The 227,199-nt window shown below is 67.2% G+C and carries 201 protein-coding genes and 12 pseudogenes (2 of these 213 only partly in view); 112 read left to right on the top strand and 101 right to left on the bottom strand.

Annotation, left to right across the window (positions count from 1 at the left end):
• The 19 genes in view from QZM72_RS03100 to QZM72_RS03010 are tightly spaced (at most 58 nt apart) and all read right to left on the bottom strand, a layout consistent with a single transcriptional unit that may run on beyond the window.
• Positions 1–165: the start of an ATP-binding cassette domain-containing protein gene (locus QZM72_RS03100; protein WP_301737127.1), read on the bottom strand. 849 nt of this gene lie to the left of the window's left edge; 165 of the gene's 1,014 nt are visible here — the first part of the coding sequence; it begins with the start codon at positions 163–165; its stop codon lies beyond the left edge, outside the window.
• Positions 166–176: 11 nt separating this feature from the next.
• Positions 177–1,250, bottom strand: a complete 1,074-nt coding sequence (locus QZM72_RS03095; protein WP_301737126.1) for a TauD/TfdA family dioxygenase — start codon at positions 1,248–1,250, stop codon at positions 177–179.
• Positions 1,251–1,253: 3 nt separating this feature from the next.
• On the bottom strand, positions 1,254–1,916 hold the full coding sequence (locus tag QZM72_RS03090) for a class I SAM-dependent methyltransferase (protein WP_089471542.1): 663 nt from the start codon (positions 1,914–1,916) through the stop codon (positions 1,254–1,256).
• A gap of 28 nt (positions 1,917–1,944) precedes the next feature.
• Positions 1,945–3,195, bottom strand: a complete 1,251-nt coding sequence (locus QZM72_RS03085; RefSeq protein ID WP_301737125.1) for a citrate/2-methylcitrate synthase — start codon at positions 3,193–3,195, stop codon at positions 1,945–1,947.
• Between the two features lies 1 nt (position 3,196).
• Positions 3,197–5,047, bottom strand: coding sequence for an acyl-CoA dehydrogenase (locus tag QZM72_RS03080; protein ID WP_301737124.1), 1,851 nt, complete (start codon positions 5,045–5,047; stop codon positions 3,197–3,199).
• The gene (locus tag QZM72_RS03075) at positions 5,047–6,141 is read right to left on the bottom strand and encodes a hypothetical protein (RefSeq protein ID WP_301737123.1); all 1,095 of its coding nucleotides are present in this window, start codon (positions 6,139–6,141) and stop codon (positions 5,047–5,049) included. The genes QZM72_RS03080 and QZM72_RS03075 overlap by 1 nt, the downstream gene beginning before the upstream one ends.
• Entirely contained in the window at positions 6,138–7,721 is a 1,584-nt protein-coding gene (locus QZM72_RS03070; RefSeq protein ID WP_301737122.1) for an acyl-CoA ligase (AMP-forming), exosortase A system-associated, read from the bottom strand. Before QZM72_RS03070 ends, QZM72_RS03075 begins: the two co-directional genes overlap by 4 nt.
• 16 nt (positions 7,722–7,737) lie before the next feature.
• Complete coding sequence (locus QZM72_RS03065; protein ID WP_301737121.1) at positions 7,738–8,910, bottom strand: PLP-dependent decarboxylase; 1,173 nt, start codon at positions 8,908–8,910, stop codon at positions 7,738–7,740.
• Positions 8,900–9,889: a 3-oxoacyl-ACP synthase gene (locus QZM72_RS03060; protein ID WP_301737120.1), complete on the bottom strand. Its 990-nt coding sequence runs from the start codon at positions 9,887–9,889 to the stop codon at positions 8,900–8,902. The genes QZM72_RS03065 and QZM72_RS03060 overlap by 11 nt, the downstream gene beginning before the upstream one ends.
• Before the next feature lies 1 nt (position 9,890).
• Positions 9,891–10,874, bottom strand: coding sequence for a ferritin-like domain-containing protein (locus QZM72_RS03055; RefSeq protein ID WP_059579151.1), 984 nt, complete (start codon positions 10,872–10,874; stop codon positions 9,891–9,893).
• 1 nt (position 10,875) lies between these two features.
• Positions 10,876–11,502 (bottom strand): hypothetical protein, encoded by a 627-nt coding sequence (locus QZM72_RS03050; RefSeq protein ID WP_301737119.1) that lies wholly within the window; start codon positions 11,500–11,502, stop codon positions 10,876–10,878.
• A gap of 1 nt (position 11,503) precedes the next feature.
• Positions 11,504–12,379, bottom strand: coding sequence for a hypothetical protein (locus QZM72_RS03045; RefSeq protein WP_301737118.1), 876 nt, complete (start codon positions 12,377–12,379; stop codon positions 11,504–11,506).
• A 7-nt stretch (positions 12,380–12,386) separates the two neighbouring features.
• Entirely contained in the window at positions 12,387–12,641 is a 255-nt protein-coding gene (locus QZM72_RS03040) for an acyl carrier protein (RefSeq protein ID WP_301737117.1), read from the bottom strand.
• Between the two features lie 58 nt (positions 12,642–12,699).
• A complete protein-coding gene (locus QZM72_RS03035; RefSeq protein WP_301737116.1) occupies positions 12,700–13,785 on the bottom strand; it encodes a hypothetical protein in 1,086 nt (361 codons plus the stop codon).
• 13 nt (positions 13,786–13,798) lie between these two features.
• On the bottom strand, positions 13,799–15,127 hold the full coding sequence (locus tag QZM72_RS03030; protein ID WP_301737115.1) for a hypothetical protein: 1,329 nt from the start codon (positions 15,125–15,127) through the stop codon (positions 13,799–13,801).
• Entirely contained in the window at positions 15,117–15,860 is a 744-nt protein-coding gene (locus QZM72_RS03025; RefSeq protein ID WP_301737114.1) for an outer membrane lipoprotein-sorting protein, read from the bottom strand. The genes QZM72_RS03030 and QZM72_RS03025 overlap by 11 nt, the downstream gene beginning before the upstream one ends.
• Entirely contained in the window at positions 15,857–17,074 is a 1,218-nt protein-coding gene (locus QZM72_RS03020) for an ABC transporter permease (RefSeq protein WP_301737113.1), read from the bottom strand. The genes QZM72_RS03025 and QZM72_RS03020 overlap by 4 nt, the downstream gene beginning before the upstream one ends.
• Positions 17,046–17,756, bottom strand: coding sequence for an ABC transporter ATP-binding protein (locus QZM72_RS03015; protein ID WP_301737112.1), 711 nt, complete (start codon positions 17,754–17,756; stop codon positions 17,046–17,048). Before QZM72_RS03015 ends, QZM72_RS03020 begins: the two co-directional genes overlap by 29 nt.
• Positions 17,753–19,516: a fatty acyl-AMP ligase gene (locus QZM72_RS03010; protein WP_301737111.1), complete on the bottom strand. Its 1,764-nt coding sequence runs from the start codon at positions 19,514–19,516 to the stop codon at positions 17,753–17,755. Before QZM72_RS03010 ends, QZM72_RS03015 begins: the two co-directional genes overlap by 4 nt.
• Positions 19,517–19,943: 427 nt before the next feature.
• On the opposite strand from QZM72_RS03010, the gene QZM72_RS03005 reads away from it, so the two are divergent.
• The 19 genes from QZM72_RS03005 (at position 19,944) to QZM72_RS02915 (ending at position 41,005) form a co-directional block, all read left to right on the top strand.
• Positions 19,944–20,891 carry a fatty acid desaturase gene (locus QZM72_RS03005; protein ID WP_367620020.1) on the top strand — a complete coding sequence of 316 codons (948 nt, stop codon included), beginning with the start codon at positions 19,944–19,946 and terminating at the stop codon, positions 20,889–20,891.
• Between the two features lie 29 nt (positions 20,892–20,920).
• Complete coding sequence (locus tag QZM72_RS03000) at positions 20,921–21,781, top strand: ferritin-like domain-containing protein (protein WP_301737239.1); 861 nt, start codon at positions 20,921–20,923, stop codon at positions 21,779–21,781.
• A 625-nt stretch (positions 21,782–22,406) separates the two neighbouring features.
• Complete coding sequence (locus tag QZM72_RS02995) at positions 22,407–23,396, top strand: LysR substrate-binding domain-containing protein (RefSeq protein WP_367620016.1); 990 nt, start codon at positions 22,407–22,409, stop codon at positions 23,394–23,396.
• 149 nt (positions 23,397–23,545) lie between these two features.
• Positions 23,546–24,370, top strand: a complete 825-nt coding sequence (locus QZM72_RS02990) for an alpha/beta fold hydrolase (RefSeq protein WP_301737108.1) — start codon at positions 23,546–23,548, stop codon at positions 24,368–24,370.
• A 928-nt stretch (positions 24,371–25,298) separates the two neighbouring features.
• Positions 25,299–25,607, top strand: coding sequence for a hypothetical protein (locus QZM72_RS02985; RefSeq protein WP_301737107.1), 309 nt, complete (start codon positions 25,299–25,301; stop codon positions 25,605–25,607).
• Between the two features lie 235 nt (positions 25,608–25,842).
• Positions 25,843–26,811, top strand: a complete 969-nt coding sequence (locus QZM72_RS02980; protein WP_367620015.1) for a helix-turn-helix domain-containing protein — start codon at positions 25,843–25,845, stop codon at positions 26,809–26,811.
• 733 nt (positions 26,812–27,544) lie between these two features.
• A complete protein-coding gene (locus QZM72_RS02975; RefSeq protein ID WP_301737105.1) occupies positions 27,545–28,621 on the top strand; it encodes a sugar transferase in 1,077 nt (358 codons plus the stop codon).
• A gap of 170 nt (positions 28,622–28,791) precedes the next feature.
• The gene (locus tag QZM72_RS02970) at positions 28,792–29,961 is read left to right on the top strand and encodes a polysaccharide biosynthesis/export family protein (protein WP_301737238.1); all 1,170 of its coding nucleotides are present in this window, start codon (positions 28,792–28,794) and stop codon (positions 29,959–29,961) included.
• On the top strand, positions 29,958–30,392 hold the full coding sequence (locus QZM72_RS02965) for a low molecular weight protein-tyrosine-phosphatase (protein ID WP_301737104.1): 435 nt from the start codon (positions 29,958–29,960) through the stop codon (positions 30,390–30,392). Before QZM72_RS02970 ends, QZM72_RS02965 begins: the two co-directional genes overlap by 4 nt.
• Before the next feature lie 51 nt (positions 30,393–30,443).
• Complete coding sequence (locus QZM72_RS02960; protein ID WP_301737103.1) at positions 30,444–32,681, top strand: polysaccharide biosynthesis tyrosine autokinase; 2,238 nt, start codon at positions 30,444–30,446, stop codon at positions 32,679–32,681.
• Positions 32,682–32,744: 63 nt separating this feature from the next.
• Complete coding sequence (locus QZM72_RS02955; protein ID WP_301737102.1) at positions 32,745–33,977, top strand: lipopolysaccharide biosynthesis protein; 1,233 nt, start codon at positions 32,745–32,747, stop codon at positions 33,975–33,977.
• Positions 33,978–34,005: 28 nt separating this feature from the next.
• Positions 34,006–35,205, top strand: coding sequence for a capsular biosynthesis protein (locus QZM72_RS02950; RefSeq protein WP_301737101.1), 1,200 nt, complete (start codon positions 34,006–34,008; stop codon positions 35,203–35,205).
• A 1-nt stretch (position 35,206) separates the two neighbouring features.
• A complete protein-coding gene (locus QZM72_RS02945) occupies positions 35,207–35,737 on the top strand; it encodes a serine O-acetyltransferase (RefSeq protein WP_301737100.1) in 531 nt (176 codons plus the stop codon).
• Positions 35,734–36,720 carry a glycosyltransferase gene (locus QZM72_RS02940; RefSeq protein WP_301737099.1) on the top strand — a complete coding sequence of 329 codons (987 nt, stop codon included), beginning with the start codon at positions 35,734–35,736 and terminating at the stop codon, positions 36,718–36,720. Before QZM72_RS02945 ends, QZM72_RS02940 begins: the two co-directional genes overlap by 4 nt.
• Positions 36,721–36,773: 53 nt before the next feature.
• Complete coding sequence (locus QZM72_RS02935) at positions 36,774–37,856, top strand: glycosyltransferase (protein WP_301737098.1); 1,083 nt, start codon at positions 36,774–36,776, stop codon at positions 37,854–37,856.
• A gap of 52 nt (positions 37,857–37,908) precedes the next feature.
• Positions 37,909–38,754, top strand: coding sequence for a 3-deoxy-8-phosphooctulonate synthase (gene kdsA / locus QZM72_RS02930; protein ID WP_301737097.1), 846 nt, complete (start codon positions 37,909–37,911; stop codon positions 38,752–38,754).
• On the top strand, positions 38,751–39,302 hold the full coding sequence (locus QZM72_RS02925; protein ID WP_301737096.1) for an HAD family hydrolase: 552 nt from the start codon (positions 38,751–38,753) through the stop codon (positions 39,300–39,302). Before kdsA ends, QZM72_RS02925 begins: the two co-directional genes overlap by 4 nt.
• The gene (gene kdsB, locus QZM72_RS02920; protein ID WP_301737095.1) at positions 39,286–40,092 is read left to right on the top strand and encodes a 3-deoxy-manno-octulosonate cytidylyltransferase; all 807 of its coding nucleotides are present in this window, start codon (positions 39,286–39,288) and stop codon (positions 40,090–40,092) included. The genes QZM72_RS02925 and kdsB overlap by 17 nt, the downstream gene beginning before the upstream one ends.
• Positions 40,070–41,005 carry an SIS domain-containing protein gene (locus QZM72_RS02915; protein WP_089471511.1) on the top strand — a complete coding sequence of 312 codons (936 nt, stop codon included), beginning with the start codon at positions 40,070–40,072 and terminating at the stop codon, positions 41,003–41,005. The genes kdsB and QZM72_RS02915 overlap by 23 nt, the downstream gene beginning before the upstream one ends.
• Positions 41,006–41,029: 24 nt before the next feature.
• On the opposite strand, the gene QZM72_RS02910 is transcribed toward QZM72_RS02915, so the two are convergent.
• The 4 genes from QZM72_RS02910 to galU all read right to left on the bottom strand — a co-directional run bounded on the left by QZM72_RS02910 (position 41,030) and on the right by galU (position 45,257).
• Positions 41,030–42,166 (bottom strand): sialidase family protein, encoded by a 1,137-nt coding sequence (locus QZM72_RS02910; RefSeq protein WP_301737237.1) that lies wholly within the window; start codon positions 42,164–42,166, stop codon positions 41,030–41,032.
• Positions 42,167–42,228: 62 nt separating this feature from the next.
• Entirely contained in the window at positions 42,229–43,422 is a 1,194-nt protein-coding gene (locus QZM72_RS02905; RefSeq protein WP_301737094.1) for a hypothetical protein, read from the bottom strand.
• A gap of 339 nt (positions 43,423–43,761) precedes the next feature.
• Positions 43,762–44,349 carry a phosphatase PAP2 family protein gene (locus tag QZM72_RS02900; RefSeq protein WP_301737236.1) on the bottom strand — a complete coding sequence of 196 codons (588 nt, stop codon included), beginning with the start codon at positions 44,347–44,349 and terminating at the stop codon, positions 43,762–43,764.
• Positions 44,350–44,372: 23 nt separating this feature from the next.
• Entirely contained in the window at positions 44,373–45,257 is an 885-nt protein-coding gene (gene galU, locus QZM72_RS02895) for a UTP--glucose-1-phosphate uridylyltransferase GalU (RefSeq protein ID WP_089471508.1), read from the bottom strand.
• 357 nt (positions 45,258–45,614) lie between these two features.
• On the opposite strand from galU, the gene QZM72_RS02890 reads away from it, so the two are divergent.
• Positions 45,615–45,848 (top strand): flagellar transcriptional regulator FlhD, encoded by a 234-nt coding sequence (locus QZM72_RS02890; protein WP_301737093.1) that lies wholly within the window; start codon positions 45,615–45,617, stop codon positions 45,846–45,848.
• Positions 45,849–45,987: 139 nt separating this feature from the next.
• On the opposite strand, the gene proP is transcribed toward QZM72_RS02890, so the two are convergent.
• Together proP and QZM72_RS02880 are read right to left on the bottom strand one after the other, a co-directional pair.
• A complete protein-coding gene (gene proP, locus QZM72_RS02885) occupies positions 45,988–47,457 on the bottom strand; it encodes a glycine betaine/L-proline transporter ProP (protein ID WP_301737092.1) in 1,470 nt (489 codons plus the stop codon).
• Between the two features lie 272 nt (positions 47,458–47,729).
• Complete coding sequence (locus tag QZM72_RS02880) at positions 47,730–48,758, bottom strand: DNA topoisomerase IB (protein ID WP_089471505.1); 1,029 nt, start codon at positions 48,756–48,758, stop codon at positions 47,730–47,732.
• Positions 48,759–49,128: 370 nt separating this feature from the next.
• Between QZM72_RS02880 and QZM72_RS02875 the strand changes: the two genes are divergently transcribed.
• From QZM72_RS02875 to yjfF, 4 genes are read left to right on the top strand one after another with little or no spacing between them, the layout of a single operon-like run.
• Positions 49,129–50,091: an ABC transporter substrate-binding protein gene (locus QZM72_RS02875; protein ID WP_089471504.1), complete on the top strand. Its 963-nt coding sequence runs from the start codon at positions 49,129–49,131 to the stop codon at positions 50,089–50,091.
• Positions 50,092–50,147: 56 nt separating this feature from the next.
• Positions 50,148–51,662: a sugar ABC transporter ATP-binding protein gene (locus QZM72_RS02870; protein ID WP_089471503.1), complete on the top strand. Its 1,515-nt coding sequence runs from the start codon at positions 50,148–50,150 to the stop codon at positions 51,660–51,662.
• A complete protein-coding gene (locus QZM72_RS02865; protein WP_089471502.1) occupies positions 51,659–52,702 on the top strand; it encodes an ABC transporter permease in 1,044 nt (347 codons plus the stop codon). The genes QZM72_RS02870 and QZM72_RS02865 overlap by 4 nt, the downstream gene beginning before the upstream one ends.
• Positions 52,699–53,787 (top strand): galactofuranose ABC transporter, permease protein YjfF, encoded by a 1,089-nt coding sequence (gene yjfF, locus QZM72_RS02860; protein WP_089471501.1) that lies wholly within the window; start codon positions 52,699–52,701, stop codon positions 53,785–53,787. The genes QZM72_RS02865 and yjfF overlap by 4 nt, the downstream gene beginning before the upstream one ends.
• Before the next feature lie 641 nt (positions 53,788–54,428).
• Here yjfF and QZM72_RS02855 read toward each other — a convergent pair.
• Positions 54,429–54,617 carry a hypothetical protein gene (locus tag QZM72_RS02855; protein ID WP_089471500.1) on the bottom strand — a complete coding sequence of 63 codons (189 nt, stop codon included), beginning with the start codon at positions 54,615–54,617 and terminating at the stop codon, positions 54,429–54,431.
• Between the two features lie 212 nt (positions 54,618–54,829).
• Between QZM72_RS02855 and QZM72_RS02850 the strand changes: the two genes are divergently transcribed.
• Positions 54,830–55,045, top strand: a complete 216-nt coding sequence (locus tag QZM72_RS02850; protein WP_089471499.1) for a DUF3820 family protein — start codon at positions 54,830–54,832, stop codon at positions 55,043–55,045.
• Positions 55,046–55,174: 129 nt separating this feature from the next.
• Here the strand turns inward: QZM72_RS02850 and QZM72_RS02845 are convergent, their stop codons facing one another.
• Positions 55,175–55,645, bottom strand: a complete 471-nt coding sequence (locus QZM72_RS02845) for a MaoC family dehydratase (RefSeq protein ID WP_089471498.1) — start codon at positions 55,643–55,645, stop codon at positions 55,175–55,177.
• Between the two features lie 58 nt (positions 55,646–55,703).
• A complete protein-coding gene (locus QZM72_RS02840; protein WP_301737091.1) occupies positions 55,704–56,741 on the bottom strand; it encodes a carboxymuconolactone decarboxylase family protein in 1,038 nt (345 codons plus the stop codon).
• A gap of 254 nt (positions 56,742–56,995) precedes the next feature.
• Between QZM72_RS02840 and QZM72_RS02835 the strand changes: the two genes are divergently transcribed.
• The 5 genes from QZM72_RS02835 (at position 56,996) to QZM72_RS02815 (ending at position 64,467) form a co-directional block, all read left to right on the top strand.
• A complete protein-coding gene (locus tag QZM72_RS02835) occupies positions 56,996–57,754 on the top strand; it encodes an SDR family NAD(P)-dependent oxidoreductase (RefSeq protein WP_301737090.1) in 759 nt (252 codons plus the stop codon).
• A gap of 68 nt (positions 57,755–57,822) precedes the next feature.
• Complete coding sequence (gene ccrA / locus QZM72_RS02830; protein WP_256979840.1) at positions 57,823–59,079, top strand: crotonyl-CoA carboxylase/reductase; 1,257 nt, start codon at positions 57,823–57,825, stop codon at positions 59,077–59,079.
• A 32-nt stretch (positions 59,080–59,111) separates the two neighbouring features.
• A complete protein-coding gene (locus QZM72_RS02825) occupies positions 59,112–62,990 on the top strand; it encodes a type I polyketide synthase (protein ID WP_301737089.1) in 3,879 nt (1,292 codons plus the stop codon).
• Positions 62,991–63,078: 88 nt separating this feature from the next.
• Positions 63,079–63,408, top strand: a complete 330-nt coding sequence (locus QZM72_RS02820; protein ID WP_301737088.1) for an acyl carrier protein — start codon at positions 63,079–63,081, stop codon at positions 63,406–63,408.
• 66 nt (positions 63,409–63,474) lie between these two features.
• Positions 63,475–64,467 (top strand): beta-ketoacyl-ACP synthase III, encoded by a 993-nt coding sequence (locus QZM72_RS02815; protein ID WP_301737087.1) that lies wholly within the window; start codon positions 63,475–63,477, stop codon positions 64,465–64,467.
• A gap of 92 nt (positions 64,468–64,559) precedes the next feature.
• Here QZM72_RS02815 and QZM72_RS02810 read toward each other — a convergent pair whose 3' ends face one another.
• Positions 64,560–65,330 carry an EAL domain-containing protein gene (locus tag QZM72_RS02810; RefSeq protein WP_301737086.1) on the bottom strand — a complete coding sequence of 257 codons (771 nt, stop codon included), beginning with the start codon at positions 65,328–65,330 and terminating at the stop codon, positions 64,560–64,562.
• A 591-nt stretch (positions 65,331–65,921) separates the two neighbouring features.
• Here QZM72_RS02810 and QZM72_RS02805 point away from each other — a divergent pair.
• Entirely contained in the window at positions 65,922–67,628 is a 1,707-nt protein-coding gene (locus QZM72_RS02805) for a HAMP domain-containing sensor histidine kinase (protein WP_301737085.1), read from the top strand.
• A gap of 163 nt (positions 67,629–67,791) precedes the next feature.
• Here QZM72_RS02805 and QZM72_RS02800 read toward each other — a convergent pair whose 3' ends face one another.
• On the bottom strand, positions 67,792–68,532 hold the full coding sequence (locus QZM72_RS02800) for a response regulator transcription factor (protein ID WP_301737084.1): 741 nt from the start codon (positions 68,530–68,532) through the stop codon (positions 67,792–67,794).
• A gap of 467 nt (positions 68,533–68,999) precedes the next feature.
• Between QZM72_RS02800 and uvrA the strand changes: the two genes are divergently transcribed.
• Positions 69,000–74,894 carry an excinuclease ABC subunit UvrA gene (uvrA, locus tag QZM72_RS02795; RefSeq protein WP_301737083.1) on the top strand — a complete coding sequence of 1,965 codons (5,895 nt, stop codon included), beginning with the start codon at positions 69,000–69,002 and terminating at the stop codon, positions 74,892–74,894.
• A gap of 89 nt (positions 74,895–74,983) precedes the next feature.
• Here uvrA and QZM72_RS02790 read toward each other — a convergent pair whose 3' ends face one another.
• The 6 genes from QZM72_RS02790 to QZM72_RS02765 form a co-directional block, all read right to left on the bottom strand.
• Positions 74,984–75,925 carry an amino acid ABC transporter substrate-binding protein gene (locus QZM72_RS02790; protein ID WP_301737082.1) on the bottom strand — a complete coding sequence of 314 codons (942 nt, stop codon included), beginning with the start codon at positions 75,923–75,925 and terminating at the stop codon, positions 74,984–74,986.
• A gap of 13 nt (positions 75,926–75,938) precedes the next feature.
• Complete coding sequence (locus tag QZM72_RS02785) at positions 75,939–77,246, bottom strand: dicarboxylate/amino acid:cation symporter (RefSeq protein WP_089471487.1); 1,308 nt, start codon at positions 77,244–77,246, stop codon at positions 75,939–75,941.
• 424 nt (positions 77,247–77,670) lie between these two features.
• On the bottom strand, positions 77,671–78,330 hold the full coding sequence (locus QZM72_RS02780; protein WP_301737081.1) for an OmpA family protein: 660 nt from the start codon (positions 78,328–78,330) through the stop codon (positions 77,671–77,673).
• 177 nt (positions 78,331–78,507) lie between these two features.
• Positions 78,508–82,281 (bottom strand): YadA-like family protein, encoded by a 3,774-nt coding sequence (locus QZM72_RS02775; RefSeq protein ID WP_301737080.1) that lies wholly within the window; start codon positions 82,279–82,281, stop codon positions 78,508–78,510.
• A 564-nt stretch (positions 82,282–82,845) separates the two neighbouring features.
• Positions 82,846–85,206 carry a CHASE2 and HATPase_c domain-containing protein gene (locus QZM72_RS02770; protein ID WP_301737079.1) on the bottom strand — a complete coding sequence of 787 codons (2,361 nt, stop codon included), beginning with the start codon at positions 85,204–85,206 and terminating at the stop codon, positions 82,846–82,848.
• Between the two features lie 42 nt (positions 85,207–85,248).
• Positions 85,249–86,031 (bottom strand): response regulator transcription factor, encoded by a 783-nt coding sequence (locus tag QZM72_RS02765; protein WP_301737078.1) that lies wholly within the window; start codon positions 86,029–86,031, stop codon positions 85,249–85,251.
• A gap of 392 nt (positions 86,032–86,423) precedes the next feature.
• Here QZM72_RS02765 and QZM72_RS02760 point away from each other — a divergent pair, with 392 nt between their 5' ends.
• A complete protein-coding gene (locus tag QZM72_RS02760; protein WP_301737077.1) occupies positions 86,424–86,870 on the top strand; it encodes a hypothetical protein in 447 nt (148 codons plus the stop codon).
• 87 nt (positions 86,871–86,957) lie between these two features.
• Here QZM72_RS02760 and QZM72_RS02755 read toward each other — a convergent pair whose 3' ends face one another.
• The 7 genes from QZM72_RS02755 to QZM72_RS02725 all read right to left on the bottom strand — a co-directional run bounded on the left by QZM72_RS02755 (position 86,958) and on the right by QZM72_RS02725 (position 91,397).
• On the bottom strand, positions 86,958–87,692 hold the full coding sequence (locus QZM72_RS02755) for an ABC transporter substrate-binding protein (protein WP_089471482.1): 735 nt from the start codon (positions 87,690–87,692) through the stop codon (positions 86,958–86,960).
• 384 nt (positions 87,693–88,076) lie between these two features.
• On the bottom strand, positions 88,077–88,283 hold the full coding sequence (locus QZM72_RS02750) for a hypothetical protein (protein WP_301737076.1): 207 nt from the start codon (positions 88,281–88,283) through the stop codon (positions 88,077–88,079).
• A 9-nt stretch (positions 88,284–88,292) separates the two neighbouring features.
• On the bottom strand, positions 88,293–88,505 hold the full coding sequence (gene rpsU, locus QZM72_RS02745; RefSeq protein WP_089471480.1) for a 30S ribosomal protein S21: 213 nt from the start codon (positions 88,503–88,505) through the stop codon (positions 88,293–88,295).
• Positions 88,506–88,538: 33 nt separating this feature from the next.
• Positions 88,539–88,748, bottom strand: coding sequence for a hypothetical protein (locus QZM72_RS02740; RefSeq protein ID WP_301737075.1), 210 nt, complete (start codon positions 88,746–88,748; stop codon positions 88,539–88,541).
• Between the two features lie 47 nt (positions 88,749–88,795).
• Positions 88,796–89,080 (bottom strand): hypothetical protein, encoded by a 285-nt coding sequence (locus QZM72_RS02735; RefSeq protein WP_301737235.1) that lies wholly within the window; start codon positions 89,078–89,080, stop codon positions 88,796–88,798.
• Positions 89,081–89,342: 262 nt separating this feature from the next.
• Positions 89,343–89,627: a hypothetical protein gene (locus QZM72_RS02730; protein WP_301737074.1), complete on the bottom strand. Its 285-nt coding sequence runs from the start codon at positions 89,625–89,627 to the stop codon at positions 89,343–89,345.
• Between the two features lie 612 nt (positions 89,628–90,239).
• Positions 90,240–91,397, bottom strand: coding sequence for a DUF4382 domain-containing protein (locus QZM72_RS02725; RefSeq protein WP_089471478.1), 1,158 nt, complete (start codon positions 91,395–91,397; stop codon positions 90,240–90,242).
• A gap of 211 nt (positions 91,398–91,608) precedes the next feature.
• On the opposite strand from QZM72_RS02725, the pseudogene QZM72_RS02720 reads away from it, so the two are divergent.
• Positions 91,609–91,719: pseudogene (locus QZM72_RS02720) on the top strand (AraC family transcriptional regulator); the annotation flags it as partial.
• Between the two features lie 12 nt (positions 91,720–91,731).
• On the opposite strand, the gene QZM72_RS02715 reads toward QZM72_RS02720, so the two are convergent.
• Together QZM72_RS02715 and QZM72_RS02710 are read right to left on the bottom strand one after the other, a co-directional pair.
• Complete coding sequence (locus QZM72_RS02715; protein WP_301737073.1) at positions 91,732–92,628, bottom strand: oxidoreductase; 897 nt, start codon at positions 92,626–92,628, stop codon at positions 91,732–91,734.
• Entirely contained in the window at positions 92,615–93,844 is a 1,230-nt protein-coding gene (locus QZM72_RS02710; protein WP_301737072.1) for an MFS transporter, read from the bottom strand. Before QZM72_RS02710 ends, QZM72_RS02715 begins: the two co-directional genes overlap by 14 nt.
• A 138-nt stretch (positions 93,845–93,982) precedes the next feature.
• Here QZM72_RS02710 and gcvA point away from each other — a divergent pair, with 138 nt between their 5' ends.
• Positions 93,983–94,915, top strand: coding sequence for a transcriptional regulator GcvA (gene gcvA / locus QZM72_RS02705; protein ID WP_301737071.1), 933 nt, complete (start codon positions 93,983–93,985; stop codon positions 94,913–94,915).
• 70 nt (positions 94,916–94,985) lie between these two features.
• Here the strand turns inward: gcvA and QZM72_RS02700 are convergent, their stop codons facing one another.
• Together QZM72_RS02700 and QZM72_RS02695 are read right to left on the bottom strand one after the other, a co-directional pair.
• On the bottom strand, positions 94,986–96,152 hold the full coding sequence (locus QZM72_RS02700; protein WP_089471728.1) for a porin: 1,167 nt from the start codon (positions 96,150–96,152) through the stop codon (positions 94,986–94,988).
• Between the two features lie 733 nt (positions 96,153–96,885).
• Positions 96,886–97,350, bottom strand: coding sequence for a GNAT family N-acetyltransferase (locus tag QZM72_RS02695; RefSeq protein WP_089471473.1), 465 nt, complete (start codon positions 97,348–97,350; stop codon positions 96,886–96,888).
• A 149-nt stretch (positions 97,351–97,499) separates the two neighbouring features.
• Between QZM72_RS02695 and QZM72_RS02690 the strand changes: the two genes are divergently transcribed.
• The 7 genes and pseudogenes from QZM72_RS02690 to QZM72_RS02660 all read left to right on the top strand — a co-directional run bounded on the left by QZM72_RS02690 (position 97,500) and on the right by QZM72_RS02660 (position 104,519).
• A complete protein-coding gene (locus QZM72_RS02690) occupies positions 97,500–98,162 on the top strand; it encodes a GntR family transcriptional regulator (protein ID WP_089471472.1) in 663 nt (220 codons plus the stop codon).
• A complete protein-coding gene (locus QZM72_RS02685; RefSeq protein WP_301737070.1) occupies positions 98,146–99,384 on the top strand; it encodes a dicarboxylate/amino acid:cation symporter in 1,239 nt (412 codons plus the stop codon). Before QZM72_RS02690 ends, QZM72_RS02685 begins: the two co-directional genes overlap by 17 nt.
• A 169-nt stretch (positions 99,385–99,553) precedes the next feature.
• Complete coding sequence (locus QZM72_RS02680) at positions 99,554–99,955, top strand: hypothetical protein (RefSeq protein ID WP_301737069.1); 402 nt, start codon at positions 99,554–99,556, stop codon at positions 99,953–99,955.
• A 477-nt stretch (positions 99,956–100,432) separates the two neighbouring features.
• Positions 100,433–100,870 (top strand): tol-pal system YbgF family protein, encoded by a 438-nt coding sequence (locus QZM72_RS02675; protein ID WP_301737068.1) that lies wholly within the window; start codon positions 100,433–100,435, stop codon positions 100,868–100,870.
• A gap of 52 nt (positions 100,871–100,922) precedes the next feature.
• Positions 100,923–101,132, top strand: a pseudogene (locus tag QZM72_RS02670) (GNAT family N-acetyltransferase); the annotation flags it as partial.
• 121 nt (positions 101,133–101,253) lie between these two features.
• A complete protein-coding gene (locus QZM72_RS02665) occupies positions 101,254–102,666 on the top strand; it encodes an HD domain-containing phosphohydrolase (protein WP_301737067.1) in 1,413 nt (470 codons plus the stop codon).
• 83 nt (positions 102,667–102,749) lie between these two features.
• The gene (locus tag QZM72_RS02660; RefSeq protein WP_301737066.1) at positions 102,750–104,519 is read left to right on the top strand and encodes a histidine kinase; all 1,770 of its coding nucleotides are present in this window, start codon (positions 102,750–102,752) and stop codon (positions 104,517–104,519) included.
• 33 nt (positions 104,520–104,552) lie between these two features.
• Here the strand turns inward: QZM72_RS02660 and QZM72_RS02655 are convergent, their stop codons facing one another.
• On the bottom strand, positions 104,553–105,665 hold the full coding sequence (locus tag QZM72_RS02655; protein ID WP_089471466.1) for a PHB depolymerase family esterase: 1,113 nt from the start codon (positions 105,663–105,665) through the stop codon (positions 104,553–104,555).
• Positions 105,666–106,127: 462 nt separating this feature from the next.
• Between QZM72_RS02655 and QZM72_RS02650 the strand changes: the two genes are divergently transcribed.
• On the top strand, positions 106,128–107,252 hold the full coding sequence (locus QZM72_RS02650; RefSeq protein WP_301737234.1) for a sensor histidine kinase: 1,125 nt from the start codon (positions 106,128–106,130) through the stop codon (positions 107,250–107,252).
• Positions 107,253–107,287: 35 nt separating this feature from the next.
• Here the strand turns inward: QZM72_RS02650 and QZM72_RS02645 are convergent, their stop codons facing one another.
• Entirely contained in the window at positions 107,288–107,398 is a 111-nt protein-coding gene (locus tag QZM72_RS02645) for an SDR family oxidoreductase (protein ID WP_306427143.1), read from the bottom strand.
• A gap of 48 nt (positions 107,399–107,446) precedes the next feature.
• On the opposite strand from QZM72_RS02645, the pseudogene QZM72_RS02640 reads away from it, so the two are divergent.
• Positions 107,447–107,576 (top strand): annotated as a pseudogene (locus QZM72_RS02640) (IS5/IS1182 family transposase); the annotation flags it as partial.
• A gap of 153 nt (positions 107,577–107,729) precedes the next feature.
• On the opposite strand, the gene QZM72_RS02635 reads toward QZM72_RS02640, so the two are convergent.
• Together QZM72_RS02635 and QZM72_RS02630 are read right to left on the bottom strand one after the other, a co-directional pair.
• Entirely contained in the window at positions 107,730–108,068 is a 339-nt protein-coding gene (locus tag QZM72_RS02635; RefSeq protein ID WP_179233557.1) for a hypothetical protein, read from the bottom strand.
• Positions 108,069–108,314: 246 nt separating this feature from the next.
• Positions 108,315–108,755: pseudogene (locus QZM72_RS02630) on the bottom strand (ABC transporter substrate-binding protein); the annotation flags it as partial.
• 168 nt (positions 108,756–108,923) lie between these two features.
• Here QZM72_RS02630 and QZM72_RS02625 point away from each other — a divergent pair.
• Positions 108,924–109,661: a transporter substrate-binding domain-containing protein gene (locus QZM72_RS02625; RefSeq protein WP_089471464.1), complete on the top strand. Its 738-nt coding sequence runs from the start codon at positions 108,924–108,926 to the stop codon at positions 109,659–109,661.
• Between the two features lie 120 nt (positions 109,662–109,781).
• Here QZM72_RS02625 and QZM72_RS02620 read toward each other — a convergent pair whose 3' ends face one another.
• A complete protein-coding gene (locus tag QZM72_RS02620; RefSeq protein WP_089471463.1) occupies positions 109,782–110,699 on the bottom strand; it encodes a LysR family transcriptional regulator in 918 nt (305 codons plus the stop codon).
• A gap of 141 nt (positions 110,700–110,840) precedes the next feature.
• Here QZM72_RS02620 and QZM72_RS02615 point away from each other — a divergent pair, with 141 nt between their 5' ends.
• Positions 110,841–111,605 carry an SDR family NAD(P)-dependent oxidoreductase gene (locus tag QZM72_RS02615; RefSeq protein ID WP_301737065.1) on the top strand — a complete coding sequence of 255 codons (765 nt, stop codon included), beginning with the start codon at positions 110,841–110,843 and terminating at the stop codon, positions 111,603–111,605.
• Between the two features lie 251 nt (positions 111,606–111,856).
• Here QZM72_RS02615 and QZM72_RS02610 read toward each other — a convergent pair whose 3' ends face one another.
• Positions 111,857–112,735, bottom strand: coding sequence for an SDR family oxidoreductase (locus tag QZM72_RS02610; protein ID WP_301737064.1), 879 nt, complete (start codon positions 112,733–112,735; stop codon positions 111,857–111,859).
• Between the two features lie 198 nt (positions 112,736–112,933).
• Between QZM72_RS02610 and QZM72_RS02605 the strand changes: the two genes are divergently transcribed.
• On the top strand, positions 112,934–113,896 hold the full coding sequence (locus QZM72_RS02605) for a GlxA family transcriptional regulator (RefSeq protein ID WP_301737063.1): 963 nt from the start codon (positions 112,934–112,936) through the stop codon (positions 113,894–113,896).
• Positions 113,897–114,018: 122 nt separating this feature from the next.
• On the opposite strand, the gene QZM72_RS02600 is transcribed toward QZM72_RS02605, so the two are convergent.
• Positions 114,019–114,951, bottom strand: a complete 933-nt coding sequence (locus QZM72_RS02600) for a LysR family transcriptional regulator (protein WP_301737233.1) — start codon at positions 114,949–114,951, stop codon at positions 114,019–114,021.
• Between the two features lie 208 nt (positions 114,952–115,159).
• Between QZM72_RS02600 and QZM72_RS02595 the strand changes: the two genes are divergently transcribed.
• The 3 genes from QZM72_RS02595 to QZM72_RS02585 all read left to right on the top strand — a co-directional run bounded on the left by QZM72_RS02595 (position 115,160) and on the right by QZM72_RS02585 (position 117,639).
• Positions 115,160–116,026 carry an NmrA family NAD(P)-binding protein gene (locus QZM72_RS02595; protein WP_301737062.1) on the top strand — a complete coding sequence of 289 codons (867 nt, stop codon included), beginning with the start codon at positions 115,160–115,162 and terminating at the stop codon, positions 116,024–116,026.
• Between the two features lie 322 nt (positions 116,027–116,348).
• Positions 116,349–116,654 carry an MAPEG family protein gene (locus QZM72_RS02590; protein WP_301737061.1) on the top strand — a complete coding sequence of 102 codons (306 nt, stop codon included), beginning with the start codon at positions 116,349–116,351 and terminating at the stop codon, positions 116,652–116,654.
• Between the two features lie 46 nt (positions 116,655–116,700).
• Entirely contained in the window at positions 116,701–117,639 is a 939-nt protein-coding gene (locus QZM72_RS02585) for a PLP-dependent cysteine synthase family protein (RefSeq protein ID WP_301737060.1), read from the top strand.
• Between the two features lie 221 nt (positions 117,640–117,860).
• On the opposite strand, the pseudogene QZM72_RS02580 reads toward QZM72_RS02585, so the two are convergent.
• From QZM72_RS02580 to QZM72_RS02550, 7 genes and pseudogenes are all read right to left on the bottom strand, one after another.
• Positions 117,861–117,929 (bottom strand): annotated as a pseudogene (locus tag QZM72_RS02580) (hypothetical protein); the annotation flags it as partial.
• A 557-nt stretch (positions 117,930–118,486) separates the two neighbouring features.
• Positions 118,487–119,719: an MFS transporter gene (locus QZM72_RS02575; protein WP_301737059.1), complete on the bottom strand. Its 1,233-nt coding sequence runs from the start codon at positions 119,717–119,719 to the stop codon at positions 118,487–118,489.
• A 171-nt stretch (positions 119,720–119,890) separates the two neighbouring features.
• A complete protein-coding gene (aroE, locus tag QZM72_RS02570; protein WP_301737232.1) occupies positions 119,891–120,724 on the bottom strand; it encodes a shikimate dehydrogenase in 834 nt (277 codons plus the stop codon).
• On the bottom strand, positions 120,724–121,944 hold the full coding sequence (locus QZM72_RS02565) for a CaiB/BaiF CoA-transferase family protein (RefSeq protein ID WP_301737058.1): 1,221 nt from the start codon (positions 121,942–121,944) through the stop codon (positions 120,724–120,726). Before QZM72_RS02565 ends, aroE begins: the two co-directional genes overlap by 1 nt.
• On the bottom strand, positions 121,944–122,402 hold the full coding sequence (locus QZM72_RS02560) for a MaoC family dehydratase (protein WP_089471457.1): 459 nt from the start codon (positions 122,400–122,402) through the stop codon (positions 121,944–121,946). Before QZM72_RS02560 ends, QZM72_RS02565 begins: the two co-directional genes overlap by 1 nt.
• Positions 122,403–122,404: 2 nt before the next feature.
• Positions 122,405–122,797 (bottom strand): VOC family protein, encoded by a 393-nt coding sequence (locus QZM72_RS02555; RefSeq protein WP_089471456.1) that lies wholly within the window; start codon positions 122,795–122,797, stop codon positions 122,405–122,407.
• A complete protein-coding gene (locus QZM72_RS02550; RefSeq protein ID WP_301737057.1) occupies positions 122,794–123,744 on the bottom strand; it encodes a ketopantoate reductase family protein in 951 nt (316 codons plus the stop codon). Before QZM72_RS02550 ends, QZM72_RS02555 begins: the two co-directional genes overlap by 4 nt.
• Positions 123,745–123,825: 81 nt before the next feature.
• Between QZM72_RS02550 and QZM72_RS02545 the strand changes: the two genes are divergently transcribed.
• Positions 123,826–124,746 carry a LysR family transcriptional regulator gene (locus QZM72_RS02545; protein WP_089471724.1) on the top strand — a complete coding sequence of 307 codons (921 nt, stop codon included), beginning with the start codon at positions 123,826–123,828 and terminating at the stop codon, positions 124,744–124,746.
• A 163-nt stretch (positions 124,747–124,909) separates the two neighbouring features.
• Here QZM72_RS02545 and QZM72_RS02540 read toward each other — a convergent pair whose 3' ends face one another.
• Positions 124,910–125,491, bottom strand: coding sequence for a TetR/AcrR family transcriptional regulator (locus tag QZM72_RS02540; RefSeq protein WP_301737056.1), 582 nt, complete (start codon positions 125,489–125,491; stop codon positions 124,910–124,912).
• Between the two features lie 255 nt (positions 125,492–125,746).
• Between QZM72_RS02540 and QZM72_RS02535 the strand changes: the two genes are divergently transcribed.
• Positions 125,747–126,850, top strand: a complete 1,104-nt coding sequence (locus tag QZM72_RS02535) for an alpha/beta fold hydrolase (protein ID WP_301737231.1) — start codon at positions 125,747–125,749, stop codon at positions 126,848–126,850.
• A 54-nt stretch (positions 126,851–126,904) separates the two neighbouring features.
• On the opposite strand, the gene QZM72_RS02530 is transcribed toward QZM72_RS02535, so the two are convergent.
• Positions 126,905–127,825: a LysR family transcriptional regulator gene (locus QZM72_RS02530; RefSeq protein WP_301737055.1), complete on the bottom strand. Its 921-nt coding sequence runs from the start codon at positions 127,823–127,825 to the stop codon at positions 126,905–126,907.
• 112 nt (positions 127,826–127,937) lie between these two features.
• Between QZM72_RS02530 and QZM72_RS02525 the strand changes: the two genes are divergently transcribed.
• Positions 127,938–128,552 (top strand): NIPSNAP family protein, encoded by a 615-nt coding sequence (locus QZM72_RS02525; protein ID WP_301737054.1) that lies wholly within the window; start codon positions 127,938–127,940, stop codon positions 128,550–128,552.
• Between the two features lie 102 nt (positions 128,553–128,654).
• Here the strand turns inward: QZM72_RS02525 and QZM72_RS02520 are convergent, their stop codons facing one another.
• From QZM72_RS02520 to QZM72_RS02505, 4 genes are read right to left on the bottom strand one after another with little or no spacing between them, the layout of a single operon-like run.
• A complete protein-coding gene (locus QZM72_RS02520; protein WP_301737053.1) occupies positions 128,655–129,038 on the bottom strand; it encodes a GtrA family protein in 384 nt (127 codons plus the stop codon).
• Positions 129,039–129,050: 12 nt separating this feature from the next.
• Positions 129,051–130,094: a glycosyltransferase family 2 protein gene (locus tag QZM72_RS02515; protein WP_301737052.1), complete on the bottom strand. Its 1,044-nt coding sequence runs from the start codon at positions 130,092–130,094 to the stop codon at positions 129,051–129,053.
• A gap of 24 nt (positions 130,095–130,118) precedes the next feature.
• On the bottom strand, positions 130,119–131,498 hold the full coding sequence (locus QZM72_RS02510; RefSeq protein ID WP_301737051.1) for a glycosyltransferase family 87 protein: 1,380 nt from the start codon (positions 131,496–131,498) through the stop codon (positions 130,119–130,121).
• Positions 131,495–132,733 carry a glycosyltransferase family 87 protein gene (locus QZM72_RS02505; protein ID WP_089471447.1) on the bottom strand — a complete coding sequence of 413 codons (1,239 nt, stop codon included), beginning with the start codon at positions 132,731–132,733 and terminating at the stop codon, positions 131,495–131,497. The genes QZM72_RS02510 and QZM72_RS02505 overlap by 4 nt, the downstream gene beginning before the upstream one ends.
• A gap of 1,050 nt (positions 132,734–133,783) precedes the next feature.
• Here QZM72_RS02505 and QZM72_RS02500 point away from each other — a divergent pair.
• The 15 genes from QZM72_RS02500 to QZM72_RS02430 all read left to right on the top strand — a co-directional run bounded on the left by QZM72_RS02500 (position 133,784) and on the right by QZM72_RS02430 (position 146,775).
• Positions 133,784–133,975, top strand: coding sequence for a Flp family type IVb pilin (locus QZM72_RS02500; RefSeq protein ID WP_089471446.1), 192 nt, complete (start codon positions 133,784–133,786; stop codon positions 133,973–133,975).
• Positions 133,976–134,123: 148 nt separating this feature from the next.
• Positions 134,124–134,315 carry a Flp family type IVb pilin gene (locus QZM72_RS02495; RefSeq protein WP_059577621.1) on the top strand — a complete coding sequence of 64 codons (192 nt, stop codon included), beginning with the start codon at positions 134,124–134,126 and terminating at the stop codon, positions 134,313–134,315.
• An 82-nt stretch (positions 134,316–134,397) separates the two neighbouring features.
• Positions 134,398–134,616 (top strand): Flp family type IVb pilin, encoded by a 219-nt coding sequence (locus tag QZM72_RS02490; RefSeq protein WP_089471445.1) that lies wholly within the window; start codon positions 134,398–134,400, stop codon positions 134,614–134,616.
• 28 nt (positions 134,617–134,644) lie between these two features.
• Positions 134,645–135,184: a prepilin peptidase gene (locus QZM72_RS02485; RefSeq protein ID WP_301737050.1), complete on the top strand. Its 540-nt coding sequence runs from the start codon at positions 134,645–134,647 to the stop codon at positions 135,182–135,184.
• A gap of 43 nt (positions 135,185–135,227) precedes the next feature.
• Entirely contained in the window at positions 135,228–136,628 is a 1,401-nt protein-coding gene (locus QZM72_RS02480) for an ATP-binding protein (RefSeq protein WP_301737049.1), read from the top strand.
• A gap of 35 nt (positions 136,629–136,663) precedes the next feature.
• Positions 136,664–137,503 carry a Flp pilus assembly protein CpaB gene (gene cpaB, locus QZM72_RS02475; protein ID WP_089471442.1) on the top strand — a complete coding sequence of 280 codons (840 nt, stop codon included), beginning with the start codon at positions 136,664–136,666 and terminating at the stop codon, positions 137,501–137,503.
• A gap of 104 nt (positions 137,504–137,607) precedes the next feature.
• Complete coding sequence (locus QZM72_RS02470; RefSeq protein WP_301737048.1) at positions 137,608–139,533, top strand: type II and III secretion system protein family protein; 1,926 nt, start codon at positions 137,608–137,610, stop codon at positions 139,531–139,533.
• 20 nt (positions 139,534–139,553) lie between these two features.
• Positions 139,554–139,850, top strand: a complete 297-nt coding sequence (locus tag QZM72_RS02465) for a hypothetical protein (protein WP_089471440.1) — start codon at positions 139,554–139,556, stop codon at positions 139,848–139,850.
• 25 nt (positions 139,851–139,875) lie between these two features.
• Positions 139,876–141,147 carry a pilus assembly protein TadG-related protein gene (locus QZM72_RS02460; protein WP_089471439.1) on the top strand — a complete coding sequence of 424 codons (1,272 nt, stop codon included), beginning with the start codon at positions 139,876–139,878 and terminating at the stop codon, positions 141,145–141,147.
• A gap of 13 nt (positions 141,148–141,160) precedes the next feature.
• Positions 141,161–141,694 (top strand): TadE/TadG family type IV pilus assembly protein, encoded by a 534-nt coding sequence (locus QZM72_RS02455; protein WP_301737047.1) that lies wholly within the window; start codon positions 141,161–141,163, stop codon positions 141,692–141,694.
• On the top strand, positions 141,691–142,134 hold the full coding sequence (locus tag QZM72_RS02450; protein ID WP_301737046.1) for a TadE/TadG family type IV pilus assembly protein: 444 nt from the start codon (positions 141,691–141,693) through the stop codon (positions 142,132–142,134). The genes QZM72_RS02455 and QZM72_RS02450 overlap by 4 nt, the downstream gene beginning before the upstream one ends.
• Positions 142,135–142,156: 22 nt before the next feature.
• On the top strand, positions 142,157–143,365 hold the full coding sequence (locus QZM72_RS02445) for an AAA family ATPase (protein ID WP_301737045.1): 1,209 nt from the start codon (positions 142,157–142,159) through the stop codon (positions 143,363–143,365).
• 18 nt (positions 143,366–143,383) lie between these two features.
• Positions 143,384–144,751, top strand: coding sequence for a CpaF family protein (locus QZM72_RS02440; RefSeq protein WP_089471435.1), 1,368 nt, complete (start codon positions 143,384–143,386; stop codon positions 144,749–144,751).
• A gap of 35 nt (positions 144,752–144,786) precedes the next feature.
• Positions 144,787–145,764, top strand: a complete 978-nt coding sequence (locus tag QZM72_RS02435; protein WP_301737044.1) for a type II secretion system F family protein — start codon at positions 144,787–144,789, stop codon at positions 145,762–145,764.
• A 36-nt stretch (positions 145,765–145,800) separates the two neighbouring features.
• Positions 145,801–146,775 carry a type II secretion system F family protein gene (locus QZM72_RS02430; RefSeq protein ID WP_301737043.1) on the top strand — a complete coding sequence of 325 codons (975 nt, stop codon included), beginning with the start codon at positions 145,801–145,803 and terminating at the stop codon, positions 146,773–146,775.
• A 266-nt stretch (positions 146,776–147,041) separates the two neighbouring features.
• On the opposite strand, the gene QZM72_RS02425 is transcribed toward QZM72_RS02430, so the two are convergent.
• The 5 genes from QZM72_RS02425 to QZM72_RS02405 form a co-directional block, all read right to left on the bottom strand.
• Positions 147,042–148,007, bottom strand: coding sequence for a transporter (locus QZM72_RS02425; protein WP_301737042.1), 966 nt, complete (start codon positions 148,005–148,007; stop codon positions 147,042–147,044).
• A 37-nt stretch (positions 148,008–148,044) separates the two neighbouring features.
• A complete protein-coding gene (locus QZM72_RS02420; RefSeq protein WP_089471432.1) occupies positions 148,045–148,572 on the bottom strand; it encodes a flavin reductase family protein in 528 nt (175 codons plus the stop codon).
• 5 nt (positions 148,573–148,577) lie between these two features.
• Positions 148,578–149,816 (bottom strand): styrene monooxygenase/indole monooxygenase family protein, encoded by a 1,239-nt coding sequence (locus tag QZM72_RS02415; RefSeq protein ID WP_089471431.1) that lies wholly within the window; start codon positions 149,814–149,816, stop codon positions 148,578–148,580.
• Positions 149,817–149,880: 64 nt separating this feature from the next.
• On the bottom strand, positions 149,881–150,669 hold the full coding sequence (locus QZM72_RS02410) for an SDR family oxidoreductase (protein WP_089471430.1): 789 nt from the start codon (positions 150,667–150,669) through the stop codon (positions 149,881–149,883).
• A gap of 43 nt (positions 150,670–150,712) precedes the next feature.
• The gene (locus QZM72_RS02405) at positions 150,713–151,960 is read right to left on the bottom strand and encodes a dienelactone hydrolase family protein (protein ID WP_301737041.1); all 1,248 of its coding nucleotides are present in this window, start codon (positions 151,958–151,960) and stop codon (positions 150,713–150,715) included.
• 350 nt (positions 151,961–152,310) lie between these two features.
• On the opposite strand from QZM72_RS02405, the gene QZM72_RS02400 reads away from it, so the two are divergent.
• Complete coding sequence (locus QZM72_RS02400) at positions 152,311–153,336, top strand: AraC family transcriptional regulator (RefSeq protein WP_089471428.1); 1,026 nt, start codon at positions 152,311–152,313, stop codon at positions 153,334–153,336.
• A 46-nt stretch (positions 153,337–153,382) separates the two neighbouring features.
• On the opposite strand, the pseudogene QZM72_RS02395 reads toward QZM72_RS02400, so the two are convergent.
• The 3 genes and pseudogenes from QZM72_RS02395 to QZM72_RS02385 form a co-directional block, all read right to left on the bottom strand.
• Positions 153,383–153,509, bottom strand: a pseudogene (locus tag QZM72_RS02395) (LacI family transcriptional regulator); the annotation flags it as partial.
• 6 nt (positions 153,510–153,515) lie between these two features.
• On the bottom strand, positions 153,516–153,788 hold the full coding sequence (locus QZM72_RS02390) for a hypothetical protein (protein WP_144030185.1): 273 nt from the start codon (positions 153,786–153,788) through the stop codon (positions 153,516–153,518).
• Between the two features lie 73 nt (positions 153,789–153,861).
• Positions 153,862–154,773 carry a DUF72 domain-containing protein gene (locus QZM72_RS02385; RefSeq protein ID WP_089471427.1) on the bottom strand — a complete coding sequence of 304 codons (912 nt, stop codon included), beginning with the start codon at positions 154,771–154,773 and terminating at the stop codon, positions 153,862–153,864.
• Positions 154,774–154,892: 119 nt separating this feature from the next.
• Here QZM72_RS02385 and QZM72_RS02380 point away from each other — a divergent pair.
• Positions 154,893–155,135 (top strand): annotated as a pseudogene (locus QZM72_RS02380) (YadA-like family protein); the annotation flags it as partial.
• 352 nt (positions 155,136–155,487) lie between these two features.
• Positions 155,488–155,895, top strand: a complete 408-nt coding sequence (locus tag QZM72_RS02375) for a VOC family protein (protein ID WP_179233570.1) — start codon at positions 155,488–155,490, stop codon at positions 155,893–155,895.
• Here QZM72_RS02375 and QZM72_RS02370 read toward each other — a convergent pair.
• Complete coding sequence (locus QZM72_RS02370) at positions 155,874–156,041, bottom strand: hypothetical protein (protein ID WP_256979843.1); 168 nt, start codon at positions 156,039–156,041, stop codon at positions 155,874–155,876. The genes QZM72_RS02375 and QZM72_RS02370 overlap by 22 nt on opposite strands.
• A 331-nt stretch (positions 156,042–156,372) precedes the next feature.
• Here QZM72_RS02370 and QZM72_RS02365 point away from each other — a divergent pair, with 331 nt between their 5' ends.
• Complete coding sequence (locus QZM72_RS02365) at positions 156,373–157,800, top strand: MFS transporter (RefSeq protein WP_089471426.1); 1,428 nt, start codon at positions 156,373–156,375, stop codon at positions 157,798–157,800.
• Between the two features lie 137 nt (positions 157,801–157,937).
• Here the strand turns inward: QZM72_RS02365 and QZM72_RS02360 are convergent, their stop codons facing one another.
• Both QZM72_RS02360 and QZM72_RS02355 read right to left on the bottom strand, forming a co-directional pair.
• Positions 157,938–159,338 carry an LLM class flavin-dependent oxidoreductase gene (locus QZM72_RS02360; RefSeq protein ID WP_089471425.1) on the bottom strand — a complete coding sequence of 467 codons (1,401 nt, stop codon included), beginning with the start codon at positions 159,336–159,338 and terminating at the stop codon, positions 157,938–157,940.
• A complete protein-coding gene (locus tag QZM72_RS02355; RefSeq protein WP_301737040.1) occupies positions 159,335–160,606 on the bottom strand; it encodes an acyl-CoA dehydrogenase family protein in 1,272 nt (423 codons plus the stop codon). Before QZM72_RS02355 ends, QZM72_RS02360 begins: the two co-directional genes overlap by 4 nt.
• A gap of 291 nt (positions 160,607–160,897) precedes the next feature.
• On the opposite strand from QZM72_RS02355, the gene QZM72_RS02350 reads away from it, so the two are divergent.
• The 5 genes from QZM72_RS02350 to QZM72_RS02330 all read left to right on the top strand — a co-directional run bounded on the left by QZM72_RS02350 (position 160,898) and on the right by QZM72_RS02330 (position 164,426).
• Positions 160,898–162,136, top strand: a complete 1,239-nt coding sequence (locus QZM72_RS02350; RefSeq protein ID WP_301737039.1) for an SfnB family sulfur acquisition oxidoreductase — start codon at positions 160,898–160,900, stop codon at positions 162,134–162,136.
• Between the two features lie 247 nt (positions 162,137–162,383).
• Positions 162,384–162,848: a hypothetical protein gene (locus QZM72_RS02345; RefSeq protein WP_301737038.1), complete on the top strand. Its 465-nt coding sequence runs from the start codon at positions 162,384–162,386 to the stop codon at positions 162,846–162,848.
• A 133-nt stretch (positions 162,849–162,981) separates the two neighbouring features.
• Entirely contained in the window at positions 162,982–163,455 is a 474-nt protein-coding gene (locus QZM72_RS02340; RefSeq protein WP_089471421.1) for a universal stress protein, read from the top strand.
• Between the two features lie 81 nt (positions 163,456–163,536).
• Entirely contained in the window at positions 163,537–163,812 is a 276-nt protein-coding gene (locus tag QZM72_RS02335; protein WP_089471420.1) for a DUF1488 domain-containing protein, read from the top strand.
• A gap of 179 nt (positions 163,813–163,991) precedes the next feature.
• Positions 163,992–164,426: an Hsp20/alpha crystallin family protein gene (locus tag QZM72_RS02330; protein ID WP_301737037.1), complete on the top strand. Its 435-nt coding sequence runs from the start codon at positions 163,992–163,994 to the stop codon at positions 164,424–164,426.
• A 102-nt stretch (positions 164,427–164,528) separates the two neighbouring features.
• On the opposite strand, the pseudogene QZM72_RS02325 reads toward QZM72_RS02330, so the two are convergent.
• Positions 164,529–164,866: pseudogene (locus tag QZM72_RS02325) on the bottom strand (nitroreductase family protein); the annotation flags it as partial.
• 107 nt (positions 164,867–164,973) lie between these two features.
• Between QZM72_RS02325 and QZM72_RS02320 the strand changes: the two are divergent.
• On the top strand, positions 164,974–165,624 hold the full coding sequence (locus QZM72_RS02320; protein ID WP_027809190.1) for a BON domain-containing protein: 651 nt from the start codon (positions 164,974–164,976) through the stop codon (positions 165,622–165,624).
• 73 nt (positions 165,625–165,697) lie between these two features.
• Here the strand turns inward: QZM72_RS02320 and QZM72_RS02315 are convergent, their stop codons facing one another.
• The 5 genes and pseudogenes from QZM72_RS02315 to QZM72_RS02295 all read right to left on the bottom strand — a co-directional run bounded on the left by QZM72_RS02315 (position 165,698) and on the right by QZM72_RS02295 (position 170,330).
• Positions 165,698–167,431 (bottom strand): SulP family inorganic anion transporter, encoded by a 1,734-nt coding sequence (locus QZM72_RS02315; RefSeq protein ID WP_301737230.1) that lies wholly within the window; start codon positions 167,429–167,431, stop codon positions 165,698–165,700.
• 141 nt (positions 167,432–167,572) lie between these two features.
• A complete protein-coding gene (locus QZM72_RS02310) occupies positions 167,573–167,797 on the bottom strand; it encodes a hypothetical protein (RefSeq protein WP_069619996.1) in 225 nt (74 codons plus the stop codon).
• 138 nt (positions 167,798–167,935) lie between these two features.
• A pseudogene (locus tag QZM72_RS02305) lies at positions 167,936–168,763 on the bottom strand (TIGR00730 family Rossman fold protein); the annotation flags it as partial.
• A 152-nt stretch (positions 168,764–168,915) separates the two neighbouring features.
• The gene (locus QZM72_RS02300) at positions 168,916–169,257 is read right to left on the bottom strand and encodes a c-type cytochrome (protein ID WP_301737036.1); all 342 of its coding nucleotides are present in this window, start codon (positions 169,255–169,257) and stop codon (positions 168,916–168,918) included.
• A 71-nt stretch (positions 169,258–169,328) separates the two neighbouring features.
• The gene (locus QZM72_RS02295; protein ID WP_301737035.1) at positions 169,329–170,330 is read right to left on the bottom strand and encodes a nitroreductase family protein; all 1,002 of its coding nucleotides are present in this window, start codon (positions 170,328–170,330) and stop codon (positions 169,329–169,331) included.
• Between the two features lie 172 nt (positions 170,331–170,502).
• Between QZM72_RS02295 and QZM72_RS02290 the strand changes: the two genes are divergently transcribed.
• Positions 170,503–171,492 (top strand): zinc-dependent alcohol dehydrogenase family protein, encoded by a 990-nt coding sequence (locus QZM72_RS02290; RefSeq protein ID WP_301737229.1) that lies wholly within the window; start codon positions 170,503–170,505, stop codon positions 171,490–171,492.
• 25 nt (positions 171,493–171,517) lie between these two features.
• On the opposite strand, the gene fnr is transcribed toward QZM72_RS02290, so the two are convergent.
• Positions 171,518–172,291 carry a fumarate/nitrate reduction transcriptional regulator Fnr gene (gene fnr / locus QZM72_RS02285; RefSeq protein WP_301737034.1) on the bottom strand — a complete coding sequence of 258 codons (774 nt, stop codon included), beginning with the start codon at positions 172,289–172,291 and terminating at the stop codon, positions 171,518–171,520.
• A gap of 303 nt (positions 172,292–172,594) precedes the next feature.
• Positions 172,595–173,242 carry a response regulator transcription factor gene (locus tag QZM72_RS02280; RefSeq protein WP_089471721.1) on the bottom strand — a complete coding sequence of 216 codons (648 nt, stop codon included), beginning with the start codon at positions 173,240–173,242 and terminating at the stop codon, positions 172,595–172,597.
• Between the two features lie 200 nt (positions 173,243–173,442).
• On the opposite strand from QZM72_RS02280, the pseudogene QZM72_RS02275 reads away from it, so the two are divergent.
• Positions 173,443–173,742: pseudogene (locus QZM72_RS02275) on the top strand (universal stress protein); the annotation flags it as partial.
• 42 nt (positions 173,743–173,784) lie between these two features.
• Here the strand turns inward: QZM72_RS02275 and QZM72_RS02270 are convergent.
• The 4 genes and pseudogenes from QZM72_RS02270 to QZM72_RS02255 form a co-directional block, all read right to left on the bottom strand.
• Positions 173,785–174,618, bottom strand: coding sequence for a universal stress protein (locus QZM72_RS02270; RefSeq protein ID WP_301737033.1), 834 nt, complete (start codon positions 174,616–174,618; stop codon positions 173,785–173,787).
• A complete protein-coding gene (locus QZM72_RS02265) occupies positions 174,615–175,118 on the bottom strand; it encodes a universal stress protein (protein WP_089471410.1) in 504 nt (167 codons plus the stop codon). Before QZM72_RS02265 ends, QZM72_RS02270 begins: the two co-directional genes overlap by 4 nt.
• Positions 175,119–175,187: 69 nt before the next feature.
• Positions 175,188–175,403, bottom strand: a pseudogene (locus QZM72_RS02260) (acetate kinase); the annotation flags it as partial.
• A gap of 38 nt (positions 175,404–175,441) precedes the next feature.
• Positions 175,442–176,281, bottom strand: a complete 840-nt coding sequence (locus tag QZM72_RS02255) for a universal stress protein (RefSeq protein WP_301737228.1) — start codon at positions 176,279–176,281, stop codon at positions 175,442–175,444.
• A 188-nt stretch (positions 176,282–176,469) separates the two neighbouring features.
• Between QZM72_RS02255 and QZM72_RS02250 the strand changes: the two genes are divergently transcribed.
• From QZM72_RS02250 to QZM72_RS02235, 4 genes are read left to right on the top strand one after another with little or no spacing between them, the layout of a single operon-like run.
• A complete protein-coding gene (locus QZM72_RS02250) occupies positions 176,470–177,006 on the top strand; it encodes a hypothetical protein (RefSeq protein WP_301737032.1) in 537 nt (178 codons plus the stop codon).
• Positions 176,996–177,742: a beta-ketoacyl-ACP reductase gene (locus QZM72_RS02245; protein ID WP_089471407.1), complete on the top strand. Its 747-nt coding sequence runs from the start codon at positions 176,996–176,998 to the stop codon at positions 177,740–177,742. Before QZM72_RS02250 ends, QZM72_RS02245 begins: the two co-directional genes overlap by 11 nt.
• A complete protein-coding gene (locus tag QZM72_RS02240) occupies positions 177,739–179,559 on the top strand; it encodes an alpha/beta hydrolase (protein WP_301737031.1) in 1,821 nt (606 codons plus the stop codon). The genes QZM72_RS02245 and QZM72_RS02240 overlap by 4 nt, the downstream gene beginning before the upstream one ends.
• A gap of 14 nt (positions 179,560–179,573) precedes the next feature.
• Positions 179,574–180,614 (top strand): zinc-dependent alcohol dehydrogenase family protein, encoded by a 1,041-nt coding sequence (locus QZM72_RS02235; protein WP_301737030.1) that lies wholly within the window; start codon positions 179,574–179,576, stop codon positions 180,612–180,614.
• A gap of 102 nt (positions 180,615–180,716) precedes the next feature.
• Here QZM72_RS02235 and QZM72_RS02230 read toward each other — a convergent pair whose 3' ends face one another.
• The 7 genes from QZM72_RS02230 to QZM72_RS02200 all read right to left on the bottom strand — a co-directional run bounded on the left by QZM72_RS02230 (position 180,717) and on the right by QZM72_RS02200 (position 189,456).
• On the bottom strand, positions 180,717–182,099 hold the full coding sequence (locus QZM72_RS02230) for an MBL fold metallo-hydrolase RNA specificity domain-containing protein (RefSeq protein WP_301737029.1): 1,383 nt from the start codon (positions 182,097–182,099) through the stop codon (positions 180,717–180,719).
• Positions 182,100–182,228: 129 nt separating this feature from the next.
• Positions 182,229–182,414, bottom strand: a complete 186-nt coding sequence (locus QZM72_RS02225) for a DUF2964 family protein (RefSeq protein WP_301737028.1) — start codon at positions 182,412–182,414, stop codon at positions 182,229–182,231.
• 170 nt (positions 182,415–182,584) lie between these two features.
• The gene (locus QZM72_RS02220) at positions 182,585–183,709 is read right to left on the bottom strand and encodes an ABC transporter permease (RefSeq protein WP_301737027.1); all 1,125 of its coding nucleotides are present in this window, start codon (positions 183,707–183,709) and stop codon (positions 182,585–182,587) included.
• Positions 183,710–183,711: 2 nt separating this feature from the next.
• On the bottom strand, positions 183,712–186,516 hold the full coding sequence (rbbA, locus tag QZM72_RS02215; RefSeq protein ID WP_301737026.1) for a ribosome-associated ATPase/putative transporter RbbA: 2,805 nt from the start codon (positions 186,514–186,516) through the stop codon (positions 183,712–183,714).
• Complete coding sequence (locus tag QZM72_RS02210; protein WP_301737025.1) at positions 186,513–187,586, bottom strand: HlyD family secretion protein; 1,074 nt, start codon at positions 187,584–187,586, stop codon at positions 186,513–186,515. The genes rbbA and QZM72_RS02210 overlap by 4 nt, the downstream gene beginning before the upstream one ends.
• Entirely contained in the window at positions 187,583–189,079 is a 1,497-nt protein-coding gene (locus QZM72_RS02205) for an efflux transporter outer membrane subunit (RefSeq protein ID WP_301737024.1), read from the bottom strand. Before QZM72_RS02205 ends, QZM72_RS02210 begins: the two co-directional genes overlap by 4 nt.
• A 188-nt stretch (positions 189,080–189,267) precedes the next feature.
• Positions 189,268–189,456, bottom strand: coding sequence for a DUF2964 family protein (locus QZM72_RS02200; protein WP_301737023.1), 189 nt, complete (start codon positions 189,454–189,456; stop codon positions 189,268–189,270).
• A 265-nt stretch (positions 189,457–189,721) separates the two neighbouring features.
• Here QZM72_RS02200 and QZM72_RS02195 point away from each other — a divergent pair, with 265 nt between their 5' ends.
• Positions 189,722–190,369, top strand: coding sequence for a BON domain-containing protein (locus tag QZM72_RS02195; RefSeq protein ID WP_301737022.1), 648 nt, complete (start codon positions 189,722–189,724; stop codon positions 190,367–190,369).
• 147 nt (positions 190,370–190,516) lie between these two features.
• Positions 190,517–192,433 (top strand): ATP-dependent zinc metalloprotease FtsH, encoded by a 1,917-nt coding sequence (ftsH, locus tag QZM72_RS02190; RefSeq protein ID WP_301737021.1) that lies wholly within the window; start codon positions 190,517–190,519, stop codon positions 192,431–192,433.
• Between the two features lie 53 nt (positions 192,434–192,486).
• Here ftsH and QZM72_RS02185 read toward each other — a convergent pair whose 3' ends face one another.
• A complete protein-coding gene (locus tag QZM72_RS02185; protein ID WP_301737020.1) occupies positions 192,487–194,283 on the bottom strand; it encodes an adenosylcobalamin-dependent ribonucleoside-diphosphate reductase in 1,797 nt (598 codons plus the stop codon).
• A gap of 234 nt (positions 194,284–194,517) precedes the next feature.
• Here QZM72_RS02185 and QZM72_RS02180 point away from each other — a divergent pair, with 234 nt between their 5' ends.
• Together QZM72_RS02180 and QZM72_RS02175 are read left to right on the top strand one after the other, a co-directional pair.
• On the top strand, positions 194,518–195,453 hold the full coding sequence (locus QZM72_RS02180; RefSeq protein WP_301737019.1) for a 1-phosphofructokinase family hexose kinase: 936 nt from the start codon (positions 194,518–194,520) through the stop codon (positions 195,451–195,453).
• Between the two features lie 283 nt (positions 195,454–195,736).
• A complete protein-coding gene (locus QZM72_RS02175; protein ID WP_089471719.1) occupies positions 195,737–196,186 on the top strand; it encodes a CBS domain-containing protein in 450 nt (149 codons plus the stop codon).
• 334 nt (positions 196,187–196,520) lie between these two features.
• Here QZM72_RS02175 and QZM72_RS02170 read toward each other — a convergent pair whose 3' ends face one another.
• Positions 196,521–198,149 carry a bifunctional aminoglycoside phosphotransferase/ATP-binding protein gene (locus QZM72_RS02170; protein ID WP_301737018.1) on the bottom strand — a complete coding sequence of 543 codons (1,629 nt, stop codon included), beginning with the start codon at positions 198,147–198,149 and terminating at the stop codon, positions 196,521–196,523.
• 270 nt (positions 198,150–198,419) lie between these two features.
• Between QZM72_RS02170 and QZM72_RS02165 the strand changes: the two genes are divergently transcribed.
• The 4 genes and pseudogenes from QZM72_RS02165 (at position 198,420) to QZM72_RS02150 (ending at position 203,609) form a co-directional block, all read left to right on the top strand.
• Positions 198,420–199,214 (top strand): polysaccharide deacetylase family protein, encoded by a 795-nt coding sequence (locus tag QZM72_RS02165; RefSeq protein WP_301737017.1) that lies wholly within the window; start codon positions 198,420–198,422, stop codon positions 199,212–199,214.
• Positions 199,207–200,461 (top strand): annotated as a pseudogene (locus QZM72_RS02160) (putative glycoside hydrolase). The gene QZM72_RS02165 and the pseudogene QZM72_RS02160 overlap by 8 nt, the downstream one beginning before the upstream one ends.
• A 304-nt stretch (positions 200,462–200,765) precedes the next feature.
• The gene (locus QZM72_RS02155; protein ID WP_301737227.1) at positions 200,766–201,242 is read left to right on the top strand and encodes a carboxypeptidase regulatory-like domain-containing protein; all 477 of its coding nucleotides are present in this window, start codon (positions 200,766–200,768) and stop codon (positions 201,240–201,242) included.
• 75 nt (positions 201,243–201,317) lie between these two features.
• Positions 201,318–203,609, top strand: a complete 2,292-nt coding sequence (locus QZM72_RS02150) for a heavy metal translocating P-type ATPase (protein WP_301737016.1) — start codon at positions 201,318–201,320, stop codon at positions 203,607–203,609.
• Between the two features lie 106 nt (positions 203,610–203,715).
• Here the strand turns inward: QZM72_RS02150 and QZM72_RS02145 are convergent, their stop codons facing one another.
• Together QZM72_RS02145 and QZM72_RS02140 are read right to left on the bottom strand one after the other, a co-directional pair.
• Positions 203,716–204,804 carry an aldose epimerase family protein gene (locus QZM72_RS02145; RefSeq protein ID WP_301737015.1) on the bottom strand — a complete coding sequence of 363 codons (1,089 nt, stop codon included), beginning with the start codon at positions 204,802–204,804 and terminating at the stop codon, positions 203,716–203,718.
• Between the two features lie 27 nt (positions 204,805–204,831).
• Entirely contained in the window at positions 204,832–206,025 is a 1,194-nt protein-coding gene (locus QZM72_RS02140; RefSeq protein WP_301737014.1) for a DNA-binding transcriptional regulator, read from the bottom strand.
• Between the two features lie 265 nt (positions 206,026–206,290).
• Here QZM72_RS02140 and xylA point away from each other — a divergent pair, with 265 nt between their 5' ends.
• The 20 genes from xylA to QZM72_RS02040 all read left to right on the top strand — a co-directional run.
• A complete protein-coding gene (gene xylA / locus QZM72_RS02135; RefSeq protein WP_301737013.1) occupies positions 206,291–207,613 on the top strand; it encodes a xylose isomerase in 1,323 nt (440 codons plus the stop codon).
• Positions 207,614–207,617: 4 nt separating this feature from the next.
• Entirely contained in the window at positions 207,618–209,096 is a 1,479-nt protein-coding gene (xylB, locus tag QZM72_RS02130) for a xylulokinase (protein ID WP_301737012.1), read from the top strand.
• 87 nt (positions 209,097–209,183) lie between these two features.
• Positions 209,184–210,212 carry a D-xylose ABC transporter substrate-binding protein gene (xylF, locus tag QZM72_RS02125; protein ID WP_301737011.1) on the top strand — a complete coding sequence of 343 codons (1,029 nt, stop codon included), beginning with the start codon at positions 209,184–209,186 and terminating at the stop codon, positions 210,210–210,212.
• 60 nt (positions 210,213–210,272) lie between these two features.
• Positions 210,273–211,832 (top strand): D-xylose ABC transporter ATP-binding protein, encoded by a 1,560-nt coding sequence (gene xylG, locus QZM72_RS02120; protein ID WP_089471386.1) that lies wholly within the window; start codon positions 210,273–210,275, stop codon positions 211,830–211,832.
• Positions 211,829–213,040 carry a sugar ABC transporter permease gene (locus tag QZM72_RS02115; RefSeq protein ID WP_089471385.1) on the top strand — a complete coding sequence of 404 codons (1,212 nt, stop codon included), beginning with the start codon at positions 211,829–211,831 and terminating at the stop codon, positions 213,038–213,040. Before xylG ends, QZM72_RS02115 begins: the two co-directional genes overlap by 4 nt.
• Before the next feature lie 36 nt (positions 213,041–213,076).
• Positions 213,077–213,394, top strand: a complete 318-nt coding sequence (locus QZM72_RS02110) for a hypothetical protein (RefSeq protein WP_301737010.1) — start codon at positions 213,077–213,079, stop codon at positions 213,392–213,394.
• Positions 213,395–213,679: 285 nt separating this feature from the next.
• Positions 213,680–214,357 carry a GntR family transcriptional regulator gene (locus QZM72_RS02105; protein ID WP_301737009.1) on the top strand — a complete coding sequence of 226 codons (678 nt, stop codon included), beginning with the start codon at positions 213,680–213,682 and terminating at the stop codon, positions 214,355–214,357.
• Positions 214,358–214,485: 128 nt separating this feature from the next.
• A complete protein-coding gene (locus tag QZM72_RS02100) occupies positions 214,486–215,283 on the top strand; it encodes an ABC transporter substrate-binding protein (RefSeq protein WP_301737008.1) in 798 nt (265 codons plus the stop codon).
• 73 nt (positions 215,284–215,356) lie between these two features.
• Entirely contained in the window at positions 215,357–216,055 is a 699-nt protein-coding gene (locus tag QZM72_RS02095) for an ABC transporter permease (RefSeq protein WP_301737007.1), read from the top strand.
• On the top strand, positions 216,052–216,792 hold the full coding sequence (locus QZM72_RS02090) for an ABC transporter permease (RefSeq protein WP_089471380.1): 741 nt from the start codon (positions 216,052–216,054) through the stop codon (positions 216,790–216,792). Before QZM72_RS02095 ends, QZM72_RS02090 begins: the two co-directional genes overlap by 4 nt.
• A complete protein-coding gene (locus tag QZM72_RS02085; protein ID WP_301737006.1) occupies positions 216,789–217,553 on the top strand; it encodes an ABC transporter ATP-binding protein in 765 nt (254 codons plus the stop codon). The genes QZM72_RS02090 and QZM72_RS02085 overlap by 4 nt, the downstream gene beginning before the upstream one ends.
• Before the next feature lie 77 nt (positions 217,554–217,630).
• Complete coding sequence (locus QZM72_RS02080) at positions 217,631–219,001, top strand: aspartate aminotransferase family protein (protein WP_301737005.1); 1,371 nt, start codon at positions 217,631–217,633, stop codon at positions 218,999–219,001.
• Between the two features lie 14 nt (positions 219,002–219,015).
• Positions 219,016–220,605 carry a gamma-glutamyltransferase family protein gene (locus QZM72_RS02075; protein WP_301737004.1) on the top strand — a complete coding sequence of 530 codons (1,590 nt, stop codon included), beginning with the start codon at positions 219,016–219,018 and terminating at the stop codon, positions 220,603–220,605.
• A 45-nt stretch (positions 220,606–220,650) separates the two neighbouring features.
• Positions 220,651–221,085: a porin gene (locus QZM72_RS02070; RefSeq protein ID WP_301737003.1), complete on the top strand. Its 435-nt coding sequence runs from the start codon at positions 220,651–220,653 to the stop codon at positions 221,083–221,085.
• Positions 221,086–221,356: 271 nt separating this feature from the next.
• Entirely contained in the window at positions 221,357–222,847 is a 1,491-nt protein-coding gene (locus tag QZM72_RS02065; RefSeq protein WP_301737002.1) for a PAS domain-containing sensor histidine kinase, read from the top strand.
• A complete protein-coding gene (locus tag QZM72_RS02060) occupies positions 222,829–224,211 on the top strand; it encodes a sigma-54 dependent transcriptional regulator (protein WP_301737001.1) in 1,383 nt (460 codons plus the stop codon). The genes QZM72_RS02065 and QZM72_RS02060 overlap by 19 nt, the downstream gene beginning before the upstream one ends.
• Before the next feature lie 236 nt (positions 224,212–224,447).
• Positions 224,448–225,161 carry a hypothetical protein gene (locus tag QZM72_RS02055; protein WP_301737000.1) on the top strand — a complete coding sequence of 238 codons (714 nt, stop codon included), beginning with the start codon at positions 224,448–224,450 and terminating at the stop codon, positions 225,159–225,161.
• Positions 225,162–225,204: 43 nt separating this feature from the next.
• Complete coding sequence (locus QZM72_RS02050) at positions 225,205–225,753, top strand: hypothetical protein (protein ID WP_301736999.1); 549 nt, start codon at positions 225,205–225,207, stop codon at positions 225,751–225,753.
• 21 nt (positions 225,754–225,774) lie between these two features.
• Positions 225,775–227,040: an MFS transporter gene (locus QZM72_RS02045; RefSeq protein WP_301736998.1), complete on the top strand. Its 1,266-nt coding sequence runs from the start codon at positions 225,775–225,777 to the stop codon at positions 227,038–227,040.
• A gap of 37 nt (positions 227,041–227,077) precedes the next feature.
• A protein-coding gene (locus QZM72_RS02040) for an arsenic transporter (RefSeq protein WP_301736997.1) crosses the window boundary here: on the top strand, positions 227,078–227,199 show its start. It continues 1,132 nt past the right edge of the window; the window shows 122 of its 1,254 coding nt (coding positions 1–122); the start codon lies at positions 227,078–227,080; the stop codon falls past the right edge of the window.

The following is a 227,199-nucleotide window of genomic DNA, read 5'->3' as shown; positions in this document are numbered from 1 at the left end:
GGAGAAGCGGAAATCGCCGGCCGCGACGTCGATCGCGCGCGCACCGAGCGCCGCGCCCGGCGCATGCGCGTCGGGCAGCGGCGGCGTGCCCGCGCGCTGCGGCCGGTCGAACGCGGCGGGCGGGCCGAACATCGCGCGCACGGACGCAAGAAACGAAACGCTCATCGTCGGCATCCTCAGTCGAACAGCATGACCTGCGTGTCGCGCGCGCCCCGATACGGGTTGCGGCCGTGCGCGACCAGCATGTTGTCCACGACGAGCACGTCGCCGGCCTGCCACGGGAACGCGAATTCCTCGTCGTCGAGCGCGTCGTAGATCGGCGCCAGATCGTCGAACGGCATCGGCGCGCCGTCGCCGTAGCGAATCTCGTACGGAAACGCCGCGCGCGTGCCGTACATGCGCTGCAGGTAGCGATAGCTGAGCTCGCCCATCGAGCGCGGGTTCGGGTGCTGCGCGCTCGCCTGGTTGAACCACACCGTCTCGCCGGTGCGCGGATGCGTGCGCAGCGCGCTGCCGACGTGCGACACGGTCACGCTGCCGTCGTCGAGCCAGCGGCAGCCGACGCCGCGCTCCGCGCACAGCCGCTCGACCTCGTCGCGCGCCGTCGTGCCGAACGCGTCGTCCCACGGCCGGTGGTAGGCGGCGAACGGCAGGTTCGGATTGGCGGCGAGGCCGTCCGCGCGGTCGCCCGGCGCCGCGAAATTGCGCAGGTACATCACGCCGCGTTCGGCGAACCGCTCGCGCAGCGCGGCCGGCACGCGCGCGGTCACGCGTCGCATGTCGCAGATCGGCGTTTCGCCGCCCGCGTCGGCCGGTTGCCGGCAGTAGAACGCGACGAGGCGCGGGAACGCCGGCATGTAGGCCATCTCCTGATGCAGCCCGATCCTGAACGGCGGCGGCATGCGGGTCGATTCGTAGACCTGGCCGTCGATCTGCCGGCGCGGGGCGGCGCCGGCCGTATAGCCGTTCGCATGCGCCGGATACAGCGCGCCGAGGCGGCCGAACGCGGCGGTGTCGGGCACCGCGAAGCCGCGCCACAGCAGCGCGCCGCATGCGTCGAGCAGCGTGTCGATCGTGTCGAGCCGCGAGCGGTACCACGCGACGAACATCTCCGGCGACGTCGCGAGTTCGGCGCTGCGCGGCGTCACGCACAGCGGCAGCGTCGCGCCGGGCGCGACCGGCGCGCACCGCACGTCGTCGGCGCCGAGCCGCACGGCGGCATGCGCGGCGAGGAAGGCGAGATCGGTCATCGCTCAGGCCAGCGCCGGTTTCTTCAGCAGGATTTCGAAGCCGAGCGCGCCGAGCCCCATGCTGGGGCTGTAGATCGACGCAACCGACGACAGGCCGGCATCGGCCACCAGCGCATGCGCTTCGTCGAGCGTGATCTTTTCCTCGACGTGGGTCGGCGGATAGTCGGCGGCCGCGCGCATTTCGGTGAAGCGGTCGAGCAGGTGCTGCGGCGCGTCGCGGCGCATGTCGTGCACGAGCGCGATGCCGCCCGGCTCCAGCACGCGGTACATCTCGGTCAGGCTGAGCGCCTTGTCGGGCAGGTGATGCAGCGTCGCGCGGCCGACCGCCATCGTCAGCGTGCCGTCGTCGAACGGCAGCGCGAGCGCGTCGCCGACGCGCATCTCGATCGTATCGTCGAGCCCGAGTTCGCGGATGCGCGGGCGGCCTTCGTCCAGCATCGCCGGATCGAGGTCGATGCCGACGTAGCGCCAGCCGCGCATCGCCGGATCGGTCGCGAGCCGCACCGGCACGACGCCGGTGGCCGTGCCGATGTCGGCGATCGTGCCGGCCGTCATCCCGCGCGCCAGTTGGCGGATGCGACTGATGAACAGCAGGTCCCACGGTTCGAGCGTTTCGGTGGCGAAGCGATCGTAGTCGTTCGCCGGGCGCAGGTTCTTGAGCAGCATGACGTTCCTTGTGCGAGAGGGTGAGGGTTCACAGCCAGCCGACCGGCACGGCGGCCAGCAGCCGTCGCGCGGTCGCGCTGTTGACGCCGAACGCCGGGCGGCGGCGCCGTTCCACCGCATGCGCGGCCATCGCCGCGATGCGCGCGGCCAGCCCGACGCCGACGCCCCACGACGGCGCGGCGACGCCGAGTTCGAGCAGCGTCGCGGCGGTCAGGAAATCGATGTTCGGCCGCAGCGCGCGGCGCGTGTCGGCCTGCGCGCAGCATGCGTCGAACAGCGTCACGTATCCGCCGTCGAAGCCGATTGCCATCAACCGGCCGCGGATGTGCGGCGGACGCGGATCGGCGACGAACAGCGGATGACCGAAGCCGTACAGCGTGCGTTTCGCGTCGAGCGCCGCATCGATCGCCGCGCGCCCGGCCGCGTCGAGCGCCGCGGCCGACGCGTCGGCGCCGCCCGGTGCCGACTGCGCGAGCGCGGCGAGCCACTGCATCGCTTCGAGCGCCGCGCCGACGTGCGACGGCCCGCTCGCGAGGAAGCCGGAGGCGATGGCCTGGGTCAGCGTGACGCCGGTGCCGATCGCGACGCGCGGCGCGAGCACGGTCGGCGTGATGTAGCCGAAGCCCGCGTGCCACGCGACGAGCAGCATGTCCATCGCCGCTTGCGCGGGCGCGTCGTGGCGCGTCGCGCCGGTCAGCACGAGCATGCGTTGCGCTTGCGTGCGCGCTGCATCGAGCGCCGTGCTGCCGCCGGCGTGTGTGCCGGCCGCGAACGGCCGGCCCTCGATCGCCGCATGCAGCAGGAACGGCGCGGCGGCCGCGCACAGCAGCATCGTGTCGAGATCGGCATCGTCCGGCGCCGGGCCCTGCACGCGTGCGGTCACGTCGTCGAGGCCGCGCAGCAGGCCGGACGCGGCCGCGAACACCGGCGCGACGCCGGCCGCGCCGAGATCGGCCGCGACCGACTGCGCGGCCGAGCCGGGCGCGAGCGCGTCGGTGAACGCGGCGAGCCGCGCGCCGATCGTCGCTTCGTGCGCGCGATGGTTGGCGCTGCCGGGCGCGACGTCGAACCACAGATGCGCGAGTGCGCCTTCGAACGTCGTCGCGCCGATCAGCGCGTTCAGGTCGAGATCGCGCACGCGCAGCGCTTCGGGGGCGAGCGTCGCGCCGTCGATGTCGGTGCCGCGATGGCGCGTCGCCGGCCGGCCGAGCAGGTTGCGCGGCGCATCGTCGGCCGCGGTCGTGGCGGTGTCGGCGCCGGAATCGAGTGTCGTGTCCATGTCATTCCACTGCGGCGAGTTCGTCGCTGCTGACGCTGATCGCCGCGTGCGCCATCGCGGCGATCACGGCCGCGTGCTGGTCGACGACGGGCAGCACGTTCGCGAAGTAGTAGCGCGCGCTTTTCAGCTTGCCGCGATAGAACGCCAACTCGGCCGGCGCGTCGGCGGTTTCCGGTGCATCGAGCCGGCGCGCGGCGATCGTCGCCGATTCGAGCAGCACCCATGCGGACGTGACGACGCCGAACATCTCCAGAAAGCGCGTGTAGAACTGGCTGCTGCGATGCGTGTGGCCGTCCTGCACGTCGCGCGCGATGTCGTCGAGCGCGGCGGCGATGCGGTCGGCGCCCGCGCGTAGCGCATCGAACAGCGGCCGCAGCTCCGCATGCGTGCCGGCATGATGCTGCTGCGCGAGGAACGCGTCGAGTTCGTCGCGGTAGTACTGGATCAGCCGCGAATGGCGGCCGAAGCCGAGCTTGTCGCGCACGAGATCCTGCGCCTGGATGTAGTTCGTGCCTTCCCAGATCGACAGGATCTTCACGTCGCGCGCGTTCTGCTCGACCGGGCTCGCGTCGGTATAGCCGAGCCCGCCGTGCACCTGGATCGCCGTTTCGCAGATCCGCCACGCCTGGTCCGAGATGAACGCCTTGCAGATCGGCGTCAGCAGCAGTTGCAGCTTGCGATGACGCTCGATCTCGGCCGGGTCGGCGTCGGGCGTCGCTTCGAGCATCGCCGCGCGCGTCGCGGTCGCCGCGAGCTTGCCGAGCAGGCCGCGGCAGCCGTCGACGCGGCTTTTCATGTCGACCAGCATGCGCTGCACGTCCGCGTGCTCGACGATCGCGACCCGTGCCGCGTTCGTGTTCGACGCGCGCTCGATCGGCCGGCCCTGCAGCCGGCGGCCCGCGTACTCGACCGCGTGCAGGTATGCGCTCGACGCGACGCCGACGCCGAACATCCCGGTGCTCATCCGCGCCTGGTTCATCAGCGGCATCAGCTGCAGCAGCCCGACGTTACGGCGGCCGCCGAGCAGCCAGCCTTTCGTCGTGCCGTTCGAGCCGAACACGAGATGCGTGTTCGCGCAGCCCTTGAGGCCCATCTTGCGCGGCAGGCCGATGCAGTCGACGTGGTTCGGCTGCAGCTCGCCGGTGGTTTCGTCGGGCCAGAAGCGCGGCACGACGAGGCACGACAGCGAGAACGAATCCGGCGACGCGGTGTCGATGCGCCCGAGCACGAAATACAGCGTGTTTTCCGTCAGCTCGTGCATGCCGGCCGAGATATAGACCTTCTCGCCGTCGATCGCGTAGATGTCGCGTTCGAGCGGCGTCGCGCGCAGCGCGACCGCGGTCAGGTCGGTGCCGGCCTGCGGTTCGGTCGCGCAGAAGCACGCGTCCCAGCGGTACGCTTCGAGCGGCGCGATGAGCGCCTTCTGGTGCGGCGTGCCGTGCATCTGCAGCAGCTTGACCGCGGGGCGCGTGAAGCCGCCGTACGTCATGAACGACGGATTCGCGCCCATGAACATCTCGTAGATCATCTGCGTGACGATCGGCGGCAGCCCGTGCGCGGTGCCGAACAGCGTGTTCGACCACTCGTCGCGAAAGCGCGCCCACAGTGCGTGGAAATGCGAAGGAATCCGTACCTGGCCGTCGTCGAGCAGCGTGCAGCCCTCGACGTCCGCCTGCTGGTAGCTGCGCCCGAGGTCGAGCGCGAAATCGCGTGCGCGTTCGAGCAGCGCGTCGATCGACGCGCGATCGTGCGTGCCGTACAGGCCGTGTTCCGCCAGGAAGCGCTTGTCGGCCTCGAACAGTTCCCACAGAAAGAAGCGCAGCTCGCGCAGGCTGACCTTGTAGGCGCTCATCATGCGTCTCCTTCGATATCGAGTGCGGCGTCGAGCCCGCCGGCCAGGTCGACGACGGCCGCCGCCGCCGCGCCATGCAGCGCCGCGTCCCAGACGAGCACCGTGCGGCGTTCGCCTTCGTCGAGCGCGCCCGCGAGCCGGATCAGCGCGGCGGCCGATTCGGCCGACGACAGATGGCCCGACCCGTCGTGCTGGATGCGCGCGGGAACCGGGATCGACGCGGCATCGGCCACGCGCGCCGCGAAGCCGGGGTCGAAGCCGGGCGGCACGCACCAGTCGATCTCGTTCGCACGCAGGTCGGCCTGGTCGAGCGCGCGACGGATCGCGCGCGCGGCGACCGGTGCGAGCGTGTCGCGCAGCGCGGCCGGCGCGTCGGCCCACGGATCGGCGATCGACGGCCCGAATTCGAGCGCGACTGAGCGCACGCCGCCCCACGGGGCCGGCTCGGGCGCCGGTCCCGCGCGCGACACGAGCAGCGCGGCGGCGGCATCGCCGTAGCCGACCAGGTCGCCGAACTGGCGGAAGAACGGGTAGAGCCACTTGTCGCTGAGGATCACGAGCGCCTGGTCGCCTTCATCGCGCAGCAGCCCGTCGAGCAGCATCAGCGCCGAATACCAGCCGAGCGTGCCGTTCTGGCCGAGCGCGAACGGCGTCACGCGTTGCAGCCCGAGTTCGTACTGCATGCGGCCGACGACCGAGTCGCCGATGCCTTCGTTGAGCGCGCAACTGGCGACGATCACATGCGTCGTGCGGGCCAGCGCGCCGGAGCCGAGCTGGTCGCGCAGGTCGAGCGCCGCATCGGCGGCGAGATCGGCGAGGCTGCGCCCGGGCGGCGCGACGCGCAGCGCGGGCCGCCCGCCCGGCGCGAGACGCGTGCCTTCGTCGGGCGTCAGCGCGCCCATGCCGCGCGGCCGCGCAAAGCGCGCCTGCGGCAGCAGCAGGTGCCGGTAGCCGGGATGGCGCTCCTGCGCCTGGATCGCACTGAACACGACGGCGGGCGGCAGCACCACGACGCCGCCGGACAGCGCGAGCGTGCCGGGCGCGGCGACGCGCGGTGCACCGACACAGGTTTCGTCGAGCGTCGACAGGGTCATGCGGCGGTCTCCTCGAGGTTCGGACGCGCGAACGCGTCGCGATACTGCGCTTTCAGCGCCGGTCGGTCGATCTTGCCGTTCGGGTTGCGCGGCAACGCGGGCAGCGGCTCGACGACGAGCGGGTTCATGTAGGTGGGCAACGCGTCGCGGCACGCGCGGGCGATGTCGGCGCGGCACGCGTCGGCGTCGAGCGTCGACACGACGCATGCGGCGATCGCCTCGCCGAGCGCCGGGTGCGGGACGCTGAACACGGCGGCCTCGCGGATGTGCGGCAGCGTGAACAGCACGTCCTCGACCTCGGTCGGGCTCACGCGATAGCCGGACGTCTTGATCATGTCGTCGCCGCGCGCGACGAAATACAGGTAGCCGTCCGCGTCGCGCCGCACGATGTCGCCGGACCACACGGCGACGTCCGGGCGCGGGATTTCGCCGTGCCGGCGCGGCAGCGGGCGAAAGCGCTGCGCGGTCAGCTCGGGCCGGTTCCAGTAGCCGAGCGTGACGAACGCACCGCGATGCACGAGTTCGCCGGGCTCGTCGGCCGCGCATTCGCTGCCGTCCGCGCGCAGCACGAGGATCTCCGCGTTCGGCACGGCCTTGCCGATCGACGTCGGGCGCAGCGCCGCATCCGCGGGCGGCAGGTAGGTCGAGCGGAATGCCTCGGTCAACCCGTACATCAGGTACGGTGACGCCTGCGTGAACAGCGCCTGCAGCCGGTGCAGCAGCGGTGTCGCGAGATGGCCGCCGGTGTTCGCGAAGCGGCGGATCCGCGTGCGTGCGCCGTCGCTCCAGCCGGCCGATGCAAGCTGCATCCAGAGCGGCGGCACGCCGGTGATCGACGTGACGCCGAACGCATCGCAATGGCGCGGCACCTCGGCCGGCTGCAGGAAGTCGAGCGGCGTGTAGCACGCGCCGGACGCGAGCGCGGTCGTGAGCTGGCTCAGGCCCGCGTCGAAGCTGAGCGGCAGCACGCCGAGCACGACGTCGTCTTCGGTGAGCTGCTGGTACGCGGCGACGCTGAACGCACCCGACACCAGGTTGCGATGCGACACGACGACGCCTTTCGGCTTGCCGGTCGAGCCGGACGTGTAGAGCAGCGCGGCCGGATCGTCGTCGACCGGGCGGCCGACAGGAGCCGCTGCGGACGCTGGCGTGTCGGTGCCGGGCGACTCGATCGCATCAGCGAGTTCCTCGATCAGCAGCGTGCGCGCGCCGACGAGCGCGGCGAGCGCCGGCAGGCGCTTGAGCCGCTGCGCGCCGGTCACGAGCAGCGCGGCGCCGCTGTCGGCGACGATGTGTTCGATCTGTGCTTCCTTCAACTGCGGATTGACCGGCACGAAGATCGCGCCGAGCGCGTTGGCCGCGAGCATCGCGACCACGGTTTCGATGCGCTTCGGCGCGTAGATCGCGACGCGTTCGCCGGGCCGCACGCCGCGCGATGCGAGCGCGGCGGCGGCGCGCCGGACCGCGCGGGCAAGCTGGTCGTAAGTCAGGGTGCGGCCGCCGTCGGCGTACGCCGGATGATGCGGCCAGCGCTCGGCGCCGTGTTCGAGCAGGTCGGCGATGCTGATCAATGCGTTCATGATCGGCTCCTCGGGTTCAGGCCGGCCGCACGTATACGTGCGCGGCTTCGTGGGACAGGAAATGCGTCATCGAGTACGTGCGGTGATACGCGCCGCAGCGCTCGAACACCGCGATGTCGCCGACCTGCGGCGGTGCGCCCGTGTCGTCGCGGCCGATCACGTCCGCGCGGCTGCAGGTGCTCCCGACGAAGAGCGTCGGCACACCGCGAGGCGGCGGCGCGGGCGTGCGGCGCACGAGCGACGGCGCGGCCAGGCGGCGCATCATCGTTTCGGTCTGGGCGAGCAGGAACGCATGCGACAGGCCGCCGTCGCAGACGGCGATCGTGCGGTCCTGCCACGTCTTGACCGCGACGACGCGCGTCGCGAACACGCCCGCGTCGGCGAAGATCGCGCGGCCGGATTCGTGGGCGAGCGAATACTGGCCGGCGAGCGGCGCGAGCGCGGCGGCATAGCGTTCGAACGCGGCATCGCCCGGATGATCGTCGGCGAAGCCGCCGCCGAGGCTCAGCGACGCGAGCGGCGCACCGTTGGCCGGCGCGAGATCGCGGGCCAGCGCGGCGAGCCGCTCGGGCAACACGAGCGTGTCCGGCTGCGTCGGGTCCTGGCGGATGAACGAATGCGGGCCGGAGAACACATGCAGCCCGGCGACGGGCAAGCCGGCGGCCGCGAGCGTGCGCACCGCGTCGTGCGCCTCGTTCGGCGTCATCCCGAAGTGGTCGTGCCACGGCGCCCGCGCGTGCTCGCCTGCCAGCGCGCCGGCGTTCACGCGCAGCAGCACGGCGCCCGGCGTGCCGCCGCCGGCCGCCGCTTCACGCGCGAGCGGCACGAAACGCGCGACCGCATCCGGGTTGTCGAGCACGAAATGGCAGCGCGACGCGAGCCCCGCGCGCATGAACATCTCGTCCATCGACGGATTGTTCAGGTAGCGCGGCGTCTTGATCCGGCCGATCACCGCGTCGAGTTCGCCGCGGCTCGCGAGTTCGACGCCGTCCTCGTACGCATGCGCGCAGCGCGCGAGCATGTCCTGGTTCGGGTTCGCCTTCAGCGACACGATCAGCCGCGTGCCGAGCCGCGCCTTGAGCGACCGGTAGCGGGCGATCGCGACCTCGGGCTCGTACACATAGCACGGCGTGCGCAGATCGGCGATCCACGCGCGATCGGCGGCGGGAAGCGGGCGCTCAGGCGTCATGGCGGCTCACCGGATGGAGCGTGGCGGCCGCATACGCGCCGCAGTTCGACTGCATCACGCCGAGCACGCGCCGGCCGTGCGCGACCGCATCGAGCCCGACGTCGGCCAAGTTGATCGGAAAATCCGAACAGCACGCGTGGCCGCGCGCATGAATGTTGTCCGCGTAGAGCCGCTCGGCCGGCACGCGCATCGCGCGGCACAGCGCGTTCCAGCCGGGCAGGTCGGCGTTGTGCGGCAGCACGAGATCGTATGCGTCGAGCGCATGCGGCTCGAGCGCGACGGCCGCGTCGATCGCGCGGCGCGTGTATGGCCATTCCATCATGATCAGGTCGGCCTCGTTCGCGGCGACGGTGTCCGACCCGCGATGCCATTTCGCATGCGTTTCGATCGCGATGCCGCCGAGCCGGTTCTTCGTGCTGTTGCGCGCGATCAGCATCGCGGCCGCGCCGTCGCACTGCACGCCGGTCATCTGCCGCATCCGGTAATCCTCGCCGTATACGCGGTCGGACGACACGACGAGCGCCGCATCGAGTTGCGGATGGCGGCGCATCAGCGCGCGCACGGTCTCGATGCCAGCCGCGACCGACACGCAGTTCAGTTGCGCGACGGAGCCGAGCCACAGCGGCTCGATGCCGAAGCGCGCGGCCACTTCGTGCGGCAGGCTGCGCGGCGCGGGCGGCACGCTGAACTGCTGCGTGTGCACGTGCACGATCGCGCCGACGTCGGACGGCTGCACGTGCGCGGTGTCGAGCAGCCGGCCGACCGCCGCGATCGCGAGATCGGTCTCGCTCGTGTCGAGCGCCATGTGGAAATAGCGGCTGCCCGACTGCGCGATCGCGGCCGCCCGCTGCGCCGGGTAATCGCGTTCGGCGGCCCAGGCCTCGATATCGACGGGCGGGCCCGGCAGCTCGTAGGCCACCGCGTCGATGCCGATCCAGAAGCCGGCGTCGCGGGATGCGTGGGAGGAGGACATCGTCATGTCAGTTGAGCGGCATCGCCGCGTAGTCGAGGACGTCGAGCTTTTCGAAGGTCGCCTGCACGGTCGGCGTGAGCAGGCCCATCTCGCGGATCGTCGGCACGAGGCGCCGGAAGATCGAGCGGCGGATCGAGCTCGACACCGGCGACTCGCGCACCATCGCGCTGCATTCGCGCTTGGACAGCCCCATCGGTTCCCAGATGTCGTCCGCGCACAGGTGCTCGTACAGCACGGCCGCGCCTTCGCAGATGAATTCCTCGCGCTCGCGCAGCTCGTGCGAACTCATCTCCGCGTACACGCGGCACAGCGTGATCCGGCCGACCGCGAAGTGGCGTGCTTCGTCGCGCTGGATCCGCAGGAAAAGGTCCTTGATGAACGGGTCGGTGCTGTACGCGACGACGCTCTGGAAAATCGACAGCGCGATGCCCTCGACCAGCACCTGCATCCCGAGGTTCGTCATGTCGAGCGCGCTGCTCGTGATCGTGTCGTGCAGCAGCCCTTTCAGCGAGCGGCTCATCGGGTAGCTGACGTCGAGCTTCTCGTTGACGAGCTTCGCGTACGCCTCGACGTGGCGCGCTTCGTCCATCATCTGCGCGGCCGCGCACAGCCGCGCGCTCAGGCCGCTTTCGGCCGACGCGAGCTTCGACGCGCAGATCAGCGCGGCCTGCTCGCCGTGCAGGATCTGCGACAACAGCCAGCCCTGCGCGTGGTGGCGCACCTCGCGCTTGTCGGCGTCGGCGAGCTTGCCCCACAGCTCGGTGCCGTAGATCAGCAGCGTCGGGTCGGGCATGCCGAGCGGGTTCGCCGGATCGAGGTCGTGGCGCCAGTCGACGTCGGTCGCGACGTCCCACTGCGCGGCTTTCGCCTTCTCGTACAGCCGGTTCAGCGCCTCTTCGCGCAGCGCGTAGTCGTTCGACATCAGCGCGTCGACGGGCATCGACCAGCGGATGTCGGCCGTGTCCTGCATCACGGTAAGCGTGTCATTCATGTCAGGGTCTCCCCGGCCGCGCGGCGGCGCCGGAATGATGGGCGGAATCGGTGAACGGGGCGGCGCGCGGTGCGCCCGGGTGCGGCTCGAGCCGGATCGCGAACGACGGCCACGCACCACGCAGTTGCGCGTCGAACGCGTCGGCGAGCCGCGCGGGCCAGATCGCGCAGCACACGCGGTTGTCGCCGGCGAATTCCGCATCGCGCAGGATGCGGTCGCCGATCCAGACGACCGGCGCGCCGCGTGCGGCATCGCGCAACGCTTCGTCGTACAGGTGCACGCCGAGCAGCACGTGCGGGGCGAGCAGTTCGGCCGGCAACGCGCCGAAGTACGGTGCGCACACTTCGATGAAGAGGCGGGCGTCCGCGTGCACGGCGTCGCGAATCCGCGCGGCGATTTCCGCGAGGAACGCGAAATACTGCACGTGGTCGAGCAGCACGCGGCGTTCGCCGCCGGCCCCGTCGTGCGTATTGCCCGTGTCGTAAGCATCGCCGGCCGCTTCCGCGAGCGCGGCGCGAGCATAGTCGGCCGGCGTGTCGAGCGGCATCCGGTACGCGCTGGCCGCGACCGCGACCGGCTGGCGCGCATCGCGCTCGATCCGATAGGTGAAATGAACGGGGCGCACCATGTCACGCCTCGCCGTCGAGAGAGAACGTCGCGTCCGGCGCGAACGCGACGTCGGCGATCGCGTAATAGCCGTTCAGCGCGAGCGAGCAGACTGCCGCGCGGCGCGGCGTGTCGCCGTCGCGGTGCGCGAGCAGCACCGACAGCCACGGGTCGCTGCCGAACGCATGACCGAACACGCCGTGGCCGTCCGGCAGCAGCGGCGTCTTGCCGACCGACGCGAGCAGCGCGCGCCGCGACGTGGCCGGAAAGAACGGCAGCGCCGCGTGCAGGCCCGGGCGCGCCGCGCAGAACGTGCGGATGTCGCGGCCGAGCCGCACGACCGCGCTGGACGGCGGCGCGGCGTCCGCGATCACCGACTGCGCCGGCTCGCGGCCGACGTCGACGAGCAGCGTGCAGACGCCGAAGCCCGAGCGCCCCCACGCGGGATTGCCGTGCCAGTAGGTAAAGCCGTGCACGTCGACGTCGACGATCTGCAGCAGCAGCGTGCGCGGCCCGGTCTCGGCCGCGGTGGCCAGCGCGCGGCGCAACACATAGCCCCAGCCCGCGCATTCGTACGAGCAGGTCATCCAGTCGGGCGTGTAGTCGTTCGCGCCGGCAAGCGCCTGCGCGAACACGCGGTGCTGCGGCGAATCGTTCATCAGCAGCATCGACAGGATCGTCGAGCTGACCACGTAGTCGTCCGCGCCGACCGCGCCGCACAGCCGCTCGCGCTCGGCGCACGCGAGCGTGCCGATCACGTGCGCCGTGTCGTCGAGCGGCACGGCCGCGCCGTCGCGCGACGGCGCGACGCGCCGGTACGCGAGCGCCTGCACGGTCAGCGCGGTCGCCGGGGCCGGCTGGACGGCGGCGGCCGCCACGGGGGCAAGGGGCGCGAGCATCGTCGTATCAGGCCGCGTGCTGCTGGCTGCGCAGTTGCGCGTCGAGCCGCTGCAGCGTCGTGTACTGCGTGATGTTCAGCGCTTCCGGATCGATCGAACCGTAAAGCTGTTCGCAGAACACGATCAGCTCGACGATGTTCAGCGAATCGATGCCGAGTTCGCCGATGCCGGCGTCCGTGTCGACGGTTTCGACGTTGAGGATCTTCGCGACTTCGCGGGACAGGATGTCGAGCGCGTCGGCCGGAACGTTCTGGGTCGTCATGAGGGGAGCTCCTGGAGTTGAGTTGAATTGATCGGGATCGATCGGCCTGTCGCGTGGATCAACTGCCGGCTTCGCAGCGCAGGCTCTTGCGAAGCTCGTGATAACACCGGTACGAACTGCCTTCCATCTTCGAAAACGCCAGCAGGTCGCGCTGGTCGTCGAACCGCGGCACCTTGCCGTCGCGCACGAGCGCGCTCAGGAACTCGTTCGACAGCAGCTTGATCGCGAGCACGCGCTGCACCTTGCCGAAGCTGTAGTGCGCGTCGTCGGTCTGGGTGCGCGCGGCGTCCGCGATGAAGCGGTGCACGGCGCGCGCGTCGGCGTCGAGTTCGACGCGGCCGGTCCGTTCGAGCCAGCCGACGTGCGCCATCAGCGCGCGGACGAAGTACGGCCGCACGACGGTCAGGTATTTGTTGAAGACGGTCGGGCCGCCGATCCGCAGGCGATCCTCGGCAGCGACGCGCACCTGGCCGCCGACGTTCGCGAGCTGCAGGTTGCCCGCGAGGAACGGCGCGCCGCAGGTCGAGCGCTTCAGTTTTCGATACTCGTCGGGCCACACAAGATAGGCGGCCGGGAACATCACGCCCGGCAGGCGTGCCGCGACGACGGCCATGCAGTCGCGGTGCGCCTCGATGCCCCACACCTTGTCGACGGTCAGCGCGAGCCCGTTGTCGTCGCTGCGCACGACGGTGCGCCAGGCGGCCAGCGTCGGGCCGCCGCCGTCGCTCATCAGGAACGCGAAGTTGTGGCCGGCGTCGATGCACTCGCAGGCGCGACGGTTCTGGTCGTCGGAGAAGAACAGCCCGAACATGATGCGGATGAACGCGCGCATGAACGGCTTGAACAGGTGATGAAATCCTTCGTTGCCGATCTGTTCGAGCAGTGCTTCGGTGAGCGGCGCTTCGTCGTGCCGCAACGGCGTCGACGCGGATGCGTCGGGCAGCACGTCCGGCGTGGCGGCGCGCAGCGCGATCACCATCTCGCTGTCGAGCAGCCGCACGGTGGCGGCTTCGACGAGCCGGGCCGCCGCGCGCGGCGGCGTGCCGATCGCGTCGAGGTGGCGCAGCACCGGATACGCGGCCTGGTCGGCCACGCGCAGCAGCGGCGACGGTGCGACAGGGGCGGGGGCGGAAAGCGTGGACATGGCAGGGTTCCTGTCAGAAACGCACGCGCACGGCGGCGTCGATGCGGGTGCAGAGACCGACCATCCGGTACTCGGACTGGCCGTCGGAGAAAGCGTGGGTGAGCGCGACGTCGACGCTCACGCGCGTGTTCATGTCGGCGACGACCTGCGCGATCGCGAGCAGGCCCTTGTCCTGCGGCGAATAGATGCCGCGCAGCGAATACTCGACGCGGCCGACTTTCTTGCCGAGCCGCGCGAACAGGTAGTCGCGCAGGCTGCCGTCGACGCTCACGAAGTTGGCCGTGCCGCCGAGGCCGGCCAGCGCGGCGCCGGGCGCGACCGGCAGCAGCGCGTTGTTCGCCTGCACCGCGCCGACCATCCGGCGCCACTGGCTCGCGTCGTAACGCGCTTCGTCGTGCGACCACTCGACGATCAGCGACAGGTTGCCGGGCAGCGCGCTTTGCATACCGAGCGCGCTGCGCCACATGTATTGGCGATCGTTGCGGCGATCGACGGCGTCGTACGCAGCGGCCGAATCGAGCGGCGTGCCGTTCGCGATGAAAGCGGGCAGCGGGCGGGTCGTGCCGCGCTCGAGCCATGCGCTCGCATAGACGGTGTTCGAGCGCGCGACGTCCAACGACAGCGTCGCGCCCGCGCCGCCGCGGCCCGCGTGACGGCCCGCGAGCAGCGCGGCCGAGCCGCCCGACCAGTTGTACGCGCCGCGCACGAGCTGCGTCGCGCCTTCGACGTCGCGGTTGTCGACGTCGTTGCGCAGCGTGCGGTTCTCGCCGGCGATGAACTGCAGCGTGGTCTGTTCGCCGGCCCATTTCGCCTCGACGAGCGGCGTGCCTTCGACGTCGCCGTAGCGATCGTAGATGTCGGCCGTCGCGGCCCGTTTCTGGAAGAAGCCGAGCGGGAAGAATGCCTGCGACGTATCGAGCGTGTCGATCCGCTTGCCGGCCGTCAGCGTGATGCCGTTGTCGAACGCGTAGCGCACGCCGGCTTCGTTGAAGCGGCTCGCCTGTGCGCCGAGCGAATGGTTGCTGGCGACGACGCGCGCGTTCACGAACAGGTTTTCGCCGTCGATGCGCGCGAGCAGCCCGGCTTCCTGCTGATCGCGCGGTGAGTCGCCGATCAGGCGGCCGAGCAGCGCGCGGCCGTCCATGCTGTCGACGGAGCGCGCGTAGCCGATGCCGTTGAGCGTGCCGAGCTGGTCCATCAGCGATTCTCCGTGCGCGAGCGTGCAGCCGAGCGCGAGCGGGATGGCGAGCGCGACACCGGGCCAGCCGCGGCGGGTGCGATCGGGCGATGAACGGCGGCGGTCACGATGGGCGTCGGCATCGGCGTCGTACTCACTGGCCATCGGCGAGCGTGTCGGGATTGAACCAGCCCGACGGAATCTTGCGCGGCTGGCCGTCGAGGATGTCGACGACGCTCGCGCGCTGTTTCTCGACCTCGTTGCGATACGTGATCTTGCGGATCACCTTGCGGCCGTTCGCGTCGACCGGCGCCGAGAAGTCGGCGCTGCGAAACAGCAGGCCGCTCGCCAGGAAGAACTGCGCGCGCACCGGCACGTCGGTATCGGGCGTGACCCACAGCTTGATCGTCGGGTAGACGTTGTCGGGATCGGTCGCGGTCAGGTCGAGCTCGGTGGCCGGCTTGCCGGCGATCGGCGTCGTGCCCGGCACGGCCGTCGCGCGATAGCTGTCGGCCCAGTGCGTGCGCGTGATGTCGCTGATCACGACTTCCCCTTGCAGCCGCTGCATGCCGTTGATGCGCACCGCGCTGCGCGTGTTCGGCACGTAGAACCAGTGCCCGCGTGTCGTCGCGAGGTATTTCTGGCCGTCGTTCTCGCCGCTGCGCGTGAGCGCAAGCGTGTCGCCGTTGCCGCGCGTGTAGACGAGATAGCGCGTCGCGTCGCCGGATTGTCCGCCGACTTCGTTGGTGATCTGGATGTTCGTCTGCGTATCGGCGGCCGTGCTGCGGTACGCGTCGGCACGGGCGAGCATGGTCTGGGCCGTCGGCGCGTCGGCCGCCTGCGCGGCGAGCGGCGCGCACGCGACGAGCGCGGCGAACGTAAGGCGAATGCGGTTCATGGAGCGAGTCCTTCGAGGATGTTGCGTTTCGCGAGCCCGAGCGTCGCGAGCAGTGCCGCGGCCACGCCGAGCACGACGAACGCGGCTTCGACGGCGGCCACGGCGACGGGCGACACGGTGAATTCGAGCAAGATCGGTTTCACGCGGCCGGGCGGCGCGGGCAGGTGGATCTGCGCGTGATTGAGCGCGACCATCGTCAGCAGCGCGAGCGCGATCCCGGCGGCCGCGCCGAGCAGGCCGAGCAGCGCGGTCTCCTGGATCAGCACGCCGCGCACCGTCGCGGCCGGCACGCCGAGTGCGCGCAGCGTCGAGATCTCGCGGCGTCGCTCGACGATGCTCATCAGAATCCAGTTGCTCATCGACAGCAGGATCGTCACGCAGAGAATCGCGCCGAATACCGAGAACTGGTTCTTGTACAGCGCGACGATCTGGTGATAGAGCGACACGAGCTGATCCCAGGTCCGCACGTCGAGCGTCGGCAGCGCGGTGCGCAGCGCCGCGGCGGCGGCTGGCGTGCCGGCGGTGTCCTTGAGGAACACCGCGATGCGCGATGCACGGTCGGTGCGCAGCAGCGCCTGCGCGGCCGTGAACGTCACGTTGACGATCCGTTCGTCGACGTCCTTGTTGCCGGTGCTCATCACGCCGACGATCTGCGCGTCGGTCGCGTTGATGCCGCCGTGCGCGGTCGACGCCATCAGCTGCACGACCGAGCCGACGTGCACGCCGAGCTTGCGCGCGAGTTCGGCGCCGACCACGACTTCGGTCCCCGCGTTCGTCGGCGACAGATAGCGGCCCGACAGCACCGTGTGATAGTCGAAGAAGCCGGGCGGCTCGCGGTTCGGTTCGATGCCTTCGCCGACGAAGCCATAGCTGAGATCGCCGTTCGATACGAGCCCGTCGAAGTCGATGCCGCGCGCGGTGGTCGCGACGCCGGGCAGCTGTGCGATCGCCCGCGTGGCGGCAGCCTGTTCGTCGGCGGTCAGCCCGTACTGCAGCGGCCGTTCGCCGATCAGGTCGAGATAGCCGCGATGCAGCACCTGCACGTGGCCGACGCCGCTGTCGATCGACCCTTCGCGCACCGCGTCGAAGGTCGCGATCACGTAGCCGAGCGCGAGGCTCGACGCGAACGCGGCGACGCCGATCATCGCCATCGTCAGCACGGTGCGGCGCTGGTTGCGCCAGAGGTTACGCCACGCAAACGTCGACCAGTTCACGATTCACTCCCGGTATGCCGTCGCGCATCTCGATGCGACGCGGCAGGTGCGCGCACAGACGATCGTCGTGCGACGCAATCAGAAAGGCGGTGCCCAGCGTGCGGTTGGTGTCGAGGATCAGCTCGGCGACCGCCCGCGCATTGGTGCTGTCGAGGCTCGCGGTCGGCTCGTCCGCGATCACGATCGCCGGCTCCTTGGCGAGCGCGCGGGCCAGTGCGACGCGCTGCTGTTCGCCGCCTGACAGCTCGCCGGGGCGGTGCCGTTCGCGCGCGGCGAGCCCCACCGCGTCGAGCATCGCGCGGGCGCGTTCGCGCCGCGTGCGCGGCGTGCCCCACGCGAAGCAGCCGAGCTCGACGTTCTCGAGCGCGGACATCACCGGTATCAGGTTGAATTGCTGGAACACGAAGCCGATACGTTCGCGGCGAATCCGTTCGAGCGTGTCCGGCGCGTCGTCGATGCGTCGGCCTTCGAGCCAGCGTTCGCCGCTCGTCGGCACGTCGAGAAAGCCGGCGAGGTTGAGCAGCGTGCTTTTGCCGCTGCCCGACGGACCGACGAGCGCGACGACGTCGCGCTGCCCGATCGAGATCGTCGCGTCGCGCACCGCGACGACGCGGCCGGCGCCTTCGTACACGCGCGTGACGTCGCGCAGCTCGAGCACCGGGGTTAGCGAAGCGGCCGTCATGCGAACGCTCCCTGGCCGGCTTCGACGGCGGCCGGCGCGGGAATAACCGGCAACGCGCCGTTCGCATAGAGATCGCGACACTTCACGCGCTGCAGCTTGCCGCTCGTCGTGCGCGGCAGCGAGCCGGGCTCGACGAAACACAGATCCTGCGCGGCGAAGCCGATGCGCGACGCGAGCAACTGCTGGCACTCGGTGCGCGTTTGCGGCGTCGCGTCGACGGGCCGCGCCTCGATCGCGACGACCAGCCGCTCGGTGCCGGTTTCGGGATCGGGCAGCCCGAACGCGATGCACGTGCTCTTGCGCAGCGCGCTGTGCGAGGCCAGCGCTTCCTCGATCTCGTGCGGGAAATAGTTGCTGCCGCGAATGATGATGACTTCCTTCTTGCGGCCGAGGATATGCAGCTGGCCGTCCGCGACGTAGCCGATGTCGCCGGTGCGAAACCAGCCGTCGGCCGTCAGCGGCGCGGCGATCGTGCCGTCGTCGGGGTTCAGGTAGCCGAGCATCACCGACGTGCCGCGGATCGCGACTTCGCCGACCGCACGGTTTGCCAGCGCGTGGTCGCCGTCGTCGAGGATGCGGAACGCCATCCCGTCGATCGGCGTGCCCATCGCGAGCACCGTTTCGGTTTCCGTATCGCGGCCGTCGTTCGCGGCGACCGGCTGCGCGTCGCGGCGCTCGATCAACGCGCGCCGGTCGAGTGCGTCGGCGATCACGTACGGCGCGCCATCGACCGCGCCTTCGTGCCACGCGCGATGCATCGATACCGCGAGCGTCGATTCGGCCATGCCGTAACACGGTTGCAACGCCGATGCCGCGAGGCCGTACGGCGCGAACGTCGCGGCGAAATCGCGCAGCGTCGCGTCGTCCACGCGTTCGCCGCCGATGAAGATGTTGCGACACGCGGACAGGTCGACGCCGTCCATCGCGGCGGCATTGAAGCGGCGCACGCAGTAGCGCAGCGCGAAGGTCGGCACCGACGTCGTCGTCGCGCGCGCCGATGCGATGCGCTTCAACCAGCCGAGCGGATTCCGGATGAAGCTGTTCGGCTGCATCATCAATAGCGGCGCGCGGTAATGCAGATTCGACAGCAGCGTGAGCAGCCCCATGTCGTGATAGAGCGGCAGCCACGACGCGGTGCCGTCGCCGGCCGCGATGTCGAAGCGCACCGAGCCGCCGATGCCGAGCACGTTCGCGATCACGTTGTCGTGGCTGAGCACCGCGGCCTTCGGATGCGACGTCGAACCCGACGTGAGCTGGACATGATGCGGATCGTGGCCGCTCTTCGCGCTGATCAGCGCGCGCGCGCCGGCGTCCGCGGCGCTCGACAGCGTCGCGAGATCGACCACGCGCGTGGAGGCCGCCGGAAACGCGTCGTCGCGCCAGGCCGCGGCCTGCGCATCGGCGGCGACGACGATGCGCGGCCGGTACAGCTCGCACGCGACGTCGACCACCTGCCGTCCGGCTGTCGCGCGCCGTGCGGGAACGGGCACGGTGCAGGGCAGCGCACCCGTCATCACGCAGGCCATCATCGCGGCCGCATGCTCGACCGACGCGGGCAGCGCCAGCATCACCAGATCGTTCTCGCGCACGCCGAGCTCGCGCAGCGCGCCGGCCTGGCGAAACACTTCTTCCGCGAAGCGCCGGTACGTGATGCCGGCTTCGTTGCCCGCGTCGTCGACGAACGTCATGCGATGCATGGCGCCCGCGACGTCCTCGAGCGATTCGATCAGGCGATGAATGGTCGATGCGTACTTCGTCACGAGGATTCTCCCGTTGCGGAACACGGCCGCTCGCGCCACGGTGCCGGCGGCGCCGTTCGTCGAGTGAGGGGGATTCTTGCCGGATCGATCGGCCGCGACAAACGGAATCTATGCAGGCTATGCATGAGCGGAGCGCATCCACTCGGGCCCGTGCCCATTCGTTATTGGCGGGAACGGTGAACACGCGCCAGGCGACTGGTCTGTCTCATTCGACCGGTCGTCTAGTTCACGATGTGGTGCGCTCATGCGCGGGCGTCATGCAATGCGTTCGGAAAATTCGTTTGTCCGAAACATCGACTCACAGAAGAATTGCATCCCGGCAGCGCGCCAGCGCCGCCGCGTCATCGTGCCGGGCAGGGCCCGGCTCAAGGAGAGCGTCTTGTCCGTCACCTCATCGCTGGTCGCCCGCACGAAATCGGTTGGAGACATGAAGAGCCGCCCGAGCGGCGTGGTCTTCTCGCTGAAGCTGGCGGTGTACGTCGCGCTCATCGCGCACGGGATGATGTTCGCGCTGTCGGCGCTCGTGATCCTGAAGATCGTCGGCATCCTGCTGATCGGTGCGATGTATGCGCACGGCGTCGAGCTGCAGCACCAGGCGCTGCATTACCAGGGGTTCCGCAGCAAGCGCCTGAACATGGTGTTCGGCTTGCTGCTCGGCATGCCGATGCTCGTGTCGTTCCACGCTTACCAGGACAGCCACCTGCGCCATCACCGGCTGCTCGGCACGCCGGAGAACAAGGAGTTCTTCGACTACGGCGACCAGTACGGCGCGCGCCCCGTCGTCAATGTCGGGCTGTGGGCGTGGCGGCTGTCGATGGCCGCGCACTATATCCAGTTCGCGAAGAACGTCGCGAAGCTCGTCGTGCCGGGCGCGCGCTTCGGCGACAACGCACTCGTGTCGCGTGCGATCCGCCGCGACTACCTGCTGATGGCCACGACGATCGCGTTGCTGGCCGCGCTGTCGGTCGCGTTGCACACGTGGTTCGTCGTCTGGGTGTGGGTCGTGCCGCTCGTGTGCGTCGCGGCGCCCGTGCATGCGCTGGTCGAGATGCCCGAGCACTATCGCTGCGACCTGACGAGCACCGACCCGTTCCGCAACACGCGGACGATCGAGAGCAACGCGTTCATGACCTGGTTCACGAACGGCAACAACTATCACGTCGAGCATCACATGATGCCGAACCTGCCGATCGAGCGGTTGCACGATCTGCATGGCGCGATCGCGCCGCGCATCCGCTATTACCACCGCACGTATCGGCAGTTCTATTACGCGCTGTTGCGCGGCCGGCTGACGCCGCGCTCGGTGGACGACGATCGGGACGATCGCGAGCCCGAGACCGAAGCGGCCGCGCCGGCGTCCACGCAATCGGCGTGACCACCGGTGTCGAATGCGTTGCAACCACGGTGACGACGATGCTCTATCCGGAACTTTTCAGATCGCTCGAAGCTGTCCGCTGGGACATGGAGAAGGACATTCCGTGGGACAAGTTCGACGCTTCGCTGCTCACCGACGAGCAGGCGAAGACGATCAAGATGAACGCGATCACCGAATGGTCGGCGTTGCCCGCCACGGAAATGTTCCTGCGCGACAACCAGCACGACAGCGATTTTTCCGCGTTCATGAGCGTATGGTTCTTCGAGGAGCAGAAGCATTCGCTCGTGCTGATGGAATACCTGCGCCGCTTCAAGCCGGAGATGGTGCCGACCGAAGAGGAACTGCACGCGGTGCGCTTCCAGTTCGATCCGGCGCCGCCGCTCGAGACGCTGATGCTGCACTTCTGCGGCGAAATCCGCCTGAACCACTGGTACCGCTGCGCGGCCGACTGGCACACCGAGCCCGTCATCAAGCAGATCTACGACACGATTTCGCGCGATGAAGCGCGCCATGGCGGCGCGTACCTGCGCTATATGAAGAAGGCGCTGAACGACCACGGCGACGTCGCCCGTGCCGCATTCGCGAAGATCGGCGTGCTGATGGCGTCGGCGCGCCGCACCGAAAAACCGCTTCACCCGACCAACCTGCACGTGAACCAGGCGCTGTTCCCGCGCGACACCGTGCAGTCACGTCTGCCCGATCCGGAATGGCTCGAGCGCTGGCTCGACGAGCAGATCCGTTTCGACGGCGAGTGGGAGAAGAAGGTCGTCGAGCGGATTCTGCACAACCTGTCGATCCTGTTCGAGCGCACGTTCGCGACCGCGCAGGAACTGAACCGCTATCGCCGCGAAGTGATCGCGCGGACGAAGGATGCGGTGGACTGCGCGTAGCGGATCGACACCTCAGCTATCGCGCGGCGCGGGCTCCATTCCGGCCGACAGGCGAACGCCATGCAGCCGACCTGCGCTAATGGCGCTAACGGCCGGAGAATTAATCATTTCCGGACATAATCGACGCATCGGTTTCTTGAAATTGCATGATCCTTTGAACTTCTTGTGTTTAGTATATTTATGTAAACACTTAATTCGGGATTTAACCGGTATTTTTCGTGTATGTTGCTGGCCGTTTGTCTTTCGCAATCCGGGAAATAGAATTAAAAGTCAGCTAATTGAAATTGAATTGTAGGAACCTGGTGTTGCGTCTGTTTGCGCGACGAACCCGGCATGAGAGCGTCGTGTTTTTATGGTAATTCTATGTTTTTACGGGGGTTTATCGACTATCTTGGGGGCGGATTCGTTCGGATATAAATTTACAAAATCACTACATGGACAATGTTGGTGTAAGTAAGTCGATGCGATGAAAATCGATAGATAAATACAAGTGTCACGATTGAAAATAAGAATGCTGTGCCTCCATACTTCAAGATAAAATCGTTTCCGAATCCAAATAGGAGAAACGATTCAGGGAGACGAAGGGCGACTTATCGGTCGATGGGTGCAACTTTGAGGCGGCGGTATGGCTAATGTGAGATTGGCAAAGCGATTGAGAAGTCTGCCTTCGCTGGATTTCCTGCGGGGCTTCGAATGCGCGGCGCGCCATTTGAGCTTCACGCGGGCGGGGCAGGAACTGAACGTCACGCAATCTGCCGTGAGTCGGCAGGTCAAGGCGCTCGAAGAGCAGCTCCGGATCGAGCTGTTCCATCGGCACATTCGTTCGTTGACGCTGACCGACAAGGGGCGCGAGCTGTACGACGCGATCTCGTTCGCGTTGTCCGACCTGGAATCGGTGGTCGGCAAGCTGTCGTCGAGTGTCGGCCAGCGCGCCATCTCGTTGTCGACCACCGTCTCGTTCGCCGCGCTGTGGCTGATTCCACGCCTCGGTTCGTTCCGCGCCAGCTATCCGGACATCGACGTGCGCGTGTCGGCCACGAGCGAAATCGAAGATCTCAAGCGCAAACGTTTGCACCTGGCCGTGCGCTATGCAGGCCCGTATACGTCGACCGACGATACGGACGTGCTGTTTCGCGAGCGGGTCGTCGCGGTGTGCAGCCCGAGCCTGGTGGCGGCGGGCGACGCCGCGTCGATGAGGCCGGCCGACCTCGACAAGCACGTGCTGCTGCACCTCGACGATCCGCGCGGCGAGTGGCCGTGGCATGGGTGGAGCCATTTGCTGAAGGAACTCGGCGTGCCGCGGCTGCGGCCGGCCGGCGCGCTGCACTTCAGCCAGTACGATCAACTGGTCCAGGCCGCGGTCGACGGCCACGGCATCGCGATCGGCAGGCGGCCGCTGGTCGACGGGCTGTTGAAGCAGGGGCGGCTCGTCGAGCTGTTCCCGCACTGCACCGTTGCATCGGGCAGCTACATGCTCGTGCAGAACCCCGATGCGTGCAACGAATTCGATATCGCGGTGCTGACCAACTGGCTGCTCGAACAAGCGTGTCATTCGCTCGAGACGGAGCAGGATAGCGCCGGCAGCAACGTGCTGCCGATGTACCGCGTCGGCTAGCGCGGCGCGGCGAATGCGTCGCGCGCGGCGTCATGCGCGGCACCTGCAACCTGTGCGATGATGCGCCGCTTCGCGTTCGTCGCAGAACGCCGCCGACCGCGGCACCCGTTTCCGGGCCACCGCCGCGTCTTGACACCCCCGGAGACAGCATGCCCGCACACAGCATTCATGGCAGTACCCTGCACTACCTCGATCGCGGCGCCGGTTTTCCGGTGCTACTCGGGCACAGCTATCTGTGGGACGCGACGATGTGGGCGCCGCAAATCGACGCATTGTCGCGACGCTATCGCGTGATCGTGCCGGATCTGTGGGGGCATGGCGAATCGGGCGCGCTGCCGAGCGGCACGCACACGCTCGACGATCTCGCCGCGCACGCAAGCGCGTTGCTCGACGCGCTGGAGATCGAACAGTGCGCGATCGTCGGGCTCAGCGTCGGCGGCATGTGGGGCGCCCGGCTGGCGTTGCGCGAGCCGCAGCGCGTGCGCTCGCTCGTGATCATGGATGCGTCGCTCGAAGCCGAACCCGATGCGACGCGCACCCGCTACTTCGCGATGCTCGACGCGATCGAGGCCGCGGGCCGCATCGCGCCGCCGCTGCTCGACGCGATCGTGCCGCTGTTCTTCCGGCCGGACGTCAATCTCGACGACCCGTTGCCGACGGCGTTTCGCGATGCGCTCGCGAACCTGCCGGCCGACCGGCTGCGGCAATCGATCGCGCCGCTCGGCCGGCTGATCTTCGGCCGGCCCGATACGCTCGCGACACTTGCCGAACTCGATGCCGCGCGCACCCTGCTGATGTGCGGCGCGGGCGACATGGCGCGCCCGCCGTCGGAAACCGTGAAGATGGCGAGCGTGATCGGCTGCGCGCATGCGCTGGTGCCCGACGCCGGCCATATCTCGAACCTGGAAAATCCGGCGTTCGTCACGCGCACGCTGCTCGACTGGTTCGACGCGCAGCAACTCCCGTCGAACTGACGATCGCGCGAACTGCGACGCCCGCACGCTCGGCGCCGCGCAGCGGTCGGAATTGTCAGACGGGCATGCGCGCGGCTGCCGGGTTTCTATGATCCTGATTGCGTTGGGCGTTGGGCGTTGGGCGTTGGGCGTTGGGCGTTGGGCGTTGGGCGTTGGGCGTTGGGCGTTGGCGTGAGCGCCGCTGTCGGGTCGCGTGGCAGAATGTATGCGATCGACCATCCGTCTTCCGGAGTACTACCGATTCGATTGGACATTGAGCGTTTCCTGTCGACGCACGAAAATCGGAAGTACGAATGAAAGTTTGTTGCGCACCGGGTGCATGACTGAAATGCGTCTGGCGTGGTAGCCCGCAACCGTTTTCTCCTTTCGTGATCCCGGGCCGGCGGTGCGGACAGGGCAGCGCGCATATCGCATGTGCCGCATTCGACCGACGCGCAACGCCCATCGAAAGAAGTCGATCCGAATTCGATGAGCGCCCGCCGGACGAATGCCCTATGACGGATCGATGCCGACAAGTCCGATAAACCGCACAGGATCCGGCACGCGGGCGAATCATCTCGTGTAATCAATAGTAATCGCGTGTAATTCTCGGGAATTTCACGCGGTCCATGTATCGGCTCCTGGGCCTCTTCAACGACAAACGTTTGCGTGACGCTATACCGAAAGATTCGACGATGGCGCCGGTATTTCATTACCGATCCGAGGTCACATACGATCTGAATTTTCCTTAAATGCGCACCCCAATCCCCCCAGATGAACGTTTGCGCGAAATCGATGCGTGTGCGATGCACTCGCGGCACCACCGATTCGCCTAATTCCAACGACCAGCCCGGGTGAAGTCGAAAATCGGAGTATCCAGCTTTGACGCAAACGTTCCACCGGAGCGCGCGAGCAATCGGAATACTGGCCAGGGTTTGGGCTCGACGGCATGTCGGCGTGGGCAGCCACGTGCTTTATTGCAGGCCGCTTTCATCCCGACCTGAGCGACATCGACCATGCGCGCCTGAAACGGTTCTCACCCTCGCCCGCGTGGGGTCCCCGCGATACGACCCGCTCGCCCATTGCGGCGGCGCCACTCGGAAAAGGCGACGCATTCGATCGATTTCGGTTTCTCTTCATTACCGGCGATATCCCCCTGCCTGCGTTATCCCGATTTATATTTCTTGACATTGATGCACGTCAATTTCCCGCGAAATGGCGTGACAGTATCTTCACCGAAATTGACGAATTTCAATAAATAGTTCCATATCATTGGCTTGATTGAATCCGACAACAACACGGCGAAAACAGACATTGACAAATCGGCGAACGAGAACCGCCCCTTATGATGCGGCGCAGAAAACAACAAATGTAAGAAATTGTTAAAGGGCCGCAAGATGCAAACAGTGCCGAATCATTCATCGACGGGGTCAAGCGTGAATCGGGGTAGAGGCGCCGGCAACGGACATCAGCGAGCAAGCGTAATCGTACTGTTGCTCGAGGGTTTTTCCATTATGCAGATGGGCAAGCTGGCCGCCGTTTTCGAACTGGCGAATCAGCTCGGGCGGGTCGATGGTGCATTCGTCGACCGTTACGAATTGCGCCTGTATTCCGTGCATGGCGGCCCGGTTCGTTCGTCGTCGGGCGTGGGCATCTGGACGGAAGCAGCGCGCACACTCGAAGCGAGCAGGGTGCACGCGATGTTCGTGTTGAGCGGTCAAGGCGGGACCGACGAGCTCGACGAACAGTTTATTGCGTGGGTCCGGCATGTCCATCAGCGGGCGCGGGTCGTGCGCGGCAGCCATGGCGGCCGGAGATTGCTGACGCAGATGCGCCTGGCGCAGAAGGAGATAGAGAAGGCCGCGCCGGGAACGGACGGCGGCGCGTCGTCTGTCGGCCGCGATGACGATGAAGCCGCCGGCGACGAAGACGACGGGCCTTTCTCCGATGCGTTGTCGATCGTCCGGGTGGACATGGGTTACGAAATCGCGCAGGAAATCGTGATGTGCATGGTGTCCGGCGCGAACCGCAAACTGACCGACGTGCTGTTCGGCGCACGCGTCGCTCGTGCGAGCACGCTGATCCGGATGGCCGCGCATCATTTGCGGGTCAATAGCGAGAACCGCATTTCGATCGCCGATGCCGCGCAGGCCGCCGCGATGAGCGAGCGCAATTTCTTGCGGCGCTTCAAGAACGAAATCGGTGTCACGCCGACCGAGTTCGTGCTGAGGATACGCCTCGAAAAGGCCTGCCGCATGCTGATCGAGACGGATCTTCCGGCGGACAAGGTCGCGCGGCGTACCGGCCTCGGCAGCGGCGACCGGATGGCGAAACTGTTTCGCCAGCACTTGCAGACGTCGCCGACCGAATTTCGGGCAGCGGCACGAAAGGACAGTGACGCCTCGACGGACACGCTGTACGCGTCGGATTTGGGCGGCTGGATGAGCGGCGCGTCGTCCTAGAGCGGGCGATCGCAATTCGCCATTTTCCACCAATCGACGTAATCTCTTTGCACGAATTCAAATCCATACGTGGATATCGATGTTTGGTCGGAGTGAATTTTTTATTAATTCGGATTGCAAATAAGAAGTGTAGTCAATTCTGATCTGATAAAGGCGGATTCAGCCACAATCGTGGCATGGTCGGACATGAATCAACCCATGCGTATTTCCGTTGATTAAGTTATCGCCTGGCCTTTCGAGGAGGCGGCACCCCGGCACTCCTCGGAATTTTGCCTGCCGGATCGTCGTGAGCGAACCGTGCAGGCCTTTTTATTCGTTGAGCGAGCATCGAGTGCTGTAGTCCGGCCAATGCTCGCTCGTAGGCTCAGACGCGCCAGGCGGTGCATGCGCGTGCTCCGTGCGCGGGCAATGACGGCCGCGTCGAATTGCAAATCGAGATGAAAGTCGTGTCGTATATCTGATCCGAATCCGTGCATGAATGGGTGAGAACGCACGTTATTCGTGCATCGCTCGATTCGGGAAATAGCTTGAATAATTCGCTCGCGGAATCGGCTTGATTTTTTCCGCCATCAACAAGGCGGATTCGGACGCAATCGATAAAGGCGCGAGTCGCGGCGAATATGATGCACTGCGGAAACGTTGAAGCAGAGGCGCCGCAACCAGCGTGCCGCATGACGTGATGCCGCACTGCGTCGTGAATGGATATTGGATGATGACTTAGGAGTTCATATCAATGAATTCATTGATCAATCGAGCGACCGATATCGGAATGATCGTGCTGGGCGCGTTCATCCCCGCGTTGATCGGTGCGACCGGCGGTGCGCGCGGCACCCTGTTCGACGGTGCTCTCGTCGCGTTTGCCGCCGCGCTGGCGTTGTCGGTATTTCCCGCCTGCGGCATCTACGAGAGGGCGCGAACGCGATCGGCGCTGCACCTGCTCGGGCGCACGGTGCTTGCATGGATCGTCGTGCAGGGCATGAGCACCGCGCTGCTTTACGTGCTGCATCGTGCGCATGTGCTGTCGAGCGAGTGGTTCGTGTGCTGGACGCTCGCCAGCGGGGTCGGCCTGATCGCGTTCCGGGCGCTGACGCTCGCGATCTTTGGCGTGATCGAGCGTGCGGGCGGTCAGGTGCGCGCGGCGGCGATCGCACACGCGGACCTGCGCGGCCAGCTGGAGATCGGCCACCGGACGGTCGGGCGCCTCAAGCGAATGGTCAAGCGGAGCTTCGACCTGGTGGGCGCGTCGTTGCTGCTCGTCGTGCTCGCGCCGGCATTGCTGGGCATCGCGTGGGCCGTGAGGCGCGATGGCGGTCCCGCGATCTTCGGGCACGAGCGTGTCGGCCGAAACGGCCGGCGGTTCAAGTGCCTGAAATTCCGCTCGATGGTGACGAACGCCGATGCGGTGCTCAAGGCGCTGCTGGAGCGCGACGCCGACGCCCGGGCGGAATGGGCGCGCGAATTCAAGCTGAAGAACGATGTCCGCATCACGCCGATCGGCCGCCTGCTGCGCAAGACGAGCCTCGACGAACTGCCGCAGTTGCTGAACGTGCTGAAGGGCGACATGAGCCTGGTCGGGCCGCGGCCCATCGTCGAGGCCGAACTCGAACGCTACGGCGCCGACGTGCGCTACTACCTGATGGCCAAGCCCGGCATGACCGGCCTCTGGCAGGTCAGCGGCCGCAACGACACCGACTATTCGACGCGCGTGTCGCTCGACGTGTCCTACGTTCGCGATTGGTCGCTGCGCCGCGACATCGGCATTCTGTTCAGGACGATCAACGTGGTGGTGCGCGGCTCGGGGGCTTACTAGCCGTTTCCATCCGCACGCGGAGAAGGCGATTCGATCGCGCGTGGCGGGAGCCGGCGCAACGGTACGGTGTGGCAGCAGGCATGTCCGGTCTCGACAGGGGTGCTGTACTCGCGTTCGACACGACGCGAGGCGACCGGAGCAATTTCAGACTAAAAAAGAGCGAGGTTGTAATGCAGAGGTTGCGTCAAATGGAGCCGGCGCGCGCGCCGCGCCGACGATCGCGTGTCGGCCCACTCGTGATGATCCTGCCGCTGTGTGCGTTGCTGGGCGCGTGCGGTATCGCGCCGGGCATGCGTATGCAGCAGCCGGCGTCGATTCCGCTGCAAAGCGGCATGACGCCCGGCGAGAGCGCCACGCTGCCGGTTCCGGTGACGAATATCGACCTGTCGCTGATCCGGCGCATGCGCGATACCGAACGCGGTGTACCCGGCGAGCTTCGCGATATCGTCTCGTCGCCGGACGCATACACCATTGGCCGCGGCGACGTGTTGCAGATCACCGTATGGGATCACCCCGAACTGGCGGCGGCGCTCGGCGCGCCCGCACAGTCCGCGCCGCGCGCCGCGGATGCGCCGCCGGGGTTCGTCGTCGATCAGGACGGCACGCTGCAATTCCCGTACGCGGGCCGGCTGCCGGTCGCCGGGTTGACTGCCGAGCAGGTGCAGACGCAGCTTGCGCGCCGTCTCGACAAAACGTTCAGGAATCCGCAGGTCACGGTGCGGATCGCCTCGTTCCGCGCGAAGCAGGTTTATATCGAGGGCGAGGTGCATACGCCGGGCTCGCAGCCGGTGAACGACATCCCGATGACGCTGTATGACGCGATAGGGCGGGCAGGCGGCTTCTCGGCGGCGGCCGACCAGAGTCGCATCGTGCTGGTGCGCGACGGCGTCGAGCGCCGGATCGATCTGACCGGGATGGCCGAACAAGGACGCAATCCGTCGAAGATCGTGCTGCGCAACGGCGACCTCGTGCGCGTGCCGGCGCGCGACGAGAGCGGCGTATTCGTGATGGGCGAGGTCAACAAGCCCGTGACGGCGTTGCCGATGCGCAACGGCCGGCTGACGTTGAGCGAGGCGATCGCGCAGGCCGGCAGCCTGAACGCGAACACGGCCGACGCCGCGCAGCTCTACGTGGTGCGCGGGATGCAGGACGAGCAACCGCAGGTCTATCACCTCGATGCCCGCTCGCCGGTCGCGATGGTGCTCGCCAATCAATTCCAGTTGAAGCCGAAGGATGTCGTCTATGTCGACGGCAACGGGCTCGTCCGCTTCAGCCGCGTGCTCAGCCTGTTGCTGCCGGCCATCAATGCCGGCCTGACCGCGGCGATCGCGACCAAATGATGGAGTCCATCCTGATCGTCTGCGAGGGCAACATCTGCCGCAGCCCGATGGCCGAAGCGATGCTGCGTCAGTCGATGCCGGGGCGCCGCGTCGCGTCGGCCGGCCTGAACGCGCTGGTCGGCATGCCGGCCGCACCGTACGCGCTGGACGTCATGCGCCTGCGCGGGTTCGACGTGTCGCCGCATCGTGCCCGGCAGGTCGACCGCGCGTTGTGTACCGACGCCGACCTGATCCTCGTGATGGACCGTCGACAGCGCACGTCGCTCGAGAACCGGTTCCCGTTCGCGCGGGGACGCGTGTTCCGCCTCGGCGAATACACGGACTTCGACGTGCACGACCCTTACCGCCAGCCCAGGTTCGTGTTCGAACGCTGCGCGCGACTGATCGAACTCGGCGTGTCCGAGTGGTCGAAGCGCCTTCGTATCGTCTGAAGCCGCCGTCGGCCGACGCTCCACTGGAACTTCTACGCCTCATATCGTGCCATGACCCAACCCTCCGCCCCGCCGCCGCAAGCCGCCGAAGACGGCAGCGAGACCGATTTCGTCGCGGTGCTCGACATTCTGCTGGAAAGCCGCTGGCTGATCGCGACCATCACGTGCGTGCTGCTCGCGGCCGGCCTCGCGTACGCGATTCTCGGCAAGCCCGTGTTCGAAGCCAACATCATGGTCCAGGTCGAGGACAGTCCCGACACGTCGGCTGCCAAGTCGTTGCTCGGCGACGTGTCGGCGCTGTTCGACGTCAAGTCGTCGGCCGCCGCCGAGCAGCAGATTCTCGCGTCGCGCCTCGTCGTCGAACGTGCGGTCGACAAGCTCAACCTGTTCATCGACGCGGAGCCGAAGCGCTTTCCGCTGATCGGCGACTGGATCGCGCGCCATCGCGACGGCTTGTCCGAACCCGGCCTCGCCGGCCTGGGCGGCTACGCGTGGGGCCGCGAACGCATCGACGTGCAGCGTTTCGACGTGCCGCGCAAGAACGAAGGCGACGCGTTTACGCTGACGAGCCTCGGGGGCAAGCGCTATCGGCTCGACGGCGGCGATCTCGATGCGCCGGTCGAGGGCACCGTCGGCGCGCTCGAACGCTTCGACTCGCCGCGCGGCCCGATCGTGCTGCAGGTCGCATCGATCGCCGCGAAGCCGGGCGCCGCGTTCATGCTGGTTCGCCACTCGCGGCTGAAGACGATCGAGGACATTCGCGACCGCCTCAACGTGCAGGAACGCGTGAAGCAATCGGACGTCGTCGTTGCCAGTCTTCAGGATACCGATCCGAAATGGGTCAGCGACACGATGAACGAAATCGGCCGCCAGTACGTGCGGCAGAACATCGAGCGGAAATCGGCGGAGGCCGCGCAGTCGCTTGAATTTCTCACCGCGCAATTGCCGCAGCTCAAGCAGCAACTGGCCGATTCCGAAGCGCGCCTGACCAAGCTGCGCGACGAGCATGGCACGGTCGACCTCACCGAGGAGGCGAAGCTCGCGCTGGCCCAGATCGCGGATGCGAAGACGCGCCTGCTCGAGTTGCAGCAGAAGCGGCAGGAGCTGATGTCCCGTTTCACCGAACGGCACCCGAGCGTGGCCGTGATCGACGAGCAAATCGCCGCGCTGAACGGCTATCGGAACGCCGCCGAGCTGCAGATCAGGCGCCTGCCGGATCTGCAGCAGGAGGCCGTGCGGCTGATGCTCGACGTGAAGGTCAACACCGACCTCTACACGGCATTGCTGAACAACATGCAGCAGCTGCAGCTCGTGCAGGCCGGCAAGGTCGGCAACGTGCGCCTCGTGGACACGGCCGCGGTGCCGGAAGTGGCGGTGCGGCCGAAGAAGGTGCTCGTCGCGCTGGCGTCGCTGCTGCTCGGGCTGCTCGCCGGCTGCGGCACCGCGATCGTCCGCTCGATGCTGTTCCATGGCATCTCGGATCACAACGAGATCGAGCGCCGCCTCGGCCTCGCGGTGTACGCGACGGTCCCGATCAGCGACCGTCAGCGCGACCTGGCCGAAGAGGCCGCGCGCAAGAGCGGCCACAAGTCGGTCCTGTCGATCGCTTTCCCGAACGAGCCGGCCGTCGAGTGCCTGCGGAGCCTGCGCACCGCCCTGCAGTTCGCGATGCTCGAGGCGAAGAACAACGTCGTGCTGATTGCCGGCCCCGCGCCGGGCGCCGGCAAGACCTTCATCTCGTCGAACCTCGCGGTCGTGATGGCCAGCGCCGGGAAGCGCGTGCTGCTGATCGACGGCGACATTCGCAAGGGCCGAATGCACCACTATCTCGGCTTTCCGCGCGGCCGTGGCTTCACGGAGCTGATTGCCGGCAGCGCACGCGTGGAGGAGGTGCTTCATCGCGAGGTGGTCGAGGGGCTCGACTTCATCTCGGCCGGCACGATGCCGAAAAATCCCGCGGAACTGCTGTTGAACCGCAATCTCTCGACGCTGCTCGACGGTCTGTCGCCGTGTTACGACATCGTCGTGATCGACTCGGCACCCGTGCTCGCCGTGCCCGATACCGGCATTCTCGGCGCATTCGCCGGTACCGCGCTGCTCGTCACGATGGCGGGCAAGACGAAGCTCGGCGAGATCGACGAATCCGCGAAACGCTTCGCGCAAAACGGCGTTCGCCTGAACGGCGTCATCTTCAACGGTGTCAATCCGCGGCTCGGACAGTACGGATACGGGTCGAAGTACGGCGGTTATCGCTATGTCGCATACGAGTACGGGGCGCAGGATGCGTGATACGTCCAGCGCAGCCGGCGGCACGGCATGCGAATACGGTCGCGCGCGGCGTACGGAGGCGCGATGATCAATCCGCGGGATTCGATCGTTTCGCTGGCCGGCGTCGTGATGGGGCAGATCGCGCTGTTCGTCTGCATCTTCGTGATCGGACGGCGGTTCGGGCCGGCGTCGCTCGGCCACTTCAACTATCTGCTCGCGCTGGCGTCGTTCGTCGGCACGCTGCTCGCATTGCGCTACGAACTCGCGTGCGTCGACGATTCGCCGCGCGAATCGTTCAACGCGTGGGTGAACGTGACGGTGCTGAGCCTGATGGTCGCCGCCGCGGGCGGGGTGCTGATCGCGATCGCCCGCCGCGCGGACCTCTATCCCGTCGCCGTCTATGCGCTGGCATCGTTCGTCCAGCTGGCTGCCGGCGCCTACCTGAACAGCCTCAGACGCTACGGATGGATTGCGCTGTCGCGCATGGTCGTCAACGGTGGGTTCCTGATCGGTCTCGTGCTGTCGCTCGCCTGCCTGGCGTGCGGCAAGGTCGACATATTCGCGCTGTACGCGTGGGTGAGCGCCGCAGTGTCGATCGTGATGGCCGCCGCGATCGTGCTGAGCGGCTATCGCGCAGGGTATTCGTTCCGGTTGTCGCCGGGTTTCTTCGTCAGGAATCGCCGGTTCGCGCTGTACATCCTGCCGTCGACGCTGTGCGCGTCGGTGCTGACCTATGCGCTGGCGATCGCAATCCCACACTGGTTCGACGCGCAGAGTGCCGGCTACTTCGCCGCGGCTTACCGGCTCGGGTTCTTTCCGGTTTCGCTGATCGCGCAGAGCGTCGGCGGCGTGTTTCGGCGCGACGCGATCGGCGCGATGGCGCGACCGGATGCCGGCTCGGCGGTGCATCGGGTGTACCGCACCTACGCGCGCGCGCTCGCGGCTCTCGCCGTCGTGTACATGGCCGGCGGATTGCTGCTGTTCGCGCCGCTCGTCGACCTGTTCTTCGGCGCAAGCTGGCGCGGGTCGGTCGGCTTCTATTACAGCCTGATGCCGCTGTTCGCGCTGCAGCTGATCTATGTGCCGCTGTCGCAGATCTTCCTGGCCACGCGCGCGCAGCGTGTCGATTTCCTGTTTCAGCTGACCTGCGGGATGGGTCTCGTCGGCGCGCTGGGCATCGCGCGGCTGACGAACCTGTCTGCCCCGACGAGCGTACTGATTTTTTCATTGACCGGCGCGGCGCTGATGGCGGCGGGCATCGCGCTGACGTACCGGGTCCTCGACGCGAACCTGTCCCGATCGGGGGCGCTGGCGTGAGAACGCCGATACGACGAACGAGTACACCATGATCCTGATAGTCATCGACTCCCTTGAGCGCTATTACTTCGTCACCCGTCTGGTGAACGCGGTTCGGTACGAATACGAGTTCGCATTCCTGACGAGCGAGCCGGTCGCGCATCTGGGCCTGCTGCTGGGCGGTTTCCGGTCGGTGTACCTGAACCGGCTGATGCCGATCGACGTGCCCGACGGCCAGCCCGCCGACCGCACGCCGTACCAACTGTCGATCGAAGTGATGAACGGGCAGATGACCGAGGCGCGTGCGAAACGCGAGTCGGCGGCGATTTTCCATATCGCATCGGAGGTCCTGCGCGGCTTGCGGATCGAGCAGTGCGTGATGTGGAACGGGCAGCAGCTCGTGTGCCGTGCGGTGCGGCAGGCGTGCACGGTGCAGGGCGTGGCGACCCGCTTCATCGAGATCTCGAATCTGCCGGGCAAGCTGTTCGTCGATTCGCTGGGCGTCAATGCATTGTCGACGATCAGCCGCAACCCCGAGGTCATCGATCGCCTGCCGCTGCCCGACGAGGACACGCATGCGCGCTGGCTGTCGGCCTATGAGCGCGACAAGCGGAAGCCGCTGCCGCAGGCGCGGACGTCGTTCGGACGCAAGGCCACGTCCGCGACGAACTATTTGCTGAAGGCAGTCAGCCGCGGCGTCGGCCGCCGGCGTCTGGCAAGTGTGCGCGCGCGCAACGGAATGCCGGCGCCGCGACAGGCCATCCATCTGTCGGCCGACATGCTGTCGACCTGCCGCTATGTATTCCTGCCGCTTCAGGTGTCCGGCGATACGCAGATCAAGCTGCACTCGGACGTCGGCAATCTCGACGCGATTCGCCATGCGTTCGCGTTCGCGGCGAACGAGAGCGCCGACCTGTTCGTGAAACTTCATCCGGCCGAAACCGACGCGGCCGAGATCGACGCGGTCGTGCGCCTGCAGCAGACGTATCGCTTCGAGATCGTCACGTCGCCGACCACGGAGCTGTTGCGGCATGCGCATGCGGTCGTCACGATCAATTCGACGGTCGGGCTGGAGGCGATGCTGTACGGCAAGCGCGTGGTGTCGCTCGGGCGGTGTTTCTACAAGGAATTCGACCGTGAGCGCCTGCTGAAGTACATCCATTCGTTTCTGGTCGACGGCATCGACTACTTCGGCACCGCGCATATTCCGGCCGATGCGGCGCGGCGCGTTTTCGCGGGACAGCGCTGACATGCCCGTCACGTTACGACAGACCGCCGAGGCGATCGCCGAAGACTGCCGCCGCAATGCGTTCGTGAAGACGCGCAGCGTGGTGATCTTCTATCGAATCGTGCACTACCTCGCGTGCCGGAGCCGGTTCACGCTGGTGGCCGGCGCGCCGCTGATCCTGCTGTACATCGTGCTGTGCGACTGGGTAATGGGCATCGAGATTCCGCCGAAGACGAAGATCGGCAAGGGACTCGCGCTCTATCACGGCACCGGCCTCGTGATCAACGGATACGCGACGATCGGCGCGTACTGCACGCTGCGGCACGGCGTGACCGTCGGCAACACGATCCGGAAGGACGGCACGCTCGGCGGCGTGCCGACGATCGGCGATCGCGTCGAGTTCGGCGCGCACAGCGTCGTGCTCGGGGAGGTTCGCATCGGCGACCGCGCGCGGATCGGCGCCGGGGCGGTCGTGCTGACCGACGTGCCCGAAGGCGGCGTCGCGGTGGGCGTGCCGGCGCGCATTCTCGAGAACGGAAAGGAGTCGAAATGAAAGTGTTCATTCTGCATCCCGGCAAGGCGAACTATCCCGAGATCGCCGCCTACGGCCGTCGGCTGAGAACGCACGGATTCGAGGTGTTCGACGGCGATCTCGACGCGTATGCGCGCTTCCCGGACCGGGACGTATGCGTCCTGTGGTGCATCATGGGTTTCTACCGGGCATTGCCGCCCGCGCGGTTCGTCATTCACGACTATCGTTCGCTGTCGGTGGGCCGGCTCGCGGCCGTCAAGGATCGCGTGAAGCGCGTGCTGAACGTGCGGCCCGATTTGCGCATCTTCCAGAACGAGCGGATGCGCGACGCGATGGCGTTTCGCGACGGCGTGCGCGCGTTGCTGCTGCCGATGGGCGTGCCGGACTGGATCTTCGATCCGGTCGAGGCCGGAGCCGGTGCCGATGTCGCGGCTGGCGGCAACGCCAGTGCCGGCGCCGCGCCGACGCCGTCCGGGCGGTTCTGCTATATCGGCGAGATGAGCCGCGAACGCGGCTTTCACAAGGTGCTCGCCGCCTACCGCGACGCGCGGCGCGACGAAGCGGACACGCTCGTGCTGGTCGGCCATCCGGAGCCTGAAATCCGCGCGGCTTTCGCCGACACGCCGGGCATTCGCTTCGTCGGCCGCGTGCCGCAACGCGACGCGCTGCGAATCGTCCGCGACAGCGAATACGCGGTGTGCTTCTTTCCGTATCACCGGCCGCATTGCTTCCAGACGCCGACGAAGTTGCTCGAATACGCATCGCTCGGGAAAAAGATCGTCTGCAACGACGCGCCGTCGAACGTACGCACCGCGAAAGAACTCGACATTCCGTGTCACGTCACCGGCGCGGCGATCTTCGACGAACTGTTCCCGCTGTCGCGGATTCGTGCGCGTCGTCCCGATCCGGCCGCGATGAAGTCGCTCGAATGGGGGCGCGTGATCGAAGGGTCCGGGGTGCTCGCGTATATCGATGCGGTCGCGGGGCGCGGGCCGCGTGTTTGACGGCGTCGCTCGGCGTCGGTGCGCGGCGGCTCATTTTTGATGGAACGGACCCGATGAAAATCGTCCACATAGTCGAATCCAGCGCGACAGGCACGTTGTCGATGGTGTGCCTGATTGCAAATCGCTTCGCTCGCGAAGGGCACGACGTGCACGTCGTCTATTCGGTGCGGCCCGATACGCCGCCCGGCCTGGCCGCGATGTTCGACGCGAGGGTGTCGTTGCGCCACGTCCAGATGAAAGGCGCGGGCCCGTGGCGGACCGTGATGCGCCTGCGCACGACGCTCAACGCGATCGGCCCGGACGTCGTGCACATGCATTCGTCGTTTGCCGGCTTTTTGGGGCGGCTGTCGACGCTGTTTGCGTTGCCGAACGCGGCGTTCTTCTACAGTCCGCACTGCATCTCGTTCATGCGCCGCGACATCTCGCGCGTGAAGCGGCTGGCGTTCGTCGGCCTGGAGAGAATCGCGTGCGTGCGCAAGTGCCTTTACGTAGCGTGCTCGGAAAGTGAAAGCCGAGCGATCCGCACCTGGCTGCGTCAGCCGGTGGTGGTGGTCGAGAACGCGGTGGTCGAGGCCGCGTCGACCGCGCATTCGGGCGACGCCGCGCGGCCCCTGGACGGTCCCGTCTATGTGGTGACGGTCGGCGGTATCCGCGCGCAAAAGAATCCGGGCCTGTTCGCGCAGATCGCGTACGGCATGCGCGCGCGCGGGACGCGCTTCGTCTGGATCGGCGACGGCGACGATGGTTCGAAGGCGGAACTGGAAAAGGCCGGCGTCGAAGTGACCGGATGGCTGTCGCGCGACGAGGTCGAGCGTCGGCTCGGATGCGCGGACGTGTACCTGTCGACCTCGTCGTGGGAAGGGATGCCGGTGTCGGTGATCGAGGCGATGCTGGCCGGCCGGCCCGTCGTCGTGTCCGACTGTGCGGGCAACGTCGATGTCGTGCGTCATTTGCAGACCGGCGTGATCTATGCGACGGCCGCCGACGCGGCCGCGTGGCTGCAGCGCCTTGCCGGCGACGCTGCACTGCGGTCGGAACTGGGCCGCCGGGCGAACCGCGAGGCGCGGCGGCGTTTCGGCGAGGAGCGCCTGTTCGGCGAGCTTGCGCCGCTCTATGCGGCGAGCGCGGAGCGCTGACGTCGGCAAGCAACGACGAGAACACCATCGTCCTCATTTCGTGGAGAACCTTATGAATGTAACCATCACGCCGGACGTCACGGTCGGCAACGACCTGCCGTTCGTCCTCTTCGGCGGCCTCAACGTGCTCGAAAGCCTCGAGCTCACGCTCGACGTGTGCGGCACGTTCGTCGAGGTCACGCGCCGTCTCGGCATTCCGCTGGTGTTCAAGGCGTCGTTCGACAAGGCCAACCGTTCGTCGATCCACTCGTATCGCGGCGTGGGCTTCGACGCGGGGCTGCGGATCCTGGACGAAGTCAGGCACCGGTTCGGCGTGCCCGTGATCACGGACGTGCATGAGGTGTGGCAGGCCGGCCCGGTCTCGCAGATCGTCGACGTCCTGCAGATACCGGCATTCCTCGCGCGTCAGACCGATCTCGTGGTCGCGATCGCCGAGACCGGCAACGTGGTCAATATCAAGAAGCCGCAGTTCATGAGCCCGACGCAGATCGAGCACGTCGTATCGAAATGCCGCGAGGCCGGCAACGACCGCGTGATCCTGTGCGAGCGCGGTTCGTCGTTCGGCTACGACAATCTCGTCGTCGACATGCTCGGTTTTCGCCAGATGCGCGATGCGACGGGCGACTGCCCGGTGATCTTCGACGTCACGCACAGCCTGCAGATGCGCGATCCTCACGGCGCCGCGTCGGGCGGGCGGCGGCGGCAGGTGCTCGATCTCGCGCGCGCCGGGATGGCGGTGGGGCTGGCCGGGCTGTTCCTCGAAGCACATCCCGACCCCGACCACGCGCGTTGCGACGGCCCGAGTGCGCTGCCGCTCGCGTTGCTCGATGCATTCCTGCAGCAGGCGAAGGCGGTGGACGATCTGGTCAAGCGGCTTGCGCCGCTCGATATCCGATGAGCGGCGCGATGTATCGCGGCGCCGTGCGCCTGGTGCTGTTCGACGTCGACGGCGTGCTGACGGACGGCCTGCTGCACGTGACGGCCGACGGCGAGTTCATGAAGAGCTTTCACGCGCACGACGGTGTCGCGGTCGCACTGCTGCGCGCGCACGGAATCCGCGTCGGCATTCTGTCGGGCAAGCATAGCGGCGCGCTGGCCTGGCGGGCCGGGCAACTCGGCGTCGACGTGCTGGTGACCGGCTGCGACGACAAGGCCGCCGGCTATGCGGACGTCAAGGCACGGCAACGAGTGGGCGACCACGAAATCGCGTACGTCGGCGACGACGTGAACGATCTCGCGGTCATCGAACGCGTCGGCGTGTCGTATGCGCCGGCCGATGCGCATCCGCTCGTCCGCGCACGCGTCGATCATGTCGCCCGCACGGCGGGCGGCCGCGGCGTGGCGCGCGAGGTGACCGAGCATCTGCTGACCGGGGCCGGGCTGTCGCTCGACGATGCGTACCGGCCGTTGTTCGAAGCATGGAGCAGCCATGACGTCATTCAATAACGGGCGGCCGGTGCACGTCGTGATCCCGGCCCGATACGGCTCGACGCGCCTGCCGGGAAAACCGCTCGTCGATCTGGACGGCGAACCGATGATCGTCCGCGTGCACGCGCGCGTGCGCGGTGCGCTGCCCGATACCGACATCGTCGTGGCGATCGACGATTCGCGTATCGCCGAGGTGCTCGCCGCGCGCGGCATCCGTTTCGCGATGACCGATGCCGGTCACGCGTCCGGCACCGATCGCGCCGCGGAAGTCGCGCGGGCGTTCGGCTGGCGCGACACCGATGCCGTGCTCAACGTACAGGGCGACGAACCGCTCGTGCCCACGGCGCTGCTCAGGGCATTCGCCGGCTTCTGCAGCGTGGCGCCGGACCTCGGTGTCGCGACGGTGGCCTGCCCGGTCGGCGACGCCGCGCTGCTCGACGAGCCGGGCATCGTCAAGCTCGTCGTCGACGGCCGGGGGCGTGCGCTGTATTTCTCGCGCGCGGCGATTCCGTTCTGCCGTGACGGCCGGCCCGCGCAAACGAGCGGACCGAGCGGCGGCGGTTTTCTGCGGCACATCGGCCTCTACGGCTACGCGAATACGGCGTTGCAGTCGCTGGCGGCCGCGGCGCCGTGCGAACTCGAGCAACTGGAGCGGCTCGAGCAGTTGCGGGCGCTCTGGCTCGGCATGCCGATCGACGTGATGCGATGGCCCGATGCGCCGCCGGCCGGCATCGACACACCCGACGACGTCGCGCGCGTCGTCTCCCTTCTCAAACGGCAAACCCATGATGCGACAGAACCATATTGAATCCGCCCGGCAGGTCTTCGAGATCGAATCGCGGGCATTGGCCGGCGTGGCCGCGCGGCTCGACGCGAATTTCGACGGCGCGATCGAGATCATTCTCGGCTCGCGCGGGCGCGTCGTCGTGTGCGGGATGGGCAAGTCCGGTATCGTCGGCAGGAAGATCGCCGCGACGCTGTCGAGCACCGGCACGCCCGGCTTCTTCATGCATCCGGGCGAGGCTTATCACGGCGATCTGGGGATGGTGACGCCGGACGACACGTTTCTCGCGATTTCGAATTCCGGGGAAACGGACGAGGTGATCAAGCTGATCCCGTTCTTGCGCAGCAACGGCAACGACCTGATCGCCCTGACCGGCAATCCTGCGTCGACCCTCGCGTGTGCCGCGCGGGTTCACCTCGATATCGGCGTCGAACGCGAGGCGTGCCCGCTGCAGCTCGCGCCGACCGCATCGACGACGGCCACGCTCGCGATGGGCGATGCGCTGGCGGTCACGCTGATGCGGGCGCGCGGCTTCCAGCCCGAGCACTTCGCACGCTTTCACCCGGGCGGCTCGCTCGGACGCCGGCTCCTGTCCACGGTCGACGACGAAATGGCGTGCGGGGACCTGCCGCTCGTGACGGAAGACATGTCGACGCTCGACGTGCTGGACGCGATGACGCGCGGGCGTCTCGGGCTCGCGATCGTGAAGCGGAATGCGGGTTGGGGCATCGTGACCGACGGCGACATCCGCCGCGCGATCGAGCGGTATGGCGACGGCGTATTGCGGCGCACGGCGGCCGACATGATGTCGATCGAGCCTTGCACGGTGCGCCCCGGTACGCGGGTCGAGGATGCGTTGCTGCTGATGCAGCAGCAGCGCATCGGCGCGTTGCTGGTGGTCGACGGCAGCAACGTCGTCGGCGTGTTCAAGAAATAGACGGGCGGCCGGTATCGGCTCGGGCTACTGCAGGCTTTGCGTCAGCGCACTGGATGCGGCGTTGTCGCGGAACCGGCGTACGCGCAGGAACGTGATGAAATTCGAGTCGTGCTGGCTGGCCGCGCCGCCCTCCGGGTCGTCGAACGCGACGCGGAGCACGGCAACGAGGTCGGTGCCGTCGAATTGCCAGTCGACGTACTGGAAGCCGTGCCGCTTCGTGTCTGCGTGTTGCAGCAGGATGCGCCGCGCGGTCCACCGCCGAAGATCGGGCGACGACAGCAGCACCAGCGTGTTGCGCACGCGCTCGAGGTTCATCGGCCCGACGCTCTTCGGAACCGCGTTCGTGATCGTCCAGTATTGCTTCGACTGGGGATCGAAGCGGATCGTGAACTTCTTGCCCGCACCGGGCAGGTCGACGAAATCGCGCGTCGGGTCGAACGACAGCGTTCGGCCGTCGTCGCTCGTCGTCACCAGAGCGGCCTTCTCCGGACCGTTCGTCGTATTCACGCGCAGCACGACGACGGGTGCGGCGCCTGGCCTGCCGACGACATTGCCTTCTTCCCAAGACTGGAATTTGCCGTCGAGCCAGCGTTTGTCCGACGGCAGATGCGCGGACATGCGCCAGTTGCGCGCGTCGAGCAGATCGCGATCGGCGGGGGCGGACAATACCATCGCGCGCAGGTCGCCGCCGTCGACGCTTTCATACGCGCGCCACACGCGCCCGCGATCGACGAGCACCGGCACCGGCCCGGTGATGAAGTGCCCGGGATACGGCAACAGACCGGTGGACGCATCGACCGGCGTGGTCCACGACGCGCCGTCGTCGTCGGAGCGGCGAATCGACGGCGTGCCCATCGAGCGGTCGGTGCCCATCAGGTATAGCGCGCCGTTCAGCACGAACAGCGACGACCAGTACTGATTCGGCACGTCGGCGAGCCTCGACCACGTCGCGCCCTTGTCGTGCGACGTGAAGACGGACACGCGGTTCTGTGCCGAGGCGGCGCCGAACGTGTCGAAGCTCGCGACGTAGTCGCCGTTCGGCAGCAGGGCGAGCGACGGGGAGCCGAGATACACGCGCGTCGCGGCCGGACTGTGCGCGATGACTTCGCCGGGCGGTGCGGGCACGGAGTCGGCGTTCGCTGCCGTCATCGCGCAGGTCATGCACAGCGCCGCGATAAGCGATCGTTTCAATGTGCGAAACATCGACGCATGTCGGAGTGATGTCATGTCGGATGCGCGACGGGCTCGTCGCCGGACAGGGTGGGAAGCGGGCGGGCGACCGCGCGCCGTTGCGGCGCATCCTGGTCGGCCAGCACGACGAACAGCAGAATGGTGAGCCAGAGCATGCCATAGAGCACGTGATATTTGAACAGCAGGATCGGCAGCAGATAGAGCAGATATTTGCGTCGGCCCTTGCGGCGAAACAGCATGACCAGCGTACCGAAGAACACGACGAAACCGGCGACGCCCGCTGCGAACACGAGGTAGATGTAGAACGAGCTGTCCCGCACCTGATAGCCGCGCAGGTGCGTTTTGCCGACGTTGTTGCGCTCGTCCCAGAAGAGGCCGCCGCCGAACACGCCCGCCACGACGTCGCGCTCCGTCAGCTCGGTCAGCACGAGCGTACGGCTGCCGACCGCGTCGTAGTCGACAGACTGGTTCACCCGCTGGTCGTATACGCTGTAAAGCCAGGGCACGCAGGCGAGCGCGACGACGACGACGGCGATCCGGGTCCGCAGCCGGCCGCGCCCGATGAGCACGTGCAGCCCGCACAACGCGGCGCACACGGCCATCGACGCGACCGAGAAGCTGAGCAGCGCCGTCGCGAACCCGACCGCGGGTGCGAGCGTCATGCGCCGCTGCGACAGCAGCAGGATCACCGCGCTCGGCACGACCGTCATCGCATAGAACGACGGCTCGGAATACAGGCCGAGCGCACGGATCGAAATCAGGCTGTCGGTCAGCGCCTTGGTGGCGTAGAGCGCTTCGGAGTCGGCTTCGCGCACGTAGCTGTCGAAGTCGATGAAGGTGCCGGTGCCCAGGTAATAGACGAGCTGAAACGTGAAGAACGCGGCGTGGACGTAGATGAGCGTCCGGCATGCGGTGTCGAGCGTATCCCGCGTGAGCACGCCGCCGGCAAACATCCAGTAGCACAGCGCGATATACGTCTGGATCAGCACGAACTTGACGTAGAAGTTCACGTAGAAATCGCCGAACGCGGACAGGATGAACGCGACGCAGGTGCTGATCAGCCAGTACGCACAGACGGGAAACAGGTGCCGCTGCCGCTTCATCAGCGTCGGCGCGCGAAGAAAGGCGAGCGCGCAGAGCAGGAAATAGGCGGCGAAGGTTGCCCGTACGCTGAATGCGTTGAGGGAGAAGAACAGTACGCTGGCTGAAAAGAGCAAGGTCGACATGCGTGCGCCCGATCGGAGACTCCGGATTCGCCACGCGCCGGCCGTTCCGGCGCCGTACGGCGAGATGCGTCGCGACGCGGGCAAGGCGCCTGTCGGGCAGGGATGGCGTGCTCGCCGGTTCGCGCGCGGAATACGGGGCCGTCGTTCGGGACGACTCGATTCCGGCGATCAAGCATAGACGATTGGACGGCCGGGCGAGCGGCGTTGTCCGATCCGGGCGGCATTCCGTCTTTTTCCGGCGGGGCGACGAAGCGGGCCTGGAGCCCGCGGCGGCGAGCGGCCGCCCCGGCAATATCGCACCGCACCGTGCCGCATGGTCCGACCGCGCGATCCCGGCGATCAGGGCCGCAGCGCGAACCGCCCGCACAGAAACGGCGAATAATTATCGATCGCCGCCTGGATCGGCGCGTGTCGACCATAGGCGACGGCCGACACGGCCAATAGCGACCCGGCAACGAGCGCGCGATACCGCGCATCGACACGCGGCGCCCCATGCCGCCACACGAACGCCAGCGCGACCGCCGAGCCGACGAGCCAGCCGGCGACGACTTCCGCCGGCGTGTGCGCGTCGTCGAACACGCGTGCCACGCCGATCAGCGCGCCGAGCGCGAGCCCGAGCGACAGCGACGTGGTCGCCCGCAACGGCGTTCCGCCGCTCAGCGCCAGCACGCATGTCATCGGCCAGACCGCCGATGCGAGCATCGTGTGCCCGCTGATCACGCGGAAATCGATCGCGCGGATCTGGATCCCGCAGCCGGCGTACAGCATCTTCGTGGCGCCGACCAGCGCCATGCCGGCCGCGAGCATCACAGCCCATGACACCGCGTGACGGCGCCCGGCGGCCGAGCACGTCAACCAGCCGATACACACGAGCGCGAGCGGCAGCGTCATCGCCGCGTCGCCGAGATCGCTGACGGCCGTCCACATGAACGGGTTCGTCACGCGGCTGCTCAGGCGGCCAGTAGCGTCGACATGCGCGCGGCCAGATAGCTTTCGAAGTCCGCAGCCACTTCCGGGTGCCGCAGCGCGAACTCGACCGTCGCCTTCAGATACCCGAGCTTGCTGCCGCAATCGAAACGCGTGCCGTCGTAGCGATGGGCCAGCACCTGTTCGTCCGTCAGCAGCGACTGGATCGCGTCCGTCAGTTGCAGTTCGCCGCCCGCGCCGGGCCGCAGCGCGCGCAGATGCTCGAACACCTTCGGCTTCAGCACGTAACGCCCCACCACGCCGAAATTCGACGGCGCGTTCGCCGGCGCCGGCTTCTCGACGATTCCGGACACCTTGAACAGGTTGTCCTCCCAGCGCTTGCCGTCGATCACGCCGTACGACGTCGAGGCTTCGGGTGCGATTTCCTCCACGCCGATCACCGACGCGTGATAGTGATCGAACACGTCGATCATCTGGCGCAACACGGGCGTCGGACCGTCGAGCAGATCGTCCGCGAGGATCACGGCGAACGGCTGGTTGCCGACCAGCTTCTCCGCGCATAGCACGGCGTGGCCGAGCCCCAGTGCTTCGGCCTGGCGAACGTAGAAGCAGTCCACGTGGTTCGGCTTGATGCTGCGAACCAGCGACAGCAGCTTTTCCTTGCCGCGTGCCTCGAGCTCGGCTTCGATCTCGTAGGATTTGTCGAAGTGGTCTTCGATCGCGCGCTTGCTGCGGCCGGTCACGAAAATCATTTCGGTGATGCCGGCGTCGATCGCCTCCTCGACCGCATATTGAATCAGCGGCTTGTCCACGACCGGCAGCATTTCCTTCGGGCTGGCTTTCGTCGCAGGCAGAAATCGCGTGCCGAGACCGGCGACCGGAAAGACGGCTTTCGTCACTTTCAACATGGTTTTCGGATTCCACTCGTTCGGGTTCCGGCATCGACGATGCCGAGAGGGTGACGATGCGCGAATGCCATCGTCGTTTGCACGGTCCCGCGTCGCTCGCGCAAACGGGCCCGCGCGCCGTCCGAAAATCGTAGGGGTGTTCCGCTTTCCGGGGGTGACCGAATCTAGGCTGAATCCGACAGCGACGAACCGCGAATCATCGCTTTGCAAGCGCCGATTTCGCGTATGTCGGATGCGATCTAGGAATTGTCCGCATGATGCGCGTCGCCTGACATAGATTCAGGCATTCACTACTGCACGGCCGGTCACGGCGCCGCGCGCGGCCCGGCAAGATCCGCCGTCGGCTCAGGAGCGGTCATGACCGAACAGGGCGATATCTTCGACGAAATCGCGGAATTCAATCGCGCGTATCTCGTGCTGGCCCAGCGCATGCTGCGGGTCCATTACGAGCAGGGCAAGCGGCAATTGGGCATCTCGGATGAAAGTGCGGCGACGATCGTCTCGCTCACCGCCGATCAGATCGACGAAATCGCGGTGGGCGGCGAACTCGTCTGCGAATTTCGCGCCGACAACGCGCCGGGCCGCGCATGACGCGTTGTCCGGTTTTCTCGAACGGGCGTTCGACTCGCGCCGTTCAAGCGGATGGCTCGCGGCAATCCCGTTGCCCGTTCGAACGGGTCGCGCGAACGGCGACGCCCGCGCAAGCCGCGCGGCGTCGCCTCGACCCGCGTTACGCGCGCTCGCTGACCGGCGTGAACTTGCGGTCGCGCACACGGGCTTCGTCGGCGCCGCCGCGCACGAGGCTCAACGCTTCCGCGCGGCTCGAGACGCACGGCCCGGAGCCGGGCAGCGGCTGGCGCGCGGTCTCGCGCAGCGCGAGCACCGACACGATGCCGATGAACGATGCGCCCATCAGGTAGTACGCGGGCATCATCAGGTCGCCGGTGCGATCGACCAGCCACGCGGTGACGAGCGGCGTCGTGCCGCCGAACAGCGACACCGACACGTTGAAGCCGATCGCGAGCGCGCCGTAGCGGATCCGCGTGGGGAAGAGGGCGGGCAGCGCCGACGGCATCACGCCCGTGAACGTCGACAGCAGGATGCCGTAGATCAGCATCCCGCCGAAGATCGGCAGCATGCCGCCGGTGCGGATCAGCATCAGCGCCGGCACCGACAGCACGAGCAGGCCCACGCAGCCGGCCATCATCACCGGCTTGCGGCCGACCTTGTCGGACAGGTGCCCGGCGTACAGCGTCATCGGCATCATCAGCACCATCACGAGCAGCACCATGAAGAGGCCGTGCGATTCGCGCACGTGCAGCGTCGCCGACAGGTAGCTCGGCAGGTACGACAGCGCCATGTAGTCGGTCACGTTGAAGATCAGCACGAGGCCGACGCATTGCAGCAGCGGCTTCCACTGTTCGACGAGCAGCGTCGCGAAGCGCTGCTTCGGCCGCGCGCGCTCGTCCGCTTCGCGTGCTTCGGTCTCCTTCTTGAATGCCGGCGTTTCCTCGAGCTTGAGCCGCACGTAGAGACCCACGAGGCCGAGCGGGCCGGCGATGAAGAACGGCACGCGCCAGCCCCACGACAGCAGCGCTTCCTGCGACAGCGTGGCCGTCAGCAGCGCAACCGTCGCCGCGCCGAGCGTATAGCCGATCAGCGTGCCGAATTCGAGGAAACTGCCCATGAAGCCGCGGCGCCTGTCGGTCGCGAACTCGGCGATGAAGGTGGCCGCGCCGCCGTATTCGCCGCCGGTCGAGAAGCCCTGCACGAGGCGGGCGACGAGCAGCAGGATCGGAGCCATGATGCCGATCGACGCATAGCTCGGGATCAGTCCGATCGCGAAGGTGCCGACGGCCATCATGATCATCGTGGCGGCGAGCACGCGCTGGCGGCCGATGCGGTCACCGAGCGGGCCGAACACCATGCCGCCGAGCGGGCGCACGAGGAACGCGGCGGCGAACGTGCCGAAGGTTGCGAGCAACTGCGCGGACGGGTTGCTGGACGGGAAGAACACCTTGCCGAGCGTGACGGCGATGTAGCTGTAGACGCCGAAGTCGAACCATTCCATCGCGTTGCCGAACGCCATCGCGCCGACCGCGCGCTTGAGGACGGCGGGGTCGACGATCGTGACGTCATCCAGCTTGATGGACTGGCGCGAAGACCGGGTTTTCGCGGGGCGCGCTTGCGATGAACTCAATGATCTCTCCTGGAATGGCCTTGGCGGCGCGGCCGGCGGGAATGCAGCGGGGGCGTGCGGGCCGACGGACAGCGAAGGCGGATATCTCGGGGGTGCCGCGATGCCGGTGGCGTGACGCGCGCAGCGGACGACACCGGGCAGGTGTGTTGTGCGAACCAGTTTAGAGAAACGAGCGCGAGCGGCTATCGGTCATGCGCCCGGAACCCGGTGGTAAACGACACGCGGGGAAGCGGCGCCGGTTGCGCCCCGGCGGGCGGAAGCGGCGTGGACAGTCACCGCGCCGTGCGCCGGCCCGCGGATACCAGCAACGCCACGAACGCCGCTTCATCCGCTCGCAAGCCCCGCGGCGTACGCCGGACCGCGAGCGCGGCGAGCGTGCCGGCCTCGAACGCGTCGAGCACGGCCGGATGGATGTAGCAGCGCCGGCACACGGCTGGCGTGTTGCGCAGCAGCTCGGCCACCGCGCGCACGGTCTCGACGATCTGCTTGCGCGCGTGCGTGACGCCGCGATGCTCGATGCGCCGCAGCAAACCGAGCGCATGCACGCTGCCGGCCCAGGTCCGATAATCCTTCGCGGTGAAATCGGCGCCGCCGGCCTCGCGCAGGTAGTCGTTCACGTCGGACGACCCGACCGGATGGCGTACGCCGTCGTCGTCCACATACTGGAACAGCTCATGCCCGGGCAGCTCCGCGCAGCGCCGTACGATCCGCGCGACCCGCGCGTCGTCGACCGTCACGTCGTGTTCGATCCCGCTCTTGCCGGCGAAGCGCAGCCGCACCTGGCCGGGCTGGATCTTCAAATGGCGCTTGCGCAGCGTCGTCAGCCCGTACGAGCCGTTTTCGCGCGCATATTCCGCGTTGCCGATCCGCGCGAGCGTCGTGTCGAGCAAGCGGACGATCGTCGCGACGACCTTGTCGCGCGGCATGCCGGGCAGCGCCAGATCGCGCGTGACGCGTGCGCGGATGCGCGGCAGCGCCCGCGCGAACGCGGCCATCCGCGCGTACTTGTTCGCGTCGCGCGTTTCCCGCCACAGCGGGTGATAGCGATATTGCTTGCGGCCGCGCGCGTCGCGGCCCGTCGCCTGAAGATGGCCGCGCGGGTCCATGCAGATCCACACGTCGGTGTACGCGGGGGGAATCGCCAGCGCGTCGATGCGGGCGATTTCGTCGGCATCGCGCAGTCGCGCGCCATCCGGCCCGTAATACGCGAAGCCGTTGCGCAGCGGCCGGCGCGTATAGCCGGGGCGGCGGTCGTCGACGTGGCGCAGCGGCCCGGCGGCGCTCGAAGCGGGCCGCTTCATGTCGCGACGGGCCGGCTGGCGGCGGTGCGCGGCGACCCGCGCTCACGGGCAGCGATCATGCTTGTCTCCTTGGGTTCGCGTGAAGGGCGGGCGCCTGACATGGGGCGCGAACAGCCATTGCGACGGAGCAAGAACCGTGCGCTGCACCGCCCGGCTTGGTTCGCCCGTTTAGGTGTTTATACGTATGCCGATTCCGACATCGGCCGAATCCAATATTTCATTGGAAGGTTATCGGACTTGTTCCTAGACTGATGCGGGGCATGTATACCGCGCCGGCAGGACACGCCGGCCGGCGCAGCCCGATCCGCGCCAGCGCCACGCAGAAACACAACAGCGCCGCGGCACACAACGACATCATCGGAGACGGACCATGACATTCATCAGGAAGCTGGCGGCCGGCGCGATCGTCGCCGCGGCGACGGTGCTGGCAGGCGGCGCGCACGCGCAGCAAAAGCCGATCACGCTCGGGTTCTCGCAGGTCGGCGCGGAAAGCGCATGGCGCACCGCGAACACCGTATCGGTGAAGAGCGCGGCGAAGGACGCCGGCATCAACCTGAAATTCTCGGACGCGCAGCAGAAGCAGGAGAACCAGATTCGCGCGATCCGCTCGTTCATCGCGCAGAAGGTCGACGTGATCGCGTTCTCGCCGGTCGTCGAATCGGGCTGGGAGCCGGTGCTGACCGAAGCGAAGGCCGCGCATATCCCTGTGATCCTGACCGATCGCGGCGTCGACGTGAAGGATCCGTCGCTGTACGTGACGATGATCGGTTCCGACTTCCTCGAGGAAGGGCGGCGCGCGGGCCACTGGCTCGAAGAGCGCTACAAGAACGACGCCGGCCCGATCAACATCGTCGAGCTGCAGGGCACGGTCGGCTCCGCGCCGGCCAACGATCGCCGCGCGGGCCTGCTCGAAGTGATCAAGAACAATCCGAAATTCAAGGTGATCGCGTCGCAGAGCGGCGACTTCACGCTCGCCGGCGGCAAGCAGGTGATGGAAGCGTTCGCGAAGACCTACGGCAAGCAGATCAACGTCGTCTACGCGCACAACGACGACATGGCGCTCGGCGCGATCCAGGCGATGGAAGAGGCCGGCATCAAGCCCGGCAAGGACGTGAGCGTCGTGTCGTTCGACGCGACCAAGGGCGGCTTCGAGGCGATGGTCGCGGGCAAGATCAACGTCGACGTCGAATGCAGCCCGCTGCTCGGCCCGCAGCTGATGACCGCGGTGAAGGACGTGGTCGCCGGCAAGCAGTTGCCCAAGCGCATCGTGACCAACGAGACGGTGTTCCCGATGAACGTCGCGGCGCAGGTGCTGCCGACCCGCAAGTACTGACCCGTCCGCCGGGCGGCGGCCTCGCGGCCGCCCGGCGACGCTTCGAGGGAGGATGCATGCAGAGTCCGCCGGTGGTCGAGATGATCGGCATCGACAAGTCGTTTCCGGGCGTCAGCGCGTTGCAGCGCGTGGACTTCCGGTTGTTTCCGGGCGAGATCCACGCGCTGATGGGCCAGAACGGCGCGGGCAAGTCGACGCTGATCAACGTGCTCACCGGCGTGCACGCGCACGATGCGGGCGAGATTCGGGTCGGCGGCGCGCCGGTGAATTTCGCCGCGCCGCGCGAGGCCGAGGCGGCCGGGATCCAGACGCTCTACCAGGAAGTGAATCTGTGCGCGAACCTGTCGGTCGCGGAGAACATCTTCGCGGGCCGGCAGCCGATGCGGCGCGGCGCGATCGACTGGAAAACGATCCACGCACGGGCGCGCGACGCGCTCGCCGAACTCGATCTGGCGCTCGATGTCACGCGTTCGCTCGATTCGTATCCGATCGCGGTGCAGCAGATGGTCGCGATCGCGCGCGCGGTGTCGGTCGACGCACGCGTGCTGATTCTCGACGAACCGACCTCGAGCCTCGACGACGGCGAGGTCGCGCGGTTGTTCGACGTGCTGCGCCGGCTGAAGGCGTCGGGTATCGCGATCCTGTTCGTCACGCATTTTCTCGAGCAGACCTATGCGGTGTCCGACCGGATCACCGTGATGCGCAACGGCGAGCGCGAAGGCGAGTATCTCGCGCGCGACCTGCCGGTCGACGTGCTGGTCGCGAAGATGACCGGCCGCGAGCGCATGTCCGACACGCTGCAGGCGGGCGCCGCGGCGGTCGAGCATGACACCGCGACCACCGCGCCGTTCCTGTCGATGCAGCAGGTCGGCCGGCGCGGAATGATGAGCGCGCTCGATCTCGACGTGCGCCCCGGCGAGATCGTCGGGCTGGCCGGGCTGCTCGGCTCGGGCCGCACCGAAACCGCGCAACTGGCGTTCGCCGCCGCGCGCCCGGATACCGGCGCGATCGAGATCGACGGCGCGCGCAAGCGGCTCGCGTCGCCGCACGACGCGGTGCGCAACGGCATCGCGTACTGCCCGGAAGACCGCAAGAAGGAGGGCATCGTCGCCGCGCTGTCGATCCGCGAGAACGTCATTCTCGCGCTGCAGGCGCGGCGCGGCTGGTGGCGGCTGATCGGGCGGGCGCGACAGCGCGAGATCGCCGACACGTACATCGCCCGGCTCGGCATCAAGGCGCGCGACGCGGAGCAGCCGATCGGGCTGCTGTCGGGCGGCAACCAGCAGAAGGTGCTGCTCGCGCGCTGGCTCGCGACGGACCCGAAGCTGCTGATTCTCGACGAGCCGACGCGCGGCATCGACGTCGCCGCGAAGTTCGACATCATGGAGCGCGTGCTGGCGCTGTGCGCGCAGGGGCTCGCGATCCTGTTCATCTCGTCGGAGATCGGCGAGGTCGTGCGCGTGAGCCACCGGATCGCGGTGCTGCGCGACCGCCGCAAGGTCGCGGAGCTGAGCGGCGCCGATGCGTCCGAGGAGCAGGTTTACCGGTTGATCGCAGGAGGCCAGTCATGACGTGGCTACGCACGCTGTTTCGTCATTCGCTCGCGTGGCCGGTGCTGACGCTCGCGCTGCTGTTCGCGCTGGACGTCGCGCATCGTCCGGGCTTCCTGTCGATCGTGCTGCTCGACGGCCATCTGTTCGGCGCGCCGATCGACATCCTGAACCGCGCGGCGCCGCTCGTGATCGTGTCGCTCGGCATGACGCTCGTGATCGCGACGCGCGGCATCGACATCTCGGTCGGCGCGATCGTCGCGATCGCCGGCGCGGCGGCCGCGAGCGTGCTCGCGGCGGATCCGTCGCAAGTCGGCACGGCGCTGGCCGCCGCGCTCGGCGTCGGGCTGCTGGCCGGTGCGTGGAACGGGCTGCTCGTCGCGTTCGTCGGAATGCAGCCGATCATCGCGACGCTGATCCTGATGGTGGCCGGGCGCGGCGTCGCGCAACTGCTGACGGGCGGCCAGATCATCCCGATCGGCGCGCCGGGCTACCTCGCGCTCGGCGGCGGCTATCTCGCGACCGTGCCGTGCGCGGTGTGGATCGCGCTGGCGACGATCGGCGCGATCGCGCTGCTGGTGAACCGCACGGCGCTCGGGCTGTTCATTCGCGCGATCGGCGTGAACCCGGTCGCGACACGGCTCGTCGGGCTGCGCGCCGGCGCGGTCGTATTCGGCGTGTATCTGTGCTCGGGCGTGATGTCGGCGCTCGCGGGCATCCTCGCGAGTTCGAACGTGCGCAGCGCCGACGGCAACAACGCGGGGCTGCTGCTCGAACTCGACGCGATCCTCGCGGTCACGCTCGGCGGCACGTCGCTGCTCGGCGGCCGCTTCAGCCTCGCGGGTTCGGTGCTCGGCGCGCTGATCATCCAGACGCTCACCTATACGACCTATTCGATCGGCGTGCCGCCGGAGGCGACGCTCGTCGTCAAGGCGGTCGTCGTGATCGTCGTGACGCTGATCCAGTCGGACGCGGCGCGCGCGCTGCTGGTCCGGCACGCGTCGCGGCTGCTGCCTTCCGCGCGATCGCGCGCCACCACCACCGGAGCGACGCCGCGATGACCCGTTTCCTTGGCCGCCTCGCCGATCCGCGCACGCTGCCGATCGTCGTGACGATCGTGCTGTTCGCCGCGCTGTTCGGCTTCGGGTCCGTGATGTACACGGGCTTTTTCTCGATGCAGGTGCTGACCGGGCTGCTCGTCGACAACGCGTTCCTGCTGATCGTCGCGATCGGGATGACGTTCGTGATCGTGTCGGGCGGCATCGACCTGTCGGTCGGCTCGGTCGTTGCGCTGACAACGATATTCTGCGCGGTCGGCGCCGAACGGCTGCACTGGCCCGTGTGGGTGATCGTGCCGCTCGTGCTCGCGTTCGGCGCGCTGTACGGCGCGGCGATGGGCGCGCTGATCCACTACTTCAAGCTGCAGCCGTTCATCGTCACGCTCGCCGGGATGTTTCTCGCGCGCGGTGCGTGCTTCCTGATCACGACGCAGTCGATCACGATCAACGAGCCGGTGTTCCATGCGATTGCGGGCATCAGCGTGCCGGTCGGAAGCGGCATGCTGAGCGCCGGTGCGCTGATCGCGCTCGCGACGCTGGCCGTCGCGATCTACGTCGCGCATTTCACGCGCTTCGGCCGCAACGTGTATGCGGTCGGCGGCAACGAACGCTCCGCGCTGCTGATGGGCTTGCCGGTCGCGCGCACGAAGATCGGCGTCTATGCGCTGAGCGGCTTCTGTTCGGCGCTCGGCGGCGTGGTGTTCACGCTCTACGTGCTGTCGGGCTACGGACTGCAGGCGCAGGGGATGGAACTCGACGCGATCGCCGCGACCGTGATCGGCGGCACGCTGCTGACGGGCGGCGTGGGCTACGTGATCGGTTCGGTGTTCGGCGTCGGCATCCTCGGCACGATCCAGGTGCTGATCACGTTCGACGGTACGCTGAGTTCGTGGTGGACGCGGATCGTGATCGGCGCGCTGCTGTGCGTGTTCTGCGTGCTGCAGCGGGTGATCGAACGGCACGCGACGCGGCGCCGCACCGGTGGCACGGGGCTCGGCGCGCGGCGGCCGACGCAGGCTCCCGCCCCCGCGCGCCGGGCACCGCCCGAGCAGGACATCGGGCTGGTATCGACGATGCGGCGGTCGTAGCGCAATCGTCCAGCGCTATTCCGGAAAAGGGTTTTCCGCTGCGGAAAGGTTTGTCTGGACGAACGTCCGCACACTGGCAACGGTACGGCTGGAATCGGCTTTTTTCACCGCTTCCGGTTGTCACGAAGATTGTCGTTGCCGTCGCTTTCATGGCAGCCGACATTCGATGTCACATCGAATGATGGCGTTCCCGGATGTTGGGAAGTCGGTAACAAAAGAGTAACGGGCACGAGGGTAGTGAAGACGTCATAACGCGCGAGATTTTCAGATCTACGAGTTGAAGCGCGAAATGACGGGTTGGAGTCGGTGCAAGGCGTCGAGCGAGAAGAAAATCGCCAAGTAAATCGGATCGATTCATTCGATGCCGGGGCCGTGCGGTGAATAGCCGGTTTTTTCCGAAAATCCGGCAAAACCGGTCGCCCGCCGAAAAGGAGTGAGCGACTTCATGCGAGCCGCCGGGCGGTGTATCGATGCCGGCGGCGCGCGCGGTGTTCTCGCGGATCAGGCCGATACGGGCTGAAGGCGGATGCGTTTGCTGCGGCCCGGGGCATGCGGTGCCCGTCGCACGGACGCGGCCGCACGGCGACCGGCGTTCGGCACGCGGATCGCTTTCCGCACCGCGGCCCGTGGATTGACGGCACTCAGTGCCCGATCACGCAGACGGCGACGATCTCGTAACCCGGGTCGGCATGCGCGCTCGCGGCTTTCTCGGCTTCGTCATACGAACCGAAGGAGGCGGCATCTTCGATGGCGGGCGCCATGCCGATATCGCCGTCCTCGGCGGTGCACAGGAACTGTTCGCCGGTCTTCACGACGTAGATGGACATCATGATTCCCTCCAGGGTTTGCAGGGAGAGATTCCAGTCTAGCAGGCGTGAAGCAAGCCGGCGGCCGACGCGACTCCCGGCCGTCAATCAGGGCCGGCTTGTCGATTCGGCCTGCCGTGAAGGGCCGGATTCGCGGCCGTGGACCGGCTTGGAACGGCGAGTGCGCGGCCGGGCCGTGACGCGCGCGGGCGTCGAAAGCCGTGCACAATACGCGCATGCGCGCCCCCGATCTTGAATGCCTTGTCGCCGTCACCATGCCCTTCGGAAAATACCAGGGCCGGCTCATTGCGGACCTGCCCGGACCGTACCTCAACTGGCTGGCTCGCGAAGGCTTCCCGCGCGGTGAACTCGGCCGGCAGCTCGCGCTGATGCACGAGATCGACCATAACGGCCTGCGGCACCTGCTGGAGCCGCTGCGTAAACCCGCTTAGCGCGGCGTCACGCCGGGTCGGTCCCCCGAAGCGTCGACTGCGCGGCGGCAGGCTTCGGAGTCGTTGACCGCATGACGGAACGAGTCGCCCGGTGCCGGAGCAGGCCGCCTGCCTCATCCGGGCCCGCCGTCAAACTTCCTGACCTTGTACGTTCGCCGCGTCTTTCCGTCGCTCCGCGGTGTTCGTCGGCATGACGACCGCCGTGCCTTCCACCACGACGAGCCCGTTCACTTCGCAGCGGGTTTCCAGCACGACCCGCCGTCGGCTCGCGAGAATCTCCTTGACCGTCACGGTCGCGCAAACCGTTTCGCCGAGCTTCACCGGGCGCCGGAACTGCAGATCCTGCGACAGATAGATCGAACCCGGGCCGGGAAGGCGCGTCGCAATTGCCGCCGATATCACCGACGCGGACAGCATGCCGTGGGCAATGCGGCCGCCGAATCGGGTCCGCTTCGCATAGGCGTCGTCGAGGTGCACCGGATTCTTGTCGCCCGACGCGCTTGCGAAGAGAAAAACGTCGCGCTCGGACAGTGTTTTCAGGAACCGCGCGCTCATGCCCGGGATGAGATCCTCGAGATCGTATCCGCCTTCGTCGTTCATCGTCTGTTCCCGTATCGTTCGTACACGTCGTGTTGGAGGGGCGAGCGTCGTCGCTCGCTTAGGCCGCAGCGCTTTCGTGCCGCGGTGCCGCGCGCGCATCCAGCGACGCGAACAATCGATTCGCCGAGTCAAGCGCCCATTGCGCGGCCGGTACACCGGCGTGAGGCAATGCGCCGACGATGGCGGCCACGATTTCGCGCTGCGATGCGCCGAGCGACAGCGCCCCGCGCATGTGAGCCGCGAGTGCGTCGACGTCGGCATTGCGGGCGAGGCAGGTCAGGCAGGCGATGGCCGTCAGATGCTGTGCCTTCGCGTATTCGATCGAAGCCGGCTGCGACATCGACGCTTGAAGCGCGTCGACGCAACGGCGGAGTTCGTGTGACATATCGGCGTAGGTGAGGGGCGCGTCGATGCCGCGTTCCGGCGCTTCCGGCGCAGTGACGGCATTTGCCGTATCGAACACGGCAAGCGCAATGCGCGACACTGGCAGCACGAGCGGCCAGCCGATATAGCCGGTGAGTTGAATCAATACCTCGGTCAGTTCGCTGCGCGTCCAGCCGAAATCGAGACAGGCCTTCAAGTGCTGGCGGACCGCGTCGTGCCGATTTTCGAGCGCGATGACGATTGCGAGCGTTGCGAGTCCGCGCTCCTTGGGCGTCAGCGCATCGAACGGCCGCTGTCGACGCTGCAGCAGGTAGGCGAGCGCGGAATCGCACCCTTCGACAAGATCGACCACGAGGTCGACGCCAACGCCACGCTCCCGCAGCAAAGCCGCGACGTGGAGCACGCCGGCCATCGCCACCGATACCCCTGCGTAGTCGAGGGTCTGCAACACCGTTTCCAGCAGCGCCTCGGGCGTCCAGCCAGTGTTCAACATGCCGCCTGCGTGGTATCTGAGCGCGGAATCGGCATTACCCATCGTGGTCAGCACCGCGACGGTAACCAGTTCGCGGTTTTTCAGCGACAGATTGGGGCGGGCAATGATATCCGCATAAGCGCCTTCGATGAGTAGCCGCCTGAAATCCGGATCCAGGCTGTCGAGCGCCGCACTCAGCGCGCTGAAGCCGTCGTCGCCGATGGCATGGATGACGGACATGCCGAGTTCATGTCTGGAGATCGTTTTCGCATGCATGGCAAATCGATTCGGTTGAACGCTGAAAGGACTGACGTTCCGGATGATATTCGCGTGCCGGAAAATCAAATTTGAACTTTTATGAACTTTCAACTTCGCCCGGTTTTCGCCGTCTAGAATCGTCCCGTCTACGAGATGGCGATTGGGTTCACACAGGCGGAATGGATTGACGGATGGCGATAAGGAATCCGTCGTATCAACGCAACCGGGAGAGTTCAGTGTCGAGATTTCAAGATAAGGTCGCCCTCGTGACCGGCGGGAGTTCGGGTATCGGTCGCGTCACGGCGTTGCGGCTGGCGGCGGAAGGCGCGCATGTCGCGATTGCATCGCGCCGTACCGACGAGGGGCTGGCCGTCGTCGAGGCAATTCGCAGATCGGGCGGGAAGGCGGTGTTCGTGAAGACCGATGTCTCCCGCGCCGACGATTGCGCGAATGCGGTTGCGCGAACGGTAAGCGAATTCGGTCGCCTCGATGTCGCCTTCAATAATGCCGGCGTCGAGTCGTTCGGCAAGCCGGTGGCCGATACCGACGAGGCGAGCTGGGATTTCGTCGTGGGCATCAACCTGAAAGGGATGTTCCTGTCGATGAAATACGAAATTCCGGAAATGCTGAAGGCGGGGGGCGGCGCGATCGTCAATATGTCGTCCACTTACGGCATCGTGGCATCGGCATTCGGCGGCTGCGCGTATCACGCGTCGAAGGCCGGCATTCTCGGCTTGACGAAGGCGGCTGCGCTCGAATATGCGAAGCAGAATATCCGCGTCAATGCGATTTGCCCCGCATTCGTCGCGACGGCGATGGTCGAGAAGTTTCTCGGCGAGACCGGCATGACCGACCAGATCAAGGCATTTCATCCGGTAGGCCGCCTGGGGACCGAAGACGAAATTGCGAAGGCGGTCCTGTTCCTTGCGAGCGAGGAGTCCTCGTTCATGACGGGCACTGCGCTGTCGGTGGATGGGGGAATGGTCGCGGCGTGAGCCGAGAGCGTCATCTCGATCGAATCAACTCTCGTATGGATATCAATATGGATGCCAAAGTGTTGGATATGGTTGTCGAAGCGCGACGTGACCAGTCTGAGTTGTTCGAGATCGGCAGCCCGATTCCGCTGGGCGTCGTACCCGCGAAAATGCATGCATGGACGATTCGCCGCGAGAATCACGGTGAGCCCCAGCGCGCGTTCACGAAGGAAATCGTCGACGTGCCGTCGGTCGGCCCCAACGACGTGCTGATTCTCGTGATGGCGGCGGGCGTCAACTACAACGGCGTGTGGGCAGCGCTCGGCCAGCCGTTCTCGGTGCTCGACCTGCACGACGATCCGTATCACGTCACCGGGTCGGATGCCGCGGGCATCGTCTGGGCCGTCGGTTCGAACGTGAAGAAGTGGAAGGTCGGCGACGAGGTGGTCGCGCATTGCTCGCAGGTCGACGGCGACGACGAGGAATGCAACGGCGGCGATCCGATGCTGTCGCCGTCTCAGCGCATCTGGGGTTACGAAACATCCCATGGCTCGTTCGCGCAGTTCGCTCGCGTCCAGTCCACGCAGCTGATGCCGCGCCCGAAGCATCTCACGTGGGCCGCGAGCGCGTGCTACACGCTCACGCTGGCCACCGCATACCGGATGCTGTTCGGACACAAGCCGCACGTGCTGTCGCCGGGCCAGTCGGTGCTCGTATGGGGCGCGGCAGGCGGATTGGGCACGATGGCGATCCAGCTTGCGGCGCTGGCCGGCGCCCGCCCCGTCGCAGTGGTCTCCGACGATTCGAAGGTGGAATTCGTCAAGCGCCTCGGCGCGGTCGGCGTGATCAACCGCTCGAACTTTTCGTGCTGGGGCGCGCCGCCGTCCGTCGATGAAAAAGAGACGTACGCGGCCTATGTCGACAGCATGAAGAAGTTCGGCAAGGCGATCTGGGACGCGCTCGGCGAAAGGCGCGACGTCGACATGGTGTTCGAACACCCGGGCCGCAACACCTTCGCGCCGTCCTGCTATGTCGTGAAGCGCGGGGGCATGGTCGTGTTCTGTGCGGCGACGAGCGGCTACGACCTGACCTGCGACGCACGTTACGTATGGATGCGGCAGAAGCGTATCCAGGGCAGTCACTTCGCGAGCCTCAAGGAAGCGGCGCAAGCGAACCGGCTCGTGATGAGCGGCAAGATCGATCCGTGCCTGTCGGAAGTGTTCCCGTGGAACCGCCTGCCGGACGCGCACGCGAAGATCCGCGCGAACGAACACCTGCCGGGCAACATGGCGGTGCTGGTCCAGGCGAGCAGTCGCGACGATCTCGACGCCGCGCGTCGCCACTAGCCACGAAGCATTCTTCTTGCTGAGAGAACGGTATGGACCGGTCAACTACAGAGGCGAGACGCGTCGCCGTCATCGGCATGTCGTGCCGCTTTCCCGGGGGCGCGTCGTGTGCATCGAGCTATTGGACGCTGCTGAATTCGGGCCGCACCGCGATCCGCGAAACACCGCGCGAGCGGTTCGATATCGACGCATTTTATTCATCCGATCCGCATGAACCCGGCACCACGTATTCGCGCGTGGCCGGCCACGTCGACGATCCCTTTTGCTTCGACCGCAAGCTCTTCCGCACTTCGGCGGCCGAGGCGATGGAGATGGATCCGCAGCAGCGCTGGATGCTCGAACTCGCATGGGCCGCGCTCGAAAACGCCGGCATCGCGCCGGGGCAGCTGCGCGGCAGGAACGTCGGCGTTTTCATGACGACCGGCGAAGCCGACTACGGCCGGCGCACGGTATGGTCGGGCGATCCTGAGCGAATCACCACGTATTCGAAGCTCGGCAATCTGCGCGCGATGGCGCCGGGCCGCGTCGCGCACGTGCTGGGCCTGAGCGGGCCCGCGATCTTCGTCGACACGACGTGCTCGTCGTCGCTCGTCGCGATCCATCTTGCCGCGCAGAGCCTGCAGGCTGGCGAATGCGACGTGGCGATCGCCGGCGGCGTGAACCTGATCCTCGGGCCGGAGGAAACGATCGGCGTCGCGCGCCTCCAGGCGATGTCGGCGTCCGGCCAGTGCCGTCCATTCGATGCGAACGCCGACGGCTATATTCGCGGCGAAGGCGGTGGGGCGCTCGTGATGAAGCGACTGGACGATGCGCGCTCGCACGGCGATCGTATCGATGCCGTGCTGGTGGCCTCGGCCGTCAACAGCGACGGCGCGAGCAACGGCCTCACGGCGCCCAACGGCGCGGCGCAGGAGGCTGTCATCCGTCGCGCGCTGGCTCGCGCGGGTATCCGTCCGGAAGCCGTTGCGTACGTGGAAGCGCACGGCACGGGCACCGCACTCGGCGATCCGATCGAGCTCTCCGCACTGCGCAACGTCTATGCGCGCAACGTCATGCGCGACAAACCGGTCCTGGTGGGCTCCGTCAAGTCGCAACTGGGCCATCTGGAGGGCGCGGCCGGCATGGCCGGCTTCATCAAGACAATGCTGATCCTCCGTCATCGACACGTGCCGGCGCAGGTGAACTTCGCGACGCCGAACCCGCGTTTTCAATGGGAAGGCGCGCAGCTCGAGATTCCGCGCGAAGGTATGCCGCTCGACGAAGGCGACGCGTTGGTCGGCGTGAGCGGCTTCGGCATCACCGGCACGAACGTCCATCTGATCCTTGCCGCGCCGGACGCGACACCCGATACCGCCGCGCAAGTCGCGCGGGAACGCGTGCTGACGCTGTCCGGACGATCGCCGGAGGCACGCCGGCGCGCCGCCTCCGCATGGCGCGCGTGGCTCGCGGACACGCGCACGTCGCTGCGCGATGCGTGCCATACGTCGAGCGTGCGGCGCGATCACTTCGATCATCGCGTCGCGGTGGTCGGTTCGACCAGGGAGGAACTGGTCGCGGCGCTCGACGCGTTTCTCGCGGCGGATCCGACCGGGCAATGGCATGCGGGCGAGCAACCGGCGCAACGCCGCGTGGCGTTTCTGATTCCCGGCCAAGGGGCGTGGCAGCCCGGCATCGGGGCGAATCTGTACGCCGGGAACGGTTTGTTCCGCAAGCATGCGGATGCGTGCATCGGCCAGCTCGACGCCGGGACGGCGCGCGAGGTTATCGACGCGATCCACGGCCGTACCGCTGACGCGGTGCGCCATCATCCGGGCCAGCTCGCGCATTTCATCGTGTGTTACGCGCTGGCTCGTACATGGACGGACCTCGGCGTGCGGCCCGACCTGCTGATCGGGCATTCGCTCGGCGAGCATGTGGCGGCCGTGATCGGCGGCGTGATGTCGCTCGGCGACGGTCTCAAGGCCGTGGAGGCGCGTGGCCGGCTGTTCGACACGGCGACGCCTACCGGCGCAATGCTCGCGGTCGCCGCCGGCGCCGACGAGCTGGCCGCACGCTTCACGTTCGGCACGGACCTGTTCGTGGCCGGCATCAACGGGCCCGGGCAAACCGTCGTGAGCGGGACGAAGGCCGCAGTCGCCCAGGTTCAGGACGCGATGATCGCGGCCGGCAGGCGCGTGTCGCTGCTCAAGACCTACGACACGCCGGGCCATTCGCCGATGTTGCGGTCGATGCGCGACGCGTTTCGTCGCGCGCTCGAACCGCTGAAATTTGCGTCGCCGTCGATTCCGATCGTTTCCACGCTCACCGGCGAACGCGCGACGGACGCGATCGCCGAGGTCGAGCACTGGCTCGATCTCGTGGAGCAGCCGGTGCGCTTTCACGATGCGCTGGTCGCCGCATCCGACGGCAAGACGCTGTTCGTCGAAGTGGGGCCCGGTGCGGCGCTTGCCAAGCTCGCGCGCGCGGTCGCCGGCGGCGATTGGCAATGCGCGATCTCGTCGCTCGCCGACGGGCCGGAAGGCGACGATGAAACGGAATCGACCGGCTTTGCGCACGGCTGCGCGCGTCTTTACAGCGTCGGGCAGAAGATCGCGTGGAGCCGCCTGTATGGCAACGCGCCGCGGCCGGCCGAAGCGCCGGGCTATCCGTTCGAGGCCGAGCGCTTCGAGTTGCCGTTCCCGTCTCGCGCGGCTGCGGGCTCGGCGTCGCGCCCGCAGCGGCACGACGTCGTGGCGAACGACGCACGCGGGCCAGCGGCGCCGCAAGCGTCCGGCGTCGGCGATGCGATTGCTCGTGCGAATACGGGGCAGGTGCTTGCGACGTTGCGTGCCATGGCGGCGGCTGTCGCAGCCGATAACGTCACCCTCGCGGACGGCGTTTCGCTCGTCGGTCAGGGCCTGGATTCGCTGGCGTTGACCGAACTGCGCGTGCGCCTTCAACAGCAATTCGGCCGGATGCCGCCGGTTTCGATGCTCGCGCGCGGCGCGTCGCTGTCGTCGCTTGCAGCGTGGCTGGTCGCGTCGCACGACCACGCGCCGGATACGGAAATCCGAGCGCACATTGCGCAGCCGGAGCCCGCCGAGGCGGACGAGCGCGAGCTCGTCGTCACGCTGCGTACGGGCGCCGGGCCGCTCGTCGCGCTCGTGCATCCGGTCGGCGGAAACGTGCTCTGCTATCAGGATCTGGCCGCCGTGTGGCCCGGCGATCCGACGATCGTCGCGGTCCGCCATCCGTATGCGGACCCGGGGCGCGCACCGACGTATCTTTCGATCGGGCAACTGGCGTCGCGCTATCGTGCGGCGCTGCTCGCGGCGCACGGCAAGCTGCCGGCCCTGCTGGGCGGTTGGTCGTTCGGTGGCATCGTCGCGCACGAGATGGCTGCGCAGTGGGAAGCGCAGGGGCTTGCCGCGCCGCCGTTGATGATCGTCGACAGCCCGTTCCACGACGGCGAATTCGCGATGCGGCTGCGCGAGCTCGATGGCGAATTTTCGGCCGTGGAGGTCACGCAGGTCGTCGAATCATGGCTCGCCGATCCGCGCTTCGATGCGATGCTCGATCGCGACTTTTACCTCGGCGACGTACGGCGGCGGGCGGACCCCGCGATGTTCGCGCATATCGCACGGCTGCACGCGGCCAGTGCGCTGGCGCTCGCGCGTCACCGGCCGCAACAGGTGCACACGCGCATTGCGTACGCGCTTGCGGCGCGCACGCCGGGCAACCCGTCGGGCGCGCAGGCGACGGAGAGCTTGCGGCTGCTCACGCACGGCGACATCACGGTGAGCGTGTTCGACGACGATCACAACTCGATCGTGCGCGAGCCCTCGGCGCGGCGCGTCGCGGATTGCTTCGGCGGCGGCGCCGGCACCGCGGATGGGGTGGCCGACTCGCTCGCACGGGCGGCGTCCACCTAGCGTGTGCCGGCTTCAACCCTTCCACTCATACGAGGCCCGGTCCGTGCCGCGCCTTTCTTTCTCAATCCCACAGTAGGAGATCGATGCCATGAGCGACCAACTTCAAGCTGCAAACGTGAGCGGATCCCCCGCGACCGCACAGACCATTCTCGCGTGGATCCAGGAGTGGGCTGAAGCGAACAATCTCCAGGTACCGACCGATCTCGACCAGACCTTCGCCGACGCGGGATTCGATTCCATGCATTCGGTCGAACTCGCGTTCTTCCTCGAAGAGCGGCTCAAGATCAAGATCGACGACACGGTGCTCTACGATTACCCGACCTTCATGTCGCTGGCCGAACACCTCGTGTCGCTGGGCGGACAGGACGCCGCCGCCGACACGGCGCCCGGCGAAAGCGCGAGCGCGGGTAACTGGTAACGGCGTGCGCCGGCTGCGATCGGTCGGTCGCCCGGCGCCTTATCGATCTTCACCGGAGTACGGAAGATGGCGGACATCACTCGCGCGGACAACAGGATTTCGCGCGTCGTCGGTTGCGGCTCGGCGCTTCCCGAGCAGCGGATGACGAATCATGACATCGCGCGCTTGGTGGACACGTCGGACGAGTGGATCACGCAGCGCACCGGTATCAAGGAGCGTCGTATCGCGGCGAGCGGCGAGCATACGTCCGATTTCGCGATCGGCGCGGCCAAGGCCGCGCTGAAACAGGCCGGCCTCGGTGGCGCCGACGTCGATCTGATCGTGCTCGCGACCTGCACGCCCGATCGCACGATGCCCGCGACGGCCGTGCGTGTCCAGCAGGCAATCGGCATGCAGCGCGGCGCGGCGTTCGACGTGCAGGCCGTTTGTTCGGGCTTCGTCTACGCACTGTCGGTCGCCGACAACATGATCCGGCTCGGGCAGGTGCGCACCGCGCTCGTGATCGGCGCGGAGACGATGTCGCGCATCGTGGACTGGCAGGATCGCAACACCTGCGTGCTGTTCGGTGACGGCGCGGGCGCGGTGGCGCTGCGCGGCGAGCGGCGCGACGGCGACGCGCCGCGCGGCGTTCTCACCACGCATCTGCACTCCGACGGCCGGTATCACGACAAGATTCACACGGACGGTGGCGTATCGTCGACGCAGGGCGCCGGCAAGATGCATCTGGAAGGGCGCGACGTGTTCCTGCATGCCGTCGTCAACCTCGCCGAAGCGTCGGAGGAAGCGCTCGCGTCGCAAGGCTTGACCCAGGACGATGTCGACTGGATCGTGCCGCATCAGGCGAATCAGCGCATCGTGCAGACGCTCGGCGTCAAATTGAATCTGCCGATGGAGAAAGTCGTGCTCACCGTCGGCAAGCACGGGAATACGTCGGCCGCGTCCATTCCGCTGGCGCTGAGCGACGCCGTGTCCGACGGACGGATAAAGGAGAACGACCTGATTCTGACGCCGGCGATGGGATCGGGTTTTACGTGGGGTTCGGCGTTGATCCGGTGGTAGATAGCGGTCCGCTTTCACATTGGAATCGTGTGACCTGCCCGAACCTGCCGGCGCGTTGCGCATGGGGCGGGCAGGGCGGCCGCCATGCCTGTCTACGCGAGGGGGCTGCGCTGGCGGCTCGCAATGAAACCATCGACGTCGGCTGCGCACAGCGGTTCGCCAAGGTAGAAGCCCTGGCCCTCGACACCGGGCAGCGTGCTGGCCCATTCGAGTTGCTCTGCCGTCTCGATGCCGGTAATCACGATCTGCTTGCCATGACCTTTTGCAAGATGCACCAGGGTTTCGAGCACACGTGTGGATTCGCCGTTCTGCAGCACGTCGCGGATCAGCGAGCGATCGAACTTGACGATGTCCACAGGCAATTGCTGCAGCAGCGTCAACGAGTTGAAGCCGGCGCCGAAGTCGTCGAGCGCGACACGCACGCCAATCGCCTGCACCGCGTGGATGGCTTCTACCAGCCAGTCGAGCCGGGCCGGCGGCACGACGTCGGTCAGTTCGATCTCGAAACGGTACGGATCGATTCCGTGCGATTTCAGCAGCGTAGCCAGTTGATCGGGAAAATCCGTATGTCCGAGTTCCAGCGGCGACAAATTGATCGCAAGCGCCAATTCGTCGTATCCGGCCGCCCTCCACTGCGCGAGCGTGCGCGTCGCGTGCCGGGTGAGAAGGTCGGTGAACCGTGCGGCAAGGAACGAGTCCTCGATCACGCTGAGGAACGACACCGGTTCCAGTACGCCGCGCTCGGGATGTCGCCAGCGCATCAGACACTCGAAGCCGGACAGCCGGTATGCCTGCAACGAGAATTTCGGCTGCAGCAGGAAAAAGAATTCGTCCTGACGAAGTCCCCGTTCGGCATCGTTCAATGGATGGTTTGACGCAAATGTGCTGTTTGTGAACATTTATGCAGGCCGATGGAGGCGATGGCTTCGTCGTTTGATCGACCAATTCTATGGAGCGGGACTGAAATTTTCAATATCGAAAAGTGATCAAATGTAAATTTGTTTAACGGAATTGATGTCGAATGCGTGATCTTTGTCTGGTATATGTTTTATGGTCGGCATGGCGGCCTTTGTGAATTTTTTTGATCTGAAACGTGATGGGTTTTTTGGTGTCGGGGTGAGGAGGTAAGCTTTGGATCGCAATATTGATCGGCATAAAAAGCCGTGGTTGGATGCCAAAAATGTTGATTTCCATTTCAACTTCAATTGAAATCAATTTCAATTAATATCCAAATGTAATACAATTGGCTAACTGAGAGTGGTTCTTTATTTGTCTGGCGATTTATCTTAAAGTAATGATATCGGGTTGGTATGATTGTTGGTTTATTAAACTAAGGCATCTATAAAAAAACAAATTAATTCAATTAAAATTTTCTTGTATCGTTTTATGTATTAGGGTCGGGGGATCTGTGACGTTTGATTCGGTCGTTTCAAATGTTGCCCAATGCGATATTGATGGAGCATCATCTGATTGACATGTTCGGAAGATTGATTGGGCCGCGACGGCCCCGTTCATGTGACGAGGGCGGGCAGGTGCCCGAGCATGCGCTGTCGAACCTTGCAATCGAGTGGGTAGGGCTGACGTTGGCGCTCATGCTGATTTGCCTGATCTTGACGGAGACACACGCATTGCAGCGTGTCGACGAGGTCTTTTTCGGGCCAGCGATGCCCGGCCGCTTGGGTATCGCCGCTGAACTGCTGTTCAACGAGCTGATCGTTGCAGCGGTTTGCACGCTGCTTTACAGGCTCGGTCCTTCCGCCGGCTTGTGCGCGGCGATGGGGATGTCGAGCGCGATTGCGGCGACCGCCTTCGCCATCTTCACCTGGCAAGGCCGGATCATGCCGCCCACGACCGGCATGTCGATCTGCGTACTCGCTTACCTGCTATGGTCGTGGCGACGTCTGGAAGCCTTGTTGCGCTTCACTGCGCTGCTGACGAACCGGATGACGGCCGAACCCGTGCTGCATGCGAAGCCTGTCCGGGCCGGGCATTGCATGGATCCGGTTCAGCGGCAGTTGAATCGCGTTGCGATGCTGGACACGCAAGTGCGCCGGTATCGCGCGCTGAGCGACGCGTGGGTCGACAGTCTGCCGGAGGCGACGCTGATCGCGTCGGCTACCGGAATCGTGCTGCTCGCGAACGCGCGCGTGATGTCCTTGTGCGCGGATCGCGATGCGCATTCGCGGGCGGGGAACTCGCCGGTAGGACGCGCGGTTTCGGACGTGCTGTTCCAGATCACGGGGTCGCACCGGGCCAACGAGTTTGCCGCGCAGGCGCTGGCGTCGCTCGATCACTGGCCGGATGGCGACGCGCTATCGGCACGAACGAAATCCCAGTTCGATCAAGGCATCGAGATAGCCAATGCGCGCGACGGTCTGTCGTTGTTGATCAAGTGCGCGCTGATCCGTCCATCGTTTTATGGCGAGGGCGCGCTGGTGTTCCATGTCGCGGATGTCTCGTCGGTACGGATGGCCGAGCGGCAGCGGGACATGGCGCTGCGCTTCCTGTCGCACGACATGCGATCGCCGCAGGCCTCCATCCTCGCGCTGGTTTCCCAGATGCAGCGCGACCCGTCGCGGTATACGCCGCAGCGATTTGCGGAACTGGTGTCGCAGTATGCGACGCGTGCGCTCAGCCTGTCCGACGATTTCCTGTTCCTGGCCAAGGCCGAGAACCTACCGCCGAAGCTCGCCGAAGTCGATCCTGCGCTGGTGCTGGGGGATGCCGTGGACGATCTGCTGCCGCAGGCAAGCGCGAAATTCACGACGGTCAATCTGACGGCGGAGCCGGGGCTCAGCACGATCGCCGACGTGCAGTTGCTGCGACGCGCGTTCGTCAATCTGATCGGCAATGCGATCAAGTTCGGGCGGGAAGCGTCGATGGTCGACGTCGAGTTGTCCGCCACGGATCGGCACGTGAAGATCGCCGTCACCGATTACGGAACGGGCATATCCGAACGGGATCAGGAAAAGCTGTTCCGGGAATTCACGCAGCTGGACGGGCATGCGTCGATGTCCGGGCATGGGCTCGGCCTGGCATTCGTGAAGACGGTGGTGGATTCGCTCGGCGGAAAGCTGCAGGTCCGATCGAAGCTCGGCGAAGGGACGACGTTCCTGATGTTTCTGTCGAGGCACGACCATGATGCCGCGTTGGGAAACTGATCGCGGTGCGGCTGTGTTCCGGCGTCGCGCGAACGGAAAACGGGATGGGCGCCGCCGGCCGATCGTCGCGACGCCCAGAACGCGATGAAGCCATACCCAGGCGCGGCATGCGATGCACTGCGCCGTCCCGCGGGCAACGCTCCCTACGATATGCGACGCGTGCTCACGCCCGATCCTCGGCCAGCACCCGGGTGTCGCAAGGGGCGTCGATCGTCGCCTTGGTCTGATCCAGCCGATAGCCGAGCGTATAGATCGCCGACAGTCGCAAGCCGTTTTCGATGCCGAGCTTCAGCTTTTGCCGGATCCGGTAGATATGCGTATCGAGCGAACGCGATTCCGTGCCCAATTCGCGCCCCCACGCCGTCGTTGCGAGCAGCTCCCGCGACATGATCTTGCCGAGGTTCTGAAACAGGCACGTGACGAGCTGGAATTCCTTGGTCGTCAGTTCGATCTTGCTGTCGCGCAGCCGGACCGCGCGTTCCACCGGATCCAGCACGTACTCGCCCGCGCGGATCGGCTCGTCGCGCTTCACGTTGCGCGCGACGCGGCGCAACAGCGCGTTGACGCGTGCCGCGAGCTCCTCCGCGCGAAACGGCTTGGTCAGATAGTCGTCGGCACCCGCCTCCAGCGCTCTGACGACATCGAGTTCCTGGATCCGGCTGGTCAGGAACAGCACGCCGTATTCGATGTCGGCGCGCGTGCGAATCCAGTTCAGCACTTCGATTCCGGTCATGCTGGGCAAGTGCCAGTCGAGCACGACCGCGTCGACGGACTGGGATCGCAGGAACCGCAACGCCTGTTCGCCGTCGACGACGACCTTGATCGTGTGACGGTACGGAGCCAGCGCGCTCTGGACTTCCTCGGCCTGAACGGGATCATCCTCTACCACCAGTATGCGCATCATGCACCCCGACTAACGTGATCAGCCTGTCGACCGGCGCCTGCAAAATATCGGGCGGCGAGCAGGCAAACGTTTGCTTTTTGGTCCGTCTGGAACAACGGTTAGGGAATATAAAGCATCAGGAATGGATGCGATTGTGACATTTTGTGAATTCGTCGGACAAATTTCATCGGAGGTAAAAAGAGACGAAACGTGTTTTATTTCGCGAATTTTTTACTTGCCAGGCAGGTGCTTTTTGGGGCGGCAAGCGCGGCTTGGGGCCATCGGACGGAAACCGACCCGCGCGATCGCCTGGCTGTTTCGCCGAGTGACGGCGGCGATGGAAAACTGTATGAATATACAGTATAGTATCCGTCGAACTCGCGCCGCACAGGTCCAGCCCTTGCGGCTCGTGCGCCGCGCCTGCGGGCATCCGCCGCAGCGTTCCGGCACCGTGAATTCCGGCTAACTCATTCAGACGGGCAGGCAAATTGTCATCCAGCAATCTGATCCGCATTCGCGGAGCACGTCAGCACAACCTCAAGAATCTCGATCTCGACCTGCGCACCGGCGAAATGACGGTCGTCACCGGCCCGTCGGGCTCCGGCAAATCGAGTCTCGTGTTCGACACGCTGTACGCGGAAGGCCAGCGGCGCTACGTCGAAACCTTCAGCGCGTATGCGCGGCAGTTCCTCGACCGCATGGATCGCCCGCAGGTCGAGCGCGTCGACGGCGTGCCGCCCGCGATCGCGATCGACCAGACCAACCCGGTCCGCAGTTCGCGCTCGACCGTGGGCACGATGACCGAGCTGAACGATCACCTGAAGCTGCTGTACGCGCGCGCGGCCGAGCTGTTCGACCGCAAGACCGCGCGGCAGGTGCGGCACGACACGCCTGAAACGATCTACGCGGAACTCGTCGCGCGCACGCAGGCGGCCGATCCGCGCGTCGTCGTCACGTTCCCGGTCGAATTGCCGGAAGCGGTGTCCGACGAGGAAATCGCGCAGTGGCTGTCGGCAAGCGGCTACACGCGCGTGCAGGCGCAGCGCGAAGTCGCGTCGTCCACCGGGCCGCGCAAGGTGCTCGACGTGGTGGCCGACCGCTTCCGCGTGCAGCAGGCCGACAAGGTGCGGGTGGTGGAGGCGATCGAGGCGTCGCTGAAGCGCGGCGGTGGCCGTGTGAACGTGTACGTGCTGGCGCCGGAAGCGGAAAACGCGACGGCGGAGCCGTCGATCTGGCGCTTCTCCACCGGGCTCCACGATCCCGACAGCGATCTGCGCTACGCGGAGCCGCAAGCGGCGCTGTTCTCGTTCAACTCGGCGTACGGCGCGTGCGAAACCTGCCGCGGCTTCGGCCGCGTGATCGGCGTCGATCTCGGCCTCGTGATTCCCGACGCGCGCAAGACGCTGCGCGGCGGCGCGATCAAGCCGATGCAAACTCCCGCATGGAAAGAGTGTCAGGACGACCTGATGCGCTACGCGGCGAAGGCCGGCATCCGGCGCGACGTGGCGTGGTCCGAGTTGACGGATGCCGAGCGCGACTGGGTCGTCAACGGCTCGCCGGACTGGAACGGCAAGTGGCAGAGCCAGTGGTACGGCGTGAAGCGCTTCTTCGGCTATCTCGAATCGAAGGCGTACAAGATGCACATCCGCGTGCTGCTGTCGAAATACCGCAGCTACACGCCGTGCGACGTGTGCGGCGGTGCGCGCCTGAAGACGGAATCGCTGCAATGGCGGCTCGGCTCGAAAGAGAATGCCGACGGCGTGCTCGCGCCGGCCGCTCGCTTCATGCCGCGCGGGGTCGACTGGAGCCGCGCGCAGCTCGAAGCGCTGCCGGGCCTGACGGTGCACGACCTGATGCTGCTGCCGATCGAGCGCATCCGGCGTTTCTTCGACGAAATCGTGCTGCCGAGCGCGCTGCTCGACGATGCATTGAAGCTGTTGCTCGCCGAAGTGCGCACGCGCCTGAAATACCTGTGCGACGTCGGGCTCGGCTACCTGACGCTCGATCGCCAGAGCCGCACGCTGTCGGGCGGCGAGGTGCAGCGGATCAACCTGACGACCGCGCTCGGCACGTCGCTCACGAAAACCCTGTTCGTGCTCGACGAGCCGAGCATCGGGCTGCATCCGCGCGATCTCACGCGGATCGTCGAGGCGATGCAGCGGCTGCGCGATGCGGGCAATACGCTGGTCGTCGTTGAGCACGATCCGTCGGTGATGCTCGCGGCCGATCGATTGATCGACATGGGGCCCGGCCCGGGCGAGCGCGGCGGCACGATCGTGTACGACGGCACGCCCGGCGACATCCGCTCGACGCACACGCTGACGGGCGAGTATCTCGGCGGCCGCAAGCAGGTCGCGCATGCGTCGAACTGGGCGCGTCGCCCGGTCGACGCGAACACGCCGCGCATCGTGCTCGAAGGCGCGACCGAGCACAACCTGCGCGACGTGACGGTCGAGATTCCGCTGCAGCGGCTCGTCTGCGTGACGGGTGTGTCCGGCTCCGGCAAATCCACACTGCTGCAGGACGTGCTGTATCCGGCGATGGCGCGGCACCACGGCAAGGCGACCGAATCGCCGGGCGCGTACCGCAGCCTGACGGGTGCCGACCAGGTCGGCGACGTCGTGTTCGTCGACCAGTCGCCGATCGGCAAGACCACGCGCTCGAACCCGGCGAGCTACGTCGGCGCGTTCGACGAAATCCGCAAGCTGTTCGCGAAGGCGCCGCTCGCGTTGCAGCGCGGCTACGGCGCGGGCACGTTCAGCTTCAATTCGGGCGACGGCCGTTGCCCGACCTGCGGCGGCTCGGGCTTCGAACATATCGAAATGCAGTTCCTGAGCGACGTCTACCTGCGTTGCCCGGACTGCGACGGCAGTCGCTATCGTGCCGAAATCCTCGAAGTGCGCATCGAGCGCGACGGCCGCGCGCTGAACGTCGCCGACGTGCTCGATCTCACCGTCAGCGAAGCGGCCGCGTTCTTCGCGGCCGATGCCGAGGTGCTGCGCGTGCTGCAGCCGATCGTCGACGTCGGCCTCGAATACGTGAAGCTCGGCCAGCCGGTGCCGACGCTGTCGGGCGGCGAAGCGCAGCGCCTGAAGCTCGCCGGCTTCCTCGCCGAATCGGCGGCGGTGGCCAACGGGCGCCGGGTCGCGACGGAAGAGGCGCGCATCGCACGCACGAAGCTGTTCATGTTCGACGAACCGACCACCGGGCTGCACTTCGACGACATCGCGAAGCTGATGCAGGCGTTCGGCAAGCTGCTCGCGGCCGGCCATTCGCTGATCGTGATCGAGCACAACCTCGACGTGATCCGCGCGGCCGACTGGCTGGTCGATCTCGGCCCGGAAGGCGGCGACGGCGGCGGCCTCGTGCTGTGCGCGGGCACGCCCGACGACGTGAAGGCCTGCGTCGAATCGCATACCGGCGTGGCGCTGTTGCAGTACGACCGCGAGATGGACGGCGAAGCCGTGCGCGCCGACGAAGGCGTGCCGCTGCAGGCCGTGCTGAATGCGGCGCGCGCGCGCCGTGCGGTCGAAGGCGAGGACGTCGTGCGGATCGTCAACGCGCGCGAGCACAACCTGAAGGCGCTCGACGTCAACATCCCGCACGGCAAGTTCAACGTGATCACCGGCGTGTCGGGGTCCGGCAAGTCGACGCTCGCGTTCGACATCCTGTTCCACGAAGGCCAGCGCCGCTACCTCGAATCGCTGAACGCATATGCGCGCTCGATCGTGCAACCGGCCGGCCGCCCCGAGGTAGACGCGGTGTACGGCATTCCGCCGACCGTTGCGATCGAGCAGCGGCTGTCGCGCGGCGGACGCAAGAGCACGGTCGCGACCACGTCCGAGGTGTGGCACTTCCTGCGGCTGCTGTACGTGAAGCTCGGCCTGCAGCACTGCATCCACGACGGCACGCCGGTCACGTCGCAGTCCGTCGAATCGATCGCCGCGCAACTGCTGCGCGATCATCGCGGCGAACACGTCGGGCTGCTCGCGCCGCTCGTCGTCAATCGCAAGGGCGTGTATACGGATCTCGCGAAGTGGGCGAAGGCGCGCGGCAGCACGCATCTGCGCGTCGACGGCGAATTCGTCACGGTCGATCCGTGGCCGAAGCTCGACCGCTTCCGCGAGCACACGATCGAATTGCCGGTGGCCGATATCGTCGTGTCGCCCGACAACGAGGCCGAGTTGCGGCGCGGGCTCGACGAGACGCTCGAACTCGGCAAGGGCGTGATGCATCTGCTCGCGCCGCTCGACGGGCTGCATCACGCGATGCAGAACGATCGTTCGACCGCGCAGGTCGGCGCGGTCAAGGTGCTGTCGGTCAAGCGCGCGTGCCCGGTATGCGGCACGAGCTATCCGGAGCTCGATCCGCGGATGTTCTCGTACAACAGCAAGCACGGCTGGTGCACGACCTGCGTCGGCACCGGCGTCACGCTCACGCGCGAGCAGCGCGCCGCATACGACGACACGGTGCTCGCCGGCGACGATCGCGGCCGCGAGCAAACCTTGCCGTCGGACGAGCAGGAACCGGAAGGCGTCGGCAACGAGCCGTGTCCGGATTGCCACGGCACGCGGCTGAACCCGTCCGCGCGCGCGGTCACGTTCGACGCGCATCCGATCGTCGAGGTCGCGCAGTGGACGGTGTCGGACACGCGCCGCTGGATCGACGCGCTCGAACTCACCGGGCGCGACGCGCAGATCGCGCGCGACATCGTCAGCGAGATCGGCAGCCGCCTCGCGTTTCTCGAGGAAGTCGGCCTCGGCTACCTGAGCCTCGATCGCGCGGCGCCGAGCCTGTCGGGCGGCGAAGCGCAGCGGATCCGGCTGGCCGCGCAGCTCGGCAGCAACCTGCAGGGCGTGTGCTACGTGCTCGACGAGCCGACGATCGGCCTGCATCCGCGCGACAACCAGATCCTGCTCGACGCGTTGCGCAAGCTCGGCGACAAGGGCAATACGCTGGTCGTCGTCGAGCATGACGAGGACACGATCCGCCGCGCGGATCACATCATCGACGTCGGCCCGGGCGCCGGCAAGCGCGGCGGCACGCTGGTCGCGCAAGGCGCGGTCGCCGATCTCGCCGCGCAGCCGGATTCGGTGACGGGGCGTCTGCTCGCGCAGCCGATGCTGCATCCGCTGCAGCCGCGCCGCAGCGTGAGCCTGCCGGGCAAGAAGGGCGGTGAAGCCGTGCCGGAAGCGTGGCTGACCGTGCATGGCGCGAGGCTGCACAACCTGCGCGACGTCACGGTCGGCATTCCGCTCGCGCGGCTCGTCGCGGTGACGGGTGTCAGCGGTTCGGGCAAGTCGACGCTCGCGCGCGACGTGCTGATGACGAACCTGCTCGACGCGGTCGGCCGCTCGGTGCTGTCGTCGCCGGCCACGCGGCGCGCGCGCAAGGCCGCGCAGCAGGACGCGCCGGCCACCAATCGCCGCTCGAGCGTGCTCGCGCGCAGCGCACCGCGGCCGTCGCTGAACGTCACGCATGCGTGGCAGGGCTGCGAGTCGCTGAGCGGCTGGGAGCAGATCGACCGTGTGCTCGAAGTCGATCAGACGCCGATCGGCAAGACGCCGCGTTCGTGCCCGGCGACCTATATCGGCGTGTGGGACACGATCCGCAAGCTGTTCGCCGATACGCTCGAAGCGCGCGCCCGCGGCTATACGGCGTCGCGTTTCTCGTTCAATACCGGCGACGGGCGTTGCCCGGCCTGCGAAGGGCAGGGGGTGCGCACGATCGGCATGAGCTTCCTGCCCGACGTGAAGGTGCCGTGCGACGTGTGCCACGGGCAGCGCTTCAATCCGGAAACGCTCGCCGTCACGTGGCGCGGCCGGAACATCGGCGACGTGCTGACGATGGAGATCGACGAGGCGGTGGAATTCTTCGCGCCGATCTCGAACATCGCGCATCCGCTGCAACTGATGAAGGACGTCGGGCTCGGCTACCTGACGCTCGGCCAGCCGTCGCCGACGCTGTCCGGCGGCGAGGCGCAGCGCATCAAGCTCGTCACCGAGCTGACGAAGGTGCGCGACGACATCACGCGGCGCGGCCAGAAGGCGCCGCACACGCTGTACGTGCTCGACGAGCCGACGGTCGGCCTGCACATGGCCGACGTCGCGAAGCTGATTCGCGTGCTGCACCGGCTGGTCGATGCGGGGCATAGCGTCGTCGTGATCGAGCACGACCTCGACGTGATCGCGGAAGCCGACTGGATCATCGATCTCGGCCCGGAAGGCGGCGTGGGCGGCGGTACGATCGTCGCGGCGGCGCCGCCCGAAGCGCTCGCGAAGGTGAGCGCGAGCCATACCGGGCAGGCGCTGCAGCCGGTGCTGGCGCGAACGGCCGGCGAAGACGCCGAGGCGGAGCAGCAGGGCACGGCGCGGGTCGGCTGAACGCGTTGCCTCCGGCGGGCGGCCCCGGTGCATGGTGAGGGCATCGGGGCCGTTCTCGTTCGTCATTCATGTCGACGATGGCGCCGCGCTCAATTCGCGTTGACGCCGATCGCCTCGATGAGGGTCTCCAGTTGCGGGCTCATCGGCAGGTTGAGACTCAAGCCCGACGGAAGCGGGCGCAGAAACCAGCGCTTGTACTGACGCGCGATCTCGCCGTCGGCGGCCAGCTCCTGGAACGTGGTTTTCACGACCTGCGCGAGCTGCGGATCGTCCTTGCGGAACATGATGCCGTACGGGTCGTAGGATAGAAAATCGCCCACCACGTCGTACTGGCCGCCCTTGCTCGCATTCTCTGCAATCAGGCCGTACAGCAGCACGTCGTCCGTCGCGAATGCGTCGGCGCTGCCGTTCGCGACGAGCGCGAAGCCCTGTGCATGATCGGGCACCACCTGTAGCTGGATCCCGAGCCTGAACCGGTCGTTCAGGTCGCGCAGCGCCTTCTCGTTGGTCGTACCGGCCGTCACTGCGACTTTCTTGCCCGCGAGATCGCGGAACGAGCGGATCGGCGTGCCGCGTTTCACCATCACTTTCGTGCCGGCCACGAAGAAGATCGGCGAGAACGCCACGCGCTTCTGGCGCTCGAGGTTGCTGGTCGTGGAGCCGCACTCCAGATCGACCTTGCCGCTGACCACCGCGTCGATGCGGTTGTCGGACGTGACCGGCACCCAGCGGATCGTCAGACTCTGGTTGATCGCATCCTCGATCGACGACACGAGCGCCTTGCACAGCTCGATCGAATAGCCGATCGGCTGGTTGCGCGCGTTCAGGTACGAGAACGGGATCGACGCGTCGCGATAGCCGAGCGCGATCGTGCCGCTGCCGCGCACTTTCGCGAGCGTGCCGGTCAGTTGGGCCGGCGCGAACGGCTCGGCGCGCGGCGGCGTCGAGGGCGCATCTTCCGCGTGAGCCGTTGCGCCCGCGGCAAGCAGGCCCGCGAGCACGAGCGCACGCCAGAATCGCTGCATCTTCATCGGGGGGCCTCCGTCAGGCTTCGGTCGGATGGGCGATCGTCGCTTCCTGCTCCGCTTCGATGCGCGCCGCGTTGGCTTCGGCTTCCGCTTCCGACAGCAGTTGGCCTTCCCATTTCGCGACCACCGCGCTCGCGATCGAATTGCCCACCGCGTTCGTGGCCGAGCGGCCCATGTCGAGGAACGTGTCGACGCCGAGAATCAGCAGCAGCCCGGCCTCCGGCAGCCCGAACTGGTGCAGCGTGGCCGCGATCACGACGAGCGATGCACGCGGCACGCCGGCCATCCCTTTCGACGTGAGCATCAGCACGAGCAGCATCGTGATCTGCGTGCCGAGCGACAGGTGCATGTTGTACGCCTGCGCGATGAACAGCGACGCGAACGTGCAGTACATCATCGAGCCGTCGAGGTTGAACGAATAGCCCATCGGCATCACGAAGCTCGAGATCTTGCGCTTCACGCCGAAACGGTCGAGCGCGTCGAGGATCTTCGGGTACGCGGCTTCGGAGCTCGCCGTCGCGAACGACAGCATGAACGCTTCCTTGATCAGCACGAGCAGCTTGAACACGCGACGGCCGAGGAACAATAGTCCCGCACAGACGAGCAATGCCCAGAGCAGGAACAGGCTGAGATAGAAGTCACCCATGAACACGGCGAACTTCAGCAGTACCGACAGCCCGTTGACCGCGACGGTGGCGGCCATCGCGGCCATCACCGCGAGCGGCGCGAGCTTCATCACGTAGCCGGTGATCTTGAGCATCACGTGCGACAACTGGTCGATCGCGGCGATGAGGACCTTGCCGCGATCGCCGAGCGCGGCGAGCGCGACGCCGAAGAACATTGAGAACACGACGATCTGCAGGATTTCGTTGTTCGCCATCGCCTCGGCGAACGACTTCGGCACCATGTGGCCGACGAAATCCTTCAGCGTGAACTTGGACGTCGCGAGGTTCGCGGATGCGCCGATGTCCGGCAGCGGCAAGCCGAGATTGTCGCCGGGCCGCAGCAGGTTCGCCATCAGCAACCCGAGCAGCAGCGAGACCAGCGACGCGGTGACGAACCAGGTGATCGATTTGGCGAATACGCGCCCGACCGAGGCCGCGTCGCCCATGTGCGCGATGCCGACGACCAGCGTGGAGAAGACGAGCGGCCCGATCACCATCTTGATCAGCCGCAGGAACACGTCGGAGACGAGCGAGATGTACCCGGCGACTTCGGCGGCGGCCTTCTTGTCCGGAAAGCTCGTGAAGACCATGTAGCCGATCGCGATGCCTGCCACCATCGCGATCAGGATCCAGACGGCTGCAGCATTCTTTTTTCGCATCGTGCGCCTCCCATGCAGCGGTTTCGCAATCGAGGATGGGACGACGATACAGGACCAGAATCGCGATGAACAGTGCAACCGGGTTCGGGTTTGCGCTAGCGCCGGGTCGCGGCCGATCGGGCGATCGGCGAGGGCGCCGGTGGCGCTTCGGGCCCGAAGCTGGCGCAACCCGTTGCCGGTTTGTGCGGAGCAGCACATCGCCTGTTCGGAGGCTGCTGGATCGGGGTGCCGGGCGCCGCGTCGCCATGTTCGCCTGTCCGGTGCCCATCGACCGCGGACGCTGCGTTGCCGCGATGTTGCAGTCGTCATGTGCCCGAGGCTCGGGCACGCGCGTGCGAAATCGCCCGCCCGTGCCGCGAGCCGGACGATTCCGGCGGTCAGCGAATGGGCGCGTTCGTGCAACCACGCGCCCGGAAGCCCAAACTCAGCGCTGCCCGTACACCGTAATGGTCACGCGCCGGTCTTTCTGCAAGCACGAGATGACGGCGGGCGTTTCACCGGGCGGGCAATGCGATACCGGTTGCGACGATCCAACGCCTTCGGCCCGAATGCGTGCGGCGTCGATGCCGTGCGTCACCAGATAGCGTTTCACGGTTTCCGCTCGCGCCAGCGCCAGCGCATGGTTGCTTTCGTCCGAACCGATGCGATCGGTGTGGCCGACCACGTCGATGTTCGTCATGCTGGCTTCGGCGCGGATCTTCGCGATCGCGGCGTCCAGCTCGGCACGGCCGCCCGGCAGCATCGAATCGACGCTCGACTTCGCAAAGGGAAACAGCGCCTCGCCGCCGATCGTGAACTGTTCGAGCGGTGCGGGCCCGGCGGCGACGGACGCCGCCGGCGCTGCGTCCCGTACGAAGTCCGCGCACTGCGGATCGCGCCAGTACGTCGCGCTCACGCGCATGTTCCTGTCGAACTGTATCTGGTACTGGCAGGACACCACCGTGTCGCCGCGGCGGAAGTCGAACAAGTAGTTCCAGACATGACTGCCCACGAACCACTCGTGAAACTGAGGCGGCCCGATGAGCTCGTAGAGCTGGTCCTTGTTGAGGCCCGTACCGACGTTGCGCAGGTTCGCGACGTTCACGAACGTGCCGCCGGCGGGCGACGCGGACGCGGCGTCCGGAAACCGGGGCGGCGTGTGGGGCACCGCGCATCCCGTCATTGCGACCGCCGTCGCGACGCACGCCGCGAGCAGCCCAGCCTGTTGAGTTTTCATGGTTCGCTTGTCGTTCCGTTTCATGTTTCGCATCGCCTCGTACGCCTACCACTGATAGCCGGCGCCGACCACGGCGCCGTACGTGCCGCGCGTGTTGGTCGACACGGCCGCCTTGTAGATCCAGTGGTTGTTCTCGGAAATGGTCGAGATGCCGAGCGCCTGGCCCGACTGGCCGCGGTACACGCTGCCCGCGATCGCGACCATGCTCTTGCCGGGGCCGGACGGTTGCGGCAGGCCGGCCACGGCCATCGCCGTCGCGGTGCCGCCGTCCGCGTCGCGGCGATAGCTGTCGAGGCTGTTGCGCAAGCCCGCGACCTGGCCGTCCGTGTAGCTGTTCGCTTGCGACAGCGTGCTGCCTACGCTCGCATTCAACTGATTCACGTTCACCGCGTCGGTGCCCTGCGTGCCGGCCGCGACGTTCACGACCTGGCGCGCCGAATCCGCCGAGCCGACCGCGACCACGTTCGAGCGTCCGCCGTCGTTGCTGCCCGCGCCGAGCGCCGTCGAGTTGTTGCCCGATGCGGTCGAACCCACGCCGATCGCGGTCGAGCCATTGCCGGACGCCGTCGAGCTGTTGCCGACCGCCGTGCTGTTCGAGCCCGATGCGACCGCCCCCGACCCGCCCGCCGACGAATTCGACCCGCTCGCCCCCGGCGGCACGTTGCCGCCGGGCGGGTTCGTCGTGTACTGCCCGCCGAGGTTGGTCGTGCGCTGGTCGATCAACGTCGTCAACTGGTTCGCGACCGAATCGAGCTGCGACACGTTCACCGCGTCCGTGCCGTTCCTGCCGGCGGCCAGCCCGGTGATCTGCCGGTTGCCGACGTTCACTTCGCCGGCCGACGACTGCGGGCTGCTCAGCCCGTACGCGACGTAGTTCGTCAGCGCGCCGACCGTGGTCAGCGAACCGGCCCCCAGCGCGACGCTGTTCGCGAACGTCGCCGAGGCCCCTGCGCCGAGCGCGAGCGCATCGGTCGCGCTGCCGCGCGCGCCCGAGCCGAGCGCGACGCTGCCCACGCTGACCGCCACCGCGTTCGCCCCCTGCGCGACCGACTGCGCGCCGGTCGCGCTCGCGCCGCTGCCCAGCGCGATCGCATCGGCCTGTGCGGCACTCGCCGCCTGGCCGATCGCGATGCCGCCCGGCGCGGTCTGGTCGACGATCGCGCCGTTGCCGATGCCCACGCCGTTGTCGCCGTTGACGACCGTCGTCGGCCCGACCGCGACCGATTCCGCGCCGACGGCGAGCGAATCGCCCGCCGTCGAGTTCGCGTGGAAGTACTTCTGGCCCGTGACCGCGAACGACTGCAGCGCGCCGGTCAGCTGCCGCACCGTCACCGCGTCCTGCTGGTCGGTGCCGTCGGCGACGTTGGTGATCTGGCGGTACGTCCTGTTCGTCGCATCGCCGACCGATACCGCGCCGAGCAGCGTCTGGTCGGTGGTGTCGAACGGGATCGACGCACTGCCGTTGCGGATGATGCCGGACGTGGGCACCGTCGCGCGATCGGCGAGCGAACCGGCGCCGAGCGCGATGCTGCCGTCCACCTGCGCAATCGCGTTCGGGCCGATCGCGACGCTGTCCAGGCCGCGCGCCTGGCTGTCCGGCGCGGTGGAGTTCGCGTGGAAGTACTTGATGCCGTTCGCGTTGATGTTGTCGATCGCGGAGCCGACGTTGTTGTTGATCGTGGTCGAGCCGTCGCTGTTGTACGTCACGTAGGACGGCGCGGAGACGGTGCCGGTGGTCGGATCGTAGGTGGCGCCGCCGCCGATCGCGCCGGCCGTGCTGTTGCCGAGGTTCGTGTTGTTGGTGGTGATCGAGCTCAGGCTGGTGGACAGCGAACCGATGCCGGTCGACGTGGCCGTGGATAGCGAGGTCAGGTTGCTGTCGGTGCTGGACAGTCCGGTCGACAATGACGTGATCGTGCTGTTGGTCGAGCTCAGGCTCGTGGATAGCGAGCCGAGCCCGGTCGAAGTCGACGTGGATAACGACGTGATACTCGACGCCGTCGACGTCGACAACGCGTTGATCGCCAGATTCGACGAATAAAGCTGGCTACCGTTGATCGCGTCGGTCGAACTCGCGCTGATCCGCCCGGCCGCGACGTTCTGGATCTGCCGCGGCGCTGCGCCCGAGCCGACGCTCACCACGTCGCCGGCCGCCGGCGTGCCGCCGGCGAAGTTGTACGTGGTGCCGCCGATGACCGCGCTTGGCGTTTGCACGGCGGCCGACACCGTCGACGCGTTGCCGAGCACGACCGCGCCGTCGAGGCCGGTGGGCACCGTCACGCCGTTGCCGACGACGAACGCATTGTTCGAATTGATCGTGTTGTTGTTGCCGAGCGAATACGAGCCCGAGCCCGTGACGGTGCTCGGATCGCCGATCGCGGCGGAATTCGCGCCGCTGACGACGTTGCCCGTGCCGATGCTCAGGCTGTTCGCGCCGCTCGCCTGAGCGCCTACGCCCATCGCGATCGCATTCGTACCCGATGCGTTCGCGTTCAGACCGACCGACGTAGTCCCGCTTGCCGTGACGCCGATGCCCGCATTGGTGCCGATCGCGACGTTGTCGTTACCCGATACAAGGCTGCCCGCGGAGGCGGCCAGCGTGCCGTCGTACGTGACGGTACCGTCGCCGCTACCCAGTGCGACGTTGCGCGTGCCGGTGACGCCGGAGCCCGCGCCGCGCATCGCGCTCGCGATGCCACCGCCGATCGCGGTGTTCTGCGCGCCGCTCACGAGCGTGCCGGTCGCGACACCGACCGCGATCGAGCCGGTGTTGGCGGTCGTCGAGCCTGCGCCTGCGCCCTGGCCCGCCGCCACGGTGCCGTCGCCGGCCGCGACTGCCTGCCCGCCGATCGCGAGTGCCGTGTTGCCGCTCGCCTTCGCGCCGTTGCCGAGCGCGGTGGCGGCTGCATTCGTGGCCTGCGCGGTGGGGCCGAGCGCAACGGAGGAGGTGGCGGAAGACGTGCTGTTGGTGCCGATCGCAATCGATTGCGTGCCGCTCGCGACGGCGTGGGTCATCAACCCCATCGAGTTCGTGCCGGTGGCAGTCGACTGATAGCCGACCGCAATCGCGTTGCCGCTCGACGCGGTCGCGTTGCTGCCGAACGCGACCGCACCCGAGGCGGTCGCCTGCGCGGCGCTGCCGACCGCGGTCCCGCCCAGATTGTCTGCAACCGCGCTCTGGCCGACCGCGACCGAATTGTCACCCGATGCGGCGGACCCGGACCCGACGGCGATGGCAGCCGAGCCGGACGCGGCCGCGCCGTTGCCGCCGGCGAATGCGGCTGTGTTCGACGCGTTCGCGAAAGGGCCGACCGCAGTGCTGGCGGCGCCCGATGTCTTCGCGGCCGGTCCAATCGCGGCGGAATTGGTACCGCCCGCGGACGCCGACGTACCGAAGGCCGATGCGGCTTGAGCCGTCGCCTGCGAAAAGATGCCGACGGCCGTGCTGTTGACGCCGTTCGCCGTGACGTTCGCGCCGATCGCGATCGCCCCGCTCGTCGCCGCGGCGTTCGCCGTACAGCCGATCGCGATGCCGTTGTTCGTGTTCGCGGTCGCCGTCCCCGGGCAGTTCGTGCCGGAAACCGCCACCTGCGCCGCCGCGCCGCCGGACCACATCGCCATGCTCCCGAGCACGGCAACGGTCAGCGACTTCAGCGTGACCGACGTGCCGGTGCCGCGCGCGTCGGCCCCGGTTCCGGTTTTCCCCTTGCCGTTCGCCCGATCGAGTTCGGACACCGCGACGATTGCGCCGCGCGCCGCGTTCCACACAGTGCGGTAAGTTCTATTCATGGATTTCTGCCGGTAAGCGGCGCGCGCCATTCACGCACCGGGCCAACCCCGAATACCGGGGTGCGTGGAATGTCTGTCGAGCCGGATGAAAACTGTATTTATCGGGAAACGAGTCTTGCAATAAAACGATTTATATCGATTGATTTCGATCGCCAGGAGTGAATTGAGCCAATCGAATTTTTATACCTTTTCATGGGCATGTTTGATTAATCGAAATGGGCAAGAACCCGCTGATCCGTAGAATAAGGGAAAGGTATTCAGCGACGAGAGGGAGCAAATCTGAATAATTGTGAGCGAAATGTGAACAAAGAGAACTGGCGTGCTCGAGGACCCGCCTGGTGGGGCTTTGCGGCATGTCCGGGCATGGTCGAGCCTTGGTTTTAGGCTGCTTTCGATGGTTTTTCGCAACAGGATTAATGCGTTTTGTTGCGGGTTTTGATAACCGCCGACATGCGCGGAAAGACCGTAAATTTGTTAAATCGAGGCAATGGAAATTCGGGGCGTGGCGCGGCGACCTCGCGGGGACGCTTTCGAAGCGGTGAGGGAATCGGAAAAATTGCGACGTGCGTGGCCCGCGGCGCCACGCGCCGAATTTCAACGATCGCGCGGCGCTGTGTTTCGAGGCAACAGCAACGTGAAGGCCGACCCGCGGCCGACGGCGCTTTCGACGCGAATTTCTCCGCCGAGCGCGTCGACCACCTGCTTGACGAACGCGAGCCCGAGGCCATGCCCGGCGTTCGCGTCGCTCGCATCCGCGCGGAAAAACTCGGTGAACAGGTTCGGCAATTGCTGTTCCGGTATGCCGACACCTGTATCGGCGACCGTCACGCGCAAGTGTTCTTCGCTTTCGCCGGTCGCGATGGTCACGGTCGCGCCCTCGGGGCTGAACCGGATCGCATTGTCGATCAGATTCGCGAAGGCGCGACGCAGCAGTAGCGCATCGGCGACGACGAGCATTCCCGGTTCCGCGATCAACCGGATTCTGATCCGCTTCGCGCTCGCATGCGCCCACAGGTCGTCGGCCGCGTCGCCGAGCAGCGGCGCGAGATCAACCTTCGTCGCTTTCGGCGAGCGCGCCTGCGCGCGGGCGAGCAACAGGAACTGGTCGGCGAGCGTGAGCGTCTTGCGCGCGTAATGACCGACGAGATCAGTGAACCGCGCTTCGGGCAACTCGGCCGGCGTATCCCGGCGCTGCTCGATCAGCGCGAGTATCGCGGCTTGCGGCGAACGCATGTCATGCGACAGGAAGCGCAGCGCGGTGTCGCGCTGGCGTTCGGCAGCGCGCATCGGCGTGACGTCGGCCACGTGAAAGATCAGCATCGCGTCGCTCGCTTCGTGCGCAGGGACGATCGCGCATTTCACGAGCAGCGAGCGCTGCTTCGCATCGACGATCTCGAGGCCGTCCATCGGCGCGGACGGTTCGCGTGCGTTCGCACCGCCGTTGTGCTCGGCCAGCGTTCGCAGCGCGCGCTGCACGTATCGCGACACGTCGTTCGATGCGGTCATTTCGCGCAGCACGTGGGCCGCATGTCGGCCGGCGGCCGGCGGCCGCGAACCGCGCGGCGCGGCATCCTTCCCGTACAGGTCGAGCGCCAGGCGGTTCGCGAGCATCACGGCTCCCGAAGCGGACGCGAGGAGCGTGGCTTCCGGCAGGCTGTTCATCCATTCGGAAATCAGGTGCGCGGAGCGCCGCAGGCGCGCGATCATCGCGGTCATCACGATGACCCGCCGGCGGAACGGATCGATCGCATTCATGCGAACAGGGGCGTCGCCCGGCAGGCACGGGTCTGCGATCGCGCGTTCGGCTTCGCGGGTCAGATAGCGCAGCAACGTTTCCTGCCGCCGCCATGCGCTGAGCGCGTATGCCAGCAAGCACGCGGTCACCGTGGTGGCCGGAAAGCAGAACAGATGCGCAGTCTTCAGCACCAACAGCGACGCGGCGCATGCGGCGAGCGCGATAGCCGTGGAGGCGAGCAGCGCGGCGCGCGGGCCGAGCGCGTACAGGGCCGCGCAAAGCCACGGCAGCACGGACAGACTGAACAGCAACTGGGCAGCCCACGATCCGCTGCGCACGAGCGACCCGCTTGCGAGCGCATAAGTGGCTTCCGCGACGAACTCGACGCCGGCGCGCGGCGGCGGCTTCTGGCCCGGTGTGACGAACTGCGTGTCCGCGGTGCTCGCGGTCGGGCCGACGAGCACGATCGCGTGCTCGAACAAGCCGGGATCGACGCGGCCTTCGAGTGCATCGAGGAACGAGACCGTGCGATACGACGGGGTGGAACCGAGCGGCACGTAGCGGCGGCATGCGCTGGTCCAGTGAATCGCGTGACGTGCCGGCGGCTCGTCGCATTCCGCGAACGGCACGCCGCTCGCGCGGAGCAGCGATGCGCTCATGTGCTCGTAGTCGATGGTCGGGGGACCTTCGCGCAGATGGAAGCTGCGCGACACGCCATCCGCGTCCGGAGCGGCATTGACTTGCGCGATCGAGAATGCGCCGCGCGCGATCGGCTCGAGCGGGGGCGCCACGTTCGGCAACCCGTCCCCATCGTCGTCGGCGACCACGACCGGCAGCACCACGCGGCCGTTGCGCTCGATCGCGCCCGCCAGCCACGCGTCGCCGGCAGGCAGGATTCTGCCCGGATGCGTCATCGCGACGTCGAGCCCAATGGCGGCCGCACCCGCCGCGGTCAGCCGGTCGATCAGCGTCGCGTAATCGGCGCGCTTGACCGGCCATCCGCCGAGCGCCTTCGCACTCGCGCCGTCGATCGCGATCAGCACGATCTTCTGCGGCGACGACCGCTGCAGCAGCGGCTGCACAATGTCGAAGAAGAACAGGTCGGCGCGACGCAGCACGCCGGACGACGTCAGTGCCACGCACAGCAGCAGCACGCATGCACCTATCACGATGCATTCGCGGATGGAACCGTCGGGAAAGCGCGCATCGTCGGTCAGCATCGGATGTGGCTCATCGCGCGAACGCGGGCGCCGACAGTGGCGTCATTCGCACTCGAGCCCTGCGGGCGCGAGCGGAGGCGGCGACGCAGGCTGCACGAGCGGGCGGTGGTGCACTGACGCGCCGGCGTGATAGTGGTCCGACGGCACGGCCTCGAGGCGATAGCCGTGCGTGTAGACGGCGCTCAGGCGCAATCCGTTCTGGGGCCCGAGCGCCAGCTTTTGCCGTATCCGATAGATGTGGGTATCGAGCGTGCGGGACTCCGGATCGAGCTCGCGTCCCCACGTGCTCATGCAGACCAGCTTGCGCGACAGCAGCTTGCCGAGGTTACCGAAGAAGAGTTCCGCGAGGTCGAATTCCTTCGGGGTGAGCTTGAGCGGCGCGCCGCGCAACAGGATCGTGCGCTCGCGCGGATCCAGCACGTAGTCGCCCGCGCGGATCAGGCCGAGGCGATCGGCATCGCGCGTCGAGCGTTTCAATAGTGCGTTCACCCGGCTCGCGAGTTCGGCGACGCGGAACGGCTTCGTAATGTAGTCGTCGGCGCCGGCGTCCATCGCCAGCACGATGTCGTCTTCGAGCGTCTTGCTCGTCACGAACAGGACGGCGGGCGACGTGCCGAGCGTACGGCGAATCCAGTACAGCACCTCGAAGCCGCTCATCGCGGGCAGCAGCCAGTCCAGGATCACGAGGTCGAACGGCTCCGCGCGCAACAGTCGCTGCGCCGACTCGCCGTCACGCACTTCAACCACTTCGTGTCCAAGCGGCGCGACGACGCGCGTCGCGGCTTTCGCATGAACGGGATCATCTTCGACTATCAGCACACGCATCGGGGCGTCATCCTTGTCATCAGCAGGTGGGCAACACCGCCCACGTCGTCATTTCGTCTTCGGACGCGGCCGCGCGCGGTTCAGGGGCGATGCGCGAACGGAGCGTCGCGGGGCACGCGGATGGCGCACGGGTCGCCGACAGACCGATGGGCGCGGCGGCGGCCCGTGCGCCGGGCACGTCAGAGGAACGGCTGCGTCATGCATGCCGCGCACCCTCGGAGGAAACATCGAACCGCGCGGGACGCGCCGCACGCACTGCCGCAGCCAGCGCGTGCGGCGAACGCGTTACACGGTCACGGCCATTTGCGGTGAACCTTCTCGTTCTGAACCCGATGTCGAACGACGTCGGAGCAGGGTGCGCGCGGAAGCGCTAATTGAGGTACGCATTGAGCATGTTTAAGGGCGTTCCGCCGGGCTCTCAGCATCTGGATGCTCATGGTTGCCATGCTCTCGTCAGGCTGCAGGGTGTTTCGATTGTGCTTTGGCCGGCCGCGCAGCGGTCGTTTTTACGCGCAGCGAATATCGGTTTTCTGTTCGGCAATTCGGCGAGCAAATTTTGCCGATTCGATGATATGGTCCGCTGCTCCAGTGACAATGGGGTAGGTCCAAGTGTCGGCGGATTTTCGCACAAGGGTAAGGGTTTGTCATGCGACGACAGACGTTTTAGTCGTCGCCGCAGCCCGGTGCTCGACGGTCACATGCCCGTGATCGATGGCAGCTCGCCGATCCGCTCGTTCGGGCCGATCGACGACGCGCCGCCGCGCGCAGCATCGCCCAATTCGTCAGTACGACGACCGGTGCCGGCAAATCCCCGAGACGACGGTTCGCCGGGGGTGTGACCCGTCGGCGTTCGAGTACCGGGAGAGGGGTGCACTTCCTGCGTCGTCGGCCCGGGTGCGCATGCGGCAACGGCACGCGGTGTTCGATCAGGCCGCCGGCGCGACCGAGGCGCCCGTGATGCCGTGCCGGCGCAGCGAATCGGCGACGAAGCCCGACGCCTTCATTTCCTCGACGAAGGCGCTCAGTGCCGCGGCGGCCGCGTCGCCACGGCTCTTCGGCACGCCCATCGCCTGCCGGATCACCATGAAGCGTTCGTCGAGCAGGCGCAGGCCGGGCGTTTTCGCGGCGTCGGTTTCGAGCTGCTGCTTCACGCCGGCCGCCACTTCCAGGTGCTGCTCGACGAACGTCGCCACGACGGCCTGCGACGTCGGCGCGCGCACGATCGTCGCGGCCTTCAGTTCGCGGGTGAGGAACAGGTCATACGCGCTGCCCTTGCCGACGGCCACGCGGTTGTTCGGCTGGTCGACGTCCGCGTTGGTGCGGATCGGCGATGCGTCGGGCACGAGATAGAAGCCTTCGATCAGCACGTACGGCGCGGTGAATGCGACCGTTTCGCCGCGCAGCGGATCGACCGCGAAGAAGCCGAAATCGGCGCGCTCGTCGGTCAGCGCTTGCACCGATTTGCCGGCGGTGTCGAATACCACGAGTTCCAGGTCGGTCGACAGGCGCTCGGCGAATGCACGGGCGAGGTCGATCGATACGCCGAACGGTTCGCCCGTTGCCGGGTCGCGGTTCGCGAGGATCGGATTGCCGAGGTTGATCGAGGCGCGGAGCTTGCCGGTGGGGGTGAAGGCGGAGACGACAGCAGGTGCGATGGACATGGGCGGACTCGCGGGAGGCGTAGGGTCGGTCGGATGACGGGATGCGCGACGGCGCGTCGACGTCGAGCTTATCACCGGACGTCGTGCATCGCGTATTGCAGGCCTGCCTGCGTGGAGACGACGAGACGTTGAGTCGGCCCGCGGCCTTCATGGCCGGTCGCTGCATCCCTGTCAGGGGCTGCGTACATGTGTGGAGAGGAAGCTGACGCCGGACGCCGAGCCGCACGCGATCAAGGCAGGCTGCAGCGTGATCGGCAACGACAACGACGCACTTCCGTCGCTAGTGCGTGGCGGGCTCGGGATTCGCGCACGCGGCGACGGGCTGGATGATGAAAAACCTCGACGCCGGCAATCCGACGAGTGGACTGCCGCGCCGGTGTCGGCTCACTCCTGAATGCTGAGCGCCTTCTCGAGCGCGGCGATCAGCTTGAACGCATCGCCGCGCGCGATCAGAAACCCGCGGCTGGTGTACTCGCACCCGAAGGCGTAGAAGCTCGGCAGCAGTGTCACCATGTCGTTCTGCCGATCGAAATCGACTTCGCATTTCGTCAGCGGCAAGAACGCAGGTGCCTCGGCCGGTGTGGTGTACACGATGTGCGCCTAGTACATTTTCCGGGGCGGCAACAGGCGCTTTGTCTGCAAGCGCTGTCGGGCAACGGCGCTGGCTTTTTTCCGCTTGCGCTCCGTCGTCGGCTTCTCGTAGCTCGTACGACTGCGCAACTCGCGAATCAGCCCGGTTTTCTCGATGTCGCGCCGGAATCGTCGCAGCGTGACATCGATCGGTTCGTTCAGCTTCGGCGTGATTGTCGTCATGTAGATCCTGTCTGGAAAGGTTGGAGCGGAAAGTTAGCCGAGCCGCGTCATGACGGCGCTGGCTATCTCGTCGGATTCGAATTCCGAATAGCCTGCTCCGATCGATAGCGCACGTACCGCCATGAACATGTGCAGCTCGGGTTGATGGCACATCGCCGAATCGGCGATTGTGGCGGGCACGGCGGTGTCGATCCGGGCGACTTCATGCCGCCTGATCAAGCCGAGCAGTTCGTCGATGATCATTTCGACCTCCAAAATACCAAAAAGCCGTATGGCATTGACGAGCCGCATCAGCACGCGCTGGCGAAGAATCCCTGTTTGCCGTGATTGTCGTCGATGATGTTCTCGGCATAGCGCACCGATGCGCGACGCGCGTCGCCGGCGTTGTCGAATGGCGACGTGTCGCCCAGTATGAAGGTCTGGCTCTGCGTCAGCGTATCGGTGGTGCCGCGCAGGCAAATCTTGACTGCCGCGTCGAACCCGGCGTCGTAGTTGTGCGGGCTGCCATTCAGCGCCGGCACGTGAGGATAAATGAGTGGATAAATCTCGAATCCACGATAAACGTGCATGCTCATGACGAACTCCTGGCGTTCGGCCACGACGAGTCGCATGGGCGAACACATCCGGCCAGTATTCCCGTTGTGGGGCGGGCCGATGGGTGAAGGGGACAACGTTGCAGCGCGAAGGAGGGGCGATGCAGCAAGCGGGCGGGTGGAGGGGCGAACGGTCAAAGGACGGCTGATCGCGCGGATGGACTCATCATACGCGCATCGTTTGCCGAGCGGTCGATTTATTCCAGGGCGGCGCAGGCACGCGGCGGCACGCCCGGCGACGACGTCAGAGCGTGGCCAGCAACTGCAACTGACGTTCGGTCTCGTTTCCCGCGACCAGCGAAAAGAAACCGGTCTCGCGACGTTCGACTGCCGTGAGCCCCTCGCTGTCGGAGAAGACGTTCCACGCGCTGTCGTCGACATGGGCGATCGCGCCGCGCGTGCGCGCGAATGCCAGCAAGAGCGGACTCGCCTGGCGGCGCAGCACTTGACGATCCGCATTCAACACATAGGGTGGCCAACCGGCCCGCAGGACGAGATAGTAAGGAATGGAGCCGGGATCGATGGTCATTGGGGCGGTTTCACGTATGGGCCTGCATCTGCCGTCCGGCTGCATCCGGAACGGTGTCGGCGAAAGCGTGCGATGGGGCGACGGGCGTTCGCCGTGGCGTGCTTTCAGTGTATGCGTTGAACCGCTCGAGTCGCAGGATATCGTAACGATGTCCTGCGGCGTCGGCCCGGCGACGACGCGATCCGGCAGGCGAGGCGCGCGCTCACTCCCCGCGTCGAGTGAAACTGGTGCCGCCGAAACGTTGTAGCGATATCTACTGACGTAGCCGCCGAGGATGGCGGAGTGACTGACGACGTGGAAAGAACAGGGCGTTCGTCGAACCGTCACGCGTGGACGTCGGTCGGCTCGCGCGATGGATGAAAAAATGCCCGCGATTGCCGCGGGCATTTCGTCAACAGTTGCCTTTCTTGGCCTGTCCCGGCGGACAGAATCCATTCCCCGGCCCGCCTTGCGGCGCGACCACGACCGGTGGGCCCGGAACATAGGCGACGCACCCGCCGAGCGCGCCCACCATGCTCGCCGCTGCGAGCACTGCGATCACCCCTTTTTTCACTTCGTTCTCCCGTTGGTAGGAAAGGGCCGTTCGGCCCTTTCGATGATGCGGTCAGCGCGTCAGAAACTGAAGTTGACGTTGGACTGACTGGTCGTTGCGTTCACGTTCGCCGACTGCGTCGCGCCCGATGCCGCGTCGGCCTCGATCGTGTATTGACCTGCGGCGGCCGGCGCCGCGGCAAGCGCGACCGGCAGCGAGCCCGAGTAGGTGCCGACGATCGGTGCAGCCGCGGGCACGGACAGCGCGTAAGCGCCGGTGTCCATGTTCGCGTTGATCGACGTGATCTCGTAGGCGTTCGCGTCGATCGTCTGCAGCGCGCGCACGAAGGCGTTCGCGCTGGCCGTGACCGTACCGCTGACGGTGCTCATCGTCGAGGCCGGCAGCGTGATCGGCGCGCTCGACGCCGACACCGCCGTGGTCGTGTTCACGACCACCGGAACCGAGCGGACGATGCCCGACGCGAAGTTGTTCTGCACGATCACGACATCGTAGTTGCCCTGCGTCGAGCTCTGGATCAGCGGCGACAGCACGAACTTCCCGGAACTGTCGGCCACCGTGCCGCGGACGACCTTGCCGCCTTGTTCCGCATAGACGGTCGCGCCGGCTTCGGCGGATGCGACGTAACCGGAGATCGCGCCGCTCACGACGGTCGGGATCGCGGTGACGACGGGTTTCAGTGCGTACGAGCCGTTGCCGCGCTGGACGATCGACTTGCATGCATTGAAGTCGAGCACGAGGTCGACGAGCGTGTTGGGCTGGACCGTGAACGGCTGGATGATCTTGTAGCCGCTTTGCGTCGCGCTCGGCGTGGCGAGCGCCTGTTCCGTGCCGCCCGTCGGCACGACCGAGTTGGCGAGGGTGTTGCCTTGGTTCTGCGCGAGCACCAGCCGGACTTGCTGATACTGGCCGGCAGGCAGCGCGGTCTGGCCGAGATCGGCGAGCACGCCGTTGGTGAGCGACAGCAGGTCGATTTTCTGCGGCGTCGCGAGGGAAACGGTCGACCAGCCGGCGTCGTTGTCGGCGGCGTTCGCGTTCGCGTTGACGCGGACTTGCGAGACGGTGACGTACACGTGGTCGAAGCCGCACGATGGCGCATCCGTCATCGCGACGTGCAGCGTACCGGTTTGCGTGCCGCCACCGTCGTCGCCGCCGCCGCAACCGGCGAGGACGAATGGGACGAACGCGGCGCACAGGGCGCTCTTGATCATATTGTTCATATGTCACCCCCATGGGATGGTTATTGTGGGTGACGGAAGAATAGCCGGGGCGCGGCTCACTATCTGGATATCTTTGAAACGAACGGTAACTATTTGTTAGGTGGGTAAATCTTTACCGGCATTGATGTCGCTTCGGAGCGCGCCGGGCGGGTGGCGAAGGCGATTGCATCGTACTTCGCCGCTCTTTCGTCATACGTTAACACGCTTTGCCATCGCCACGGCGGGCGGCTGCTTTGCTTCGCAGTATCTGGCCGCGTGCCTCATTGCGCGGCTGGAAGATGAAGACGTCGCACGCAGCGCGCTGCATTACGTCGCGCTATAGCGTGCCTCGCCATCAGCCCGGACCATCGCTCGCGGCCGCGAGAAGCGGCACGACCAGATCGCTGATCGGCGTCGGAATGCCGTGCGTTCGTCCGTAGCGCTGCACGACGCCATTCCGGCAGTCCCATTCGAGCGGACGGTTGCCTTGCCGGTCGGCAAGAATCGACGTCCCCAAATCGGGCGGAAAGCCATGGAATCCGTCGACGATCTCCTGCGGCACTTCATCGCCCAGCTTCGCCCCCTCCGCACGCGCGACCTCGAGACATTCCCGCAAGTACGCGAGCGACAGGTCGGTGATGTCGCTTCGCGCGAACATGCCGGCGCGGCGACCGGTCAGCACCATGAGCCCCGCCACTGCATTCTGCAAAAGCTTTCGCCACGCGAGCGAGATGAAATCCTCCGCCAGCTCGGGCGAGCATCGCGTGCCGCGCAAAGCCGAAACCACCGCGTTGCTCGCCGGCGTATCGGGCAGCGTGAGCCGAGGCGTGGCCCGCAGCCACACCGACGTGCCCGATTCGCGTTGCGCGGGAAACCAGACGATCGACGGCACGATCGTGGCGCCGGCCGCATACGGTGCGAAGGCGGCTTTCTGCTCGACGCCGTTTTGCAGCACGCAGACGACGGTATCCGCATCGCATAGCGTGGAGACCCACGGTGCCGCGCTCGCGATCTGCGTCGACTTGACCGCGACGAACACGAGATCGAACCGTTCGTGGACCGCTTGCGGATCGGTCAGCACGGGCCCGGGCACGACGATCTCGCCGCCATCGAAGCGCAACGTCAACTGCTCGTGCGCCGAGCGGCCACAGATCACCGGCGTGCGGCCGGCTTCATGAAGGGCCGCGGCGACGGTCGTTCCGATCGCGCCCGGGCCGACGAGGGCGACGCTCGGGTAGTCAGGCTTCGTCATGGTGTTCATCCCGTGAGTGGTCTGTCAGATGCGAGCGCAGTGCGAGAGCGAGCGGAAAAATCGCCAGCGCGGTCAACGCGGTCGCATACGTGGCGCCGTGCACACCGATCCTGTCGCCCAGGAAACCGTAGAGAACGGGCGAGATCGCGCCCGATGCGATCGTCCCGGTATAGAAAATCGCGAATGCGCGCTCGGTGCGCTCGGGTGCGGACATCTCCGGGACGGTTCCATACAGCACCGACGACGTGCCGTTGAGCATCATGCCCAGAATCGGCAGCAGCACCATGGTAAGCGTCAACGGAAGATAGATCGCCGCGACGATGCACGCCGCCGTACCGCCCTCGGTGAGCAACACCGTCCTCACCGTCCCCATGCGCGCGCCGAGCCAGCCGCACATGAATTTGCCGGCCGCACCGCCGATGAAGACGAGTGCAAGCGCCGTTCCCAGCAGTTGCGGCGAGACGCCCTTTGCCTTCAGCAGGAAAGGCAGAAAGGTAAGCAGTCCCATGCGTACGGCCGTATCGAGCACGCCGATGGAAAACAGCGCGGAGAATCCGCTTCCTCCGGTGCCGCCGCGTCGAGCGGGCGCTGGCTCTTTTGCCGTCGCCTGCGCGGCGGCGCGGGGCACGGCGGGAAACCAGAGCGCGATGCCGGCGGCCACGATGCAACCGAGCCCGGCGACGATCCATAGCGCATGGCGCCACGGCATCATGGTCACAAGCAGCGAAATGGCGGCCGGCAGTGCGGATTTCCCCAGGTCGCCGGAAAAGTTGTAGATGCTCAGCGGGCCTCTCGCATCGCGCCCATAGACGCGGGAGACGGCGCCCGACGCGATCGGATGTTGCGTGCTGGAGCCGCCGCCCGAGATCGCGAGCGCGACGCCCAACCCGAGCAGGCCACCCGACATGCCCGCGAGCGCATAGCCGAGCGCGGCGAGCAGCGTACCGATTGCGAGCGTCGCGCCGCTGCCCAGACGTTGCGCGACACGCCCCGCGGACAACTGCAGCGTCGCCATCGTGCCGGCGTAGACGCCGCGCAGGATGGCAAGGGCCGCGAAGTCGAGCGCGAATTCCGACTGCCACACGGGGAGCAGCGCGTAGATCATGTCCGTGTAGCCATCGTGTATTGCATGCGCCACGCAGGACAGCCACAGCACGCGCGGCCTCGACGGTGCGGTTTCCCGCACGACGGGAGGGGAAAAAACGGGCAAGCGCATTGTCATTCTCTCCGTACGAGCGATGAATGGGAGGCGCTCGCGGTGGGGTTTTGAGGCTCGACGCGTAAATTCTATGACCGAGGCGCCAGCCATTTCAATTGAGCTAAAATCCCGTCACCAGAGAGAAAAAGTCACGTCATGGATGAAAGCCGAGGGGCTTCGAAGCACCGGGACGAGTTGCCCCCGCTCAATGCGCTGCGCGCTTTCGATGCGGTCGCGCGGCACGGCAGCTTCGCCGGTGCCGCGGCGGAACTGCACGTCACCCACTGGGCCGTCGGAAAACAGATCCGGTTGCTGGAGGACTGGTTCGGCCTGCCGTTGTTCGATCGTCGCCCGCGTGGCGTCGTGCTGACCGACGAAGGGGCCGCGTTGCTGAACGACGTCAGCCACGCGTTCGAGCGCCTCGGCACCGCGGTGGTGCGGCTGCGCCACAACCGGTTCGCGCACCGGATATCCGGCGTCGTGCGGGTGAACGTGCCGATGAGCTTTGCGCTGTGCTGGCTGCTGCCGCGGCTCGCCGATTTCCATGCGCGGTACCCCGACATCGACGTCAGGGTGTCGACCACATCGCGCAAGCTGCGCTATGTCGCCGACGCTTTCGATATCGGCGTGCGCTCAGGTCCCGAGCAAGGGCCGGGCGTCGTATCGCGTCCGTTGATGCCCGACCCGCGTGTGCCGGCTTGCAACCCCGCCTTGCTGCGCCGGCATCCGATACAGAGCGTGACCGACCTGCGTCATCACACGCTGCTGCATTCGGCCACGACGCGCTCCGCCTGGTCGCACTGGTTGAAGGAAGCGGGTGCGCCCGATCTGCGGGCCGCGCGCCACGTTGAATTCGATCACGTGAATCTTCAGCTGGGCGCGGCGATCGAGGGGCTCGGCGTGGCGCTGGCATCGCTGCCGCTGATCGGGCGCGATCTTGCCGAAGGGCGCCTCGTGTGTCCCATCGCGTCGCCCGTCTGGCGTGCCGACGACTACATGCTGGTAACGAACGCCGATCGCGCCGACGACGCGGCCGTGTCCGCGTTCGACGCGTGGATGGAAGGGATGGCGAGTCAGGACGGCGGCTAGATTCGCCGTCAGACCAGGCGGCACGACACCGGAGTCGTGCCGCCACTGCTCCGGTGTCGCGAGTCGGCGATCAGAAGCCGTGGAACATGCCGATGTTGACCTGAACCTGGTTGCCGCCCGACGAGGTGTTGCCGAAGTCGGCGGCGGAAGCCTGCGCACCCTTGGCATGCACGTAGGCGCCCATCGCGTACAGCGCGGTGCTCTTCGACAGCGAGTACGTCGCACCTAGCGACACCTGGTTGATCGAGGCCATCGTGCGACCTTCGGCGGCTTGCGCGGGCGTGGCCGCGGAGCCGTATACATACGTGTAGCCGGTCGCCAGCGACAGCGCCGGCGTGACGCGGTACTGCAGCAGCGCACCGAGCACGTTGAAGTGGATCGACGCCTGGCCGTCGTTGCCCTTGTACTGGGCGTTCGAGTAGCGCAGGCCAGCCGTGTACGGCCCCACCTCGTATTGCGCGGCGACTTGCGCGATGCCCGCGCTCTTGAACGCGTTGCCGCCGTTGTAGCCCGAACTCGGATAGCCCAGCGCGCCGCCGAAGCTTGGTTGCGCCGTTGCGTTCAACCATCCGTTCTCGCCCTGGTTGACCGCATGAAAGTAGCCGCCGGCGACCGTCAGGCCGCCTTGAGCGTAGGTGGCGGCGCCCGACCACGATTGCCCCGAGCCCGTTGCGCCGGCCACGCCGCCGAACGAGTACGCGGCTTCGGCCTGGAAGCCGTGGATGATCGGCGAAATGTACTTCACCGCGTTGTTCTGGTTCGTCGTGTTGTCGTTGTTGTCGACGTCGCCCGGCGTCGAGAAGGTCGACGCCGAAATGGCGTCACCCGTCAGGACCTGAACCATTTCCGTCACGGCGTCGAGCTGGCGCCCCATGCGCACCGTGCCGTACTGATTGGACGCGAGGCCCACGTAAGCCTGGCGGTTGAACAGCGAACGCGTGGAACCGATCGGCCCCTGGCCGCCTATGCCGCCTGTCCCGATGCTGAAACCGTTCTCGATCTTGAATACCGCCTGGAGACCGCCGCCGAGATCCTCCTGTCCCCTGAGGCCCCACTTGTTCGAACCCGCGGCGCCGCCATCGAGGCCGTACCGGCTGTGGCCATTGATGTTCGACGTGTAACCGATACCTGCATCGAGCATGCCATACAGGGTGACCGACGACTGTGCCATTGCTGCCGACGATGCTGCGAAGGCGGCAACAGCGATAACGCTGATGTTGATCTTTTTGTTTTTCATCTGCATTTCACTGTCAGGAGTGGTTTCGGGATGGGGTGAAACGGCTTTTGTCGTATCCGATGCAGCGGGCGGCGCATGGCCTGCAAGTCGCGTCGGTCGCGACGGCCGGCGCCGTATTCGCCAAATCGGCATGCCAAGTCTGCTCGCTTCGTGGTCCTTACAATTGTCCTTGCTCCGTTGTCGCATCGCTCATCCTTGCGGACTGGCTAAGCGTCCGGTTCAGCCGCCGGCGACGGGCGCCGATCCAGCCTGGCCGCACTTTGCAAGTGGAAGGACCATATCAGGAACATAAATTCCGGTCAAAATTTGTTTGATATAAGTTAATCTCGTTTGATCGCCGGGCACCTTACGGGATTTCCCTGATAAGAACCGGCACGAAGGCGACGCGTTATCGAGATCCGCGCCATCACGCTGACGATCTCGACCACGGCGAGCGAATTCAGCTTAGGTGGAGCGGGGAGCAATAACCGGCTTCGACGGGCGGCACGATGAGCGTCGATCCGCAGTACCGGTTGTCATCGTTCCATTTATTCTGGGATTGCAATAATTGAAACAGAGGGAGCGATTGTTGAATGCCGGTTCATATTGGCCGCAAGCGGGTTTTCCGCGTGTCACGGAATGGCGGATGGCTTTATGCGGGCGAACCGGCTCATGCGGACGCCGGACGAAGCGGATTTTCCGGGGGCGGTAGCCAGGCCTCCGATTCCAATCGAACGTCAATCGCGCACGAAACTCAGCATTCGATCCGGCGTTGCATTAAATAGAATTTCATGTCGTCGCGGCCATGCATTGCAATCGGTATCGGATCGCGTTCAAAGCCGAGCATTTCGTAGAACGGGTATGCCGATTCGCGCGCCGTGCACCAGAGCAGCACGCCACGCTGTTCGCGCACATGGCGAATGGACAGATTGACCAGCAGGCGTCCGAATCCCAGGCCGCGTGCCGACGGATCGACGGCCATGCCGCGAAGGCGCCACGCCTCAGTGTTCGAAGCGCCGGATGGTGCTTCTTTACATACCGACGCCACCGCAACGATCCTGTCGTTGTCACGAACGGCAAAATGCATCGTCGTTGGGGCGTGGTCTCCGTGTAGCGCGCTTCCCTCTTCATCTCCCGCCATCAGGATGGCAGCCCTGAGGGGATAGGTTTCTTCCGCACGGACGGCACAGATGGTAAAGCGCACATCTTGTGAGGTCATATAATTATCGGCTCTCTTCGTAACGCGTATTTTCTTCCAATTTTCTTTCGGCATACCCACTCGCAAAATTAGCAGTTGCCGGGCATGGCCAGTAAGGGTAATTTCCTACCTGTTTCTTTTTTCGAATCATACGCCAACTGCGATCACAGATGACGTTGAAAGTATCGACAGATGCAGAACGGGCCTACGACGAGATCCGATCGAGGATTTTCGACGGCCGTCTTGCGCCTGGGCAGAAAGTATCTCACCGAGGCCTGTCGGACGAACTGGGTTTTGGTCAAATGCCGGTGCGCAGCGCATTGCATTTGCTCGAATCCGAAGGGTTGGTCGTCGTGATCGAAAAGAGTGGCACCTATGTCGCGTCGCCGACTACCAGTGACCTTCGCGAAATTTTTGAAATGCGGCTGGCCCTGGAGAGTACCGCAGCGTTTCTTGCAGCGAAGTCGGGCGTAACGGCAGGCCTTCGCGAGGCCGCGGCAAAAATGCAGGAACTGATCGACCGGGACGTCGCGGACATCATGCTCGAGCAACGTATCGGCTGGGTGTTTCATCAAGAGTTGTTTGCTGCCGCACGGAACGTCCGGATCTCGTCGGCGTATGGTTTATTGCGGGCCCAGACCTTGGCCCTGAACGAGCTCCCGCGTGGCGACGCGGAAACCGTTCGGCGCGGCACGATCGAGCACCTGCACATCTTTCACGCAATCGAAGCGAACGACGGCGAACTTGCGCGTCAGCATATGTGGAATCACATCGTTGACGGCACGCCGGCACGGATAAAACTGCTAAAGGCACGGCATGAACACGAAAAATAAAGGGCTTTCCCTCCCGATGCAAATGTTGGGGGGACTTGTGCTGGGCGCCGCTTGCGGCGTGTTTGCCCCGGGCTTCGCCGCGAAGCTGGGTTTTCTCAGCACGATGTTCGGCCACGCGATCAAGATGGTCGTCATGCCGCTGATCTTCCTGTCGGTCACGGTCGGGGTCTTTCGCGCGGGCCGGTTGCGCGAGCGGCTCGGAAAGGTTGCCCTGTCCAGTATCGGCTTCTTCATTCTTATGACCGGCCTGGCCGCCTCGTTCGGCCTGCTGCTCAACTTTGCATTTCGACCGGGTCTCGGGGCAAGCCTCACCCACTCCGGATCGATGCCCGCCGCGCTCGCGTCCAGCATCGACTGGACGAAATTCCTCGTCGATTTGATCCCGGCCAACATCGTCGCTGCGCTGGCTGCCGGGAATTCGCTCCCGGTGCTCGTCTTCGGCGTCATTTTCGGCGCGGCATTGTCGGCTGCCCCGGAGCGTGCCGAGCCTGCGATTGCCGTTTTCGAAGCGCTGCTGTCGGGGCTGTTCAAGATGATCCAGTGGGTGATCGCATGGTCGCCGCTCGCGATCTTCGCCGCGATCGCGCAACTGTTGGCAGCCAAGGGCTTTACCGGCGCGCACTCGCTCATCGAGCTGCTGGGGGTGGCCTATCTCGGCATGGCGATTCTTGCGCTCGTGCTCACCGTCGTCATTCGCGTCGCCGGTCAGTCGCCGCTCGCCGTGCTCAGGAAGGTGAAGGAACCGCTGATCCTGGGTTTCACGACGCGTTCGTCCGAAATTACCTACCCGTTGCACCTGAAGAAGCTGGTCGAACTGGGCGTGCCCTACGGCGTGGCGTCCACGATTTTGCCGCTTGCCTATATTTTCAATCGCGACGGCGCGGTCCTCTACACGGCCCTCGCGGTCGGGTATCTGGCCGACGCTTATCACCTGGTCTGGTCCTGGCCGCTGGTGATCACGGTTCTGATCTTGACGATCGTCACCATCGACGGAGCCGCCAATGTGCCGTCCGGCGCGATCGTCGCGATCACCATCGTTCTCACGTCGATCGGGTTGCCGGCCGATGCGGTGCTGCTGCTGTTGGGCGTCGACGCGTTTTTCGACATGGGGAGAACCGCCCTCAATGTCTACGGGAGCACGGCGGCTGCCGCCGTGGCGGTGAGGCTGTCGGGTTCGGAGAGTACAGCCGCGGAAACCGTGACGGGTCAGGCAAGCGTGTAGGGGCTCCGGAAGCGGGGCGGTGCGCATTTCATGTTGCGCCGGCCCGTTGCAAGGTGCTGGCGTAGCGCCACGCGATCATCCGGGCACGACGGGAAGACGGCATGGGATGAGCGAGTGCCTTTATCAAGTTACAGTTAGTAGAACGGTGTATCGTTGCAGGAGAAACGTGATGATTGGTTCGGAATCCGCGGATTTTTTCATGCTGCGCTTGGGCACGCCGCATCCGTCGTGGACATTCACCGATGACAGCAACATGATCGGCATTGTCGATTGCGACGGGGTGGTGAGCGCCATGTTCGAGCTGGATCGCAACCAGGTCGCACAGATCAGAGGGCTGGGCCGATCCGTGGAGAGAATCCGGTGTACTTGCGAGCGTGCTGGCCGGGAGCTCCACTTTTATCTCCATGGCAGACAGGTGTCTCAAGGGCTGTGGGCCGGCGTCGCATCGGCCGATCCCGACTATCTGCCGACCGACGCGATGATCGCAACATGGGAAGGACCGAAGTCTGGCGAAGCATTCGAGCTTGCAGGCATGAGCGCTCGCGTGACCGCGTCCGCTAGCCCGGCCTGAACTGCGATCACAGATTGCTGCGCGGGGCGGGCGGAAGTCCCGATTTTCGGGGCGGTCGTTGACATCCCGTTTGTTTGTAGGCGTACGCCGTTCAAAGTATGTGGTTCTGGCACACTCAACCTCGGATCGCCAGGACCTTTTGCTGGCCAGCTTACTGGCCAGCGTTTTTTATTCCTTGAGCCGATCGCATCGGCTCGCTTGCTTCACGCTCGCCGATCGAGGAGAGGCGTGCCGCGCTGAAGTCCGCGTCGAACGAAGACGTCAGGACGCGGTTGGCCTCCCTCGTCGGTGAAGCGCGAGATAACGTCGCCGCCTGGAAAGGCGGCGATCCCGCACAAAGCAAAAGATCGGCTCGATCGGGAATTTCGTTTCGGGTGTGGGGCGGTTGCAGTTGCATCGTCAGCGACCGTACGTCAGACACTGTCCAGCCGACCCACGATCACTCGACTTCACCACCCTCGCTGAAAGAAGGCTCCCATGGCAGAACTCGACGACGCAATTCACCAGCAGATCGACGCATTGGCCGCGGCAGGCGATGCGTTGGCCGAAGACGGGGACTACGAAGGCGCGCTGGCGAAATATCGGGAAGCGTTCGATCTTCTTCCCGAACCGAAGACCGACTGGGAAGCCGGCACCTGGTTGTTGGCCGCGATCGGCGACGCGAATTTCCTCCAGGAAGACTACGCGGCAGGACGCGACAATCTCGGTTATGCGATGCGTTTCCCCGGTGCGATCGGCAATCCGTTCCTGCATCTCAGGCTCGGGCAGTGCCGGTTCGAACTCGGCAATCTGGATCGTGCCGCAGACGAGTTGATGCGCGCCTACATGGGCGACGGGCCGGCGTGTTTCGAGGGTGAGCACGGCACGTACCTGCGATTTCTGGCCACGCGAGCGCAAGGGATCGACGCGCCCTGACGAGATCGCGCGTCCTCGATGCCCGGATGGCCCCGTACCGCCCGGCCGAGCCATCGTGCCCGCGCATCAGCGGAAGGGCATCGGCGCTGCCGTGCTGCGCGAGATCCTGGCCGACGCCGACGCACATCGAATGCCCGTTCGCGTCGGCGCTTTGCGCGGCAGCGATTCGAACCGCTTCTACGAACGGCACGGCTTCGTGCGAACCGACGAAGCGGAATGGGACATCCATTACCGTCGTGAACCGGGCGCGACGACGACGTAGCATTTGCGTGACGCATTCCGGTTGAAATCGACACGCGAGCATTAGCGTTTTCACCAATGTGGAAGACGCGGCATCGGCCGATGTTGCAGAGAGGGCGTAAATAATTGATCCGAGGCCGATTATGACGACATCTGCAACAAACGGCGTGAATGCCGTGCCGCCCGAAACGCCCGACACGGCAGCCGCAGCCGGCGAAGCGGCCCGCTTACCGTCGATCCTGCTGGTCGACGACGAACCGAACGTACTGTCCGCGCTCAGGCGCGTGTTCCGGCCCACCGGCTACGACATCGCGACCGCCGACAGCGGCGAGGCCGCGCTCGAGATCCTGGCGTCGACGGAAATCGACCTGATCGTGTCCGACATGCGGATGCCGCACATGAGCGGCGCGGAATTCCTGGCGCGCGCTCGCGGGCTCTACCCGGACACGATGCGCATTCTGCTGACCGGCTATGCGGAGATCGCGTCGGTCATGCAGGCCGTCAACGAAGGCGGCGTGTATCGCTACCTGAACAAGCCGTGGGACGATCACGACCTGCTGCTGACCGTCGAGCAGGCGCTGGAGCAGCGCCGTCTGCGCCGCGAAGCGGCCCGGCTGGCGGCGCTGACGGAAGCGCAGAACGAAGCGCTGCGCCGTTTCAATACGGATCTCGAAACGCAGGTTCGCGCGCGCACGGAGGAGCTCGGCCAGACGGTGATGTTCCTCGAAGCGGCGCAGCGCGACCTGAAAAGCAGCTTCACCGCGATGGTTCAGGTATGCGCGAGCATGATCGAGCTGCGCTGCGGGGCCGCGAGCGGGCATGCGATGCGCGTGGGCGAGATCGCGCGCCGGCTCGCGCTCGCCGCCGGGATGAGCGAACTGCATGCGCAGGACGTCTATTTCGCGGGGCTGCTGCACGGCATCGGCAAGCTGTCGCTGCCGGACGAATTGCTGCACAAGCCGCTCACGCGGATGACGACGGACGAGCACCGCGTGTTCCAGGAGCATCCGCTGCGCGCGCAGATGGTGCTGACGCCGGTCGCCCAGTTGCACAAGGTCGCGTCGATCGTGCTGCACCAGTACGAGCGCTTCAACGGCCGCGGCACGCCGGACGGTCTGGTCGGCGACGCGATCCCGGTCGGGTCGCGGATCGTCGCGATCGCACGCGATTTCGAAGGGCTGCGCCACGGCGAAATCGGAGCGCCGCATTCGATCGAGCAGGCGATCGACGTGTTGCACTCGCAAGCAGGCGTGCGTTACGACCCGCAACTGGTCGCAGGCTTCGTCGAGTTGATGCGGGATCCCGAGAGTCTCGGCATCGCGGCGTCCGTCGCGGAAATCCGGTCGGCTCAACTGCGCGAAGGGATGGAGCTCGCCGACGATCTGCGCACGCATCGCGGCGTGTTGTTGATGACGAAAGGCAGCGTGATGTCCGCGCACCAGATCGAGCTCGTACGCCGCTTCGAAACGCGAGAGGGCACGCCGTTCGACATTCTCGTGCTGGCCCACCCGGCCGGGCAGGCGCATGCCCCCCACACGGGCGCGCCGCCGGGCTGACGTCGAACGGCGGCCTGATGGCCGCGGTGCGTGCGACCGCCCGCACCGCGGCGATGCAATCAACCGGTTCCGGGCGTCCGATCATGCATGGCATCTACAACCTTCCGCTCGTCCTGCTGTCGCTCGCGATCGCGACGCTGGCCTCCTATACGACGCTCGACCTCGCCGCATTCATTTCGCTGCTCGACAATCCGAAGTTGAAGCGCGCCTGGCTGGGCGGCGGCGCGGCCGCGATGGGCACCGGCATCTGGTCGATGCATTTCGTCGGCATGCTCGCGTTTTCGTTGCCGGTGCCGCTCGGCTATGCGTGGCAGGAAACCGGCGCCTCGCTCGCGATCGCGGTGCTCGTATCGTATTTCGCGCTGAACGTCGTCACGCGCGCACGGCTGGGCTGGCGGCGGCTGTGCGTGGGCGGCGTGCTGATGGGCGGCGGGATCGCCGGCATGCACTACACGGGAATGGCCGCGATGCACATGGCGCCGGGCATTCGCTACGATGCGTGGCTGTTCGCGGCGTCGATCGGCATCGCGGTGATCGCGTCGACGGCCGCGCTGTGGATCGCGCAGGCGTTGCGCATGCAGCAGGCCCGCTACGCGAGCGCGCAGCGCATCGGTGCGGCCGTCATCATGGGCATCGCGATTACCGGCATGCACTACACGGCGATGGCGGCCGCGCATTTCGCGCCGGATGCCCGGTGCGGCGCCGCGAACGGCGTCGACGCGCCATGGCTCGCGACGACGGTGGCGTTGTTCACGATGGCGACGCTGGTGGTCACGCTGCTGGTGTGCCGTTTCGATGCGCGCACAACGTTCCTGCGCGGGATGACCGACACGCTCGAACGGCTCGTGCGGTTGCGAACCGGCGAACTCGAACGCGCGCTGCATCGCTACGAGCAGACGACGCAGATGCTGCAGCGCACGCGCGAGAACATGGCGACCGAGATCGACGAACGCAAGGCCGCGCACGCGCTGCTCGAACAGGAGAAGGACGAGCAGCGGCGCCTGCTGCATGCGCTCGAGGAAACGCACGAGCAATTGCTGCAGTCGGAAAAGCTCGCGTCGATCGGCCAGCTCGCGGCCGGCGTCGCGCACGAGATCAACAATCCGATCGGCTTCGTCAGCGCCAACCTCAATACGTTGAAGACGTGGGTGCGCAGCCTGCTCGAGGTGGTCGCCGCGCATGAAGCCGCGCTGCCGCGGCTCGATCCGGTCACCCGCGACGCGCTGGCGGCCGTGCACCGTGCCGCGGATCTCGACTACGTCCGCGACGAGATCGCGATGCTGATCGACGAATCGATCGACGGCGCGCTGCGCGTGCGGCGCATCGTGCAGGATTTGCGCGATTTCTCGCGCCCGGCCAGCGACGCATGGAGCGTGGTCGATCTCCACGCGGGCCTCGAGAGCACGCTCAACGTCGTCCACAACGAACTCAAGTACAAGGCCGACGTCGTGCGCGATTACGGCGACGTCCCGCACGTCGAATGCTTGCCGTCGCAGTTGAACCAGGTTTTCATGAACCTGCTGGTCAACGCGGCGCAGGCGATTCCGGAGCGCGGCGTGATCACGATCCGCACGTCGAGCGACGGTGATCAGGTATCGATCGCGATCAGCGACACCGGCGCCGGCATGACGCCCGACGTCGTCCGGCGGATCTTCGATCCGTTCTTCACCACGAAGCCGGTCGGGCAGGGCACGGGGCTCGGGCTGTCGGTATCGCACGGCATCGTCGAGCGCCATCGCGGCACCATCGACGTGACCAGCGAGCCGGGACGCGGCACGACCTTCCGGATACGGTTGCCGGTTCGGCGTGCCGGCGACCGCGCGAACGCGGCGGCGCTGGAGCAGCGGGCATGACGACGCGATGGGGACCGGAGCGAGCGTCGCGCGTCACGCCACTCGCTTGCGCCGCTGACGGCGAAAGAAATGCCAGAACATCGCGGTCGCGTCCGGGCCGGTGGCGGAATGGAACGGCTCGCCCGGATCGCCGCCGCTCCATGCATGCGGCAGCCCGCGAACGACGCACACCCTGACGACCAGCCGTCCACCCTTCAGATAGTCGACGTAGTCCGCATCGTCGTGCGCGTAGCTGCGTTGCTCGCCGACGCGGATCGCACCGTGTTCGTCGATGAGCCGGTTGAGCCGCGCGAACGCGATGCCGAGCTGCGTCGCGTTCCGGTCGGTCACGACCGTATCGAGCCGGCCATGGACGACGAAGGCCGGCATGCCGGGATAGGACGCGACGTCGGCGCACGCATCGAGCGCGTGGATCGGATCGTCGCGGATGCCGCGGCGCATCAGGTTCATCGCAGCCATCGTCGACGACGGCGGCGCGATGGCCGGCCCGGAGTGCAGGCCGACGGCCGCGAAGCGGTCGGGATACCGGAGCGCCAGCGTCGCGGCGAGCCCGGCGCCGGCTGACATGCCGGCCACGTAGATCCGGTCGCGATCGAAGCCGTGGCGCTGGACGATGGCGTCGACCAGCGACGCGACGGACGCGGCTTCGGACTGGGTCGCATCGCCATGCCAGTGCCAGCACCGGTGCGCGTGGGCCGTCTTGGCCTGTTCGGGAAACAGCACCGCGAACCCCGCCCGCTCCGCGAGGCGGCACATGCGCGTGCCCGCGGCGAACGATTCGGCGGTCTGCTTGCAGCCGTGCAGCATGACGACGGCCGGCATGCCCGCGGTTGTCGCCGGTGCGGCCGGAAGATACAGCGCGTACGCAAGATGGTTCACGAGCCGACCGGCGCTCGGGCCAGCCGAATGAAACGAGCGGAGCCAGGTGCCGGGCGGCCGGGCCGACGGGGCGCGTGCGGAACCTGTCCGTTCGGCGGCGCGGGCTGGGGCGGCCGGTTTGGCGGGCCGTCGAGTGAGCTTGGGCTTGGCGGCGGTATTTTTGGCGGCCGGCCGCGGCTTGCCGGCGCGCTTCTTCGGACGTGCACCGGCCGCGGCGGAAAACAGTTCGAGATGCCGCAACCAGAGGCTGGATTTTTTCCTGGGCATGTTCAATCTCGTGCCGGCGGCCGGCCGTGACGGGAAGAGGCGGCCGATCCCACCGTCGAATGGAAGTCGAACGGGGGCGACGCAAGGTTCATGCTGCCGGTGTCGCGGCAATCGAAAAGTGGCGCGCTGCCGAATGGGAATGACGCGGATCGATTATCGGCGATACTGGCCGCCCAACGTGACGGGCGTGAGAATCGAAGCCCGTTTCGGCCCTTGAAAGACAATGGCGGCCTGGATCCCGGACTTCATTGCCGATTATTTACCTGGCATCGGCTTGCTGTTTTTCACGATCAAATCCATCGGGAATCGTCCGGCCCGCCAGGCCTGGCCGCTGGCCGTACGTCGCCCGTGCAGCCGGAAATGACGACGGTGACGATCCAGTCGTCGGCTAATGCCCTTATTCACGTGATATCGTGCGGTTCGACAGAAGCATCCACCGTTCATTCCGTTGTGAGGGGCGACATGCGTCTTTCTGATTTCATCGTACGGAACATGGAACCGATCCTGGTGCAGTGGGAAGCGTTTGCTGCCACGCTGTTGCCGGCCGCGAGGCATATGACCTCGCACGCGCTACGCGACCACGCACGCGAGATCCTGATCGCCGCCGCCAAGGACATCGCGACCCCGCAGACGAGGGAAGCGCAACACGAAAAATCGCTGGGGCGCGCACGCGAGCCGGAGAACGCGCGCGAGACGGCCGCCCAGACGCATGCCGTTCTGCGCGCCAGACGGGGCTTCGACATCAACCAGTTGGCGGCCGAGTATCGGGCGTTGCGTGCCAGCGTGCTGCGCCTGTGGATCGACGCGTGTCAGCCGTGCCCGCCCGATATGGACGACATGATTCGATTCAACGAAGCGATCGATCAAGCGCTGGCGGAATCCATCGCTTTTTTTACCGAACAGGTCGAACGGGCTCGTAACCTGTTTCTCGGCATGCTGAGCCACGACATGCGCACGCCGCTGCAGACGATCCAGCTCACGGCGTCGTATCTTGGCGCGCTCAATGCGGGTGAGGAGGTGTCGGTGGCTGCCGCTCGGCTGATCAGAAGCGGTAGTCGCATGCAGGGCCTTTTCGATGATCTCTGCGATTTCAATCGAACCCAGCTCGGGCTGGGCATCAACGTCGTTCCTCGCGATATCGATCTCGCGCACGTGCTCGTCAATGTGGTGGACGAGTTGCGGGCCGCTCATCCGGATCGCGAAATTACCGTCGATATGCGTGGGGATCTCCAGGGTGAGTGGGACGACCAGCGAATGCAGCAGTTGCTGAGCAATCTGGTGAGCAATGCCGTCAAGTACGGCGCCCACGATGCGCCGGTGCGGGTGATGGCTGCGGCGACCGGCGCCGAAGTGGTCGTCGAGGTCGGCAACAGCGGGCCGGCGATCGATCCGCGCACGCTCGACCGCATTTTCGATCCGCTCGAGCGCGGGGAGGAGGATCGGTCGCGAAGGACGGGCGACGATGCTGGCCTGGGGCTCGGGCTGTTTATCGCCAACGAAATCGCCAAGGCGCATCGCGGCCGGATTGACGCTCGGTCCGATCAGGCGGAAACCGTTTTTGCGGTGCGGTTGCCGAAAGGCGGGTGAAAGGGGAGTGGCCCGCGGCCGGCGTCGCGCGTGCGCTAGACCGGCGCATACCCGCCATCGGCGAACAATTCGCTGCCCGTCATGAAGTTGCTCTCATCTGACGCAAGAAACAGGGCCGCGGCGGCGATTTCGTCCATTTTTCTCAAACGTCGATGGGAATTCGTGCACTGAGTTACGGAGCAACGGACACGTGCTGGGTCGTTGAGCGTGCGTATGCCCGACTACATCATTTCCGCCGCCTCCACATTCGTTTCGGGCGCCGTGCCGATGTTCATGGCGCATTCCTCAAACTGAGGTGCCGCCTGATCCTGGAATACCTTCCAGCCTGTCCAGCAACCTTTTCGAAAACCACTATCGAGAATACGTGCCGCCGCCACATCCGGGACGGTTCAATTGGGACATCTTCAGGCGTATCGCTTGCTTTTTCCCACCTGCCTCCAGAGCGCTTCGATATCGATTGGCAAGAATTTACAAAAATCAAGATTTCTTTGGAAAAAATTTTCGGATCATTTCGGCGAAAATCGCACGGTCGGAAGTGTGCGCGCACATGGATTGCCAAAAATTTTTAAAATGAGGTTTCCAGTGAAATCCACAAACACCAGCCTTACGGAACGCCGAGTGTGCAGCATATTGTTGGGATTTCATGCATCGGTTTTCACTGCGGTGGCCATACACTTCTTTTTCCATACGCCAAATGGGCAGTTCGCAACGTTCGTCACGGCATTCACGCTCGCTTACAGCATTATCGCCTTGGCTTGCTTTCTGATATATAGATATCGCCAGTGACAATTGCGCACCAATGGCCGTGGTTTGCAATTACTTTCGATGGCCGGCGAGGTTGCCAATCTTCGCGTGTTCGATGCCTGGTCTTTTTCATTCACCATCCGTTGAAATCCTGAGTACGAAGCCGCGATTTATTTTTTATCGGCGATAAGTCATAACCCAATCCCATTGCGAACGGGAAAGACGGCATGCGCCCCGGCCGCATATCCGAGATTGCTCTACCAGAACGTCTGCTCTTGGCTGTGGTCACTGACGCCACCTTCTTTCCGAGCCGGCAACGGCTCGCGCATTGCGCGTCGAGCCGTAGATCGAATCGAGCCCGTCGCCCTTGCGGAACGCACGCTGCGCGGCCGCTTCATCGAGCAGGTGCGTGCCCTTCAGCAGCGGCAGGTACTGCGCCGGCGCGACGGTGATCGCATCGCAGATCAATCCCGGCGCATCGGCCGACGTAAAGATCGCGTGTGCGCCCGGCGCGCGCTTCAACGCCTCGCCCGCATTCGGTTGCCACGCAGCCACCGCCGCGATGTCGGCCGACGAACCGAGCACCTGCGGCAGCTCGTTGGTATTCGCATTCGCGAGCGTGACGTCGCCGTCCTTGAGCCCATGCTTCTGCAACGCGGTTTCGAGCAGCAGATGATCGACGAGGTCGAGCTCGACGCCGACCTTCTTGCCCTTCAGCGCCTCGACGGTGCGCAGCGGCGGCTTCGCGACGATCATGTCGTACCGGATTTCCGGTGCTCAAGTGGACGACTTCACTGACGCTTGCACCAAAATGATGTCGCCAACCGGCTTACACCCGGATTAATTTTGTCCACGCTTAGTGGACCTCGACTTCCCACGGTAAGCTGACGAATTCCTGATCGATTCTTCGGCTTGCGAGAGAAAGCGATGAAGGTGACGATTGCGTACATCGAAGAACCGCCATTCGGCTGGACCGAAGCGGAGGGCACCGCTACCGGCGCCGATCTCGAACTCGCGGCGATGATCCTCCGGCAGATCGGCGTCACCCGGATCGAGTATTGCGCGACGACGTTCGGCGAATTGCTGCCCGGCGTCGCATCAGGTCACTGGGACATGAACGTGCCGCTCTTCGTGACGCCGCAGCGAGCCCATACCGTCGCGTTCAGCGTGCCGGTGTGGGGCATCGAAGACGGTTTTCTGGTTCGTCCCGGCAACCCGAAGGCGCTCAGGAGCTATGCGTCGATCGCCGAACGTCCCGATACGCGCCTCGGCATCATTGCCGGGCAGGTCCAGCATGATTCCGCGATGGCGTCGGGCGTGAGCCGGCGGCAAATCGTCGTCTTCGAACAGCAGGCCGACGCGATCGCGGCCGTGCTCTCCGGCGTGATCGACGCCTATGCGAGCACCGCGTTGGGGAATCGAATCGTGGCGGGCCGGATAGGCAGCGCGCTGATCGAGGCCGTCGCGCACGAGTCGGATGTCGACGGCGAACAGCGGACGCCCCCGCTGGGCGCGTTTTCGTTCAGCCGAGAAAACCGCAGTCTTCTCGACGCGTTCGATCGGGGACTTCGTGCCTATCTCGGCTCGCCGGACCATCGCGCTCGCATGGCGAGATTCGGGCTGACCGCGCGCGAGATCGATCCGGCCGTCTTGCACGCAGGGTAGGCCGACACTCGCCATGAGGGGGCATGCCCGTGCGTCGCCGTTCGGGCGTCGGACGTGCCCGGCATCGGATGACAGGGCGTGATGGGGCAGCGGGGTTCGACTCGACCATCCACCGGAACGTTACTTTGGCCATCGCCACACTGGATCACCCAGATGTTCGGCGAAGTAGTCGGATAACGCCGTCACCTTCGCGGGCCGTGCCCGCGCCGACGGCGTAACGAAATAAAGGCCGCCCTGGGTCAGCGACCAGTCGGTGAGGATCGCTTCAAGACGGCCATCGGCCAGATATTCGTAGGCGATGAACTCCGGCAGCTCGGCGATCGCCAGGCCATCGAGCAGCGTCGGCAACAGCGCATCGGCGTTGGTGACGCGCAGCGGGCCCGTCGGCATGACCGGCTCCTCGTCGCCTGCGTCGTTCGTGAAGCGCCAGACGGCACTCCGCGCGCGATACGCGTACGACAGACAAGGGCGATCGGCCAGCTCGCTCGGATGCGTGGGGCGCCCTTCGCGCGTTAGATATGCCGGCGCCGCCACCACGAATTGCGTGACCGCGCACAGCCGACGCGCGACCAGCGACGAATCCGGCAGCGCGGCGATCCGCAACGCCGCGTCGAATCCGTCGGCGATCAGATCGACCGACGCATCCGATAAATGCAGGTCGATCGACACTTCCGGATACGCGCGAAAGAAGCCCGGCAGCAGCGGCGCGACCCAACGCAGCCCGAACGACATCGGCACGGCCAGCCGCACCAGCCCGCGCGGCTGCACCGACATTTCGCGCGCCGAGCTTTCCGCCTCCTCGGCCTGGCGATAGATCTCGCCGGCTTTCTCGCTGATCGTCCGGCCGAACTCGGTCAGCGACAGCTGGCGCGACGTGCGGTTGAACAGCCGCGCGCCGAGCCGCTCCTCCAGACGCGCCACGCCGCGCGAGACGGTGGCGACCGACACCCCGGTCGCGCGCGCCGCGGCGGCAAACGACCCGTGCTCGGCCACTTTCGCGAACATCGCGAGCCCTTCGAAATCAGGTAGGTGCGCCATTTCCTTTCGTCTTTGCATTTATGCAACGTTTGTTTGCGATTGATTCTATTTCGAAATGATCGGGCCGTCGATATTCTCCTCACATCGCAGCACGTCACATCCGACCGAAACACACACTGATCCAATGAAAGGAGCAATACGATGGCACGCAAACTCGACAACAAGATCGCACTCGTCACCGGCGCAACCAGCGGCATCGGCCTGGCCACCGCCCAACGCTTCGCGGCCGACGGAGCGCACGTCTATCTGACGGGCCGCCGACGGGCCGAACTCGATGCGGCCGTGGAAGGGATTCGCGCGGCCGGCGGCAACGCGACCGGCGTGCGTTCCGATTCCACGAAGCTCGACGAACTCGACGCGCTGTATGCGCAAATCAAGGAAGAACAGGGGCGCCTGGACGTGTTGTTCGTGAACGCCGGCGGCGGTTCGATGCTGCCGCTGGGCAGCATCACCGAAGCGCACTACGACGACACCTTCGATCGCAACGTCAAGGGCGTGCTGTTCACCGTGCAGAAGGCGCTGCCGCTGCTCGCCGATGGCGCATCGGTGATTCTCACGGGCTCGACGGCGGGTAGCGCCGGCACCGCGGCGTTCAGCGTGTACTCGGCTTCGAAGGCGGCGGTGCGTGCGTTTGCGCGCAGCTGGATTCTCGACCTCAAGGAACGCCGCATCCGCGTGAACACGATCAGCCCGGGCGCGACCCGCACGCCCGGCCTGCTCGATCTCGCGGGTGACGATGCGGCTCAGCGGCAGGGGCTGGCCGATTATCTGGCCGCGCAGATTCCGATGGGGCGCCTCGGCGAGCCGGGCGAGATCGCGAGCGCGGCGCTGTTCCTGGCGTCCGACGACGCGAGCTTCGTGAACGGCATCGAATTGTTCGTCGATGGCGGCCAGCAGCAGATCTGAGTTTGGGGGATCGACGGCGACGTCGTAGACGCGTTCGCGTCGATCGGTTTCAGTGCATGCAGGAGCGTGTGGGGGCCTGTTGTCGTGGTGCCGGGGATCGTGGTCGGCGGTAACGCGCCGCCGGGATCGACTGGTGGTTGCCGGCCATCGGCGGCCATTGACCTTCGACGGGTTTGCGACCGCCCGCTGACGCGAAGCGGACGGTGGTGCAGCGCGTCGGACCTGCGTGGGGTTCTGCCGCGAACGTATCTTCAAGCCGCCGCGGGCCGTCCTTGCGGCTCGGCGAGATGCGCCAGCCCGAGGCTCTCCAGTGTCTGCGCCTGGACCGCCGCGGCTTGAGCGTTGAGCGCGTCGGCGCCGAATGACTGACCGACGACCCAACGTGCGGGCCGCGTGCCCTGCGCTCGTCCGACGAGTTGCACGATGGCGTCGGCGACGTCGTGCGGGTCCGGCGCGTGGTCGCTCGCGAACAACGCCATCAACGTCTCGACCATCTTGTCCGGAATCGCACCGGCTTCACCGTAGCCGGGCACGCGCGCGGCGTCGGCGGGCCGCTGCGCGCTGGCGAAGATACTCGTCGGATAGTTGCTGGGTTGAACGAGAACGACGTCGATGCCCAACGTCGACAATTCATAGCGGTAGCTGTCGGTCAACGCTTCGATCGCGAACTTCGATGCGCCATAGAGACCGAAGAACGGAAACGTCACGCGGCCGAGTATCGAGCCGATGTTCACGATCAGGCCTTCGCCCTGTTTCCTGAAGGTCGGCAGCACCGCTCTCGACGTTCGCTGGATACCGAATACGTTCACGTCGAAGAGGGCCTGCACCTGCGTCGTCGTGAACGCCTCGGAAACGCCGGCCGACCCGATACCTGCGTTGTTCACGAGGACGTCCAGACGCCCGGCATGTTCCAGCACGGAAGCGACGCCGCGCTCGACGGACGCATCGTCCGTCACGTCGAGTTCGACGACATGCACGCCGCTCGCCCCGAGCGCATCGGCATGCGGCTGGTTGCGGCCGGCGACGTCACGCATCGACGCGAATACCCGGTGCCCGGCACGCGAGAGCGTTTCCGCCGTGTCGCGACCGAAGCCGCTGCTGGCGCCGGTGATCAGAATGGTTCTGGACATGTTGAGTGTTTCCCAGCCAATGAGATTAGAGGACCGCATCCGCCTCCGTACGTGCAGGTCCCGATGCGGTTGAGACGAAACGTGCGACGTAATTGAAAACCCACGCGGCTCCTGCCTTCACCGTGTTGCGATGCAGTCTAGGCTCTGCCCCGAAACCGGGCTATAGTCGTAAATGACATTAATAGCGGCATTTACGACATGAGATTGACGATCCTCGCCCTCGAGGGCCTGTTCGACACCGGGCTGACGGTGCTGCTGGATACCTTCGCGATGGCCAACGAACTGGCCGCTGCGCAGGGCTTCGCCGCACCGCCCTTCGAGGTAACAGTGGCTGGCGTGCGCAAACACATTCGTACCGCGCATGGATTGTCGATGCGGGTGGAACCGGCAAGCAGCGTACGCCACGCGGACTGGGTGGCCGTGCCCGCGCCCGGTATCAGGGAACCGGAGCGCCTGATCGAGGCGCTGCAGCGTCGGGACGTGTGCGATGCGATGGCGCACCTTCGTGCGTGGCATGCCGAGGGCGTCGGCGTCGCCGCCGCTTGTATCGGTACGTTTTTGCTGGCCGAAGCCGGGCTGCTGGATCATCGCGAGGCGACGACCACGTGGTCGCTGTCGCCTTTTTTCCGTCAACGTTATCCGGCGGTCGGTCTGAACGATTCGCGCATGGTCGTCGCCGCGGATCGCGTGGTCACGGCAGGATCGGCGATGGGCCATCTCGACCTTGCGCTGTGGTTGCTGCGTCAGGCCAGTCCCGAACTGGCCACGCTCGTGGCCCGCTTCATGCTGATCGACAAGCGTTCGTCGCAGGCCGAATACATCATTCCGGATTACCTCGCACACGCCGATCCATTGATCGCGCGATTCGAGCGCTGGGCCCGCGAGAATCTTGCCCTCGGTTTCTCGCTTCAGACCGCGGCAGCCGCGCTCGCCGTCGGACCACGCACGTTGCAGCGCCGTACCGAGGCGGTGCTCGGGAAGTCGCCCTTGGCGTTCTTCCAGGATCTCCGAATCGAACGGGCGCAGAACCTCGTGTCGATGGGGTACGACCTGGAGACGATCGCGAGCGAGGTGGGCTACGCGGATTCGGCGACGTTGCGGGCGTTGTTGCGTCGCAGGCTCGGCCGAGGCGTGCGCGCATTGCGCGCCGACAATCGCTAGCGAAGCGGTGGCGCCCCCGGTACGGATCGGCATGGCTTCGCCAATGGCGAGAGCGTCGGCCTCGAAGAAAATCGTCGCCGCGCATGCCGGAGCAAGGTTCCGTGGGCGCCGCCGGAACAACACTAGCGCGCGCCGCGGCCCCCGTGACTGCCCGTCAGTTCGACCATGAAATCCAGGAACGCGCGGGTCTTCGCCGGCACGTGATGCCGCGATGGGTAGTACGCGTATAACGGATACCGCTCGTCGGCCCATTCGGGAAAGAGGTTGATCAGCCGGCCGTCGGCGATCAGCGGCTCGGCGCCGAGCAGCAGCATCTGCGCAATGCCGGAACCGGCGAGGCACGCATTGAGCAGCGCGCCCGGATCGTTGACCGTCAGGCGTCCGCGGGTGTCGACCACGATGCGTTTGCGTCGCCGATGGAATTCCCACGTGAACGGCTTGCCCGTCTCCGGATTGCGAAATTCCAGGCAGCGGTGGCTGCGGTTTTCGAGGTCCTGGGGCTGGGCCGGCCGTCCCCGGCGCGCGATGTACGAGAGCGCCGCGACCGTCACGACGCCGGTATCGAGGAGCTTTCTCGCGATCAGGCTGGATGCCCGCGGTTCGCCGAATCGCACGGCGAGGTCGAAGCCGTCCATCACGAGATCGCCCAGGCTGTCTCGCGCGATGAGTTCGATTTCGAGATCGGGATGCGCGTCCATGAACGCATCGAGCCGCGGCCCGAGAATGGCCCGGTAGACGACCGGATCCAGATTGATTCTCAGCTTGCCGCGCACGGCGGAGACGCCGCCCGCCGCCGCCGCCGCGGCTTCCTCCAGCCCGGCGAGATGGGGCATGACCTGCTCGTAAAAGCGGCGGCCTTCTTCCGTCAGCGATACCGATCGCGTCGTGCGGTTGAAAAGCCGGATGTTCAGCTTTCTTTCCAGCCGTGCAATCGCCCGACTGACGCCCGGCGGCGTCATGCCGATGACGTCGGCGGCCGCCGAGAACGTGCCGGCATCGACGACGGCGGCGAACACGCTGATGCTGCCGGACAGCTTCTCGCTACTGGATCTCATGGAGGTTCGAGTGAATACGGGTGGCGGATCGTGCGGCGCACTGAAGGCCGGCACGCCAACGCCGCACAGCGTAGCCATGCCGGGCGTCCGTGTCGATCATGCCGAATTGATGACGCGTTGTCACTTATCTGATGCCATCCATGTCGTTTTGTTTTGGTCGGCGTTTGCCCAGAATGCGACCCACGTATTCACACATGGAGAACGAACAATGTATGCAATCACCGGAATCACCGGCCAGGTCGGCGGCGCACTGGCGCGCGAACTGTTGGCCTCGGGTCGGTCGGTGCGCGCGGTGGCGCGCGATGCGACGCGGGCAGCGGCGTGGGCGGAGCGCGGGTGTGAGATCGCGACCGCGTTCATGGAAGACCCTTCGTCGCTCGCCGCCGCGTTCGCCGGCGCGACGGGCGTTTTCATCCTGCTGCCGCCTGTGTTCGATCCGGCGCCCGGGTTTCCCGAAACGCGGAAGGTGATCGAGGCCGTATCCGCCGCGCTGCTGAAGGCGCGCCCCGAAAAGGTCGTATGCCTGTCGACGATCGGCGCGCAGGCCGACGAGCCCAATCTGCTCACGCAACTCGCGCTGATGGAGCAGGCGTTGCGCGAGATGCCGATGCCGGTGACGTTCCTGCGGCCCGGCTGGTTCATGGAGAACGCCGCGTGGGACGTCGCGTCCGCGCGCGACGCGGGCGTCGTCGCCAGTTACCTGCAGCCGCTCGACAAGCCCGTGCCGATGGTTGCCACCGCGGACGTGGGCCGCGTCGCGGCGGAACTGCTCCAGCAGACGTGGAGCGGGGTGCGTGTCGTCGAGCTCGAAGGCCCGCGACGCGTGAGCCCCAACGATCTCGCGCAGGCCTTCGCTCGTGTTTTGAGCCGGGACGTGCGCGCGGAAGCCGTCGACCGGCGAACGTGGGAAGCGCTGTTTCGCGCGCAGGGCATGAAGCATCCGCTCTCGCGCATGCGCATGCTGGACGGTTTCAACGAAGGCTGGATCGATTTCGAAAGCGGTCCTGACGAAATCTTGCGCGGTCGTGTCGCGCTGGACGCGGTTCTGGGCGAGCTGGTGTCGCGTACGGTCTGATTGAATGCGGTGGGCGACGCGTGGCGCGCTTGCGCCGCGCCCGCCCATGCATCGGATTTTCGGTCAGACGAATAGTGGTTTTCCTGTCGAAGTGATGTCGTGAATGTCGCCATTAATGTCATTTATGACTATGGCGAGCGGCCTCGTCCCGAGGCTAGACTGCGAAGCATTTCCGGCATCCGCAGCGCTCTCCTGCACCTCAGTCCGATAGAGGCCAATCCGATGACATTTTTCCAGAACTTCACCTGCTGACGCTGACCGCGATCGCGACGCTGCTGATGTGGATCCCCTACATGCGGCGAGAATCGTCACGCGTGGCCTGATGGCGGCCTTGAGCAATCCCGATCCGTCCCATCCGCCCGATCCGCCGTGGGCGGAGCGCGCACGGCGCGCGCATGCGAACGCAATCGAGAATCTCGCCGTGTTCGCGCCGCTCGTATTGATGTGCGCAATGACGGGTGCGAGCAGCCCGGCGACGGTGTTCTCGGCGAGGCTTTATCTGGGGGCGCGGCTGTTTCACTACGTCGTCTACGCCGCGGGCATTCCGGTTGTTCGCACGCTCGCTTTCCTGACCGGCTTCGCGGCGACGCTCGCGTTCGCTGGCGCGCTGCTCGGCCATGCGAGCTGACTGGTACCTGCCTGGTCTTGCCCGTTCGCTTACTTCAGAGGTCCATATGAAATCGACTCCCGGCAGCATCCTCGACACGATCGGCAACACGTCGCTCGTACCGCTACGACACGTTGTCCCGAAGAACGGCGCACGCCTGTTCGTCAAGCTCGAAAGTCAGAATCCGACCGGCAGCATGAAAGACCGGATCGCGCTCGCGATGATCGAAGCGCCCGAGCGCGATGGGCGTTTGAAGCCCGGCGGCGCGGTGGTCGAATACACGGGCGGCAGCACGGGCGTGTCGCTCGCGCTGGTGTGCGCCGTCAAGCGGCATCCGCTGCATCTGGTTTCATCGGATGCGTTCTCGAAGGAGAAGCTGGATCACATGCGCCTGCTTGGCGCGAAGCTGACGCTCGTCCCGAGCGACGGCGGCAAGCAAACCGAGAAGCTGACGAAGGACATGATTCGCGAAGCGCATCGGATTGCCGGCGAGACGGGCGCATACATCACCGCGCAGATGGAAAACACCGATCAGCTCGACGCCTATACGAAGATGGCCGACGAGATCTGGGAGCAGACCGGCGGCCGTCTCGACGGTTTCGTCCAGAGCATCGGCACGGCTGCGTCGCTGCGCGGGATTTCGCGGCGCTTGCGCGAGCATGACGCACGCATCCGGATCGCCGGGGTCGAGCCGGCCGAATCGGCGGTGCTGTCGGGGGGGCCGACCGGGGCGCACAAGATCGACGGAATCGGCGCGGGCTATGTCGTGCCGCTCTGGCGGGACGGCATCGCCGATGAGCTCGAGCGCGTCTCCACGGAGGACGCGAGAGCCATGGCGTTCCGGTTGGCCGCAGAGGAGGGGCTGTTCTGCGGTACGTCGACCGGCGCCAACGTAACCGGCGCCTTGCGACTCGCCGAACGGCTCGGCCCGGACGCCACGATCGTGACGATCATGTGCGACACGGGCATGAAGTATTTGAAGTCGTTCGCGCAAACGATCGGCTGATGGCCGGGAAGGGCTGGCTTCCCCGTTTGGGGCCGACATCCGTCGATGTGACTCAGGCCATGGACGGATCCGTCATGCCGGGGGCCCCGGTCTCGACATATCCGGCAAACTGGCGCAGAAAGCGTGCATCGGCGTCGCACGTGATGCCGATGTCGTACCCGCTTGCTGGCCGCGAGGGGCCACGGAACCTGTACCGACCGTCCGGCCTGCACGGTCATGGACTGTGCTGCGACCTCGTAGCGATTGGCCGTGATCGAGCATGTCACGACGGATTTTCCGCTATGGGTCAGGTTGATCTCCAGGTCGCCTTGGGTGACTTCGTAGCAGACCGTCGCTTTCTGTGTACTCGCATTCGAGCCGGAAGAGGATGCGCCGTACGAAGCCGCAAGACGCCCGGCCAGCAGCCGCCACCCGCGACGGATTCGAACGATCCCTCAATCGATCGAGGCGGCCAGCGAGAACCCGGGGGCGGGGTGTCGCCTCATTTCGGCCAGGAAGCGACGGTCATTCGCCGCTTTGTTCACGAGTCTGAACCATCGACGACAGCGCGCACGTCTGCCCAAGTATTGCCGTTGGAAACGGTTGCGGGGTGATGTAGTGCGGCGTCACCGGATTGGTACGCACCTTGCCTTGACTCGCCTACCCGGCACGGTAGACCTCGCCTTCATCGCCGCGGATGGCAGCTCGCCATTCATCCCGCGAGATGGACGGATCATGTTCGATGTGCAGTCGATAAGCCATGGCGGAAACCGGAACGGTAGGGAGAGGATTACGCTAACACGAATGACGGGTTCGGAAAGAACGGGGCGATCGCACTGACCGCCGAGCCGTCGTTGCCCGCCGCAACTCACCGCCCGTCCACCGCCCGCGCCGGAACCGCTGCCACCCCCAAATTCGCGCCACCAATTTTCGGCAACCACGCAAACGCGATCATGACCAGCGTGACGCCCACGACGAGCATCGGCGCCACCATCGGCCACGCCCCCGACTGATAGCGCGGTTCGGTGAAAACCGCCGCCGTCTGTCCCACGCTGAAAGCGAAGAACATCATGATGAAGCCGGACCACGATACCGCGCGGCCGGCAAGATGAGGCAGCCCGCTGACCGCGCCAGCCTGCCCGCACGGCTGATGGATCCCGTGGCCGAGGCAATACACGCCATGCCCGACGAGCAGCGGCCAGATGCTGCCGGGAAAGAGCGCACACCCCAATGCCTGGATCACCGCCCCCGAAAGGCTCAACGTCGCGCCTTGGCGCACCGTTCGCAGCATGCTTTGACGTCGCAGCAACTGCCGGCAACCAAAGGTACTCAGGACATAGACGAGCGTCCCGCTCGCCGGGATCCAGCCGTATCGCTCGGGCGAGATGCCGAGCTGCCGGATGTAGATCGTCGGAGAAAGCAGCAGAAAACAGAACATGCCGGCGTACGTCGACGCGGCCAGCAGCGTCCATACCCTGAACGGGGCATTGCCGAATATCTCGCGCACGTCCCCGGTCGAGTTCCGGCGCGGCGCGATTCTGGCGGCGCTTTCCTCGAAGCCGTACCAGCACATGACCAGCAAGCCGAACGCATAGAGGCTCATCCCCGCGAGTACCCATCGCCAGCCGGCGTGCTGCGTGACATAGGCACCGACGATCGGGGCGAGGAACGCCATCATCCCCATTCCCATGAAACCGCGCGCCATCACGTACGGGCCGTCGCCCGCCGAATACCGGTCGCGCACCGTCGCACGGGCGCATACCAGGATCGCGGCCATGGCGAAGCCCTGCATCGCCCGCGCCGCCACCAGTATCGCGGCCGTTGACGCAAGTGCTGCCGCCAATGCACTCAGCGCATAGAGCGCCAGACCGGTCAACAAGACGGGACGACGGCCGATTCGGTCGGAAAGACCGCCCATCGGCAACTGTCCGACACCGAATATCAGCGCGAAAACGGTGAGGCTGACGCTCGCGGAGCCCAGCGTCGCGGCGATTTCAGGCAGCGCCGGCAGGTAACTGTCGGTCGCCACCGGCTGGGCCGCCAGCAGCAGCGGCAACATGAGCGCGAAGTTCAGGCGCGCGGGGCGCGTGGTGTCCGGCATGACGGTGTTCGGCACGGTCTCGGGCGTGGGAGGGGGGCGGCGGCAAGACAACGGCGCTCGGCGCGGCGCGTTCGTATGGACGCGTCGAGTCTATCCGATCGCGCCTGCCGCTCTTGTCGCGCTCGACGCTGTCGCGCATCGGGATCGCCTGCATGCCGATCCATCGCGTGCTCAGTCGAACGGCACGGCCAGCCGGTCGATCACCGAACTGGTCGCGGGGCGCACGCCGCGCCACCATGCGAACGCCTCGGCTGCCTGCTCGACCAGCATGCCGACACCGTCCGCGATCCCGTGCACGCCGGCGTTTTTCGCGAGCCGGAGAAACGGCGTGAGCCGCTTGCCATAGGCGAGTTCGTAGGCGGTTCCCTTCGGACTGAACACGCTCGGCGGCACAGGCGGCAGGTCGCCGGTCAAACTGGCCGAGGTCGCGTTGACGACGAGGTCGAAACGTCCCATCCGCGCGAGGTCCGCGTAGCTGCCGGCCACGAGCGGGCCGCGCCCCGCGACCTGCGCGGCCAGTGCGCGCGCCTTGTCGACGTCGCGATTCGCGATCACGAGTTCCGCCGGGCCGGCTTCGAGGAACGGCAACAGCGCGCCGCGCGCCGCGCCGCCCGCACCGAGCACCAGCACGCGCTTGCCGGCCATCGGCAGATTGAGGTTCGCTTCGATGTCGCGAACCAGTCCGATACCGTCGAAGTTGTCCGCCAGGATGCGGCCGCCGTCGAACTTGAGCGCGTTGGCCGCGCCCGCGAGCTGCGCACGCTCGCTGCGTTCGTCCGACATCGCGAACGCGTCGAGCTTGAACGGCGCGGTGACGTTGATGCCCTTGCCGCCGCCCTCGAAAAACGCACGCACCGTGGCAGCAAAAGCGCCTGCCGGCTCGAGCGGGCCCTCGATCGCGGTATAGCGGAGGTCCTGCTTCGTCTCTTGCGCGAAGAGGCCGTGAATCAGCGGGGATTTCGTATGTCCGATCGGATTGCCGATCACCGCGTATTGATCAGTCATCATTGGCTCGCTTTCGAATAGAGGACACCGTCTGCCTGCATCGCGTCGATTTCGGCCGCATCGAACCCGAGAGAGCGTGCGACTTCCGCGTTGTGCTGCCCGAGATCGGGCGCGACTTCGCGAATCGTCGTATCGCAATCGGAAAACCGGAACGGCAGGTTGGGCAGGCGCAGCGTGCCGTAGCGCGGATGCTGCTGCTCGACGACCATGCCTCGGGCCTGGATCTGCGGATCGTTCAACACCTCGTCGATGCGCTGTACCTTCGCGCACGGAACGTCGATGCCGTCCAGCAGGTCCAGTACCGACGCGACGGAACGCGCGGCCACCCACGGCTCGACCACCGACAGGATCTCCGTACGGTGCGCGTTGCGCCCGGTGCTGTCGTGAAACCGCGTGTCGGCGCCGAAGCCCGCCGGGCCGCCGTGCGTCTCAATCAGCGCGGCGAAGCGCTTCCACGCGTCGTCCACCTGCGCGGCGATCACGAGATCGCCATCCGCGGCGCGGAACACGCCATAGAGGGTCGACGTCGGCATGTCGTGCCCGGTCTGTTCGGGCAGCACGCCCTTCAGCGTGTAGCACTGCACCGCGTATTCGTGCATCGATACCAGCGTGTCGTACAGCGCCATGTCGACGTGTTGCCCGCGGCCGCTCTTCACGCGCCCCAGCAGCGCGGCGTTGATCGCCGCGACCGCATGAATGCCGGTGTACATGTCGCCGAGCGAAATGCGCAGCAGCGGCGGGCGCTCGCCCGGCGTGCCGACCATCTGCATGATCCCGCTCTTCGCTTCGGCGATCAGCCCGAAGCCTGCGCGATGCGCATCGGGACCGGTGTGGCCGTACGCCGAAATCGAGCAGTAGACGAGGCCCGGATTGCGCGCCGACAGTTCTTCATAGCCGAGCCCGAGCTTGTCCAGCGCGCCGGGCCGATAGTTCTCGATGAAAACGTCGGCGGAGTCGCACAGCCGCTGCATGAACGCCTTGCCGCGCGCATCCTTCATGTTCACGCTCACGCCGCGCTTGCCCATGTTGAGCTGCAGGAAGTAGCCGCTTTGCTGGTCGTCGAGCACGGTCGCGTGCTGGCGTCCGGCGTCGCCGGCGCCGGGGCGCTCGACCTTGATGACTTCGGCGCCGAGCGCCGCGAGACAGCGGCCGACATACGGGCCGGCGAGGAAATGGCTGTAGTCGACGACGCGAATGCCTTCGAGGGGACGTGCCTGCATCACAGTGCCTCCGGACGGCGCGGCACCATCAGCCGATGTTCGCCGCGTTGAACGACTTGCCCGTCCTGATTGATCAGTTCCGACGGCAGCACGACGATGCCCCAGTCCGGGCGGCTCTTGCTGGCCCGCATCGAGCCGACGCGGAACGTCACGTGCAGCACGTCGCCGACCTTGATCGGCAGCAGGAAATCCCAGGTCCAGCCGAGCGACATGCCCGGCAGGAAGCGATAGTCGCTCTGGGTCTTCAGGCCGTCGGCCACGGACAGCCCGAACAGGCCGTGCGCGACGAGGCAGCCGAAATGGCTGGCGTTCGCGTATTCCTCGTCCACGTGAACGGGCGTATGGTCGCCGGTGAGGTCGGCATACGCGAGAATGCGCTCCTTGGTCACGCGGTAGGTCGGGCTCGTGCAGGTGTCGCCTTCGCGGGCGTCGTCCCAGTATTTCTCGACGATCGTCATGGTCATGCCTCCGCGCGCGGGTTGATGGCCAGTGCCTGCGCGACGCAGGAAGCCGGCCGGGCCTGAATCAGTTCGACGGCGAGCCCGTCGGGCAGGCGAATCCAGTTGCGCCCCTGCGGCATCTCCGTCACGTCGAATCGCCGCGCCGCGGCCAGCGCGGCCTCCAGGTCCTCGCACATCACGCCGAGATGGGCGAGCCGGCCTTCCGGGCCGTCATGTTCCGGCGCGTGGATGAACTGCAGGCCGCCGAGCGTCCAGTACTGCCGCGGCGCGTCGAGCGTGCCGTCCACTTCGCGCAGCGTCATGCCGAGCACGTCCTCGAAGAAACGGATGTGCCAGTGGATGTCCTTCACCCAGATCGCAACGTGTTCGAGATAGGCTTTCGTGGCGCTCATGCGGCTGCCTCCTCGCGTTGGCGATCGGCCATCGCGCGCTCCAGCCCCTTGATGCAGGCGACGAGCGTGGCATTGACGGGGGTCGGCACGCCGTAGCGCTGCCCGCAGCGCACGACCGAACCGTTGATGAAGTCGATCTCGGTGATCGAGCCTTTCTCGAGGCTTTGCAGCATCGAGGTCTTGAACGCGGCCGGCAGCCCCTCGGCGGCGAGCGTCCAGGCCTGTTCGGGATCGGTCATCGACAGTTTCACGCCGGCCGCCTGCGCCGCCGCGATCGCCTCGGCGACCGCCGCGAGCGACGTCGCCTTCAGCAGCGGCTCGTCGTAGAGCTGCCCGTAGGTAAGGCCGGTGAGGCCCGTCAGCGCGCCGGTCGCGACATTCACCAGCAGCTTGTCCCACATCGTGCCGACGATGTTGTCGCTGATCGTCGTCGCGAGGCCGGCGGCATCGAACGCGGCGGCGATCGCCCGCACGCGCGGCGTGATGCGGCCGTCGAGTTCGCCGAGGTAGGTGTATTTGCCGATCACGCCGGATTCGATATGACCCGGGCCGCGCAGCACGCCGCCGACGTAGGTCTTGCCCGCGAGGACGCGCTCGCGGCCGACGGCGTCGCTCAGGATGTCCTCGTGGCCGAGGCCGTTCTGCAGCGACAGCACGACGGTATCGGGCCCGACCAGCGACAGGGCGCCGCGGATGGCCGCGTCGGTGTGGAACGACTTGACCAACACCACGACCACGTCGGCCGTGCCGACTTCGGCAGCCTGCGTCGTCGCGTGCACGCGTACCTGCCGGGTGCCGCGCGCGTCGTCGACCCGCAGGCCGTCACGGCGCATCGCATCGACGTGCGCGGGCGAGCGGTCGATCAACCAGGTCTCGTGACCGCCTTCGGTAAGGGTGGCGCCGATCGCACAGCCCAGTGCGCCAGCTCCCAGAATCGCGATTTTCAATGGTGTCTCCTTGACGTATGGCCTCACGATAGGAGTCGTCGCTCATGTCGACAATGCAATGGATACAATGGCGTCATTGCCCTGGACAATAATGCGACGATGCCCGCCGATCTGCCGGACCTGAAGCTGCTTCAGCTATTCGATCTCCTGTACGACGTGCGCAGCGTCACGCGCGTCGCCGAGCAACTCGGCCAGAGCCAGCCGACGGTCAGCATCTGGCTCGGCCACTTGCGGGAACATCTGCACGATCCGCTTTTCATCCGCACGCCCGGCGGCATGGCGCCGACGCCGCAAGCCGACGCGCTGATCGGGCCATGCCGGGAAATCCTCGAATCGTTGCGGCGCTTCACCGCGTGGGAGATCGCGTTCGACCCCGCGACCGCCCAGCGACGCTTTCGCATCTGCATGACGGACGCGAGCCACGTCACGCTGCTGCCGCGGCTGCTGGCCCATGTCCGCGCGCAGGCGCCGGGCGTCCGGCTGGAAGCCGCGCGGATCGACGGCAATACGGAGCGGGCGCTCGAATCCGGCGAAGCCGATCTCGCGATCGGCTACGTGCCGTGGCTGGGTGGCGGCATTTACCAGCAGAAGCTGTATGACCAGGACTGGATTTGTCTGGTGAATCGGCATCACCCCAGGATTCGCGGCCGGCTCGGGGTCAAGCAGTATCGCGCGGAGGGGCATGTCGCGATTACAGCGGGAACGGGGGCGCAGCTCCTCGAACAGGCGCTGCGGCAGGCGCGCATCGAGCGGGACGTGGTGCTGGAATTGCCGGGTTTTCTGGGGTTGGGGGCGATCGTTCAGACGACCGACCTGATCACGACGCTACCTCGTCATATCGGTGAGATGCTGGCCCAGGCCAACGATCTGGCGGTTCACGCATGCCCGATTCCAGTCGAGGGTTTCGCGGTGCGGCAGCATTGGCACGCACGCTATCACCACGAGGCCGGCAACCGATGGCTGCGCGGCGTGGTGATTCGACTGTTCGGGGCATCGCATTGATCCGTGGCTCCGGCGTTCGCGACGGAGGCTGGAAATCTCGCGGCTTTCGGGCGTTTCCAGTTTCGTGATTGCGCTGATACCGAACCGGCGCGGCTTCACGACACCGGACAATGTCCCCGTGATCGGCGGAAGGCACGACGTGTCACGAGAACATCGGAGCGGATCACCCCTCGGAGGCGCCCCATCCTTGGCTGCTGACGTCTGCCAGCGCGTCGAACACGGCCGGCGAGCGTTCCAGACGCGCGATCGTGCGGGCGCCTTCGAGCGCGGCGACCAATGCGGCCGCGGCTGAGGATGCGCGCGCGGAAGCAAAACCGCACCCCCTGAAATGCGCCGCGATCACCTCGGTCGAATCGGCAAACCCCCGCGCGACCCGCTCGGTCAGCTCGGCGTCGAGCGCGGGCAGTTCGTTGGCCAGGTTTTGCATCAGGCACCCGTACTGGAAATCGGCGGCGACCATTTCGGCCGCAAATGTGCTGAAGAGCCGACGCACGAAATCCAGCGCATGACCGGTCGTTTCGGCCGAGATGTTCTGCAAGACGGCCATTCGATTCGTGACGTACTGATCGATTGCTTCTTCCGCGAGTTGGGCCTTGCCGCGGGGAAAGTGAAAGTAGAACGACCCCTTGGGCGCACCGCTTTCCTCGAGGATCTGGGTCAGTCCGGTCGCGGTGTAGCCCTGGATGCGAAACAGCCGTTCGGCCGTGGCAATCGCGCGAGCGCGAGCGTCAGTCTTGCGTGTCATGGCGGAAAAGTACCACGTTTGGCTTGACCCGACTATAGCGATCGCCATAGTATGGTGATCACCCTATTCCGGAGCGCCGCGATGCCCGTCGACAAGAGCAAGCCATCGGCGCCGAGACGAACCGTCCTGGCGATGGGCGCAGCCGGCCTGGTTGCGGCGTTGTTTCGACCTGCCCGCGCAAACCCCACACGAGAAGGTGATCTGGCCATGCCGACCTACGCCGCAGGAACGCTTCCCAACGGGGTGCGCTCGCGCATGATCCACGGGGTGAACGGCCTCGATGTCCATATTCTCGAGGCCGGCCATGAAAGCGCCGGCCGGCCGCTCGCGTTGCTTTTGCACGGCTTTCCGGATCTGGCTTACGGCTGGCGGCATCTGATGCCCATCCTGGCCGACGCGGGATACCACGTCGTGGCACCCGACCAGCGGGGTTATGGACGCACCACCGGTTGGGCGAACGACTATGATGCCCCGCTCGCGCCGTTCAGCCTCTTGAATATGACGCGCGACGCCCTCGGATTGGTTTCGGCATTGGGGTATCGGCATACGTCGATGCTCGTAGGGCACGATCTCGGCTCGCCCGTGGCGGCGTATTGCGCGCTGGCGCGACCTGACGTCTTTCCGTCGGTGGTGCTGATGAGCGCACCGTTTCCTGGCCCGCCGGCGCTTCCGTTCGACACGGCGCGAAGCGAGGCATCGTCGGCTCAACCGAACAATGACGGTCGGAAGCTGGCGGCGGCGCTTGCCGCGCTCGATCCGCCGAGACAGCATTACCAGCAATACCTCTGTACACGGAACGCCAACCGGGACATGCGGCACCCACCGCAAGGGTTATCCGCGTTTCTTCGCGCATTTTTCCATGTCAAGAGCGCCGACTGGCCGGGAAACAAGCCGCATCCGCTGAAGGCGCTCACGGCCGCGGAACTGGCGCAAATGCCCACGTACTACGTGATGGATCTCGGCAAGACGATGCCCGAAACCGTCGCGCCATTCCAACCGTCCGCCGCCCCAACCCTTGGCTGCACATGGCTGACCGACGCGGAACTTGGCGTGTACACCGCGGAATACGGCCGCACCGGGTTTCAAGGCGCGCTTCAGGCTTATCGTGTGTTGTCCGATCCCGACCTGAACGCGGAGTTGCGCCTGTTTTCGGGCAAGACGATCGACGTCCCCTCGCTCTTCATTGGCGGCACGAGCGATTGGGGCACTTATTCGGCGCCGGGCGCGCTCGATCTGATGAGAACGAAGGCGACGACGAGCATGCGTGGCATCGAGATGATCGACGGCGCAGGCCACTGGATCCAGCAGGAGCAGCCGGCCAGACTCGGCGAACGCTTGCTCGCCTTCGCGAAGGCGTGAAGCCGGGGGCGCGGTGGAATAGGGCGCTTTTCGCGACCGGCGGCGGTTGCCGCGTCAGGTCCGGGAGGCCGTTTCGGCGCCGAACCGCTCGACCACGAATTCAGTAAAACTGCGAAGCTTCGGGGACTTCTGCTTCTGTTGCGGATAAAGCAGATGCATCGACCGCTCGGGGGCGGCGAAGTCCGGCATGATCTCGATGAGCCGCCCCTCGAGAATGTCCTCGTGGATCAACATCGAAGGCAGCATCGCGATACCCAGCCCGCTCAACGTCGCCCGTCGCAGCGCTTCCGCGCTGTCGATTTTCAGTCTGCCGTCCACGCAAAGGGTCGTCGGCCCGTCCGGACCTTCCAGCATCCAGTGAGATTGCGCCGCGTGCCATTCCGATCGGGGCGGATACGCATACGTGAGGCAGTGATGCTCGCGCAGCGCGTGCGGCGTAGTCGGCGCGCCATGTTCGTGAACGTAAGCGGGCGACGCACACAGTACCAGCCGGTATGGCGTCAGCGGACGCGCGACCACATCCGGGCTGGCGAGCGCGCCGATGCGAATGGCGGCCTCGAAACCTTCGTCGAACAGATCGGCGAGCGAGTCGGTTGCGACGATATCGAGCTTGATCTCGGGGTAGCGCTGGTAATAGTCCGCGAGCGCGGGAATCAGGCACTCGTTCGTAAACACGACAGGCGCCGTCACGCGCAGACGCCCTCGTGGATGCTTGAGGTGATCGAGTGCAAGCTGTTCCGTGTCGTCGACCAGACCGAGGACTTCGACGCATCGCTCGTAATAAGCCTGGCCGAACGCGCTGACTTTCTGCTTACGGGTCGTGCGGTGAACGAGGACCGCGCCCAGCCGACTTTCCAGAGCCTGAAGGTAGTTGCCGACCATCGTCGGCGACAGATCGGACGCCTGCGCGGCCGCCGTCAGGCTGCCCGTTTCCACGATGCGGACGAATACGGCCATCGCCTTGAGGAGATCCATTGCGCAATGGTACTGGATTCTGTTTCAAGGTGCGGCGCGTTTATCGGCCGCCGGTTTGGAAATACATTGCGATGGAAATGCATTGCGACAGGCGAGCGAAAGGAGGGCAGAAATGCGGTATGAACTTACGACGTTGTCGTGTCCGCTTCCGGACCAGAATATCGTGTCCGGCCGTGCGCATCACTGGGTATCGGATGCCGACGCGCGGGGGCGGCTGCTTGGTGCATGGCGCACGGAAATCGGCGAGTTATCGCGGGTTGTCGTGCTGCGTGGCTTCGAGACGATGGATGAATTGCAGCATGAACGTAATCGGGCATTGAGCGCCGGGCGACCTTTCGGGATTGAAAGCGCGTCCGTTCGACTGAGCATGGAAAGTTACGCACTTTTTCCTTTTCTACCCGACATCGAGCCGGCGGTATTGGGCGACTTCTATGAGATTCGTCGCTACTGGCTGAAAGCCGGCGGTGTCGCGCCGACCATTTCCGCGTGGGAACGTGCGGTGGGCCCGGCCAAAGCCTATACGTCGCATCTCGTTTGCAACATGTACGCGCTCGATGGACCGCCGCGCATCACGCACATCTGGGGATTCTCGAGTCTGGAAGAACGCATGGCGTTGAGAAAGCGGCACTATGCCGAGGGCCTGTGGCCGCCGGCAGGCGGGCCGGAGCAGATCGAAAGGGCGACGTCGACGATCGGCTTGCCGGAGGCGTGGTCGCCGTTGCGTTGAGTGCGCCGCGGGCGCGGCACGTTTGGGTGGATGGCACGCGGCATCGACCGAGTCGATGCGTTGCATGGGCACGGCGGCATTGGAGCTTCGGTTGCAGGCCGCTTACCGATACGTCCAGCGCCGGTGCAGCACGAACGTCGTCGGCGGGATCAGCAGCGCGATCGCGACGACGCTCATCGCGCGCGATGCATCCAGCGCCTCGGCGGCGCGCGCAAGCAGCATCGTTTCGACGAACCCGGCGAGCGTGACCGCGAGAAAGCGCGTCGCGTTACGGGTGCGCACCGTCGACGAGAAGCTCCACAGTGTATTCGCCAGATACGAGAACGCGGTCGCGCAGAGGAACGCGACCGCATTCGCGCTCACCGGCGTCGCATCGCTCAGCGCGAACAGGGCGGCGGCGACCAGCGAGTGGATCGCGGTCGAGCAGAGCCCGGACACGCCGAAACGCACGAGCCGCGTGCGCTCGGCCTGGAGCAGCGCGATCATGGCGCGAGCGCGTCAGCGTGCGCCGATGCGCGCCCGGACCGGCTGCGCGCGCCGGCGGGCAGCCTGGCGGCGTGCGTCGCGCGCGACCGGCAGTTCGATCACCTTGCCATGCGTCTCGTAGCGGCGGCGGATCAGATACACGGGCCGTTGCTTCGATTCGTCGTAGATCCGCCCGACGTATTCGCCGACGACGCCGATCCCGATCAGCTCGATGCCGCCGATGAACAGCGTGACCGAGATCAGCGACGCATAGCCGAGCACCGGATTGCCGAACAGCAGCGTGCGCAGGATGATGAACGCGCCGTACACGAACGCGAGCGCCGCGATGCCCACGCCGATATAAGTCCAGCTGCGCAGCGGCACGGTGCTGAAGCTGGTGATGCCTTCCAGCGCGAAATTCCACAGCTTCCAGCCGGAGAATTTCGAATGCCCGGCGCTGCGCGGATCGCGCTGGTACTCGACGATCACGGTCTTGTAGCCGACCCATGCGAACAGGCCTTTCATGAAGCGATGCCGCTCGGGCAGGTTGCGCAGCGCGTTCACGACCTTGCGATCCATCAACCGGAAATCGCCGACGTTCTCCGGCAGCTTCACGTCCGACAGCAGGTTGTGCACGCGATAGTAGACCGCGGCGGCGGTGCGCTTCGCGAACGAATCGCAGGCGCGGTTGCTGCGCTTCGCCGCGACGACCTCCGCGCCGTCGCGCCAGTGCTCGATCAGCACCGGAATCAGGCTCGGCGGGTCCTGCAGGTCGGCGTCGAGCGGGATCACCGCGTCGCCGGCGGCTTCGTCGAGGCCGGCCGTCAGCGCGGCCTCCTTGCCGAAGTTGCGGGTGAGATCGATGACGCGCACGCGCCGCTCGGCGGCGCCGATCCGGACCAGGCGCTCCAGCGTGTCGTCGCGGCTGCCGTCGTTCACGCAGACGATCTCGAAGCGGATCGCATCGATCGCGCTCATCAGCGGAATCACGACGTCGAAGAAGCGCTCGACGGCTTCGCCTTCGTTGTAGAACGGCACGACCAGCGAGACGAGCGGCGTGTAGATGGATTCCCGCATGATGATTCCCCTTGTGATGTCGTTTTACCGGTGGGCGCCGAGCGTCAGGCGGCCGGTGCGGCGCATGCCGTGCGCCGGGCGGTGGTGCGGTCGGACCGGGTGTGCGAATTCGGTCTCGGTCGAGATGTCGCGCGCGTCGGGCATCGACGGCACGTCGCGTCTTTCGTGGGCGATCCGGCTGACGAGCAGCGCGAGCGACGCGAGCGTCACGAGCGGCATGAACTGGAACGACAGATGCGGCACGATCGCGAGGCTCGCGAGCGGCATCGGCCACAGAAGCATCAGCCATTCGCGATCGAAGCGCCGCCAGCCGTGCGTCCACGCATAGCGGGCGTACCACGCGATCACGATGCCGTACCAGGTCAGGTCGTAGTCGTACAGGTAGGGGCTGACGAGCAGGCATGCGCATGCGAGGGTCGCGGCGCGCAGCGCATACGAACACGCGCCGCGCCACGCGTAGACGACGGCAATCGCCGCGCCCGCCGCCGACAGTAATTGAAGGCCGCGCGCGACGAGCGCGGGCCAGCCGGCCATCGTCGCGAGCGCGAACAGGGTCGGCATGCGCGCGAGCTTGGCGTGGCCGGTGCCGACGATCGTATAGACGTGCGCGATCAGGTGCATGAACGCGATCCATGGGCCGACGCCGAACGCGAGCGTCGCGAGCAGGGCGCTGACGGCGATCGTCGCGGCCCATGCGCCCAGCGCGCGCCATTGGCCGGCACACAGCAGCGCGAGCGGGAACAGCACCGCGAGCTGCGGCTTCATCGTCACCAACCCGAAACAGATGCCGGCGCAGACGGGGCGGCGATTCAGCGCGAGCAGTCCGAACGCGGCGAGCGTCGCGGTGAAGAGGCTCGTCTGCCCGACGATCACCGTAAGGAACGCGCCGGGGAACGCAAGCGCGCAGAGCCACGCGACATCGCGCTGCACGGTCGCGCGCATCGCCGCCGCGAACAGCGCGATTCCGATGCCGAGCCACAGCACGAGCGCCAGCGTGTACGGCAGCCAGCCGAGCGGCAGCACGAGCAGCAGCATGGTCGGCGGATAGAGCCATGGCAGCGTGCCGTCCGCGAGGGTCATCGTCGGGATTGCGTGCTGTTGGACCGCGAACAGCGTGGAGTAATGCCACGCGTCGGCTCCGTGCCCGTGCGCGGCCAGCCATGCGGCGCTCCAGACCGGCGAGAAATCCTGCGACAGCGGCTCCAGCGCGCCGTCGTGCGACAGGTGCACGCGGATCAGGTAGATGACGATGAACAGCAGCTCCGTCAACAGCACGGCGGCCGCATATAGCCGTACGCGATCGCGGTTGAGCCAGTGCGGACGGCGGCGCGGGCCCGCGATCGGGAGTTCCGGATGCACGCTGGCGGCCGGGTGCGCGTGGCGGGCGAACGACGGCGTCTTCATCGTGCGCTCCGCGAGGCGAGCGCCGTGCGGCGCACCACCACGAACAGCACCGCGAGCAGCACGACCGGCCCGATCTGCGGCAGCTTCGTCAGTCGGTTCAGCATTTCGAAGATCGGCAGCAGCCACGCCAGCACGAGGATGCCCTGGTCGCCGGGCAGCCAGCCTTCGTCGAGACCGTGCGCGATCAGGCAGAAGACCGCGATGCCGAGCCACGTCAGTTCGTAGTTCCAAAGGTACGGCGTCGTCAGCAGCGTGGCGACCGCCAGCGCCGCGCCGCGCAGCCGCATGTCGCGCGTGCGGCGCCATACGTCGACGGCCGCGGCGAGCGCGACGAGCGCGACCGCCGCCTGGGCGGCCAGCGCGGCGGCCACCGGCGCGCCCGCGAGCCGCAGCGCGGCGAACGGCGTCGGCGACGCGAGCCAGTACGACGCGAGCATGAAATGCTGCTCGCGTACCGTCGACATCGCATGACTCAATCCGTGCAGCGCGGCGGGGCCGGCCAGTGCGACGCCGGCGGCCGCGAACAGCGTCGCGCTGAGCGCGGCCGCCGCGAAGGTGCGCCATGCGCGCGTCGCGATCAGCACGAACGGGAACACGACCGCGAGTTGCGGCTTGATCGCGAGCAGCCCGATCAGCACGCCCGCCACGACCGGACGCTTGCCGAGCAGATGCAGCGCGAGCGCGGCGAGGCCGGCGGTCAGGATGCTGTTCTGGCCGAACAGCGCGGACATGCACACGGCCGAATACGCGACGACGACGAGCGTCGCGGCGCGCGGCACGGGAAGATGCGCGCGCAGCCCCGACAACCGCGAGACGGCGAACGCATAGCATAAAAGACTGCCCGCGAAAAAGAGGAAGTAAGCGGGCAGGAAAGGCACGAGGGCAACCGGGGCGATGAACAGCAGCATCGTCGGCGGATAGAGCCAGGGAAGCGGCCGGTTTTGCAGATACGCACCGAAGTGCGCGAACTCGGCCTGCAGGAATGACGACGTGTCGTAGGCCGCCGCGGCATGGCCTTGCAACACGAGATGCGATGCGGTCCAGAAGACCGAGAAGTCGGTGCCGGGGCGGGCGGTGGCGTTCGACGTGAAGCCGTCGGTCACGATACCCCAGACGATCAGCAGCGCCACGAAGAGCATCAGCATGATGCAGCTGTACGGAATGATCCGGTCGGCCGTCAGCCATTGAGCACAGCGTATTGCGCGATCGCGCGTTTCACGATTGGCTGTGTACATGATGCCCCGTCTGTCGTGTGGCCGCGTGGTCTGTCGCAGCCGTTTGATGTTGTCGTGCCTGCGGATCGATCGCGCTGAAATGGCGTTGTCCGGTGAATTCATTGTTGAAGAAAAAAACGCGTGATGCAAACCAGGCACGGTCGGACGGCATTGAATGTGTTCAGCGATTCGGGCGAAAACCGCCATTTCTGGTATGAGAAAACCCCGCCGCCGGGATTTGTGTTTCTGGCCTGAAACATTCCGTGATTTTTACCGAGCGGGCATGCCGCCGAACCCTCCACGCGCGAGCGACTCGCCGCGTTCGGGAAAATCCCGAGAAAATTTTTTAGGCCCTTTGTGCAGCGCGGCGACGGGGTTTCATGCCGACTGCATGCGCCCGAGCCGCATATATCAAAGTTGAAACATTTCGGTAGCCGGGCGTTTGACGGGCAGGCGTGCGGATCGCCGGAACCCTTGATACGCCTCGATTCCACCCGGGATGGTCCGCTCTTTGCGTAAGCGTTGGCACGGCAGTCGACGATGTGGCGACCGGGCGGTTCAGGCAACAAGCAGTGGAACCGGCTCGCGAATCGCCTGCGGAAAAGATGGTCCGGAGCGCGTTGGGGAACATGCGGCTCCCGTCCGGTCAACCGCGGAAACCGTCGTCGAACGACCCATCAGACCTGGCAGCTTCCGGGCAATAAGAAATCGGCATGGCAGTACATGGGGAATAAAAATGAACGACCACAGCACATCGCGGATCGCAAGCCGCGTTAAAGACACATTGCAGCTTTGCCGGGAGTTCCTCTCCCGCTCAACCGGATTCCATGCGTCGAATGGCCGTCGTGCCGTTCCGGTCGCTCGACCCGCCCGATTCGTCCGGCCGGTCGGACCGTACACGCGCTTCTCATGCTCCGTCTCGCCGATACCCGTTCGTACGGACCGCGGTAGTCCGCCCCGTTTCCGCGACTGATCGTCGGCTTCCGATTTCCAGCGTAGTGCCGGTGGTGCCCACCCCCGACGTCTCGACCGACGAAGGGTATTTCATAGCAGTCCGAAAGGAGAGTGCTCATGTCAAGAGTCATCGAAAAGGTCGCGTGGTTCGTCCAGGATCAGGACGGCGTGACGGCCATTGAATACGGTCTGATCGCCGCGCTGATCGCGATCGGCATCGTCGCCGCCCTGGCGACGGTCGGTACGGATCTGAAGACCGTGTTCAGCACGATCGCCGCGGATCTGGACTCGGCGGTAGCAGGCCTCTGATGGATGGTACGACGAACGGTTTGTCCGATCGTTCGAATCGTTCGTCGGCGCCACACGGCATCAACGATATTCCTCGCCGTATCGATGCACGGTCGTCCGACCAGCCGGTGCGCGAGGCTTTTGAAAGTCACCACGAAAGGAGAACACCATGTCCAAGTTCATTCAACAAGCCGGCCGTTTCATTCGCGACGAAGACGGCGTGACCGCCATCGAATACGGCCTGATCGCCGCACTGATCGCAGTCGGCATCATCCTCGCGCTGTCGACCATCGGGAAGGACCTGAAGACCGTGTTCAGCACGATCGCGGCCGACCTCGATTCGGCGGTTGCAGGCATCTGATGCACCGTGCCGCGGGCGGCTCGGCTGGTGCAGTGTTCGAGCCGTCCCCGGCGATTCCGTCAACCGGAAACCGGAGACCATCATGCAAGCCATCACACGTGTCGCCCGTCGCTGGATCGCCGACGAACAGGGTGTGACGTCGATCGAATACGCATTGCTCGCGTCGATGTTCGCCATTGCGGTGCTGGGCAGCGTCGTCACGCTGAAGGGCTCGCTCGGCGATGCGTACGAGATGATCGCCGCGGCCGTGACGGCCGCCGTGAGCACCGCCGTGACCACCGCGCTGTCCATGGTTTCCTGATCCACCGATTCGATACGCGAGGTTCGCCATGTTTCCCGTTGCGCCGCCTTATCCGGTTCCGTTGTGCGTGACGCTGCTCGCGATCGCCGCGGCCAGCACGGACATCGCGAGCCGTCGCATTCCGAACCGCCTCGTGCTGCTCGGCCTGGCCGGCGCGCTGGTCGCGCAGTGCCTGTTGCACGGCTTTTCGGCCGGCGTGCTCGGATGGCTCGCCGGTGCCGCAACCGGCTTCGGGCTGCTGCTGCCGTTCTATCTGTTGCGCGGGATGGCGGCGGGCGACGTGAAGCTGATGCTCGCGATCGGCGCATGGGTCGGCGCGGAAATGACGTTTTACATCGTGCTGGCCACGTTCCTGGCCGGCGGGGTCGGCGCCGTCGCCTACGCGCTGCTGCGCGGGCGGATGCGCCGGATGTGGGCGAACGTGCGCACGCTGATCGTGCGGCGCTCGCACGCGGCACGCGCCGAGGCCGACGACGGCCCCGTCGAGATCGCCTCGGTCGGCACGCTGCCGTACGGCGTGGCGATCGCGGCCGGCACGCTGGGCATGCTGTTCGCGTCGTGCGCATAGCGCGGCGGATCCGCAACGAGGACGCAACGAGGACGCAACGATCATGAACACGAACCACACCGAACCGAGACGCGACGCGCAGGTGGCACGCCTGCCCGATCCGCCGCCGTCGCGGGAGGTCCATACGAAGCTGGGCGCGCAGTTGCCGCCGGCGCCGCGCTCGCTCGCCGAAACCGGGCTGAGCACGGCGTTCGTCGCCGGCCTCGTGCTGAAGTCGACGCTGGTGCTCGGCCGCCCGTCGTACGGCGACCTGGTCGAGCGGCACTGCCTGCCGCTCGCGGTGCTCGACGACGTCTTCGCGTTCCTGGTGCGCGAGCATCTCGTCGAGCTGACCCATCGCGGCGCGACCGATCTCGACGTGACGTTCCGCCTCACCGATGCGGGCCGCGTGCTCGCGCTCGAGGAACGGGAACGCAGCGGCTACAGCGGCCCCGCGCCGGTCACGCTCGACGCGTATCTGGCGAGCGTGGCCGCGCATTCGGTGCGCAAGCTGCACATCGGCCAAAGCGACGTGTGGGAGGCATTCGAAGGCATCGTGATCGACACGGCGGTGCTCGATGCGGCGGCCGCCGCGCTGAACGCCGGCCGGCCGCTGCTCATCCATGGCCCGGCCGGCAGCGGCAAGACCTTTCTCGCCGAGCGGCTCGGCGCGCTGATGCACGGCCGCGTGCCGGTCCCGCATGCGATCTGCGCGGCCGGCGAAGTGATCCAGGTCTACGACCCGCTCGTGCACGTCGACGCGCCGGCGCCGGGCGGCGGCCAGTCGGTCGATCGCCGCTGGCGCCTGTGCCGCCGGCCGGTCGTGATGTCGGGCGGCGAGCTGACGCTGGACGAACTCGACCTGCGCCGTGACGACGCGGCCGGCTTCTATCAGGCGCCGCCGCACATGAAGGCGAACATGGGCATGTACGTGATCGACGATCTCGGCCGCCAGCGCGTCGAGCCGCGCGACCTGCTCAATCGCTGGCTGCGTCCGCTCGATCGCGGCGTCGATTTCATGACGCTCGAATCCGGCAACCGCTTCGTGATGCCGTTCGACGTATGGCCGGTGTTCTCGAGCAACCTGGCGCCGGAGCAGTTCTGCGACGACGCGTTCATGCGCCGCCTCGGCTCGAAGCTGCACGTCGGCGCGATGTCGATCGAAGACTACCGCGCGGTGTACGACGCGGCCTGCACGTCGCTCGGGCTCGTATCGGCGAGCGATGCGTTCGACTTCCTGCTGCATCGGCTGCATCTGCCGACCGGCAAGGCGTTTCTCGCGTGCTTTCCGGCGGACCTGCTGCGCCTCGTGGCCGCCGGCGCGCGTTACCGCGGCGACCCGCCCGAGGTGACGCACGACGCGCTGTACGACGCGTGGGCGAGTTACTTCGGCGCGGTACCTGAACGGGACGGCAGCCATCCGCCGCCCGTCGAGCGCGGCGGCCGTACGTTCGTCACCGGTTGAGCGGTTTCTTTCACGATTCGTCGAGGAGCATTGCCATGAAAAACAGTCGAGCGGTCATGATGCTGGTCGTCGCGATGATCGCGGGTCTTGCCGCGGTCGTATTCGCCTCCCACTGGCTGATGCAGACGTCCACGAGCTCGGTCACGTCCGTCGCGGTGGCCACCACCGACCTGAACCTGGGCGAGCCGCTCGGGCCGAACCAGATCCACATGGTGAGCTGGCCGTCGGGCAGCGTGCCGACCGGCGCGTTCACCGATACGAAAACGCTCGAAGGGCGCGTCGTGCGCACCAGCCTCGCACGCGGCGAGCCGGTGATCGAGTCGAAGCTCGCGCCGGTCGGCACGAAGGGCGGGCTCTCCGCGGTGATCGCCGACGGCAGCCGCGCGATCACGGTGCGCGTGAACGACGTGGTCGGCGTCGCGGGCTTCGCGCTGCCGGGCAACTACGTCGACGTGATCGTCAACACGCAGGAACAGCAGGGCAAGACCGACGGGCAGAGCATCTCGAAGATCGTGCTCGAGCACATCCTCGTGCTCGCCGTCGCGCAGCAGGTCAGCCGCGACGACACGGCGCCGAAGGTGGTCAACGCGGTGACGCTGGAAGTCACGCCCGACCAGGCCGAACGGCTCGATCTCGCGCGCAGCGTCGGCACGCTGTCGCTCGTGCTGCGCAACCAGGTGGACCAGAAGACGCTGACCACCGGCGGCGCGACCAAGCTGACGCTGCTCGGCAAGGAGCCCGCACCGGCAGCGCCGCCGGCGCCCGTCCAGGCGCGGCCGGTCCGTGTGCACGTCGCGTCGCATGCGGCGCCGGAAGTCCGGCGCGACTGCGTCGGCGTGCTGACGGGCGTGAAGGGCAGCGTCGAGTGTTTCTGAAACCAAACCAACCAGCCATACAAACAAACCGGCCGCCGGCAACGCGCGGCGGCCTTGGAAGTCGATAACCGGCACGGCGCCGGTCTCTCGGGGGATCAGACGAAATGAAGATCAAACCGCAACGCACAGGTACCGGCCCACTGCGCACACGCGTCGCACGGGGCACGATGATGGCCACGATCCTCTGTTCGGGATGGCTGACCGTATATGGCGCACTCGCCCAGGAAGGCATCGAATCGGCGGTGCTGACCAAGGGCGGCGCCAGCGCGCCGGCCGCGGTCGGCAAGGGGCCGATGCAGATGACGATCAGCATGACGCCGGCGCCGGCCGCCGCGCCCGCCGCGTCGGCGGGGCCGCTGCGCGGGCCGAACTGCGTCGGCGCCGTGCGCGAATCGACCAGCGTCGCGGTGCCGCTCGGCAAGTCGCTGCTGGTGCCGATGCCGGAGCCGGTCCGCAACCGGACGATCGGCAATCCGGCCGTCGCGCAGGCGACGATGGTGTCGCCGCAGACGCTGTACATCCTCGGGCTCGCGGTCGGCACGACCAACATGATCGTGCAGGGCAGGAGCGGGGCATGCCGGGTGATCGACGTCGCGGTCGGCGCGGACGCCGGCGGGCTGCAGGCGTCGCTGCTGCAACTGATGCCGAACGAGCGCGACATCCATGTGTCGACCGCGGCCGGCACGATCGTGCTGGCGGGCACCGTGTCGAGCTCGCAGGCCGCGCAGCAGGCCGTGCAGATCGCCCATGCGTACGGCGACAGCGCGGGCGATGCCGCGGGCGGCGGCAAGCAGGGCGGCGGCGTGCTCAATATGCTGAACGTCACGTCGCCGCAGCAGGTGATGCTCGAGGTGAAGGTGGCCGAGGTGTCGAAGACGCTGATCAACCAGATGGGCAGCGCGTTCAACATCCAGGGCGGCTTCGGTTCGTGGAGCGGCGCGCTGGTCAGCAACCTGCTCGCCGGCGTCGCGAGCGGCGCCATCTTCAACAAGGCGAACAACAAGCCGTTCAGCATCGCGGCCGACGCGCAGAACACCGACAACCTCGTCAAGATCCTCGCGGAGCCGAACCTCGTGACGATCAGCGGCCAGGAGGCGACGTTCCTCGCGGGCGGCAAGATCTTCATCCCGATCCCGCAGAGCAGCGGCAACGGCACGTCGTCGATCACGCTGCAGGAAGAGGAATTCGGCGTCGCGCTGAAGTTCACGCCGACGGTGCTGGCCAACGGCCGGATCAGCCTGAAGGTCGCGCCGGAAGTGTCGGAGCTGTCGCAGACGGGCGTCACGCTGAGCGCGACCAACATCGGCGGCACGTCGATCCTGCCGCTGATCACGACGCGGCGCGCGTCGACGACGGTGCAGATGAGCGACGGCGAATCGTTCGCGATCGGCGGGCTGATCAAGGACAACGCGACCGGCGCGCTGAAGGCGATCCCGGGCGTCGGCGAAGTGCCGGTGCTCGGCGCGCTGTTCCGCAGCACGTCGTTCCAGCAGGACCGCACCGAGCTGATCTTCCTGATCACGCCGCACCTGGTGAAGCCGTTGCAGACCGCGGACGTCGCGCTGCCGACCGACAGCTTCTCGAAGCCGAGCGAAATCGACGTGTATGCGACCGGCAACATGGAAGGCCGCCGCGGCGTGCGCAAGGCAGGCGCCCAGCCGATGCAGCCCGCGAACGATGCAGCCGCCGCGCCGCGGACCCCGGCCCAGGCACCGGTACCGGCGCCGAAATCGGAAGCCCCGGTCGCGCCGGCCGCGCTGCCCGCGCCGCGTGCACCGCAAGCCGACGTGCAACAGCCGGCGCCGGCCGAGCCGCCGAAGGCGCTCGCGCCGGTCGCGGCTGCCGCGCCGCAGCCCGACCCGGCCACCTCGGCTCGCGTCGCGCGCATCGAAGCCGCCGCCGCGCGTCTTGCGGCCGCCGGCGCCGAACCGTCGGCCCAGCCGGCGTCGCGCACCAAGCACCGGACCGCGGCGGCGCCCAACGCGCAGATGGCGCGTGCGGGTGCGGAACCCCAGTCCACCGATCGTTGAAGCCATCCAAGGGGAAGCTCATGAAATCCGCCTACCTCGTATTCGTGCGCCGCGCGGCGCTCGCCGTCCCGCTCGCTTTCGCGCTTGCCGGCTGCATGTCGTCGACCCCGGTGTGGGACAGCCGCTTCGGCGATTCGGTCCGCACCGTGATGCACGCCCAGATCATCGATCCGCATGCCGGCGAACATCCGGCGTCGGCGCCGGGGGTCGACGGCGCCGCCGCGGCGGCCGCGCTCGACAACTACGACAAGTCGTTCAAGCAGACCGTGCCGCCCGCCAACGCGTTCGTGATCGGCATCGGCAAGGCCACCCAATAACGACGGCATGCTCAGGGAGAACGCCATGAACAGCGCAGCCCGCTATCCGAAAGTCACGCGTCGCGGCCTGCATCGCCAACGCGGTGCCGTCGCGATCATCGTCGGCCTCTCGCTGGCGGTGATGATCGGGTTCGTCGGGCTCGCGCTGGATCTCGGCAAGCTGTACGTCACGCGCAGCGAACTGCAGAACAGCGCCGACGCCTGCGCGCTGTCGGCCGCGCGCGACCTGACCTCGGCCATCAGCCTGTCGGTGGCCGAAGCCGACGGCATCGCCGCCGGCCACCTGAATTTCGTGTTTTTCCAGAAGAAGTCGGTGCAGATGTCGACCAACGCGAACGTCACGTTCAGCGATTCGCTGACCAACCCGTTCCTGGCGAAGAACGCGGTCGCGAACCCGGCGAGTATCAAGTACGTGCAGTGCACCGCGACGCTGAGCAACATCGCGCACTGGTTCATCGAGGTGCTGAACGTGCTGCCGGGCACGAAGCTCGCGAATGCGGCGGAAGTGTCGGCGAGCGCGATCGCGACCGTCGGCGGCGGGCAGACGACCTGCGCGATTCCGGTGTTCGTGTGCCGCGGCCCGTCCGATCCGCCCTACAAGGTCGGCGACTGGATCTCGTCGCCGTCCGGATCGTCGTCGACCTACGGGCCCGGCAACTTCGGCTGGGCGGCGCTCGACGGCTCGACCAACGAGACGACGCTCGCGAGCGAGCTGTCGGGCAATACCTGCAACATCACGAGCCCGCCGGACCTGGCCACCACGGGCCTGAAGGCGGCGTCGCAGCGGGCCTGGAACACGCGCTTCGGCATCTACACGAACGGCGCGAACGGTTCGAGCGGCCAGCCCGACTTCACCGGCTACGCGTATGTCGGCCCGAACTACGGGCCGCCGGGAACGCCGGGCATCAAGGGCGACGCGTACACGCAGTTCGTGGCCGACCGCGCGAGCTTCAAGCCTTACCAGGGCGACGGCGCACCGCCGTCGGGCAGCGGCATCGCCACCAACGGCACGGCGACGGCGAGCAACTACGCGACCTACGGCAGCGACCGCCGCCTCGCGCTGGCGCCGGAGGGCGACTGCTCGACGCTGTCCGGAAGCAGCGGCAAGGTGCACGTCACGCAATGGGATTGCGTGCTGATGCTCGATCCGCTTCCGTTCAGCGCCGGCAGCGGCCCGGTCGTCGCGCACCTGGAATACCTCGGTTCGTCGGTTTCCGGCAACAACCCGTGCGCGACGCACGGCTTGCCCGGCAGCGGCAGCGCGTCGGGCACCCAGGTGCCGATGCTCGTTCAATAGCGGAGAGGCGATCATGAAGAAGCCGTCGATTCGTCGTTCGCGCACCCGCGGCGCCGTCGCCGTCGAGTTCGCGCTCGTGCTGATGCCGATGATCATGCTGGGGACCGGCGTGGCCGAGTTCGGCCGGGCGATCTACCAGTACGAGACGCTGACCAAGGCGACCCGCGACGCGGCGCGCTACCTGTCGGTCTGGCTGCCGACCGACAGCGCGTATCCGGTGTCGCAGGCGCAGTGCCTGGTCGTCTACGGCAGCACGACGTGCGGCACGTCGGGCACCGAGCTGGTGCCCGGGCTCACGACGTCGATGGTCACGATCTGCGACGCGCAGCACACGACCGGCTGCAGCGATGCGTCCGATCCGCCGCAGTTCGCGAACCTGCCGACCTACGATTCGAACAACAACGCGGCAAGCGGCACGGCCACCGGCGCGATCAACGTCGTCGAAGTGAAGATCAGCGGCTACAAGTACCAGCCGATTCCCGCGTACCCGGGGCTGCCGTCGATCACCTTCGGCAACATCGTCACCGTGATGAGGCAAGTGTCATGAACGCGCGCCATTTTCCGCTGTCCCGCCGGCGCGCCCAGCGCGGCGTGGCGATCGTCGAATTCGCGCTGATCGCGTCGGTGCTGATCATGCTGCTGATCGGCATCTTCGAGTTCGGCCGCGTGCTGTTCTACTGGAACACCGCGAGCGAGGCCGTGCGCCTCGGCGCGCGCACCGCGGTGGTCTGCGACGTGAACGCCGCGGGCGTCGTGAAGCGCGTGCGCTCGCTGTTGCCGCTGCTGTCGGACGCGAACGTGTCGGTCGACTACACGCCCGCGAGCTGCGACATCAACACGTGCTCGTTCGTGACGGTGAGCGTCACGAACGTCACCGTCAAGACCATGATCCCGTTCATGAACGTCACGCTGAAAATGCCGCCGTTCACGACGACGCTGCCGCGCGAAAGCCTGAATTCCGCGACGGGCGGCTCCGCCTGCAACTGATCGAAAAGACGAGGCACACGACATGATCAACATCCTCGTAGCTTCCGACGACACCGCGCGGCTTTCGCAGATCGCGCGTCTCGTGGCCGACTGCGGACGCTATCGCACGACGCGCGCCACCGGCCGCCCGTCGCAGATCGAACATCGCACCGACGGGCTCGACGCGTTCGACATCTTGCTGGTCGACGGCACGTCGCTCGAGCCGTCCGAGCTGTCGGCGATCGAGCGCATCTGCCGCGCGCATGCGGGCCTGACCTGCATCCTCGTGACGGCCGACGCATCGCCGCACGTGCTGCTCGATGCGATGCGTGCGGGCGCGCGCGACGTGCTGCAGTGGCCGCTCGATTCGCAGGCGCTCGGTAGCGCGCTCGGGCGGGCCGCCGCGCAGAGCACGCGGCGCGATACCGACGACACGCGCATCGTGTCGTTCATGTCGTGCAAGGGCGGGGCCGGCACCAGCTTCGCGGCCAGCAACGTCGCGTTCGAGATCGCCGAGGGCTTCAAGCGCCGCGTGCTGCTGATCGATCTGAACCAGCAGTTCGCCGATGCGGCGTTCCTCGTCAGCGACGAAACCCCGCCGTCGACGCTGCCGCAGCTGTGCGCGCAGATCGAGCGGCTCGACAGCGCGTTTCTCGACGCGAGCGTCGCGCACGTGACGGAAAACTTCCACGTGCTGGCCGGCGCCGGCGACCCGGTCAAGGCCGCCGAGATGCGCGAGGACGCGCTCGAATGGATTCTCGGCGTCGCCGCGCCGCGCTACGACTTCGTGATCTTCGACGTCGGCGTCGGCATCAATCCGCTGTCGATGGTCGCGCTCGATCGCAGCGACCAGATCCAGCTCGTGCTGCAGCCCGCGATGCCGCACGTGCGCGCCGGCCGCCGGCTGCTGGAGATCCTCGTGTCGCTCGGCTATTCGACCGACCAGTTGCGGCTGATCGTGAACCGCGCGACGCGCGCGAGCGAGCGGACCCGCACCGCGCTCGAGGAAGTGCTCGGTCTGCAGGCGGCCTGCACGATTCCCGACGATGCCGACACGGTGCTCGAAGCGATCAACCAGGGCCATCCGGTGTCGCGGCTCGCACGCGGCTCGGCGGTCGTACGGGCGTTGCAGGGCTATGCGAAACAACTCGTCGACGGCGAGGTGCGCGCGGGACGCAGCGCGACGCACAGCGAGCCGTTGATGTCACGGCTGTTCGGCCGCAAGGCCACGCCGAAGCTCAAGTCGATGTAATTCTTACGGGGAATCATCATGTCATTGCGCGAACAGATGTCGTTGCACCGGGCCCAGCCGCTGTCGGCAGGCAGCGAGACGGCCGGCCCGGCGCATTCGTCGGTGCGCGACGCATACCAGAAGCTGCGCCGCGAAATTCACCTGGCCGTGCTCGAGCGCGTGGAACTCGAGCGCCTGTCGCGGCTGCACCAGGACCAGGTTCGCATGGAGATCGGCTCGCTGATCGCACGCATCCTCGACGAGGAACGCATGCCGGCGAACGACATCGAGCGCCGCCAGCTCGCGATCGACGTGTACGACGAGATGTTCGGCTTCGGCCCGCTCGAAGCGTTGCTGCGCGACCCCGGCATTTCCGACATCCTCGTGAACACCTACCGGCAGGTCTACGTCGAGCGCTGCGGCCAACTCGAACTGACCGACGTGACGTTCTACGACGATGCGCACCTGATGAAGGTGATCGAGAAGATCGTGTCGCGCGTCGGGCGCCGCATCGACGAGTCGAGCCCGATGGTCGATGCGCGGCTGCCGGACGGATCGCGCGTGAACGCGATCATCCCGCCGTCCGCGATCGACGGGCCGCTGATGTCGATCCGGCGTTTCGCGGTCAACCCGCTGAAGATGGACGATCTGGTGCGCTACCACAGCCTGACGCCGCCGATGGCCGAGCTGCTCGACGCGCTGTCGCGCGCGAAGGTGAACGTGCTGGTGTCGGGCGGCACCGGCAGCGGCAAGACGACGCTGCTCAACATCCTGTCCGGCTTCATTCCGCGCAACGAGCGGATCGTGACGATCGAGGACGCCGCCGAGCTGCAACTGCAGCAGCCACACGTGCTGCGGCTCGAAACGCGCCCGCCGAACATCGAAGGCAAGGGCGAGATCACGCAGCGCACGCTGGTGCGCAACGCGCTGCGGATGCGTCCGGACCGGATCATCCTCGGCGAAGTGCGCGGCGCGGAAGCGCTTGACATGCTAAACGCGATGAACACCGGCCACGAAGGTTCGCTCGCGACGATCCACGCGAACACGCCGCGCGACGCGCTGACGCGGCTCGAGAACATGGTCAGCGTGTCCGGCCTGACGTTGCCGCCGAAGACGATGCGCCAGCAGATCGCGTCGGCGATCTCGGTGGTCGTGCAGGCGGCGCGGCTCACGGACGGCAAGCGCAAGATCGTCAGCATCCAGGAACTGACCGGGATGGAAGGCGACATCATCAACATGCAGGAGATCTTCACGTTCAAGCGCACGGGCGTGGATCGCGACGGCTCGGTACGCGGCCACTTCTGCGCGACCGGCGTGCGGCCGAAGTTCGTCGAGCGGCTGCAGGCGTTCGGCATCAACCTGCCGGATTCGCTGTACGACCCGTCCATGCGATACGAGACGGACTGACGCGAGGGCGTCGTGTGCCGCCGGGGAGAGGCCTCATGAATGCGATCTTTTACGGTTTTGTGATTCTTACCTTCGTCGCGGTGGTGCTGTCGATCGAAGGCATCTATCAATGGTGGAACGCGCGGCACGGCGCCGCCGCGCGGCGGATCGAATCGCGCATTCGCGCGATGTCGGCGGGCGGCAACGTGCAGCAGGAGCGGCTGTCGATCCTGAAGAAGCGCATGCTCGACGAATCGAAGCCGTTCGACCGGCTGCTGCTGCGCCTGCCGCGCGTGCACGCGCTCGATCTCGTGATCCAGCAGTCGGGTCTCGACTGGACGCTGCCGAAGCTGATCACGCTCAGCGCGACGTTCGCGGCGCTCACGTGGTTCGCGGCGAGTTTCGCGCGGGCGCCGCAGCTCGCCGCGGTGCCGATCGCGCTGTTCGCCGGATGGGGGCCGATGATGTACGTGTTGCGCTGCCGCACCCGGCGGATGCGCAAGCTCGAGCGGCAGTTGCCGGACATCTGCGACATGATCGCGCGCGCACTGCGCTCCGGCCATTCGTTCACGAGCACGCTGGGGATGGTCGGCGACGAGTTTTCCGAGCCGATGGGCGGCGAATTTCGCGTGACGTTCGACGAGGTCAACTACGGCGTGTCGCTGCACGACGCGCTGACGAATCTGGCGACGCGCGTGCCGGTGCAGGACCTGCGCTACTTCGTGATCGCGGTGCTGATCCAGCGCGAGACGGGCGGCAACCTGGCCGAACTGCTCGACAGCATCGCCGGGCTGATCCGCGAGCGCTTCAAGCTGTTCGACAAGGTGCGCGTGCTGTCGGCGGAAGGGCGGCTGTCGGCGTGGATTCTCGGGCTTTTGCCGTTCGGCACCGCGGCGGTGATGGCGCTGCTGAACCGCGAATTCCTGTCGGTGCTCTGGGAGGATCCGGCCGGGATCCGGATGGTCGGCACGATGCTGGTGTCGATGCTGTTCGGGCTGTTCTGGATCCGCCGAATCGTGCGCATTCGCGTCTGACGCGCGAGCCGAATAACGAACCGTTGCGAGGTTGTCATGCAAAACCTGAGCGTGGTCCAGGCCGTGATGCTGGGCGGCTTGTTCATCTTCGTGGCCGGCGGCGTGCTCGTCGCGATGCTGCTGTTCGCGCCGCGCGGCATCCAGCGCCGGCTCCAGCAGGCCGGCGGGACGGGGGCGGGCGCCGTCGCCGGCCCGGGCGACGGCGACGACGTGGCGTCGCGCTGGGTCGCGAAGCTGGTCGAGCTGTCCACCCCGATCTCGAAGCTGTCGGTGCCGAAGGAGGGCTGGGAGAATTCGCCGCTGCGCATCCGGCTGATGAATGCCGGCTGGCGCAACCAGAGCGCGGCCGCGCTGTATTTCACCGCGAAGACGATGCTCGCGCTCGGCCTGCCGTGCGCGGCGCTGCTGGCGCTGATCACGACGTCGCTCGGCGACGAGCGCGCGCTGTTGTCGCTGATCCTCGTGGCGCTCGCCGGCATCGGCTACTACATCCCGAACGTCGTGCTGTCGCAGCGGGTCAAGGTGCGTCAGCAGAAGATCTTCGAGGATTTCCCGGACGCGCTCGACCTGCTGACGGTGTGCGTCGAGGCGGGGCTCGGGCTCGACGCGGCGCTGATGAAGGTGAGCGAGGAGCTGCGGTTCAGCAGCGAGGTGGTCGCGAGCGAGCTCGATCTGCTGCTGCTCGAGATGCGCTCCGGCTTCACGAAGGAGGCGGCGCTGCGCAATCTCGCGCTGCGCACCGGCGTGGAGGACATCGAATCGTTCTGCGCGATGCTGATCCAGGCGGACCGGTTCGGCACGAGCATCAGCGAATCGCTGCGCGTGCTGTCGGACATGCTGCGCACCCGCCGCCGGATGCGCGCGGAGGAACGCGCGGCAAAGATCGCGCTGAAGCTGCTGTTCCCGCTGATCTTCTGCATCTTCCCCGCGCTGATGGTGGTGCTGCTCGGCCCGGCGATGATTCACGTCTATCGCGTGCTGCTGCCCACGTTCGTCGGCATCGCGCCGTGAGCGGCGCGCGGATGCGGCTTTGCGCGCACCGATCAAGGCTGGACGTGCCGGCCCCGGGTGATTCGGCGGCCGGCGCGGCAACAGGCTTCATGGAGGCTCTCTCCCCAGGCGGCGCCGCGAGACAGGTCGACCATAGCGGCGTCAATGCATCCTGGATCCATGGTCGATCATGGAACGAGCCGTAGTCCACCGCCTTCACGGCTGCCCCCTGCGGCTAACCTCTCGAAGCGGCAAGCACCGTATCGGGACGGCCGGCGCGCCGTGCATCACTGGAAGTGATGCACGTAGCGCAGCACCATCCGCGTCCCTTGCGGCCGGTTGCGCGCATGGGTCTCGAAGTACGCGTTGAACAGCAGGTGATCGTGCGGCGAGAAGCTATACATGGCGCCCGGCCCGATCGCGAACACGGCTTCCCGCGTGCCGGGCACGTCCTGCCCGTTGGCCTTCATGTCGGTGGTCTGGCGCAGCCAGTAGCCGTTGAGCCCCAGCCGCAGGCCGGGCCGCACTTCGTACTCGGTCGCGAAGTTCACGTGGATCGCCTGGCCGGCCTGCGTCGACGTCACGTCCGGGCCGAGTGCCGTCGCCGGCTGATGGTTGGTCGCGTTCCACAGATAGTGCAGCCGCCACGATACGGTCCATTTCGGCGTGAGCCACAGCGTCGCGGCCCAGTACGGATCGAACGACCAGAAATGGCTACCCGGATTGATCGCGCGCGCCGGATCGTACGCGCCGGTCGGCACGATGAACTGGAATTCGACGCGCTGCGCGAAACGCGGGCCCTGCGCGCCCATCACCGGGTCGAACTGGACGAACGGGCCGATCAGCAGATCGCCGAAGCCGGCGCGCGCATTCAGCGCGACGTTGCCGATGCCGTCGTCGGTGCGCGCGGACGCGATCCACGGCAGGATCACGTCGAGGCCCGGATGCATGCCCGCGAACGTCAGCGGCGACTGATAGACGAGCTGACTCAATCCCGCGAACAGGTCGACGTCCTGCTTCGGCAGCCCGACCTTGTTGCCCGCATTGTCGTTGACGCGACCGGCCGTGTAGTACTGCAGGTACTGCGTGCCGTACCAGCCGGCGCCGGCCGGCGGCATGCCGTCGAGGAAACTGGTCATGCCGAGGTTGACCGCCGGCAGGTCGGCCGCATGGGCCGGCGTATGACCGACGAGGCCACCGAGGCCGGCGAGCGCGAAGCCCGCGGCGACGAGCAGGCGAGAGCCGAATTTCATATTCACCACCTCCTGGAGTTTTATTTGTATCTACTAATCAAAGCGTGCGTGAAAGAGCAGGATGATCGGCGATCGCGCGATACTGGCCGGCATGGAACACGAGCGGCGCCTTGCCGAATGCGTCGAACTGCTCGATCTCGCCGATGAACAGCAGGTGGTCGCCGCCTTCGTAGTGGCCGACGTTGAGGCACACGAAGCGCGCGCTCGCGCCGTCGAGGCACGGCACGCCGCCGCTGCCCGAATCCGCGTGCGGCACGCCGTCGAACTTGTCGGCGCTGGGCGTCGCGAAGCGGCGCGACAGGTCGATCTGGTCGTGCGCGAGGATGTTGATCGCGAAGTGGGTCGCCGCGACGAAATCCGGGCGGCTCGGCGCGAGCTTGCGCAGGCTCCACAGCACGAGCGGCGGATCGAGCGACAGCGACGAGAACGAATTCGCGGTGAGGCCCACCTTGCGGCCGTCGGCCGCGCACGTGGTGATCACGGTGACGCCGGTCGGGAACTGCCCGAACGCGGCGCGCAACTGCATCGGGTCGAGGGCCGGACGGTCGGTGACGATGGTTTCCATGACGATTACTCCGCACGCACGCTGTGTTCGCGGATCAGCGCCGCGCATGCCGACGGCTCGAACCACCACGGCGCGAACCGGCGCGGATCGTCGAACCCGTCGACGATCGTTTTCGCGAGCGACGGCAGCTGGCCGGCCGCGCCGAGCAGTTCGAGAATGTGAGGCGGCGGCGGGGTGAGCAGCGAATTGGTCCAGCGCACGACGTGCTGCGCATACGCCCAGTAGTTTTCGAACGTCCGGTGCATCCAGTCTTCGCCGAACGGTGCGGCCTCGCGCGCGACGATCGCGTCGAAATACGCGTTCGCGCATTTCGCGGCGTTGTTCGAGCCCTGGCCCGTGATCGGATCGTTGACCACCACCGCATCGGCCATCCCGAACACGGTGCGGCCCGACGGCAGCCGGAAGAACGGCTTGCGCACGGTCGGCGCGAAGCGCCCGGCCAGCGTGCCGTTCGGATCGGTGAGCGCGACGTCGCGGCAGCGCTCGTATTCCCACGGCACGTATTGCTGCAGGAACGACAGGCTGCGGTCCAGATGCTGCTCGGGCGTCTTCACGTCGGCCCAGCAGTCGAGCGGGCCGCCCGGGATGCCTTCGAACACCATGATTTCGCACGGGCCGGTGGTGGTCAGCGCGGGAAACACGAAGTATTCGCCGATGCCCGGCAGCAGGTTGAAGCGCACGCGCGAATACGGCTCGCTCGGTGTCATTCCTTTCACGTAGGTCAGCGCCAGCGCGCGCTGCGGGCGGTCGAACGGGCTGCGCGCATCGTCGCGGCCGAGCAGGTTCACGATGTCGCCCTTGCCGGCCGCGAGCAGCACGAGGTCGTGGCTGCGCGCCAGTTCCTCAAGTTCGGGCACGCCGATGTCGCCGATCCGTACGTCCGCGCCGCGGCGACGCACGCCGTCGAGCCAGTCGGCCATCTTCACGCGCTGGTCGACCGACTGCGCGTAGCGCGTCAGTCGCGACGACCAGTCGATCGCCTTGCGGCCATTGCCGTCGGGGTGCGGCACCGCGATGCCGATGCCTTCGACGGACGGGCACGCTTCCTCCCACGTATTCAGGCCGAGATCGCGCTCGATCTGCAACGACGTGTGGAACATGCACTGGCTCGACATGACCTTGCCCGCGCGGATCTGCTCCGCGTCGCGGTTGGTCGCGAGCGTGACGTGGTAGCCCCGGCCGAGCAGGGCGAAGGCGAGTTGCAGGCCGGACTGGCCGGCGCCGACGATAGCGATGCGTCTCATGGAAATGTCCTCGGTTGGCCGCGTGGCGGCCGGAATGATTGCGTGAAGGGGCGACGCGGAGCAGTCACTCCGCGAGGCGCGGAATCGCCGGCACCGCCTGTTCGGGGCCCATCGCGGCGTAGCCGCCGTCCACCGCGTAGTCGGCGCCCGTCACGAAGCTCGCCGCGTCGCTGCACAGGAACGTGACGACCTGCGCGACTTCCGACGGATCGCCGACGCGGCCGAGCAGGTGGAACGGCGCGGCGACGCGATCGGTCTTCGCGCGGTCGCCGTGCGTCAGCTCGTCCATCACGCGCGACCAGGTCCAGCCGGGCGACACCGAGTTGACGCGAATCCGGTCGGGCGCGAGATCCATCGCCATGCTGCGCGTGAGCTGGCGGATCGCGGCCTTGGAGGTCGGATACAGCCAGCGGCCGGTCTGCGCGCACTGCGCGGAAATCGAGCTGAAGTTCACGATCGCGCCGCCGCCGCGCCGGGCCATGTGCGGATGCACGGCCTTCGCGAGCATCGCGGCCGACACGACGTTGACGTCCATCGCCGCGAGCCAGTCGTTGCGGGTCGCGTGGATGCCGTTGTCGACATAGCTGCATGCGAGGTTGACGAGCACGTCGATCGCGCCGAACCGTTCGACGATCGCCGATACCGCGCGCTCGATCGCGCGGTCGTCGGTGATGTCGAGCGCGATGAACAGCGCCCGTTCGCCGAGCGATGCGGCCACGCGTGCGCCGTTGTCCGCATCGAGATCGAGGATCGCGACGCACGCACCGGCGCGGCTCAGGTCCTGCGCGACCGCGGCGCCGATCAGCGTGGCGCCGCCGGTGACGAGCGCGACTTTGCCAGCAAGGGCATTCATGGGATGTCTCCGGGAATCGTGGGGGTGAGGGTTTGGGGGCGCGTCAGCGCGCACCCGTGGACGGCGCGCTGTCGCGCCAGCGGCGCATCAGGCCGTTCGACGGCACGGTCACGTCGAGCAGCTTGCGGGCCGTGTCGACGCCCGCGACCGGCAGGCCGGCCGGATCGAGCAGACCGATCTGCACGAGCACGCTCGCCTGATCCCAGTAGATGTGCTCGTGATAGAGCTTGTCGCCGCGAAACTTCACGATCGCGACGAGCGGAATCTCGACGCGCTTGCCGGTCGGCGCGACGCCCGGCAGCATCCAGTCGATCTCGGTGGTGTGCGTGAAGCAGAACAGCAGCTCGTCGACGATCTGGCTCGCGCCGATCGTGCGGGAGATCGGCGTGATCGTCGTGTCGGGCGGGTTCGCATGCACGAAGTGATGCGTGTAGAAGCGCTTGAGTTCGTCGTGGCCGACGCCGCCCGTCAGCGTCGGAATATGGTTGACGTACGGCTCGGCGACCATCGTGGCCATCGTCGCGTCGACGTTGCGCGTGTCGAACTCGTGCTGCAGGTGCGTTTCCCACAGCGCGGACAGGTCGTAGCGCGGGCCGAGCGCGGCGCGGAACGCGGCGATCGCGCGCTGGTGGGCCATGATGGCGGCGGCCTGGTCGTAATGATCGCCGCCGGGGCGGGCGAACGCGTGATCGACGCCGGGGTAGACGTATACTTCGACGCCGTCGCGGCCGGACAGCGCATCCGCGATGCGCTGCCGCGCGTCGGGCGGGCAGAAGCGGTCCTGCGCGGCGATCTGCAGCACGAGCCGTCCGCGCAGGTGCGCGGCTTCGTCCAGCGCATGCTCGATGCCCACGCCGTAGTAGCTGACCGCCGCGGCCACGCCCGGCAGCCGGCACGCGGCGAGGTACGCGAGCTTGCCGCCGAGGCAGTAGCCGAGCACGCCGGCCTCGCCCGTGCATTCCGGCCGCCGGCGGAGCGCGTCCAGCGCGGCGCCGACGTCGTCGACACCCTTGTTTTCGTCGAATGCGCGATAAAGGGCCATTGCGCGCTCGAAATCGGCCGCCGTGTAGCCGAGTTCGATGCCCGGCGACTGGCGCCAGAACAGGTCCGGCACGAGCACCGTATAGCCTTCCTCGGCGTAGTAGTCGGCCACGTCCCGCATCGTCGCGTTCGCGCCGAAGATCTCGTGACAGAGCACGATGCCCGGCCCCGTGCCGCCGGCCGGCATGCTCAGGTACGCGCGGAACGCGCCGCCGTCCGGCGCTGGAATCTCGATGTGACGTCCGTTCATGTGTCCCTCCATGCGGTTGGTTTCGATGACGGCCCAGTATTGGCGGCCGAAATGGGCGTTTCTATCCGCTTTCTTCGGCCGGTATCCGCGAATTCCGGAAACCTGCGGCAGCGGCCGCCGCAGGCCGGCGGGCCGGGGCCGACTGCGGGTATGTGCGGATGCGGACAGCCCGCACAGTTTTCTACGATGCGCGAACGGTCCGCTTCTTGCGTGGCTTGCGCGGGACTTGCGTGTTTCATCGGACGGATTGTCCGGATACTCCGGGGGCTGTCCGGATCGTGCGGCGCATTCCCCGATATCGGGAATGCATGCACGGCGCGAGTGCGATCGAGCACGACGGGAGAACTTCGATGGCGCAATTTTCCGAAACCGGCTGGCTGGGTGACGCCGCCTGTTTCAATCACGGCACGCTGCTGCTGGAGTCGAACGACGTCGACGAGGTGCGTGCGCGCGTGGCGGACGTCTTCAAGCCGCATCGACTCACGCCGACCGGCGAATCGCGCGTGCTGCACAGCTGCATGCACCATGCGCGCTGGGGCAACCTGTCGCTGAACCTGCTCGATTACGGCGGCGAGGTGTCGATCGAACCGGGGCCGCTCGAGCATTTCTATCTGTTGCAGATTCCGCTGCGCGGCGACGCCGAGATCGAATGCGGCGCGACGCGCTTCGTGTCGTCGCCCGACACGGCGTCGCTGCTGTCGCCCACGCTGCCGCTCCGGATGCGATGGGGCGAAGCGTGTCCGCAAGTCATCCTGCGTATCGAGCGCGACGTGATGGAACGGCATGCGCAGCGCCATTTCGGCGGGGACCGGCGCGCACCGGTGGAGTTCGAGCCGGCGTTCAGCCTGGCGTCGCAGCAGGGAGCCTGCCTCGCGCAAATGTTGCCGATGCTGGCCGACGCGATCGCGACGGACGGCCATCCGCTGCGCCATCCGCTCGCCTTCGAGCAACTCGAATCGACGCTGCTGAACCTGCTGCTGTACGGCCAACCGAACACCGCGCGCAACGGCACACGTCCCGCGCCGGCACCGCTCGCGCCGTTCTACGTGCGGCGCGTCGAGGAATACATCCGCGCGCATCTCGACGAGCCGCTGACGATCGAACGGCTCGCCGAACTCGCCGGCGTGAGCCCGAGCACGCTGTTCGCCGGCTTTCGCAATCGCCACGGGATCACGCCGATGGGCTTCGTGCGGCAGTTGCGGCTGCAACATGTACGCGATGAACTGTTGGCCGACGACACGCCGGGACTCGCGTCGGTCACCGACGTCGCGCTGAAATGGGGCTTCGCGCACCTCGGGCGGTTCGCGATCGAGTACAAGCGCGCGTTCGGGGAATCGCCGTCGGCGACGCTCAGGATGCGGCGCGGGCAGGGGTGACCCGGCTGCACGGCTCGCGTTCGGCGGCCAGCGCGCGAATGCCGGTCGCGAGCGTCGACGTACGGCCCTCGGCGAGCGCGCGCGGTCAGGTTCGACCGATAGCCGAGTTCGCGGATCGCCGCCGTCACGCACTCGACGGTCGCCGGGTTCACCTTCTACGGACTGCGCAGCACGCCGCGCTACGACCGGTCGCGATTCCGGGCGCGTGTCGCGCCGGTGATGACCGCGATGCCGAACAGGATGACGGCCACGATCTCGATGATGTGCTGCGAGACGTGCAGCGTCATCAAACCCCACGCGACGCCGCCGATGAAAATGATCCATCCGACCAGGTAGATAAGCAGGGTCATCGCTTTTTCTCCTTGCAGTTTTGGCCCATGGTGCCGGCTATCGGTCGTGCAAAATTTACCGGGCGCGCGACGGGCGCGATGAGGGGCACTATCCATCAGCATAGGAGCATCTTGCGGACCTGGCCTGGCTTCGGCGGGCCGGCGGGCACCTGCCGTCCGCAGCTTGCCGAGCGTTTCATTCGGACACCGCATCGGGCGCATGCAGCCCGAGCCGGGCCATGAGCCGCCCGGCATCGAACGGCGCCTGCGTTTTCGTGTCGTTGTCGAAATAGCAGTACACGTCGCGCGTCGCCGCCCGAGGCGGTTTCAGCGCCGGTGCGGCGAGACGCGCATCGGCGGGCTGCGCGCCCCGGCTCCAGGTTTCGATTCTGCGCGCCCATCGTTCGAGCGCCGCATCGGCGTATTCACCTGAATACTTCGTTTCAGTGCCGTGCAGCCGGATATAGACGAACCGCGCGCTCAGATCCTCGAGCTGCGGCCACGCCTCGGTCGAATCCGACACGACGAGCGCGACCTTGTGGCGGCGCAGCAGTTTCACGAACGCCGGATCGACGAAGCTCTCGTGCCGCACCTCCACCGCATGACGTAACGGACGCTTGCGGTCGATCCGCAGATACGGCTCGCGGACGCGCGCATCGTGCCGTCGGGCGAGCGCGAGCGCGGCTTCCGTGTCGGGCGGCAGCAGGCTCAGGAAGCGCTCCATATGCGCCGGATCGAACCGCAGCGACGGCGGGAATTGCCACAGCAGCGGCCCCAGCTTGTCCTTCAGCGCGAACAGCCCCTGCGCGAAAAAATTCGCGCACGCGATCGTGGCCGTTTCGCCGCGAAAGCGCAGCATGTGCGTCAGGTAGCGCGAGCCTTTGACGCTGAACACGAACCCGGGCGGCGAGTCGGCATACCAGCGCCGCCAGCTGTCGGGCGCTTGCAGGCTGTAGTGCGTGCCGTTGATTTCGATCGTCTGCATGTGGGCCGATGCATACCGCAACTCGCTGGCCTGCTTCAGGTCGGGCGGGTAGAACGTCCCGCGCCAGCCGGGGTAGCGCCAGCCCGAAATGCCGATGTGAATCCTGCCGGATGTGCGTGTCACGTCGATGCCCGGCTGCGCCGGCTCCCTGATGCGGTTCGGGCGACGAGCAATCGGCGTGCCGCCGCGGATTTGATTTTTTAAAGACCGCGCCACGTTCGGCCGGTATCATCGCTGCGCTCGACCTGAAGAAGGACATGTACGGCGGCGTCGCGTCGGCGATGGCGGTGGCCGGCTTGCCGCGGCCGACCGGCGCGGGGCGCTCGATGGTGTCGGCGGCGACGTCGAACTATCACGGCCAGCAGGGCTTCGCGGCCGGCTACTCGTACGTGACGGAGAGCAACCGCTGGGTCGTCAAGGCATCGGTGACGGGCAACACGCGGTCGGACTTCGGCGCGGTGGTCGGCGCGGGTTATCAGTTCTGATGCAGGTCGCGTCGCGTTGAGCGATGCGCGATGCGCGGTGCCGGGCAACGGATGTACAGCCCGACACCGCTGTCGATCGACGGCCCGGGGTTCGTTCGCGAATCCCGGGCCGTCGTCGTTTGATGTCGTCGGCCGATCGGGTGCCTCGCATCGACGAGACTGTCGCGAATGCGAGTCATGCGATCCGTCGCAATCGTCGCCCTCCCGCAACGGGCGGTGCGACAAGGGTTTCACGCGGTTCCGGCGGAACGTCGAATGCGAGTTGTGGAATGCGAGCTTCCGCTCGTATTCTGAGGTCCTCGGGCGGCACGGCATGGAGCCTTCGCCCACCAACGCATCGGAGCGCGCGACCATGACCGAAACGACACACACGATGAAACTCAATCACCTGAGCTTCCCCTCTGCCGACACGCTGGCGACGGCCCGGTTCTTCGAGCGATACCTTGGCTTCACGATCGCGGGAAGCTGGGACAAATCCTGGATCCTCAAGCGTCCGGGCTTCGACGTCGTGATCGATCACGTCGGCGACGGCGTGCCCGCGTGGCCGACCAACTTCCACGTCGGCTTCGAACTGCCGAGCCTCGATGCCGTGCATGCGCTGTTCGCGCGTTTCAAGGAAGAGGGCGTCGCGATGGAGACGGATGTCTTCAACAACGGGCGCGGCTCGCGCTTCTTTTGCCGCGCGCCGGGCGGCGTGATGTTCGAACTGAACACGCGCGCGGATGCCGCGCCGGAATATCAGGGGACCTTCGACGATTGACGCGATGCGATGCGATGCGTGTCGCGCCGCTTCTCCAGATCGGCGATCTGGTCGCACGACCGCGTGCCCTCGATCAGCAGCATGCAGTCCAGAAAGCCGCGAATATCGTCGAGCGTGAAACCGCGCACGGAAGGGGAGGCAATCATTTAGCATTCGCGCGCGAGCGGCAACGCGCCGCGAACAGGCAGGTGACCGGCTAATGTGACGAAGCGCAAGCGATTCGCTAACGAAGGAATTCGCGATTGCACATGCATGCTGCCGCTAAGCACCGCCCGCGCAACTTTATGACGTACGCCGATTAATTTATCGGTTTATATCGCTTGGGATTACCGGATCGAGGGAACAGAATTTCCGCTGCCGGAAGTCGACGGCAGCGGGCCGAATACGCTCGACGCCGCGATAGCCGACAAGGCGCTCGCCTGGTTTCCGGCTTCACGACGACCTTGCCATGTATTCGGCATCAAACTAAGGAATCCGATGAGTTCGATCGATCTGAGCCCGGTCACGCCGGTTTCTTCTCCCATCCGCTCGGCCAGCGACGTCGCGCGCCTGATCAATACGGTGGACAGTTCGGTGAGCCACGCACGGATGATCGTGCTGCTGGCGCTCGGCGGCGTGTTTCTCGACGCGTACGACCTGACGACGCTGTCCTACGGCATCGACGACGTCGCGCGCGAATTCGGCCTGACGCCCGCGCTGACCGGGCTGGTCGGTTCGGCGATCATGATCGGCACGATCTTCGGCAGCCTGATCGGCGGCTGGCTGACCGACCGGATCGGCCGCTACCAGGTGTTCATGGCCGACATGCTGTTCTTCGTGGTCGCGGCGATCGCGGCCGGGCTCGCGCCGAACGTCTGGGTACTGATCGCCGCGCGCTTCGTGATGGGGCTCGGCGTCGGCATCGACCTGCCCGTCGCGATGGCGTTTCTCGCGGAATTCTCGAAGTTCAACGGCCGCGGCAACAAGGCGTCGCGGCTCGCCGCGTGGTGCCCGATGTGGTACGTCGCGTCGTCAGTGTGCTTCCTGCTGATCTTCGGCCTGTATTTCCTGCTGCCGGCCGAGCATGCGGGCTGGTTGTGGCGCGCGTCGCTGATCTTCGGCGCGGTGCCGGCGCTCGTCATCATCCTGTTCCGCAACCGCTTCATGAACGAGTCGCCGCTGTGGGCCGCCAATCAGGGCGACCTGGCCAATGCCGCGCGCATCCTGCGCGAGTCGTACGGCATTCACGCGCACGAAGCGGACGATGCGCGACGCGAGTCGAGCCCGCCGCCCGTGCGGATTCGCGTGTTGTTCCAGCGTCCGTATCTCGGGCGCACGATCGTCGCCAGCGTGATGAACCTGTGCATCCCGTTCGAATACACGGCGATCGCGTTCTTCCTGCCGTCGATCCTGTCGCAATTCCTCGGCGCGGGCGTGTTCGAGACGATCGCGGCGTCGCTGGCGTTGAACGTGCTGTTCGCGTTTACCGGCGGCTTGCTCGGCATGCGCGTCGCGCATCGCTATCCGTCGCGTCATGTCGCGATCGCGGGGTTCGCGCTGCAAACGATCGCACTCGTCGCGCTGGCGCTGGCGGGCCATCCGCACGGGGCGATCGCGGTCGGCGTCGTGTTGCTGATGCTCGGCACGTGGCTGTTCGCCGAAGGCTTCGGGCCCGGCGCGCAGATGATGATCTATCCGACGTTGTCGTATCCGGCCGCGATTCGCGGCACCGGCGTCGGCTTCGGGCGATCGCTGTGCGGCATCGGCCAGGCGCTGGCGCTGTTCGTGCTGCCGATCCTGCAGGCCCGCCTCGGCACCGACATGTTCTGGGTCGTCGCGGTCAGTGCGGTCACGCCGATCGTGTTTCTGCTGATCGTGCGGTATGAACCGACGGCGCACGACATCGACGACGAAAGCACCGCGTAAGCACTGACCGGGGGCGCTCGCCGTCCCCGCTCCCCGAAAACACGAACGGCTTCGTCTCACTGCACGAAGCCGTTCGTACTGAAGCCGGTCGCCGCATGAATGTGGACAGACCGGCTTCGACGTTTGCCGACGTTTCGTTACGCGCTGACCGCTTCCCGCTCGGCCGCGCGCTTCACCTGTTCGATATCGCGAAACCGCGCGGCCGGATGTTCGTCCGGCAACCGTGCCGAACCGCCGAACAGTTTTTCGCGCAGCGTGCCGGGCGCATACGCGGCCGGATACACGCCGCGGCGCTGCAACTCGGGCACGAGATAACGCACGACGTCCTCGAAGGTTTCATGCGCGACCGCATACGCGAGATTGAAGCCGTCCACGTCGGTCGCGGCGACCCATTCCTGCAGGATGTCCGCAACGGTCGCCGCCGACCCGACGAACACCGGGCCCATCCCGCCGATGCCGCCCCAGGCGGCCAGCGCTTCGATCGTCCACGCGGTGTCGCCGCCCGACAGGTGCTCGACCGCCGACACGATCGCGTTCGTTTCGACGCGCCTGACCGGATCGGTCGGCGCGTACTGGCCGAAGTCGATGCCGGTCCAGCCCGACATGAACACCAGCGACCCATCGTACGACACGTAGCGGCGATACTCGTCGAACTTGGCCTGCGCCTTCTCGTCGGTCTCGTCGACGATCACCGTGACGAGGTTGTAGATCAGCACCTTCGCCGGATCGCGTCCGGCGGCGGCAGCCTGCGCACGCACGTCGGTCACGTAGCGCGCCAGTTGATCGCGGGTCGGCGCCGCGACGAACACGCATTCGGCGTGCCGCGCGGCGAACGCCTTGCCGGGGCCCGACGCGCCCGCCTGGAACAGCACCGGCGTGCGCTGCGGCGACGGCTCGCACAGGTGGTAGCCGGGCACGTCGAAGAAGCGGCCCTGGTGGCCGATCTCGTGCACTTTCTCCGGATGCGTGAACACGCGGCCGTCGCGATCGCGCACCACCGCGCCATCCTCCCAGCTGCCCTCGAACAGCTTGTACAGCACCTCGACGTATTCGGCCGCGACCGCATAGCGGTCGTCGTGCGTGCGCAGCCCGTGATCGCCGACGTTCTTCGCGCCGCTTTCCAGGTACGACGTGACGATGTTCCACGCGAGCCGGCCCTTCGTGTGATGGTCGGCGGTCGACAGCCGGCGCGCGAACGTGTACGGGTGCTCGAACGTCGTCGACGCGGTGATGCCGATGCCGAGATGTTCGGTCGCCATCGCGATCGGCGCGGCCAGTTGCAGCGGATCGTTGACCGGGATCTGCGCGGCCTGGTGCAGCGCGTGATAGTTGCTGCCCTTGTACACGTCGTAGTAGCCGATCACGTCCGCGATGAAGATCGCATCGAAGATCCCGCGCTCGAGCACGCGCGCGAGGTCGGTCCAGTAATCGAGATCCTTGTACTGCCACGAACGGTCGCGCGGATGCGCCCACAGGCCCGGCGATTGATGTCCCACGCAGTTCATCTCGAACGCGTTGAAGCGAATGGTCTTGCTCATTGCGCGACCCCCGTCTCCGCGCCGGCGTTCGCATTGGCGCCCGCGCCGTTGCCCACCCGCCAGACGAACGGCGGCGTGCGGCCGTTGACGATCCAGTCGCCGACGATGCGCGCCTTGTACACGAGCGGGTTGTGCGACGACACCGTGCGCGCGTTGCGCCAGTGGCGATCGAGCGCGGTCGTGCTGCGGGTCGCGGATGCGCCGAGCGCGTCGAACAGGCGCGTCGCCGCGCGCAGCACGAGTTCGGACACGACGAGCTGACTTTGCGCGGATTCGATTTCGGCCGCGACGTTCGCGGCCTGCTCGGCCGCTTCGTCGCCGCCGAAGCGCGCTTCATAGGCCTGCTGAAGCGGCTGCGCGGCACGTAGCGCGAGCGCGTCGGCCGCGTACGCCCATGACGCGATCTCGCCGATCACCTGCTGCAGCTGGGCGTCGTCGCCGGCACGCTGCGCATTGCCGTGGCTGTACACGCGCGTGCGGTTGCGCACGAGCTCGCCCGCGTCGCGCACGATCGCGTGGCCGATGCCCGCCAGCGTCGCGACGTGGAACAACTGGTAGAACGCGGTCTGGTACTTGAAGCGGCGCGCGAAATCGATCACGTTGTCCGCGTCGACCGCCGCATTCTCGAAGCGCGTCGTGCCGCTGCCGGTGGTGGTCTGGCCGAAGCCGTCCCAGTCGTCGTCGCGGATCACGCCGGGCTGCGCGGTCGCGACGGCGACGATCACGTCGCTGCCGTCGTGCGCGCGCTGCGCGAATACGTCGATCCAGTCGGCGAACAGGCTGCCGGTGCTGTAGAACTTCCGGCCGTTCAGCACGAGCCGGCCGTTCTGCTCCGACACCTTCGTGATGGTCTGGCCGAGCGGCACGTCGCCGGCCTCCGACCACGCATTGCCGACGAGCTGACCGCTCGCGAAGCGGTCGAACCAGGTCGTGCGCTGCGGCTCGGGCGGCGCATTGAGCCAGTCCTCGACGAACGCGAAATGTCCGCGCAACGCCTGCGGCAAATTGGAATCGGCGGCGGCCAGTTCGGTCAGCAGCCGGAACAACTGCGGTAGCGACGCGCCCGCGCCGCCGGCACTGGGCGGCAGCCGGATCGCGCCGAAGCCTGCCGACTTCAGCCAGCCGATCGCCTCGTGCGGCAATTCGCGGTTGCGTTCGCGCTCGGCGGTGCCGGCGGCGATACGTTCGAAGATCGGTCGGAACCGGCTCGCGAGCGCGTCGTAATCGGTACCGGTGGAAAGGTCGGGAGCTGCGTGCGATGAAGTCATGCGGATTTCCTCGAAGGGCGTGGCCGTGTGCGCCGGGAGCCCAGTATAGGAAGCGCGACGCGGGCGTTCCAATAACGGATTCTCGGATCGTTATCGTCGCTGCGTATTACGGCAACCGCGCGGGACGCATCGACGCTCTCGCATCCGTTGCGGCGCTAAAACATCGATTCACCGGTATCAGGCGCGACGTCGTTTGTTCTCCAAAGGAATATCGTTTCGAGAATCGCTCGGTTTTCCGGCCCGCGCGGCGCTGCTAGATTGAATGCTTTCGTCATTCGACAGGAGAACCCGATGTCAGACACGAGCGCGACGATTCAGGAGCGGCCCACCGATGCACCACGGCAGGTGGCTCGCGTGATTGCGGACGATGCGCAAGCGATCGCGGCGGCGCATGCACTGGCGCAACGCGTCGCGCAAGGGGCCGCCGAACGCGATCGCGAACGCCGGCTGCCGCGCGAAGAGATCGAATGGTTCTCGCAGTCGGGGCTGTGGGCGATCACGGTGCCGAAGGCATACGGCGGCGCGGGCGTGTCGCACGTGACGCTTACCGAGGTGATCAAGATCGTCGCCGCGGCCGATGCGTCGCTCGGGCAGCTTCCGCAGAATCATTTCGGGTTGGTCGACGTGATCGCGCTGGTCGGCACCGACGCGCAGAAGCGGCATTTCTTCGCCGAAGTGCTGAGCGGCAAGCGGTTCGGCAACGGATTCTCGGAGAAGGGCACGAAGCACGTGCTCGACCTGAAGACGCGCGTGCGCCGCGACGGCGACGACTATGTCGTCGACGGCACGAAGTTCTATTCGACCGGCGCGCTGTTCGCGCATTACGTGCCGGTGCTCGGGCTCGACGACGCGCGGCAGGCGTGGCTTGCGTACGTGCCGCAACCGACGCCGGGCCTGAGCGTGATCGACGACTGGTCGGGATTCGGGCAGCGCACGACCGCGAGCGGCACGGTCGTGCTCGACGCGGTGCGCATCCCCGCGTCGCACGTGCTGCCCGCGCAGCGCGTGTCGGACGTGCCGACGCTCAACGGCCCGCTGTCTCAGATCATCCAGGCGGCGATCGACGCGGGCATCGCGAAGGCGGCCGTCGACGATACGCTCGCGTTCGTGCGGACCCGCACGCGGCCGTGGGTCGACAGCGGCGTCGAGCGGGCGGTGGACGATCCGCTGACGATTCGCGAAATCGGCCGGCTGCACATCCAGCTGCATGCGGCCGATGCGTTGCTCGAACGCGCGGCGCGCACGCTCGACGAGATCGCGGCAAAAGGCGACGTGACCGAAGACGATGTCGCGCGGGCGTCCGTCGCGGTCGGCGAAGCGAAAGTGCTGACGACCGAGATCGCGCTGCTCGCGGGCGAGAAGCTGTTCGAGCTGGCCGGCACGCAGTCGACGCTCGCCGAGCACAATCTCGACCGGCATTGGCGCAACGCGCGCACGCATACGCTGCACGACCCGGTGCGCTGGAAATATCACCTCGTCGGCAACTACTACCTGAACGGCGCGCGCCCGGCGCGGCATGCGTGGAATTGAATCGTCAGCGGCAAACGAGGCGGGCGCCGAGGATCGGGGACGCGCCCATGCTACGGGCGGCGCCGTGCCGATCGAATCAACGAATCGTCGAAAGCAGGGTCTCGTGGCGACGCACGCGATGTGCGACGCATGACGGCGCTTGACGCAGGTCAACCTCATTCGCGCTGCCGGCAATACAGTGGACTCCGGCGCTCGCACGACGCGGCGCCCGATGGCGCGCGAGTCGCCGCGCGATGAGGCAGGGGCAATGAAACATCCGACGTGGGCGATCGGCGCCGCGCTCGCGCTGGGCGCTTGCGCCGGTATGAGCCAGGAAGCGGCGTTCCGGTCGACCGAAACGCAATTGCGGGCGGCACGGGAAGCTGCAGCGCTGCACTGTTCGACGGCGCCTGAATGCGACCGTGCATGGCAGCTCGCACGGCGCTACGTCGACGCGCGTTCGTCGACCCGTGTCACGCGATTCAGTGCGGACCGGATCGAGACCGCGCAACCCCATTTCGCCGGCGAAGTTTATCTATGGGCGTCGCGCACGGCATCGGACGACGGCGGCGCGGTGATTCGGCTCAAGGCGATGTGCAAGGGCATGTACGGCACCGATGGCGGCCCCGGCTGGCAATACGATGCATGCGCGTCGAAGATCCTTGAAATCGAGCGCGGTTTCGCGACGTACGAGCGCCCGACGGGCGCGCCGACGCCGCCGGTCGACCCTTGATAATGGAGCGCCTTCTGCGTCGGCTCATATCGCTTCGAACCGTTGACGTCGGTCAACGCCGGTTTCCGGCGAGCGTTGATGATGAAACAACGCCGAACGCCACCGGCGCGTCCAGTCATCCAGCGAGGTCGATATGTACACGAACATCATGGTCGCCGTCGACGGCAGTCCTTCGTCGAATCTGGCGCTTCAAGAGGGCTTGAAGGTTGCCCGGTCCTGCGGCGCGCGCCTGTTCGCCGTTTTCGTCGTCGACCAATCGCTTCTGATCACGTACGCCGGACGAATGAGCCCGGATGGCCTGCTCGACGAGGTCCGGCGCGATGGCGCGGCGGTGCTGCGAAGCGCGGAACGGGCCATCTCGCATGCGGCCGTCAACGGCGATACCGAAATCGTCGAGACCGAACCCGGCCAGGATATCGCCGAACGGCTGCAACGCTATGTCGTCGAACGGTCGATCGATCTCGCCGTGGTCGGTACGCACGGGCGGCGCGGCGTCCGTCGACTGGTCCTCGGCAGCGTAGCCGAACGGTTTCTGCGCGGATCGAGTTGCCCGGTCCTGCTCGTACGCGGCGACGATGCCGCGCCTGCTGCCGTCGCGGCAGCCTAGCGTCGCCGTGCCCGATAACGGGTCGGCTCGCCCGGGTCGAGTCGGGCGACGATCGGCACGCAACCTGCCCAGGGGATCGTCATGCAGATAACTTTTCCTTCCGAACCGCCGACGTATTGCGGTCTGGACCCGGCGCTGGCCTTTCCGGCCGTGGTCGAAGGCCGCCGCGTGCGCTGCGTGATCACCGCGGAAGCGCTGGAAGATCACTTCCGGGCGGCATCGCCGCGCGAACAGGATCTCGTCGACGCATTCGCGCATCATCGCCCCGCGATCGAACGCGCGGCGCGCTGCCTGCTCGAGGAAATGGACGGCAGGCCGATCCTGCTTCACAGCGGATTTTTCCGGTTCTGTACGTGATCGCCGCGGGTCATTGACGCGTATCAAGCGCGCGACGGTGCGAGCGGATACGCTGATTTCAGAGGGATCCTTCGTCCGTTGCGCGGCTCGCGATGCCGCGCCAGTCCGATCCGCATCACGGCGCCGCGCTGGCCGGACGAAAGCGCTGCTGCATGTCAACCGTACGAGGAGTGCGAACCATGACCCACCTCACGCGTTACGATCCGTTTTCGATCGAACCCGTCTCCGACCTGTTTCAGGGACTGTTCAGGCCGCTGCGCGGCGTGGCGACGACGGACGACCCCGGTCTTGCGTCGATGAAGATCGACGTGTCGGAAAACGACAACGCCTACAAGGTCCATGCGGAGTTGCCGGGCGTCGCGAAGGAGGATATCGATGTCCAGGTGACGGGCCGAACCGTCACGATCAATGCGAAGGTCGAGCGCAGCAACGAGCAGAAGGATGGCGAGCGCGTGATCCGGCGCGAGCGCTACAGCGGCGCGATCGGCCGGTCGTTCTCGTTGTCCGACGAGATCGACGACGCGAACGCGACGGCGGCGTATCAGGACGGCGTGCTGTCGCTGACGCTGCCGAAGAAGGCGCCGGTCGGGCAGAAGAAGCTGACGATCAGTTGATCGGGAGGCAGACGCCGGGCGATGCGGGGCACGCGTCGCTCGAAGGGGGCGACGGCGCACGGAGCCATCCGCGTGCCGTTTCTTTCAATCGGCCACGTGCGCTCACGCCGCCGCTACCGTCCCGCGGGCACGGTATCCGACGGTCTGCGCGAGGATCGGCAGCCGTCCTCGTTCAGCCGCAACGCGTCGGCGAGCACGCGATGATTGATCCAGCCGCGCACGACCGTGCCGAGGCCGGCTGCCGTCCAGTAGAGCGAAACGTTCTGCGCGATGGCGCCCGCCGCGATGGCCGGGAACACGCAGCGTTGCGGCGGCGGCATGTCGAGGATCGAGGCGGTCCGCACCACGTAGACGAGATCGAGTGGCGCGCGGCCCACGACGTCCTGGTACCCCGTCAGGTTGCGTGCATCGGCTGCGTGTTTCGGCACGAGCCGCGGAGCCCGGCGCTGGGCATCGGTTGACCTGCATCAGCACCGCCGGGCCGCGCGTGTGCAAATCTGGTCGTATACGGCGGACAGGCGCGCCGAGGCTCACGGGAGTGCAGACGATGAAAACCGACAAGCAGTTGAAACAGGACGTTCAGGACGAGCTGGAATCCGACCCGGCAATCGACGCGACACGGATCGGTGTCGAGGTGTCCGACCGGATCGTGACGCTTTCGGGTCACCCGCCGAGCTATGCGGAGAAACTCGCGATCGAGCGTGCGGCGAACCGCGTGGCCGGTGTCAAGGCGCTCGTCGTCGACATGACCGTGCATCTGCCGAACGACGACGTCCGCACCGACGAGGACATCGCGAATGCCGTGCGCTCGGTGCTGCACTGGACGGTCGGGCTGCATGACGACGCGGTCAAGGTGCAGGTCGAGCACGGCTGGATCACGCTGTCCGGCCGGGTCGAATGGGCATACCAGAGCCATCTGGCCGTGCGCGCGATCTCGCAGATGCGCAGCGTGACCGGCGTGACCGACCACATCGTCGTGCAGGGTGCGGTCGGCTCGGCCGACATCGGCGGCAACATCAAGCGTGCGATCATGCGCCACGCGGAGCGCGAGGCGAAGCACATCGCGATCGAGGTGCGCGACGGCACCGTCCGGTTGTCCGGCAAGGTCGGCTCGTTCTCCGAACGCAAGGCCGTGCGCGGCGCCGCGTGGTCCGCGCGTGGCGTGCGCGCCGTCGTCGACGACCTGGTCGTCGAGTAAGGCCGGCGGGCTGACGCTGGCCGCGCCGCCCGGCCCGACGCGATACGCGTGACGGCCGCCCATCTTCAAGCGTCTAGCCGCCCGTCTTGTTCCGCGCGGGCGGCGATGACGCGGAACGTGTGCCGTGTTTGCCCGCGCCCGCGTGATCGCCTTTCTGCTGGACGTGATGCGCAACGGCATCGGTCACGGTCGGAAAGAAGCTGGCCGCGCCGAACACGTCGAACAATCCGTAGGCGCGCAGGCGATCCTTCACCGGCCCCTTCATTTCCGCGAAGTTCAACGCGATGCGTTGTTCGCGGAGTTCTTCGCACAGCGCGACGAGCCGGTCCGCCGCGCTGACGTCGATATCGGTGACGGGCTCCGCGGCGACGACGATACGCGCGACCGGGCATGCCGAGCGCGCGATTGCCGCGTGCAGATGCTCGCAGAAGATCTCGACGTTGGCATAGAAGAGCGGGGCGTCCCAGCGGAACAGCACGAGGCCCGGGGTTTGCACGGCGTCCGGATGTCGCGTGATGTCGTGATAGCCGCGCACGCCTGACAGCCGGCCAAGCACGGCATCGTACGGGTGCCAGGCCCGCCACACGAACGACAGCAGCGACAGCGCGCTGGCGAGCAGGATGCCGGGGACGACACCCAGGCCGATCACGCCGGCAAAGCACAGGATCGAAATCAGGCATTCGCCGCGGCGCATCCGGTACAGCCGGACGACACTGCGGACGTCGGCGATGCCGAACGCCGCGTAGATCACGACCGCGGCCAGCGCTGCGCGCGGGACGAGCGTCAGCAGCGTGGGCGCGGCAATGAGCAGTATCGCGATGCATGCGGCCGCGACGAGATTGGTGACCTGGCTTTGCGCGCCGGCGGCGATCGCCACCGGCGTACGGGACGCGCTGCTGCTGACCGCGCAACCCTGCGTCACCCCCGCCAGCAGATTCGCCGCGCCCAATGCGATCAGTTCCTGGTTACGGTCCGGCGTGTCGCCAGCACGCACGGAAAGCGCACGCGACAGCATGCTGATGTCGGCGAACGACACCAGCGCCACGGCGATCGCACCGGACGCGAGCGCGCTCAGGTCGGCGAGCGAGACGGCCGGAAGGTGCGGGGCGGGCGCACCGGCCGGCAATGCGCCGACCGCCGCGATGCCGTCCGGCTGCAGCACGCGCGTGGCCAGCGTCGCCGCGAGCACGGCGATCAATACGCCGGGCCAGCGAGGTATCACACGCTTCATCAAGAAAATGGTCGCCAGAACACCGACACCGAGCAGGCAGGCAGCGGGTGAAAACCGGCGCTCGACGAGGGCATGCACGATGTGCGGGACGCTGGCGAACACGTCGCCGCCCGATGCCGTCATGCCGAACAGCTCGGGCAGGCGACCGATGGCGAGCGTGATGGCAATGCCGTTCAGATACCCGTACTGGATCGGGCGCGACAGCAAGTCGGTGACGAAACCGAGGCCGAGCGTACCGAGCAGGATGCAGATCGTACCGGCCGCCAGCGCCAGTGCGCCGGAGAGCGCGACGGCGCGCTGCGGATCATGGTCGGCGAGCGGCGCGATGGCGCCGGCGATCAGCGCGGCCAAGGCCGAATCGGGGCCCAGGACGAGAATCCGGCTCGGGCCGAGTACCGCATAGGCGAGCAATGCCGCGATCGACGCATACAGCCCGGTGACGGCCGGCAGGCCGGCCGCCTGCGCGTAGCTCATGCCGACCGGAACCAGCACGGCGGAAAGCGCGATGCCCGCATAGAGATCGCGCGATAACCAGGCACGCCGGTAGTTCGCGAGCAACGCCGCACCCGGGAACATGCGTGCGATGCGTCCGGAGCGGGGCAGGTTCATCGCCGCTTCATCCGGCGGATATCCGGGCAAAACGGGCGGACCGATCCGTGAGCGGCGGGTTCATCGGCATTGGGTCGGCGCGCGGCACGGCTTCCACCGCGCCCGGTGTCATGCAGCCTTGAGCGCCGAACGTTGCAGCGCCTGCGCGAAGCGGGCGAGCGTGGCGATCGATCCCGTCACGCTTTCGTACCGTTCCCGCCCGATCTGGCCGTCGAGGATCACGAGCATGCCGGCGTCGCGGGCGAGGGTGACCAAGGCCAGCGTGTCGAGCGCCGCTGCATCGGACCGACCGGACGGATTGCCCGAATCGGCAGGCTGGGTAGCGTGTGACATGACGTCTCTCCTGAGGGCTCGCGATCGGTATGCCGGGAGCCGTTGTCCGTGATTTCAGTATCGTTGGCGGGCATGCGCGATTCAATCGGCGTGTCCCGAAGTTGTAGTAGGAATCGAGCGGAGGCCGTCGGCGGATTCCTACACGGCGGACGGCTTCGGCGAAGGGCTTCGTCGGGCCGCCCGCCCGGCGCGGCACCGTGCATACCAGGAGCCGATCGCGTGCCAGATATCGGCGGCGGATTCGCAGTAGGTGAACAGTTCGAGGTCGCGGCGGTCGATCATCCCTTCGTCCGCGAGAAACGCCAGATCGACGGCGCGCCGCCAGTACGCTTCGCCGACCAGGACAACCGGCAGCGGCGCGATCTTGCGCGTCTGCAGCAGCGTCAGGACCTCGAACAGTTCGTCGAACGTGCCGTATCCGCCGGGGAAAAACACGGCTGCCTTGGCGCGCTCGAGCAGATGAAGCTTGCGAATCGCGAAGTAGTGGAACCGGAAGCACAGATCCGGCGTGATGTACGGATTCGGCGCCTGTTCGCGCGGCAGCTCGATATTGAAGCCGATGCTCGGGGCGCCGCGCTCGTAGGCGCCGCGATTGGCGGCCTCCATGATGCCGGGGCCACCGCCCGTGACGATCGCGAGGCGCGCCGTACGCGTGCGCCGGTCGGCATGACCGACGATACGGCCGAATTCGCGTGCGACGCGGTAGTACGCGCTGTGCTCGAGGAGACGGCTGGCGACCGCGACGGCACGACGCCGGGCCGGGTCACGCGGGCGCAGCGCGAGCAGGCGGTTCGCTTCGGCGAGCCGTGCATTCGCGACGGCGGGCGCGACGATGCGCGTGCTGCCGTAGATCACGACGGCGTGGCCGATGCGCTCGTGTTGCAGGCGCGCTTCGGCTTTCCAGTAGTCGAGTTGCAGCCGGATACCGCGCATGGTCGCGCGTTGCAGCAACGACGTGTCCGCGTCGCCGGGCGTGCAGCCCGGATGGCTGGCTGGATGCCGCCCTCGACGAGACGGCCGCGGGATGTCGTCGAGGCTGGCGGGCGAGATGGGCCGGGTGCGTACCCGCTTGCCGCGCACCATGCCGGCAGGAGCGCGTTTGACTATCGTGGGCACGGTCACTGGCTCAACACCCATTGGACGAGCTGATGCGCGTCGTCGGCAGACAGCGGCCCGCCGCGATCGATGGCGGACGGCATCGGCGTGTCGCCCCAATGCGCGGGGCCGCCGACGCGCAATTTGCGCTCCAGTTCGGCGGCCGCGTGAGGATCGCCGCGGTAGCGCGCGGCGATGTCGTGGAACGACGGCCCGAGGAACGTCATGTCGGGCGTGTGGCAGAACATGCAGTGTTGCGCGTTGACGAGCTCGGTCGGCTCGGGCACGGTGGTTTGCGCGGCTGCCGTTCCGGCCATGGCGGCGATCAGGAAGAAAGAGAAAGCGGAGCAGCGCGTGATGTTCATGTTTTCCTCGTCCGGAGCCGAATGCGCGCGGCGCGTCGCCGGTTGCGCTCGGAGATCACTCAGGAGATCACTCAGGAGATCACTTCGCCGAGCGGGCGACGGGGCGAATGCGGTGTGTGCGGGCCGCGGCCCACCCGCAACAGCAACTGCGGCTCGCCGCGTAGCCCGAGCGTGCGGCCCAGGTCGGCACGCAGCGCGGCCGTCTCGATCGGCTGGTTCAGGTACGACGCCGTATAGCCCGCGCGCGCCGCGACGAGCAGGATCCGCTCGAGCGCCTGGCCCGCGGCCAGCCACGCTTCGCGATCGTCGCGCACGGTCGACAGGCAGACGATCAAAGGCGACGCGCCGACGAGCTGGTGATGGAGCGCGGCCAGCCCGTTGCCGAGATCGAACGTCCGCACCGCCATCGTCACGACGGGCGCCGCGAAGTCCAGCAGCGTCGGCACGCCGGCCGCGAATGCCGGCATGCCGTCGACGCGCCGACGCGGATCGATCCAGCTCGCCAGTTCGCGCCGGAAGCGCGGATCTGCGAACTGCTGCCGGTCGGCCTGCGCAACCAGTTCGGCGACCCGTGCGCGACGCGCGGTCGAGTCGATGCACGCGACCTCGGCGCCTTCCGCGACGCCGGCCGCGATCAACTCGCGCTGAATTTCGTCGGGCAGCGCGGTGGATTCGAACGGCGCGCGCGTCGTGACGCGCGCCTGGATCGCGTCGAACAGCCCGCCGAGAGACGGATCGGAATAGCCGTCGTCGCAGACCCGGACCAGCGCAAGGAGATCGGGGTCGACCTCGGACGGAAACGTGCTGATCGTGTGGGCGAGGCCGGCGTGATCGAGCGCGACGCGCAGATTGAGCAATGCCGCGCCGCAACTGATGATCAGTTCGCGGTCGAACGGATCGACCACGGGCAACGCGCGGACCCGGTCCGCGCAGACGGCGATCGTGGCGCCGTTGACGATGAACCGCCACGGCTGGGAATTGTGGCTGGACGGGGCCAGCACCGCGTACGCCAACAGCGACTTCAATTGATCGTCGACATGGGCGCTTGCGGCAAGCGGGGGAACGGACATCATTCGATCATCTCCTGGCACGCCGCGTGGGCGGCGTCATGCCATCTCATCGTGTCAGCAACCGTCCGGCAGCCGTTGACCCACGTCAAGCGCCCGTCACCGGGCCATGCACGCGCGATGCGCCGGGATTAGTCTTGGACAGCGAAGCACGAAGACGATGGAGTGGGAGGCGAGCATGCTTGCGATGATGTTTGACGGCACGACACCGCATTTGCGCGAGGCGCGCGTGCCGGATCCGCTGCCGGCGCCGGGCCAGTTGTTGATCGACGTGCATGCATGCGGTGTCTGTCGAACCGATCTGCACGTCGTCGACGGCGAACTCGCGCACCCGAAGCTGCCGCTGGTGCCGGGGCACGAAATCGTCGGAACGGTGCGCGTGCTCGGCGACGGCGTGACGGGGTTCTCCGTCGGCGACCGCGTGGGTGTTCCATGGCTCGGTTCGACATGCGGGCATTGCGCGTATTGCACGTCGGGCCGCGAGAACCTGTGCGACAGCCCGGGTTTCACGGGCTATACGATCGACGGCGGCTATGCCGAGTGCGCGGTCGCCGACCACCGGTATTGCGTGCACCTGCCGCGGCGCTATTCCGATCTGGAAGCCGCGCCGCTGCTGTGCGCGGGCCTGATCGGCTATCGGACCTTGCGCATGGCCGGCGATGCGCGTCGCATCGGCATCTACGGCTTCGGCGCGGCCGCCCATCTCGTCGCGCAGGTCGCGCGTTTCGAGGGGCGCAAGGTGTTCGCGCTGACGAAGCCCGGCGATACCGCGGCACAGCAGCTCGCGCTGTCACTCGGCGCCGCGTGGGCCGGCGGCAGCGACGAAACGCCGCCGGAGACACTCGACGCCGCGCTCATTTTTGCGCCGGCGGGTGCGCTGGTGCCGGCCGCGCTGCGCGCCGTCGGCAAAGGCGGGATCGTCGTATGCGGCGGCATTCACATGAGTGATATCCCGAGCTTTCCGTACGCGTGGCTGTGGGGCGAGCGCCGGATCGCGTCGGTCGCCAACCTGACGCGTGCGGATGCGGCGGAATTCATGCGGATCGCCGCCGCGACGCCGCTGCGGGTCGAAGCCGTGCGCTACGCGCTGACCGATGCGAATCGCGCGCTGGACGATCTGCGCATGGGGCGCATGTCCGGCGCTGCCGTGCTCGCCATGCGCGGCTGATCCCGCCCGGTCCCCCGCGATCCGCTCAGATGCGCCCGAGGCCTTCCGGATCCACGATGCGGATCTGCTTGCCTTGCGCGGCGACGAGCCCGTTGCGCTGGAACTTCGACAGCATGCGGCTGACCGTTTCGAGCTTCATCCCGAGATATTCGCCGATCTCGTCGCGCGTCATCCGCAGCACGAATTCGGCGGCCGAGTAGCCGCGCGCCTTGAAGCGGGTGGACAGGTTCAGCAGGAAGGCGGCCACGCGCTGCTCGGCGGTCATCGTGCCGAGCAGCACCATCAGCGCGGATTCGCGCACGATTTCGCCGCTCATCATCTGATACACGTGATGCTGCATCGGCCGCACTTCGCGGCACATCTGCTCGAGCTGGCCGAACGGGATGATGCAGACCGTGCTGTCCTCGAGCGCGATCGCATCGCCGTTGTGCCGCCCGGTGTGCACGCCGTCGAGCCCGAGCGATTCGCCGACGATCTGGAAGCCGGTGATCTGCTCGTTGCCGTCGCGATGCATCATCACGGTCTTGAACGACCCGGTCCTGACCGCATAGATGCTGTGGAACGTGTCGTCCGCGCGAAACAGCGTTTCACCGCGTTTGACGTGGCGCGTCGTGCAGATCATCGCGTCGACCCGGGCGAATTCGTCGGCCGTCATTTCCCGCGGCATGCAGACGGTGCGCAGCGTGCAGGACGAGCAGCGGGACGACGTGCGCTTCGGCTGGTCCGCCCGCGCGACGGGATGCAGCGGAATGAACGGGTGCAACGGCACCGTCGTCGGAATGTCGGCATGGCTCTGCATGATCTGCTCCGGTTGGGGCGGCCGCGGGTCGCGTCGTCGCGGTTGCGCTGGCCGTCGTACGGGCGGACGGGGAGGCCGCCGCCTGGTTCGTCGAATCGGCGCCGCACCGGATCGGCGGGCCGGCGATGCCGTCGCGATACGAGGGCAAGGCCGGGCAGCTCCGGAAGGCACGCCGGTGTGTTGTTGTTGATCGGAGTATGGACAGCCGGACGCTTGATTGAAATCAGCGGAAATTGAAGATGCGGTAGGTGATAGCGAAGGTTTGTAGGACGATTCCTACAACGGTGTGGCGGGTTGTCGCGGTCAGAGTTCGTCCGGGTCGTCGAACAGCTTGTGGCGCATCGCGTATCGGACGAGCGCCGTATCGTTGGCCATCTGCATCTTCTCGAGGATCCGCGTCTTGTAGGTGCTCACGGTCTTGACGCTGACGCACAGCGCCCGCGCGATCTCGGAAATGGACTCGCCGGTCGTCACGCGCCGGAACACGTCGAATTCGCGGTCGGACAGCCGTTGATGCGGCAACAGGTCGGTCGGCTCGTTGAGGCTTTGCGCGAATTGCTCCGCCATCGCAAGGCTGACGTACACGCCGCCGCCGGAAATTTTCGTCAGCGCGGCCACGAGCTCCGCGCTCGCGCTTTCCTTGGTCATGTAGCCCGATGCGCCGGCGCGGAACGCGCGCACCGCATATTGCTGCTCGGCGTGCATCGTCAACACGAGGATGTGCAGGGCCGGTTTCTCGTCCTTGATCTGCTTGATGAGTTCGATGCCGTTGCGGCCGGGCATCGACAGGTCGAGCACCAGCACTTCGGCCTCGGTGCCGCGCGTCAGCGCGATCGTCGACGCGCTGTCGCTTGCTTCTCCCGCCACGACGAAATCGTTCGCGTTCTGCAGGATGTGGCGCAGGCCGTCCCGGACGAGGGTGTGATCGTCAGCGATGAGTACCCTGATCATGGCGTGCGTCCTTTGCCGGCTCGCGCGGGGCAGGCGCGCGTCGGCGTTCGTCGATCCGATTCCGAACGGAACGTGGCGATCGTCCGATTCCGAACGGCGGGCAGGATGGCTGCCGTCGATAACCGGATGTTGGCTCTTCAAAGGGTCGCATCAAAAGCATGTCCGATGCGCCGAGATTGTGCGCGTTTTGCCGGTATTCGCCAATTGGGACCGATGCGGACAAGGCCGCGATCGCGGTGGCGGATGCCGCGACCGCGTTCCGCCTGTGCGGCGTCCGCGGCACCGCGCATGCGATCGACGCGTGCGGGGAGGACGTGTCGTCGGTGCTCGCGCGAGCGGCCGCCGAATGCGACGCGGACTTGATCGTGATGGGGACGCATGGCCGTCGCGGCATGCGCCGCGCGGTGCTCGGCAGCGTCGCCGAGTCGCTGGCGCGCACCGCCGAACGGCCGGTGCTCGCCGTGCGGGAGGGGCCGGGCGCGGCTGCGGCCGTGTCGTGACGCAAGCGGGCAGCCGCGACCGGCTGCCCGAACCCCGCCGGTTCAGTGAGACAACAGCACCGGCACCGTCATCGTCTCGAGGATCGTGCGGGTCGCCCCGCCCAGCACGCGCTCGTGGGCGCGGGTATGGCTGTACAGGCCCATGACGAGCAGGTCCGCATGCACGTCGGTCACGCGGTTCAGCAGCGTCCCGCCCACGCCGACCGATCGCTCGCGCGGCGTCGTCGAGAACGACGCGCGAACGCCATGTCGTTCGAGATACGCGGCGACGTCGACGCCGGCCGGCGTCTGGTCCGGATCGGGTTGCCCGCGCACGACCGTCTCGACGTTGACGAAGCGTGCGCGGGCGAGCAGCGGCAGCGCGTCGGCCATCGCGCGCGCGGCCTCGCGCCCGCCGTCCCAGCCGATCAGCACGTTCTCGCCGAACGTGCGTACGTCACCGGCATACGGCACGACGATCGCCGGACGGCCGCTGCCGATCACGACATCCTCGACGAAATGGCGCGCCACGTAGGTCATGCGATCGTCGGGATCCTCCTGGCCGAGCACCAGCAGGTCGGCGTGACGGGCGTGCAGGATCGCGGCATCGATCGCATTGCCGGCCGGCGCTTGCCATTCGACGCTGCGTCCGGCGCGCTCGGCGGCCGTCAGGAAGCGTTCTTCCGCCTCCTTGCAGCGCTGCTCGCACAGGCGCTCGTAGACGGCGAGCTTGAGTGGTTCGTCGGGCCGGCGCAGCGGTTCGAGGAGATCCTGGCAGACCACGTAGAGGCCGATCAAATGCGCGTTCCAGCGCCCCGCGAGCTGGAGCGCGAGGTCGACGCGCGTCGCGCAGCGATCGCTGTCGTCGAGATGAACGAGCAGGGTCTTGTAGCTCATGACGGCTCCTTTTCGGTGGAAGCGGCCGTGACGTCGGCGGATGCCTTCGCCGCGCAGCTCGCCGGAATCATCAGGACCGGGCATCTGGCCAGGCGCAGCACGCGTTCGGCCACGCTGCCGAGGAACACGCGCCGAAAGCCGCGCCGGCCGTGCGTGCCCATCACGATCAGATCGGCGTCGATCTCGCTCGCGAGACCGACGATCCGGTGCGGGACGTCTTCGCCTGCCGGCGCGACGTTGGAAATCCGCGGCGTGCCGGCTACGTCGCGCGCCTTCATGCGCCGCGCGGCGTCCTCGGTCACGCGCAATCCTTCTTCACGGAACGAATCGACCAGGATCGACGGATCGTATCCGTACATGTCGTAGGCCGGCACCAGGAAATCGACGACGTAGACGGGTGTCAGCCGCGCACCCGTTTCCGCCGCGAGACTCAGCGCGGCGTCGAGTGCACGCGACGACGTGTCGCTGCCGTCGAGTGCAACCAGAATGTTCGAGTACATGGCAGTTCCCTTGAACGGATGTGGATGAAGCCATCATCGGCGCGTGCACGCCGATGGCGCTGATCTGGATCAAGCGTCCCGATTGCCGCGCGGCACGCCCGTCGCCGCGCGCGCGTCGCTCGACGCTTCGTTGGTCGGCGCGACGACCACCGTCACCGCGCTCGACGCGAACGACACGACGTGTGCGTCGTCCGCATTCGCGCGCGCGTCGCTCTCGCTGCCGAGCCAGCCGAGCGATGCGCGGATCCGCCCGCGCAACACGGCCGAGTGCTCGCCGACGCCGGCGTTGACGACGAACAACGCGAACGTGCGCATCGGGCGGCTCAGTGCGACATCAGCACCGGCAGCGTCATCGACGCGAGCACCGTGCGCGTGGCGCCGCCCATCAACAGTTCACGCCAGCGCGGATGGCCGTACGCGCCCATGACCAGCAGGTCGGAACCCGTTTCATACGCGCGCGACAAGAGCGTGTCGCCGACCGACGCGCCGGCGCCGGCATCGATGTCGAGCACGTTCACGTCGCGCGCATGGCGCGCCAGCATCAACGCGGCATCGGCGGCGGGAATCCGCGCGGCCGCGGCTTCCGACTTGCCGTCGACCACGGCGACGACGGTCGTGCGCTTCGCGTGTTCGAGAAACGGCAGCGCGTCGTGCGCGGCGCGGGCCGCTTCGCGGCTGCCGTCCCATGCGACGAAAACCCGTTCGCCGATCGACGGGAATTCTCCGGTGTACGGCCAGAACAGCACCGGGCGACCGGCGGTCAACACGAGATTTTCCGGAAACTGGTCGTCGATATAGGTTTCGGGATCGTTCGGGTCGCTCTGGCCGGCGATCACCAGATCGGCGAGACGAGCGGCGCGCGGTACGGCCACGTTCGCACGCTCGTCGGCGCGAATCCAGGTTGCCGGCACTTTGGCGCGCGCCGCTTCGGCATGGAACAGGCGCTCCAGCGCGGCGAGCCGCTCGTCGCGCTGTTCGCGGTGCGCGCGGAAATAGTCGGCGGAGCCGGCCATCACGTAGAACGAATGCGGCTCGGGGGTGTAGACCGCGAACAGCCCGGTGAGATGCGCACCGAAGCGCCGGGCGAGACGCAACGCGAACTCGAGACGCGAATGCGCGCGGGTGCTCGTATCGAGGTGCACGACCATGCTCTTGTAGCTCATCGGAATCGCTCCATCGACGGGTGATCCGCCAGTGCAATCCAGTCTACGAAGCAGGGTTTCCACGCGGTTGACTCAGATCAACGGCAGCCGTGCGCGATACCCGCACAGTGAAGTGGTCGCGACGCCGAGGCCGGGCAGGCGGCGCGACGCGGATGCGCACCCATTGATCCGATCGAAAGGGGAAGCCGATGAGTAGCGATGCTTTGACGACACCGAACGACGCTTGGCGCGCGGGCTGCGATCTCGCGTTGCGCATGGTCGCGCTGAACCGCGACTGGCAATACGAATGGCATGTGCTGGAAGGGCGGCGCATCGAGCGCGACCGCACCGCGGTGCGGCGCCTGCAGCAGGCGCTGGCGGAAACGAACGAGTGGACGGCCTTCGCCGAGGCCGGCCGGCAGGTGACGAGCGACTACGCGATCGCGAGCGTCGAGATCTGGCAGGACGCCGCGGAGCTGTGCATGCGTGCGCAATTCGAGCGCGCCAGTGCGTGGCGTACCTGGTTGCGCGAATACGGCTCGGGCGCGCTGTCGCGCTATCAGACCGACTGGTTGCCTGACCTCGAGCGACTCGCGGTGGTCAACGAAGCCAGCATGCCGTGGGCCGACTGGATGGCCGCGCTGGAGCGCGGGATCGAGGCGGCGGGCGGCGCGACGAACGGGGCGCTCGCCGCGGGCCGCCTGAACGGCATCGCAGGCGCACGGGAGAGCGATCATGTGCGCTAGGCGCGTCGCGTTCGTCACCGGCGGGATGGGCGGGCTCGGCGCCGCGATCAGCCGTCGCCTGCACGAAGCGGGCATGACGGTGGCGGTGTCGTACACGGAGCGCAACGACCACGTCGCGACGTGGCTCGCGCGCGAACGCGACGCCGGCCGCACGTTTCACGCGTTCGAAGTGGACGTGGCCGACTACGACTCGTGCCAGCACTGCGCGGCACGCGTGCTGGCCGAATTCGGGCGCGTCGACGTGCTCGTCAACAACGCCGGCATCACGCACGACGCCACCTTCGTGAAGATGACGAAGAGCATGTGGGACGCGGTGCTGCGCACCAATCTCGACAGCATGTTCAACATGACGAAGCCGTTCGTGCCGGGCATGATCGACGCGGGTTTCGGGCGGATCGTGAACATCGGCTCGGTCAACGGGTCGAGAGGCGCGTACGGACAAGCCAACTACGCGGCCGCGAAGGCCGGCATCCACGGCTTCACGAAAACGCTGGCGCTCGAACTCGCGCGGCATGGCGTGACGGTCAACACGGTGTCGCCCGGCTATCTGGCCACCGCGATGCTCGAGTCGGTGCCGAAGGAGGTGCTCGACACGAAGATCCTGCCACAGATTCCGGCCGGGCGGCTGGGCGACCCCGACGAAATCGCCGCGTTCGTCGCGCTCCTGTGCTCCGATGCCGGTGCGTTCGCAACCGGCGCGGAATTCGACGTCAACGGCGGAATGTACTTGCGATGAACGCGTCCGTGCTGCGCGCGCCTCGCGCGCCGGCATCGCCGCCGACGCCGGCCGACGACGGGCACGCGCCGGCGGCGACGCGATGCGCGCCTGCCCGGATGAGCGCGGCCGAACAGTGGAACCGTGCCGCGCACGCGAATGTGGCCGCGCTGACGTTCGGGCTGTCGCCGGTATCGCTGGCGCTGGCCATGCTCGACTGGGGCGCGCATCTGGCGGTGGCGCCGGGTAAAGGCTTCGAACTCGCGACCCGGGCGTGGCTGGGCGCCGTGGCGCCGGCGGCGAGCGGACGCGACGGCGAGGCCGACGAGGCGGAGTCGAGCGGCCTGGCCGTGCACGCGGGCGACGCCGATCCGCGCTTCGCCGCGCCCGCATGGGGCGGCTGGCCGTTTTGCGTGTACCGCGACGGTTTCCTGTCGATCCAGCGTTGGTGGCGCGACGCGACACGCGGCGTGCCGGGCGTCGAACGCCATCATGAGGAACTGGTCGGGTTCGCCGCGCGCCAGTGGCTCGATGCCTGTTCGCCGGGCAATTTCCTGGCGACCAATCCGGTCGTGCTCGACGCGACGATGCGCAGCGGCGGCGCGAACCTCGTGACCGGCTTTCGGCACTGGCGGGAAGACGCGAACGCGTTCGTCGAGCGCGCGAGCGGCACGCCGGCCCACGATGCGCGCGCGTATCTGCCCGGTCGCGACGTGGCGATCACGCCGGGTCGCGTCGTCTGGCGCAACGCGCTGTGCGAGCTGCTGCAATACACGCCGACGACGGCCCGCGTGGCGCACGAGCCGATCCTGATCGTGCCGTCGTGGATCATGAAGTACTACATCCTCGATCTGCAGCCGCACAATTCGCTGATCCGCTTCCTGGTCGACGCGGGCTATACGGTGTTCGCCGTGTCGTGGCGCAACCCGGGCGCGGAATCGCGCGACCTAGGGCTCGACGACTATCTGCGCGACGGCTGCATCGCGGCGCTCGACGCCGCGCGGTCGATCGGCGGCGAAGCGGTCCACGCGGTCGGCTATTGTCTGGGCGGCACGCTGCTGGCGATCGCCGCGGCGGCGCTGGCGCGCGACGGGCAGCAGCACGACGCGCTGCGCTCGATCACGTTGCTGGCGGCCCAGACCGATTTCAGCGAACCCGGCGAACTCGGCCTGTTCATCGATGCGAGCGAACTGTCCGCGCTCGACGCGCTGATGTGGCGGCAGGGCTACCTGGACGGTGCGCAGATGTCCGCCGCGTTCGAACTGCTGAACGCACGCGACCTGATCTGGTCGCGGATGATGAGCGAATACCTGCTCGGCACGCGCACGAAGGCCAACGACCTGATGTCGTGGAATGCGGACACCACGCGCATGCCGTATCGCATGCATTCGGAATACCTGACGCGGCTCTTTCTCGACAACGATCTCGCGGCCGGCCGGTATTGCGTCGACGGGCGGCCGGTCGCGCTGTCGGATATCGACGTGCCGACGTTCGTCGTCGGCACCGAGCGCGATCACGTGTCGCCGTGGCGTTCCGTCTACCAGCTCCATCTGTTCACGCACCATGCGCTGACGTTCGTGCTGACGTCGGGCGGGCACAACGCGGGCATCGTGTCCGAACCGGGCCATCCGGGGCGCCATTATCGATGCGCGACGCGCGAACCCGGCGCGGCTTACCGCAGCCCGAACGACTTCGTGGGCGACACGCCGGCGGTCGACGGATCGTGGTGGACCTGCTGGCGCGACTGGTTGCACGCGCGCTCGTCGGGCGACGCGCCGGCCCGTACGCCGCCAACTGGACTCGCGGCGGCGCCCGGCGCCTATGTACTGGAAACATGAGCGGAGAAACAGCGATGAAAGCACTCGTCTACCACGGGCCGGGGCGCAAGGCGCTCGAGGAACGGCCCAAGCCGGAACTGCAATCGCCCACCGACGCGATCGTCCGCGTGACGCGCACGACGATCTGCGGCACCGACCTGCATATCCTCAAGGGCGACGTACCGACCTGCGAACCCGGCCGCATTCTCGGCCACGAGGGCGTCGGCATCGTCGAGCAGGTCGGCGCCGCGGTCGATTCGCTGAAGCCGGGCGATCGCGTGCTCATTTCGTGCATCTCGTCGTGCGGCCGCTGCGAATACTGCCGCCGCGGACTGTATTCGCATTGCACGACGGGCGGCTGGATTCTCGGCAACCGGATCGACGGCACGCAGGCCGAGTACGTGCGTATCCCGCATGCGGCGACCAGCCTGTACCGGATTCCGGCCGGCGCCGACGAGGACGCGCTCGTGATGCTGTCCGATATCCTGCCGACCGGGTTCGAATGCGGGGTGTTGAACGGCAAGGTGCAGCCGGGGTGCTCGGTCGCGATCGTCGGCGCGGGGCCGATCGGCTTGGCCGCGTTGCTGACCGCGCAGTTCTACTCGCCCGCGCGGATCGTCATGATCGACCCGGACAGCAACCGGCTCGAGATCGCGCGGCACTTCGGCGCGACCGATTGCCTCGATGGCCGTGCCGGCGATCCGGTAGCGGAAGTGATGAGGCTGACCGACGGCATCGGTGTCGATTGCGCGATCGAGGCGGTCGGCATTCCGGCGACGTTCGAGATGTGCACGGCGCTCGTGGCGCCGGGCGGTGTCGTCGCGAACGTCGGCGTGCACGGCGCGAAGGCCGACCTGCATCTCGAGAAGCTGTGGGATCGCAACATCTCGATCACGACGCGGCTCGTCGACACGGTCAGCACGCCGATGCTGCTGAAGACCGTACGCGCCGGGCGTCTCGATCCGGCACGCCTGATCACGCACCGGTTTTCGCTCGACGACGTCGAGCGTGCGTACGACACGTTCGGCCGCGCCGCGCAAACCCATGCGCTGAAGGTGATCATCGAAGTCGCTTGATCGTCGGGTGGCCGGTGACGGGAAGCCGGGACGCTGCCGCCCGTCACGCGCGTTGGGCATGCCGGGCGGCATGACCGCCAGTCAGGACGACGGCGCGGCGGGTTACTGCGTGCCGCCGGCTTCGAGTTCGTCCAGATCGACGCACTGCGCGTAGGTCGGCACCTCGCACGGCCAATTCAGACGCTCCGAAATGCGCCGACGCATCGCATCCGCGGCGGCGGGTTCGCCATGCGTGACGAAGGTCCGCACGGGCGCGCACTGCATCGTGCCGAGCCACTTCAGCACTTCCTCGTAGTCGGCATGGGCGGAGAGCGTCGTGATCGACTCGACCTGCGCGCGCACGCGGACGTATTCGCCGTGAATCTTCAGCGTCGGCTCGTGCGCGGCGAGCGCCGCACCGCGCGTGCCGACGGCCTGGTAGCCGACCAGCGCGATCGTGTTGCGCGCATCCGGCGCATAGCGGGCCAGGTGATGCAGCACGCGGCCGCCCGTGGCCATGCCGCTGCCGGCGATGATGACCATCGGGCCATGGTGTTCGGCAATCGCCTTCGACTGCTCGACCGTCCGGATCATCGTCGCCGCGTGGCCGAGTGCGTTGGCTTCGGACACGGTCAGCCGGTGTTCGAGGATGTGGTGGCGATAGATTTCGGTCACGTCCGTCGCCATCGGGCTGTCGAGGAACACGGGCACGCGCGCCATGCGGCCGGACGCCTTCAGCCGCGCGACGTAGTGCAGGATCTCCTGCGCGCGGCCGACGGTGAAACACGGCATCACGACGACCCCGCCGCGCGCGAACGTCTTGTCGAACAGCGTGGCGAGCGCGTTCTCGGGATCCGATTCCGGATGCAGCCGGTCGCCGTAGGTCGATTCGACGACCAGGAAATCCGCATGCGCGGGCGGCCGCGGCGGCTGCATGATCGGGTCGTGATAGCGGCCGAGGTCGCCCGAGAACGCGAGCACCTTGTGATCCCAGTGCATCACCACGCTCGCCGCGCCGAGGATGTGCCCGGCCGGCAGGAAGCGGAACGCCAGGCCGTCGCCGAGCGCGGTGCATTCGTCGAAGGCGACGGGCGTCAGCAGGCGCAACGCGCGCTGCGCGTCGTCCAGCGTATAGAGCGGCTGCGCCGGATGATGCTTCGAGTAGCCGTGCCGGTTCGCGAAGTCGGCTTCTTCCTCCTGCAGCCGCGCGCTGTCGCGCAGCATGATGTCGCAGAGTTCGGCCGTGGCCGCCGTGCAGTACACCGGCCCGCGATAGCCGTCGCGTGCCAGCACCGGAAGATAGCCGGTATGGTCGATGTGCGCGTGCGTGAGCACGACCGCGTCGAGCGTGTCGGGCGCGAGCGGCAGCGGGCTCCAGTTGCGCAATCGCAGATTTTTCGTGCCCTGGAACAGGCCGCAATCGACCAGGACGCGCCGGCCGCCGTGCTCGACCAGATACTTCGAGCCGGTCACGGTTTCGGTCGCACCGAGAAATGTCAGTTTCATCGCTCGCCTTCCTGAAAGTCGAGGGGTTCAGTGCGTCGATTACATCGCGAACCCGCGCGCGGCGATTGACGGAAATCAGCGATTCCCGCATCGAGCACGATGTCGAATGCGGCGTGTCAGGCGGTTTCGCTAGCGCTCGCCCGGCGCGGGATCGAGCTGCGCGACGAACGCGACGCCGCCCGACACCAGCGTGACGATCGCGTACGGCAGCACGTGCGCGTCGACCAGCATCGCGTGCACGACGCCCAGGAGCGACGCGAGTGCGATGAACACGCCCAGCGTGGCGAGCGTGGTCCGGTACGAATGGCGAATCATGACGGTCTCCCGTGGAGCGGCTGGCGTTCGTCCGCGTTGGCGCGCAGCGGCAGTTTGCGATTTCGCAAGCCATGGCGTCATGATCGCGTACCGGCTTCCGGCGCGGTTGATCTGTATCAACGGGCGAATCCCGGCCTCGCGTGCGATGGGGCAATGAGGCCGGGGAACGATCAAGTCATCTGACCAATGGTCTTGCGGAACCGCATCAGCGACAGCAGGAACAGCATGCCCCCGATCGCGAGCAGCGCCGCGAACTGCGGCCACACCGCATCGAAGCCGGCGCCCCGGTACAGGATGCGTTGCGCGAGTTCGACGAAATGGGTGGTCGGCGCGGCCAGCATGATGTCCCGCACGGCCGCCGGCATGCTTTCGCGCGGCGTCAATCCGCCCGACAGCAGTTGCAGCGGCAGCAGCACGAGCACGAGCAACATGCCGAACTGCGGCATGCTGCGCACGAGCGTCGCGAGAAAGATCCCCATCGACGTCGTGGCGAACAGGTGCAACGCCATCCCGGCCACGAACAGCGGGATGGAGCCGGGAATCGGCACGTGCAGGGCGCCGCCCACGACGCAGGTCAGCGACGCGACGGCCGCCACCGTGACGACGAGCCCCATCGACCACACCTTCGCGAGCATGATCTCCGCCGCGGTCACCGGCATCACGAGCAGATGCTCGATCGTGCCGTGTTCGCGCTCGCGAATCAGCGCGGCGCCGGTGAGGATCATCGACAGCATCGTCACGTTGTTGATCAGTTCCATCAGCGCGCCGAACCAGACCTCGTCGAGATTCGGGTTGAAGCGCATCCGCATCGCGAGATCGACGGGGGGCAGCGGCGTGCCGCGATAGCGCCGCACGAACGCGTCGATCTCGCCCGACACGATCTGCTGGATGTAGGTGCTGCCGGTGAAGGCTTGCGTCATGCGCGTCGCATCGACGTTGAGCTGGATCGTCGCGTGACGGCCGGCCAGCACGTCGCGCTGGAAGTCCGGCGGAATGTCGAGCGAGAACGTGTAGTCGCCGTTGTCGAGGCCGCGATCGGCCGCGCCGGCGTCGACGATCGGAGGCGGCGCGAACTGGGGCGGAAAGAACGCCGCCGCGATCCGTGCCGACAGCGGCGACGCGTCTTCGTCGACGAGCGCGATCGGCACCTTGTGCAGCGTTTCGGGGCGTGCGGTCGCGGCGACGTAGATCGACGCGCTGAACGTATAGATGATCAGCGCGAGCAGGATCGGGTCGCGGGCGAGGCTCCACAGTTCCTTGATCCCGAGCCGGTAGACGGCGAGCAGGCGCGACATGGTCAGCGCTCCTGCTTGCGCAGCAGGATGCCGGTCGTCACCATGATGACGGGCACGGCCGCGAGCAGCGGCCAGAACTGGGACGACAGGTCGGCCAGCCCGAGCGCCTTGTTGTAGACGCCTCGGCTGATCGCGAGCATGTAGGTGGCCGGATAGATCGTCCCGATCCACTTGCCGCTGCCTTCGAGCGACGACAGCGGCGTGAGCAGGCCCGAGAACTGCACGACGGGGATCAGCGTGCCGACGATCGTCATGAAGATCGCGGCGATCTGGCTGCGCGTGAACGTCGACGCGAACAACCCGATGCCGGTGGCGACGACGTTGAAGATCAGCACCGCGGCCGCCAGCGTCGCGAAGCTTCCCTTGATCCGCACGCCGAACACGACGTCGGCCAGCACGACCATCAGCAGGAAATTCAGCATGGCCAGCATCACGTAAGGCGCCTGCTTGCCGAGCAGGAATTCGGCGCGGGTCACGGGCGTCACGTACAGGTTGACGATCGATCCGAGCTCCCGTTCCCGGACGACGGCGAGCGCCGTCAGCATCGCTGGCAGCATCAGCAGCAGCATCGGCATGATCGCGGGAATCATCGCGGGCAGGCTCTTGACGTCCGGGTTGTACCGATAGCGGATCGCGACATCGACTGCCGGGGCGAGCGACACGCCGAGCCGGCGCTTCGCCTGATCGCGCAGCCAGTTCTCGTGCATGCCGGCCACATAGCCGCGGATCGTTTCCGCGCGCATCGGCATCGCGCCGTCGACCCATGCGCCGATCTCCACGTGCCGGCCGCGGGCGACGTCGCGTGCGAAACCGGGCGGGATCTCGATCGCGAGCGAAAGCTGGCCGTTGCGCATGCGGCGATCGAGGTCGCGGTCATCCGCAAGCCGGGCGCGCGGCACGAAGTAGCGGGAACCCGCGAGATTCTGCGCGTAGTCCTGGCTCAGCATCGATTGATCGCGATCGAGCACGGCGAACGTCAGGTTGTCCACGTCGAGACTGATGCCGATGCTGATCACGCACATCAACACGAGCGAACCGAACAGCGCGAGCGTCGCGCGCAGCGGGTCGCGGCGCAGTTCCAGCACTTCGCGCCACAGGTAGCTGCCGGCGCGCGCCGGACTGAACCAGGCGGCGCCGCGGGCGGCGTCGTCCGCGGCGGGCGACGCGGCGAGCCAGCCGGCGCCCGGTGACGTGTCCGCCGGTGCGCCGTCCACGCGTTGCGCGTCGGTCAGGTAGCCGATGAACGCGTCCTCGAGCGTGGCGGCGCCGCGCAGGCGAACCAGTTCGTCCGGCGCGGCGCTCGCCAGCACGCGGCCCGCGTGCATCAGCGAGATGCGGTCGCAGCGGGCGGCCTCGTTCATGAAGTGCGTCGAAATGAAAATCGTGACGCGATCGTTGCGCGCGAGCTCGATCATCAATCGCCAGAAGTCGTCACGCGCAACCGGGTCCACGCCCGACGTCGGTTCGTCGAGGATCAGCAGCTCGGGCTTGTGCACCATCGCCACGGCAAGGGACAGCCGCTGCCGCATGCCGAGCGGCAGGCGTTCGGGCAGCGCATCGAGCACCTCGGCGAGCCCGAAGCGTCCGACCATTTCGTCGACGCGTGCGGGCAGGTCCGGTTCCGGTACCCCGAACAGGCGCGCATGCAGCACGAGGTTCTGCCGGACGGTCAGTTCGCCGTACAGCGAAAACCCCTGCGACATGTAGCCGACGCGCCTGCGCGTATCGATATCGTTCGCGGCGACCGGACGGCCGAACAGCGTCGCCGTGCCTTCGGACGCGGCGAGCAGGCCCGTGAGCATCTTCATGGTCGTCGATTTGCCGCAGCCGTTGGAGCCGAGAAAGCCGAAGATTTCGCCGCGACGGATCTTCAGGCTCACGTGGTCGACCGCGACGAAATCGCCGAACCGCATCGTCAGCCCGTCGGCCTCGATCGCGTAGCCGTCGGCCGCGTCGGGCTGGAACGGCGTCAGCCGGATCGGCTGGTGCCCGTGCCGTCGCGCTTCCGGCAGCAACGCGATGAACGCGGCTTCCAGCGTGTCGCAGCCGGTGCGGGCGAGCAGTTCGCCGGGGCTGCCCGTCGCCAGCACGCGGCCGGCGTCCATCGCGATCAGCCGGTCGAAACGCCGGGCCTCGTCCATGTACGCGGTGGCGACGAGCACGCTCATTGCGGGGCGGGCGGTGCGAATACGGTCGATCAGCTCCCAGAACTGAGCGCGCGAGAGCGGATCCACGCCGGTCGTCGGTTCGTCCAGGATCAGCAGGTCGGGATCGTGGATCAATGCACAGCACAGGCCGAGTTTCTGCTTCATGCCGCCGGACAGTTTGCCGGCGGGGCGGTCGAGAAACGCATGAAGGCCGGTGCTGTGCGTGAGCGCGTCGATGCGGCGGCGTCGCTCGGCTGCGTCGTGGCCGAACAGTCTGGCGAAGAACTGCAGGTTTTCCTCGACCGACAGCGTCGCGTACAGGTTCCGGCCCAGCCCTTGCGGCATGTAGGCGATGCGCCGGCATACGCGTGCGCGATGGCGGCGCGACGACAGGTCGCCATCGAGCGTCCATACGCGGCCCTGCCGGATCGCACGCGCGCCGGACACAAGCGCGAGCAGGCTCGACTTGCCGACGCCGTCCGGTCCGATCAGCCCGACCATACGGCCGGCCGGAATATCGAGCGTCACGTCGTCGAGCGCGGACGTGTCGCCGTAGCGCAACGAGACGCCCGACAGGCGGGCGACCACACCCGATTCAACCGATGCCGGCGGACCTTCGCCCGCACCGGCGCCGGTAGCGACCGGCACCGTCGCGTTCATTGCGGCACCTTGATCGCGAGGCGCGCGGGCCAATCCGCATTCGGATCGGTCTTCAGCCACGCGACACCCGGCAGGCCGGTCTTGACGAGCTTCAGGTGGCGCCGCAGCAGGTCGCGGTCGATGCGCGCCTTGACCCGAAACATCAGTTTCTGACGTTCGGTGGCCGTCTCGACTGTCTTTGGCGTGAACTGCGCCGTGCTCGACACGTACGACACGCGTGCCGGAATCACGTACTCCGGCGCCGCATCGAGCACGATCCGCACGTCGGCGCCGAGCGGGACTCTCCCCACGACCGTTTCGGGCAGAAAGAACGTCATGTAGACGTCGGACAGGTCGACGACATTGAGCACCTTGCCGCCTGCCGGCAGAACTTCGCCCGATTCGGCGATCCGATACTGCACCCGCCCGTCGCGCGGGGACGTCAGCTCGCTGTCCGAGATATCGGCCTGCACGCGCGCGACGGTCGCCTGCGCGGCCGTCACCGCCGAGCGCGCGGCGACGAGTTGGGCCCGGGTGGCGTCGATCCCGGCCTGGGCGGCTTCGACCTGCGCACGCGCGGCATTCACGGTCGCCCGCAGGCTGCCGGCGCGCGCGCGATCGTCGTCGAGTTCCTGCAGCGACGACGCGCCGTCCCGCGACAGCGTTTCGGAGCGCGCCAGCCGGCGCGTGGCGGCGTCCAGCTCGCTTTCGCGCTGCACGACGAGCGCAGCGGCGGCAGCCTTGTCGCTGCGACGCTGGGCCACCTGCGCGTCGATGCTTGCCGCGGTGTTCACCGCCTGCTGTTCCCGGGCCTGCGCCTCGTCGAGCTGCGCCCGCAGGACGACGACGTCCATGCGGGCGAGCGGCTGACCGGCGGTGACGAAATCGCCCTCGTCGACGAGCATGGCGGTGACGCGCCCCGGCAACTTCGTCGCGACGTCGATCTCGGTCGCCTCGATGCGGCCGTTGCCGCTGACGAGCCCGGCGTCCGTCCGTGCGTCGCGCCAGCGGGTCCAGCCGTAGTAGGCGACGCCGATCGCGAGCACGGCCGCGCCGGCACCGATCAGAAGAGGGCGCTTGATGGTCTTCATGGTCTGGAACCCGAATCGATGGAAAGGTGGTTCGATGCCGCGGCGGCACCGTCGGTATCGGTCGTCCCGCCGCCGAGCGCGCCGTACAGCGCGACGCGGCTCGACAACAGCGCACGACGCGTCATCACCCATTGCTGCTCGGCGTTCATCAGGTCCCGTTGTGCGTCGAGTACTTCCAGGAAGCGGGTCGCGCCGCTGTCGTAGCGCAGTGTCGCCAGACGTGCGCGTTCGGCCTGGGACGCGAGCGTCGCCCGCTCGATCGCGACCTGGTCGGCGAGCCAATAGCGTGCGGCAAGCGCATCGGACACGTCGCGAAACGCGCGCTGCAGGGTCTTCTCGTACTGGGCGAGCGCCTCGTCGCGCTGGGCGTGTGCGAGGGCGAGATTCGACCGATTGCGGCCGCCGTCGACGAGCGGCAGCGTGACATTGGGAATCACCGACCACACGCCCGCACCGGACGACAGCAGGTCGTGCAGCGCGCTGCTTCCCGAACCGATCGCGCTCGTCAACGCGATACGCGGAAAAAACGCCGCGCGTGCGGCGCCGATGTTCGCGCGCGTGGCCTGTAGTTCGTGCTCCGCCGCGATCACGTCCGGACGCCGGGCGAGCAGCGACGACGGCAGGCCCGGCGCGAGCGACGGCATCACCGCGCCGTCGTCGAGCGCGAGCGGCGTGTCGGCCAGCGCCGGCGTCGCGCCGACGAGCAAGGCCAGCGCATCGGCCGCCGATGCACGCGCCTGCTGCAACTGGACGCCGAGCGACTCGGCCTGCTGCAGCAGGATTTCCGATTGCGTCAGGTCCAGCCGCGAGATCGCGCCGGCCGCGTGACGCAGCCGGAAAATCCGCAGCGATTCGCGTCGCGTGTCGATCGTCGCGCGCGTCAGCGCGATCCGTTCATCGATCTCGCACAGGGTCAGATAGGCGTCCGCCACGCCGGTGATCACGCTCAACGTCACCGCCTGCCGGGCGGCGTCGCTCGCGAGATAGCGCTGCAGCGCCGCCGCTTTCAGGTTGCGTACGCGGCCCCAGAAATCGATCTCCCACTGCGTCTGCGCCAGCTGGATCTCGTAGACCTGGCCGATGACCGGCGCCGGCGTCAGGAAGCCGCCCGGCGTGCGAAACCGCGCATAGGCCGCGCCGGCGCCGATCGTCGGCCACTGATCCGCGCGGCGAATGCCGTAGACGGCGCGTGCCTGTTCGACGCGTGCGACCGCTGCGCGCAGATCCCGATTGTTGGCGAGCGCCTGCCCGATCAACGCGCGCAGACGTCCGTCGACGAAGTAGTCTTGCCAGGCAGGCGGCGCCTGCGCAATGGCGGCGCTGCGAGCGGCAGGATCGGGGAACGCGGCGGGAATCGGCGCGGCGGGACGTTCGTCGGGTGGCGCGAACGACAGGCATCCCGACAGCATGGCCGCGCCGGCCGCCAGCGCAACGAGACGAATGCGCCGCGCGACGGCAGGCTGAAACAGCGGGGAAAGCGCGACGACGCGCATGGGATGCCTCATCGGATACGGGAACGGGAACGCGGGATGGCGCCGCCCCCATGGCGACGCCGCTTCGGGTTCACTTATATCCGACGAATGCCGCGCGCGCCCTTGATCTGCGTCACCGCGGCCGTCATGCGTTTCGAGTGAAGCCTCGCTTGACAGGCATCCGGCCGATCGTCCAGCCGAGGTTCGATTTACGGGCGGTCGCCGGGCGCGAGATTCAGCAGCACGACGAACGACAGGATGCTCAGCATCAACGTGACGATCGAATACCTGAACACCCGCTCGTCGAACAGCATGCCGTGCACGATGCCGGCCAGCGACGCCAGCGCGATGAACACGCTGAGCGTCGCGAGTGCGATGCGGTACTGCTTTCGGTTCATGACGGTCTCCCGGGAAGCGGCTCGGTCATCGCGCCGCGACATGTTCGCGGCGTCTTTCGCCATGATCGAGTCGCGCTCCGGCGGCCCGTTGATCTGCATCAACGGACAAATCGGCCGGTTGCGCACCGGGCCGCCGTGGCCGCAAGCCCGCGGTTGGTTGATCCTCGTCAAGCCGCCGGCGCCGCCATGCGCGATGCTGAATCGGGTACGGCGCACGTCCGGTCGCACGCTTCGCGATCGGCACGCGCCAGGACGGGAGACCGACATGAAGTCCGATGCAGCACTCAAGCAGGATGTCGAGCAGGCGCTGTTCTGGAATCCGGCGATCGATTCGCGCCGGATCGACGTCGACGTGCGCGACCGGATCGTGACGCTGCGCGGCACGGTCGACAGCTGGGCCCAGAAGCTCGAGGCGCAGAAAACCGCGCTGCATGTCGCGGATGCGCGTGCGCTGGTGCTCGAACTGAACGTCGAGCCGCCGGAGGATGCCTGCGCCGACCACGAACTGGCGATCGCGATCACGTTCGCGCTCGGCTGGCAGGAGGCATTGCGCGATCACCGGATTCGCGTCGAAGTCGATCACGGCTGCGTGACGCTCGACGGGGACGTCGATCATGCGTTCCAGAGCCGTGCGGCGGAAAAGATGGTGAGCCGGATGAAAGGCGTCGTCGGCGTCGCGAACCGCATTCGGGTGCGGGCCGACCAGACGGTGCCCGACGTCGGCACGCGGATTGCCGAAGCGCTGGCCCGTCGCGCGCAGCGCGAATCCGCCGGGATCGCGATCGATGCGGACGACGGCATCGTCACGCTGACGGGCACGGTCGCGTCGCTGGCGGAAAGGCGTGCCGCGTGCGGCGCGGCGGCGTCGGTCAGGGGCGTGCGCGAGGTCGTCGACCGGTTGACCGTCGCGTGAGCGTCGCGCCTGTACCGTCCGCTACCACGGAGAAGCCGCCATGAATCGTTCGCATTCCGGCCCCGGCCGCAATTATCTGCGCTGCGCGCGAACTGGACCCGTGACGCGGCCCGAGCGGTCGCGGGTTCGGCGCACAGCCTCGACGTCATGAAGAAAACCTTCGACTACGCCGGGTTGATGATCCCGATCGCGTTCGCGGTCCTGGTCGCCTATCAATTGCTGTCGGCCCAGCCGGCGACGACATCGATTTCGTACAGCGATTTTCATCGGCTCGTCGACGCGCGGCTCGTCGACGAGCTCGAAATCGGTCAGGCGTCGATCTCGGGCGTGCTGCGCATGCCGCAGGCCGCCACCATGCTGCCGGCGTCCGACGCGGGCGCCGTCAAGAAGGCAGGGCCGCCGTGGCGCTTCACGACGAACCGCGTCGGCGACGACCATCTGATCGCCGCGCTGACGGCCGCCGGCATCCGCTATCGCGGCGTGCCGGATTCAGGCTGGATCGCGATGCTCGCGACGTGGCTGCTGCCGATGCTCGTGCTCGTGCTGGCCTGGAACTTCATGATGCGGCGGCCGGGCGGGATGAGGGACCTGAGCGGCATGGGCAAGAGCCAGGCGCGCGTGTACGTGCAGCAGGAAACCGGCATCACGTTCGACGACATCGCGGGGATCGACGAGGCGAAGGCCGAGTTGCAGCAGATCGTCGCGTTCCTGCGCAGCCCCGAACGCTATCAGCGGCTCGGCGGCAAGATCCCGAAGGGCGTGCTGATCGTCGGCGCGCCGGGCACCGGCAAGACGCTGCTGGCACGCGCCGTCGCCGGCGAGGCCGGTGTGCCGTTCTTCACGATCAGCGGATCGGCATTCGTCGAGATGTTCGTCGGCGTGGGCGCGGCCCGCGTGCGCGACCTGTTCGAACAGGCGCAGCAGAAGGCGCCGTGCATCGTGTTCATCGACGAGCTCGACGCGCTCGGCAAGGCGCGCGGCGTCGGGCTGATGTCCGGCAACGACGAGCGCGAACAGACGCTCAATCAACTGCTGGTCGAGATGGACGGTTTTCAGGCGAATTCGGGCGTCATCATCATGGCCGCGACCAACCGGCCGGAAATCCTGGATCCCGCGCTGCTGCGCCCCGGGCGGTTCGACCGGCACATCGCGATCGACCGGCCGGACCTGACCGGCCGCAAGCAGATCCTGGCCGTCCATACGAAGCGCGTGAAGCTCGCGCCGGAAGTCGACCTCGCGGAGCTGGCGCAACGCACGCCGGGCTTCGTCGGCGCCGATCTCGCGAACGTCGTCAACGAAGCCGCGCTGCATGCGGCCGAACTCGACAAGCCGGCGATCGCGATGGCCGATTTCGACGAAGCGATCGACCGCGCATTGACGGGCATGGAGCGCAAGAGCCGCGTGATGAACGAACAGGAGAAGCGGACCATCGCTTATCACGAAGCCGGGCACGCGCTCGTCGCGCAAAGCCGCGCGCATTGCGATCCGGTGAAGAAGGTGTCGATCATCCCGCGCGGGATCGCGGCGCTCGGCTATACGCAGCAGGTGCCGACCGAGGATCGCTACGTGCTGCGCAGGAGCGAACTGCTCGACCGGCTCGATGTCCTGCTCGGCGGGCGGGTGGCCGAGGAACTCGCGTTCGGCGACGTATCGACCGGCGCGCAGAACGATCTCGAACGCGCGACCGCGCTCGCGCGGCACATGGTCATGCAGTACGGGATGAGCGACCGGATCGGGTTGATGACGCTCGACGACGCGGTATCGCAGGGCGGCGCGCCGGCCGTGTGGACACCGGGCGACGGCCATTGCAGCGAGCACACCGCGCAACTGATCGATGAAGAGGTGCGCGCGCTGCTCGACGACGCGCACGCGCGGGTCACGGCGACGCTCGGCGCGCACCGCGATGCGCTGGAGCGGATCGCGCGCAGCTTGCTGCAGCACGAATCGATCGATCACGACGGGCTGATGGCGCTCATCACGCCGGCGGGCGATACCGGCGATACCGGCGACGCGCGGCGGCCCACGCAGGCCGACACGGAAATGGCCACGGAAGCCCGCGTCTGAACGAACGGTCGCCCGGTCGCGCCAAGCGTCGGCCGCTGGTCTGCGTGCGCCGTTCAACAGCCGATGCAGACCGGGCGCTCGCGCCGCGCCTGCGCCGCGTCGGCGGTCACGACCGACGCGAGCCGCGGATCGGGCCGAAACACCGTGATGCCCTTGAGCCCGTCACGCCATGCCTGGAAGAACAGAGCGTCGACGTCCGCGAGGGAACACCGCGCCGGCAGCGTCACGGTCTTCGAGATGCCGGCGTCGACGCACGGCTGCAGCGCCGCGAGCATCGCGACATGATCGACCGGCGCGATGTCCGCCGCCGTGACGAAATAATCCGGCAGCCTGACGGTGCCGCCGTGCAGGTCGCGAAACAGCCGGTAAGCGTGATTCTCGACACGAAACGGCCGCACCCGTCCGTCCGCGGTGCGCACGAGGCGCCGCTGGGTCCAGCCGAGCGCCGGCTCGATCCCGTTCGAACAGTTGTCGCAGAACGCGAGACTCACGCTGCCGGCCGGCGCGAACGACAGCAGGTGGCTGTTGCGCAGCCCGTGCCGCGCGATCGCGTGGTGCACCTTCAGCGGCAGCGGCATGCGATGCGCGGGGCCGGTCAGATAGGCGGCGGGGTCGTACGCGGGAAACGCGCCGCGCTCGGCGGCAAGCGCGGCCGACGCGGCGAACGCATGCTCGCGCATCGTCAGCGCGATCCCGCGTGCGAACGCCCGCGCTGGTGCACCGTCGTATCGCAGCCGCAGCATCGTCAGCGCGTCGCCCAGGCCGGTGACGCCGACGCCGATGCGGCGCGTGCGCCGCGCCTCGTGGGCGTGCGCGGCGAGCGGCCACGCGCTCAGGTCGAGCACGTTGTCGAGCATGCGCACCTGGATGCGCACCGCGTCGGCGAGCCCGGGGAAATCGAAGCGCGGCGTGCCGTCGACCCCGAACGGATGATGGACGAAACGCGACAGGTCGATCGGCCCGAGCACGCAACTGCCGTACGGCGGCAGCGGCTGCTCGCCGCACGGGTTCGTCGCGTCGATCCGCTCGTGTTCGCGCAGCGGATTCGCGTCGCGGATCGTGTCGAGGAACAGCAGCCCCGGCTCCGCGCTGTCGCGCGCCGCGCCGACGATCTCGTGCCAGAGCGTGCGTGCCGGAATCGTCGCGTAAAGATATCGTCCGTCCGGCCGCCGGGGCCGTGCGCCGGCCCCGGAAAGGGGCCGCGCGTGATGGACGAGCGCCCAGGGCAGGTCCTGCCGGACTGCCTCCATGAACGCATCGGTGACGCCGACCGACAGGTTGAACGTCGGCCAGCGCGCCCGTCCGCGTTTGGCGGCGACGAAGGCCGCGAGATCCGGATGATCGCAGCGCAGCACCCCCATTTGCGCGCCCCGGCGCGGGCCGGTGAACGGCAGCGTCCGGCACATCGCGTCGAAGCGGTCGATCGCGACGCATGCACCCCGTTCGGACGACACGCGCCGTTCGTACGCGCCGGCAGGCGGCATCGGCGAGAAGTCGTAGCCGATTCCGCCGCCCATCAACAGCGTGAGCCGTGCGTCGTCGAGCGCACGCGCGAGTGCTGCATCGATGTCGCTCCATGGCGCACCCGGCGGCATCGCGAGCGGATGGACGAAGCAGTTGACCATCGTTCCGCCGGTATCCGCGCCGGCGTTCGCGAGGATGCGGCCCGCCCCGATCGCGCCGCGCTGCAGGTTCCGGAAGAACGCGCGCGCCGCCTGGGCGCGCAGCTCGGCCGGCTCGGCGAGCGACAGCGCCTGCGCGACGCGATGGAAGAGGGCCTCGCGAGACGTTTCGCCGGGCCGCGCATAGCGTTCGGTGAACACGGTGGTGCAAAGCGGCTGCTCGTCCATGGCGGGGCTCGGCAACGATGAATGACTCACTGTAGGAGTCCGCCCGGACGCGTCGTTGATCGAGCGCAAGCGGGCGCCTTCGCGGCGTGGCTTGACGGCGGTCAACGCGGTGGCCGGCATCGAACGTAAGGTGGAGCCACGGCCGGCATGCATCGGTTGCCGGGCGTCGCCGCGCCGGCGTCCGTTCCGAGAAGCCGGCGCGGCGTCCCCGCCATCGACCGAGAGCCACCCACCATGACCGACATCGTGACCGTCACGTTGAATCCCGCCGTCGATGTTGCTACGTCGGTCGAGCACATCGTCGAGTCGCACAAGCTGCGCTGCGCGCGGCCGCGGCGCGACCCCGGCGGCGGCGGAATCAACGTCGCCCGGACCGTTCACCGGCTCGGCGGCGATTGCGTCGCGCTGTACCTCGCCGGCGGGCCGACCGGCGACGTCCTGACGCGGCTGCTCGAAGCCGAGCATCTGCCGAGCGAGTGCATCCGGATCGCCGGCGAGACCCGCGAGAACGTGTGCGTGACCGAGACGGCGACCGGGCGCGAATACCGCTTCCTGATGCCGGGGCCGACGCTCACGCAGGCCGAGTGGCGCGACTGCGCGGCGCGCATCGACGCGATGCAACCGGCGCCGCGCTATCTCGTCCTGAGCGGCAGCCTGCCGCCCGGCGCCCCCGACGATCTCTACGCGACGTTGGCGCGGACGGCGAAGGCCAGGGGCAGCCGCGTGGCGGTCGACGCGGCGGGCCGGGCGCTGCAGGCGGCCCTCGAGGCCGGCGTGCATCTCGTCAAGCCCAGTATCGGCGAACTGAGCGCGCTGGCCGGCGAATCGCTCGACGACACGTCGGCATGCCGGAAGGCGAGCGAACTCGTGGCGCGCGGCCACGCCGACATCGTCGCGTTGACGCTCGGCGCGCGCGGCGCATGGGTCGTCACGCGCGATCGCACGCTGCGCCTGCCCGGCAGGCCGGCGGCGGTATGCAGCACGGTCGGCGCCGGCGACAGTTTCGTCGGCGGCATGGTGTGGGCGCTGGCGCGCGGCGTGCCGTTCGACGATGCGTGCCGCTACGCGCTGGCGGCGTCGGCGGCATCGGTCGAGCATCCGGGGACGGCACTGTGCACGCGCGACGACGTCGAGCGGATTCATGCCGAACTGGTTGCGCAGGCAAGCTGACGGGCGGGCGGCGCGAACCCATCAGAGTCGTTCGACGTGTGCAAGGATTGCTTCGGCGTGGCGTAACGGCGGCGTTTCGATCAACTTGACGGGGCCTGACGGGCACGCGAAACCGCGGCGTCGGATGGCGTTGCGTCAGACGAATCGCCGGTTGTTTGGGGTGCATGCGTGCGCTTGATGACCGGCGTCAACACCGCTCGTGCTGCAAGAGCGAAGATCGATGTTCGCGCGGGTGGATCTCGAGTCGACCGACGGCCCGCGTCGCCCGGGCAGGGGAGGGAACATGAATGCCGCGATGCTTTGCACCCGCGATGTCGCCATGTGTTCCGCGCAGATGACCGTCGTCGAGGCGGCCGCGATGATGCGCGATGCACACGCCGGCGATCTGGTCGTCGTACGTGAAAGAGAAGGACGATACGAGCCGGTCGGCATGCTGACCGACCGGGACATCGTGCTCGCCGTCGTCGGCCCCGACGCGCCGGCCGGTTCATTGTTCGTCGGCGACATCATGTCGGCCCCGGTCGCCGTCGCGGACGTCGACGACGATCTCTGGCTGCTCGCGAAGCGGATGCGCCAGCATGGCGTACGCCGATTGCCGGTGGTGGGCGACGGCGGTGCGCTGGTCGGCATCGTGTCGCTCGACGACCTGCTGCGCGCGGCTGCCGCGCTGCTCGACGAACTACGCCTCGTGGCGGCACGCCAGCCGTATTTCGAGGAAAAACAGCGTGGATGATGCGGTGTACGTCAGGGAGGGTTGCGACGTGCCTGCTCATCCACCCCTTCGCGCGTATATCGATACGGCGCCGGACACCTGTACGAGCGTCATCGTCGACCTGAACTGGAACGCGAGGCTCATCTCGATCCGCGCGGCGCGGATCAGGCGCTGCGCGTCGTGACCGACCGGAGCCGTTACGCCGGGCTGTTCGATTACGACGATCCTACGCGCCCATTCGGCCGTCGACCGTGCGCGCTCCCATCCCGTGCGATGCGACGCGTCAGATCGGGGAGCAGCGTTTGCGCGCGTAACGTCGCCGGCCCGGCGCCCTCCGTGAACGCGGGGGGCCGTTTCACGCGGGCCGCACAACGCGCGGCTGCGTGCGTAGCACCGCGAACAACGGCGCCCAGAATGCGCGGTCGCCGTATGCCGCGGCGTCGCAATCGGTATCGAAGCGGATCGCGATCGCGGCCTCGGCCGGGGCCAGCGTCTCGGCATGGTCGATCTGCCGGGCCAGTACGGCCGTATCGGCGTCGGACGCATCGCGCCCGCGCTCGGCCCGCGCCGCGACACGCGCGACGAGCGTTGCCCGGCTCGCGACGAAATCGAGAACCGCGACGCGCACGCCGAGCCGCGCGGCGAGCGAGATGAAGGCCGCGCGGTGGCGCCGGCGCAGGAACGTTGCGTCGACGATCGCCGTGTAGCCGCTGCCGAGGACCACGCCGGCCTGCTCACGCAGTCTTTCGTAGATCGCGTCGATCGCCGAATCCGCGTAAGCGGCAGCGGACAGCCGGGTGTGCTCGGGCGCGCGGGCGTCGCGCTTGCGTTCGGCGTCGCTGGACAGCCGGATCGCGCCGATCTGTTCCGCCAGCGCGCGGCTGGCCACCGATTTGCCCGAACCGGACACGCCATGGCACAGCAGCAATGCCGGTTGCACATCGCACCGTGCCCGCGCCATGTCCGACGCAATCCGCAGATACCGACGGCGGGCCGCGTCGTCGCCGCGCAGCCGCGCAGTCATCGCCTGCACCAGCGCGCGATAGACGAAGTAGCACGGCAGCACGCCCAGCGCCGCATGGTCGCCCGTGCGGGCGAGCCATTCGGACAGGAGGCGGTGGGCGCAGTCGGCTCGCCCGCGGGCGGAATAATCCATCAGCGCAAACGCGAGGTCGCTCGCCACGTCGATCCAGCGCAGCGTGTCGTCGAACTCGATGCAGTCGAACATCAGGATGCGGTTGCGCCAGCGGACGACGTTGTCGAGATGCAGATCGCCGTGGCACGCGCGCACGAATCCGCGTGCATGCCGCTCGGCGAACTGCGGTGCGACGCGGGCCAGCTCGGCCTCGTACCAGCGGCGCAGCGCAACTTCCCCGGGCACCGTGACGTCGAGCGTGTCGCACAACTGCCGGCATTGAGCCACGACGCTGGCCGCGCTGCCCGGGCGGCCGCGCGGCGCACGGCGCGGCGCGTGCAGATGATGGCGGGCCAGTGTATCCGCGAGGGCGTCCGCGTCCGCCAGCCCCGCGCCGTGCGATGCGCTGCGGACCGACAACATGGCCTGCGCGTCGAACCGGCGCATCCGCACCACGTACTCGCCGGGCACCGCCTGCTGTCGATAGCGACGCGCGCCGGTTTGCACGGGCGGGCCGAAGGCGCTGCGCCGGCCGCGCGCCACGATCGGCCAGACGCCCAGGTAAAGCGGGCCGGCGAAAGGCCGGTTGAGCGTGCACTCCGCCAGTGCGCAGCGGCGACGCTGCGCGGGGCGGACGAGATCGACGAACGCGAATCGAACGGGCTTGATGCGCTTGTATGCGTAGCGCCCCGCCAGATAGACGACGGACAGATGGGTTTCGATCCGTACGATCCGGCCGGCGGGATGGGGGTAGGTGGCAGGCCGACGCAACGCGCGATCGAATTGCAGGGCCTTTCGTCGTGCGGCTCCCCGGCTCGACGTGAACGGCAGACGTGGCGCTCTGGACATGGCGAACGAATCGATGGGCAGGGCGACCGCATGTCGCAGCGCCCGCGGGTTGTAGTCGAACGGAAACGGCACGTTCCCGTCTGCTCGATGCCGCGGGACCTGGCCGGCAGGCCGGGCACACGCGTGCGACGCCCCCATTGCAGCCGACTGTCGCCCGTTGCGGCTTGATGCGCGTCAAGCGCGCCGACGCCGCGATCGATCGTTGATCTGGCTCAGCGGATGGCACGGCGCGATCGCAAAAAATGGGGCACCTGTTCGACGAGATCCGCCATGGCCTTTCGACTGATCGCCTGCCTGCTGCTGTTGTCGTGCGTGTGGCCGGTTGCGTCCGCCGACGTCGCGTCGATCGCTTCTCCACCGCAGCGCGTGCTGATCCTGGCCTACCACCGGTTCGCGTCCGCGCGCCTGGATTCGATGACGGTGCGCGTCGACACGTTCCGCGACCAGTTGCAGGCGATCGAGGCGAACGGCTACCGCATCGTGCCGCTCGCCGACGTCGTACGCTGGCATGACGGCCAGCGCGATGCCGTGCCGGCGCGCGCGGTCGCGATCACGGTCGACGACGGTCACCGCTCGGTGTACGAGGTGCTGCGCCCGTTGCTGGCGGCGCATCCGGCGCCGGTCACGCTGTTCATCTATCCGTCGGCCATCTCCAATGCCCGCTACGCGATGACGTGGGACCAACTCCGCACGCTCGGGCGGGCCGGCGGATTCGACATCGAGTCGCATACGGTCTGGCATCCGAATTTCCGCACCGAGCGTGCCCGGCTCGCGCCGGACGATTACCGGCGTTTCGTGTCGTTCCAGCTGAGCCGGTCGCGCGCGCGGCTCGAGGCCGAAACCGGCCAGCCGGTCAGTCTGCTGGCCTGGCCGTTCGGCATCCACGATGCGCAGACCGACGCGCTCGCCGCTCGCGAAGGCTATGTCGCGGCGTTCACGCTCGATGCCCGCCCCGTTCGTGTCACCGACCCGGCCATGGTGTTGCCGCGCTATCTGATGACGGACGCGTGCGACACACGATGCATGAACGGAATACTGAGAACCGCCGGAGAAAACCGTGATTGAGCGCCTGTTCGTCTGTCTGCTCGTGTCGCTCGCCGGTTTCGCCGTCCGGGCGGCGCCCGTCGCGATCAACGTTGTCGATGCCACGAACGGGCGTCCGCTGGCCGGCGCGATCGGCCACGCGGCGGGCGTGAACCGGACCGCGGATCGCGATGGCGCGTTTTCACTGGAGCTCGATGCGAACGGGACACGCGTCAGCGTGCGTGCGGCGGGCTACGCGCGAACGGAAGTCACGCTGACGCCGGCCGCGGTCGCGCACACGATCCGCATGACGCCGATGCGCCCGAAAGCGGTCTACCTGTCCGCATACGGCGTCGCGGATCGCACGCTGCGCGACGCGGCGCTGGCCCTCCGGGACAAGACGGCGATCAATGCGCTCGTCATCGACGTGAAGGGCGACAGCGGCGTGACGCCTTATCGCAGCCAGGCGCGTGAGATTTCCGGCGCGGCGAACAATGTATCCGGCGCGATCGTTCATCCGCCCGATCTGCCGGACCTGCTGCGGACGTTCCACGCACGCGGCCTTTACCTGATCGCGCGCATCGTCGTGTTCAAGGACGATCCGCTCGCGCGCGCCCATCCCGAGTGGGCCGTGCGCGACGCGGCCGGCGAGATCTGGGAAGACCGCGAGCATCAGCGCTGGATCGACCCGACGTCGCGCGCGGCGTGGCAGCACAATTACGATGTCGCCGAAGAGGCGGCCCGCATGGGCTTCGACGAAATCCAGTTCGACTACCTGCGGTTTCCCGACGCCAACGGCCTGCGGTTCGCCGAGCCGAATACCGAAGCCAACCGGGTCGCGGCGATCAGCGGATTTCTCACCGGCGCGCGCGCGGCTGCAGCCGTACAACCTCTACCTGTCGGCCGATATCTTTGGGTACGTCTGCTGGAACGCCGACGATACGGCAATCGGACAGCGGCTCGATGCGCTCGTGCCGGTGGTGGACTACGTGTCGCCGATGCTGTATCCGTCCGGCTTCACGTGGGGCCTGCCCGGTTGCCGGAAACCGACCGAGCATCCGGGCGAGATCGTTTCGCGGTCGCTGGAGGAGGCGAAGCGCCGCACCGGGCTGGACGGTGTCCGGTTCAGGCCGTGGCTCCAGGCGTTTCGCGACTATGCATTCGATCGCCGGCTGTTCGATGCCGACGAGATTCGCGCCCAGGTCGACGCGGCCGATGCGGCAGGCACGGATGGCTGGATGCTGTGGAACCCGCGCAATCGCTACGATCCTGTCGCGATGCCGCGCTGACCGGCAGGCCTGGATGAAGGTCGCGATCGACGATTGAATCATCGCCAGCTCCTCGATCCGGCGGCGGGGCGGAAGAACCGCGCCCCGGCCGCGACATGTTGTGTCCTGTCACGTCTCCAGTATTGGCTGCGCCGCCGCTCGGGACGACGGGGCGCGATGGTTTTATCGCGGTGCCTGCCCCGGCTGCGTGCTCGTCGACTGCCGCGCACTTGACATGCGTCAACGGGAGATCGTGGTTTCGCGCGACGCTGGCATCGTCCTCGATACGCATGCGCGAGGTGCGTGGTCAATCAGGAGAGTGAAGATGGGTGCCCCAACCGTGACGATGCTGCTGCTGGCAGCGTGCCTGCTGAACGTCGGCGCGAACGCGCTGGCCGACACGTCGACCGAACCGGTCGTGCGCAACGGTGTCGCTTATATCACCGGCGGAATCGGCCAGGACGAGGTCACCGCGTTTCGCGACGTTGCGCCTCGATATAACCTGCGGCTCACGTTCGCCTCGAAGTCCGGCCAGTATCTTTCCGATGTCGATGTCTCGCTGTCGTCGGGCAAGTCGACGGTGCTCGACGTTCGCACGCGCGGGCCGTTCCTGTTCGCGCGCGTGCCGCCGGGGAGATACACCGTGTCCGCGCACGACCGGGCCGTTCAGGAAGTCCGGCGCGTCGTCGTCCCGGCGCGGAGGGCCGTCGATGTGCGCTTTTCGTGGCACGACCCTGACCGGCGCGGGACGATGCGTCTGTGTACGGGGTGCGCCGGCCCGCAGGCGCAACCGGACCGCTAGCCACACTGCGATCACCCTCCGCAACCGGAACCGGATGCGCCGAACCCGCCTTGCACGGCAACCGGAAGAATGGTCATGTCCCGAATTCACTGGTCGATCGAGCTCGCGTTGCTGGTCCTGGCGGCCGTTACGCTCGCGGCAGGCGGCATGTGCGCGGCATTCGGCCTGCCTTCGCTCGCGCGGGTGGTGTGGCTGCTGGGTACGGTGCCGGTCTTGCTCGCGTTGACGGTCTCCCTTGCAAGGGCCGTGGTGAAACGGCAGGCCGGTATCGACGTGCTCGCATGGCTGGCAATCGGCCTCGCAATCGCGCTCGACGAGACGCTGACGGCCGCGGTCATCGCGTTGATGCTCGCAAGCGGCCGGACGCTGGAACGGTATGCGCAAGATCGCGCGCAACGCGAGATGACCGCGCTGCTCGGTCGCGCGCCCCGGCAGGCGACCCGGTTCGAGAACGGCGAATGGCGTGCCGTCGCGCCGGACACCATCATTCCGGGTGACAGGCTGCTCGTGCGTAGCGGCGAATGCGCGCCGGTCGACGGCACGTTGACCGGCGACGCGGAGCTCGACGAATCGATGCTGACCGGCGAGTCGTCCACCCAGCGGCGACGTTCCGGGGAAAACGTCTGCGGCGGCGCGGTCAACGCAGGCGCGCCGTTCGAAATGGTCGCCCGCACCACGGCTGGCGACAGCACGTTCGCAGGCATCGTCCGCATGGTCGAGCGCGCTCGACACGAGCGCGGCCCGTCCGTGCGTCTCGCGGATCGTTACGCCGCGTTCTTCGTGTGCGCCGCGCTGCTCGTCGCCGGCATCGCGTGGCTGCTGACCGGCGACGTCGCGCGCGCGCTCGCCGTGCTCGTCGTCGCCACGCCTTGTCCGTTGATCCTCGCCGTGCCGGTCGCGATCGTGTCCGGCCTGTCGCGCTGTTCGAAGCGCGGCATCCTCGTCAAAGGCGGGGGCGCGCTTGAACGCCTGGCGCAAGCGACGATCCTGTTCTTCGACAAGACCGGCACGCTGACGGGCGGGCGCGCCCGCATCGTGGCGATCGAATGCGGTGCCGGCATCGGAACGGACGACGTGCTGCGTTTCGCGGCATCGTTGGCCCAGGCGTCGGGCCACGTCATTTCCGATGCACTGACGGTCGCGGCGCGAGAACGCCGAATCGACCTGTCGCCGCCGTCGCACGTCCTCGAAACGGCCGGCGAGGGCGTGACCGGCCGGGTCGACGGCCGGACCGTCAGGATCGGCAAGTTCGGATACGTCCGCACCGGCTCGGCGGATGCCCCGTGGAGCGGGGCATTCCTGAAGCGGGTCGGCAACGCGGGTGGGGCTGCCGTGTTCGTCGGCGTCGATGGCGTCATGGTCGGCGCGATCCAGATGGCCGACCAGGTGCGGCTGGAAACGCCGCGGGCGTTACGGCTGCTCAAACGCGAGGGCGTCGAGCGCCTCGTCATGCTGACCGGCGACCGGCGCGACATTGCCCGGTCCGTCGGCGAACTGCTCGGCGTCACCGACGTGCGCGCCGAACAGACGCCGGCGGACAAGCTTGCCGCGATCCAGGCCGCCCGCAAGGACGGCGTGACGATGATGGTCGGCGACGGCGTGAACGACGCGCCGGCGCTGGCGGCGGCCGACGTCGGCATCGCGATGGGCGCGCGTGGCGCGGCCGCGTCATCCGAAGCCGCCGACGTGGTCTTGCTGGTGGATCGGCTGGATCGACTCGTGGATGCGGTGCGCATCGCCCGTCGATCGCGCCGGATCGCGCTCGAGAGCGTGGTGGTCGGCATGTCGTTGTCGATCGTCGCGATGGCGATCGCGGCGGCGGGATTCCTGCCGCCGATTGCCGGTGCGGTGATTCAGGAAGTCGTCGACGTCGTCGTGATCGTCAATGCGCTGCGCGTGCTGCTCGTGCGCCCGCGGCCGCCTGAAACCCGGCTGGCCGATGTCGACGTCGAGCAACTCAAGCGCGAGCACGCGGCCTTGTCGCCGTTGCTGGACCGGATCAGGGAGCTCGCGGGCCGCTTGCCGCAACTATCCGGAGCCGGCATCGCCAGCGAGCTTGCCGACGTCGTCGACGCGCTGGATCAACGGCTGCTGCCGCACGAGCGCGCCGACGACCGGGAGGTCTACGCGCGTCTTGCGCCGTTGCTCGGGGGTGAGGATCCGCTCGCGGCGATGAGCGGCGCCCATCGGGAGATCTTCACGTTGGTCCGATCGCTCAGGCAGATGGTCGCGGACCTGCCGCGCGACGGGACGGACGCCATGCAGGTTCAGGCGATACAACGCGTGCTGTACGGGCTCGACGCGATCGTACGCCTGCATTGCGCGCAGGAGGAGGAACTGTTCCACGCCGTCGGCGCGGATGCGTGACGACGCGTCGAAACGCGTCGCGCATGCGCTGCGCGACGAAAGCCGAATCATGCAGCAGCGGTCGATGTCGGCGCGGCCTCCTGTGTCGACGATGCCGCCCGCCGCACTATGCGTGAACGGCGACCCGATACCGCGTGGTCTGCCGATAGACGTCGCCCGGACGAACGATCACGTCGTCGCGCAGGCCGTCCATGTTGACCTGGTCCGGAAAGCCGCCCGCCTCGACGCACAGCGCCGCGTGCTGCCCGCAGCGCGTGCCGCCGCTCACGCGCAGGCCGTCGAGATAGTTGCCCGTATAGAGCTGCAAACCGCGCTGATCGGTCGACACGATCAACTCGCGGCCGCTTTCGGGATCGTAGATTCGCGCGACCGGCCGGACCTCGCGCGCGCCGTTGCCCACGACGTAGCAGTGATCGAAGCCGCGCGCCCGCGCCAGTTGCGCATGCGGCCAGTCCAGACGTGCGCCGAGCGGCGCGCTTTGCCGGAAATCGAACGCCGTGCCCGTCACGTCGGCCGTGCCGGTCGGGATCAGCGCGTCGTCCACTTCGAGGAACGCGTCGGCGTCGATGTGCAGCAGATGGCCGCGCACGTCGCTGCCCGCGCGCCCGTTCAGGTTGAAGTAGCTGTGGTTCGTCAGGTTCAGCGGCGTCGGCGCATCGGTCCACCCCGAATAATCGATCGTCAGCGTGCCGTCGTCGTCGAGCGTATAGCGCACCTGCACGCTCACGTTGCCGGGGAATCCCGCATCGCCTTCCGGCGAATCGAGCCGCAGCGTGAGCCCGCCGCTATCGTCGACCACGTCCCAGCGCGCGCGATGAAAACCGTTCGCGCCGCCGTGCAGCAGATTGCCGTTTTCGTTGCGGTCGAGCAGGTAATCGACGCCGTCGAGCGTGAAGCGCGCGCCGGCGATCCGGTTCGCCCAGCGGCCGACGGTCGCGCCGAGATAGGCGCCGGATGCGAGGTACTCGGCCGGCGTGTCGTGCGCGAGCACGATGTCGGCCAGGCGCCCGGTGCGATCGGGCGCGAGCCACGACACGACGGTCGCGCCGAGGTCGCTGACGACGACGCGCATCCCGTGCGCGTTGCGCAGCGTGTAGCGCCGCACGGGCTCGCCGTCGGGCAGCGTGCCCCACGGCTCGGCCAGCACGCGTGCCGCGCCGGGTGTCGGAGGTGAGGATTCGGTATCGATGTGCATGAGTGGATGTCGAATGGGCGGCGCGTGTCAGTTCGTGGCGGCCGCACGGTCCTGATATTCGCGCGGCGTGCAGCCGAGTTCGCGCCGGAACACCGCGTACATGTATTGAAGCGACGTGAACCCGCAACGGATCGCGACTTCGGCGCTTGACGCCTGCCGGCCGGCGAGCAGCGCCTGCGCGGCTTCGAGTTTGTGACGCAGGATCTCCTGATGGACGGTGCGCTGCAGTTCGCGCCGGAAGTGCTCCTCGAGCAGCGAGCGCGACACGCCGACGTAGTCGGCGACCTGTTCGGTCTTGATGCCCTGGCACGCGTACTGACGGATGAAATGCCGCGCGCGCATCACGTGCGGGCTCGCCAGCGGCTGGTGGCGCGTCGATTCGAGCACGTTGATGCCGACCGGCGGCACGAGAATGCGCTGCCCGGGAAAGCGCGCCCCCAGTAGCATCCGGTGCAGCAGGTGCGCGGCGGTGCGGCCCATTTCCTCGGTGCCCTGGATCACCGACGACAGCGGAATGCGCGTCAGCGTGCGTGTGAGCGGATCGTTGTCGATCCCGATGATCGCGACCTGTTCTGGCACCGCGATGCCGGCGATCAGGCACGCCTGCAGCAGATGCCGCGCGCGCGCATCGGTCACCGCGATCACGCCGACCGGCTTCGGCAGCGCATGCAGCCAGTCGACCAATTGCTCGATCGCGTGATTCCAGCCCGACGCGCTGGTCGACAGCCCGCGGTAGATCGGCGCGTCGAGCCCGTCCGCGCGCGCGAGCCGGTCGAACGCCTGCTCGCGCTGCTGCGCCCAGCGGTTCTCCTGCGCGACCGGCAGGCTGTACATCGCGAAGTGCGCGAGGCCGGCGCCGATCAGATGCGTATACGCGAGCGACACGAGCTTCGGGTTGTCCGTCGCAATATATGGGACATCGTCCGGGTACTGCGCCGGATCCTCGTACGACGATCCGATCGCGACGATCGGCAGCGGCGAGCCGGCGAGCGCGTCGGCGACGGCCGGGTCGTCGAAGTCCGCGATGATGCCGTCGCCGTCGAAACGTTCGATCCCGGTGAGCCGGCAGCGGAAATCGTCTTCGAGGAACAGGTCCCACACGACGCGCGTCGTGTGCAGGTATTGGCCGATGCCGCTGATGATCTCGCGGTCGTAGACCTTGTTCGCGTTGAACAGCAGCGCGATGCGGTGCGGCGTCTGGGCGGATGGGGCGCGTGTCATCTCGGTGTCGGGGCGCGCGCCTGGCGGGCGCGGTGCCGTTGTCTCCGGGGCGCGCTCGCGGAGGCGGCGCGGTTGTCTGGTGTACGGCGATTGTAGGACGGAACGCGGGCCGCACGCGTACGACTGGCAAGAAACATCAAGCACGCTGCGCAATTTCGCAATTGCCGGCCGGCAGGCGCGGGGGCACGATCCAGCCAACCGAATTCGGCCGCGTGCGTCGCCGCGACGCGCGTTGCGCTGCAACAAGAACCTGCACGGAGACGCCATGTCGTATTTCGAACCCATTCCCGCGATTCGCTACGAAGGCCCGCAGTCGGACAATCCGCTTGCGTATCGCCATTACGACCCCGACAAGCGCGTGCTCGGCAAGACGCTCGCCGAACATCTGCGGATCGCGGTCTGCTACTGGCATACGTTCGTCTGGCCCGGCCACGACATCTTCGGTCAGCCCGCGTTCCAGCGGCCGTGGCAGCAGCCGGGCGACGCGCTCGAACGGGCGCGGACGAAGGCCGACGCCGCATTCGAATTCTTCACGAAGCTCGGCACGCCGTTCTATACGTTCCATGACACCGACGTCGCGCCGGAAGGCGACAGCCTGCGCGAATACGCGGCCAATTTCGCGCGAATGGCCGACTATCTCGGCGAGCGCCAGGAGGCAAGCGGCGTGCGGTTGTTGTGGGGCACCGCGAACCTGTTCTCGCACCCGCGCTTCGCGGCGGGCGCCGCGACGAACCCGAACCCCGACGTGTTCGCGTGGGCCGCGACCCAGGTGCGCCACGCGCTCGACGCGACCCATCGGCTCGGCGGCGAGAACTACGTGCTGTGGGGTGGACGCGAAGGCTACGAGACGCTGCTCAATACCGACCTGAAGCGCGAGCGCGACCAGTTCGCCCGCTTCCTGTCGATGGTCGTCGAGCACAAGCACAGGATCGGCTTCAAGGGCGCGCTGCTGATCGAGCCGAAGCCGCAGGAGCCGACCAAGCACCAGTACGACTACGACGTCGCGACCGTGCACGGCTTTCTCGTGCAGTACGGGCTGCAGAACGAGATCCGCGTGAACATCGAGGCGAACCACGCGACGCTCGCCGGTCATTCGTTCCATCACGAGATCGCGAATGCGTTCGCGCTCGGCGTGTTCGGCAGCGTCGACGCGAACCGCGGCGATCCGCAGAACGGCTGGGATACCGACCAGTTCCCGAACAGCGTCGAGGAGCTGACGCTCGCGTTCTACGAGATCCTGCGCCACGGCGGCTTCACGACCGGCGGGATGAACTTCGACGCGAAGGTGCGCCGCCAGAGCATCGATCCGGAAGACCTGTTCTACGGCCACGTCGGCGCGATCGACGTGCTCGCGCTCGCGCTCGAACGCGCGGCGGTGCTGGTCGAGAACGACCGGCTCGACGCGCTGCGCCGGCAGCGTTATGCGCGGTGGGACGATGAATTCGGCCGCAAGATCCTGTCGGGTGGCTACACGCTGGAGTCGCTGGCGGCCGACGCGCTCGCGCGCGGTGTGGACCCGCGGCATGCGAGCGGTGCGCAGGAGCGGTTGGAGAACATCGTGAACCAGGCGATCTACGGGCTGCGCTGACGCCATGTACATCGGACTCGATCTCGGCACGTCGGGCGTGAAGGCGGTGCTGCTCGACCGCGACGGCGCGGTGCGCGCCAGCGCGAGCCGCCCGCTGACGGTGAGCCGGCCGCGGCCGCGCTGGTCCGAGCAGGCGCCGCGCGACTGGTGGGAGGCCGCCTGCGGCGCGCTTGCCGCAGTCGTGGCGGATGCGCGTTCGGCCGGCATCGATCCGCGCGACATCGGCGCGCTCGGGTTGACCGGCCAGATGCACGGCGCGACGCTGCTCGATGCGCACGGCGACGTGCTGCGCCCCGCGATTTTGTGGAACGACGGGCGTGCGGACGCCGAGTGCGACGAACTCGAACGGCTCGCGCCGTCGCTGCGCACGGTGGCCGGCAACGTCGCGATGCCGGGCTTCACCGCGCCGAAGCTGCTGTGGGTGCGGCGTCACGAGCCCGACGTGTTCGCGCGCATCGCCTACGTGCTGCTGCCGAAGGATTATCTGCGCTACCGGCTGACCGGCGCGTTCGCCACCGATCCGTCGGATGCCGCGGGCACGCTGTGGCTCGACGTCGCGAAGCGTGATTACGACGATACGCTGCTCGCCGCCTGCGGGCTGTCGCGCACGCAGATGCCGGCCGTGTTCGAGGGCAACCGCATCACCGGCACGCTGCTGCCGGCCGTCGCACGGGCGCTCGGCCTGCGCGAGATCCCGGTGGTGGCCGGCGGCGGCGACAACGCGGCCGGCGCGGTCGGCGTCGGGATCGTGCGGCCCGGCGACGCGCTGCTGTCGCTCGGCACGTCGGGCGTGTATTTCGCGGTGTCGGACGGGTTTCGCGCGAATCCCGAATCGGCGGTGCACAGCTTCTGCCATGCGCTGCCCGATACCTGGCATCTGATGTCGGTGATGCTGAACGCGGCCGGCTGCATCGACTTCACCGCGCAACTGGCCGGCTACGACGGCGTCGCGGCGCTGCTCGACGACGCCGAAACGCACGCACGCGCGAGCCGCCCGTGGTTCCTGCCGTACCTGAGCGGCGAGCGCACGCCGCACAACGACGTGAACGCGAAGGGCGTGTTCTATGGGCTCACGCCCGACACGCGGCGCGCCGATCTCGCGAACGCGACGCTCGAAGGCGTCGGTTTCGCGCTGCTCGACGGCATCGACGCGCTGCATGCGGCCGGGCTCGCCCCCGACAGCATCACCGTGATCGGCGGCGGCTCGCGCAGCGCGTACTGGACGCAGATGCTCGCCGATCTGAGCGGCCGCGCGCTGACGCTGCGCGAGGGCGGCGAGGTGGGGCCGGCGCTCGGCGCCGCGCGCCTCGCGCATCTCGCGCTCGAGCCCGATGCGCGGCTCGGCGACGTGTGCCCGCAGCCACCCGTCGTCGCGGTGCGCGAGCCCGATCCCGAGCGGCACGCATGGTATCGCGACGTGCGGCGGCCGACGTTTCGCGCGCTGTATCGTGCGCTCGAACCGGTGTTTGCGACCGGCGCGTGAGACGCACGTCGCAGTGACTCGATGCGGGCGGTGCAATCCGGCGGCCGCCCGCGGTTCGTGAGTGGTTCCATAACAAGGAGTGGAGACATGAAATCCGTGACGCGTCGTACCGTATTGAGTTCGCTTGCCGGCGCCGCCGCGCTGGCGATCCTCGCACTGGGCTCGCCGCTCGCCCATGCGAGCAAGGACAAGCCCGAGATCGGCTTCTGCATCGACGATCTGCGCGTCGAGCGCTGGTCGCGCGATCGCGACTATTTCGTCGCGGCCGCGACGAAGCTCGGCGCGAAGGTGTCGGTGCAGTCAGCCGATGCGAGCGAGGAGCGGCAGATTTCGCAGATCGAGAACCTGATCTCGCGCGGCGTCGACGTGATCGTGATCGTGCCGTTCAACTCGAAGACGCTCGGCAACGTCGTCGCCGAGGCGAAGAAGGCCGGCATCAAGGTCGTGTCGTACGACCGCCTGATCCTCGACGCGGACGTCGACGCATACATCTCGTTCGACAACGAGAAGGTCGGCGAACTGCAGGCGCAGGGCGTCTACGACGTGAAGCCGAAGGGCAACTATTTCCTGCTGGGCGGCGCGCCGACCGACAACAACGCGAAGATGCTGCGCGAAGGACAACTGAAGGTGCTCAAGCCCGCGATCGACCGCGGCGACATCAAGGTCGTCGGCCAGCAGTGGGTGCCCGAATGGAGCGCATCGACCGCGCTGCGGATCGTCGAGGACGCGCTGACCGCGAACAACAACAAGATCGACGCGATCGTCGCATCGAACGACGGCACGGCCGGCGGCGCGATCCAGGCGCTCGCCGCGCAGCATCTGGCCGGCAAGGTGCCGGTGTCCGGGCAGGATGCGGATCTGGCCGCGGTCAAGCGCGTGATCGCCGGCACGCAGACGATGACCGTCTACAAGCCGCTGAAGCTGATCGCGAGCGAAGCCGCGAAGCTCGCGGTCGATCTCGCGAAGGGCACGAAGCCCGCGTTCAACGCGCAATACGACAACGGCAAGAAGAAGGTCGACACGGTGCTGCTGCAGCCGACGCTGCTGACCAAGCGCAACGTCGACGTCGTCGTGAAGGACGGCTTCTATACCCAGGCCCAGCTGGCGAGCCAGTAACGGCACGACGCGCGGGCGGCGCACCGTCGCGCCCGCGCGCATCCTGCGAGGCATGAACGAATGACGGAACCCTTGCTGACGATGCGCGGCATCGTCAAGGCATTCGACGGCGTGAAGGCGCTCGACGGTATCGACCTGACCGTGCGCCCCGGCGAATGCGTCGGGCTGTGCGGCGAGAACGGCGCCGGCAAGTCGACGCTGATGAAGGTGCTGTCGGGCGTGTACCCGCACGGCACGTGGGACGGCGAAATCCGCTGGGAAGGCGCGCCGCTCGCGGCATCCGGCATACGCGACACCGAGCGCGCGGGCATCGTGATCATCCATCAGGAACTGATGCTCGTGCCCGAACTGTCGGTGGCCGAGAACATCTTCCTCGGCAACGAGATCACGCTGCCGGGCGGGCGCATGCACTTCGCGGCGATGGTCCAGCGGGCGGAGGAACTGCTGCACGAACTGCGGATCGACGCGATCAACGTCGCGCAGCCGGTGATGAACTACGGCGGCGGCCACCAGCAGCTGATCGAGATCGCGAAGGCGTTGAACAAGCAGGCGAAGCTGCTGATCCTCGACGAACCGTCGTCGTCGCTGAGCGCGTCGGAAACGCGGATCCTGCTCGACATCGTGCGCGACCTGAAGCGGCGCGGCGTGGCGTGCGTGTACATCTCGCACAAGCTCGACGAGGTGGCGGCCGTGTGCGACACGGTCACCGTGATCCGCGACGGACGCCATGTCGCGACCGAGCCGATGGCCGCGCTGACCACCGACCGCATCATCGCGATGATGGTCGGCCGCGAGATCCGCGACCTGTATCCGCGCGAGCCGCACGAGATCGGCGACGTCGTGCTCGACGTGCGCCATGTGACGTGCCGCGACGTGACCAACGCGCGCCGCAAGCGCGTCGACGACGTGTCGTTCAGCGTGCGGCGCGGCGAGATCGTCGGCGTCGCCGGGCTCGTCGGCGCGGGCCGCACCGAGTTGATGCAGGCGATCTTCGGCGCGTATCCGGGCGCGTGCACGGCGAGCGTGACGATGAACGGCCGGCCGCTCGCGATCCGCTCGCCGGCCGACGCGATCCGCGCCGGCATCGCGATGGTGCCGGAGGACCGCAAGCGCCACGGCATCGTGCCGCAGCTCGGCGTGGGCCACAACATCACGCTCGCGGTGCTGCGGCGCTTCGCGGCGCGCGGGCGCATCGACGCGGCCGCCGAGCTCGACGCGATCCGCACCGAGATGCAGCGGCTGTCGGTGCGCGCCGCGCATCCGTTCCTGTCGATCGCGAGCCTGTCGGGCGGCAATCAGCAGAAGGCGGTGCTCGCGAAGATGCTGCTGACCGAGCCGCAGGTGCTGATCCTCGACGAACCGACGCGCGGCGTCGACGTGGGCGCGAAGGCCGAGATCTACCGGCTGATCTTCGCGCTGGCCAGGCGCGGCGTCGCGCTGATCGTCGTGTCGTCGGAACTGCCGGAAGTGCTCGGCCTCGCCGATCGCGTGCTGGTGATCGGTGAAGGCGAGCTGCGCGGCGATTTCGTCAACCAGGGCCTCACGCAGGAACAGATTCTCGCCGCCGCGCTGAAGCCCGCGCGGGCGGCCGCCGAACCCACCGCAGCGAGTGCGACATGAATTCCGAACTTTCTTCCTCGACCCCGGCGACGCCGGATACCGATGCGCGTCGTCCCGACGGGCATGCGCCGCGGCTCGCGCTGCGCCACGTCTTCACGCGCTACAAGGTGCTCGCGCTGCTGTTCGCGGTCGTCGCGATCTGGGCGTTCTTCTCGGTGCTGACGGACGGCGCGTTCGTCACGCCGCGCAACGTATCGAACCTGCTGCGGCAGATGTCGATCACCGGCATGCTCGCGTGCGGGATGGTGTTCGTCATCATCGCGGGCGAGATCGACCTGTCGGTCGGCTCGCTGCTCGGGCTGCTCGGCGGCGTCGCCGCGATCCTCGACGTCAACCGCCACTGGCCGGTCGCGGCGACGGTCCCGGTCGTGCTCGCGCTCGGCGTGCTGATCGGGCTCTTCAACGGCTGGTGGTCGACCTATCGGCGCGTGCCGTCGTTCATCGTCGGGCTCGGCGGGATGCTCGCGTTTCGCGGCATCCTGCTCGGCGTGACGGGCGGCTCGACGATCGCGCCCGTGTCGGACGGCTTCGTGTTCATCGGGCAGGGCTATCTGCCGCGTGTTGCCGGGGACGCCCTCGCGGTGCTGCTGTTCGTGGTCGCGACGCTGCTGGTGGTGCGCCAGCGCGGCACGCGGCGGCGCTATCGGCTCACGGTCGCGCCGTTGTGGCAGGACGTCGCGAAGATCGTCGGTGCCGGCGCCGTGCTGTTCGCGTTCGTCGCGACGCTCGACCGTTACGGCGGAATTCCGGTGCCCGTGCTGCTGCTGCTCGTGCTGCTCGGCGTGTTCTCGTGGATCGCGACGCAGACCGTGTTCGGCCGGCGCATCTATGCGGTGGGGTCGAACCTGGAAGCGACGCGGCTGTCGGGCGTGGACACCGATCGTGTGAAGCTCGTGATCTTCGCGCTGATGGGGCTGATGTGCGCGTTCGCCGGCCTCGTCAACACGGCGCGGCTCGCGGCCGGGTCGCCGTCCGCCGGCTCGATGGGCGAGCTCGATGCGATCGCCGCGTGCTTCATCGGCGGCACGTCGATGCGAGGCGGGTCGGGCACCGTCTACGGCGCGCTGATCGGCGCGCTCGTGATGGCGAGCCTCGACAACGGGATGTCGATGCTCGACGTCGACGCGTACTGGCAGATGATCGTCAAGGGCGCGGTGCTGGTGCTCGCGGTGTGGATCGACGTGGTGTCGCGCTCGAACCGGCGGTGACGCGCCGTCGGTCGCGAGTCGACAAAGAGGAAGATCATGGAACGAAACACGATGCGCGTGCCCGATGTTGCCGTGCTGGCGGCCGGGCCGTTCGCGATGCCGGATGCCGGTTCCGTGCTGGGCCTGGATGACCCGCGCGACCGGCAGGTGATCGCGGATGCATTGCGCGCGCTGCTGCGCGAGCGTTCCGAGGCGCTCGCGTTCGCGATGCGCATGGCCGACCAGTGCGGCCGGCCGCGGCCCGATGCGGCCGATTTCGCGCTGACCGACATCATTCGGCTCGCGCGCATCGTCGAGCGGATCGAGCGGGACGGCGCGTCGAAGCGCGCGGCCGTGCCCGCGGGTGGAGGCTGACGGCGCACCGTCCGCCGTCATGGTTGGCCGACACGCCCGACGCCGGATGCCCGGCGTCGGGCGTTTTCGTTTGCGGGCGAGGGCGCGTCGGTGTCTCGCCGATTCTACGGGTTAACCCATATTCGACATTATTTGTGGCGTCGTATAGTGCAGCCGTAGATACAAATATCCACTATTACCAATACCTTTCAATCAAGATCGAACGGAAGTTCGCGAGCCCGCCACGCGCCTTCGGTGTGCGGGCGCGTCGCGGCGATGCCGAGGGTCCGCGAAAGAGGTCATTGCATGAACATGGACACCCGTACGCCGCCGCTGCATCCGCAATTTCCCGCCACGGCCGAGGAAGAGGCCTACGCACACGTGCTCTACCGCATCCGGATGGGAACGTACAAGGCCGGCGATCGCCTGATTCCCGAGGACATCGCCGCCGAGATCAATACGAGCCGCATGCCGGTGCGGGAGGCGTTCCGTCGGCTCGCGAGCGAAGGGTTGGTCGCGATCCGTCCGAATCGCGGCGCGATCGTGCGGGGGCTCGACGTCGACGAGATGGAGGTGGTGTTCGGCATGCGCGGCGTGCTGGAAGGGCTGGCCGCGCGCATGGCGCTGCCGAACATCACGCCGCAGCATGTCGATGAATTGACGCGCCTGATCGACGCGATGGAGCGCGCCGAGCCGGACGGCCAGCAGTGGGTGACCGCGCATCGCAGCTTTCACGAATATCTGTGCCGGCTGTGCGGGCGCCAGCGCCTGATTACGCAGATTGCCGGGCTGCACACGGTGGTGGAACCGCACATGCGCTTGTGGCTCGAGCGCGCCTACAAGCCGAAGACGTCGCGTGACGACCACATGGGGCTGATCGACGCGATCCGGAGCGGCGATCCTGTCGCGCTCGAGGCCGCGGTGCGCGAGCACATCGAAGCGACCGTCCCGGCCGTGCGCGACTGGATGACGGGCGGCCACTGAAGGAACAGGAACAGGCGGCGGCTGCCGCCTCGTGCCTGTCGATAAGTGATCCAAATCAATTGTCGGGCAAGAACCGTGCGACACGACCACGCAGTCATTTCCAACGAAACACGTTACGGAGTATCGACATGAAACGACCCATGATGAGATTCCTGCTGCTCGTCACCGTCCTGCTGGCGGCCGCGCAGGCCCACGCGAAAGAGTGGAAGGACATCCGGATCGGCTACGAAGGCGCGTATCCGCCGTTTTCGTCGATACAGCCCGACGGCACGCCGGTGGGCTTCGACATCGACGTCATCCATGCACTGTGTGCGCAGATGCACGCGAACTGCACGCTGGTGCAGATCGGCTGGGATGGCCTGCTGCCTGCCCTGATGGCCGACAAGGTCGACGCGATCGTCGCCTCGGTCGCGATCACCGCCGAGCGCAAGCAGAAGGTCGCATTCACCGACAAGTACTACAACACGCCGCGCCGGCTGGTCGCCGCGAAAAACAGCCCGATCAAGGACGCGACGCCGGCGGAACTCAAGGGCAAGCGCGTCGGCGTTCAGCGCGGCACGCTGGCCGACAAGTACGCGAGCGCGTACTGGGTGCAGAACGGCGTGCAGCTGGTGCGCTACCCGACCCAGGACGAGGTCTATCTCGATCTGCGCTCGGGCCGCATCGATGCCGCGTTGCAGGACGCGACCGCCGCGTATTCCGCGTTCCTGACGAAACCGGAAGGCGCGAACTTCAAGTTCGTCGGCACGCCGATCGTCGGTACGACGCCCGAGCAGAAGACGCTATTGGGCGAGGGTTACGGCATTCCGGTGCGCAAGACCGACGACGATCTCCGGCAGCAGCTGAACCAGGCGATCACGGCCATTCGCGCCAATGGCGTGTATCAGTCCATCGAGAAGAAGTACTTCGATTTCGACATCTACTGATCGTTTGCCGATCGGCATCGCACCGGCGCGCAGGCAGCCGGAACGAATCCCGAGCGTGCTGGAAAGGAGCGTCATGTCCGAATTGCAGCAATACCTGCCGGCGCTGTTGCGCGGCGCCGAGGTGACGATCGTGCTCGCCGTGCTGTCCGTCGCGCTCGCCGTATGCATCGGCATGGCGGGCGCGATGGCCAAGCTGTCGGGCTCGCGCGTGCTGGCGTCCGCCGCCACCGCGTACACCACGCTGATTCGCGGCGTGCCGGAGTTCGTGATGATGCTGCTGGTGTTCTACGGCGGCCAGATCGTGCTGAACCGGCTGTCGGCCGCGTTCGGCCTGCATGCGCCCGACGTCGACGCGTTCGCGACCGCGGTGCTGACGATCGGTTTCATATTCGGCGCGTACTACACGGAGACGTTCCGTGGCGCGATCCTCGGTGTGCCGCGCGGCCAGATGGAGGCGGCGCGCGCATACGGATTCTCGGGCTGGCTCGCGTTTCGCCGCATCCTGTTTCCGCAGATGGCGCGGCTCGCGTTGCCTGCCGCCCTGAACAACTGGCTGGTGCTGCTCAAGACCACGGCGATCGCGTCGCTGATCGGCCTGCACGACGTGATGTTCATCTCCGACCAGGCCGGCCGCACGACCCAGGCGCCGATGACGTTCTATCTCGCCGCCTGCGCGGTGTATCTGCTGGTGACGTCGGGATCGACGGCGTGCGCGGCGCGCGCCCGCGTGCGCTTGAACCGCGGCATGCGCGAGGGGAGGCTGCACGGATGAGCCACGACCAACTGATCTCGCTGCTTGGTGCGTACGCCGGCGGGCTATGGGTCACGGTGCAACTGACTGCGGGTTCGCTGGCCCTCGGGTTGCTGCTCGCGATTCCGCTGGCGGTGCTGCGCGTGTCGCCTAACCGCTTCGTGCACGGCCCGGTGGCGGTGTACACGTGGTTCATGCGCGGCACGCCGTTGCTCGCGCAACTGATGATCGTGTATTACGGCTTCGGCCAGTTCCAGTGGGTGCAGGACGCGTGGCAGCGCGGCAATCCGCTGCTGTTGCTGCTGCGCGATCCGTTCGGCTGCGCGATGATCGCGCTGACCGCGAACACCTGCGCGTATACCGTCGAAATCCTGGCCGGTGCGATCCGCGCGACCGCGTACGGCGAAATCGAAGCGGCGCAGGCGTACGGGATGTCGCGTGCGACCGCCTGGCGCCGCATCGTGTTGCCGTCGGCGCTGCGCCGGTTCCTGCCCGCCTACAGCAACGAAGTCATCCTGATGCTGCACGGCACGTCGCTGGTCAGCGCGATCACGCTGATCGACCTGACGGGCGCCGCGCGCGATTTCTACGCGAACTACTACGCGCCGTTCGAGGCGTTCATTTCCGTCGGCACCGTCTATTTCGCGTTGACGGGGCTCGTCGCGCTGCTCATCCGGGCAACCGAGCGGCGCCTGCTCGTCCACTTGCGGCCGCTGCCGCTTTCCACGCTTGCGCAATCGCGGAGCCACGCCACATGAATGCACTGTCCGTCGAGAATCTCCACAAGCGCTACGGCGACCACGAGGTGCTGAAAGGCGTCTCGCTGGCGGCCCACCCGGGCGACGTGATCAGCGTGATCGGTTCGTCGGGGTCGGGCAAGAGCACGCTGCTTCGATGCATCAATTTTCTGGAATCGCCTTCGTCGGGCCGCGTGTCGCTCGGCGGCGGCGAGGTGAGGACGTCGGTCGACCGCAGCGGCCGGATCAGGATTTCGGATCCCGTCCAGTTGCGCCGGATGCGCACGCGGCTCGCGATGGTGTTCCAGCATTTCAATCTGTGGGCGCACATGACGGTGCTGCAGAACGTCGTCGAGGCGCCGCTGCACGTACTGAAGCTCGGCCGGGCGGAGGCGCGCGAGCGGGCGGAACGCTATCTCGAGCAGGTGGGCATGACGCGTTTCGCCAACGCGTATCCGGCGCACCTGTCCGGCGGCCAGCAGCAGCGTGTCGCGATCGCCCGCGCGCTCGCGATGGAACCCGACGCGCTGTTGTTCGACGAACCGACGTCGGCGCTCGATCCGGAGCTGGTCGGCGACGTGCTCAAGGTGATGCGCGATCTCGCGCGAGAAGGCCGCACGATGATCGTCGTCACGCACGAGATGGGCTTCGCGCGCGAGGTGTCGAACCACGTGATGTTCCTGCATCAAGGCGTGGTGGAGGAGGAAGGCGATCCGCGCGACATATTGAAGACGCCGAAAAGCGGACGGTTGCAGAAGTTCCTGTCCGGCGGGCTCAAATAGCGGGAGCCGGCGCCTGTTCGGGCCCGTGCCGCACACAAGACACGACCATGGAAGAGACGAAAACCAGGGAGGGACTCATGCACACTCTGAAGCAGAACGACGTCGAACACGTCCTTCATCCATACACGAACCTGAGCCGTCATCGCGATGTCGGGCCGATGGTGATCGAGCGCGGCGAGGGCGTCTACGTGTACGACACGGAAGGCAACCGCTACATCGAGGCGCTGAGCGGCCTGTTCTGCGCGTCGCTGGGGTTCAGCGAATCGCGGCTGGCCGACGCGGCGGACCGCCAGATGCGCAAGCTGCCGTTTTATCACGCGTTCGGTCATAAGTCGTCCGAACCGTCGATCCTGCTGGCCGAGAAACTGATCGCGATGGCGCCCGTGCCGATGTCGAAGGTGTTCTTCGCGAACTCGGGTTCCGAAGCCAACGACACCGCGGTGAAGCTGATCTGGTATTACAACAACGCGCTCGGGCGCCCGCTGAAGAAGAAGATCATCGCCCGCACGCGGGCATACCACGGCGTGACGATCGCGTCCGCGAGCCTGACCGGCCTGCCGAACAACCATCGCGACTTCGACCTGCCGATCGATCGCATCCTGCATACGGATTGCCCGCACTACTACCGTCATGCGCTGCCCGGCGAATCGGAGGAGCAGTTCGCGACACGCTGCGCCGAGTCGCTCGAGCAACTGATCCTGCGCGAAGGGCCCGACACGATCGCCGCGTTCTTTGCCGAGCCGATCATGGCGTCCGGCGGCGTGATCGTGCCGCCCGCCACCTATATGGACAAGATCCAGCGCGTGCTGAAGCGGTACGACATCCTGCTCGTGGCCGACGAGGTCATCTGCGGTTTTGGCCGCACCGGCAACATGTTCGGCTCGGAAACCTTCGGCATGCGGCCCGACATGATCGTCGTCGCCAAGCAGCTGTCGGCCGGCTACCTGCCGATCTCGGCGCTGATGGTCAACGACGCGATCTATCGCGCGCTCGTGGCCGAAAGCGAGAAGATCGGCACCTTCGGCCACGGCTTCACGTACAGCGGCCATCCGGTTTGCGCGGCCGTCGCGCTCGAGACGCTGCGCATCTACGACGAAGACGGCGTGCTCGATCACGTGCGCGACGTGATCCCGCATTTCCAGCAGCGCGTGGCCGATCTCGCCGGGCATCCGCTCGTGGGCGAGGCGCGCGGGGCGGGGCTCCTCGCCGCGGTCGAACTGGTCGCCGACAAGGCGACGAAAACGCCGTTCCCGCCGTCCGAAGGCGTGGCCGTCCATGCCGGCGAGCGGGCGCTGGCGTACGGCGTGATCACGCGCGCGTTGGGCGATGCGTTCAATTTCTGCCCGCCGCTGATCATCACGCACGACGAAATCGACCAGTTGTTCGATGCGTCGAAACGGGCGCTCGACGACACGCTCGCGTGGCGCCGGTCGCTGTCCGCACGTTGAATCAGGAGAACACCATGAGGAATTTCGAACAACCTGGCCGCTCGCTCGTCATGTCGACCGGCGCGATGGCCGCGACGTCGCATCCCGCGTCGACGCTGGCTGCCGTCCGGATCCTGGAATCGGGCGGCAACGCGATGGACGCCGCGATTGCCGCGTGCGCGGTGCAATGCGTCGTCGAGCCCGGCTCGACCGGCATCGGCGGCGACTGCTTCGCGCTCTATTCGCGCGGCGGCGGCGACGACATCGTCGGCTTCAACGGGTCGGGCTGGGCGCCGGCCGCCGCGAGCGTCGAGCGGCTGCGCGCGCTCGGCGTCACGTCGATCGAGCGCCACTCGCCGCACGCGGTGACGGTGCCCGGCGCGGTCGACGCATGGGCGACGCTCGTGCGCGATCACGGTTCGCTGCCGCTTTCCGCGTTGCTTGCGCCGGCGATCCGGCTCGCCCGAGACGGCTATGCGGTCGCACCGCGCGCGGCGGCGGACTGGGCGCATCAGGCGCAACTGCTGTCGCTGGACGCCACGAGCCGCGCACAGATGCTGGTTGGCGGCCACGCGCCGCGCGCGGGCACCGTGCATCGGCAGCCGCTGCTCGCGCGCACCCTCGAGACGATCGCGCAGGCAGGCTCGCGCGTGTTCTACGAAGGCGAGGTCGCGGAGGACATCGTCGCCCGCCTGCGCGGCATGGGCGGCCTGCACACGATGGACGACTTCGCGGCGTTCCATGGCGAATACGTGAAGCCGATCACCGCGCGCTTTCGCGGCTACGACGTGCACGAGTGTCCGCCGAACGGGCAGGGCGTCATCGCGCTGCTGATGCTGAAGCTGCTCGAAGGATTCGACGCGAACGACGATCCGCTCGGCGCCGAGCGGCTGTACCGGGAGATCGATGCCGCGCGCGTCGCGTATGCGCTTCGCGACGTGCTGCTGGCGGACCCGCGCCTTCGGCCAATGGATGTCGAGATGCTGTTGTCGGAGGCGTCCGTCGAATCGCTGCGCACGCGCATCGCGGCGCTGCACGCGATCGGCGCACCGGTCGCGGCGTCGGTGGAGCACAAGGACACGGTCTACATCTGCGTGGTCGACAAGGATCGCAACTGCGCGAGCTTCATCAACTCGCTGTTTCACCCGTTCGGCAGCGGCATCATGTCCGAGGAAACGGGTGTGATGCTGCACAACCGCGGCCAGAGCTTCACGCTCGAAGCCGGCCACCCGAATGCGATCGCGCCGCACGCGAGGCCGATGCACACGATCATTCCCGGCATGGTGACCCGCGACGGCAAGGTGCAGATCACGTTCGGCGTGATGGGCGGTCATTATCAGGCGATGGGGCATGCGCACTTCCTGTCGAAGGTGCTCGACTACGGCCTGGACCTGCAAACGGCGATCGACCTGCCGCGCATCTTTCCGCGGCCAGGCACCGATCACGTCGAGGTCGAATGCACGATGCCCGCGGCGGTGCGCGAAGCGCTCGCGCGACGCGGCTTCAACCTCGTCGCACCGAGCTCGGCGATCGGCGGCGCGCAGGCGATCCGGATCGACTGGGAGGCCGGTACGCTGATCGGCGCGTCCGACCATCGCAAGGACGGTTGCGCGCTGGGCATCTGACACGGGCGTCCGCGTTATCGGCACACGAAAAAGGGGTGACGCATCATGGAGAGGCAGTCGGTCGTGCGCGGAGATGGTGAGATCCGGCGCGAATCGCCATACGGTTCGTCGAAGGAGAACACCTATGCGGGCGTGGTTGCGGACATTCCCGCGCTCGTCGCCGCGACGTTGGGGGCGGCCGAGCGCTACAACACCGGCTCGGTGTTCGTCGCGTGGCAGGCTTCGCCCGCGCTGCTGTTCGAGACGGGTTACAACTACCTGAAATCGCACGGCGATTCGTCGGCCGCGTACCGGCAGGTCACGCTCGCGGCCGACTACGCGCTCAGCAAGCGCACGGATCTCTATGCGACGACGAGCTACGGGCATGCGTCGGGCAGCAACGGCGCGGGCCCCGCGCAGGCGGTGATCGCGGACGCCTACGTCGATGGCGGCAAGGCGGCCCAGGAGCTTGCGATCGTCGGCATTCGCCATCGATTCTGATCGAATGCGCCGCGCATCATGGCCGCGGCGCGCCCCACGCGGCCGTCACGTCGCCGCCGAGCCGCCATTCGCCGAACGAGCGGCGCGGGGAGGGTTCGGCCTGGACGCTGGACCGAAGGCAGTCTGGCGCCCCAGGCTTTCGCCCGGCTTTCCAGCGTGAGCCGTTGTCGCTCCGATCCGGCAAGCCGCCGGTGCGATGCATGGCGGTCACGACGGCTTCGCATGACATGCAATACGCTATTCTGTCGTCCTCGACCATCCGCCCGATCCGATGAAGCGTCCGTCGTTTTCCACCCAACTCGTCATGCTGTGGGCACTCGTCGCGGCGCTGTGCGCGACGCTCGTCGCGGTCGTCTGGATCACGGCGAGTTCCGCCGAGAGCCAGCAGGTGGCCAGCGCGAAGGCCGCGGGCGCGTCGGCATGCGAAGCGGTCGCGTCGCGTTACAGCGCGTCTTCCGCGTCGGCGGGCGCCGGGCCCGCCCCGGAACTGATGCACGCGATCCTCGACATCGTGCTGTCCCGTGCGCCCGACATGGAAGGCGGGTTCTGGATGCCCGACGCCGCCCCTGCGGCGAGCGGCTTTCTCGCGTATTCCTTTCCGACCTATCAGGGTAGCGGCGTCAAACACGACGTTCCGGAAGCGGAAACGCCGCTGATCCTCCGCACGCTGCGCGCCGCGGCCGCGACGCATGCCGCGACGGCGAACGTCGTCGAAGGCGCGCAGGATGCCGTGATCGCGGCGGCCTGCCCGGTACGCGGCGGCTCGGGGCTGTACGTGTGGATGCTGACGCGTGCGCGCCCGCCGCTGGGCCGGCACGGTGAGTTGCTGGCAACGGGCCTCGCGGCCGTGCTCGCCGTGATTCTGGCGATCGCGGCGGCGCTGGCCGTGGCGCTGCGCCGATGGAAGCGCAATCTCGCACGGATCGAGAGCGGGCTGGAACCCGACGGGCGCGAGCATCACCTGCCGTACGTCGGCGAACCCGATCTCGACCGCGTGATCGATGCGTTCAACGAGCGGGCGCGGCGCGCCGACTTGCTGAAACAGCAGGCCGACGAACTGCGCACGCGCCTCGCGCAGGCCGAACGGTTCGGCATGCTGGGCAAGCTGGCCGCGCAGGTCGCGCACGAGATTCGCAATCCGATGGGCGCGATGCGGCTGAAGGCGGAGAACGCGCTGGAGGGCGATGGCCGGCGGCAGCAGGACGCGTTGCGCGTGATCCTCGCGCAGATCGAGCGCATCGATGCGCAATTGTCGAGCCTGCTCGCGCTGACGCAGCCGGTGCGCCCGCATGCGACACGGGTCGACGTCGACGCGTGGCTCGCGCAGGCCGTCGACGCGCACCGCGAACTCGCGCAGCGGCAAGCGATCGAGCTGACGCTGTCGCTCGCGGGGCAGGGCGAACGGCTCGCGTGGCCGTCGGATTTTCCCGCTTTCGATCCCGACCAGATGCGGCGCGCGCTCGACAATCTGCTGCTCAACGCGCTGCACCACGCGGGCGACGGCGGCGCGGTCACGCTCGCCGCCGAGCGGCGCGCGTTCGCCGGGCGCGACTGGCTGTGCCTCACCGTGTCGGACAGCGGCCCCGGCGTGCCGGCCGCGCAGCGCGAGCGGATTTTCGAACCTTTCGTGACGGGCCGCGCGGATGGCACGGGCCTCGGCCTTGCCGTCGTCCGCGAAGTGGCGGCGGCGCACGGCGGTCACGCGCGCCTCGACGGGGGGGCCGCATTCGTGATTGAAATTCCATGGCAAACATCCTCATAGTCGACGACGACGCGGCCTTTCGCGACAGCCTCGCCGAAACGCTCGCCGATCTCGGTCATCGGGCCGTCGAGGCCGCATCCGGCCGCGCCGCGCTCGGCACGCTGCGCGACGGCGGCGGCAACGGTATCGAATGCATCTTCCTGGACTTCCGCCTGCCGGATCTGGACGGGCTGGCCGTGCTCGCGCAACTGCGCGACGATCCCGCGCTGGCCGCGATTCCGGTCGTCATGCTGACGGCCCATGCGACCAGCGACAACACGATCGAAGCGATGCGGCTCGGCGCATTCGATCACCTGACGAAGCCGATCGGCCGTCGCGACATCGCGCAATTGCTCGAACGCATCGTGTCGGCGAATCAGCCGCCCGCGCTCGCGCCGCCCGACGACGGTTTCGCGGGCGAACCTTCGGCGGACCGACCGCGACTGCTGGGCGTGAGCGCCGCGATGCGCGACGTGCAGAAGCAGGTCGGCCGCGCCGCGATGAGCGACGCGACCGTGCTCCTGACCGGCGAGACGGGCACGGGCAAGGAGGTGGCCGCCCGCGTGCTGCATGCCGCGTCGGCCCGGCATGCGGGGCCGTTCGTCGCCGTGAACTGCGCGGCCATCCCGGCCGATCTGCTCGAAAGCGAGTTGTTCGGGCATCGTCGCGGCGCGTTCACGGGGGCGCATGCCGATCGCGCGGGGCGCCTCGTCGAGGCCGATGGCGGTACGCTCTTTCTCGACGAGATCGGCGACATGCCCGCCGCGATGCAGGCGAAGCTGCTGCGTGCGCTGCAGGAGCGCCAGGTGACGCCGCTCGGCGCGGATCGCACCACGGCAATCGACATTCGCGTCGTGGCCGCGACGCACCGCGACCTTGCCGCGGCCGTCGCGAACGGCACGTTCCGCGAAGATCTCTTCTATCGGCTGAACGTCATTCCGCTGCACCTGCCGCCGCTCGCGGAACGTGTGGCCGACATCCTTCCGCTCGCCGCGCATTTCCTCGGCAGCGCGGCGGGCATGCGCGCGCTGCATCTGACGAACGACGCGCAGCGCGCGCTGCTCGATCACCGCTGGCCGGGCAACGTGCGCGAACTGCGCAACGTAATGGAGCGGGCGGCCGCGCTCGCTCCCGGGCCGGCCGTCAGCGCGGCCGATCTCGGCCTGGCCGCCGTGCCCGCGCGCGAATCGGGCGCCGAGGCGGTGCCGGCGCACCTGCTCGACATGCCGCTGCCCGATGCGCTGGCGACGCTCGAGCGCGCGGCGATCCTGCGCGCGCTCGAGCGCGCGAACGGCAATCGCGCGGAGGCCGCGAGGCAGCTCGGGATCGGCCGCCAGTCGCTCTATGCGCGCATGGCGAATCTCGGGATCGAGCGCGACGACTAGTCAGCCGTTACGACTGTCGGGAATGCCGACAGGCGGTGACGCGACGTGTCGGGAAATCCGACATGTTGGCCGCGCGTCGTCGTTCGGCGCACGGCCGCGCGGCGCGTCGCGGGTTGGCACGGGTATTGCGAATACCGGTGCATCGCAACCCGTCGCCGGAGCCCGTCATGAAGTCGTACCTGCCTGTCGCTCGATCGCGGCCGCCGCGCCGTGCCGCCGTTCGCCGGTCGTATCGCATGCTTTGCGCTGCCGCACTCGTTGCCGTCGCAACGGTCAGCCTCGCGCAGGTGCCGCCCGCGCCGCGCGCGGAAGACCCGGCCGACGCCATGCCGCCGCCGCCTCCTGCGCCTCCTCGGCCGCGCGCGCTTGCGCCTGCCGGGCCAGGAAACGACACCGCATCGGATGCGCTGGTGTCCGGCACGCTGTCGCGCCTGACGATCAATCCGGAAGGCGCCGTCGACGGCTTCGTGCTGACCGACGGCACGCTCGTCCGCCTGCCGCCGCATCTCGGTTCGCAACTGACGGCGCTCGTGCGGTCGGGCCAGCGTGTCACGGTAGCCGGCGAACGACGCGCCGACGACGAAATCCGCGCACGCGTGGTTCGCAACGACGGCACCGGCGCGTCGCTGTCCGATCAGCCGCCCCCGCTCGTCGCGCCCGTGCCGCCGACGCTGCGCGGCGTCAACCTCGCCCGCCTGAGCGTGTCCGGCGTCGTGCGCCGCGTGACGCGCGCGCCGCGCGGCGAGCCGGACGGCGTGATCCTCGACAGCGGTGCGATCGTCAAGCTGACCGTGCCGGCCGCCCAGCAATTCGGCGCGCTGCTCGTCCCCGGCGAGCGCGTGGCCGCGGTCGGTTACGGCACGCGCAACGCCTACGGCGAAGCGTTGCAGGCGACGGCGTTCGGCGCGCCGGGCCATGTCGTGAATCTCTATGACGACGTCGCGCGTTGATCGCGCGACGCTGTTCCCCCCATCCATCGAAAGGAGTCCTGCCATGCATTGGATCGATCCCGCCTGCCTGCCCGAAACGCGCGGCCGCGTCACGCAGTTCCTGCTCAATCTGCACGGAGAAATCGACGGCCTGATCCTGAACGGCGACTTCCAGGTTCACGTGCCGCCGCATCTGGGCCGCGAACTGGTACGCCATATCGCGGTCGGCGACCGCATCCGCGTGCGGGGCGTCAAGCCGCGTCGCGCGGCGATGATCGCGGCCGTGCAACTGACCGGGCGCGACGGCGTCGACATCGTCGACGACGGGCCCGCGCACGCCGCGCCGCCGAAGCCGGCGCACGCCGCTCGAAAACCGATGGAACTGAGCGGCGAAGTCGCGTTTGCGCTGCACGGCCCGAAAGGCGAGTCGAACGGCGCGTTGCTGACGAGCGGCGTCGCGCTGCGGGTGCCGCCGCATGCGGCTGAGGCGCTGCACGATTATCTGCGTCCCGGTGTCCATGTGCAGGCGTGGGGGCACGGCGTCGTCACGCCGCACGGCACGACGCTCGACGTGAGCGAGATCGCCGAGCTCGTCGATGCGGACGCCGAATGATCGCGCGACGGTGAGACGACCATGAGAGCGGCACGCGCGCTCGAAGCGCTCAACTTCTTCCTCGCCGACGTGCAGGCCGGCATCGGCCCGTTCATCGGCGTCATCCTGCTGTCGCGCGGCTGGGGCGCCGATGCGATCGGCTCGGTCATGACGCTGGCCGGGCTCGCCGCGATGGCCGCGACGCCGTTGGCCGGCGCGCTCGTCGATGCGGTGCGCGCGAAGCGGGCGCTGATCGTCGTGGCCACCGCGGTGACGGCGCTTGCGTCGCTGGCGATGATGTTCGTCCACAGCTATTCGGCGGTGGCGGCGTCGCAGGTCCTGGCGGCGGTCAGCGGCGCGGTGCTGGCGCCGGCCGCCGCGGGCGTGACGCTCGGCATCGTGCGCCGGCAGGGTTTCGACCGGCAGTTCGGGCGCAACCAGATGGCGAACCATGCCGGCAACGTCGCCGGTGCGGCGCTGGCCGGGTGGCTCGGCTGGCATGTCGGGTTCGACGCCGTGTTCGCGCTCGTCGGCGTGTTCACGGTCCTCGCCATCGTGAGCACGCTGGCGATTCCCGGGCACGCGATCGATCATGCGTCCGCACGTGGCCTCGATCCTGCCGGTGCCGCACCGGGAACGGATGCCGCGCATCCGCATGCGTCGGCCGCGACGTCGACGTCACGTATCGGCGGCCTGCGCACGCTCGCCGAAAATCGGCCGCTGGTGCTGCTCGGCGCGTCGCTCGCGCTGTTTCATCTCGGCAATGCCGCGATGCTGCCGCTCTACGGAATGGGCGTCGTCGTCACGCATCGCAGCAACCCGAGTGCGTTCACCGCACAGACGATCGTCATCGCGCAGTTCGTGATGATCGCGGCGGCGTGGCTCGCGCCCCGGCTGATTCGCACGCACGGTTACTGGCGGGTGTTGCTGTTCTCGTACCTCGTGCTGCCGGTGCGCGGGCTGGTCGCCGCGGCGTGGATGAGCGAAGCGGGCGTGTGGCCGGTGCAGGTGCTCGACGGCATCGGCGCCGGCCTGCAAAGCGTGGTCGTGCCCGCGCTCGTGGTTCGCCTGCTGCACGGCTCCGGGCGCGTGAATGCCGGGCAGGGCGCGGTCGCGACCGCGCAGGGTATCGGCGCGGCGCTCAGTCCCGTGCTGGGCGGCGTGCTCGCGCAACACTTCGGCTATCCGACCGCGTTCGTCGTGCTGGGCGCCGTGTCGACGGGCTCGCTCGCGCTGTGGCTCGGCCACGCGCGCTCGCTGAGCAGCGTGTGCGGCAAGCCCGCCGATCTATCGGCGACATCGTCGTGACGGCGATGTCGATTCCCCTGCCTCCGTCCACTTGCCCATGAATCCTGTTTCGCTTGCCTGGCTGATTTCCGCGCTCGCCACCGCGGGCGTCATCACGCGTCCGTTCGGCTGGCCCGAGGCCATCTGGGCCGTGAGCGGCGCGCTGCTGCTGGTCGTGTT

Source organism: Burkholderia sp. AU45388 (assembly GCF_030481585.1).
GTDB lineage: Bacteria > Pseudomonadota > Gammaproteobacteria > Burkholderiales > Burkholderiaceae > Burkholderia > Burkholderia sola.
The sequence above is the reverse complement of the archived record's forward strand: the minus strand, read 5'-3'. Positions and strand labels throughout refer to the sequence as shown.

What these genes read in the sequence shown, in the direction of transcription:
- QZM72_RS03095 (WP_301737126.1), bottom strand. Translation starts at nt 1,250, where the DNA reads ATGACCGATCTCGCCTTCCTCGCCGCGCATGCCGCCGTGCGGCTCGGC.
- QZM72_RS03090 (WP_089471542.1), bottom strand. Translation starts at nt 1,916, where the DNA reads ATGCTGCTCAAGAACCTGCGCCCGGCGAACGACTACGATCGCTTCGCC.
- QZM72_RS03085 (WP_301737125.1), bottom strand. Translation starts at nt 3,195, where the DNA reads ATGGACACGACACTCGATTCCGGCGCCGACACCGCCACGACCGCGGCC.
- QZM72_RS03080 (WP_301737124.1), bottom strand. Translation starts at nt 5,047, where the DNA reads ATGAGCGCCTACAAGGTCAGCCTGCGCGAGCTGCGCTTCTTTCTGTGG.
- QZM72_RS03075 (WP_301737123.1), bottom strand. Translation starts at nt 6,141, where the DNA reads ATGACCCTGTCGACGCTCGACGAAACCTGTGTCGGTGCACCGCGCGTC.
- QZM72_RS03070 (WP_301737122.1), bottom strand. Translation starts at nt 7,721, where the DNA reads ATGAACGCATTGATCAGCATCGCCGACCTGCTCGAACACGGCGCCGAG.
- QZM72_RS03065 (WP_301737121.1), bottom strand. Translation starts at nt 8,910, where the DNA reads ATGACGCCTGAGCGCCCGCTTCCCGCCGCCGATCGCGCGTGGATCGCC.
- QZM72_RS03060 (WP_301737120.1), bottom strand. Translation starts at nt 9,889, where the DNA reads ATGACGATGTCCTCCTCCCACGCATCCCGCGACGCCGGCTTCTGGATC.
- QZM72_RS03055 (WP_059579151.1), bottom strand. Translation starts at nt 10,874, where the DNA reads ATGAATGACACGCTTACCGTGATGCAGGACACGGCCGACATCCGCTGG.
- QZM72_RS03050 (WP_301737119.1), bottom strand. Translation starts at nt 11,502, where the DNA reads ATGGTGCGCCCCGTTCATTTCACCTATCGGATCGAGCGCGATGCGCGC.
- QZM72_RS03045 (WP_301737118.1), bottom strand. Translation starts at nt 12,379, where the DNA reads ATGCTCGCGCCCCTTGCCCCCGTGGCGGCCGCCGCCGTCCAGCCGGCC.
- QZM72_RS03040 (WP_301737117.1), bottom strand. Translation starts at nt 12,641, where the DNA reads ATGACGACCCAGAACGTTCCGGCCGACGCGCTCGACATCCTGTCCCGC.
- QZM72_RS03035 (WP_301737116.1), bottom strand. Translation starts at nt 13,785, where the DNA reads ATGTCCACGCTTTCCGCCCCCGCCCCTGTCGCACCGTCGCCGCTGCTG.
- QZM72_RS03030 (WP_301737115.1), bottom strand. Translation starts at nt 15,127, where the DNA reads ATGGCCAGTGAGTACGACGCCGATGCCGACGCCCATCGTGACCGCCGC.
- QZM72_RS03025 (WP_301737114.1), bottom strand. Translation starts at nt 15,860, where the DNA reads ATGAACCGCATTCGCCTTACGTTCGCCGCGCTCGTCGCGTGCGCGCCG.
- QZM72_RS03015 (WP_301737112.1), bottom strand. Translation starts at nt 17,756, where the DNA reads ATGACGGCCGCTTCGCTAACCCCGGTGCTCGAGCTGCGCGACGTCACG.
- QZM72_RS03005 (WP_367620020.1), top strand. Translation starts at nt 19,944, where the DNA reads ATGAAGAGCCGCCCGAGCGGCGTGGTCTTCTCGCTGAAGCTGGCGGTG.
- QZM72_RS02995 (WP_367620016.1), top strand. Translation starts at nt 22,407, where the DNA reads ATGGCTAATGTGAGATTGGCAAAGCGATTGAGAAGTCTGCCTTCGCTG.
- QZM72_RS02990 (WP_301737108.1), top strand. Translation starts at nt 23,546, where the DNA reads ATGCCCGCACACAGCATTCATGGCAGTACCCTGCACTACCTCGATCGC.
- QZM72_RS02985 (WP_301737107.1), top strand. Translation starts at nt 25,299, where the DNA reads ATGTCGGCGTGGGCAGCCACGTGCTTTATTGCAGGCCGCTTTCATCCC.
- QZM72_RS02975 (WP_301737105.1), top strand. Translation starts at nt 27,545, where the DNA reads ATGAATTCATTGATCAATCGAGCGACCGATATCGGAATGATCGTGCTG.
- QZM72_RS02970 (WP_301737238.1), top strand. Translation starts at nt 28,792, where the DNA reads ATGCAGAGGTTGCGTCAAATGGAGCCGGCGCGCGCGCCGCGCCGACGA.
- QZM72_RS02965 (WP_301737104.1), top strand. Translation starts at nt 29,958, where the DNA reads ATGATGGAGTCCATCCTGATCGTCTGCGAGGGCAACATCTGCCGCAGC.
- QZM72_RS02960 (WP_301737103.1), top strand. Translation starts at nt 30,444, where the DNA reads ATGACCCAACCCTCCGCCCCGCCGCCGCAAGCCGCCGAAGACGGCAGC.
- QZM72_RS02955 (WP_301737102.1), top strand. Translation starts at nt 32,745, where the DNA reads ATGATCAATCCGCGGGATTCGATCGTTTCGCTGGCCGGCGTCGTGATG.
- QZM72_RS02950 (WP_301737101.1), top strand. Translation starts at nt 34,006, where the DNA reads ATGATCCTGATAGTCATCGACTCCCTTGAGCGCTATTACTTCGTCACC.
- QZM72_RS02945 (WP_301737100.1), top strand. Translation starts at nt 35,207, where the DNA reads ATGCCCGTCACGTTACGACAGACCGCCGAGGCGATCGCCGAAGACTGC.
- QZM72_RS02940 (WP_301737099.1), top strand. Translation starts at nt 35,734, where the DNA reads ATGAAAGTGTTCATTCTGCATCCCGGCAAGGCGAACTATCCCGAGATC.
- QZM72_RS02935 (WP_301737098.1), top strand. Translation starts at nt 36,774, where the DNA reads ATGAAAATCGTCCACATAGTCGAATCCAGCGCGACAGGCACGTTGTCG.
- kdsA (WP_301737097.1), top strand. Translation starts at nt 37,909, where the DNA reads ATGAATGTAACCATCACGCCGGACGTCACGGTCGGCAACGACCTGCCG.
- QZM72_RS02925 (WP_301737096.1), top strand. Translation starts at nt 38,751, where the DNA reads ATGAGCGGCGCGATGTATCGCGGCGCCGTGCGCCTGGTGCTGTTCGAC.
- kdsB (WP_301737095.1), top strand. Translation starts at nt 39,286, where the DNA reads ATGACGTCATTCAATAACGGGCGGCCGGTGCACGTCGTGATCCCGGCC.
- QZM72_RS02915 (WP_089471511.1), top strand. Translation starts at nt 40,070, where the DNA reads ATGATGCGACAGAACCATATTGAATCCGCCCGGCAGGTCTTCGAGATC.
- QZM72_RS02910 (WP_301737237.1), bottom strand. Translation starts at nt 42,166, where the DNA reads ATGACCTGCGCGATGACGGCAGCGAACGCCGACTCCGTGCCCGCACCG.
- QZM72_RS02905 (WP_301737094.1), bottom strand. Translation starts at nt 43,422, where the DNA reads ATGTCGACCTTGCTCTTTTCAGCCAGCGTACTGTTCTTCTCCCTCAAC.
- QZM72_RS02900 (WP_301737236.1), bottom strand. Translation starts at nt 44,349, where the DNA reads ATGTGGACGGCCGTCAGCGATCTCGGCGACGCGGCGATGACGCTGCCG.
- galU (WP_089471508.1), bottom strand. Translation starts at nt 45,257, where the DNA reads ATGTTGAAAGTGACGAAAGCCGTCTTTCCGGTCGCCGGTCTCGGCACG.
- QZM72_RS02890 (WP_301737093.1), top strand. Translation starts at nt 45,615, where the DNA reads ATGACCGAACAGGGCGATATCTTCGACGAAATCGCGGAATTCAATCGC.
- QZM72_RS02880 (WP_089471505.1), bottom strand. Translation starts at nt 48,758, where the DNA reads ATGAAGCGGCCCGCTTCGAGCGCCGCCGGGCCGCTGCGCCACGTCGAC.
- QZM72_RS02875 (WP_089471504.1), top strand. Translation starts at nt 49,129, where the DNA reads ATGACATTCATCAGGAAGCTGGCGGCCGGCGCGATCGTCGCCGCGGCG.
- QZM72_RS02870 (WP_089471503.1), top strand. Translation starts at nt 50,148, where the DNA reads ATGCAGAGTCCGCCGGTGGTCGAGATGATCGGCATCGACAAGTCGTTT.
- QZM72_RS02865 (WP_089471502.1), top strand. Translation starts at nt 51,659, where the DNA reads ATGACGTGGCTACGCACGCTGTTTCGTCATTCGCTCGCGTGGCCGGTG.
- yjfF (WP_089471501.1), top strand. Translation starts at nt 52,699, where the DNA reads ATGACCCGTTTCCTTGGCCGCCTCGCCGATCCGCGCACGCTGCCGATC.
- QZM72_RS02855 (WP_089471500.1), bottom strand. Translation starts at nt 54,617, where the DNA reads ATGATGTCCATCTACGTCGTGAAGACCGGCGAACAGTTCCTGTGCACC.
- QZM72_RS02850 (WP_089471499.1), top strand. Translation starts at nt 54,830, where the DNA reads ATGCGCGCCCCCGATCTTGAATGCCTTGTCGCCGTCACCATGCCCTTC.
- QZM72_RS02845 (WP_089471498.1), bottom strand. Translation starts at nt 55,645, where the DNA reads ATGAACGACGAAGGCGGATACGATCTCGAGGATCTCATCCCGGGCATG.
- QZM72_RS02840 (WP_301737091.1), bottom strand. Translation starts at nt 56,741, where the DNA reads ATGTCCGTCATCCATGCCATCGGCGACGACGGCTTCAGCGCGCTGAGT.
- ccrA (WP_256979840.1), top strand. Translation starts at nt 57,823, where the DNA reads ATGGTTGTCGAAGCGCGACGTGACCAGTCTGAGTTGTTCGAGATCGGC.
- QZM72_RS02825 (WP_301737089.1), top strand. Translation starts at nt 59,112, where the DNA reads ATGGACCGGTCAACTACAGAGGCGAGACGCGTCGCCGTCATCGGCATG.
- QZM72_RS02820 (WP_301737088.1), top strand. Translation starts at nt 63,079, where the DNA reads ATGAGCGACCAACTTCAAGCTGCAAACGTGAGCGGATCCCCCGCGACC.
- QZM72_RS02815 (WP_301737087.1), top strand. Translation starts at nt 63,475, where the DNA reads ATGGCGGACATCACTCGCGCGGACAACAGGATTTCGCGCGTCGTCGGT.
- QZM72_RS02805 (WP_301737085.1), top strand. Translation starts at nt 65,922, where the DNA reads ATGGAGCATCATCTGATTGACATGTTCGGAAGATTGATTGGGCCGCGA.
- QZM72_RS02800 (WP_301737084.1), bottom strand. Translation starts at nt 68,532, where the DNA reads ATGATGCGCATACTGGTGGTAGAGGATGATCCCGTTCAGGCCGAGGAA.
- QZM72_RS02790 (WP_301737082.1), bottom strand. Translation starts at nt 75,925, where the DNA reads ATGAAGATGCAGCGATTCTGGCGTGCGCTCGTGCTCGCGGGCCTGCTT.
- QZM72_RS02785 (WP_089471487.1), bottom strand. Translation starts at nt 77,246, where the DNA reads ATGCGAAAAAAGAATGCTGCAGCCGTCTGGATCCTGATCGCGATGGTG.
- QZM72_RS02775 (WP_301737080.1), bottom strand. Translation starts at nt 82,281, where the DNA reads ATGGCGCGCGCCGCTTACCGGCAGAAATCCATGAATAGAACTTACCGC.
- QZM72_RS02770 (WP_301737079.1), bottom strand. Translation starts at nt 85,206, where the DNA reads ATGCTGACCGACGATGCGCGCTTTCCCGACGGTTCCATCCGCGAATGC.
- QZM72_RS02765 (WP_301737078.1), bottom strand. Translation starts at nt 86,031, where the DNA reads ATGCGTGTGCTGATAGTCGAAGATGATCCCGTTCATGCGAAAGCCGCG.
- QZM72_RS02760 (WP_301737077.1), top strand. Translation starts at nt 86,424, where the DNA reads ATGTTTAAGGGCGTTCCGCCGGGCTCTCAGCATCTGGATGCTCATGGT.
- QZM72_RS02755 (WP_089471482.1), bottom strand. Translation starts at nt 87,692, where the DNA reads ATGTCCATCGCACCTGCTGTCGTCTCCGCCTTCACCCCCACCGGCAAG.
- rpsU (WP_089471480.1), bottom strand. Translation starts at nt 88,505, where the DNA reads ATGACGACAATCACGCCGAAGCTGAACGAACCGATCGATGTCACGCTG.
- QZM72_RS02740 (WP_301737075.1), bottom strand. Translation starts at nt 88,748, where the DNA reads ATGATCATCGACGAACTGCTCGGCTTGATCAGGCGGCATGAAGTCGCC.
- QZM72_RS02735 (WP_301737235.1), bottom strand. Translation starts at nt 89,080, where the DNA reads ATGAGCATGCACGTTTATCGTGGATTCGAGATTTATCCACTCATTTAT.
- QZM72_RS02730 (WP_301737074.1), bottom strand. Translation starts at nt 89,627, where the DNA reads ATGACCATCGATCCCGGCTCCATTCCTTACTATCTCGTCCTGCGGGCC.
- QZM72_RS02725 (WP_089471478.1), bottom strand. Translation starts at nt 91,397, where the DNA reads ATGAACAATATGATCAAGAGCGCCCTGTGCGCCGCGTTCGTCCCATTC.
- QZM72_RS02715 (WP_301737073.1), bottom strand. Translation starts at nt 92,628, where the DNA reads ATGACGAAGCCTGACTACCCGAGCGTCGCCCTCGTCGGCCCGGGCGCG.
- QZM72_RS02710 (WP_301737072.1), bottom strand. Translation starts at nt 93,844, where the DNA reads ATGCGCTTGCCCGTTTTTTCCCCTCCCGTCGTGCGGGAAACCGCACCG.
- gcvA (WP_301737071.1), top strand. Translation starts at nt 93,983, where the DNA reads ATGGATGAAAGCCGAGGGGCTTCGAAGCACCGGGACGAGTTGCCCCCG.
- QZM72_RS02700 (WP_089471728.1), bottom strand. Translation starts at nt 96,152, where the DNA reads ATGAAAAACAAAAAGATCAACATCAGCGTTATCGCTGTTGCCGCCTTC.
- QZM72_RS02695 (WP_089471473.1), bottom strand. Translation starts at nt 97,350, where the DNA reads ATGACCTCACAAGATGTGCGCTTTACCATCTGTGCCGTCCGTGCGGAA.
- QZM72_RS02690 (WP_089471472.1), top strand. Translation starts at nt 97,500, where the DNA reads ATGACGTTGAAAGTATCGACAGATGCAGAACGGGCCTACGACGAGATC.
- QZM72_RS02685 (WP_301737070.1), top strand. Translation starts at nt 98,146, where the DNA reads ATGAACACGAAAAATAAAGGGCTTTCCCTCCCGATGCAAATGTTGGGG.
- QZM72_RS02680 (WP_301737069.1), top strand. Translation starts at nt 99,554, where the DNA reads ATGATTGGTTCGGAATCCGCGGATTTTTTCATGCTGCGCTTGGGCACG.
- QZM72_RS02675 (WP_301737068.1), top strand. Translation starts at nt 100,433, where the DNA reads ATGGCAGAACTCGACGACGCAATTCACCAGCAGATCGACGCATTGGCC.
- QZM72_RS02665 (WP_301737067.1), top strand. Translation starts at nt 101,254, where the DNA reads ATGACGACATCTGCAACAAACGGCGTGAATGCCGTGCCGCCCGAAACG.
- QZM72_RS02660 (WP_301737066.1), top strand. Translation starts at nt 102,750, where the DNA reads ATGCATGGCATCTACAACCTTCCGCTCGTCCTGCTGTCGCTCGCGATC.
- QZM72_RS02655 (WP_089471466.1), bottom strand. Translation starts at nt 105,665, where the DNA reads ATGCCCAGGAAAAAATCCAGCCTCTGGTTGCGGCATCTCGAACTGTTT.
- QZM72_RS02650 (WP_301737234.1), top strand. Translation starts at nt 106,128, where the DNA reads ATGCGTCTTTCTGATTTCATCGTACGGAACATGGAACCGATCCTGGTG.
- QZM72_RS02625 (WP_089471464.1), top strand. Translation starts at nt 108,924, where the DNA reads ATGAAGGTGACGATTGCGTACATCGAAGAACCGCCATTCGGCTGGACC.
- QZM72_RS02620 (WP_089471463.1), bottom strand. Translation starts at nt 110,699, where the DNA reads ATGGCGCACCTACCTGATTTCGAAGGGCTCGCGATGTTCGCGAAAGTG.
- QZM72_RS02615 (WP_301737065.1), top strand. Translation starts at nt 110,841, where the DNA reads ATGGCACGCAAACTCGACAACAAGATCGCACTCGTCACCGGCGCAACC.
- QZM72_RS02610 (WP_301737064.1), bottom strand. Translation starts at nt 112,735, where the DNA reads ATGTCCAGAACCATTCTGATCACCGGCGCCAGCAGCGGCTTCGGTCGC.
- QZM72_RS02605 (WP_301737063.1), top strand. Translation starts at nt 112,934, where the DNA reads ATGAGATTGACGATCCTCGCCCTCGAGGGCCTGTTCGACACCGGGCTG.
- QZM72_RS02600 (WP_301737233.1), bottom strand. Translation starts at nt 114,951, where the DNA reads ATGAGATCCAGTAGCGAGAAGCTGTCCGGCAGCATCAGCGTGTTCGCC.
- QZM72_RS02595 (WP_301737062.1), top strand. Translation starts at nt 115,160, where the DNA reads ATGTATGCAATCACCGGAATCACCGGCCAGGTCGGCGGCGCACTGGCG.
- QZM72_RS02590 (WP_301737061.1), top strand. Translation starts at nt 116,349, where the DNA reads ATGGCGGCCTTGAGCAATCCCGATCCGTCCCATCCGCCCGATCCGCCG.
- QZM72_RS02585 (WP_301737060.1), top strand. Translation starts at nt 116,701, where the DNA reads ATGAAATCGACTCCCGGCAGCATCCTCGACACGATCGGCAACACGTCG.
- QZM72_RS02575 (WP_301737059.1), bottom strand. Translation starts at nt 119,719, where the DNA reads ATGCCGGACACCACGCGCCCCGCGCGCCTGAACTTCGCGCTCATGTTG.
- aroE (WP_301737232.1), bottom strand. Translation starts at nt 120,724, where the DNA reads ATGACTGATCAATACGCGGTGATCGGCAATCCGATCGGACATACGAAA.
- QZM72_RS02565 (WP_301737058.1), bottom strand. Translation starts at nt 121,944, where the DNA reads ATGCAGGCACGTCCCCTCGAAGGCATTCGCGTCGTCGACTACAGCCAT.
- QZM72_RS02560 (WP_089471457.1), bottom strand. Translation starts at nt 122,402, where the DNA reads ATGACGATCGTCGAGAAATACTGGGACGACGCCCGCGAAGGCGACACC.
- QZM72_RS02555 (WP_089471456.1), bottom strand. Translation starts at nt 122,797, where the DNA reads ATGAGCGCCACGAAAGCCTATCTCGAACACGTTGCGATCTGGGTGAAG.
- QZM72_RS02540 (WP_301737056.1), bottom strand. Translation starts at nt 125,491, where the DNA reads ATGACACGCAAGACTGACGCTCGCGCTCGCGCGATTGCCACGGCCGAA.
- QZM72_RS02535 (WP_301737231.1), top strand. Translation starts at nt 125,747, where the DNA reads ATGATCCACGGGGTGAACGGCCTCGATGTCCATATTCTCGAGGCCGGC.
- QZM72_RS02530 (WP_301737055.1), bottom strand. Translation starts at nt 127,825, where the DNA reads ATGGATCTCCTCAAGGCGATGGCCGTATTCGTCCGCATCGTGGAAACG.
- QZM72_RS02525 (WP_301737054.1), top strand. Translation starts at nt 127,938, where the DNA reads ATGCGGTATGAACTTACGACGTTGTCGTGTCCGCTTCCGGACCAGAAT.
- QZM72_RS02520 (WP_301737053.1), bottom strand. Translation starts at nt 129,038, where the DNA reads ATGATCGCGCTGCTCCAGGCCGAGCGCACGCGGCTCGTGCGTTTCGGC.
- QZM72_RS02515 (WP_301737052.1), bottom strand. Translation starts at nt 130,094, where the DNA reads ATGCGGGAATCCATCTACACGCCGCTCGTCTCGCTGGTCGTGCCGTTC.
- QZM72_RS02510 (WP_301737051.1), bottom strand. Translation starts at nt 131,498, where the DNA reads ATGAAGACGCCGTCGTTCGCCCGCCACGCGCACCCGGCCGCCAGCGTG.
- QZM72_RS02505 (WP_089471447.1), bottom strand. Translation starts at nt 132,733, where the DNA reads ATGTACACAGCCAATCGTGAAACGCGCGATCGCGCAATACGCTGTGCT.
- QZM72_RS02500 (WP_089471446.1), top strand. Translation starts at nt 133,784, where the DNA reads ATGTCAAGAGTCATCGAAAAGGTCGCGTGGTTCGTCCAGGATCAGGAC.
- QZM72_RS02495 (WP_059577621.1), top strand. Translation starts at nt 134,124, where the DNA reads ATGTCCAAGTTCATTCAACAAGCCGGCCGTTTCATTCGCGACGAAGAC.
- QZM72_RS02490 (WP_089471445.1), top strand. Translation starts at nt 134,398, where the DNA reads ATGCAAGCCATCACACGTGTCGCCCGTCGCTGGATCGCCGACGAACAG.
- QZM72_RS02485 (WP_301737050.1), top strand. Translation starts at nt 134,645, where the DNA reads ATGTTTCCCGTTGCGCCGCCTTATCCGGTTCCGTTGTGCGTGACGCTG.
- QZM72_RS02480 (WP_301737049.1), top strand. Translation starts at nt 135,228, where the DNA reads ATGAACACGAACCACACCGAACCGAGACGCGACGCGCAGGTGGCACGC.
- cpaB (WP_089471442.1), top strand. Translation starts at nt 136,664, where the DNA reads ATGAAAAACAGTCGAGCGGTCATGATGCTGGTCGTCGCGATGATCGCG.
- QZM72_RS02470 (WP_301737048.1), top strand. Translation starts at nt 137,608, where the DNA reads ATGAAGATCAAACCGCAACGCACAGGTACCGGCCCACTGCGCACACGC.
- QZM72_RS02465 (WP_089471440.1), top strand. Translation starts at nt 139,554, where the DNA reads ATGAAATCCGCCTACCTCGTATTCGTGCGCCGCGCGGCGCTCGCCGTC.
- QZM72_RS02460 (WP_089471439.1), top strand. Translation starts at nt 139,876, where the DNA reads ATGAACAGCGCAGCCCGCTATCCGAAAGTCACGCGTCGCGGCCTGCAT.
- QZM72_RS02455 (WP_301737047.1), top strand. Translation starts at nt 141,161, where the DNA reads ATGAAGAAGCCGTCGATTCGTCGTTCGCGCACCCGCGGCGCCGTCGCC.
- QZM72_RS02450 (WP_301737046.1), top strand. Translation starts at nt 141,691, where the DNA reads ATGAACGCGCGCCATTTTCCGCTGTCCCGCCGGCGCGCCCAGCGCGGC.
- QZM72_RS02445 (WP_301737045.1), top strand. Translation starts at nt 142,157, where the DNA reads ATGATCAACATCCTCGTAGCTTCCGACGACACCGCGCGGCTTTCGCAG.
- QZM72_RS02440 (WP_089471435.1), top strand. Translation starts at nt 143,384, where the DNA reads ATGTCATTGCGCGAACAGATGTCGTTGCACCGGGCCCAGCCGCTGTCG.
- QZM72_RS02435 (WP_301737044.1), top strand. Translation starts at nt 144,787, where the DNA reads ATGAATGCGATCTTTTACGGTTTTGTGATTCTTACCTTCGTCGCGGTG.
- QZM72_RS02430 (WP_301737043.1), top strand. Translation starts at nt 145,801, where the DNA reads ATGCAAAACCTGAGCGTGGTCCAGGCCGTGATGCTGGGCGGCTTGTTC.
- QZM72_RS02425 (WP_301737042.1), bottom strand. Translation starts at nt 148,007, where the DNA reads ATGAAATTCGGCTCTCGCCTGCTCGTCGCCGCGGGCTTCGCGCTCGCC.
- QZM72_RS02420 (WP_089471432.1), bottom strand. Translation starts at nt 148,572, where the DNA reads ATGGAAACCATCGTCACCGACCGTCCGGCCCTCGACCCGATGCAGTTG.
- QZM72_RS02415 (WP_089471431.1), bottom strand. Translation starts at nt 149,816, where the DNA reads ATGAGACGCATCGCTATCGTCGGCGCCGGCCAGTCCGGCCTGCAACTC.
- QZM72_RS02410 (WP_089471430.1), bottom strand. Translation starts at nt 150,669, where the DNA reads ATGAATGCCCTTGCTGGCAAAGTCGCGCTCGTCACCGGCGGCGCCACG.
- QZM72_RS02405 (WP_301737041.1), bottom strand. Translation starts at nt 151,960, where the DNA reads ATGAACGGACGTCACATCGAGATTCCAGCGCCGGACGGCGGCGCGTTC.
- QZM72_RS02400 (WP_089471428.1), top strand. Translation starts at nt 152,311, where the DNA reads ATGGCGCAATTTTCCGAAACCGGCTGGCTGGGTGACGCCGCCTGTTTC.
- QZM72_RS02390 (WP_144030185.1), bottom strand. Translation starts at nt 153,788, where the DNA reads ATGCTGATGGATAGTGCCCCTCATCGCGCCCGTCGCGCGCCCGGTAAA.
- QZM72_RS02375 (WP_179233570.1), top strand. Translation starts at nt 155,488, where the DNA reads ATGACCGAAACGACACACACGATGAAACTCAATCACCTGAGCTTCCCC.
- QZM72_RS02370 (WP_256979843.1), bottom strand. Translation starts at nt 156,041, where the DNA reads ATGATTGCCTCCCCTTCCGTGCGCGGTTTCACGCTCGACGATATTCGC.
- QZM72_RS02365 (WP_089471426.1), top strand. Translation starts at nt 156,373, where the DNA reads ATGAGTTCGATCGATCTGAGCCCGGTCACGCCGGTTTCTTCTCCCATC.
- QZM72_RS02360 (WP_089471425.1), bottom strand. Translation starts at nt 159,338, where the DNA reads ATGAGCAAGACCATTCGCTTCAACGCGTTCGAGATGAACTGCGTGGGA.
- QZM72_RS02355 (WP_301737040.1), bottom strand. Translation starts at nt 160,606, where the DNA reads ATGACTTCATCGCACGCAGCTCCCGACCTTTCCACCGGTACCGATTAC.
- QZM72_RS02350 (WP_301737039.1), top strand. Translation starts at nt 160,898, where the DNA reads ATGTCAGACACGAGCGCGACGATTCAGGAGCGGCCCACCGATGCACCA.
- QZM72_RS02345 (WP_301737038.1), top strand. Translation starts at nt 162,384, where the DNA reads ATGAAACATCCGACGTGGGCGATCGGCGCCGCGCTCGCGCTGGGCGCT.
- QZM72_RS02340 (WP_089471421.1), top strand. Translation starts at nt 162,982, where the DNA reads ATGTACACGAACATCATGGTCGCCGTCGACGGCAGTCCTTCGTCGAAT.
- QZM72_RS02335 (WP_089471420.1), top strand. Translation starts at nt 163,537, where the DNA reads ATGCAGATAACTTTTCCTTCCGAACCGCCGACGTATTGCGGTCTGGAC.
- QZM72_RS02330 (WP_301737037.1), top strand. Translation starts at nt 163,992, where the DNA reads ATGACCCACCTCACGCGTTACGATCCGTTTTCGATCGAACCCGTCTCC.
- QZM72_RS02320 (WP_027809190.1), top strand. Translation starts at nt 164,974, where the DNA reads ATGAAAACCGACAAGCAGTTGAAACAGGACGTTCAGGACGAGCTGGAA.
- QZM72_RS02315 (WP_301737230.1), bottom strand. Translation starts at nt 167,431, where the DNA reads ATGTTCCCGGGTGCGGCGTTGCTCGCGAACTACCGGCGTGCCTGGTTA.
- QZM72_RS02310 (WP_069619996.1), bottom strand. Translation starts at nt 167,797, where the DNA reads ATGTCACACGCTACCCAGCCTGCCGATTCGGGCAATCCGTCCGGTCGG.
- QZM72_RS02300 (WP_301737036.1), bottom strand. Translation starts at nt 169,257, where the DNA reads ATGAACATCACGCGCTGCTCCGCTTTCTCTTTCTTCCTGATCGCCGCC.
- QZM72_RS02295 (WP_301737035.1), bottom strand. Translation starts at nt 170,330, where the DNA reads ATGATGTCCGTTCCCCCGCTTGCCGCAAGCGCCCATGTCGACGATCAA.
- QZM72_RS02290 (WP_301737229.1), top strand. Translation starts at nt 170,503, where the DNA reads ATGCTTGCGATGATGTTTGACGGCACGACACCGCATTTGCGCGAGGCG.
- fnr (WP_301737034.1), bottom strand. Translation starts at nt 172,291, where the DNA reads ATGCAGAGCCATGCCGACATTCCGACGACGGTGCCGTTGCACCCGTTC.
- QZM72_RS02280 (WP_089471721.1), bottom strand. Translation starts at nt 173,242, where the DNA reads ATGATCAGGGTACTCATCGCTGACGATCACACCCTCGTCCGGGACGGC.
- QZM72_RS02270 (WP_301737033.1), bottom strand. Translation starts at nt 174,618, where the DNA reads ATGAGCTACAAGACCCTGCTCGTTCATCTCGACGACAGCGATCGCTGC.
- QZM72_RS02265 (WP_089471410.1), bottom strand. Translation starts at nt 175,118, where the DNA reads ATGTACTCGAACATTCTGGTTGCACTCGACGGCAGCGACACGTCGTCG.
- QZM72_RS02255 (WP_301737228.1), bottom strand. Translation starts at nt 176,281, where the DNA reads ATGAGCTACAAGAGCATGGTCGTGCACCTCGATACGAGCACCCGCGCG.
- QZM72_RS02250 (WP_301737032.1), top strand. Translation starts at nt 176,470, where the DNA reads ATGAGTAGCGATGCTTTGACGACACCGAACGACGCTTGGCGCGCGGGC.
- QZM72_RS02245 (WP_089471407.1), top strand. Translation starts at nt 176,996, where the DNA reads ATGTGCGCTAGGCGCGTCGCGTTCGTCACCGGCGGGATGGGCGGGCTC.
- QZM72_RS02240 (WP_301737031.1), top strand. Translation starts at nt 177,739, where the DNA reads ATGAACGCGTCCGTGCTGCGCGCGCCTCGCGCGCCGGCATCGCCGCCG.
- QZM72_RS02235 (WP_301737030.1), top strand. Translation starts at nt 179,574, where the DNA reads ATGAAAGCACTCGTCTACCACGGGCCGGGGCGCAAGGCGCTCGAGGAA.
- QZM72_RS02230 (WP_301737029.1), bottom strand. Translation starts at nt 182,099, where the DNA reads ATGAAACTGACATTTCTCGGTGCGACCGAAACCGTGACCGGCTCGAAG.
- QZM72_RS02225 (WP_301737028.1), bottom strand. Translation starts at nt 182,414, where the DNA reads ATGATTCGCCATTCGTACCGGACCACGCTCGCCACGCTGGGCGTGTTC.
- QZM72_RS02220 (WP_301737027.1), bottom strand. Translation starts at nt 183,709, where the DNA reads ATGTCGCGCCTGCTCGCCGTCTACCGGCTCGGGATCAAGGAACTGTGG.
- rbbA (WP_301737026.1), bottom strand. Translation starts at nt 186,516, where the DNA reads ATGAACGCGACGGTGCCGGTCGCTACCGGCGCCGGTGCGGGCGAAGGT.
- QZM72_RS02210 (WP_301737025.1), bottom strand. Translation starts at nt 187,586, where the DNA reads ATGAAGACCATCAAGCGCCCTCTTCTGATCGGTGCCGGCGCGGCCGTG.
- QZM72_RS02205 (WP_301737024.1), bottom strand. Translation starts at nt 189,079, where the DNA reads ATGCGCGTCGTCGCGCTTTCCCCGCTGTTTCAGCCTGCCGTCGCGCGG.
- QZM72_RS02200 (WP_301737023.1), bottom strand. Translation starts at nt 189,456, where the DNA reads ATGAACCGAAAGCAGTACCGCATCGCACTCGCGACGCTCAGCGTGTTC.
- QZM72_RS02195 (WP_301737022.1), top strand. Translation starts at nt 189,722, where the DNA reads ATGAAGTCCGATGCAGCACTCAAGCAGGATGTCGAGCAGGCGCTGTTC.
- ftsH (WP_301737021.1), top strand. Translation starts at nt 190,517, where the DNA reads ATGAAGAAAACCTTCGACTACGCCGGGTTGATGATCCCGATCGCGTTC.
- QZM72_RS02185 (WP_301737020.1), bottom strand. Translation starts at nt 194,283, where the DNA reads ATGGACGAGCAGCCGCTTTGCACCACCGTGTTCACCGAACGCTATGCG.
- QZM72_RS02180 (WP_301737019.1), top strand. Translation starts at nt 194,518, where the DNA reads ATGACCGACATCGTGACCGTCACGTTGAATCCCGCCGTCGATGTTGCT.
- QZM72_RS02175 (WP_089471719.1), top strand. Translation starts at nt 195,737, where the DNA reads ATGAATGCCGCGATGCTTTGCACCCGCGATGTCGCCATGTGTTCCGCG.
- QZM72_RS02170 (WP_301737018.1), bottom strand. Translation starts at nt 198,149, where the DNA reads ATGTCCAGAGCGCCACGTCTGCCGTTCACGTCGAGCCGGGGAGCCGCA.
- QZM72_RS02165 (WP_301737017.1), top strand. Translation starts at nt 198,420, where the DNA reads ATGGCCTTTCGACTGATCGCCTGCCTGCTGCTGTTGTCGTGCGTGTGG.
- QZM72_RS02155 (WP_301737227.1), top strand. Translation starts at nt 200,766, where the DNA reads ATGGGTGCCCCAACCGTGACGATGCTGCTGCTGGCAGCGTGCCTGCTG.
- QZM72_RS02150 (WP_301737016.1), top strand. Translation starts at nt 201,318, where the DNA reads ATGTCCCGAATTCACTGGTCGATCGAGCTCGCGTTGCTGGTCCTGGCG.
- QZM72_RS02145 (WP_301737015.1), bottom strand. Translation starts at nt 204,804, where the DNA reads ATGCACATCGATACCGAATCCTCACCTCCGACACCCGGCGCGGCACGC.
- QZM72_RS02140 (WP_301737014.1), bottom strand. Translation starts at nt 206,025, where the DNA reads ATGACACGCGCCCCATCCGCCCAGACGCCGCACCGCATCGCGCTGCTG.
- xylA (WP_301737013.1), top strand. Translation starts at nt 206,291, where the DNA reads ATGTCGTATTTCGAACCCATTCCCGCGATTCGCTACGAAGGCCCGCAG.
- xylB (WP_301737012.1), top strand. Translation starts at nt 207,618, where the DNA reads ATGTACATCGGACTCGATCTCGGCACGTCGGGCGTGAAGGCGGTGCTG.
- xylF (WP_301737011.1), top strand. Translation starts at nt 209,184, where the DNA reads ATGAAATCCGTGACGCGTCGTACCGTATTGAGTTCGCTTGCCGGCGCC.
- xylG (WP_089471386.1), top strand. Translation starts at nt 210,273, where the DNA reads ATGACGGAACCCTTGCTGACGATGCGCGGCATCGTCAAGGCATTCGAC.
- QZM72_RS02115 (WP_089471385.1), top strand. Translation starts at nt 211,829, where the DNA reads ATGAATTCCGAACTTTCTTCCTCGACCCCGGCGACGCCGGATACCGAT.
- QZM72_RS02110 (WP_301737010.1), top strand. Translation starts at nt 213,077, where the DNA reads ATGGAACGAAACACGATGCGCGTGCCCGATGTTGCCGTGCTGGCGGCC.
- QZM72_RS02105 (WP_301737009.1), top strand. Translation starts at nt 213,680, where the DNA reads ATGAACATGGACACCCGTACGCCGCCGCTGCATCCGCAATTTCCCGCC.
- QZM72_RS02100 (WP_301737008.1), top strand. Translation starts at nt 214,486, where the DNA reads ATGAAACGACCCATGATGAGATTCCTGCTGCTCGTCACCGTCCTGCTG.
- QZM72_RS02095 (WP_301737007.1), top strand. Translation starts at nt 215,357, where the DNA reads ATGTCCGAATTGCAGCAATACCTGCCGGCGCTGTTGCGCGGCGCCGAG.
- QZM72_RS02090 (WP_089471380.1), top strand. Translation starts at nt 216,052, where the DNA reads ATGAGCCACGACCAACTGATCTCGCTGCTTGGTGCGTACGCCGGCGGG.
- QZM72_RS02085 (WP_301737006.1), top strand. Translation starts at nt 216,789, where the DNA reads ATGAATGCACTGTCCGTCGAGAATCTCCACAAGCGCTACGGCGACCAC.
- QZM72_RS02080 (WP_301737005.1), top strand. Translation starts at nt 217,631, where the DNA reads ATGCACACTCTGAAGCAGAACGACGTCGAACACGTCCTTCATCCATAC.
- QZM72_RS02075 (WP_301737004.1), top strand. Translation starts at nt 219,016, where the DNA reads ATGAGGAATTTCGAACAACCTGGCCGCTCGCTCGTCATGTCGACCGGC.
- QZM72_RS02070 (WP_301737003.1), top strand. Translation starts at nt 220,651, where the DNA reads ATGGAGAGGCAGTCGGTCGTGCGCGGAGATGGTGAGATCCGGCGCGAA.
- QZM72_RS02065 (WP_301737002.1), top strand. Translation starts at nt 221,357, where the DNA reads ATGAAGCGTCCGTCGTTTTCCACCCAACTCGTCATGCTGTGGGCACTC.
- QZM72_RS02060 (WP_301737001.1), top strand. Translation starts at nt 222,829, where the DNA reads ATGGCAAACATCCTCATAGTCGACGACGACGCGGCCTTTCGCGACAGC.
- QZM72_RS02055 (WP_301737000.1), top strand. Translation starts at nt 224,448, where the DNA reads ATGCTTTGCGCTGCCGCACTCGTTGCCGTCGCAACGGTCAGCCTCGCG.
- QZM72_RS02050 (WP_301736999.1), top strand. Translation starts at nt 225,205, where the DNA reads ATGCATTGGATCGATCCCGCCTGCCTGCCCGAAACGCGCGGCCGCGTC.
- QZM72_RS02045 (WP_301736998.1), top strand. Translation starts at nt 225,775, where the DNA reads ATGAGAGCGGCACGCGCGCTCGAAGCGCTCAACTTCTTCCTCGCCGAC.